The sequence below is a fragment of the Flavobacteriales bacterium genome (assembly GCA_025210805.1).
Classification (GTDB): domain Bacteria; phylum Bacteroidota; class Bacteroidia; order Flavobacteriales; family CAJXXR01; genus JAOAQX01.
This window is the reverse complement of the sequence record JAOAQX010000023.1, coordinates 57,672-288,357: the sequence shown is the minus strand read 5'-3', so window position 1 is coordinate 288,357 and position 230,686 is coordinate 57,672. Positions and strand designations below refer to the sequence as shown.

208 protein-coding genes, 4 tRNA genes and 1 pseudogene (2 of these 213 only partly in view) are annotated in these 230,686 nt (G+C 32.9%); 123 read left to right on the top strand and 90 right to left on the bottom strand.

The features are described 5' to 3' along the window. The 5 genes from N4A45_09290 to N4A45_09270 all read left to right on the top strand — a co-directional run. On the top strand, window positions 1-158 hold the final stretch of the coding sequence (locus N4A45_09290; protein MCT4665411.1) for an aspartate carbamoyltransferase catalytic subunit. 799 nt of this gene lie to the left of the window's left edge; only the last 158 of its 957 coding nucleotides appear in the window; its start codon lies beyond the left edge, outside the window; the stop codon is at window positions 156-158. Between the two features lie 40 nt (window positions 159-198). Further along, window positions 199-954: a T9SS type A sorting domain-containing protein gene (locus N4A45_09285; protein ID MCT4665410.1), complete on the top strand. Its 756-nt coding sequence runs from the start codon at window positions 199-201 to the stop codon at window positions 952-954. A gap of 81 nt (window positions 955-1,035) precedes the next feature. Next, window positions 1,036-2,277, top strand: coding sequence for an O-antigen ligase family protein (locus tag N4A45_09280; protein MCT4665409.1), 1,242 nt, complete (start codon window positions 1,036-1,038; stop codon window positions 2,275-2,277). Between the two features lie 77 nt (window positions 2,278-2,354). Continuing rightward, window positions 2,355-3,875, top strand: a complete 1,521-nt coding sequence (gene dnaB, locus N4A45_09275) for a replicative DNA helicase (protein ID MCT4665408.1) — start codon at window positions 2,355-2,357, stop codon at window positions 3,873-3,875. A gap of 101 nt (window positions 3,876-3,976) precedes the next feature. Then, complete coding sequence (locus tag N4A45_09270; protein ID MCT4665407.1) at window positions 3,977-4,417, top strand: DNA starvation/stationary phase protection protein; 441 nt, start codon at window positions 3,977-3,979, stop codon at window positions 4,415-4,417. 75 nt (window positions 4,418-4,492) lie between these two features. Here N4A45_09270 and N4A45_09265 read toward each other — a convergent pair whose 3' ends face one another. The 3 genes from N4A45_09265 to N4A45_09255 all read right to left on the bottom strand — a co-directional run bounded on the left by N4A45_09265 (window position 4,493) and on the right by N4A45_09255 (window position 7,715). Next, window positions 4,493-6,103: a hypothetical protein gene (locus N4A45_09265; GenBank protein ID MCT4665406.1), complete on the bottom strand. Its 1,611-nt coding sequence runs from the start codon at window positions 6,101-6,103 to the stop codon at window positions 4,493-4,495. A gap of 180 nt (window positions 6,104-6,283) precedes the next feature. Then, on the bottom strand, window positions 6,284-6,880 hold the full coding sequence (locus tag N4A45_09260) for a hypothetical protein (protein ID MCT4665405.1): 597 nt from the start codon (window positions 6,878-6,880) through the stop codon (window positions 6,284-6,286). A gap of 118 nt (window positions 6,881-6,998) precedes the next feature. Next, entirely contained in the window at window positions 6,999-7,715 is a 717-nt protein-coding gene (locus tag N4A45_09255; GenBank protein ID MCT4665404.1) for a rhomboid family intramembrane serine protease, read from the bottom strand. 42 nt (window positions 7,716-7,757) lie between these two features. On the opposite strand from N4A45_09255, the gene N4A45_09250 reads away from it, so the two are divergent. The 8 genes from N4A45_09250 (at window position 7,758) to N4A45_09215 (ending at window position 16,949) form a co-directional block, all read left to right on the top strand. Further along, window positions 7,758-8,282 carry a hypothetical protein gene (locus N4A45_09250; GenBank protein MCT4665403.1) on the top strand — a complete coding sequence of 175 codons (525 nt, stop codon included), beginning with the start codon at window positions 7,758-7,760 and terminating at the stop codon, window positions 8,280-8,282. Window positions 8,283-8,354: 72 nt separating this feature from the next. Then, the gene (locus N4A45_09245) at window positions 8,355-9,572 is read left to right on the top strand and encodes a hypothetical protein (GenBank protein MCT4665402.1); all 1,218 of its coding nucleotides are present in this window, start codon (window positions 8,355-8,357) and stop codon (window positions 9,570-9,572) included. Window positions 9,573-9,575: 3 nt separating this feature from the next. Continuing rightward, window positions 9,576-10,247, top strand: a complete 672-nt coding sequence (locus N4A45_09240; protein ID MCT4665401.1) for a PorT family protein — start codon at window positions 9,576-9,578, stop codon at window positions 10,245-10,247. Between the two features lie 193 nt (window positions 10,248-10,440). Then, window positions 10,441-12,975, top strand: coding sequence for a DNA gyrase subunit A (gene gyrA, locus N4A45_09235; GenBank protein MCT4665400.1), 2,535 nt, complete (start codon window positions 10,441-10,443; stop codon window positions 12,973-12,975). Window positions 12,976-12,985: 10 nt separating this feature from the next. Further along, entirely contained in the window at window positions 12,986-14,134 is a 1,149-nt protein-coding gene (locus N4A45_09230; protein ID MCT4665399.1) for a tetratricopeptide repeat protein, read from the top strand. An 89-nt stretch (window positions 14,135-14,223) separates the two neighbouring features. Continuing rightward, window positions 14,224-15,909, top strand: coding sequence for an energy-dependent translational throttle protein EttA (ettA, locus tag N4A45_09225; protein ID MCT4665398.1), 1,686 nt, complete (start codon window positions 14,224-14,226; stop codon window positions 15,907-15,909). 2 nt (window positions 15,910-15,911) lie between these two features. Further along, window positions 15,912-16,118, top strand: a complete 207-nt coding sequence (locus N4A45_09220) for a hypothetical protein (protein ID MCT4665397.1) — start codon at window positions 15,912-15,914, stop codon at window positions 16,116-16,118. A gap of 123 nt (window positions 16,119-16,241) precedes the next feature. Then, complete coding sequence (locus N4A45_09215; GenBank protein ID MCT4665396.1) at window positions 16,242-16,949, top strand: YebC/PmpR family DNA-binding transcriptional regulator; 708 nt, start codon at window positions 16,242-16,244, stop codon at window positions 16,947-16,949. Window positions 16,950-17,020: 71 nt separating this feature from the next. Here N4A45_09215 and N4A45_09210 read toward each other — a convergent pair whose 3' ends face one another. Both N4A45_09210 and N4A45_09205 read right to left on the bottom strand, forming a co-directional pair. Further along, window positions 17,021-17,218, bottom strand: coding sequence for a hypothetical protein (locus N4A45_09210; GenBank protein MCT4665395.1), 198 nt, complete (start codon window positions 17,216-17,218; stop codon window positions 17,021-17,023). Between the two features lie 99 nt (window positions 17,219-17,317). Next, window positions 17,318-18,214, bottom strand: a complete 897-nt coding sequence (locus N4A45_09205) for a hypothetical protein (protein ID MCT4665394.1) — start codon at window positions 18,212-18,214, stop codon at window positions 17,318-17,320. Window positions 18,215-18,425: 211 nt separating this feature from the next. Between N4A45_09205 and pseB the strand changes: the two genes are divergently transcribed. The 21 genes from pseB to N4A45_09100 all read left to right on the top strand — a co-directional run bounded on the left by pseB (window position 18,426) and on the right by N4A45_09100 (window position 41,407). After that, entirely contained in the window at window positions 18,426-19,445 is a 1,020-nt protein-coding gene (gene pseB, locus N4A45_09200; GenBank protein MCT4665393.1) for a UDP-N-acetylglucosamine 4,6-dehydratase (inverting), read from the top strand. Then, window positions 19,445-20,599: a UDP-4-amino-4,6-dideoxy-N-acetyl-beta-L-altrosamine transaminase gene (gene pseC / locus N4A45_09195; GenBank protein ID MCT4665392.1), complete on the top strand. Its 1,155-nt coding sequence runs from the start codon at window positions 19,445-19,447 to the stop codon at window positions 20,597-20,599. The genes pseB and pseC overlap by 1 nt, the downstream gene beginning before the upstream one ends. Next, window positions 20,589-21,968, top strand: coding sequence for a GNAT family N-acetyltransferase (locus tag N4A45_09190; protein MCT4665391.1), 1,380 nt, complete (start codon window positions 20,589-20,591; stop codon window positions 21,966-21,968). The genes pseC and N4A45_09190 overlap by 11 nt, the downstream gene beginning before the upstream one ends. Then, window positions 21,965-24,034 (top strand): aminotransferase class III-fold pyridoxal phosphate-dependent enzyme, encoded by a 2,070-nt coding sequence (locus N4A45_09185; protein ID MCT4665390.1) that lies wholly within the window; start codon window positions 21,965-21,967, stop codon window positions 24,032-24,034. Before N4A45_09190 ends, N4A45_09185 begins: the two co-directional genes overlap by 4 nt. Window positions 24,035-24,104: 70 nt before the next feature. Continuing rightward, window positions 24,105-25,406, top strand: coding sequence for an NAD(P)-binding protein (locus N4A45_09180; protein MCT4665389.1), 1,302 nt, complete (start codon window positions 24,105-24,107; stop codon window positions 25,404-25,406). Continuing rightward, window positions 25,403-26,389, top strand: a complete 987-nt coding sequence (locus N4A45_09175) for a hypothetical protein (protein MCT4665388.1) — start codon at window positions 25,403-25,405, stop codon at window positions 26,387-26,389. The genes N4A45_09180 and N4A45_09175 overlap by 4 nt, the downstream gene beginning before the upstream one ends. Next, window positions 26,386-27,057 (top strand): class I SAM-dependent methyltransferase, encoded by a 672-nt coding sequence (locus tag N4A45_09170; GenBank protein ID MCT4665387.1) that lies wholly within the window; start codon window positions 26,386-26,388, stop codon window positions 27,055-27,057. Before N4A45_09175 ends, N4A45_09170 begins: the two co-directional genes overlap by 4 nt. Window positions 27,058-27,062: 5 nt before the next feature. Beyond that, complete coding sequence (locus N4A45_09165) at window positions 27,063-28,025, top strand: hypothetical protein (GenBank protein MCT4665386.1); 963 nt, start codon at window positions 27,063-27,065, stop codon at window positions 28,023-28,025. Between the two features lie 11 nt (window positions 28,026-28,036). After that, window positions 28,037-28,765 carry a WbqC family protein gene (locus tag N4A45_09160; GenBank protein MCT4665385.1) on the top strand — a complete coding sequence of 243 codons (729 nt, stop codon included), beginning with the start codon at window positions 28,037-28,039 and terminating at the stop codon, window positions 28,763-28,765. A gap of 13 nt (window positions 28,766-28,778) precedes the next feature. After that, the gene (pseI, locus tag N4A45_09155) at window positions 28,779-29,789 is read left to right on the top strand and encodes a pseudaminic acid synthase (GenBank protein MCT4665384.1); all 1,011 of its coding nucleotides are present in this window, start codon (window positions 28,779-28,781) and stop codon (window positions 29,787-29,789) included. Between the two features lie 184 nt (window positions 29,790-29,973). After that, window positions 29,974-31,161: a UDP-N-acetylglucosamine 4,6-dehydratase gene (locus tag N4A45_09150; protein MCT4665383.1), complete on the top strand. Its 1,188-nt coding sequence runs from the start codon at window positions 29,974-29,976 to the stop codon at window positions 31,159-31,161. Continuing rightward, window positions 31,161-32,306 carry a LegC family aminotransferase gene (locus tag N4A45_09145; GenBank protein ID MCT4665382.1) on the top strand — a complete coding sequence of 382 codons (1,146 nt, stop codon included), beginning with the start codon at window positions 31,161-31,163 and terminating at the stop codon, window positions 32,304-32,306. Before N4A45_09150 ends, N4A45_09145 begins: the two co-directional genes overlap by 1 nt. Beyond that, on the top strand, window positions 32,303-32,947 hold the full coding sequence (locus tag N4A45_09140; protein ID MCT4665381.1) for an acetyltransferase: 645 nt from the start codon (window positions 32,303-32,305) through the stop codon (window positions 32,945-32,947). The genes N4A45_09145 and N4A45_09140 overlap by 4 nt, the downstream gene beginning before the upstream one ends. Continuing rightward, on the top strand, window positions 32,940-33,935 hold the full coding sequence (gene neuB, locus N4A45_09135) for an N-acetylneuraminate synthase (GenBank protein MCT4665380.1): 996 nt from the start codon (window positions 32,940-32,942) through the stop codon (window positions 33,933-33,935). The genes N4A45_09140 and neuB overlap by 8 nt, the downstream gene beginning before the upstream one ends. Then, window positions 33,932-35,086 carry a UDP-N-acetylglucosamine 2-epimerase gene (gene neuC, locus N4A45_09130; GenBank protein ID MCT4665379.1) on the top strand — a complete coding sequence of 385 codons (1,155 nt, stop codon included), beginning with the start codon at window positions 33,932-33,934 and terminating at the stop codon, window positions 35,084-35,086. Before neuB ends, neuC begins: the two co-directional genes overlap by 4 nt. Window positions 35,087-35,100: 14 nt before the next feature. Continuing rightward, a complete protein-coding gene (locus tag N4A45_09125) occupies window positions 35,101-36,132 on the top strand; it encodes a nucleotidyltransferase family protein (GenBank protein MCT4665378.1) in 1,032 nt (343 codons plus the stop codon). A 4-nt stretch (window positions 36,133-36,136) separates the two neighbouring features. Next, a complete protein-coding gene (locus tag N4A45_09120) occupies window positions 36,137-36,874 on the top strand; it encodes an acylneuraminate cytidylyltransferase family protein (protein ID MCT4665377.1) in 738 nt (245 codons plus the stop codon). A 3-nt stretch (window positions 36,875-36,877) separates the two neighbouring features. Next, window positions 36,878-37,783, top strand: coding sequence for a Gfo/Idh/MocA family oxidoreductase (locus N4A45_09115; protein ID MCT4665376.1), 906 nt, complete (start codon window positions 36,878-36,880; stop codon window positions 37,781-37,783). Window positions 37,784-37,788: 5 nt separating this feature from the next. Beyond that, a complete protein-coding gene (locus N4A45_09110; protein MCT4665375.1) occupies window positions 37,789-38,520 on the top strand; it encodes an oxidoreductase in 732 nt (243 codons plus the stop codon). A 59-nt stretch (window positions 38,521-38,579) separates the two neighbouring features. Continuing rightward, window positions 38,580-40,124 (top strand): hypothetical protein, encoded by a 1,545-nt coding sequence (locus tag N4A45_09105; GenBank protein ID MCT4665374.1) that lies wholly within the window; start codon window positions 38,580-38,582, stop codon window positions 40,122-40,124. Then, the gene (locus N4A45_09100) at window positions 40,121-41,407 is read left to right on the top strand and encodes a polysaccharide biosynthesis C-terminal domain-containing protein (protein MCT4665373.1); all 1,287 of its coding nucleotides are present in this window, start codon (window positions 40,121-40,123) and stop codon (window positions 41,405-41,407) included. The genes N4A45_09105 and N4A45_09100 overlap by 4 nt, the downstream gene beginning before the upstream one ends. Window positions 41,408-41,675: 268 nt before the next feature. Here N4A45_09100 and N4A45_09095 read toward each other — a convergent pair whose 3' ends face one another. From N4A45_09095 to wecB, 7 genes are all read right to left on the bottom strand, one after another. Further along, window positions 41,676-43,670 (bottom strand): tetratricopeptide repeat protein, encoded by a 1,995-nt coding sequence (locus N4A45_09095; protein MCT4665372.1) that lies wholly within the window; start codon window positions 43,668-43,670, stop codon window positions 41,676-41,678. Next, entirely contained in the window at window positions 43,639-44,151 is a 513-nt protein-coding gene (locus tag N4A45_09090) for a GNAT family N-acetyltransferase (protein MCT4665371.1), read from the bottom strand. The genes N4A45_09095 and N4A45_09090 overlap by 32 nt, the downstream gene beginning before the upstream one ends. A 5-nt stretch (window positions 44,152-44,156) precedes the next feature. Beyond that, window positions 44,157-44,939, bottom strand: coding sequence for a diaminopimelate epimerase (dapF, locus tag N4A45_09085; GenBank protein MCT4665370.1), 783 nt, complete (start codon window positions 44,937-44,939; stop codon window positions 44,157-44,159). Beyond that, window positions 44,936-45,205, bottom strand: coding sequence for a hypothetical protein (locus N4A45_09080; GenBank protein ID MCT4665369.1), 270 nt, complete (start codon window positions 45,203-45,205; stop codon window positions 44,936-44,938). Before N4A45_09080 ends, dapF begins: the two co-directional genes overlap by 4 nt. Before the next feature lie 141 nt (window positions 45,206-45,346). Further along, window positions 45,347-47,338: a glycosyltransferase family 39 protein gene (locus N4A45_09075; protein ID MCT4665368.1), complete on the bottom strand. Its 1,992-nt coding sequence runs from the start codon at window positions 47,336-47,338 to the stop codon at window positions 45,347-45,349. Further along, the gene (locus N4A45_09070; protein ID MCT4665367.1) at window positions 47,335-48,081 is read right to left on the bottom strand and encodes a glycosyltransferase; all 747 of its coding nucleotides are present in this window, start codon (window positions 48,079-48,081) and stop codon (window positions 47,335-47,337) included. The genes N4A45_09075 and N4A45_09070 overlap by 4 nt, the downstream gene beginning before the upstream one ends. Window positions 48,082-48,085: 4 nt before the next feature. Beyond that, on the bottom strand, window positions 48,086-49,108 hold the full coding sequence (wecB, locus tag N4A45_09065; GenBank protein ID MCT4665366.1) for a UDP-N-acetylglucosamine 2-epimerase (non-hydrolyzing): 1,023 nt from the start codon (window positions 49,106-49,108) through the stop codon (window positions 48,086-48,088). 406 nt (window positions 49,109-49,514) lie between these two features. On the opposite strand from wecB, the gene asnS reads away from it, so the two are divergent. Beyond that, window positions 49,515-50,954, top strand: coding sequence for an asparagine--tRNA ligase (gene asnS, locus N4A45_09060; protein MCT4665365.1), 1,440 nt, complete (start codon window positions 49,515-49,517; stop codon window positions 50,952-50,954). A gap of 136 nt (window positions 50,955-51,090) precedes the next feature. Continuing rightward, complete coding sequence (locus N4A45_09055) at window positions 51,091-51,429, top strand: cupin (protein MCT4665364.1); 339 nt, start codon at window positions 51,091-51,093, stop codon at window positions 51,427-51,429. Window positions 51,430-51,442: 13 nt separating this feature from the next. On the opposite strand, the gene N4A45_09050 is transcribed toward N4A45_09055, so the two are convergent. Beyond that, window positions 51,443-52,540 carry a DUF695 domain-containing protein gene (locus N4A45_09050; protein MCT4665363.1) on the bottom strand — a complete coding sequence of 366 codons (1,098 nt, stop codon included), beginning with the start codon at window positions 52,538-52,540 and terminating at the stop codon, window positions 51,443-51,445. Window positions 52,541-52,714: 174 nt separating this feature from the next. Between N4A45_09050 and N4A45_09045 the strand changes: the two genes are divergently transcribed. From N4A45_09045 to N4A45_09030, 4 genes are all read left to right on the top strand, one after another. After that, a complete protein-coding gene (locus N4A45_09045) occupies window positions 52,715-53,149 on the top strand; it encodes a hypothetical protein (protein MCT4665362.1) in 435 nt (144 codons plus the stop codon). A gap of 243 nt (window positions 53,150-53,392) precedes the next feature. Further along, a complete protein-coding gene (locus N4A45_09040) occupies window positions 53,393-54,583 on the top strand; it encodes a TolC family protein (GenBank protein ID MCT4665361.1) in 1,191 nt (396 codons plus the stop codon). A gap of 104 nt (window positions 54,584-54,687) precedes the next feature. Next, window positions 54,688-56,178 (top strand): efflux RND transporter periplasmic adaptor subunit, encoded by a 1,491-nt coding sequence (locus N4A45_09035; GenBank protein ID MCT4665360.1) that lies wholly within the window; start codon window positions 54,688-54,690, stop codon window positions 56,176-56,178. A gap of 18 nt (window positions 56,179-56,196) precedes the next feature. Beyond that, window positions 56,197-59,283 carry an efflux RND transporter permease subunit gene (locus tag N4A45_09030; protein MCT4665359.1) on the top strand — a complete coding sequence of 1,029 codons (3,087 nt, stop codon included), beginning with the start codon at window positions 56,197-56,199 and terminating at the stop codon, window positions 59,281-59,283. A 241-nt stretch (window positions 59,284-59,524) separates the two neighbouring features. Here N4A45_09030 and groL read toward each other — a convergent pair whose 3' ends face one another. From groL to N4A45_08975, 11 genes are all read right to left on the bottom strand, one after another. Further along, entirely contained in the window at window positions 59,525-61,156 is a 1,632-nt protein-coding gene (gene groL / locus N4A45_09025) for a chaperonin GroEL (GenBank protein MCT4665358.1), read from the bottom strand. A 21-nt stretch (window positions 61,157-61,177) separates the two neighbouring features. Further along, entirely contained in the window at window positions 61,178-61,453 is a 276-nt protein-coding gene (locus N4A45_09020) for a co-chaperone GroES (GenBank protein MCT4665357.1), read from the bottom strand. A gap of 92 nt (window positions 61,454-61,545) precedes the next feature. Further along, window positions 61,546-62,052 carry a nuclear transport factor 2 family protein gene (locus tag N4A45_09015; GenBank protein MCT4665356.1) on the bottom strand — a complete coding sequence of 169 codons (507 nt, stop codon included), beginning with the start codon at window positions 62,050-62,052 and terminating at the stop codon, window positions 61,546-61,548. Between the two features lie 82 nt (window positions 62,053-62,134). Then, window positions 62,135-62,824, bottom strand: a complete 690-nt coding sequence (locus tag N4A45_09010) for a hypothetical protein (GenBank protein ID MCT4665355.1) — start codon at window positions 62,822-62,824, stop codon at window positions 62,135-62,137. A 121-nt stretch (window positions 62,825-62,945) separates the two neighbouring features. Then, a complete protein-coding gene (locus N4A45_09005; GenBank protein ID MCT4665354.1) occupies window positions 62,946-65,213 on the bottom strand; it encodes an aconitate hydratase in 2,268 nt (755 codons plus the stop codon). Window positions 65,214-65,953: 740 nt separating this feature from the next. Continuing rightward, the gene (locus N4A45_09000) at window positions 65,954-66,370 is read right to left on the bottom strand and encodes a hypothetical protein (GenBank protein ID MCT4665353.1); all 417 of its coding nucleotides are present in this window, start codon (window positions 66,368-66,370) and stop codon (window positions 65,954-65,956) included. Between the two features lie 413 nt (window positions 66,371-66,783). Next, a complete protein-coding gene (locus N4A45_08995) occupies window positions 66,784-67,551 on the bottom strand; it encodes an ankyrin repeat domain-containing protein (protein ID MCT4665352.1) in 768 nt (255 codons plus the stop codon). 372 nt (window positions 67,552-67,923) lie between these two features. Beyond that, the gene (locus N4A45_08990; protein ID MCT4665351.1) at window positions 67,924-68,727 is read right to left on the bottom strand and encodes an RNA polymerase sigma factor; all 804 of its coding nucleotides are present in this window, start codon (window positions 68,725-68,727) and stop codon (window positions 67,924-67,926) included. A 50-nt stretch (window positions 68,728-68,777) separates the two neighbouring features. Beyond that, window positions 68,778-69,188 (bottom strand): hypothetical protein, encoded by a 411-nt coding sequence (locus tag N4A45_08985; GenBank protein ID MCT4665350.1) that lies wholly within the window; start codon window positions 69,186-69,188, stop codon window positions 68,778-68,780. A 274-nt stretch (window positions 69,189-69,462) separates the two neighbouring features. Beyond that, window positions 69,463-70,710 (bottom strand): alpha/beta hydrolase-fold protein, encoded by a 1,248-nt coding sequence (locus N4A45_08980; GenBank protein MCT4665349.1) that lies wholly within the window; start codon window positions 70,708-70,710, stop codon window positions 69,463-69,465. Between the two features lie 258 nt (window positions 70,711-70,968). Next, a complete protein-coding gene (locus tag N4A45_08975) occupies window positions 70,969-72,678 on the bottom strand; it encodes an AAA family ATPase (GenBank protein MCT4665348.1) in 1,710 nt (569 codons plus the stop codon). A 411-nt stretch (window positions 72,679-73,089) separates the two neighbouring features. Here N4A45_08975 and N4A45_08970 point away from each other — a divergent pair, with 411 nt between their 5' ends. Next, window positions 73,090-74,187 carry a T9SS type A sorting domain-containing protein gene (locus N4A45_08970; protein MCT4665347.1) on the top strand — a complete coding sequence of 366 codons (1,098 nt, stop codon included), beginning with the start codon at window positions 73,090-73,092 and terminating at the stop codon, window positions 74,185-74,187. A 5-nt stretch (window positions 74,188-74,192) separates the two neighbouring features. Here N4A45_08970 and N4A45_08965 read toward each other — a convergent pair whose 3' ends face one another. From N4A45_08965 to trmD, 21 genes are all read right to left on the bottom strand, one after another. Next, the gene (locus N4A45_08965; GenBank protein MCT4665346.1) at window positions 74,193-74,726 is read right to left on the bottom strand and encodes a PorT family protein; all 534 of its coding nucleotides are present in this window, start codon (window positions 74,724-74,726) and stop codon (window positions 74,193-74,195) included. 170 nt (window positions 74,727-74,896) lie between these two features. Next, on the bottom strand, window positions 74,897-75,997 hold the full coding sequence (locus N4A45_08960; protein MCT4665345.1) for a porin: 1,101 nt from the start codon (window positions 75,995-75,997) through the stop codon (window positions 74,897-74,899). 104 nt (window positions 75,998-76,101) lie between these two features. Next, window positions 76,102-76,815, bottom strand: coding sequence for a M48 family metallopeptidase (locus N4A45_08955; protein MCT4665344.1), 714 nt, complete (start codon window positions 76,813-76,815; stop codon window positions 76,102-76,104). Continuing rightward, a complete protein-coding gene (gene bamD / locus N4A45_08950) occupies window positions 76,802-77,293 on the bottom strand; it encodes an outer membrane protein assembly factor BamD (GenBank protein MCT4665343.1) in 492 nt (163 codons plus the stop codon). Before bamD ends, N4A45_08955 begins: the two co-directional genes overlap by 14 nt. Before the next feature lie 6 nt (window positions 77,294-77,299). Beyond that, complete coding sequence (gene def / locus N4A45_08945; protein MCT4665342.1) at window positions 77,300-77,872, bottom strand: peptide deformylase; 573 nt, start codon at window positions 77,870-77,872, stop codon at window positions 77,300-77,302. Continuing rightward, complete coding sequence (gene ruvX / locus N4A45_08940) at window positions 77,869-78,279, bottom strand: Holliday junction resolvase RuvX (protein ID MCT4665341.1); 411 nt, start codon at window positions 78,277-78,279, stop codon at window positions 77,869-77,871. Before ruvX ends, def begins: the two co-directional genes overlap by 4 nt. Before the next feature lie 25 nt (window positions 78,280-78,304). Next, window positions 78,305-79,117, bottom strand: coding sequence for a phosphatidate cytidylyltransferase (locus tag N4A45_08935; protein MCT4665340.1), 813 nt, complete (start codon window positions 79,115-79,117; stop codon window positions 78,305-78,307). A gap of 22 nt (window positions 79,118-79,139) precedes the next feature. Next, a complete protein-coding gene (locus N4A45_08930; protein ID MCT4665339.1) occupies window positions 79,140-79,769 on the bottom strand; it encodes a lactate utilization protein in 630 nt (209 codons plus the stop codon). Beyond that, window positions 79,762-81,759 carry an ATP-dependent zinc metalloprotease FtsH gene (gene ftsH / locus N4A45_08925; GenBank protein ID MCT4665338.1) on the bottom strand — a complete coding sequence of 666 codons (1,998 nt, stop codon included), beginning with the start codon at window positions 81,757-81,759 and terminating at the stop codon, window positions 79,762-79,764. The genes N4A45_08930 and ftsH overlap by 8 nt, the downstream gene beginning before the upstream one ends. 5 nt (window positions 81,760-81,764) lie before the next feature. Further along, window positions 81,765-82,145: a ribosome silencing factor gene (rsfS, locus tag N4A45_08920; GenBank protein ID MCT4665337.1), complete on the bottom strand. Its 381-nt coding sequence runs from the start codon at window positions 82,143-82,145 to the stop codon at window positions 81,765-81,767. Between the two features lie 52 nt (window positions 82,146-82,197). Further along, window positions 82,198-83,580: a M20/M25/M40 family metallo-hydrolase gene (locus N4A45_08915; GenBank protein MCT4665336.1), complete on the bottom strand. Its 1,383-nt coding sequence runs from the start codon at window positions 83,578-83,580 to the stop codon at window positions 82,198-82,200. Window positions 83,581-83,583: 3 nt separating this feature from the next. Next, on the bottom strand, window positions 83,584-84,372 hold the full coding sequence (locus N4A45_08910) for a hypothetical protein (GenBank protein ID MCT4665335.1): 789 nt from the start codon (window positions 84,370-84,372) through the stop codon (window positions 83,584-83,586). Continuing rightward, on the bottom strand, window positions 84,350-84,859 hold the full coding sequence (locus N4A45_08905) for a hypothetical protein (GenBank protein MCT4665334.1): 510 nt from the start codon (window positions 84,857-84,859) through the stop codon (window positions 84,350-84,352). Before N4A45_08905 ends, N4A45_08910 begins: the two co-directional genes overlap by 23 nt. Before the next feature lie 2 nt (window positions 84,860-84,861). Further along, a complete protein-coding gene (locus N4A45_08900) occupies window positions 84,862-85,281 on the bottom strand; it encodes a transcriptional repressor (GenBank protein ID MCT4665333.1) in 420 nt (139 codons plus the stop codon). Between the two features lie 78 nt (window positions 85,282-85,359). Next, window positions 85,360-85,908, bottom strand: coding sequence for a DUF1697 domain-containing protein (locus N4A45_08895; GenBank protein ID MCT4665332.1), 549 nt, complete (start codon window positions 85,906-85,908; stop codon window positions 85,360-85,362). Beyond that, window positions 85,909-86,787, bottom strand: a complete 879-nt coding sequence (locus N4A45_08890) for a DMT family transporter (protein MCT4665331.1) — start codon at window positions 86,785-86,787, stop codon at window positions 85,909-85,911. A 30-nt stretch (window positions 86,788-86,817) separates the two neighbouring features. Next, window positions 86,818-87,465: an HD domain-containing protein gene (locus tag N4A45_08885; GenBank protein ID MCT4665330.1), complete on the bottom strand. Its 648-nt coding sequence runs from the start codon at window positions 87,463-87,465 to the stop codon at window positions 86,818-86,820. Window positions 87,466-87,747: 282 nt separating this feature from the next. Then, window positions 87,748-88,353 (bottom strand): TetR/AcrR family transcriptional regulator, encoded by a 606-nt coding sequence (locus tag N4A45_08880; protein MCT4665329.1) that lies wholly within the window; start codon window positions 88,351-88,353, stop codon window positions 87,748-87,750. A 4-nt stretch (window positions 88,354-88,357) separates the two neighbouring features. Further along, window positions 88,358-89,599, bottom strand: coding sequence for an L-2-hydroxyglutarate oxidase (gene lhgO / locus N4A45_08875; protein ID MCT4665328.1), 1,242 nt, complete (start codon window positions 89,597-89,599; stop codon window positions 88,358-88,360). Continuing rightward, window positions 89,596-90,858 (bottom strand): MFS transporter, encoded by a 1,263-nt coding sequence (locus N4A45_08870; GenBank protein ID MCT4665327.1) that lies wholly within the window; start codon window positions 90,856-90,858, stop codon window positions 89,596-89,598. The genes lhgO and N4A45_08870 overlap by 4 nt, the downstream gene beginning before the upstream one ends. A 10-nt stretch (window positions 90,859-90,868) precedes the next feature. Next, on the bottom strand, window positions 90,869-91,546 hold the full coding sequence (gene trmD, locus N4A45_08865; GenBank protein ID MCT4665326.1) for a tRNA (guanosine(37)-N1)-methyltransferase TrmD: 678 nt from the start codon (window positions 91,544-91,546) through the stop codon (window positions 90,869-90,871). Between the two features lie 534 nt (window positions 91,547-92,080). Between trmD and N4A45_08860 the strand changes: the two genes are divergently transcribed. Then, window positions 92,081-94,012, top strand: coding sequence for a YgiQ family radical SAM protein (locus N4A45_08860; GenBank protein ID MCT4665325.1), 1,932 nt, complete (start codon window positions 92,081-92,083; stop codon window positions 94,010-94,012). Here the strand turns inward: N4A45_08860 and N4A45_08855 are convergent. Further along, window positions 94,009-94,980 carry a stage II sporulation protein M gene (locus N4A45_08855; protein ID MCT4665324.1) on the bottom strand — a complete coding sequence of 324 codons (972 nt, stop codon included), beginning with the start codon at window positions 94,978-94,980 and terminating at the stop codon, window positions 94,009-94,011. The two genes, N4A45_08860 and N4A45_08855, sit on opposite strands and share 4 nt — an antisense overlap. A gap of 34 nt (window positions 94,981-95,014) precedes the next feature. Here N4A45_08855 and N4A45_08850 point away from each other — a divergent pair, with 34 nt between their 5' ends. The 6 genes from N4A45_08850 (at window position 95,015) to N4A45_08825 (ending at window position 101,288) form a co-directional block, all read left to right on the top strand. Then, window positions 95,015-95,755 carry an RDD family protein gene (locus N4A45_08850; GenBank protein ID MCT4665323.1) on the top strand — a complete coding sequence of 247 codons (741 nt, stop codon included), beginning with the start codon at window positions 95,015-95,017 and terminating at the stop codon, window positions 95,753-95,755. Between the two features lie 191 nt (window positions 95,756-95,946). Then, window positions 95,947-96,894: an isopenicillin N synthase family oxygenase gene (locus N4A45_08845; protein ID MCT4665322.1), complete on the top strand. Its 948-nt coding sequence runs from the start codon at window positions 95,947-95,949 to the stop codon at window positions 96,892-96,894. A 3-nt stretch (window positions 96,895-96,897) separates the two neighbouring features. Next, a complete protein-coding gene (locus N4A45_08840; protein ID MCT4665321.1) occupies window positions 96,898-97,248 on the top strand; it encodes a translation initiation factor in 351 nt (116 codons plus the stop codon). Further along, window positions 97,245-97,922 carry a (d)CMP kinase gene (gene cmk / locus N4A45_08835; protein MCT4665320.1) on the top strand — a complete coding sequence of 226 codons (678 nt, stop codon included), beginning with the start codon at window positions 97,245-97,247 and terminating at the stop codon, window positions 97,920-97,922. The genes N4A45_08840 and cmk overlap by 4 nt, the downstream gene beginning before the upstream one ends. A gap of 59 nt (window positions 97,923-97,981) precedes the next feature. After that, entirely contained in the window at window positions 97,982-99,727 is a 1,746-nt protein-coding gene (locus N4A45_08830; protein ID MCT4665319.1) for a lamin tail domain-containing protein, read from the top strand. 337 nt (window positions 99,728-100,064) lie between these two features. After that, entirely contained in the window at window positions 100,065-101,288 is a 1,224-nt protein-coding gene (locus tag N4A45_08825; GenBank protein ID MCT4665318.1) for a hypothetical protein, read from the top strand. Window positions 101,289-101,429: 141 nt separating this feature from the next. Here N4A45_08825 and N4A45_08820 read toward each other — a convergent pair whose 3' ends face one another. The 6 genes from N4A45_08820 to N4A45_08795 all read right to left on the bottom strand — a co-directional run bounded on the left by N4A45_08820 (window position 101,430) and on the right by N4A45_08795 (window position 109,788). Further along, the gene (locus tag N4A45_08820; GenBank protein MCT4665317.1) at window positions 101,430-102,074 is read right to left on the bottom strand and encodes a hypothetical protein; all 645 of its coding nucleotides are present in this window, start codon (window positions 102,072-102,074) and stop codon (window positions 101,430-101,432) included. Window positions 102,075-102,644: 570 nt separating this feature from the next. Then, the gene (locus tag N4A45_08815) at window positions 102,645-103,187 is read right to left on the bottom strand and encodes a hypothetical protein (protein ID MCT4665316.1); all 543 of its coding nucleotides are present in this window, start codon (window positions 103,185-103,187) and stop codon (window positions 102,645-102,647) included. 296 nt (window positions 103,188-103,483) lie between these two features. Beyond that, a complete protein-coding gene (locus N4A45_08810; GenBank protein ID MCT4665315.1) occupies window positions 103,484-104,269 on the bottom strand; it encodes a hypothetical protein in 786 nt (261 codons plus the stop codon). A 500-nt stretch (window positions 104,270-104,769) separates the two neighbouring features. Further along, the gene (locus N4A45_08805; protein ID MCT4665314.1) at window positions 104,770-105,231 is read right to left on the bottom strand and encodes a hypothetical protein; all 462 of its coding nucleotides are present in this window, start codon (window positions 105,229-105,231) and stop codon (window positions 104,770-104,772) included. Window positions 105,232-105,522: 291 nt separating this feature from the next. Beyond that, window positions 105,523-107,058: a GH3 auxin-responsive promoter family protein gene (locus tag N4A45_08800; protein ID MCT4665313.1), complete on the bottom strand. Its 1,536-nt coding sequence runs from the start codon at window positions 107,056-107,058 to the stop codon at window positions 105,523-105,525. Between the two features lie 114 nt (window positions 107,059-107,172). Next, a complete protein-coding gene (locus N4A45_08795; GenBank protein ID MCT4665312.1) occupies window positions 107,173-109,788 on the bottom strand; it encodes a putative LPS assembly protein LptD in 2,616 nt (871 codons plus the stop codon). Window positions 109,789-109,815: 27 nt separating this feature from the next. Here N4A45_08795 and N4A45_08790 point away from each other — a divergent pair, with 27 nt between their 5' ends. From N4A45_08790 to N4A45_08715, 16 genes are all read left to right on the top strand, one after another. Continuing rightward, a complete protein-coding gene (locus N4A45_08790) occupies window positions 109,816-110,865 on the top strand; it encodes an N-acetylmuramoyl-L-alanine amidase (GenBank protein ID MCT4665311.1) in 1,050 nt (349 codons plus the stop codon). A gap of 20 nt (window positions 110,866-110,885) precedes the next feature. Then, complete coding sequence (locus tag N4A45_08785; protein MCT4665310.1) at window positions 110,886-112,112, top strand: 4-hydroxy-3-methylbut-2-enyl diphosphate reductase; 1,227 nt, start codon at window positions 110,886-110,888, stop codon at window positions 112,110-112,112. A 5-nt stretch (window positions 112,113-112,117) separates the two neighbouring features. After that, window positions 112,118-113,368 (top strand): imidazolonepropionase, encoded by a 1,251-nt coding sequence (gene hutI, locus N4A45_08780; protein ID MCT4665309.1) that lies wholly within the window; start codon window positions 112,118-112,120, stop codon window positions 113,366-113,368. A gap of 114 nt (window positions 113,369-113,482) precedes the next feature. After that, the gene (locus N4A45_08775; protein MCT4665308.1) at window positions 113,483-116,119 is read left to right on the top strand and encodes a valine--tRNA ligase; all 2,637 of its coding nucleotides are present in this window, start codon (window positions 113,483-113,485) and stop codon (window positions 116,117-116,119) included. 10 nt (window positions 116,120-116,129) lie between these two features. Then, a complete protein-coding gene (locus N4A45_08770; GenBank protein MCT4665307.1) occupies window positions 116,130-116,261 on the top strand; it encodes a hypothetical protein in 132 nt (43 codons plus the stop codon). Between the two features lie 459 nt (window positions 116,262-116,720). Continuing rightward, window positions 116,721-117,683 (top strand): hypothetical protein, encoded by a 963-nt coding sequence (locus N4A45_08765; GenBank protein MCT4665306.1) that lies wholly within the window; start codon window positions 116,721-116,723, stop codon window positions 117,681-117,683. Between the two features lie 160 nt (window positions 117,684-117,843). Beyond that, complete coding sequence (locus N4A45_08760; GenBank protein ID MCT4665305.1) at window positions 117,844-118,530, top strand: HNH endonuclease; 687 nt, start codon at window positions 117,844-117,846, stop codon at window positions 118,528-118,530. A gap of 748 nt (window positions 118,531-119,278) precedes the next feature. Next, on the top strand, window positions 119,279-120,292 hold the full coding sequence (locus N4A45_08755) for a hypothetical protein (protein MCT4665304.1): 1,014 nt from the start codon (window positions 119,279-119,281) through the stop codon (window positions 120,290-120,292). A 241-nt stretch (window positions 120,293-120,533) separates the two neighbouring features. Beyond that, entirely contained in the window at window positions 120,534-120,692 is a 159-nt protein-coding gene (locus N4A45_08750) for a DUF5958 family protein (protein ID MCT4665303.1), read from the top strand. Window positions 120,693-120,694: 2 nt separating this feature from the next. After that, complete coding sequence (locus tag N4A45_08745; protein ID MCT4665302.1) at window positions 120,695-120,922, top strand: DUF5958 family protein; 228 nt, start codon at window positions 120,695-120,697, stop codon at window positions 120,920-120,922. A 1,206-nt stretch (window positions 120,923-122,128) separates the two neighbouring features. Further along, entirely contained in the window at window positions 122,129-122,881 is a 753-nt protein-coding gene (locus tag N4A45_08740; GenBank protein MCT4665301.1) for a hypothetical protein, read from the top strand. Between the two features lie 189 nt (window positions 122,882-123,070). Further along, complete coding sequence (locus tag N4A45_08735; GenBank protein ID MCT4665300.1) at window positions 123,071-123,439, top strand: hypothetical protein; 369 nt, start codon at window positions 123,071-123,073, stop codon at window positions 123,437-123,439. Between the two features lie 474 nt (window positions 123,440-123,913). Beyond that, entirely contained in the window at window positions 123,914-124,684 is a 771-nt protein-coding gene (locus tag N4A45_08730; GenBank protein ID MCT4665299.1) for a hypothetical protein, read from the top strand. Between the two features lie 318 nt (window positions 124,685-125,002). Continuing rightward, window positions 125,003-125,902 carry a dienelactone hydrolase family protein gene (locus tag N4A45_08725; protein MCT4665298.1) on the top strand — a complete coding sequence of 300 codons (900 nt, stop codon included), beginning with the start codon at window positions 125,003-125,005 and terminating at the stop codon, window positions 125,900-125,902. A 230-nt stretch (window positions 125,903-126,132) separates the two neighbouring features. Continuing rightward, complete coding sequence (locus N4A45_08720; GenBank protein MCT4665297.1) at window positions 126,133-127,110, top strand: prolyl oligopeptidase family serine peptidase; 978 nt, start codon at window positions 126,133-126,135, stop codon at window positions 127,108-127,110. A 218-nt stretch (window positions 127,111-127,328) separates the two neighbouring features. Continuing rightward, window positions 127,329-127,943 carry a hypothetical protein gene (locus N4A45_08715; GenBank protein MCT4665296.1) on the top strand — a complete coding sequence of 205 codons (615 nt, stop codon included), beginning with the start codon at window positions 127,329-127,331 and terminating at the stop codon, window positions 127,941-127,943. A gap of 92 nt (window positions 127,944-128,035) precedes the next feature. On the opposite strand, the gene N4A45_08710 is transcribed toward N4A45_08715, so the two are convergent. The 12 genes from N4A45_08710 to N4A45_08655 all read right to left on the bottom strand — a co-directional run bounded on the left by N4A45_08710 (window position 128,036) and on the right by N4A45_08655 (window position 144,781). Further along, the gene (locus tag N4A45_08710) at window positions 128,036-129,004 is read right to left on the bottom strand and encodes a hypothetical protein (protein MCT4665295.1); all 969 of its coding nucleotides are present in this window, start codon (window positions 129,002-129,004) and stop codon (window positions 128,036-128,038) included. 311 nt (window positions 129,005-129,315) lie between these two features. Continuing rightward, window positions 129,316-130,638 carry a hypothetical protein gene (locus N4A45_08705; protein ID MCT4665294.1) on the bottom strand — a complete coding sequence of 441 codons (1,323 nt, stop codon included), beginning with the start codon at window positions 130,636-130,638 and terminating at the stop codon, window positions 129,316-129,318. Between the two features lie 382 nt (window positions 130,639-131,020). Then, window positions 131,021-132,460: a hypothetical protein gene (locus tag N4A45_08700; GenBank protein ID MCT4665293.1), complete on the bottom strand. Its 1,440-nt coding sequence runs from the start codon at window positions 132,458-132,460 to the stop codon at window positions 131,021-131,023. A 441-nt stretch (window positions 132,461-132,901) separates the two neighbouring features. Further along, window positions 132,902-136,720, bottom strand: a complete 3,819-nt coding sequence (gene acs, locus N4A45_08695; GenBank protein MCT4665292.1) for an acetate--CoA ligase — start codon at window positions 136,718-136,720, stop codon at window positions 132,902-132,904. A 35-nt stretch (window positions 136,721-136,755) separates the two neighbouring features. Next, window positions 136,756-136,974: a hypothetical protein gene (locus tag N4A45_08690; GenBank protein ID MCT4665291.1), complete on the bottom strand. Its 219-nt coding sequence runs from the start codon at window positions 136,972-136,974 to the stop codon at window positions 136,756-136,758. After that, window positions 136,971-137,336: a response regulator gene (locus N4A45_08685; GenBank protein MCT4665290.1), complete on the bottom strand. Its 366-nt coding sequence runs from the start codon at window positions 137,334-137,336 to the stop codon at window positions 136,971-136,973. Before N4A45_08685 ends, N4A45_08690 begins: the two co-directional genes overlap by 4 nt. Then, a complete protein-coding gene (locus N4A45_08680) occupies window positions 137,333-140,023 on the bottom strand; it encodes an ATP-binding protein (GenBank protein ID MCT4665289.1) in 2,691 nt (896 codons plus the stop codon). The genes N4A45_08685 and N4A45_08680 overlap by 4 nt, the downstream gene beginning before the upstream one ends. A 304-nt stretch (window positions 140,024-140,327) precedes the next feature. Continuing rightward, window positions 140,328-142,097 (bottom strand): cation acetate symporter, encoded by a 1,770-nt coding sequence (locus N4A45_08675; protein ID MCT4665288.1) that lies wholly within the window; start codon window positions 142,095-142,097, stop codon window positions 140,328-140,330. 31 nt (window positions 142,098-142,128) lie between these two features. Continuing rightward, a complete protein-coding gene (locus N4A45_08670) occupies window positions 142,129-142,377 on the bottom strand; it encodes a DUF4212 domain-containing protein (protein ID MCT4665287.1) in 249 nt (82 codons plus the stop codon). Window positions 142,378-142,389: 12 nt separating this feature from the next. Continuing rightward, entirely contained in the window at window positions 142,390-143,631 is a 1,242-nt protein-coding gene (locus N4A45_08665) for a hypothetical protein (protein MCT4665286.1), read from the bottom strand. A gap of 267 nt (window positions 143,632-143,898) precedes the next feature. Beyond that, a complete protein-coding gene (locus N4A45_08660; GenBank protein ID MCT4665285.1) occupies window positions 143,899-144,318 on the bottom strand; it encodes a helix-turn-helix domain-containing protein in 420 nt (139 codons plus the stop codon). A gap of 130 nt (window positions 144,319-144,448) precedes the next feature. Further along, window positions 144,449-144,781, bottom strand: coding sequence for a hypothetical protein (locus N4A45_08655; protein ID MCT4665284.1), 333 nt, complete (start codon window positions 144,779-144,781; stop codon window positions 144,449-144,451). Window positions 144,782-145,206: 425 nt separating this feature from the next. Between N4A45_08655 and sucD the strand changes: the two genes are divergently transcribed. Continuing rightward, window positions 145,207-146,076 (top strand): succinate--CoA ligase subunit alpha, encoded by an 870-nt coding sequence (gene sucD / locus N4A45_08650; GenBank protein MCT4665283.1) that lies wholly within the window; start codon window positions 145,207-145,209, stop codon window positions 146,074-146,076. Between the two features lie 145 nt (window positions 146,077-146,221). Then, complete coding sequence (locus tag N4A45_08645; protein MCT4665282.1) at window positions 146,222-146,854, top strand: NAD(P)H-dependent oxidoreductase; 633 nt, start codon at window positions 146,222-146,224, stop codon at window positions 146,852-146,854. A 102-nt stretch (window positions 146,855-146,956) separates the two neighbouring features. On the opposite strand, the gene N4A45_08640 is transcribed toward N4A45_08645, so the two are convergent. Next, window positions 146,957-147,325 (bottom strand): DUF2200 domain-containing protein, encoded by a 369-nt coding sequence (locus tag N4A45_08640; protein MCT4665281.1) that lies wholly within the window; start codon window positions 147,323-147,325, stop codon window positions 146,957-146,959. A 205-nt stretch (window positions 147,326-147,530) separates the two neighbouring features. On the opposite strand from N4A45_08640, the gene N4A45_08635 reads away from it, so the two are divergent. From N4A45_08635 to priA, 5 genes are all read left to right on the top strand, one after another. Further along, window positions 147,531-148,640, top strand: a complete 1,110-nt coding sequence (locus N4A45_08635) for an aminopeptidase (GenBank protein MCT4665280.1) — start codon at window positions 147,531-147,533, stop codon at window positions 148,638-148,640. A gap of 10 nt (window positions 148,641-148,650) precedes the next feature. After that, window positions 148,651-148,941 (top strand): DUF493 domain-containing protein, encoded by a 291-nt coding sequence (locus N4A45_08630; protein ID MCT4665279.1) that lies wholly within the window; start codon window positions 148,651-148,653, stop codon window positions 148,939-148,941. Further along, complete coding sequence (locus tag N4A45_08625; protein MCT4665278.1) at window positions 148,942-150,369, top strand: CCA tRNA nucleotidyltransferase; 1,428 nt, start codon at window positions 148,942-148,944, stop codon at window positions 150,367-150,369. Beyond that, entirely contained in the window at window positions 150,366-150,875 is a 510-nt protein-coding gene (locus tag N4A45_08620) for a hypothetical protein (GenBank protein ID MCT4665277.1), read from the top strand. The genes N4A45_08625 and N4A45_08620 overlap by 4 nt, the downstream gene beginning before the upstream one ends. Window positions 150,876-151,032: 157 nt before the next feature. After that, window positions 151,033-153,468, top strand: coding sequence for a primosomal protein N' (gene priA / locus N4A45_08615; protein ID MCT4665276.1), 2,436 nt, complete (start codon window positions 151,033-151,035; stop codon window positions 153,466-153,468). 13 nt (window positions 153,469-153,481) lie between these two features. Here the strand turns inward: priA and N4A45_08610 are convergent, their stop codons facing one another. The 5 genes from N4A45_08610 to ispE are packed head-to-tail and all read right to left on the bottom strand — an operon-like array spanning window position 153,482 to window position 156,653. Beyond that, window positions 153,482-154,066, bottom strand: a complete 585-nt coding sequence (locus N4A45_08610; protein MCT4665275.1) for a hypothetical protein — start codon at window positions 154,064-154,066, stop codon at window positions 153,482-153,484. A 14-nt stretch (window positions 154,067-154,080) separates the two neighbouring features. Continuing rightward, on the bottom strand, window positions 154,081-154,536 hold the full coding sequence (locus N4A45_08605) for a hypothetical protein (protein MCT4665274.1): 456 nt from the start codon (window positions 154,534-154,536) through the stop codon (window positions 154,081-154,083). A gap of 50 nt (window positions 154,537-154,586) precedes the next feature. Continuing rightward, window positions 154,587-155,168 (bottom strand): DUF1287 domain-containing protein, encoded by a 582-nt coding sequence (locus tag N4A45_08600; protein MCT4665273.1) that lies wholly within the window; start codon window positions 155,166-155,168, stop codon window positions 154,587-154,589. Between the two features lie 8 nt (window positions 155,169-155,176). After that, window positions 155,177-155,848, bottom strand: a complete 672-nt coding sequence (locus N4A45_08595) for a DUF2461 domain-containing protein (GenBank protein ID MCT4665272.1) — start codon at window positions 155,846-155,848, stop codon at window positions 155,177-155,179. 4 nt (window positions 155,849-155,852) lie between these two features. After that, window positions 155,853-156,653: a 4-(cytidine 5'-diphospho)-2-C-methyl-D-erythritol kinase gene (ispE, locus tag N4A45_08590; protein MCT4665271.1), complete on the bottom strand. Its 801-nt coding sequence runs from the start codon at window positions 156,651-156,653 to the stop codon at window positions 155,853-155,855. 161 nt (window positions 156,654-156,814) lie between these two features. Here ispE and N4A45_08585 point away from each other — a divergent pair, with 161 nt between their 5' ends. The 10 genes and pseudogenes from N4A45_08585 to N4A45_08540 all read left to right on the top strand — a co-directional run bounded on the left by N4A45_08585 (window position 156,815) and on the right by N4A45_08540 (window position 165,205). Further along, window positions 156,815-158,038 carry an HD domain-containing protein gene (locus N4A45_08585; GenBank protein ID MCT4665270.1) on the top strand — a complete coding sequence of 408 codons (1,224 nt, stop codon included), beginning with the start codon at window positions 156,815-156,817 and terminating at the stop codon, window positions 158,036-158,038. Window positions 158,039-158,059: 21 nt separating this feature from the next. Further along, window positions 158,060-159,094: a UDP-3-O-(3-hydroxymyristoyl)glucosamine N-acyltransferase gene (gene lpxD / locus N4A45_08580; GenBank protein MCT4665269.1), complete on the top strand. Its 1,035-nt coding sequence runs from the start codon at window positions 158,060-158,062 to the stop codon at window positions 159,092-159,094. Beyond that, window positions 159,095-160,478, top strand: a pseudogene (locus tag N4A45_08575) (bifunctional UDP-3-O-[3-hydroxymyristoyl] N-acetylglucosamine deacetylase/3-hydroxyacyl-ACP dehydratase). 2 nt (window positions 160,479-160,480) lie between these two features. Next, complete coding sequence (gene lpxA, locus N4A45_08570) at window positions 160,481-161,260, top strand: acyl-ACP--UDP-N-acetylglucosamine O-acyltransferase (protein ID MCT4665268.1); 780 nt, start codon at window positions 160,481-160,483, stop codon at window positions 161,258-161,260. 18 nt (window positions 161,261-161,278) lie between these two features. Further along, window positions 161,279-161,845, top strand: coding sequence for an elongation factor P (gene efp / locus N4A45_08565; GenBank protein ID MCT4665267.1), 567 nt, complete (start codon window positions 161,279-161,281; stop codon window positions 161,843-161,845). Between the two features lie 61 nt (window positions 161,846-161,906). Then, window positions 161,907-162,698: a PASTA domain-containing protein gene (locus tag N4A45_08560; protein MCT4665266.1), complete on the top strand. Its 792-nt coding sequence runs from the start codon at window positions 161,907-161,909 to the stop codon at window positions 162,696-162,698. Between the two features lie 73 nt (window positions 162,699-162,771). Then, window positions 162,772-163,281 carry a glutathione peroxidase gene (locus tag N4A45_08555; GenBank protein MCT4665265.1) on the top strand — a complete coding sequence of 170 codons (510 nt, stop codon included), beginning with the start codon at window positions 162,772-162,774 and terminating at the stop codon, window positions 163,279-163,281. 2 nt (window positions 163,282-163,283) lie between these two features. Further along, window positions 163,284-163,892, top strand: a complete 609-nt coding sequence (locus tag N4A45_08550) for a fumarylacetoacetate hydrolase family protein (protein MCT4665264.1) — start codon at window positions 163,284-163,286, stop codon at window positions 163,890-163,892. A 1-nt stretch (window position 163,893) separates the two neighbouring features. Beyond that, complete coding sequence (locus N4A45_08545) at window positions 163,894-164,526, top strand: DUF1684 domain-containing protein (protein MCT4665263.1); 633 nt, start codon at window positions 163,894-163,896, stop codon at window positions 164,524-164,526. After that, entirely contained in the window at window positions 164,519-165,205 is a 687-nt protein-coding gene (locus N4A45_08540; protein ID MCT4665262.1) for an RNA pseudouridine synthase, read from the top strand. The genes N4A45_08545 and N4A45_08540 overlap by 8 nt, the downstream gene beginning before the upstream one ends. 407 nt (window positions 165,206-165,612) lie before the next feature. On the opposite strand, the gene N4A45_08535 is transcribed toward N4A45_08540, so the two are convergent. Next, the gene (locus N4A45_08535; GenBank protein ID MCT4665261.1) at window positions 165,613-166,182 is read right to left on the bottom strand and encodes a pentapeptide repeat-containing protein; all 570 of its coding nucleotides are present in this window, start codon (window positions 166,180-166,182) and stop codon (window positions 165,613-165,615) included. A gap of 149 nt (window positions 166,183-166,331) precedes the next feature. On the opposite strand from N4A45_08535, the gene N4A45_08530 reads away from it, so the two are divergent. The 3 genes from N4A45_08530 (at window position 166,332) to N4A45_08520 (ending at window position 168,666) form a co-directional block, all read left to right on the top strand. Further along, window positions 166,332-166,961, top strand: coding sequence for a CatB-related O-acetyltransferase (locus N4A45_08530; GenBank protein ID MCT4665260.1), 630 nt, complete (start codon window positions 166,332-166,334; stop codon window positions 166,959-166,961). Between the two features lie 165 nt (window positions 166,962-167,126). Then, a complete protein-coding gene (meaB, locus tag N4A45_08525; GenBank protein ID MCT4665259.1) occupies window positions 167,127-168,221 on the top strand; it encodes a methylmalonyl Co-A mutase-associated GTPase MeaB in 1,095 nt (364 codons plus the stop codon). Next, on the top strand, window positions 168,214-168,666 hold the full coding sequence (locus N4A45_08520) for a hypothetical protein (protein MCT4665258.1): 453 nt from the start codon (window positions 168,214-168,216) through the stop codon (window positions 168,664-168,666). Before meaB ends, N4A45_08520 begins: the two co-directional genes overlap by 8 nt. Before the next feature lie 53 nt (window positions 168,667-168,719). On the opposite strand, the gene N4A45_08515 is transcribed toward N4A45_08520, so the two are convergent. Then, window positions 168,720-169,616 (bottom strand): carboxypeptidase-like regulatory domain-containing protein, encoded by an 897-nt coding sequence (locus N4A45_08515; protein ID MCT4665257.1) that lies wholly within the window; start codon window positions 169,614-169,616, stop codon window positions 168,720-168,722. A 151-nt stretch (window positions 169,617-169,767) separates the two neighbouring features. On the opposite strand from N4A45_08515, the gene N4A45_08510 reads away from it, so the two are divergent. Further along, window positions 169,768-169,852: transfer RNA gene (locus N4A45_08510), tRNA-Ser, on the top strand. Between the two features lie 399 nt (window positions 169,853-170,251). On the opposite strand, the gene N4A45_08505 is transcribed toward N4A45_08510, so the two are convergent. Then, entirely contained in the window at window positions 170,252-171,526 is a 1,275-nt protein-coding gene (locus tag N4A45_08505) for a serine hydroxymethyltransferase (GenBank protein MCT4665256.1), read from the bottom strand. A 105-nt stretch (window positions 171,527-171,631) separates the two neighbouring features. Here N4A45_08505 and fahA point away from each other — a divergent pair, with 105 nt between their 5' ends. From fahA to N4A45_08445, 12 genes are all read left to right on the top strand, one after another. Next, window positions 171,632-172,903 carry a fumarylacetoacetase gene (gene fahA / locus N4A45_08500; protein MCT4665255.1) on the top strand — a complete coding sequence of 424 codons (1,272 nt, stop codon included), beginning with the start codon at window positions 171,632-171,634 and terminating at the stop codon, window positions 172,901-172,903. Between the two features lie 467 nt (window positions 172,904-173,370). After that, window positions 173,371-176,031, top strand: coding sequence for an NB-ARC domain-containing protein (locus tag N4A45_08495; GenBank protein MCT4665254.1), 2,661 nt, complete (start codon window positions 173,371-173,373; stop codon window positions 176,029-176,031). Between the two features lie 546 nt (window positions 176,032-176,577). Beyond that, window positions 176,578-177,618, top strand: a complete 1,041-nt coding sequence (locus N4A45_08490) for a Fic family protein (protein MCT4665253.1) — start codon at window positions 176,578-176,580, stop codon at window positions 177,616-177,618. 413 nt (window positions 177,619-178,031) lie between these two features. Continuing rightward, window positions 178,032-178,580, top strand: a complete 549-nt coding sequence (locus N4A45_08485; GenBank protein MCT4665252.1) for a hypothetical protein — start codon at window positions 178,032-178,034, stop codon at window positions 178,578-178,580. Window positions 178,581-179,001: 421 nt separating this feature from the next. Continuing rightward, the gene (locus N4A45_08480; protein ID MCT4665251.1) at window positions 179,002-179,370 is read left to right on the top strand and encodes a hypothetical protein; all 369 of its coding nucleotides are present in this window, start codon (window positions 179,002-179,004) and stop codon (window positions 179,368-179,370) included. Window positions 179,371-179,562: 192 nt separating this feature from the next. After that, window positions 179,563-180,087: a hypothetical protein gene (locus N4A45_08475; GenBank protein MCT4665250.1), complete on the top strand. Its 525-nt coding sequence runs from the start codon at window positions 179,563-179,565 to the stop codon at window positions 180,085-180,087. 130 nt (window positions 180,088-180,217) lie between these two features. Continuing rightward, window positions 180,218-180,616 (top strand): hypothetical protein, encoded by a 399-nt coding sequence (locus N4A45_08470; protein ID MCT4665249.1) that lies wholly within the window; start codon window positions 180,218-180,220, stop codon window positions 180,614-180,616. Between the two features lie 391 nt (window positions 180,617-181,007). Continuing rightward, on the top strand, window positions 181,008-181,400 hold the full coding sequence (locus N4A45_08465; GenBank protein MCT4665248.1) for a VOC family protein: 393 nt from the start codon (window positions 181,008-181,010) through the stop codon (window positions 181,398-181,400). A 266-nt stretch (window positions 181,401-181,666) separates the two neighbouring features. Then, complete coding sequence (locus tag N4A45_08460) at window positions 181,667-182,188, top strand: GNAT family N-acetyltransferase (protein MCT4665247.1); 522 nt, start codon at window positions 181,667-181,669, stop codon at window positions 182,186-182,188. A gap of 425 nt (window positions 182,189-182,613) precedes the next feature. Continuing rightward, a complete protein-coding gene (locus N4A45_08455; protein ID MCT4665246.1) occupies window positions 182,614-183,465 on the top strand; it encodes a CPBP family intramembrane metalloprotease in 852 nt (283 codons plus the stop codon). 138 nt (window positions 183,466-183,603) lie between these two features. After that, window positions 183,604-184,176: a hypothetical protein gene (locus N4A45_08450; protein MCT4665245.1), complete on the top strand. Its 573-nt coding sequence runs from the start codon at window positions 183,604-183,606 to the stop codon at window positions 184,174-184,176. Window positions 184,177-184,242: 66 nt separating this feature from the next. After that, the gene (locus tag N4A45_08445; GenBank protein MCT4665244.1) at window positions 184,243-184,923 is read left to right on the top strand and encodes a hypothetical protein; all 681 of its coding nucleotides are present in this window, start codon (window positions 184,243-184,245) and stop codon (window positions 184,921-184,923) included. A gap of 37 nt (window positions 184,924-184,960) precedes the next feature. On the opposite strand, the gene N4A45_08440 is transcribed toward N4A45_08445, so the two are convergent. The 10 genes from N4A45_08440 to N4A45_08395 all read right to left on the bottom strand — a co-directional run bounded on the left by N4A45_08440 (window position 184,961) and on the right by N4A45_08395 (window position 196,472). Further along, complete coding sequence (locus N4A45_08440) at window positions 184,961-186,265, bottom strand: thymidine phosphorylase (protein MCT4665243.1); 1,305 nt, start codon at window positions 186,263-186,265, stop codon at window positions 184,961-184,963. Beyond that, window positions 186,262-186,474: an exodeoxyribonuclease VII small subunit gene (gene xseB, locus N4A45_08435; protein MCT4665242.1), complete on the bottom strand. Its 213-nt coding sequence runs from the start codon at window positions 186,472-186,474 to the stop codon at window positions 186,262-186,264. Before xseB ends, N4A45_08440 begins: the two co-directional genes overlap by 4 nt. Next, window positions 186,464-187,858: an exodeoxyribonuclease VII large subunit gene (gene xseA / locus N4A45_08430; protein ID MCT4665241.1), complete on the bottom strand. Its 1,395-nt coding sequence runs from the start codon at window positions 187,856-187,858 to the stop codon at window positions 186,464-186,466. Before xseA ends, xseB begins: the two co-directional genes overlap by 11 nt. Beyond that, window positions 187,851-189,092, bottom strand: coding sequence for a mechanosensitive ion channel family protein (locus N4A45_08425; protein ID MCT4665240.1), 1,242 nt, complete (start codon window positions 189,090-189,092; stop codon window positions 187,851-187,853). Before N4A45_08425 ends, xseA begins: the two co-directional genes overlap by 8 nt. A 6-nt stretch (window positions 189,093-189,098) precedes the next feature. Further along, window positions 189,099-190,622 carry a hypothetical protein gene (locus N4A45_08420; protein MCT4665239.1) on the bottom strand — a complete coding sequence of 508 codons (1,524 nt, stop codon included), beginning with the start codon at window positions 190,620-190,622 and terminating at the stop codon, window positions 189,099-189,101. Further along, window positions 190,619-191,857, bottom strand: coding sequence for a CinA family nicotinamide mononucleotide deamidase-related protein (locus N4A45_08415; GenBank protein ID MCT4665238.1), 1,239 nt, complete (start codon window positions 191,855-191,857; stop codon window positions 190,619-190,621). The genes N4A45_08420 and N4A45_08415 overlap by 4 nt, the downstream gene beginning before the upstream one ends. A gap of 10 nt (window positions 191,858-191,867) precedes the next feature. Further along, complete coding sequence (locus N4A45_08410) at window positions 191,868-192,722, bottom strand: hydroxymethylglutaryl-CoA lyase (protein ID MCT4665237.1); 855 nt, start codon at window positions 192,720-192,722, stop codon at window positions 191,868-191,870. A gap of 587 nt (window positions 192,723-193,309) precedes the next feature. Next, window positions 193,310-193,951, bottom strand: coding sequence for a response regulator transcription factor (locus N4A45_08405; GenBank protein MCT4665236.1), 642 nt, complete (start codon window positions 193,949-193,951; stop codon window positions 193,310-193,312). Continuing rightward, window positions 193,944-195,821: a histidine kinase gene (locus N4A45_08400; GenBank protein ID MCT4665235.1), complete on the bottom strand. Its 1,878-nt coding sequence runs from the start codon at window positions 195,819-195,821 to the stop codon at window positions 193,944-193,946. Before N4A45_08400 ends, N4A45_08405 begins: the two co-directional genes overlap by 8 nt. Before the next feature lie 6 nt (window positions 195,822-195,827). Then, on the bottom strand, window positions 195,828-196,472 hold the full coding sequence (locus tag N4A45_08395; protein MCT4665234.1) for a hypothetical protein: 645 nt from the start codon (window positions 196,470-196,472) through the stop codon (window positions 195,828-195,830). Between the two features lie 308 nt (window positions 196,473-196,780). On the opposite strand from N4A45_08395, the gene N4A45_08390 reads away from it, so the two are divergent. After that, a complete protein-coding gene (locus N4A45_08390; GenBank protein ID MCT4665233.1) occupies window positions 196,781-198,820 on the top strand; it encodes a dipeptidyl peptidase 3 in 2,040 nt (679 codons plus the stop codon). A 60-nt stretch (window positions 198,821-198,880) separates the two neighbouring features. Here N4A45_08390 and N4A45_08385 read toward each other — a convergent pair whose 3' ends face one another. Continuing rightward, window positions 198,881-199,690: a VanW family protein gene (locus N4A45_08385; GenBank protein ID MCT4665232.1), complete on the bottom strand. Its 810-nt coding sequence runs from the start codon at window positions 199,688-199,690 to the stop codon at window positions 198,881-198,883. 430 nt (window positions 199,691-200,120) lie between these two features. Between N4A45_08385 and murA the strand changes: the two genes are divergently transcribed. The 12 genes from murA (at window position 200,121) to N4A45_08325 (ending at window position 212,289) form a co-directional block, all read left to right on the top strand. Then, window positions 200,121-201,428, top strand: a complete 1,308-nt coding sequence (gene murA / locus N4A45_08380; GenBank protein ID MCT4665231.1) for a UDP-N-acetylglucosamine 1-carboxyvinyltransferase — start codon at window positions 200,121-200,123, stop codon at window positions 201,426-201,428. A 3-nt stretch (window positions 201,429-201,431) separates the two neighbouring features. After that, window positions 201,432-201,968 carry a TlpA family protein disulfide reductase gene (locus N4A45_08375; protein ID MCT4665230.1) on the top strand — a complete coding sequence of 179 codons (537 nt, stop codon included), beginning with the start codon at window positions 201,432-201,434 and terminating at the stop codon, window positions 201,966-201,968. A 181-nt stretch (window positions 201,969-202,149) separates the two neighbouring features. Then, complete coding sequence (locus N4A45_08370) at window positions 202,150-203,319, top strand: THUMP domain-containing protein (protein ID MCT4665229.1); 1,170 nt, start codon at window positions 202,150-202,152, stop codon at window positions 203,317-203,319. Next, a complete protein-coding gene (hisS, locus tag N4A45_08365; GenBank protein MCT4665228.1) occupies window positions 203,316-204,689 on the top strand; it encodes a histidine--tRNA ligase in 1,374 nt (457 codons plus the stop codon). The genes N4A45_08370 and hisS overlap by 4 nt, the downstream gene beginning before the upstream one ends. 52 nt (window positions 204,690-204,741) lie before the next feature. Further along, window positions 204,742-204,933 (top strand): DUF5522 domain-containing protein, encoded by a 192-nt coding sequence (locus N4A45_08360; protein ID MCT4665227.1) that lies wholly within the window; start codon window positions 204,742-204,744, stop codon window positions 204,931-204,933. Further along, window positions 204,930-206,924: a urocanate hydratase gene (locus N4A45_08355; GenBank protein ID MCT4665226.1), complete on the top strand. Its 1,995-nt coding sequence runs from the start codon at window positions 204,930-204,932 to the stop codon at window positions 206,922-206,924. The genes N4A45_08360 and N4A45_08355 overlap by 4 nt, the downstream gene beginning before the upstream one ends. A 10-nt stretch (window positions 206,925-206,934) precedes the next feature. Next, on the top strand, window positions 206,935-207,351 hold the full coding sequence (locus N4A45_08350) for a hypothetical protein (GenBank protein ID MCT4665225.1): 417 nt from the start codon (window positions 206,935-206,937) through the stop codon (window positions 207,349-207,351). Window positions 207,352-207,379: 28 nt separating this feature from the next. Next, window positions 207,380-207,622 (top strand): hypothetical protein, encoded by a 243-nt coding sequence (locus N4A45_08345; GenBank protein ID MCT4665224.1) that lies wholly within the window; start codon window positions 207,380-207,382, stop codon window positions 207,620-207,622. 418 nt (window positions 207,623-208,040) lie between these two features. Then, a complete protein-coding gene (locus tag N4A45_08340) occupies window positions 208,041-208,598 on the top strand; it encodes an SMI1/KNR4 family protein (protein MCT4665223.1) in 558 nt (185 codons plus the stop codon). A gap of 695 nt (window positions 208,599-209,293) precedes the next feature. Continuing rightward, window positions 209,294-210,520: a hypothetical protein gene (locus N4A45_08335; GenBank protein ID MCT4665222.1), complete on the top strand. Its 1,227-nt coding sequence runs from the start codon at window positions 209,294-209,296 to the stop codon at window positions 210,518-210,520. 257 nt (window positions 210,521-210,777) lie between these two features. Continuing rightward, the gene (locus tag N4A45_08330) at window positions 210,778-211,014 is read left to right on the top strand and encodes a DUF1016 domain-containing protein (GenBank protein ID MCT4665221.1); all 237 of its coding nucleotides are present in this window, start codon (window positions 210,778-210,780) and stop codon (window positions 211,012-211,014) included. Window positions 211,015-211,167: 153 nt separating this feature from the next. Then, on the top strand, window positions 211,168-212,289 hold the full coding sequence (locus tag N4A45_08325; protein MCT4665220.1) for a serine hydrolase: 1,122 nt from the start codon (window positions 211,168-211,170) through the stop codon (window positions 212,287-212,289). 116 nt (window positions 212,290-212,405) lie between these two features. Here N4A45_08325 and N4A45_08320 read toward each other — a convergent pair whose 3' ends face one another. Together N4A45_08320 and rlmD are read right to left on the bottom strand one after the other, a co-directional pair. Further along, on the bottom strand, window positions 212,406-213,992 hold the full coding sequence (locus N4A45_08320) for a peptide chain release factor 3 (protein ID MCT4665219.1): 1,587 nt from the start codon (window positions 213,990-213,992) through the stop codon (window positions 212,406-212,408). 15 nt (window positions 213,993-214,007) lie between these two features. Then, window positions 214,008-215,441, bottom strand: a complete 1,434-nt coding sequence (gene rlmD / locus N4A45_08315; GenBank protein ID MCT4665218.1) for a 23S rRNA (uracil(1939)-C(5))-methyltransferase RlmD — start codon at window positions 215,439-215,441, stop codon at window positions 214,008-214,010. A gap of 356 nt (window positions 215,442-215,797) precedes the next feature. Between rlmD and N4A45_08310 the strand changes: the two genes are divergently transcribed. From N4A45_08310 to N4A45_08275, 8 genes are all read left to right on the top strand, one after another. After that, window positions 215,798-216,277: a hypothetical protein gene (locus N4A45_08310; protein MCT4665217.1), complete on the top strand. Its 480-nt coding sequence runs from the start codon at window positions 215,798-215,800 to the stop codon at window positions 216,275-216,277. Between the two features lie 266 nt (window positions 216,278-216,543). Next, window positions 216,544-217,761 carry an ornithine--oxo-acid transaminase gene (rocD, locus tag N4A45_08305; GenBank protein ID MCT4665216.1) on the top strand — a complete coding sequence of 406 codons (1,218 nt, stop codon included), beginning with the start codon at window positions 216,544-216,546 and terminating at the stop codon, window positions 217,759-217,761. Between the two features lie 223 nt (window positions 217,762-217,984). After that, window positions 217,985-218,812: a hypothetical protein gene (locus tag N4A45_08300; protein MCT4665215.1), complete on the top strand. Its 828-nt coding sequence runs from the start codon at window positions 217,985-217,987 to the stop codon at window positions 218,810-218,812. Between the two features lie 70 nt (window positions 218,813-218,882). Further along, window positions 218,883-219,377, top strand: a complete 495-nt coding sequence (locus N4A45_08295; protein ID MCT4665214.1) for a MepB family protein — start codon at window positions 218,883-218,885, stop codon at window positions 219,375-219,377. A 221-nt stretch (window positions 219,378-219,598) separates the two neighbouring features. Continuing rightward, the gene (locus N4A45_08290) at window positions 219,599-220,129 is read left to right on the top strand and encodes a Crp/Fnr family transcriptional regulator (protein MCT4665213.1); all 531 of its coding nucleotides are present in this window, start codon (window positions 219,599-219,601) and stop codon (window positions 220,127-220,129) included. A gap of 66 nt (window positions 220,130-220,195) precedes the next feature. After that, window positions 220,196-220,954, top strand: coding sequence for a hypothetical protein (locus N4A45_08285; GenBank protein MCT4665212.1), 759 nt, complete (start codon window positions 220,196-220,198; stop codon window positions 220,952-220,954). Window positions 220,955-221,207: 253 nt separating this feature from the next. Next, window positions 221,208-222,056 (top strand): hypothetical protein, encoded by an 849-nt coding sequence (locus N4A45_08280; protein MCT4665211.1) that lies wholly within the window; start codon window positions 221,208-221,210, stop codon window positions 222,054-222,056. 481 nt (window positions 222,057-222,537) lie between these two features. Continuing rightward, a complete protein-coding gene (locus N4A45_08275) occupies window positions 222,538-223,227 on the top strand; it encodes a DUF2695 domain-containing protein (protein MCT4665210.1) in 690 nt (229 codons plus the stop codon). Between the two features lie 528 nt (window positions 223,228-223,755). On the opposite strand, the gene N4A45_08270 is transcribed toward N4A45_08275, so the two are convergent. Next, entirely contained in the window at window positions 223,756-224,487 is a 732-nt protein-coding gene (locus tag N4A45_08270) for an SDR family oxidoreductase (protein ID MCT4665209.1), read from the bottom strand. Window positions 224,488-224,609: 122 nt separating this feature from the next. Here N4A45_08270 and N4A45_08265 point away from each other — a divergent pair, with 122 nt between their 5' ends. Beyond that, complete coding sequence (locus N4A45_08265; protein ID MCT4665208.1) at window positions 224,610-225,464, top strand: LysR family transcriptional regulator; 855 nt, start codon at window positions 224,610-224,612, stop codon at window positions 225,462-225,464. Window positions 225,465-225,804: 340 nt separating this feature from the next. Further along, a complete protein-coding gene (locus N4A45_08260; GenBank protein ID MCT4665207.1) occupies window positions 225,805-226,449 on the top strand; it encodes a hypothetical protein in 645 nt (214 codons plus the stop codon). Between the two features lie 264 nt (window positions 226,450-226,713). Here the strand turns inward: N4A45_08260 and N4A45_08255 are convergent. The 3 genes from N4A45_08255 to N4A45_08245 all read right to left on the bottom strand — a co-directional run bounded on the left by N4A45_08255 (window position 226,714) and on the right by N4A45_08245 (window position 226,992). Further along, window positions 226,714-226,787, bottom strand: a tRNA-Arg gene (locus tag N4A45_08255). A 12-nt stretch (window positions 226,788-226,799) separates the two neighbouring features. Continuing rightward, a tRNA-Pro gene (locus tag N4A45_08250) sits at window positions 226,800-226,874 on the bottom strand. 36 nt (window positions 226,875-226,910) lie between these two features. Beyond that, window positions 226,911-226,992, bottom strand: a tRNA-Ser gene (locus tag N4A45_08245). A gap of 415 nt (window positions 226,993-227,407) precedes the next feature. On the opposite strand from N4A45_08245, the gene ychF reads away from it, so the two are divergent. The 3 genes from ychF to N4A45_08230 all read left to right on the top strand — a co-directional run. Continuing rightward, window positions 227,408-228,499, top strand: coding sequence for a redox-regulated ATPase YchF (gene ychF, locus N4A45_08240; GenBank protein MCT4665206.1), 1,092 nt, complete (start codon window positions 227,408-227,410; stop codon window positions 228,497-228,499). A 171-nt stretch (window positions 228,500-228,670) separates the two neighbouring features. Next, on the top strand, window positions 228,671-230,524 hold the full coding sequence (locus N4A45_08235; GenBank protein ID MCT4665205.1) for a type IIA DNA topoisomerase subunit B: 1,854 nt from the start codon (window positions 228,671-228,673) through the stop codon (window positions 230,522-230,524). Next, a protein-coding gene (locus tag N4A45_08230; protein MCT4665204.1) for a hypothetical protein crosses the window boundary here: on the top strand, window positions 230,521-230,686 show its 5' portion. Its footprint extends 347 nt past the window's final position; 166 of the gene's 513 nt are visible here — the first part of the coding sequence; its start codon is at window positions 230,521-230,523; its stop codon lies off the right edge, out of view. The genes N4A45_08235 and N4A45_08230 overlap by 4 nt, the downstream gene beginning before the upstream one ends.

The following is a 230,686-nucleotide window of genomic DNA, read 5'->3' as shown; positions in this document are numbered from 1 at the left end:
GCCCTATAAATAGGGGAGTGGAAATTAGCTCAGAAGTAGCTGATTGTGATCAATCAATCATATTGGAACAAGTGGAAAATGGAGTGGCTGTGAGAATGGCGGTATTATTTTTGCTGGCACAAAAGGTAAAAAAACAGATAGAAACGAACTCTTTCTAAGCCTAAAGGCATATCTTTGAAAGAACTAAACACATTTGTCATGAAAAAACTATTATTTTTATTGAGTATTTTCACTTTTGGATTAAATGCTCAAGCACAATGTACAGTTGATGCAACGAACAATGATGCTTTATCAGTTCCTGCAGGAACTACAATGTCTGGAGATACTGCATTTTTACCAACATTAAGTAGTGGAAACTATGAAGCCGTATTTCAATTGGCAATTCCAGCAAGCGTTCAAGTTTTGAACATTACAAGTGTGAAAGTTAAGGGAATTAATGGTCTACCAGCAGGTCTGACTTATGCTTGTGATCAAGCAGATTGTGTGATTCTAGGTGGAGCAAAAGGGTGTATTGTGATCCAGGGAACGGCGAATTCTGGTGTGAATAAAAACTCTCAATATGAATTAAAACTAGATCTTGAAGCAGTAACAAATTTGGGAACTTTTACTTATGACCAATTAAAATCTCAGCTCACAGAGTTTCCAGGTACAATCATTATGAAAACAGATGATAAAGTATCTGTAGATGAATATGAAATTGCAACAGAAACAACCGTTTTTCCTAATCCATCAGAAGATGGACACATAAGATTGCGTTATCAATCTAAAGAATCATCTAGAATTAACTATATGATTATGGATGCTGCGGGGAGAATTGTGATGACAAAAGTTGCAACAAACCAAGAGGGTGAAAACAATGTTGATTTTGATCTTTCGGGAGTTGCTTCAGGACTTTATATCTTGAATGTGTCAAACGGTAAAGGATCTTTTAACAAAGAAATTGTGATCCAATAACTGTAAAAAAGTTCAAAACGATAATATTTTTTTTGAAATCTCGTTGGTTATATACTAACGAGATTTTTTATTATTTAAAATATGCCTCAAGAAAAAAAACTTAAGAGTTTTTATAGAAGTTTACCATTTGATTCGCTCATTTATTATTCTTCCTTTATTTTTTTATTTGGTCTTGTTTATCAAGATTTTACAAAGATTTTGCTCACGCTTGGTATTTCATTGGTTTCATTCTTTTGGCTTTTAAAACCAAATTATAATGAAAAATGGGTTTTATTAAGAGCAAATAAACCACATTTCTATATTCTAATATTTTTGCTTTTTCAGGCGCTCAGTATTTTTTGGGTAGAAAATACAAAAGAATATGGTAGGCTTTTAACGCTTCTTACCTCCATTTTTTTGTTTGCAGGCGTTTGGGGAACTACAAATTTTAATGAAAAGAAGATAACAAATTTAAAGCTCTTTTTTTTAGTAATATTATTTTTACCAGTTGTTTATGATTTGTTTTTATCATTTTTCGATAAGGTGGAATTAAGCTTAAAAAAGGGGGATTCTGTTTTAGGAAAAGGCATCAAACACTATTTATCTACCTATATATGTACTGCTTTAATTATTGCAATTTCCTTTTTAAAGAGAACAAACATACGGTGGCAAAAATTATTATTGGGAATTGTAGTAATGTTCTTTTTAACAGCAATTCTATTAATCTCATCTAGAATTCATTTCTTATTCATATTAATCTATTCTTTATTTCAATTTTATAAAAGAAGACATGTTTTTGTGAAAAAATGGAAATATTCTTTAAGCTTTATATTCGTTGCTTTATTATTACTTTTTTTCAATCGACAGCCTATTTTGTATAAATTTCATGAAACTAAAGATGAAATACACTCCATTTTTGATGAAACATATTATACAAGCTCTAATCCAAGATTTTATATATGGCAAGATTCCTACGCCTTAATTAAGGATCAAATTCTATTCGGATTTGGTTTAGGTGATGAGCAGCAGGTACTCACACAAAAAGCAAAAAAAAGAGACTTGTATTTTTGGTTAGATAATAAAAATGTCACTTATGGCTCCTTAAATTTGAATTATCATTCTCAGTATATCCAAACTCTTGCAACAGTAGGATTATTTGGTTTTATCCCTCTTATTTTGTCCATTATTTTTGCCTTGCGTTTTAGTCTAAAGCAAACAGATAAAGCGGCATTTTGGATCATTTTTTTGATTGCCACCACAATGTTTACAGAGAGCATACTTCTTAGACAGTGGGGTACGGTTTATTTTGCGTTCTTTTTTCTTTTTTTTGCCAAAAAGAAATAGAAAAAATGTTTTAAATCTTCCATTTCCTTTATGCACCTTTCTGTAAGAATTAATAAAAATGAATTACCTTTGTTTTTATGTCTGAATTAGAAAAAAAATCCAATAATATAAGCTATCAACAGCAACTAGATGCTACCGATTTTCAATTAGTTAAAGGAAAGTTACCTCCTCAAGCTTTGGAAATGGAAAAGGCAGTGCTAGGAGCGATTATGATTGATAAAGAAGCTCTTAATGAAGTCGTAGATATTCTTCGTTCTGAGGCTTTTTATGATCAAAAACATCAAATAATCTATGAAACTATAACAGAGTTGTTTGGTGATTCTCAACCCATTGATATTCTCACAATTTCTGAGTCTATTCGTAAAAAAGGAGAAATCGATACTGTAGGGGGAGAAATTTACCTAATGGATTTGACTCAGAAAGTCACTTCGTCAGCACATATTGAATACCATGCAAGAATCATACTTCAGAAATATTTACAAAGAAGATTGATCCATATTTCAAGTGAAATAATTACAGATGCTTTTGATGAAAAAACAGATGTTATTGAGCTATTGGATACAGCCGAAAGCAAACTATATGAAGTTGCCAATGGGAATATTAAAAAAAGCTTTGAGTCTGCACAAGATTTGGTAAGGCAAGCGATCAAAAAGATAGCAGAAATAGCAAACCAAGAAGGTTTAAGTGGGGTTCCTACAGGTTTTCTTAAACTTGATAAACTTACTGCAGGTTGGCAACCCTCAGATTTAATTATTTTGGCAGCCCGTCCTGGAATGGGAAAAACCGCATTTGTTCTTTCTATGGCAAGAAATATGGCCGTGGATAGACATTTCGGTATCGCCTTTTTCTCTTTAGAGATGTCTTCTGTACAGCTTATTACTCGTTTGATTTCTGCAGAAACAGGACTTACTTCAGAAAAATTAAGAAAAGGAAACCTTGAAGATCATGAATGGCAACAGCTCATGACCAAGGTGAAAGCACTAGAAAAAGCGCCAATTTTTATTGATGATACCCCAGGGATTTCTATTTTCGATTTAAGAGCAAAATGTAGAAGACTTGTTTCTCAACACGATGTTCGAATCATTATTATCGATTATCTTCAGCTGATGACAGCAGGAGGGAAGGGAGGAAATCGTGAACAAGAGATTTCTACAATTTCTCGTTCTCTAAAAGGGATTGCAAAAGAATTGAATGTTCCTGTAATCGCACTTTCTCAGTTATCAAGAGCCGTAGAAACAAGAACAGGTTCTAAAAGACCATTATTATCCGATCTTAGAGAATCTGGAGCAATTGAGCAAGATGCCGATATTGTATCCTTTATTTATAGACCCGAATACTATAAACAAGATACTTGGGATGATGATGAAGGGACATCTTGTATCGGTCAAGCGGAGTTTATTGTTGCAAAACACCGTAATGGAGGTCTTGAAAATATTCGTCTAAAATTTGAAGGACAGTTTGCTAAATTTGACAACCTTGAGGAAGAGGATGATTTTACGGCAGAGTTTAGTTCAAAATTGAATAGTCAGGAAGGTGATATTTCCGCAGGTCTTATGGATGGTGCTCGACCTCAAGATGGAGAAGATATCCCATTTTAAATTCTACCTCTCTATATCTTTATAGTTTTTATTGATAAGAATTGTATTCTGATAGTTAATTGTAATAATATCTTTGCACTATCATTAAACAAAATACGATTATGAAAACTACGAAGACCACGAAAAAATTAAACAAACTATTAGCTTCTTATCAAATTTTTTATCAAAATTTAAGAGGTTTTCATTGGAATATAAAAGGAAAAAGTTTTTTTGAATTACATGTGAAATTCGAAGAAATGTACCTTGATGCTCAGGATAAAATTGATCTAATAGCAGAAAGAATTCTCACACTCGGAGGCAGACCCATACATCATTTTGAGGATTACCTTGAAAAAGCAGAAGTTACAGCTGTAAAAAATATCTCTAAGGATGAGAAAATAGTTCATGAAGTAATATTTTCTTTAGAAACGCTTTTGGCTCAAGAAAAAGACTTATTAGATCTTAGTGATGAGAGTGAAGACGAAGGTACAAATTCTATGATGAGTGATTTTATCGGAGAACAAGAAAAAGCGCTTTGGATGTTTAATGCTTGGTTGGCATAAAGATAGATAAAAGCGGTTTTAAAAAAATATATCCCCTATTTATCTTAGGACAAATAGGGGATATTGTTTGTTGATTTAGTTCACTTTTGTAAATCGAATATTATAATTCCAACAGGCAGTTTGGTTTCCTCCTGCTTCTGCATGAAATGCAAGATCAAAAAGATTTGAATGTCCTGTCAGTCCAGGGGCTGTAAATGTAACATTGTTATTCAACGTAAAAGGTAACTGTGATTGTGTTATTCCAGCATTGGCTGCCAAAGTATGGAAAACTCTAGCACCATGAATTACTCTTAATGCATAATTAGCATTATTAGTTATTGTAGTTGCAGACATTGCTACGATAGTTACTTGATAAGTTCCATTTGGTGGAACAACTCTAGTCCAAGATTGTGTCCAAGAACTGTTGAATTGATGGGTAACCGATACATTTGTGAATGTAACAGTATTTGCTCCTGCACCAGTAACGTCACTAGCAGACCAGTTGTACGCTTTCTCGTAATTAGTTTGTCCTCCAGATACACAGGTGTTTCCAGAAGCTGTTAAGGTTAGTGGTTGAGAAATGGTAACGGTGTGTAAATCTTGCCCAGTGGTAGGAGTACATGGTTGTGGTGTATTACCAGTAGCAACTACACGCACTACAATGTTTCCTGTTGCACCATTTGTTGGTGTTAGGGTTACCGTGGTTCCTGTTGTTGTATTTAATGTTCCTGAACCTGATTGTATGCTCCATACATAATTTGCATAGTTATTTGGCGATACAGATAAGTTTATCGAGCTACCCGTAACGACACTTGTTGCACCTGTTATTGTTGGTGTTGGTGTTGTACAGGGTGGTGGTGGAGAAATGGTAACGGTGTGTAAATCTTGCCCAGTGGTAGGAGTACATGGTTGTGGTGTATTACCTGTAGCAACTACACGTACTACAATGTTTCCTGTTGCACCATTTGTTGGTGTTAGAGTTACAGTGGTTCCTGTTGTTGTATTTAATGTTCCTGAACCTGATTGTATGCTCCATACATAATTTGCATAGTTATTTGGAGCTACTGATAAGTTTATCGAGCTACCCGTAACGACACTCGTTGCACCTGTTATTGTTGGTGTTGGTGTAGTACAGGGTAGTGGGTTTAATACAGTTGCAGAAAAGGAACAAGTATTTCCATCTTTTCTAATGGTATAAGTATGATTACCAGAAGTAGTAGGAGTTCCTACAGCGGTTAGAACTATATTATGTGTTCCTGAATTTACATTTCCAGAATATCTAAAAAAGACACCATTTACCGTATCTGTTGTAATACTTTCTGCACCGGTACTTGTAAATGTTGCGGAAATTGTTTGAGTGATATTCGTTGCTTGAACACCAACACGTAGCGCTCCAGCATTTGCAACGGAACAATTATTAAAACTTCGAAGATTACCACAAACGTTAACCCAGTCTGGAAGGTTCGGGTTCGAGCTCCTATTGAATTCTAAGCATCTCGTTGTTATATTGAATATGACAAGTCCTCTAGCTGGCGAATTAATGAGGTCTCTTTGAGCAGTTGTCATTCTAGTTGGTAAAAATCCACGTGTGGTGGAAGTTACATCTAATTTTGCTGATGAATGTGGTGTTGAAGTTCCAATACCTATTTGAGCATTTAGATTTAAATTGAATATAAACAGAAGTATTATTGCATAAGCTTTTTTCATAACAATTCTTTATTTGAGTAATAAGGTTGTGCATAAATAAATTATTATTTTTTGAACGTCAAATACTTTTCGATAAAGTAAATGATTATTAGGTTTAAACGTTATTTATTATTTGACACGCAAAAAAAAAAGGAAGACAACAACTTGTCTTCCTTTTTTTACAGAGTAATATTTTTTATACTACCATTTTGGTAAAAAGTGATTATACTGTAGTGTTATCCCAAAATTGAGTCCTTGATAATCTGCTTTATCTAAGTGATCAAAATCAAAACCACTTACAAAATTATATCCAAGATTTAAACCGAGTTTTACGTTTCTTACTGGAACAAACAAAAGTTTAGCACCAAGTTGCGTATTTAAAAATTGATCTTCTTGATAATCTATATATTCCATGCTCACTAATCCCATATTCATATACGGTGCCAATGAAAATTTTTCCACCATTTCTACTTCATAAAGTAAGTCTAGACCAAATCCGTTATATTTAACATTCATTTTTTCTGGATTTGTATTAGCGGTATTGACAATGGTTGGGTCTCCAATTTTACTTTTTGCTTCACCAAATGAAGTTAAATAATGAACTCCAACATGAAAACCATCAAAATGTGCACCTGCACCTATTCTTGAATTGAATGTTTCATCAAAAGCCGAAGTAAGATCCGTATTCAAACGAAAATAAAGTCCTTTCGAAATTTCATGATTATCTAAATCTTTTCTGCTTTCTTGAGCCAATGATACCATAGGTATCAACATCATAATAAATAGTAATTTTTTCATAATTCGAAATAGTGTTTTTTTAGTTTAACATTCTGTTGTACTCCAAAATTATACCAAAAATAATAGATCAAAATATTTAGCACAATTATTTATTGGTAATAATTTACTTGTTAGAGTTTTACTGCTCAAAAGAGTGATTGCTATGCCATTGAAATAAGGAATCATCTTCAGTTTTTTTTGCATGAATCTCTTCATAAATCACAGGCTCTTTAAGTTCATCAAGAAGATCTTTTTCTTTTTCCCAAGAATATTTTTTCCTTTTAGGAAATCTACTAGGAAAGGCATAACTTAAGAAAATACCAGTGATGAACCCCATTAAGTGACCTTCCCATGAAATATTTAAGTATTCGGGTTGTGGGAAAATACCCCAAACCATAGAACCATAAAATAATACGATCGTAAAGGTGATTCCCTTGCTCTTTGGGTTTGCGTCTCTCAAAGAATTAAAAAATAAATAAGATGCTAATGCGTAGATCCAAGCACTCGCCCCAATATGATAGCTGCTTCTACCACCTATCCAGGTAAGAAATCCAGACATGAGTAGGGCAGAAGTGTAAACCTGAAAACGATTTCTTCTATAAAAAACAAAAAGAATCGCACTTAAAGGAAGGAAAGAAATTAGATTATTTCCCAAGTGTTTCCAGTCACCATGGATGAAATGAAAAAAGAAAACCCCCTTTAATCCAGACCAATCCCGAGGATAAATACCCCATTGATACAGATCTGGAGCAATGGTTTCTTTAATCAAATGAGTTAATACCATGATCATCCCCAACAAAATAGGGATTCTGATGGAGCGTAAAAATGGGTGTTTCTTATGGTTTTTCTTCTTCATTGGATTCAATAAAATTACTATATTTGTTCAAAACAGCTATATATGACCTCAATTTTTAGACCTATTTTATTTTTATCCCTTATTTCATTTTTTGGGGCTTCTTGTGAAAACGAAGAATTTGATGAAAACAAAGTCCTTTGTGATGAATGGCATATTTACCGTTCTGTACAAACATTAGAATTAAAAAATGGAGTTGAAATTCCTTATAGAGATATCGAAAATCATATAGAATTACCAATAGATTATTTGTCTATTCAATGTATTGAAGGGCAAACTAATGTTGGGGTACCTGTTTCATTTTTAAATCTAGACTCCTCTGCTAATAAAACTATAGAGGTAGATACTGTTTTTCAAACTGTATGGGACGTACTTTCACAAGAAAAAGATATTTTAAGAGTTGGTGATCGTTTATATTCCATAGATGCAATAGATAAATGGCGTGTTAAGTTGGTTCATAAAGATTTACATCCTACAGCGGATTCTCTAAATAGTCTTACGACTACATTATATTGTAAAAAAATGCCTCTCGAAGATTACAAAGAACTTCCACCAAAAGTAGAAGAGTAATAGAATACTCTTGAAGTACAGAAAAATTACCTATATTAGCAGTTAAACATTTATTGAAGGAAAGAGATTTTTATGCTACGTAAATCCTTATTTATTCTTGGGTTCATTTCAATTTGTCATTATAGTGATGCACAATCAGTGTATAATTCACAATTGGATAAACGTTTTTCTGAGGAAGTAAAAACCGAAGAAGATTATGACAAATACATAAAGAAGATACAAGTTCATGTATTGTCAGATTACCACACTTTTTTAGAGGAACTGGATAAACCCACGATTCGAAAAAGTTTAATTTCTAAAAGATTAGAAAGTAATCAGAAAAAACTTGATTATTATAGAAATCTTCTTGGTAGAAAAATGGAGTATTTGCCAGAATACAACCTGAAAAAATCAGTAAATACTTTTATTGATCATTATGAAAACCTTTACCGAAAGGAGTTAAAAAACGAGATGGATTTTCAGTTAAAGAAAAATCATCACGGGATTGAAATTAAAAAAGAGTTAGACTACTATTTAAAATATCCCGAAAGACCTATAAAAGATTTTTCACCAAGTAATGAGGACTACAAAAAAAATCTGATTTCCATCAATCAACATACACAAAAAGCGGTATCGGCAAGGGATTTCATAAAAGAAGAAATGAGTCTTTATGAGAAGAAGGAACAAATAGAAAAGGATCCAGAAAACCTTAAAACGCTCAATAGAGCAGATAAGAAACTCATCAGGTTAGAGGAAAAGCTTAATGATTATGAAGCAGTCACACTCTATAATTTTGGTTTGCTTAGGAAAATTAAAAAACTCGCTACCCTAGATACAGAATTTAGGAAAGCAGCAAAAGATTTGGATCTTGAAGCGATGAAGAAAAAACAGAAATTTCTTTTATATCATGCCGAAATTGAATTCCTTGAAATCTCAAAATATCCAAAGTTTAAGGGTTCAGAAAATGAATTGAAAAATAGCGCTCTTAGACTTGTAAAGTACTATTTGAATATTGGACAAAAATCTTATCAAGGAATTATTAAATTTACTGAAACAAACCTTCAAACACTTATTCAAGAAAGAAAGAATATGGAGGAATATAAAACAGTGGTTAGTAGTAAAAAGAATTTTTATTCAAAAGAAGAATATTTGGCATATAAAAACAATTTGCCTTCGCAAAAACTGACAGAAAAGTACAACGGACTGACAAGAAAATATGTTGAAAAGCTAAGGAATAATGTAGAAGCCTACATTCTTGCTAACCAGAATACAAAAACGAAATACACTAAAAATCTTCAAACATCAATCTAAAGTATGAAAAAGATTATTTTATCATTATTTGCTCTTGTGACTTTTGGAGCTCAAGCTCAAGAAATAGGAGCTTATTTGGGAACGAATTTTAACCTCTATGGTTTTGAAACAGACTTTATCAATTTTCAAGGTGTAGAATTCACAACAAAACCTAGATTAGGATTTGATGCAGGAGTGCTTTATAGAAAAGATTTAAGTCATTTTTGGAGTTTTGAACAACAAATAGGAATCCAATCAACGAGTACAGGGATAAACGAAAGAAATAACCCAAATCAAGTCGATTTTTACGAGAAAGAGTTAGATATTCATGAAACCTATTTCAGAATTTCACCAATGGTTCAGTATCATTTTAACAACAGATGGGCATTTACTTTTGGTGCAAATGTGAGATTGAGCATTTACGGAAACACTTTTCAAGTAACTAATTCTACACTCTTAACAGAGTCCAAGCACTTTAAAGCTTTAGTCATTAATTTGTTTGAACAAAATTATTTCGACGGACTTTTTGGTGTTCAATACGAAAGCCCAATTGGTCTAGGAGTTTATGCAAACTATCAACTACCAATGATCAGGTTTCAAGAGTCCACTTCATTGAATTATCAATCAAAAGGAACGATTAGCCTTGGGTTGAATTACCGAATTGCAACAGAAAAACTTAGCCCTTATAAAAGATAAGTTAAAACAAAAAGTATTTACCAAAAACCGCTCAAATTCTTGAGCGGTTTTTTTGTTTTTAAGCGGATCCAAAAACAGAATGTTGAGAAAATAAAATAAATCGATAAAAGGCAAAAAAAACGTTGTCAAATGCATTAAAAAAATGCGACAAAAATGGTATATTCGTGTAGCAAAAAAATGAAAAAACAATTTTATGTCAGACGGAGAAAGAATAATACAAATTAACATAGAAGAAGAAATGAAATCAGCCTATATCGATTATTCGATGTCGGTTATTGTTTCAAGAGCTTTACCTGATGTGAGAGATGGTTTTAAGCCCGTACACCGCCGTGTTTTATACGGAATGTATGAGTTAGGAGTACTCTCCAATCGTCCTTATAAAAAGTCCGCCAGAATTGTCGGGGAAGTTTTGGGTAAGTATCACCCACATGGAGATACTTCAGTTTATGATTCTATGGTCCGTATGGCACAAGAGTGGTCTTTGAGATATACCCTTGTTGACGGTCAAGGTAACTTCGGTTCTGTAGATGGAGATAGTCCTGCCGCTATGCGTTATACAGAAGCAAGACTTCAGAAAATAGCTGAAGAAATGCTTCGAGATATCGAAAAAAATACGGTAGATACAAGACTGAATTTTGATGATTCCTTAAAAGAACCAATCGTTCTTCCAACAAGAATTCCAAACTTGTTGATGAACGGAGCTTCTGGTATTGCCGTAGGTATGGCTACCAATATGCCTCCTCACAATATCACAGAAGTGTGTAATGGTGTGATTGCTTATATCGATAATAACGATATAGAGATAGACGAACTGATGACTTTTGTAAAAGCACCAGATTTCCCAACAGGAGGTGTAATTTATGGATACGAAGGTGTTAAAAATGCTTTCCATACAGGAAGAGGAAGAGTCGTTCTCAGAGCAAAGGCAAGAATTGAAGAAACAAGTGGAGATCGTGAAGTTATTATCGTAGATGAAATTCCTTTCCAAGTCAATAAAGCAGACATGATTAAGAAAACTGCTGATTTGATTAATGATAAAAAATTGGATGGAATCTCTAATATTACGGATGAATCGGATAGAAAAGGAATGCGTATTGTTTACCACGTTAAACGTGATGCAATAGCAAACGTAGTTCTCAATAAACTCTATAAATACACTGCGCTTCAAACCAGTTTTTCGGTAAACAATATTGCATTGGTAAACGGAAGACCAGAGCTTTTGAACTTAAAAGACATGATCAAGCATTTTGTAGATCATCGTCATGAAGTAGTTGTAAGAAGAACACAGTATGAGCTAGAACAAGCTGAAAAAAGAGCACATATTCTTGAAGGTTTGGTGATTGCATTAAATAATATCGATGAGATAATCGAGATGATTAAGCAATCTAAAACTCCAGAAGAAGCAAGAAATGGATTGATGTCAAGATTTGAATTGTCTGAAATTCAAGCAAGAGCAGTTCTTGATATGCGTCTTCAAAAACTTACAGGTCTTGAAATAGACAAAATCAAGGAAGAGTATGCAGAATTGATGGAAACAATCAAAGGTCTTAATGCAATATTAGAAAATGAAGACTTGAGAATGAATATCATCAAAGAAGAAACTCAAGAAATCATCGAAAAATATGGAGATGAAAGAAGATCTGAAATTGATTACGCTGGAGGAGAATTGAGTGTAGAAGACATGATTCCTAACGAAGAAGTTATCGTAACCATGTCTCATGCAGGATATATCAAAAGAACAGCATTAAGCGAATACCGTTCTCAAAACAGAGGAGGAGTAGGGCAAAAAGGAGCTTCTACAAGAGATAAAGACTTTATCGAAAATATCTTTGCAGCCAAAAATCACGATTATATGTTGTTCTTTACAGAACAAGGTAGATGTTTCTGGTTAAGAGTATTCCAAATTCCAGAAGGAAGCAGAACGGCTAAAGGAAGAGCCATCCAAAACTTAATAAATATTCCTAAAGATGATCGTGTTGTAGCTTATTTAAATACAGGTGATTTAAAGGATAAAGAATACGTAGAGAATAATTTTATCGTAATGGCAACCAAAAATGGATTGGTGAAAAAGACGAAATTAGAAGCTTATTCTAGACCAAGAACCAATGGAATTAACGCCATCGTAATTAAAGATGGAGATGAACTATTGGAAGCAAAATTAACCAATGGTAATAACGAAATTATCTTGGCCGTAAAATCAGGTAAAGCCATTAGATTCCCAGAAAATAAATGTCGTCCAGTAGGTAGAACATCTATGGGAGTACGTGGTGTAACTTTAGCAGATGAAAAAGACGAAGTAATAGGAATGGTATGTGTAGAAGATCCTACATCTAGTGTACTTGTAGTTTCAGAAAATGGATACGGAAAGCGTTCAATAGTAGAGGGTTATCGTGTGACAAATCGTGGTGGTAAAGGTGTGAAAACACTTACAATTAGTGAGAAAACAGGAGCCCTGATTGCTATTAAAAACGTAACCGATGAAGATGATTTAGTAATCATCAATAAATCTGGTGTGATGATTCGTATGGGGATGGAAAATATCCGAGTTATGGGAAGAGCAACGCAAGGAGTAAGACTTATTTCTTTAAAAGGAAAAGATCGTATTGCAGCTGTAGCCAAAGTGCCTCACGAAGAGGAAGAAGAGAACGATGGCATAGCTTTTGAAGATACATCAAACGAGAACACAACGGATGATAATATCCAAAATAACAACGAAACAGAAAACTAAAACTAAAACAATGAGAATAAAGAATCTATTACTTATAGGTGCCGTGGGAGCCATGACAATTCCTGCATTTGCTCAGCAAGTTGATCTTACATCATCTATTGTAGAGTATAAAAACCGTAAAAACACAGAAAAGGCTAAACATTATATTGATTTGGTGAAAACCAAACTAGATGAAGGTGGTTCTTTAAGTAAAAAAAGTCTTGATAAATATTATTTTTATAGAGGACTTATTTATTCAAAAGTAACTTTAAAAGATAGTGTTAATGCACTTCCAGAGAATTGGGAAATCATGGAGGAAAACTTCGTGAAAAGTATCCAATATGATGGGAAATTTGTAAAAAAATCTAAGTATAATTTCAATTTAGCTCTTAACAAAGCAAGATCGTATGGTTACAAAGCTTATGACAAAAAAGATTATAAGACTGCCGTTGTATATCTAAAAAGAGCTGTGGATTATATGCAAAATGGTTTCAATTCTATTGATACCAATAATTTATACTTTATCTCTGTTGCTGCTCAATATGGAAAAGACATGGAAACAGCGAAAGAATATGCAGATAAATTAATAAAATTAGATCCTACAAGCGAGAAGTTTAATCGTCAAAAATTAAACGTTGAAGAAAAAGGGTCTGAAGCCTATGTAAAAGCACTTTTTGATGCAAGAAAAAACTGTCCAGAGAATACTACTTTTGTTATGGATCTGGTAAACCATTATATTGGTAACAAAGAATATGATAAGCTTACTAAAACTCTAGACGAGGCAATTGAATTAGACCCAGAAAACGAAAAATTATTCTTTGCAAAAGGATTCGCTTATGCAGCTATGGATCAAGAGGAAAAAGCAATTGAGGCATATCAAAACGCATTGGATGTAAACCCAGAGTATGAAGATGCAAGTTTCAACTTGGCAAATATCTATATTGCTAAATCAAACAAATATGTATTGCAAATGAATGATTTAGGAATGTCTCGTGCCGATCAAAAGAAGTATGCAGAACTTGAAAAAATGAAAAATGATGAGTTCAAAAAAGCACTACCTTATTTAGAAAGTATTCATGCGTACTCTGAGGGTAAAAACGCAGAAGCCAAAAGACTTCTTAAAAAACTCTATTACGATCTTGATATGACAGATCAACTAGAAATTTTGATGCAGAAATAAAATTGGAATTTCTTCCAAAAAAAGCAATAACTTTAAGCCTAATTTTTCGAAATTAGGCTTATCTTTTTTTTAACAAAAAAAACAAACCCATGTCAGACGATAAGAAAGTCATCTTTTCGATGAGTAGAATCACGAAAAGCTATCCAAATAAACAAGTATTAAAAAATATTAATCTTTCATTCTTTTATGGTGCCAAGATTGGTATTTTAGGTCTAAACGGAGCTGGTAAATCCACTGTTCTTAAAATAATTGCAGGAGTTGAAAAAGAATTTCAAGGAGATTTGCATTGGGCAAAAGATTGTAGTGTTGGGTATCTAGAACAAGAACCAAAACTAGATGACTCCAAAACCGTATTAGAAGTTGTAAAAGAAGGAGTTGCCGAAACCGTTAAAGTTCTTGAAGACTATGAAGCTGTTAACTTAAGATTTGCTGAACCAGAGGTGTTGGAAAATCCAGACTTGATGCAGAAATTAATTGATGAACAAGCTGTTCTTACAGAAAAAATTGAGCAATTAGATGCTTGGAATCTAGATTCCAAACTAGAAACCGCCATGGATGCGCTTAGAACACCAGACGGAAATGCAAAAATAGAACACCTCTCTGGAGGAGAAAGAAGAAGAGTAGCACTTTGTAGATTACTCCTTAAACAACCTGATGTTCTATTACTTGATGAACCTACTAACCACCTCGATGCACAGTCCATTCATTGGTTAGAACAACACCTTGGTAAATATCAAGGAACAGTAATAGCAATAACGCACGACCGTTATTTCTTGGATAATGTAGCAGGATGGATTCTAGAACTAGACAGAGGACAAGGAATACCTTGGAAAGGAAATTATTCATCTTGGTTAGACCAAAAATCAAAAAGACTTGCCCAAGAAGAAAAACAAGCTTCTAAAAGACAAAAAACACTTGAAAGAGAGCTCGAGTGGATCAAAATGACCCCAAAAGGAAGAGGAACAAAATCTAAAGCACGTATCAAAAATTATAATGACTTGATGAATCAAGACATACGTGAGCAAGAGCAAAAACTAGAGATCTTTATTCCAAATGGTCCAAGACTAGGGAATAAAGTTCTTGAAGCCCAAGGAATCAAGAAAGGTTTTGGAGAAAGATTATTGTATGAAGATCTAACTTTTAGCTTGCCACCCGCAGGAATTGTAGGAATTGTAGGGGCAAACGGAGCAGGAAAATCCACTCTTTTTAAAATGATTATGGGTATCGAACAACCCGACGCTGGAACCTTTGAGGTAGGAGAAACCGTAAAATGGTCTTATGTAGATCAATCTCACGAAGACTTAGATCCCGAAAAATCTATTTTTGAAACCATTGCAGGTGGAGATGAAATGGTTGAGATCGGTGGAGTACGTGTGAATGCAAGAGCCTGGCTAAGCCGATTTAATTTTGCAGGTGGAGACCAAAGTAAAAAAGTAAAAATGCTCTCAGGTGGAGAAAGAAACCGTTTGCATTTAGCTATGGCTTTAAAACAAGAAGGAAACGTCCTTTTACTCGATGAGCCTACCAATGATTTAGATGTTAATACATTAAGAGCCCTTGAGGAAGGGTTAGAAAAATTTGCAGGATGTGCAGTAGTTATTTCCCATGATAGATGGTTCTTAGATAGAATTTGTACACATATCTTAGCTTTTGAAGGAGATTCTGAAGTCGTATATTTTGAAGGAAGTTATTCAGAATATGAAGAAAACTACAAAACCAGAAAAGGAGACCTTATTCCAAAACGATTGAAGTACAAAAAATTCACACAAAACTAAATATGTTTAAATTTGACTTCAAAAATAAACCCTACTCCATATTCATTGATATTGGATTGGCGTTGGTTTTATGTTTAGCAATTTTTCTCTTAGGAAATGCAGGCTATATCAAACAACTGCATCCGTTATTCTATGTGGTTTTCGGACCCATGGTTGCATTACTCTTGATAAGAGCAAGGAAAAGAGAAGAAGAAAGCACAGAAGATTAATTTTTTTAAAAAAAACACAAACAGGATTACACCAATTGGGTTTTAAATAGAAAGAGATAAAAATAAATTATCACTTGTACTTTTGAGAATCAATAGGTGTTACAAAAAACAATTTTGATAAAGATGGGAAGAGCATTTGAATTTAGAAAAGCAAGAAAATTTAAACGTTGGGCAGCAATGGCAAAAACCTTTACTAAAATAGGTAGAGAAATTGCTATGGCAGTAAAAGAAAGTGGTCCAGACCCAGAATCGAACTCAAAACTAAGAGCAGTTATACAAAATGCTAAGGCAGCCAATATGCCAAAGGAAAATGTAGAACGTGCTATAAAAAAAGCCTCCGACAAGGATACTTCGAACTATAAAGAAGTATTATTTGAAGGTTATGGACCCCATGGAATCGCCTTTTTGATTGAAACAGCAACAGATAACAATAACCGAACGGTTGCAAATGTTCGAGCAAGTTTCAATAAATGTAATGGAGCTTTAGGTACTTCGGGTTCTGTGGATTATATGTTTGAACATAAATGTAATTTCAAAATCCCAGTTGGAGAATTAGATATCGAAGAACTGGAATTAGAGCTTATAGACTTTGGTGCAGAAGATGTTTTTGAGGAAGAAGGACATATCATGATTTATGCAGACTTTAAGCAATTTGGAGAAATTCAGAAATACTTAGAAGGAAGTAATATGGAAATAGTTGAGTCTGGATTCGATAGAATTCCTAGTATGACAAAAGAACTCAATGAAGAACAAATGGCTGAAGTTGAAAAACTGATTGATCGATTAGAAGAAGATGATGATGTGCTAAATGTTTATCATACAATGCAGTAAGTTGATAAATATACATTTTTAAATAAAAAAGGTTCTCATTTGTATTTTAATGGGAACCTTTTTTTGTATTTCTATTGTTTTTCACAAAGATGCTCCATACTATTGATGAATTGCTCATAAGTTAGACCATTATGATCTTGTGGCTGATAATCATCTTTACAAATAGGAATTGTTTTTTTCTCAATTTCACAATTGTAACAACTTTCTTTCTCACAAGATGAAATAAGGAAACAAAAGAATAGAATAAATAAGCTTGAAAAAAATTTCATAATAATTTTGAATTAATATTTTGTTATGTAAATATATAATTTTATTCAACAATTATTGTGATAAATGTTCCTTTGGGCAAAAATGGAATTTATATGTATCTAGTTAACAATCTTCCTAAACTCTTCATAATCCAGTCGGTCAAAAGCATCTATAAAGGAATTAGAAGAACAATTATATATTTTCACTTTTTTATAAACAGCATATTTGTTTAAGTTATGATAACCTTTTAATGCCTTTGAAGAATTTATCAGTAATTGATGCATTTTTACAGGAATTTTATCATAAATATTACTATAAGATACCTTGGTATAATCTTTTTCGTAAAAATGAGTATTTGTTAAATAAACCAAATTATCTTTTCCAACAACAGCTAATTTATGCCAATCGTTTTGAGCTCCAAAAAGAAAAACATTTTTTGCCCCATTTTTTATCAAATTAAACAACACGGCAATAAGTACATTTTGAGCTTGGAGCATACCTAAGTTTTTTTCAAAAAGAAGATGATTTATTGAATCAAATCCACCTTTTATCAAAGTGCTATTGAAAAATACAAAGTTGACATTTTTATTTTTAGATACTATTTTAACAAATTTTGATTTTCGATATCTATAAGGAATGTAAACATTTATTTTCCACTCAATGTCTATTAATACATCTTGGGTGATTTGCATGCTTTCATAAGGGATTTTATCAAAGAAATATTGACCATCTAAAAGCAGATAATGCTGTGGTTTTATTTCTTTAAATATTGGGCTAGAGCAAAAAGCGTTTACAACAAAAACTTCTTTTTCCTTAAATATGTCCTTCAATTCTTCGTAGTCTTTGCTTAAAGAAGGACCATTGGCAAGAAGTAAATAATCTTTAGAGGGATCTAAAGATATTTTCTTTGCAAAAAAACCTCTTTCGTAAATGATTTTTGCAAAAGAAATGAAAGTTTCAAAAATCTTTTTGAAGAAACCAACGAGTTTAATAAATACCTTGAAAAGTTTGTCCACAGTTTTTTCTTTTTTTAAGATTACAAATATAATGTTTCAATTTTGAAATGCATTCTTATAAAACGAACTAAGCAATATAGTTTACAGAAGTAGTTAAATCAATATTTTACTTTCTAGAATCAAGTGTTTTTTGTCCGAAACACATAAGAATTTTCACAAATATTGGTATTTTTGATATTCTGAAAAAAGTATGAATAAATAATTCTTATAGATGCTAGATCTTAACGGAAAAGAAGTTCTGATAACAGGCGGAACAGGATCATTTGGTAAAATGTTCACAAAATTGATTTTGGAAAGATATCCAAAAGTAAAAAGATTGGTCATTCTCTCAAGAGATGAACAAAAACATTTCCAGATGCAACAAGAGTACCCCGAGTGGGAATTTCCTCAATTGCGTTTCTTTATTGGAGACGTAAGAGATAAGCAAAGATTAATTAGAGCATTTGAAGGAATTGATGTTGTGATTCATGCTGCCGCAATGAAACACGTACACTTGGCAGAATATAATCCAATGGAATGTGTGAAGACAAATATTTTAGGAGCAGAAAATGTGATAGATGCAGCATTACTCACAGGAGTATCAGATGTAGTTGCTTTATCTACTGACAAAGCTGCTGCCCCCATTAATCTATACGGAGCAACAAAACTTGCATCTGATAAATTATTCATAGCTGCCAATAATATAAAGGGGAAAAGAGATATTCGTTTTTCGGTGGTACGATATGGAAATGTAATGGGTTCTAATGGATCCGTAATGCCTTTCTTCTTGAAAAGAAAAAGCCAAGGAGTCCTTCCGATTACTGATGCAGGAATGACCCGATTCAATATTTCTCTAGAAGATGGTTGTGAAATGGTGTTTTATGCTATTGCCAATGCATGGGGAGGAGAGGTGTTTGTTCCAAAAATTCCTTCATATAAAATTATGGATGTGGCAGAAGCTATTGGTCCAGAATGTGAAAAGAAAATCGTGGGAATTCGTCCTGGAGAAAAGCTCCATGAAGAGATGATCACTGCTTCAGACTCTTACAACACCTTAGATTTAGGGAAATATTATGCGATTCTTCCTCAGAATATTTATAAATATTCTAAAGAAGAATATATGTCGAAATTTAATGCCACAGAGGTGAAAGCAGGTTTTGCTTACAATTCAGGAACCAATGATCAATGGGAAACAGTAGAGTCTCTAAGAGCTTTAGTCAGAAAACATGTTGATCCCAATTTTGAAGTATAATGAGTACAAAAGAATATCGCATCCCCTACGGTAAACAAGCTATCGATCAAGAAGATATTGACGCAGTAGTGAGTACATTAACTGCTGACTTTCTTACCCAAGGTCCAAAAATCAAAGAATTTGAAAAGGATTTTGCAAATTATGTGGGAGCCAAATACGCCGTAGCAGTGAGTAACGCCACCGCAGGCTTACATCTTTCTGTTTTAGCTTTGGGCTTAAAAGAAGGAGAAAGAGTAATCACTACACCAATTACCTTTGCCGCTACCGCCAATAGCATACGCTATGCAGGTGGAGAAGTATGGTTTGCCGATATTGATCCTGATACTTATTTGTTGGACTTGAATAGTGTAAAAAAGCTGGTTGAATCTAAGCCAAAAGGTTTTTTTAAGGGAATAATACCTGTAGATTTTGCAGGGCTTCCTGTTGACTTAGAGGAATTTCGAGCCTTTGCCGATCAGTACGATTTGTGGATTATTGAAGACGCTTGTCATGCCCCTGGAGGTTATTTTGAAGACACCAAGTCTCAGAAGAATTTCTGTGGAAATGGAGCGTTTGCAGATCTTGGAGTGTTCTCTTTTCATCCTGTAAAGCATATTGCTTGTGGAGAAGGAGGAATGGTAACGACCAATTCTGAAGATTTATACAAAAAGCTTATAAAACTCAGAACTCATGGTATTTCCAAGGAAAATATGATGGAAAATCATGGCGGATGGTATTACGAAATGCAAAGCCTAGGATTCAATTATCGACTTACCGATATTCAATGTGCTTTGGGAATTTCTCAATTGAAAAAAAATACAGAAGGCGTAAAGCAAAGAAACCTAATTGCAGATCGATATAAAAACGCCTTTGAAGGAATCATAAAATATCAATCCTTACCAAAGCAATGTTATAATGCTCATCACCTTTTTGTAATAGAGGTTGCAGACAGGAAAGGGTTGTATGACCATCTTCACAGTCATGGAATCTTTGCACAAATACATTATATTCCCGTTCATCAATTACCCTATTATAAAGAAATCGGTTATCAAGGAGCAGAGCTTTTTAATGCAGAAAAATATTACAATCATTGCATTAGTTTACCCATGTTTCCTACTTTAACAGAGGAAGAACAAAATTTTGTGATCGAAAAAGTACTGTCTTATGTCCAGTAGAATTATAGAAACAGAAAGATTGGTTTTAAAACCTATGGAAAAGTCCATTGTTAGCCAGCAATATGTAGATTGGATGAACGACCCCGAGGTCAATAAACACTTGAGTAGTGGGGGGAATGAAACCTTGGAATCTGTTTTAAATTTTGTAAATCAACATATAGAAAAACAAAGCTATTTTTGGGCAATATTTGTGAAAGAAGATCATGAACATATCGGTAATATCAAGATTGACCCGATAAATGCCCAAACAAAATCTGGTGAATATGGTATCCTATTAGGCGATAAAAATTGCTGGGGAAAAGGATATGCGAGAGAAGCGAGCGAAGGAGTGATTAACTTTTGTTTTAAAACACTCCAACTAGATTCCATAACGCTTGGCGTAGAAAAAGAAAATGTCGGTGCTTTTAAACTGTACCAAAAAATAGGTTTTATAATTACCGACGAAATCGGGGAAAATACCATTCCATCATACCGAATGATAAAAAAGAATATTTCTGTAGAAAAATTAGCTTTAGGTACCGTGCAATTTGGTTTAGACTATGGAATCAATAACCAAAAAGGAAAACCTACAGAAGCAAGAGTATTCGAAATTTTAGATCAAGCTTTTGCCAGTGGGATTAGAACACTCGATACTGCTGAAGGTTATGGAACTTCAATGGAAGTTATTGGAAGATACCATCAACAATCCAAAAACCGATTTGGAGTCATTACGAAGTATTCTTCAAGTATGAAAAACCTTGATGATTCTTTCCAAAAAAGAGTACAAAAACATCTAGAAGTGTTAAAGGTGGATACTCTTGATGCTTATCTATTTCATTCTTTTCAAGATTATAAAGATCATATAGAATTTAATAGGGAAGATTTATTGGATCTTCAAAAGGAAGGGAAAATTCAGAAAATAGGCGTATCGGTTTATACCAATGAGGAAATAGAAGAAGTAATACAAGATTCTTTGGTTTCCATCATTCAAGTGCCTTTCAATATGCTGGATAATACCAGTAAAAGAAATCAAGTATTCAAAAAAGCAAAAGATAAAAACATAGAAATTCATTGCCGATCCATTTTTTTACAAGGCCTATTTTTTAAAGACTTAGAATGGGTAGAAAAACAGATTCCTGAATTGTTTTCTGGTGTTCAGAAAATACAATCTCTTAGTTCAAATAACTTAAGTATTCAGGATTTGGCATTAAATTATGTGAAACAAAATAGATTGATAGACAAATTAGTTTTTGGCGTAGATACAAAAGACCAATTATTAATGAATTTAGATTCTTTTAGTAAACAATTACCTCAAGAATTGATTCAAGAAATAGACTGTATTGACATCGACAAAATTGAATTGTTAAACCCTTCAAATTGGAAAATATGAAAATAGTAGCGGTTACTCAAGCAAGGATAGGATCCACCCGTTTTCCAGAGAAAATATTACAAGAAGTTCAAAATGTTTCTCTTCTAGAGCTTCATCTAAAAAGAATTTTGAAATCAAAAAGGATTGATAAACTCAAAATTGCGACCACCAATGAAGAGAAGGTTTCAGAAATACTCGACATTGGAAAAAAAGTAGGAGTAGAAACTTACCAAGGAGATTTATACAATGTATTGGATCGTTTTTATCAATGTCTTAAAGGTGAAAATCCAGATTATGTAGTACGTCTCACCTCAGATTGTCCCATTATTGATGCCGAGTTGATTGATAAAGTAATTGATTTTACTATTGAAAATGACTTAGACTATGGCTCAAATGCTCTTGAAGAAGTCTATCCAGATGGTCAAGACGTAGAAGTATTTAAATATTCAGCTTTGGTAAAAGCTTGGGAAGAATCTACTTTAGAATCAGAAAAAGAACATGTAACGCCTTTCATTTATAATAATTCCTCGCATTATGGAAAAACCTTGTTTAAATCAGATGCCTATTTATCTGAGGTAAACTATAACCATGTGAGACTCACAGTGGATACACCAGAAGATTTGGTGGTTGTAGAGAAACTGATTGAACAGCTTGGTTTAGATGCAGGATGGCAAGAATACACAAACTTATATTTAGAATCCAAAAATATTAGTTCACTAAATGATACCATTATTAGAAATGAAGGATATCTCAAATCATTAAAAAAAGATACCATGACACACGGAAAAGGACAAGAACTTTATAAAAAAGCCAAAACATTAATTCCTGGAGGAACGATGCTTCTTTCAAAACGCCCAGAGATGTTTTTACCCGAGCGTTGGCCCTCTTATTATTCTAAAGCACAAGGTTGTAATATTTGGGATTTAGACGGAAATAAATTTACCGATGTATCCATTATGGGAATTGGAACCAATATTTTGGGGTATGGAAACGAAGCCATTGACAATGTTGTTAGAAATGTGGTGAATACAGGGAATATGTCCACATTGAGCTGTCCCGAAGAGGTTTATTTGGCAGAAGAATTGATGGAAATGAATCCATGGGCAGACATGGTAAGATTTGCCAGAACTGGTGGTGAAGCTAATGCAATTGCTATTAGAATTGCTCGTGCTGCTAGCGGAAAAGACAAAGTCGCTATTTGTGGATACCATGGGTGGCATGATTGGTATTTATCTACAAACCTTGGGAATAATGAAGGTCTTAATGAGCATTTACTACCTGGCTTAAATCCTGCGGGCGTTCCTTCTCATCTTAAAGGAAGTGTTTATCCATTTCTTTATAATGATTATGAAGAACTTGAAAATCTTGTGAAATCCCAAGATATTGGAGTAATAAAAATGGAAGTTCAGAGAAACGAACCACCAAAAGAAGGATATTTAGAAAAGGTAAGAAAACTTGCAACTGATAATAATATCGTTCTCATTTTTGATGAATGTACTTCTGGTTTTAGAGAGACTTATGGTCCTTTATTTAAGAAATATAACGTGATGCCTGATATGACCGTTTTCGGGAAAACAATTGCGAATGGTTATGCACTCACCGCAGTGGTAGGACGTAGAGAAGTGATGGAAGCTGCTCAAGATACTTTTATCAGTTCTACTTTCTGGACAGAAAGAATAGGTCCTGCAGCAGCACTGAAAACACTTGAAGTAATGCGAGGAGAGAAACCTTGGGAATACATTACAGAAATAGGTGGGTATGTAAAAAATAAATGGGTAAAAATGGCTGAAGAAAACAAATTAGATATGATTTCATTTGGATTAAACTCTTTGGCAGGTTTTGCTTTTACTTCAAAAAACTCTTTGAAATACAAAACATTGATCACACAAGAAATGTTAAAGAAAAATTATCTTGCTTCCACTTTATTATACTCTAGTACCGCACATACAAAGGAAATTGTAGATCAATATCTCCATGAGCTCAATGAAGTATTTAGAGTGATTGCAGAATGTGAAAAAGGATCAAGAAATATTGATGAACTTTTAGAAGGACCTGTATGTCATGGTGGCTTTAAAAGGTTGAATTAAGCTCTTACATAAATATTCTGAACAAACCATAAGATCTAAAAAAGTTATTTTAAACAAGAAAAGCGTAAAAATGAAAAAAATTGTTGTCGTAGGTGGTGGTATTGCAGGTATTTTTAGTGCACTTTTATATCGAAAAAAAGGATATGAAGTAACACTTATCGAAAGACAAAAAAGCCTTGGCGGACTCCTGCGATCTAAAGAATTGTTTAAAAAAGACCTTTTTTATGATTATGGAACTCATTTTCTTGGACAAACAGGAATAGCAGAGGTAGATGCAATCTTGTTTAAAGATTTGGAAGTGAATGAATTTGATTTTCTTAAAACAGGTTCTTTTTATAAGGGACTGAATGAGGGTAATGGTTTTTTATCAGATAAACATATAGATAATAAAGAAGAAGGTCTAAGAGAATTAATAGCAAATACTCCCAAAGAATCTTACCATAATCTGAAAGATCATTTAGAAAACGAATATGGGAAAACCTTTGGGAATATCATTGCTCAAGCTGCTGAAAAATTCTTTTTTACTCCCGCCGAAAAACTGGAAGAGAATAGTCATGCATTATTCGGTTTATCAAGGATAATGGTGGCTGATGCCAATAAAACTATGGAGCTTAAAAAAGAACCAAAATATGATAAAGTTTTGGCGTTTCATAGCTATCAAGAAGGTTTATCTTCACTAAAAAGTATGTATCCAAAAGAGTATGGTGTGGGAAATTGGATACGTTCTATGGAACAATCATTGACAGAAGCTGGAGTTCGAGTATTAAAAGATACTGAAGTAGGGAAAATCCATTTAGAAGGTAAAACGATTACTTCTTTGGAAGTGAAAAACGAAACCATAGAACTTGATCAACTCGTTTGGACAGTCCCAACGGTTTTTCTTATGAAAAATCTAGGTATTGAGATTAAAACAGCAGCTCCAAAAAGGCTAACAAGTTGTATTTTTCATTATTTAGTGGATCAGAAATACTTAACAGACTTGTATTATTTCAATAATTTTGATCCTGATTACCAAACTTTTCGTGTTACGCTATATGATAATTATTCTCAAGGGATAGAAGGTTTCTATAGAATAACCGTAGAAGCGATGACCAATCAAATTCCTGAAAATACGGATCAAATGACACTTGATATTTTCGAGGAACTCAAACAAATGAAAGTCATTTCTGAACAAACAGAACTACTCGAAAAAGAAGCTGAAATTTACCCAAATAGTTTTCCAGTACTTGATATTCCCTTTGGAGTTTCGTCTAAAAAACAACTTGAAATAGTAAAAGAAAACTGTGAAAACGTTGTGTTTTTTGGTAAGGCTAAAGGAAAAACTTGGTTTATGAATCACGTTATTCAAGATATTTTTAAATCTGTTCAATGATTCAAAATAGCATTTTATTTAGATGTGATCAAAATGAGTTTAGTGGCTTCGGACACTTTTCGAGATGCTTGAACCTTGCTCGACATCTGGTCGGTTTTGGATACGACATTTCTTTTCTTGGCAATTATTCAGAATTTGCTAAAACACTTTTTGATAAATACGAAATTCTCTTTCAGGAAACTCAAGAAAAGAAGTTTGAAAAGGTTGATATTGAAATATTTAAAAAGTATCAATATGTGCTTTTTGATAGTTATTTTATTCATCAAAATTATCTTGATGAAAGTCTCAATAAAGGTTTCAAAACCATTTTTATTGATGATACCTGTACGCTCGATTTTACAGGAGTAGATTTGGTAATCAACTTTCGATTTAATGCCGAAAAAATGTTTAAATACCACTCAAAACAATCGGCTTTGGGTATCAATTTTTTTATTTATAAACCTGAATTGTCGAATGTAAGAGCTCAGAAATCTAGCAGAAATACTATTGAAAAGGTATTGTTGTTCTTTGGAGGATTGGAAGCAATAAACTCAAAGATAGATTTGATTATAGATACTTTAAAAAAGCAAAAAGAAGATCTCGAAATTTGGTATATCGCAAGTAACTTTGATCATGTTTCTGAAGAAAATCGAAAACGTATAAAGATGCTTTACCCAACTTTTGATATCGAGAATATTTTACTAGAAGTTGACGCTATTATCAACGGTGGGGGATTGATTAAATATGAATCGAGTTTTGCGAAAGTTTTACCAGCTTCAATAGCCACTACAGATCTTCAATTGCAAGATTCATTAATTCTTGAGAAACTGGGAATTTTGTATAATTTTGGGAAGATAGAAGAATTAGATGAACTTTCAATTTTGGACAAAATGGGTGATTTTATACAAAACAAAGAGCTTCACAAACAATTAAAAGGATCTTCTGATAAACATTTCACAACAAATTCTATCCATAACATAGTTGATTTAATCAGACAAATATGAAAAAAGATATCGTTTCAAAACAGTTAGAAGTTTACGAAAAACAATTTGAAGAACACGGCGATTCTCCAGATGGAACTTATAATCAAAACTCGGTTATTCAAAATCTGAGATTTGAACGCCTGCTCAAACAATATGATTTTGAGAATAATGATTTTTCTGTTCATGATATCGGTTGTGGAATTTGTGATTTGTATCAGTATATGAAAGATCATAAAATATCTGCAAAATACTCAGGAACAGATATTGTGGAAGGAATGAAGACCCTTGCAAATAAAAAATATCCTGAAATTGAGGTAAAAGTCAGAGATATTCTCAACACAGAAATCTCTGAAAAATACGATATTGTCGTTTTGGCAGGAACTTTTAATATTCCTGGTGAAGTACCAAGAGAAGACTGGAAAGTTTTTGTGAGAAATATGATCAAGAAAATGTTTGAAATGGCAGAAGTGGGGATTACTTTCAACTTTTTGTCCACTTTTGCAGAATACTATCATGAACTTATGCACTATGAAAATCCTGGTGATTTAATGGAGTTTTGTAAAGAAGAACTTTCAAGATTTGTTATTGTAGATCATGCCTATCCACTTTATGAACAAACAATAACGGTTTTAAAACCCGAATATGTTCAGAAAATATACCATGATGAGCTCTTAAAAAAGTATTTCTAGGTTATATGAATTTAGTATTTAATCATAGAGCATCTGCGATTCTCTATCATTTTATCAAGTCAAATAAGCACGCAAATAAAGTTTGGATCATTCCCACAAACGTATGTCATTATGTGGCTGCAACTATTCTAAAAGCTGGTGCCCAAATAGAAATACTTGATGTGGATTCAACTTTATGTCTGGACCGTAAGAAAACACTTGAAAAACTTAGAAATAATGACCACTATGCGGGAATTATCTATGTGCGAACCTTCGGGGTAGATCTTGAGGTGAATTCATTTTTTGATGCCATAAAAACCATTAACAAAAATCTTTTTATTGTTGATGATTTGTGTCTTTCTGTACCCAATTTTGATCGTCTGCTAAATCCATTGGTAGATTTAGAATTGTATAGTACAGGTTACTCAAAATATGTAGATATAGGTTTTGGCGGTTACGCAAAAATCCAAAATCATCTAAAATATGAAGAGCAGAGTATTCCGTTTTTAGAAAAAGAGGAGGCAATTTTTGATCAATACTTTCGAGCCCTTATTTTTGAATCTAAACCAATAATTAAAGAAGAACTGAATGCTACAGTTCAGCTTAATTGGCTAAAATCTTCATCATTGGATAAAGAAAAATATCAAAAACTTGTTATACAGAAACGGGAAGAAATATCTAAAACTAAAAAAGAGATTAATGTTATTTACGAAGCAGGTTTGGAGTCCATTAAACTAAAGAATTCGGCAAGTCTTTGGCGTTTCAATATTGTGGTGGATAACAGAGATAAAGTATTGAATCTTTTTGCGGAAAATGACTTGTTTGCAAGTAAACATTATTACTCTTTATCAAAAATATTTCCGAGTGAAAAAACGCCTTTTTGGGATGGAATTCAGAATAATATTATTAACTTATTTAACGATTTTAGATATTCTAAGTCTCAAGCAGAGCAAACTGTTGAACTTCTAAAAAAGACTTTAAAAATATGATTTGTGCCGTCATGCAGCCCACATTTTTCCCTTGGCTGGGGTATTTTGATTTAATAGACAATGCCGATCATTTTGTGTTTTATGATGATGTACAATTTGTGAAACAAAGCTGGCAAGTAAGAAACAGAATAAAAACAGCTAATGGCGTTCAATATATTAATGTTCTTACAAAAAAAAATAATTTGGATTCCAATATCAACGAAATTCAAATTGAGTATAAAAAACCTTGGAAAAAGAAACTCCTGAAAACCATTTTTTATACTTACCAAAAAGCACCATTTTTTAATGAGGTGTATCCTTTTTTGGAAAATATTTTAAAAAAAGACTTTGAAAACCTTGCAGAAAATAACCTATTTTTAGTTCGGGAAATTGCGAACAAAATTGGAATTAAAACAATATTCCATATCAGTTCAGAGCTACAGTCTCTAGATGGAACTAAAGACGCTAGATTAGTAGATATTTGTCATGAACTCAAGTGTAAAACGTACCTTTCACCTTATGGTTCTTCTATTTATATTGAAGAACATCAACCAGGTGGAGCATTTACGGATCATCAAATCGAATTACTTTATCAAAACTATCAGCACCCAAAGTACGATCAAGCATTTGGAGAGTATATATCTCATTTGAGTATTATAGATGTGTTATTCTATGTCGGTTTTGAAAAAAGTTTAGAACTTATCAGAGCGGGTAGAGCTCCCTATTTTAGCTCACAAGATGTCATAAAAAAAGAAGCATAAAATTTTTATAAAGATGAACTTTCATACAGCAAAAACGTATATCATAGCAGAATTATCAGCCAATCATGGTGGAGATATTTCGATCGTAAAAAAGACCATTCAAGCTGCGAAAGATATTGGTGCCGATGCAATAAAATTGCAAACTTACAAAGCAGATACCATGACTTTGGATAGCAAGAAAGAAGATTTCATGATTAAAGGTACTATTTGGGAAGGAAGAAACTTGCATGATTTGTATGACGAGGCTCACTTACCTTGGGAGTGGCACAAAGAAATTTTTGAATATTCTAAAGAAATAGGGATCGATTGCTTTTCTTCACCTTTTGATAAAACCGCTGTTGATTTATTAGAAACTTTAAACTGTCCTATTTATAAAATTGCCTCTTTTGAAATTACGGATATTCCACTTATAAAGTATATTGCCTCAAAAGGGAAACCGATTATTATGTCCACTGGAATTGCAGAATATGAAGATATTAAATTAGCCATAGAAACCTGTAGAAATACTGGCAATGAAGACATAACCATTTTGAAATGTACTTCATCTTACCCTGCACCGATAGAAGAAGCAAATATGCTCTTGATGCAACAATTTAAAAAAGATTTTGGAGTAAAAATAGGCTTGTCAGATCACACTATGGGAACTACCTTACCTGTTGTGGCAACTGCTTTAGGAGCGTCAGTGATAGAAAAACATTTTATTTTAGATAAATCTATCGGAGGACCCGATGCCTCATTTAGTTTAGATGTAAAAGAGTTTGAAGAAATGATTCAGGCAGTTCGGCTCGCAGAAAGTGCTTTAGGAAATGCTACTTACACTTTAACAGAAAAACAACAAGCAGGAAGACAGTATGCCAGAAGTTTGTACATTGCAAAAGATATTGCAGAAGGTGAGATTTTTACGGAGGAAAACCTACGATCTGTAAGGCCAGGTTTAGGGGCTCACCCAAAGCATTTAGAAGCTACTCTTGGAACACCCGCAACTAAAAACTGGGAAAAAGGAGACCGATTTATTATTGACTAATTTTCAAAATTTATGTCTGTTGTAAGAAAGAAAAAAAGCTTATAAAAATCGAAAAAAGTATTGAAATTAATTTGTTTTCCCACAGCGATAAAACTTCATACAATTAATAAATAAAAATCGGAGTTAAGCCTTATTATTACTATATTTGTAATTCATTGAACTTAAAAATTTAGATATAGAATTCATGGATTTTTTAGAATTAATCAACAGAAATAATAGGCTATTTGATCAAGATATTCAAGAAAACGAAAAATTGCTTCATGAGGCCGTTTCAAACGCTAAATTTCTTGTATTGGGTGGAGCAGGCACAATAGGTCAGGCCGTAACCAAAGAAATTTTCAAAAGAAATCCACAAAAACTTCATGTTGTAGATATTAGCGAGAATAATTTAGTAGAATTAGTTCGAGATATTCGAAGTTCTTTTGGCTATATTGATGGAGAATTCAAAACATTTGCTCTAGATATCGGTTCTATAGAATACGATGCTTTTATCAATCTAGATGGAGAATATGATTATGTTTTGAACCTATCGGCTCTCAAACATGTGAGGAGTGAAAAAGATCCATTTACCTTAATGAGGATGATTGATGTAAATATCTTGAATACCATCAAAACTATCAATCAATCGATAGAAAAAGGCGTAAAAAAATACTTTTGTGTTTCCACAGATAAAGCTGCAAATCCTGTAAACATGATGGGAGGGTCCAAAAGAATTATGGAAATGTTTTTGATGCAAAAAAGTGGGGAAATAAAAATTTCAACTGCCAGATTTGCAAATGTAGCTTTCTCAGATGGTTCTTTACTTCATGGCTTTGATCAAAGACTTAAAAAAGAACAACCAATAGCTGCACCATCTGATGTGAAAAGGTATTTTGTAATTCCACAAGAATCAGGAGAACTCTGTTTAATGTCTTGTATATTTGGTGATAATAGAGATATCTATTTTCCAAAACTAGATCAAGGATTACACTTAATCACCTTCTCGGAAATTGCAGAGAGATATTTGCGAAAAAGAGGGTATGAGCCTTTTAAAGTAGCCACAGAAGACGAAGCAAGAAATACCATTCAAGAACTTGTAAAAGATCAAAAGTGGCCTTGTTTATTTTCGGAGAGTAACACCACAGGAGAAAAAAGTTTTGAAGAGTTTTTTACCGAAAAAGAAACTTTAGATTTAATTAAACATCATAATTTGGGAATTGTAAAGAACGAAGCTATCTTTGATGAGGAAAAATTGGAAATTTTTCTTTCAAAAATTATGAAAATGCGTCATGAAAAAAAATGGAATAAAGAGGAAATAGTAGCGCTCTTCCATTATATGATCCCAAATTTCGGACATGTTGAAACGCACAAATATTTAGATAGCAAAATGTAATGAAGCATCAAAGAACTATAGAATTTATAAAAGAAACTTTTTCTACACAAGAATTTATTCCTTTACATGCGCCCACCTTTGGAGGGAACGAAAAAAAGTATCTCAATGAATGTATTGATTCTACTTTTGTATCAAGCGTAGGAAAATTTGTAGATCAGTTTGAACAAGCCGTTGCAGATTATACAGGTGCAAAACAAGCCGTTGTTTGTGTAAATGGAACCAATGCACTCCAGATAGCAATGATTGCTTTAGGTGTAGAACAAGATGACGAGGTAATAACGCAGGCTCTCACATTTATTGCTACAGCCAATGCGATTTCATATTTAAAGGCAGCACCTATCTTTATTGATGTTGATAAAGAGACAATGGGGCTTTCGCCTAAAGCTTTATCGGATTTTTTAGATAAAAATGCTGATGTAAAAAACGGTCAATGCTATAATAAAGTTACGGGAAAAAGAATCAAAGCTTGTATTCCAATGCATACTTTTGGATTTTCTTGTAAAATAGACGAAATAGCTGAAATTTGTAATAAGTATTGTATAGAACTTATAGAAGATTCAGCAGAATCTTTAGGAACTTTTTACAAAGGAAAAAGCCTTGGTACTTTTGGGAAAATAGGAGCCATAAGTTTTAATGGAAACAAAATAATGACCACAGGTGGTGGTGGAATATTGATTACAGATGACGAAAATCTGGCAAAACGTATCAAACATTTAACCACTCAAGCCAAAGTGCCACATCCTTGGGAATATACGCATGATGCAGTAGGATACAATTTTAGAATGCCCAATTTGAATGCCGCTTTAGGTTTAGCTCAGCTTGAACAATTGCCGAGTTTCTTGAAGAAAAAGAGAACTCTAACAGAAAAATATAGATCGTTTTTTGAACAAGATGATCAAATTCATTTTAAACAGGAATCTGAAAACGAAACAGCAAATTACTGGCTCAATACAGTGATTTTGCCTAACAGAAAAGAACGAGATCAATTTCTTGAAGAAACCAATAAAAACGGAGTGATGACACGTCCAATTTGGACTTTGATGAATAAAATGCCCATGTTTGAAAATTGTCAAAAAGATGATTTGACAAATTCTCAATGGCTGGAAGATCGAGTAGTTAATATTCCAAGTAGTGTGATTTTATGAAAAAGAAATTGTTGCTCATAGGTGGTGGTGGTCATTGTAAATCCTGTATTGATGTCGTGGAAAGCTCAGCAGACTGGGAAGTTTTTGGAATTATTGATCTACCAGAAAAAATTGGCGAAAAAATATGCGGATATTCCATTGTGGGAAGCGATGACGATATTGAGCGTTTTAAAAATCAGGTAGATGGAGCATTAATCACCGTAGGGCATATAAAAAGTAATGCCGTTCGTTTGAAAATATTTAGCCAACTAAAGAAACTTGGATTTTCATTACCTGTGATTATTTCTTCAAATGCTCATGTTTCAAAACACGCTAGTATTGATGAAGGAACAATTATCATGCACCAAGTAATCGTAAATGCTGGAGCCAAAATAGGATCAAATTGTATTATAAACTCAAAAGCACTTATAGAGCACGATGCAAGCGTGGGAGACCATTGTCATATTTCTACTGCTGCGGTACTTAATGGAGATGTCACTGTAGGAAACAATTGTTTTATTGGTTCTACTTCTACCATAAATCATGGAGTAACGATTTGCGATGATTGTATCATTGCTTCTAAAACACTCATCAGAAAAAATATCAGAAAATCTGGAATGTTTTTTCAGAGTAATCCATTAAAACATTCTTATTATGAATAAAACAATTATCATAGCAGAAGCAGGTGTAAACCATAATGGATGTATTGAGAATGCAAAAAAACTTATAGAAGTTGCAGCCAATGCTGGAGCAGATTATGTGAAGTTTCAGACTTTTAAAACTGAGAATTTAGTTACCGAAAAGGCAGAAAAAGCCAGTTATCAAAAAGAAAATACAGGAAACAATCAGTCACAATTTCAGATGCTCAAAAAACTAGAGCTTACAGACGAAATGCATAAAGAAATTATGCAATATTGTGAAGAAAAAGGAATCAAATTTCTATCCACGGCTTTTGATTTCGAGAGTATTGATTACCTCAAAGGTAAATTAGATTTTTATAAAATTCCATCTGGTGAAATTACCAATTTTCCTTACCTTTTAAAAGTAGCCGAGCTCAAACTTCCTATAGTGATGAGTACAGGAATGGCTACCATGCAAGAAGTAGAAGAAGCATTTGAAGTTTTGAATAAAAACGGAATTCCGAAAGAACAAATAACTATTTTACATTGTAATACCGACTATCCTACGCAAATGCAAGATGTTAATTTATTGGCAATGAATACTATTGGTAATAAGCTAGCGGTAAAAATAGGGTATTCAGATCATACTTTGGGTATAGAAATACCTATAGCAGCAGTAGCTTTGGGAGCAACAGTGATTGAAAAACATTTTACTTTAGACAGAACAATGGAAGGCCCTGATCATGCAGCTTCTTTGGAACCAAATGAATTAAAAGCAATGGTTTCAGCTATTAGAAATATAGAAATAGCTTTAGGAAATGGTGTTAAAGAACCTTCAAAAAGCGAAGCAAAAAATAGAGCAGTCGCCAGAAAAAGTATTGTAGCAAATCAGCGAATAGAAAGAGGGGAAACATTCACACTTGAAAATATTACGGTAAAAAGACCTGGTACTGGAATAAGCCCAATGAAATGGGAAGAAATTTTAGGAACACAAGCTCAAAAGGCTTATGATAAAGACGAGCTGATATGAAATGTTGTGTAATTACAGGAACAAGGGCAGAATATGGTTTGTTTTATTGGCTTATGAAAGGCATAGAACAATCTGAAAATCTCAATTTGCAAATCATTGCTACAGGAATGCATTTGTCACCAGAATTTGGAATGACCGTTGGAGAAATTGAAAAAGATTTTAAGGTGGATCGTAAAATTGAAATGTTGCTTTCATCAGATACACCTACAGGGATCAGTAAATCCATGGGATTGGCGCAAATTTCCTTTGCCGAGGCTTTTGAACAACTTTCACCTGATTTAGTTATCGTATTAGGCGACCGATATGAAATATTTTCTGCCGTAAGTGCCGCTTTAGTGGCAAGAATTCCAGTAGCTCATATTCATGGTGGCGAAACTTCAGAAGGCGCTACTGATGAAGCCATGAGACATTCGATCACAAAAATGAGTCATTTGCATTTTACTGCGGCGGAAGCGTATAGAAAAAGAGTAGTGCAGCTGGGAGAACACCCAGATCGTGTATTTCAAGTAGGCGGATTAGGGATTGATAATATCCTGAAATTACCCTTGATGAACAAAAAGGATTTAGAGCAATCTTTAGATATAAAACTAGAGGAACAAGTATTCTTAATAACTTTTCATCCTGTTACTTTAGAAAATTCTACTTCCAAAGCACAAACATTAGAATTACTGAAAGCATTAGATTCATTTCCTGATGCTACATTAATTTTTACAAAGGCAAATTCAGATGCCGATGGGAGAGTCATTAATCAATTGATAGATAACTATTGTCTGCAAAGGAGCAACGCTCATGCTTATTTTTCATTAGGACAAACAAGATATTTATCTATGATCAAGGAATCTTCTGTGGTGATAGGTAATTCTTCAAGTGGATTGATAGAAGTTCCTAGTTTTAATAAACCTACTGTAAATATAGGTGATCGACAAAAAGGACGATTGAAGGCAGAAAGTGTCATAGATTGTTTACCCGAAAAAAAGGAAATAACAACAGCGATTAACAAAGCCTTGTCCGAAAATTTCTCTGTTTATATAAGTGAAACAAAAAATCCTTACGGAAATGGAGGTTCTAGCGAGAAAATTATTGAGATTTTAGAACAAATTTCTTTAGAAGATATATTGAAGAAGAAGTTTTATGATTTGAAAAATATATAACAACTCTACAAAAAATGAAAAATATTATCAACGAAAGAACAAGCATACAAGATGCTTTAAAGAAAATAAATGAAATGCGTGGGGCAACACTTTTTGTGGTGAATGATGAGCAAAAAATGTTGGGAACTCTTAGTGATGGAGACATTAGACGTTATTTAATAAATGATGGGAATATTAAGGAGAAAGCCTCTTTAATTATGTCAAAATCATTTAAATACTTAAAAGAAGGTGAAAATACCATCGAAAAATTCAAGAGTTTTAGAGAATCTAATATCCGATATGTTCCATTTTTAGATATCGATGGTCGTTATATAAGAACCATTGATCTCACTCTTCAAAAATCCAATCTTCCATTAGAAGCCATCATTATGGCAGGAGGAAAAGGAACACGATTGAGACCCATGACATTGGAAAAACCAAAACCACTATTGGAAGTAGGTGGAAAACCCATTATTGAATATAATATTGATCGCTTGATTCAATATGGAATAAGGAGAATCTATATTTCTATCAATTATCTAAAGGATCAGATCAAAGCATATTTTGGCGATGGTTCTAGTAAAGGGATAGAAATCATTTATATTGAAGAAGACCAAATAACAGGTACGCTTGGATCAGCAACTTATGTAGAGCAATATTTTACAGAGGATTTATTGATCATGAACTCTGATATTCTTACCAATATTGATTTTGAAGATTTGTATTTAGAACATCTTAAAACAGAAGCTCAAATGACCGTAGCAACGGTACCTTATAAAGTGGCAATTCCTTATGGAATTATCGAAACAATAGATCAACGAGTGAAGTCTATTGTAGAAAAACCTACCTATACTTATTATTCTAATGCAGGAATTTATATTCTCAATAGAAAGTGCTTAAACGAAATACCGCAAAGAGCTTTTTATAATGCAACAGATATGATAGAAAAATTGATTGAAGAAGATCGAGTTGTAACTAATTATCCGATTCTTTCATATTGGTTGGATATAGGGAAACCAATAGATTTTGAAAAAGCTCAACAGGACGTAAATCATATAGAATTCTAACAATTTGAAAAAAAATATACTAATAACACTTTGTGCAAGAGGTGGTTCTAAAGGAATTCCAAGGAAAAATATTCGCCTTTTGGCAGGAAAACCACTGATTAAATATAGCTATGATCATGCTGTAGAGTTTGGTAATTGGCTTCTTGAAAAATATGGTACAGAAGTAGATATCGCTTTATCTACAGATTCAAAAGAAATTCAAGAAGTTTGTGCCAGTTTTGGATTACATACAAATTACACCAGACCAGATTTTTTAGCTAATGATTCGGCAGGTAAATTGGATGCTATTAAGGATGTAATACATTTTGAAGAAGAAAACCGAGGAAAAAACTATGATTATATCATCGATTTGGATATTTCGGCACCTCTTAGAACTCAAAAAGACCTTCAAGAAGCTTATGCGCAATTTCTTGAAAATCCACTCACAGAGAATTTATTTTCGGTAAACCACGCCCACAAAAACCCTTATTTTAATATGGTAGAAAAGCGTGAAGACGGTTGTTTTGATTTGTCTAAAAAACAAGAGCAAGTTCTTTCTAGGCAAACAGCACCGCAGGTTTATGAAATGAATGCTTCTTTCTATTTCTATAAGAGATCTTTCTTTAATAAAGAAAAACTCTACCTTTTTGATCATGCCGATATCTATTTAATGCATCATATCTCTTTTGATTTAGATGAATTGGTTGATTTTGAATTCTTAGATTTTTTGGTTACCCAAGAAAAATTGGCCATAAAAATATAATCTATGAAGGTTTTAATTATTGGATTAGGAAGTATTGCAAAAAAACATATTTCGGCATTACAATCTCTAGTGCCTGAGAATGAATTAGAGATCTATGCATTAAGATCTTCAAAAGCATCTCAGTCTTATCAAAATATTATCAATGTGTATACTCTAGAAGAAATTCCAGGGATTCAATTCATTGATTTTTGTATCATTAGTTCTCCAACTTCTAAACATGAAGAGCATATTACAGCTTGCTTAAAATATGATTTTCCTTTGTTTATAGAAAAACCCCTAAGCCATTATCAAGGGATTTCTAAAATAGCTGACCAACTAAAAGATAGAAAAACTTACATAGCTTGTAATTTGAGGTTTTTGGAGTGTATAAACTTTGTAAAGCAAGCATATCTTTCGGACCCAAAAAACAGGGTAAACGAAGTAAATGTCTATTGTGGATCCCATCTACCAGATTGGCGACCTGGACAAGATTATAAAAAAAACTATAGTTCTATTCCAGAGTTAGGTGGAGGCGTCCATTTAGACCTTATTCATGAATTAGATTATGTTTATTGGCTGTTTGGAGAACCAAAGAAAACGATGAATTTTCATTCCAAAAAATCTTCTTTAGGTATAGAAGCAGTAGATGCTGCTTACTACTTTTGGGAATATACGGAGTTTAATACTCAAATCAGTCTAAACTATTTTAGAAAAGATCCAAAAAGGACCTTGGAAATCGTTTTTGCAGACAAAACGCTATTGGTAGATTTATTAAAAAACACCGTTTATCAAGACGGAAACAAGGTTTATGAATCAAAAAATACTATTTTAGACACTTATACTACACAACTAAAATATTTTTTGGAAAACCAAAAGCCTTTTAATGATTTTCAAGAAGCATTGAAAGTCTTAACCCTTTGTTTAAAATAAAAAAAATGCTTGAGAATAAAGTTATAATAGTTACTGGCGGGTCTGGTTTACTAGGTAAGGCAATGATAGATGATATTACCCAAAAAGGAGGAATAGCCATTAATGCTGATATCAACATAGAAACAGACCTTGAAAAAAGAAATATACAGCTCAATATTTTAGACACAGAATCTATTGATGCTACTTTAGCCGAAATAGAAAAACATTTCGGAAAAATTGATGGAATTGTCAATAATGCCTATCCTAGAACTAAAGATTGGGGTGCTTTTTTTGAAGATATTCCTTATGATTCATGGAAAAAAAATGTAGATATGCAAATGAATGCCGTGTTTTATATCTGTCAAAAATCGGTTCCGTATTTAGAGAAAAGTAAAGGTTCTCTTGTAAATATTTCTTCCATTTATGGACTTGTAGGCCCAGATTTTACGGTGTATGATAATACTTCTATGACGATGCCTGCTGCTTACTCAGCAATTAAAGGTGGAATAGTTAATTTTAGTAGATATTTATCTTCTTATCTAGGAAGAAAAGGAATACGAGTAAATGTGGTGTCCCCAGGAGGAATTTTTGATCATCAAAAAGAGGAATTTGTGAATCAATACAATAAAAAAGTTCCAATGGGAAGAATGGGTTTACCAAAAGATATAGCACCAAGTGTATCGTTTTTACTTTCTGATGATGCAGGCTATATTACCGGGCAAAACTTAGTAGTTGATGGTGGATGGACAGCCATTTAATTCCATTTTTGATGAGATTTATCACAAGGTATAAAGACAAGAGTTAATAGAAAAATTTTATGAAGACAAAAAATATTGCTTTTTTTAATGCGAATTATTTGATTACTTATTTCCATGAAATAATGCTCAATTTAGTGCAAGAACACATTGATGAAAAGGATCGTGTTTTTGTTTTTTCTTGTAAGGGCGAATATGCTACTTGCGATAAGAATTTTTTTCATACTTACACAGAATGTCAGGTTTGTAAAAGCAAACAAAAATTAGGAAAAAATCTTTTATCAAATGTAAAAGCTTCAGATCAACTGGATATTTCATCTATTGACCTCAATGAACAAGAAAAAGAAATCGTCAGAAATTTTAAAATTGAGCCTCATTTTTCGAATGAAGAAATACGAAATCTCACTTATGAAAATTATGAAATAGGTTATGGAATATTATCCTCTCTTTCTAATATGTTTAGAGAGCCAGAGCCAGATTTAGTACCCATTTGGGATATTGTAGATAAACTAACAAGAACAGCTTTATCTATTTATCTTTTCACCAAAAGATTTGTACAAGAAAACCAAATAGACTTAGCCTATGTGCTCAATGGCCGTTATGCTTATGAAAGAGCCTTTAGAGCCGCATGTGCAAACCAAAATGTAAAATTTTACTGTTTTGAAAGAGGCGCTAAACTCGATTTGATTCGTTTAACAGAAAATGGCGGAATTCATGACATTAAACAACTGGGTATTGATATTAATGCTCATTGGGAACAAGCGGAGGATAAAGAAGAACGCAATAAATTAGCCCACCAGTACCAACAAGGTAAAATGGGCTTTTCGAAAGAAATTGAAGAGAAAAATCTGAAAGGAGTAAATATTAAACTATTTACGGATCAGCAAACCAAAGGTGTCCTACCAGAAGGTTTTGATACTTCTAAAAAAAATGTGGTGATTTTCAACTCTTCTGAGGATGAGTTTAGAGCTTTGGATAATAGTTGGAAAATGGATTTATATCCTGGTCAAAATCAAGCCACACAACAGATTTTTGACGAATTAAAAAATCACGAAAATACCCAAGTTTATTTAAGAGTCCATCCAAATTTAACGAAACTTCAAACCTCTAATGTAGAAGGAATAAAAGACCTCAAAACTTATAAGAATAGTATGGTGATTCCTGCTGAATCTAAGGTGAGCACCTATGATTTAATTCAACATGCGGATATTGTTTTAGTTTTTGGATCATCAGTAGGAGTAGAGGCAAATTATTTAAGAAAACCTGCCTTGCTTCTTGGGAAAGCATTTTATCAAGAACTCAATGCGGTTTATATTCCAAAAACTCATGAGGAGGTGATGGAAATGATTGAAAATATTCCTGAACCAAAACCCATTGAAGAGTCTTTAAAAGCATTCTATTTTCTTATTTCTGTGGGGCAATCTGGGAAATATTTTAAAGCTCAAGATATTCTTCATTGTACTTTTAAAGACCAAAATATCCATCATTTAGGATTGATAGGTAAAATTTGGAGAAGAGGTTGGCAACTCCCTGTTTTTAAGGATATTTTAAAACCTTTTGAAAAGCAAAAGAGCGATGCGAATTTTAAAAAGATGTTAGAAAAATGAGTTTTATAAAAAATTCTAGCTTATATGTCATTTTTTCGATGGCTCAAAAAGCGATTCCCTTAATCTTGATTCACTTTCTAACGGTGGAAATATCGCAAGAGAGTATGGGAGGATTATCCCTTTTTAATACATTTAGCACTTTTGCTAGTGCCTTCATTAGTATGTCTTTATTGTCTTTTTTAATGAAGATTTACTATCATGAACCTAAAGAGAAATTAGCAAAATTGGTTTCGGGTAGTTTTGTGGTATTTTTGATTATCACCATTGCATTAATGCTGTTGTTATATCTCGTAAGAATTAACTTTGGTAATGCCCTGCGTTTACCTGCAATTTATGATTTTCTTTTACCATTTTCGGTCTTTATTTCCCAGATTCCTAATATGAATATGTATATCCTTAGGAATGAAGAAAAAGTTAAAACCTTTGGTTATTTATCTGTGGGGTTTGCTCTTACCGAATTTTGCTTATCACTCTTTTTTCTTATAGGTTTAGAAATGGACTGGGAAAGTAGAGTGTATTCAGTAGTTTTTACCAATTTGGTATTTGGAATGATACATTTAGTTATTCTGTACAAAAATGGTTTTATTACTTGGAAGCTTGATCAATCTTTGATGAAAAAAGCGATCATTCATTCTTTACCCTTTATTCCGAGTACTTTAGCTTTGTCTTTCTTAGATTTATCAGATCGTTATTTAATAGATTATTTTTTAGGTTCAGATATTTTAGGTCTTTATGAAGTAGGGTATAAGTTTGGGAGTATCATGATGATTGTAGGTAATGCACTCAGTATGGCATTTATCCCTTTTCTGTATAAGCTAATTGCTAAAAAAGATCATGACAAAACACTGATGGTGCAGTTTATATATATTTATCATTTTGTTCTAATTATTGCTTCAATTGCCAGTTTTATAGGTGTTTGGATTTTATATCAAATCAATTTTGTTGGAGAGAACTTTACCCACTCCTTGGTTTATGTTCCTATTATAGCCGTCGCCTATTTGTTTCAATCCTATTTTCAGCTTCATAGTCAAATTATCAACAATACTTCCAAAGCAAAAGTTATTGCCTATATTTCCGTACTTGGAAGTATCATTAACATAGCAATCAATGTGATTTTCTTGAAAAAATATGGAATTATGGTAGCTTGTTATTCTACACTGATTTCTTTTTTAATCATGTGGTTGTTAAACTGGTATTTTTCGGGAAAATATTTCCGTCTTCCTTGGTTCTCAAAAAAGGTTTTAAAATTGAATGTCGAAGAGCTAAAAGCTTTAGTAAGGTAATTTAGGAACTAATACCATTTTTGGTGTTAATTTACCCATAGGTATTATGCCGATACATTGTTAAAAGCCAGTTATGAACGCAGTGAAATTGGACTTCACCTTTTTGTCTAATGCCGATATATTGGTAAAAATCAATTACGAACGAAGTGAAGTAAGTGATTATTTAACAAATAATCGGTATAAGTGGGTAATTTTAGCAAGTGATCGGTATAACATCGTAAATGGTATAAGAGAAAGAAGTGAATATTTGTAGTATGTAATCAAGATATCACTCAAGCTCCAAACTCTTTAACATCTGTAAAGCAAGTGGATAGTCTTTTTGGTAAGCCAAAACCTCTTTTAGAAGTTGTTTTGCTAATTTCTTTTTCCCTTGAACCACCCACAGACCTGCCAAATTGGTTTTAGCATTTATATTGTTGGGATTTAATTCTAAAGCTTTTTTATAATGTTCTTCAGCAAGAGTATAATTGGCTTCTAAGCTATATGAGTAGGCTAGTGGCGTATAAGCTATTTCATATTTCGGATTTTCTTTGAGTACTTCAAGTAGCAATTTTTGAGCATCAGAAATCATTTGAATATTTTTTTGTTGAATACCAAAACGGATTTTCATTTCAGCCCATTTTACCTTAAAATCCAAAACAAAGGGAGCCAAAACGACCGCTTTTTGATAATAACTATCCGCCAAAGAAAATTGTTGTGTTTTTTGATAAGCAATGGCAATTCTATAAAAAGTCCAAGCATCATCATTATCGTAAGTAGCTTTAGTTTGTGTAAGCCACTTGTTAGGTGTTTTTGCAGCTAGATTAATAATTTTAGGATAATTCTTTTGTAAATATGCTAAATGAACATAAGAACTAAAAGAATGTTCATTTAAACCAAATTTTTGAAGTTTTTCACCCGCTTTTTTTAGGAGAATGGGTAATGATTCAAAACGTTCAAATTGCTGTAAATACGCTTTTGATAAAGTTAGATCATCAGGATTTTCATTATTCACACAATAGAGATCGATAAATGCTCCTTGTTTTGTGTTTGTAGAGTCTTTCGGGGAATGAATCCCTATTTTGTGATCAGTAATACTTACATGTGGAATGTCTGAACTTCCACTTTTTGGCATATGACATTCAAAACAGCTTTTATTGTTTCTCAACTCTTTTGGTGCACTACAAGTATTATTTTTGCTGTCTTGATGACAGTTTAGACAAGTTTGATCATATTCTTTACGGTTTTTTTGCTGAACGCTAATATGAGGATTGTGACAGCTGAGGCAAGAAAGATCTTCAGATTTTTGAAAGCAAGAGCTCATTTTCAACCGATCCACATGAGATGCCATGATAAATTGATTATCAGAGTTTTCATAGTTTGGTAAGAAAATATCTATGACCTCTGAAAGTGGCATTCCAGGCTTAAAATCATAAAAATTACGACCGTTTTTCAAGACCATATTTCCTTGTAAATGACACCGAGAACATAAATCAAATTGTAAATCTCGTGGTAGTTTTTTAGGGTTTACAATGGAAAAATCTATCTCTTTGGAAATATCAACTCCCTTACCTAATTTCATTCGTTCTACGTGAATAGAACCTGGACCATGGCAGCGTTCACAATCAATTCCTTCGGGGATTTTCTTGTATTTATTTTCTGATCCCAAAACAAAATCGGGGAGGGCATTATGGCAACTCATACATTCCAAACCAATTTTTCGGGAGAATCGAGTATTATTTCCATTTTCGAATCCCGGTGGGAAATCCAATGTCCCATCTTGTGTATAATAAGTAAAAGGTACCTGAGTTAAATAACCATTAGTATTGAGAATATGAGAATTTGTATGTTGCCCAGATCCAACTATATAATCAATTTTTTCAACACGTTTATGCTTTTTAAGAACGGTTTTTTTATTAGAAAATTCTTTTAAGTATAGTAAGGAGTCTTTCCAAAATGGATGATAATTCAAGTGAAGATGAGGATCTTTTAAAACAGAATTATGATTCAGTTGGGACTTAGATTTTGAAGTGTTTGCTTTACCAAAGCTTTGTCCCATTCCTGTATGTTGGAAAGTATGCCATTGGTTTTGGTGGCAAACTATACAGGCTTCTTTTCCAAGATATTTTGCAGAATCATGATGATTTAGGTAGTTTTTTTTATGCGCTTTATTATCAGAATCTGTTTCAATTTGTGAGTACTCTTGTTTTGAATCACAAGCAATCACGCAAAAAAACAGAATAAAAAATAAGCTATAAGATTTTTTGAAAAATGAATACATCATGAAACGTTCCTTTGAATTTTCTAAAGTCTTTTAGGGTTCCGCTTTCCAAAAATCCACATTTTTTGAACAATTTCAGACTTTTTTCGTTTTTAGTTTCAATATAACAATACACTTGGTGTAAATTTTGAAAATCTTTTAAATATTCTAATAGCGTGTTGAGGGCTTGTGTAGCAATGTTCTTATTCTGAAATTTTTCAAAAATAACGACACCTATTTCTGCTCTTTGATGTGTATCTGAATAATTAAAAACATCTAAAAAACCTACCACGGCAGATCTATTAGATTTTTCACAAATTACAAAGCGTTCTTGAGAAGCTTCTTTTAGGCTCAAATGCGCATTTTGTATATAATCCTGAAGCGTAAATCTAGAAACAAAGCCTTCATGATTTTGGAAGGAGTGAAGACCATTTTCAGATTGATATAAAACCTCTAAATCTTCGAGCTCTAGAGCTCGAAGAAGATAATTTTCAAAAGGAATCATACTTTTTATAAATCTATTTCACCGCTAAAAACGTATTTTGCGGGTCCTTTGAGCCATACATTGGTGAATTTTCCGTTCATATAATCAAAGCTCACTCTGAGGTGCCCACCTTTTGTTTTTAGTTTAATGTTTGTTGCACTGGTTTTTCTTGCCAAAAATGCAGCAATGGCTGCTGCTGTAGCTCCAGTTCCACAAGAAAAAGTTTCGTCTTCAACACCTCTTTCGTAGGTTCTAATCCAGAAAGTATCCTTTTCTTCATCCTTCATTACGAAATTCACATTGGTACCTCCATTTTCCTCAAATCTATCGGCATAGCGTACTTTGTGAGCATCTGTAATAATATCTAAGTGACTAAAATCTTTTAGGAAAGTGACATAATGAGGCGACCCTGTATCCAAAAAGTAATTGTCATCGATCATATCATAAGACTCTAGGTCATTCATTTTTACACTAACCGTTTTTCCTTCAAAAACCACTTCATGAAGACCATCTATTGCGGTAAATTTTCCTTTGTAATCAATACAACCAAGATCATGAGCAAAGGCAGCAAGGCATCTTCCACCGTTTCCACACATCGTACTTTCTCTACCATCGGAATTGAAATATTGCATTTTGAAATCATACTTTGAATCATCTCTCAAAAGCATGAGTCCGTCTGCTCCAATTCCAAATTTTCTATCACATAAAAATTGAATTTGTTCTTCACTAAGTTGGATATCATTTTCACGACCATCTATGATGATAAAGTCGTTTCCAGTTCCTTGATATTTGTCAAATTTTAATCTCATTTCTTTTTGCCTTTTTTAATCAAATAGGTATAAACCCAAGTTAGTGTAAAAGTTGGTATTAAATCAGTTCCTGGGGCGGCTTCCTCAATCAGATTGATTACCGAAGCTACTTTTCCTTCTGTTCCTTTGTACATCAAATAAAGAACACCTGAAGAAATGGGTGCCCAAAGCATATCAAAACTTTCTCCAAGCCACGGAATGAAATAGCTTCCCATTCCTATTAAATCCATTAAAATACTAAGGATTAGTTTTAGGTATTTGTTCATTTTTCTTTGATCATTTAAGGACTCATTGTTTTATCAATGTTCATCCTTTTTCTCATTTCATCAGAGATTGTACCAATTTATTACTTTTTAGTGGATAAGTTTTGAAACTCCTTACACTTTTATGAGATAGAATCTTTGTTTTTATTGAAGCAGTCCCATGTTAAAGACTATTACTCCTTGCATCTTCTGTCTTTTTATTTTTGGATTTGCTTGGAAGATGATAGAATTTGGACCTTGAACAAAAGCACTTGCAGGTAAACTCATTGTGTAAATATTTCTCTCAATGCTTGGTTTACTTTTATCTCTCCTTGCATTTACATCAACTCCAAAAATGGCTTTTCTGTTGATTACTACATTCAGTTCGTTTGAGAAATCTACTCCTTCTGCTTCTATCCAGATATTTACCCTGTCTCCGTTTCTAGTGGGAGCAGGAAGTCTGTATTCCTGAGACTGAATTTTATTACTTCTTCCCATTTCTTCCACAATCATATTGTTTTGCTTGGGTTTAGATTTATCCCATCCAAAAACCATCAAACCATCATTTCCTAGATCGTAATAATAATTGGTGTTTTGGTAAATAAAGTTTCGAACATTTGGATCTGTCATGACATTGTGGAAATAATAGTCACCTAAAATCCAACCTCTGTCATGATCATTCATGAGTTTTTGGATTCCTGCCAAACTATGTCCATGTCCACCATCACTTAAATCTTCTTGATCTAACATAGGAACATATTTTCGAGTTTTTACGTCTAGTTTTCTTTGTCTGAACCAATAGATCTTATCTTCGGTTTTTAAATAGTGCTTAGTGTTTGTAGGGTGTGTGGTGAGTACAATATCTCCCTTTTTTATCACTTTTTTGAGCTTAATCACAGGACTTTTCCAATCCGCAAAATACCATTGAGATAATTCTTTTGGAGCAACTTGTCCATGTGTTTCGGTGGCAGTAACGGCTATTGTTTGTTGGATATTGGAAAGTAAAACAACAAGGACTAAGCCTATAACAGTTAATGAGGATTGAAGTTTAGGCTGTTTGATATATTTTGATAACCAGCTAAGAAGTTCATCAATTCCAATGGCAATTGCCATAATCAAATATAAATATGCTTCTACCAAATATCTAGGTAAAAAAGGCTCTCTAAACACAAAACTCATGAGCAACACATAAGGTAGAAACATTGAAAGAATAAAAATTCCCCTTTCTTTATATCTCCATATTGCCAAAGCAAACCCTACAAACCCTATTGGCCACAAAAGCGGCATATCTGTTAGGATGACATTTTTGTAGATATCAAATGACTTATAGGGATCTTTTTCCCACAGTTGACTAATATAATCCCAGTTTGGCATAAACCATTCAATAGTTTCACTATGAAAAACTATTGAAAGCAAAGGTTTTACCATATCTGTCATTGGTTGAATAAAGATCATGGTAAACAAGAAAATTGCTGGTACTAAAAAAAGCGTTTTTTTTGTAAGCCAAGGCGCTGATTTTTCTTTTGTTATTAAGTATTTAATGCTTGTGATAAGAAAATAACTCATCCACCCAAAAATTAGGAAAAAAGCTAATTGGTGGGCCATGAGCGTTAGGAAAAACGAGACAATAAAAAGGAGAATGGGTATTGGGTTCACCTTTAGTTTTTTGAGTAAAGGAATATTCTTTTTGTTTGCATCGAAATACAAGAAAATCTTTACAAATAAATAGGTGGTAATGAGTGCAAAGAAAATGTAAATAGAATAATTTCTGGCTAGTTTTGACCAAAAAACATAGTAGGTAGAAACAGAGACTAGAAGTGCAGATATTAATGCAACTCTTGTGTTGAAAAGGAGCTTTGCTAATTTAAATAATAGGATAATAGCTCCCACACCATAAAGAAAACTGGGGAATCTTGCCCAAAAATCTTCTACTCCAAAAATAGAGAAAAAGGGGATAATGGAATAAGTTAATAAAATACCATTTTTATCAATCAAACCATCAAAATTTCCATTTTGAATGAATTTTTGAGCACCATCTACATGCATGTGCTCATCAGTCCAAAGTGTAAGATAATCTAAATTCCAAATTCTTAAAATAGCACCTATTAGTACAATAATGAATAGGAGAATATTAGTTTGATTGAGGTATTTTTTCATTTTTCAAATTTTCTTTTCACAATAAGTTTCAGAGTATTAAGAATGGTAGAATTTACATTCATTTTACTCAATCCTTCTTTTAAATCGTATCTTAAAATAAAAGGTACCTCTCCAAAGATCACATCATCAAATCTTCTGATTTTTAAAATGATATCAACCATTGCTTGAAATCCTTTTTGGTCTATAAAAGATGTTCCATAATGTTTGAAAGCTCTTTTTAAAACAGAAGCTCTATAGGCTCTGTACCCACAAGTAAAGTCTTTTACACCTTTTATGGGTAATAAGGCTCTAAAAATCCATGAAGCGATATAAGAATATAGTTTTCTCATAAACGTAAGACCAATTACTCTAGAACCACTTTGATATCTTGAAGCAATCACCACATCATGTCCTTCACGAATACTACGCATCATACGGTATATAAGACCTGGTGTATGTGTGTCATCCGCATCCATTGAAACAATAATATCATTGTCTTCTGCTACTTCAGATGCATATTTTAATCCGTCTCTAATAGTAGGGCCTAAACCTTGATTTACTTCATGGTTCAATAAAGTAATGGGCATATCTATTGCCATTTTTTCTACTATGGAGTAGGTATTATCTGCTGATCCATCGTTTACCACTACAATATTGTAGTTTTTTACACTCGCTAACTCTAGCTGATAAACCATTCTATTTAAAAGTTTTCCAATATTTGCTTCTTCATTGTAAGCAGGAAGAACTACGTATAATTTACTCATATTTTTAAGCTAAAAATGCCTCTATTTCGTTTACGATTTTTTCACTTGCCTTTCCGTCACCATAAGGATTTTCTCCTTCCCAATAAGGTGCAGAAGTAAGCCAGTCAAAATTTGCTTTTATTTCTGTTCCTATTAATTTTGCAAAGCCTGCAGTTACTCCTTCTGGTCTTTCTGTGGTGGTTCTACAAACTAAGATACGTTTTTTAAATGCACCACACTCTTCTTGGATTCCTCCAGAATCTGAAATTACACATTTCACCTCGCTCAACATTTCCATCATTTCTTTATATCCCAAAGGATTTATCACTTTTACTGATTTCAAAAGAGGCTTTAAGGCTTGCACATGTGGATTTGGATGCATTGGAAATACAAATTCATATTCAGGATATTCTTGAGCAAGTTCTTCTATTTCTTTGAACATCTTTTCCATGGGTGCTCCAAAGTTCTCTCTTCTGTGAAGGGTAATAAGAATTTTGTTTTTATATTGAAGTGGGAAATCAAATGATTGACAAGTGTCAATTACCGTATTTCCTGTAATACTCACTCGCCCAATTCCTTCATTTTTCAGGTTTTCAAATGATTCTTGAGTAGGCGCCCAGTTAAAATCTGCAATTCTACTAACGAGTTGCCTGTTTGCCTCTTCTGGGTAAGGGTTGTATATATCATGTGTCCTAAGACCCGCTTCAACATGTCCAACTTTTATTTTTTCATGAAAAGCTACCAATGCAGAAGTCAAAACAGTAGATGTATCTCCCTGAACAATGAGAATTTTAGTATCTATTTCTTTAAGAATTTTTGGCAATTTCAAACTGATACTTGATAGAATATCATTTAGAGACTGATTGTGCTTCATGATTTCTAATCGATAATCTGGCTCGTCAATCAAAAATTTTACATCTTCATAAAGTTCTTTATGCTGACCCGTAAAAATGGTTTTATAGGCGATATTTCTTTTTTTCAACTCCTTGATAACAGGAGCCAATTTTATAATCTCTGGACGTGTACCAAAACAGATTGCTACAGACATATTTTTGCTTTTAGTTTAATGATAATGAACAGCTTCAATGATGTTTTTATCTATTGTTATATCTTTCAGTTTCTGAAATTTCCAACAGTGCTTTTTCAAGTGAACTTTTCATTAAATTTACATGGAGCAAAATACATTAAATTTTCAAACTATTTAATACCCAAATTATAGGAATTTGCTTTTTTTTTCAAAGATTTTGAGCATTCCAATGTCTTATTCTATTCTCAGCCTAGTTATTCTGTTCATTTTTTAAGATTCACTGTTTTTCAAATGAGAGATCCCTTATGATTTGTTTAACCAATATTTCCCTTGTTTCTCAATGGATTTATTAAAGAAGTATGGTTTTTAATAGGTAATAATCTTACTTTTGTGTTTTCAAAAAAATAATCATCAAGAAACTAGAAGAATGGCAGTTTTCAATATCAAATCTTTATTTGACCAGAAACCCATAGGTGAGACAATCACTGTAAAAGCTTGGGTAAGAACGCATAGAATGAGTAAAAGTGTTTCTTTTATCGCACTTAATGACGGTTCTACTATCAATAATATCCAGGTGGTTGTAGAAGATCTTTATCCTGAGGAATTTCTAAAACAAATTAATACAGGAGCCAGTTTGGCAATAGAAGGTTTAGTAGTTGCTTCACAAGGAAAAGGTCAACAGATTGAGTTGCAGGCTAAGAGTATTGAGATTTTAGGAACTTGTAGTCCAGATGAATACCCTATTCAGCCCAAAAGACATAGCTTAGAGTTTTTGAGAGAAAAGGCTCACCTTAGAATGAGAACCAGTACTTTTAGTGCGGTTTTTCGTGTAAGACATCATCTTACTTTTGCAATACATCAGTTTTTTCATGAAAGAGGCTTCTACAATATTCACACACCAATAATTACGGCAAGTGATGCAGAAGGTGCAGGGGAAACTTTTAAGGTAACCAATTTTGACCTCAATAATATTCCTAAAAACGATGATGGAACAATTAATTATGAGGAAGATTTCTTTGGGAAGGAAACAAATTTAACGGTTTCTGGACAGCTAGAAGGAGAATTAGCCGCAATGGCACTTTCCAAAATTTATACTTTCGGTCCTACATTTCGTGCTGAAAACTCAAATACATCTAGGCATCTTGCTGAGTTTTGGATGATGGAACCAGAAATTGCTTTTGCAGATTTGGATGATTTGATGGATGTCGCTGAAGGTTTATTAAAATACGTTTGTCAATATGCGCTAGATCATTGTGCTGATGATATGGAATTCTTAAACAAACGATTTGAAAATGAAGAAAAAACCAAAAAAGCCAATGAAAGAGCTGAAATGAATTTGGTGGATAAACTTCGTTTTGTAATCGATAATGATTTTAAGCGTTTGACTTATACTGAGGCAATTGATATTCTTAGAAATTCAAAGCCCAATAAAAAGAAAAAATTCAATTACCTAATTAACGAGTGGGGAGCGGATTTACAATCTGAACACGAACGTTATTTAGTAGAAAAGGAATTTAAAAGACCTGTTATTTTAACTGATTACCCAAAAGATATTAAGGCTTTCTATATGAAACAAAGCGAAGATGGGAAAACAGTTCGAGCAATGGATTTACTAGTTCCAGGAATAGGAGAGTTGATGGGTGGTTCTCAGCGAGAGGAAAGCCATGACAAACTTCTTAACAGAATGAACGAAATGAATATTCCACAAGAAGATTTGTGGTGGTATTTAGAGACAAGAAAATTCGGAACAGTACCGCATAGTGGATTCGGTTTAGGTTTTGAAAGACTAGTTTTGTTTGTAACAGGAATGGGGAATATTCGAGATGTAATCCCTTTCCCAAGAGCTCCTAAATCAGCTGAATTTTAGGAAAAAATAGACTTGAAATATTATTTTGTAAAAAAACACCAAAGAGATTTGGTGTTTTTTTTTCGAAACTAACAGATATCATTGTGTACTCAGTGAAGAATTTATACTTTTGGGTTATTCCTTAAACATAGTGACGATGAAAGTATCAAATATTCTCCAATCAGTAGAGTTTAATGCTCACAAACCCAATATTACAGTTTTACTCAATACAGACTTTACAAAAGAAATTCGCATTGCATTGGATGAAAATCAATCAATGAAAGAACATTCTACACCATTTCCAATTGTGGTAGAAATTGTTGAAGGAAGTATAACCTTTGGTGTACAGGGAAATAAAAAACGCTTACTAAAAGGCGATCTTATTGCTTTAGAAGGAGGAATTCCTCATGATTTAGTAGCCCATACACGCAGTATTATAAGACTGACACTTTCTAAAGCAGATCAATCTGAGCGGGTTAAAAAAGTTATTGAATAAGTTTCCAATTTTTTTAAGCCTGATAACGCTCAAAAGAGATCCAGTATTTATCTCTGTAGATAGAATAATCGAAATGGAGAATATCTTCATATTTTTCCTTTATTGAAGATATTTTCTTTGATGCTTTTCTAAAATCTTTACATGCAATAAATATTTCTCTTTTTCCATTTGCGGTTTCCCTTCCGATATATAAAAAACCGTGTTTGGCTTTCATTTGTTCAAGAACTACGTCTTCAATATGATTCAATAGCTCGTACTCGTCTTCAGAAGGTAGTCCATTTTCAATTTGTTCATATTCAATCTGTAAATTAAGAATGTAGGAATGAGAAGCTTTTCTGTCCCACTCTAGTAAATCTTGATTAATAATTGCAATTAACGGGTTTCCATTCTGTAAAGTTGCCTCCAATGCACTGAAAGAATCTTCTTTAGATTCATAACGAATTCCTTCATACTTCTCCACAAACTCTTTTTCTCTCCAAGTCAAAAAACTCGGTAATTTAGTAATAGGAATGAGTTCTTTTTCAGCTTCTTCAGTACTTTTAAAATCTACATAGTCTATTGTAGTTACTGCTCTTAATTCGCCTAACAAATTATCAATAAAGATGAGAATACCTTGTGAGATTTCTTTCTGATTCTCTTCGTTATAGCCCTCGAAAACAAATGTAAGATCTACATTGTCTGGATAGGTTGGGTCTTCATTTGCGTAAAAAAAGATATTAGATTCTGTAAAATGAAAATGATCCATTCTTATTTCATATCCACTTTTTTCTGAGGCTTTTTTTAGTGCAGTAAATTTCCAGTTAGGAAGTTTCGGAGCATCTGCAATGAGTTCTTCTACAAATACAATATTCTTTAGAACACCTTCGGCAGTTATTATAAGCTCTGCTGTATCATCATCTTGCATTCCTGCAAGAAAAAAATACCCATCTCTTAATTTATTGAGTTCAGGGAATAATTTATCTAAGAATTTTTCGGATACATCCTTTTGTTCTTTTATAGCATTGTAAAATTGTTTCTCATTTTCTTGAAACCATTTCCAGAAACTTTCATTGGTAGCAAGGCTTTGATCTTCATTTGTAGAACTTTTGAATAGATTTTTTAAAAATCCCATATGTTAAATTTATTTAAACCATTCTTTTTCAATATTTTGATCTTTTATGGTTTTGTTTATAGAACAAAAATAAAGAATATTAACCACAGCTCTATGATATATTTTTTTGTATTCAACTTTAGTTTTATAATTTAGTTCATACCAAAATTATAATAATATATTACCTTTGTTCCAATGAAAATCAACAGGAAAATAGGGTTTATTATTCTACTAAAGGCTTATATACTAGTAAGTCTTCATGGTTTTGTTCCTCATATTCATCATGATTTTCATGAAGAGCACCATCATCATCAAGATCATGCACATCAGCATGATGGATATCAACACCTACATGGTGAACATGATGACCCTAGTGATTTTCAATTTCTTTTAGAGCATTTCGCTCATGTTATTGGAGACGAGTTTTTGAGAAAAGACCCAAACAATTTTTCAATAAAAATTGTTGGAAATGATTCTTATACACACACGAGCTCTTTGTTTTCTCTACCTTATGATTTGTCATTGGGGCAAGAGAGAAAAACCATCTCTAAACGACCTTATCGTTGGAGTTATTATCATTCCGTTCATTTACAATTCTCTGGTAAAAGAGGACCTCCATTTTCTGTTTAAAGTATCGAGAACGAATTTTTGGAAATTATCTTAATACTCATTTCTGCTGTAATTCTTTATAGGCAGAATGTTTGTGAGTTTTAAAAATTCACTAGATTCCAATTTCGTTTCTAATTTATAAGCACATTTTTATATCATTTAAGGTGTTAAGTGTTTATAATGACTATTCACTAGATTACTTATTTTACTAGTTTATGTCATCATTTATTTAAATAACGATGATATCTAGAACAGAAAAAATATATGAAAATTATCCAAATCATTGGGTTTTATTTGTTGTTTACTGCTCCCATTTTTGCTCAGAGTGATTTGCAAATCTTATTGGAGACTATTGAAAAAAACAATAAAACCTTGGCTGTGATGAAAAACAAAAACGAAGCTTATATACTTCAAAAACAGTCAGAAAATAAACTTACAGATTTATCTATTTCCTATTACTATTTACCTTACGGAGTCTTTACATCTCCAAACTATTCTGAATTTCAAATAGGGCAAGAATTTGATTTCCCAACGGCATTTTTGGGAAAGAAAAAATGGCTAGATTCCCATAGAGAACTTGCTCATAACAGTTTTTCTTTTCATAAAGTAGCTGTGTTCAAAAAGGCAATTCAACTTTATAGAAAATGGCAAATATTGGCAAAAAAGAAAGATCTACTTGCCACTGTTTTCAATCAAGTTAAAGAAATCAATACGATCACAAAAAGCCTTTACAAACAGGGAGAAAAGAGCCTGTTAGACTTAGAGAGAGCCAAAATGGTGGTATTGCAAGAGCAATATAAGATGGATCAGATAGATCTTCTGTTGCTTGATGTTCAGAGAAGAATTCAAGTTTTGAATGGGAACAAAGAAATTTCTTTAAAGAGAAACCAAGAAGCCGAAACTGTTTATCCCACACTGAATTATAAGGATTTGTGGAATGAAAGGCGAGTGAAAGATCCCTTTTTTGATAGAAGTGAAAGCCAGATAAAATTGGCGCAGCAAGATTTAAAAAGAACGAAGCAAGACGTATTGCCCAAAATTACTTTAGGGTTTAATTCTCAAGGTTATGAAGGAGAACGTTATCATGGACTATTTGCTGGTTTACGAGTTCCTTTATGGTCTGCCTCCTCAAAGGTAAAACAAGCGAAAGTTCGTTTGATTAGCATTGAAAAAGAGCAGGATTTTATAGTGGAAGAACGAAAATCACAACTAAAGCAAGATTTTGAATCCTACCAAAAGATTTTGAAACGATATAGGGATTTTAAATCGCTATTTGCTAATCTAAAATCTTTAAAAATGCTTCAAAAGGCCTATCAACTGGGTGAAATGAATTTCTCTGAATATTATCTTCAGTTGTCTTTTTATCAAAATCAATTAAATCAAATGATTGATATGGAGCTTGAGCTGGCAGAAAAACACACGGAGCTCACTTTTTTTACTGATAACACAAACTAAAAAAAAATCTAAAAACTGATTCTTACTGGAATGATCAATATGAAGATATTTGTCTTTATGGGTAGCAGGACAGTTAGAATGAGTGAAAGAGATAAAACATAAACATGAAAAAATTTATTATACTGATGTTTATACTTTCTTGGTCTTGTCAAGAAACAAATAATACATCGCATACTACTGGAGCGCATAATCATGAAACACCCTCTATTTCTCAAACTATTTGGACGGAGAACCTAGAGTTTTTTGTAGAATTTCCTGCTTTAACGGTGGGGGAAGATGCTAAATTTGCGGCACATTTTACCCATGCAAAAGACCATAAACCAATCAAAAATGGGAAACTCACCGTACAGTTGCTTTCGGGTGAAGCAAAAATTGAACACAGTGTACAAATGTCTTCATCAGCGGGGATTTATATGCCTTTTATTGTTCCAAAATCAAAAGGAATTTATGATCTAAAATTCATTTTTGAATATGATGATGAAGTTGAAGAAATTCTTATTCCAAAACTTGAGGTTTTTGGCAATCAGGACGATGCGGCTCATGCAACACTACCTCATCAAGAGGAAGGTTCAATTCCATTTTTAAAAGAACAAGCTTGGAAAATGGATTTTCATGTCGAAAAAGTTTCCAAAGATTTGATTTATGAAGTGATACCAAGTTATGGAACTTGGAAACACAGTAGTATCAATGAACAAGCTATTTTGGCAAATGCCAAAGGTGTACTTCAATTTTCTAAACCCAATCTTGTTCCTGGAGCTTTTGTGAAAAAAGGGAGTATTCTTTTCAAAATTGGAAGTAAAGGTCTTTCGCAGAATAGTGTAAAACTGGCTTATCAAAAAGCCTCGATAGAATTTGAAAAAGCAAACTCTAAATACCAAAGAGGGAAGGTTTTGTTTGAAAACGAAATTATTTCAAAAGCACAATGGGAGACTATTAAAGAATCCTATTTTCTGGCAAAGAATAATTTTGAAACCCTCTCCAATGATTATCAAAAAGGAGGTAAAGTGGTGAGAGCACCTTTTAGTGGATTTATTCATAAGATTTTGGAGGAAAATGGTTCATTTGTCAATGAAGGAGCGTCTATTATCAATATGGCTAACCATGACGGTGAAATATTAGAAGTTTTGGTGGGGCAAAATAAAGCAAATAAGCTAAACAATTTAGTAGGAATTGCTTATAAATGCAATACGAATGAATGGGAACATATTTTTCAAAAATCTGGAAATATCCTTGGGATAAACTATGGTGTTTCATCAGAGAAACCCAATATTAGCATATCGGCAATTCCTTTAGAGCATCATTTTGTATCTATAGGTTCTATGGTAGAAGCTCAAGTACTGGTGGGGGATGGTAAACCTCAAATAGTGGTTCCAAAATCAGCACTTTTAGAAGATTATGGACAGTTTTCAGTAATGGTACAGAAAACGGGAGAAAGTTTTGAAAAAAGATTAGTGAAGATAGGTGCTATAAACGGTCGAAAAGTTGCTGTTTTAGAAGGTCTTGAAGAAGGAGAGAAGGTAGTGGACAAAGGAGCATATCAAGTAAAAATGTCTGCGATGTCTGGAAAAGCACCCGCTCATGGTCATTCACATTAATCCTAAAGAAAAAAGAACATGTTAAGAAGAATTTTACTTTTTTCGCTTCAGAACCGAGCAGTGGTTTTGTTAGTGAGTTTGTTTCTTACTTTGGGAGGAAGTTGGATTGCAAAAAATATGAATGTAGATGTGTTTCCTGATCTCACCGCACCCTCTGTTACCATTCTTACGGAAGCACATGGATTGGAAGCCGAAGAGGTGGAAAAACTAGTGAGTTTTCCTTTGGAAACGGCCATGATGGGATCTCCAAACGTAAGAAGAATTCGCTCTTCTTCCGCCAATGGAATCTCAATAGTTTGGGTGGAATTTGATTGGGGAACGGATATCTACAAGGCAAGACAGATTGTGAGTGAACGAATTCCTTTGGTAGAAGAAAATCTTCCAGAAGACATCGGAACCCCCACAATGGGTCCTATTTCTTCGATTATGGGAGAGGTGATGACCGTAGGAGTCAGTTCTGATTCCATTAATCCAAAAGAATTGAGAACCATTGCAGATTGGGTTATTCGTCCAAGAATAAAATCTATTCCAGGAATTGCCAATGTAATTGTACTAGGTGGAGAGCTGAAACAGTATCAGGTTTTGGTAGATCCTGCAAAACTCATGCATTATAAAATAGGAATTTCCGAAGTACTCCAAAAGGTAAAAGAAAGTAGTAAAAATGCACCTGGAGGAATACTCAATGAATTTGGAAATGAGTATATTATTAAAGGTACTGGAAGGATTTACGATATTCAAGAACTGGAGGAATCTTTGGTAAAAATGATTGGAAATCAGCCTGTGAAAATAAAAGATATTGCTCAAGTAAAGATTGGACATTCTGATAAAATAGGAGATGGGTCGGTCAATGGAAATCCCGCTGTGATCCTCACAATTTCTAAACAGCCCGATGTAAATACACTTGCTTTAACGAAAGAATTAGATCAAGTTATCGACGACTTAAAGAGGAATCTTCCTGAAGGCATTGAATTGAACAATCAAATTTTTAGACAAGCCAATTTTATTCAAACCAGTATTGATAACCTAAAAAATACCCTTTTGGAAGGTGCTTTTTTTGTTGTGATTATTCTTTTAGTGTTTTTAATGAATTGGCGAACGACAATTATTTCATTATTAGCCATTCCGCTTTCTCTTTTAGTTTCTCTATTGGTTTTGAATCTATTGGGTTACACTTTAAATACAATGAGTCTGGGAGGTATGGCAATTGCCATTGGAGCCCTTGTGGACGACGCAATTATTGATGTAGAAAATGTGTTTAAACGCTTGCGAGAAAATTATTTGAAGCCAAAAGAAGAAAAACTCCCAGTCTTAAAAATCATTGAAGAAGCTTCTTTAGAAATTCGAAGTTCTATTATTATAGCTACACTGATCATTATTGTGTCTTTTATACCGCTCTTCTTTTTGAGTGGAATGGAAGGAAGATTACTTCAGCCTTTGGGGATCGCTTTTGTAACTTCTATACTCACCTCATTGATTGTAGCGGTTACCGTAACACCTGTGTTATCTTTTTATTTACTAAAAAGTGATCGAGCATTGAAAAATCAAGCAAAAGGAACATTTGTAGAGCGTTGGTTACAAAAAGTGTATCAGAAAACGCTGCAATTCGTTCTTAAAGTTCCAAAACTGATTTTACTTTTCTCTGTACTGGCTTTTGCTTTGAGTATGGGAGTTTTTCAAAAACTTGGACGTAGTTTTTTACCTGAATTTAATGAAGGTTCTATCGTGATAAGTGTGGTAGGAATTCCGGGGACAAATCTTGAAGAAAGTAATAAAATAGGAGGGGTGATGGAGGATTTGCTCCGTGCTAAGCCTGAAGTAAAACAAATTTCAAGAAGAACGGGTAGAGCAGAGCTTGACGAACATGCTCAAGGGGTTCATGCCGCTGAAATAGATGTTTTATTTGAATTATCTGATGGGAAAACAAAGGATGAATTCTTTGAAGAAGTACGAGAAACTTTAAGTATTATTCCTGGCGTAAATATTACTTTGGGTCAGCCAATAGGACACCGTATAGATCACATGCTATCTGGAACAAGGGCTAATATTGCTATCAAAATTTTTGGCGAGGATCTTTCTGAGCTTTTTACTATAGGTAAGAAGGTAGAGTCCGCCATAGGGGATATTGTGGGTATTGCAGATTTAGCTGTGGATCAACAAATAGAAGTTCCTCAACTAAAAATCGTTCCAAATAGGCAAATGCTTTCAGCTTATGGGCTTACCATGACAGATTTTTTAACGCAGATGGATATCGCCCTTGCAGGAGAAAAAGCAGGGAATATTTTTGAGGGACAAAAATACCATGATTTGATTGTCCGTTTGGATAAAAAATCTCGTGATGAACAAAGTGAATTTGAATCCGTTCCTATTTTTCTTCCCGATGGAAATTATATCAATTTAGGACAAATAGCAGAAATTAAGTCTATTAGTAGTCCAGTTTCTGTGTCGAGAGAAAATATTCAGAGAAAAATAGTGGTTTCGGCTAATGTTCAGAATCGAGATCTCAAGTCGGTAGTAGAAGAAATTCGAACCACCATACAAAGTGAGATTGAATTGCCTAAGAACTACAGAATAGAATATGGTGGACAGTTTGAGAGTGAAGCTAAAGCCTCGCAAATGCTTACTTTAACTGCTATTTTAGCTGTTCTAATTATTTTGTTTCTTCTTTATTATGAGTTTCAGAATATTAAACTGGCACTTATTGTTTTACTCAATTTACCCCTTTCTTTGATTGGAGGAATTCTCATTATTTATTTCAATTCTGGAATTGTAGATATTGCTGCCACCATAGGTTTTATTAGCCTTTTTGGAATTGCCACTAGAAATGGGATTCTATTGGTTTCTAAATATGAAGAGTTGAAAAAATCGGGTATGAGAAACAAAGAACTTATCATAAAAGGAGCATTAGATAGGCTCAATCCTATTCTGATGACCACTTTTACCACAGGATTGGCTTTGATTCCGCTTGCACTAAAAGCGGGTGAAGCAGGAAATGAAATTCAAAGTCCTATGGCCATTGTCATTTTAGGAGGATTGATGTCCTCTACAATTCTCAATCTTTTGGTAGTTCCTGTGGTATATTCCATTTGGAAACCGAAAGTAGTATAAGTAACACCATTTATGGTGTTAATTTACCCAAATGCAAAAGCCCTCCCGAAATGTCGGGACAAGCTATTTGAAGGGGGAAAGGGGGATGTTTCACTACGATAGCACTCCCAAAGAAGCTAAAACAAATGGGTAAATTACCACCGTAAATGCTATTAAATCGTTTTAGTATTGAGCCTAAAAAAAACCATTCTTTCTAAATTTAGAAAGAATGGTTTTTATATCAATAATAATCACAATTTGATTACATCATTCCTGGCATTCCGCCTCCCATTGGAGGATGACTATGGTCATCTTTTTCTGGAAGATTTACCAAAACACATTCAGTAGTTAAGAACATTCCTGCTACAGATGCTGCATTTTCAAGAGCCACACGAGTTACTTTCGTTGGGTCGATAATTCCTGCTTCATACATATCTGTATAAGTATCATTTTTGGCATTATATCCAAAATCTTCTTTTCCTTCACGTACTTTGTTGATAACAACAGAACCTTCACCACCAGCGTTGGCTACAATTTGTCTTAAAGGTTCTTCTACTGCACGAGAAACAATCTCGATTCCCACTTTTTCATCATCATTTTCGGCAGAAACAGATTCTAATGATTCCAAAGCTCTCACAAGAGCAACACCACCACCAGGAACAATTCCTTCTTCCACGGCAGCACGGGTAGCATGAAGTGCATCGTCAATACGATCTTTCTTCTCCTTCATTTCAATTTCTGAAGCAGCTCCCACATACATTACAGCAACTCCACCAGCTAGTTTTGCCATGCGTTCCTGTAGTTTTTCTTTATCATAATCTGAAGAACTGGCTTCAAATTGAGCTTTTATTTGGTTTACACGGTTTTTGATATTGTTTTCATCTCCAGCTCCGTTTACAACAGTGGTATGATCTTTATCAATATTCACTCTTTCAGCCGTTCCAAGCATATCGATGGTTGCCGTTTCAAGAGAGTAACCTTGTTCCGATGAAATAACTACACCACCTGTTAAGATTGCTAAGTCTTCTAACATCGCTTTTCTTCGATCTCCAAATCCAGGAGCTTTTACAGCAGCTACTTTTAGTGAACCTCTTATTCTGTTTAAAACAAGTGTTGTAAGTGCTTCTCCATCAATATCTTCTGCAATAATCAAAAGTGGCCTACCTGACTGAGCAACAGGCTCTAATACAGGAAGAAGGTCTTTCATTGCTGATATTTTTTGGTCATACAAAAGAATAAATGGATTCTCTAATTCGGCTTCCATTTTCTCTGTATTTGTTACAAAATATGGAGAAAGATATCCACGATCAAATTGCATTCCTTCTACAACATCCACCGTAGTTTCTGTTCCTTTTGCTTCTTCTACTGTGATCACACCTTCTTTACCTACACGCTCCATGGCTTCGGCAATAAGTTTACCTATAGAATGATCATTATTCGCAGAAATAGTACCTACTTGTTCTATTTTCTCAATACTATCACCTACTTCTTTAGATTGGCTCTTTAGGTTTGAAACAATTGCTGTTACCGCTTTGTCAATACCTCTTTTTAGATCCATTGGATTTGCTCCAGCAGTAAGGTTTTTAAGTCCAGTTGTAATGATAGATTGGGCTAAAACAGTGGCTGTAGTAGTTCCATCTCCTGCAACATCAGCAGTTTTTGAGGCAACTTCTTTTACCATAGAAGCTCCCATATTTTGAAGCTCATCTTCTAGTTCTATTTCTCTAGCTACTGATACTCCGTCTTTTGTAATATGTGGGGGTCCAAATTGTTTTCCAATTACCACATTTCTTCCTTTAGGTCCAAGAGTGACTTTTACGGCGTTTGCCAATGCATCAACACCTGCTTTAAGACCTTCTCTTGCTTCGCTATTAAATTTTATTTCTTTTGCCATTTTTCTTTCTGTTTTGGAAAATTACATGATTGCTAAAATGTCAGATTCTCTCATAATTAGATAATCTTTACCTTCTAGTTTTAAATCGGTACCTCCGTACTTACTATACATTACGATATCACCTACTTTCACGGTCATTTCGTGGTCTTTTGTGCCATTTCCTACTGCTACCACTTTTCCTTGTTGTGGTTTTTCTTTAGCAGAATCTGGTATAATGATTCCTGATGCAGTTTTTGTTTCAGCCTCCATTGGCTCTATCAAAACACGATCAGCGAGTGGTCTTAATGTAATACTCATAATCTATTTTTTTGCAATTGATTTTGAAAATTTTGTCAAAGAACATACCACGATGATATGTCGGACAAAATGTCAAATATTAGTTCATTTTGTCATTGTCTGTGAGGAAAATTATGTCTAAAAATTGAATCATTTTCGGCAATGATTTGTTTGACTTTTCCCATGTCGGGATTTGGAATAGCTAAAGATAAAACATAATGTTTGATTTTCCATTGATTATTTATTTTAATAAGCACTCCAGATCCTCGACATGTACCCATGTGGGTATCAAGAATTTCATCAAACCAAGCATTTTGATAATCATCAGAAAAAAAGATATTTCTGTTAAGAGTTTTAAAATCCCAAGTAGTTTTTTTATCGAAATAGGGTTTACAAAAATGCGCAAATGTTTGTTTACTCCAGTTTTCTGTTGCGTCCGTTCCAATATAGGTGAAATTTGAATCTGCCATTAGGTCAAAATAACGATCAAAATCAGCTTGAGCAGCGGCTTTGTGCCATTTTTCCATCAAATGGTTAATGGTAGAATCTTTTTCTGGTTTGATTAAGGTCTTTTCATTATTTGGACTACAAGCGCTAAGTATTCCAAGAAATAGAAACATGCTTATTTTTAATAATTTGATTTTGCTTTCAAATCTGAGAAATTTTCTGTGGTTTTTGAGATTCATAGTTAAAGATTTCTGTTTATTCTAAAGTAAAAGTTTCTCCTATTTTTGTTAGTGGATGAATGTTCTTAGTTTTTTTCCACTGTTTTTGAGCATCTGGAATTTCGCTAGGGTATAGGTGGTAAATAAACTGCATTTTTGCATCTATTGAAATGTTTTTTTGCTTGGCATAATATAGTATCCAAGGTGGAATATAAGCCCAATCTATATTTTTGATATTTCCTATGGTTTCTGGTTCTGTAGTGTCTCCAGAAAGAAAAATTCTTTTTCCGTGCCATGTGATTAAAAAGGAGTAATGGCGAAATGGAATACCAAAAAAGCTGTGTTTTGTTTTGAACGCCTTTATTTCAAAATTGTCAATAGAATTTGCGAATTCTTGGAGTTTCGAAATTTTAAAAACACCATATTTTTTTCCCCCATTCTGTTTGATTTGTTTTTTTACATTTTTCCTAGAATAATGATCGGCATGTTTATGTGTAAACAAGAAATAGGCATTTTCCTGTAAGCTGTCCAAAGAGCTTTCTGCGTATTTCATATATCCATAAGCTCCTGATTTGTATGGGAAATCGATATAAATATGCTCTTTTCCATCTGTGAGATATAAACCACAATTACCCAAGAATTGTACTGTTATTTTTTGAGCGAAACTCATATTTGTTAAACTAAATAGAATCAGAAAGAAAAGGAGCGTAGATGAAGGGATTTTCATTAAATAGATTTTAGTTTGTACTGTAAAAATAGCTTTTTTAGTTAAATTCTAATATTCATTCAATAAAAAGCCCTTACCAAATGGCAAGGGCTTTTCTATATTCAAAACTTTTTTAAAGCCATTAAGCCTTATTTTCTGTTTTAATTTGATTTAATGCAGAACCAAAATTAAACCATTCGATTTGAGAATCGTTGTATGAGTGGTTTAGCATAATGGTATCTTTACTTCCATCTGCATGAACAGCTTCAAGAGTAAGTTGTTTTCCAGGAGCGAAATCTGCCAAATCAACAAAGTTGAAAGAGTCATCTTCTTGAATCATGTCATAATCGGCTTCATTTGCAAAAGTAAGACCTAACATACCTTGTTTTTTCAGGTTTGTTTCGTGGATACGAGCAAAAGATTTTACAATTACTGCGGCTACTCCTAAGTGGCGTGGCTCCATTGCAGCGTGTTCTCTAGAAGAACCTTCACCGTAGTTATGATCTCCCACAACTATTGTTTTGATTCCTGCAGCTTTATACGCTCTTTGTGTTGCTGGAACAGCACCATATTCACCTGTTAATTGGTTTTTTACAGTATCTGTTTTCATATTGAAAGCGTTTACAGCACCAATCAAACAGTTGTTTGAAATATTATCTAAATGACCTCTGTATTTCAACCATGGACCTGCCATAGAGATATGGTCTGTTGTACATTTTCCGTGTGCTTTTATCAAAAGTTTTGCACCTGAAATATTACGTCCAAGTGGCTCAAAAGGAGTCAAGAGTTGTAGTCTTTCAGAATCATCTTTTACCACTACTTCTACACCAGAACCATCTTCTACTGGAGCTTGGAAACCTGCATCTTCTACATCAAAACCTTGTGGTGGAAGTTCTTCACCTGTAGGTTCTGAAAAACGAACTTCTTCTCCGTTTTTGTTTATTAATGTATCTGTTGCTGGGTTAAAGTCTAATCTTCCTGAGATAGCTACTGCGGCTACCATTTCTGGTGAGGCAACAAAGGCATGCGTATTTGGGTTTCCATCGGCACGCTTTGCAAAGTTTCTATTGAAAGAATGGATAATTGAGTTTTTTGGAGCATTTTTAGGATCTTCATAACGTCCCCATTGACCAATACAAGGTCCACAGGCGTTTGTAAAGATTTTTGCATCCAATTGTTCAAAGATTTCTAATAATCCATCTCTTTCAGCAGTGTAACGAACTTGTTCAGAACCTGGGTTAATTCCAAATTCAGCTTTGGCTTCAAGACCTAGTTCTACAGCTTGCTTAGCAACAGAAGCTGCACGAGAAAGATCCTCGTAAGAAGAATTGGTACAAGAACCAATCAATCCCCATTCTACGTCAAGTGGCCATCCATTTTCAGTAGCTTTAGCAGTCATATCTTTTCCTGCTTGTGTAGCTAAATCTGGAGTAAATGGTCCGTTTAAATGTGGTTTTAGTTCATCAAGATTGATCTCAATTACTTGATCAAAATATTGTTCTGGATTTGCATATACTTCTGCATCTCCTGTAAGGTGTTCTTTTACATTGTTGGCAGCGTCAGCAATATCATTTCTGTCTGTTGCTCTTAGGTAACGCTCCATGCTTTCGTCATATCCAAAAGTAGAAGTTGTGGCTCCTATTTCTGCACCCATATTGGCAATAGTTCCTTTTCCAGTACAAGACATAGAAAGTACTCCTTCACCAAAATATTCTACGATACATCCTGTTCCACCTTTTACGGTAAGGATATCGGCTACTTTTAAGATTACATCTTTAGGAGCAGTCCATCCAGAAAGTTTTCCTGTAAGTTTTACCCCAATAAGTTTAGGAAATTTCAATTCCCAAGGCATTCCAGCCATTACATCAACAGCATCTGCTCCTCCAACACCGATAGCGATCATTCCTAATCCACCAGCATTTACGGTATGAGAATCTGTTCCAATCATCATTCCTCCAGGGAATGCGTAGTTTTCTAGTACTACTTGGTGAATAATTCCTGCACCTGGTTTCCAAAATCCTATTCCGTATTTATTGGAAACAGATTCCAAGAAATTAAATACTTCTGAAGATTGATTGATGGCATTTTGAAGATCTTTGTCTGCACCAAGTTTGGCTTGAATCAAGTGATCACAATGTACCGTTGTTGGAACGGCTACTTTTGCCTTTCCAGCTTGCATAAACTGTAAAAGTGCCATTTGTGCAGTTGCATCCTGACATGCAATTCTATCTGGAGCAAAGTCCACATAGTTTACGCCTCTTTCAAATTTTTTATCTGAATCTGTCCAAAGGTGGTTATACAAAGTTTTTTCAGCTAATGTAAGTGGTCTTCCAACCAATTCTCTTGCTTTTTGTACGTTGTTTGGAAGTCTATCATATACTTCCTTGATCATATTGATATCAAAAGCCATGTTGTAAATAGAATTTTATGGTTTCTAATTGTGTTCGTTCTTAAAAATCTTCTTGAATACCCAAGAAGTGCGAAACTACTAAAAAAACAGCATTTTTCCTAAGAATTAATGGCTTAAAAATGAATGCAATATTTTATATAGAATGGGTCTAAAGAAGCTTATTCTTATTTGTTACTTTTTAATGGAATTGATGACTCCAAACGAGTTGATGAAATGTAATATTAATCCCGATGTTTCTGGACTCTTTTGGTTTTGCTTTGTGTGTGGTTAGATGGTTTATACCGATTACTTGCTAAAATTACCCACTTATTTCACTGCGTTCATAACTGGCTTTTAGCAATGTATCGGCATTATACCTATGAGTAAATTAACACCATAAATGGTATTAGTTGTTGTGTACAGGCGTTTATTCATCCTCATTAATGTCATTGTCAATCTCATTAAAGTATCTCTATAAGCTCCTGCTAATGAGAATATACAGTAAGTTGCTCCTGCCAATTTGTAATTGGTAGCCGTACTGAGATTAAAAAACTATAAAACATTCAATAAATAATCATTGAGTGTTTTGTTTTTCTTGTAAAAAGGTTAATTTGGCTTATTATCTGTGTGTCCACACACCTTGTCCCGAGTATCGGGGAATTAGAAATTGGTGGGAGTGGGGGAAGTGATTTAAAAAGTCAATTCCTTTTTACTTTGATCTAGTTTTTAAAGCTATATATATGTCTGTAAATTGCCCCATGTTATTTTATTTCTTCAATTATTCCAGATTTATACAGTTGATCTAACATTGGTTTTAATTCTTGCCAATCTATTTCTTTACTCAGGTCTTTGTATTCATTTGTACTATCTAAAAACTCTTTTAAAAACCATGCATCAATTTTTCCGAACTTTGGTGGGTTCGTAAGAATTACTTCAATATTTTGTTGTGTTTTTCTTTTATGAAAACCGCATTCTCCACCATGGAAGGAATAATTAACCCTTTCAGAAAGTTTACCACGTCTTGGAACTTTGGTATTACCTCTCCATACCAATTCCTCATATTGCTCTTGAATAGATATGTCATAACCAAACTTCTTTCCCAATCGGTCCATTAGCTCCATTCCTTCAGAACGATACTCTGAAATTGCTTTTGCTAATATGTCTAATGATATTTTCATTCCTATGCACCACAACAACCATATAAACAAATCCTTGTATAACAAAGGCATATTTATAAGTCAAGCCATTATACGTTTATACTTTCTTTTTCATAATCAAAAACACAAAAATCTCAGTAATTACAAGTTTTGGAAGTGAATCTAGAGGTACTATTTATATTTTTGAATATCATAAGACTAAGGTACAAAAAAACAACTTTATGAAGGAAGGTAAACGAATAATATTCGACTATTGTCTTTAGTTTTTGTTCTTTTTGCCACTTCACTATTGAGTCGGTTTTCTTTTTCCTTAGAAAAAGACGCTGTGGGTTTTAGTCAATCCCGATGTTCGGGGTTAATATGGTTTGATTATTTGTGTGTCCACACCAATTAGAAATTGGCGGGAGCGGGGAGTAACCCGAAGACATAGCTTATTATAGCATTTTTTCTTTAGTTTTTTTAATCCAATATTCTCTCATCTTGCCGCTAATTACGAAACAATCTTCCAGATTATCATTCATCCAATCACACCAATAATAGATAGTAGGTTTGTTTAATTCGAAATCAATATCAAGGAATGGAACTAATCGATTCCAATACTTATCAAATTCTTCATCAGTTTGGTCATTAACGGATTGAATGATCATTTCAAGTAGAGAATATTTTGCTTCAATATTCTCAATATTTGCATAAGCATCTAGGTAATCCTCGATTCTTTCAGGTTCTGAAATTGTATAAGTCCAATCTTGGTCGTGTTTGTTTATTTTGTAATTGAACAAATCAGCCAATTGTTCCCAGTCTGCATAGTATTTATATTCTGGCTCGCTAAGCAGTCCGATTAGTCTTTCATCTCCAAAACTAAGTGCTAAGTCCAATGGTGATTTATTGGCATTATTTTTAGAATTTGGGTTAGATCCATTTTCAATTAGTAATCTGACCAATTCATAATTTCCTCTTGAATTAAATGTAGCTTTCCATAAAGCATTATTCCCATAATTATCTTTTAAGTCAACGTTGATACCTTTTTCAATTAGACTTTCTGCAAATTTAAGGCTTGAATATTCACTACAGAAATGAAGTAAAGACATTCCGTTTATATCAACCATATTTACATCGGTCAAAAACTCAAGCTCTTTCACGAATTTATCATAGTCATTGTTAACTATTGAGTAGAATATCTCTGTTCGATTAAATTCGTCCATTTTAATTTGCTATAACAACCGAATAAACACACCATCACATAACACAGGTGTATTTATACGCCTTATACGTTTATACTTTCTTTTTTATAATCAAAAACACAAAAATCCCAGTAAATACAGGTTTTGGAAGTGAATCTAGAGGTGCTATTTATATTTTTGACTATCATAAGACTAAGGTACAAAAAACATTTTTAGTTAAAGAAAATAAATTAGGTATTACTTGAAAAATGTACAAGCTTTTTGATAGGTGAATTATTGAAATCAATCATAAAAAGTGAGCAAATAAGGTGTTTAGTTGGTAGTCTCCGATGTTTTCGGGCTCTTTTGGTTTTGCTTTGTGAGTGGTTTGGAGAAATATTGATGTGTTCGACATTATTTATCTTCGAAATTTATGATTCTTTTATTCATTACAAGCTCTTTAATCTCATTATTAAAGTCTGATTGATTTTTAAATTTTCCGTGATTTGCATAAATACCAGTCATAGAATGCAGTTCTTCCATTTCGCTATTATAAGCTTCTATATCAGAAACAAAACTCAGATTGTTTTTTACAATTCTTTTACAAGCTAAGGCTTGATTTATTCTATTGTTGCACCTACAAGGATTTTTAGGATTGTAAACACCACAGTTAGCATTCATAAAAGAATCTATTAATTTCCTTGATTTTTCCAGTCTTTTTCTAAAATTTGGGGCTGTAATTTCTAAAATTTCACAAGCTATATTACTTTTTATTTTCAGAATACTACCTAGTATAAAAACAATTCGTAATTCTCTACTCAAGCATTGTAACATAGCTAAGGTACAACCTGTTTTCATTTCTTTTTCTAAAATATCTTTATCAGCAAAATCATAGCTAACAGGTTCTTTAATAATGTTTAATTCCTTTGCAAAATCACTAAATGATATAGGGCTTTTCTCAAATGTACTTTTCTTTTTATTGATTAAGTAATTAGTAGATACCCTATAAACCCACGTTTGAAACTTACTATTCCCATTAAATTTGCTCAAATTGGTTATTATTTTTATCAAAATTTCTTGGGTAGCATCTTCTGCATCTTCTTTATTCCATAAAAAACGAAGAGACAAATTATATACTAATCCTTCAATAGATTTTATCAACTTTTCAAGACTTTTTTTATTTCCTAATAGACTCTCTTTTATCAATTGTTCTTCCATATTTACCGTGTATAATGAAGGCTAATTTTTATTTAGCCTTCATTTAGTTTTTAAGCTGTTAGAATTTCTTGTAATTTTATGAGTTCCTCAGTAAGTTGAGCTTTTTGAACAGCCAAAGTTCCCTCAATTTGCTCTAAAGGCAAAGGTGGAGCTATTAAAACAAAAGAATAAATAGCATGACCATCCGGTCCTGAAGTTACTCTTGAATATGCAACACCAACACTATTGTCTGGCATTGTCATATACCAATCTATAGTTCCTAATTCTTTATTAGTTCTTGTTTCTAAACCAATTTTAAGTTCTCCATTTGGAGTAATTAGTAGTGCCGATTTATCATCGGCATTTTTAAAAGCTCCAGTCCATTTTTCTAGGTTTACAGGATTAGCAATATAATCAAATGCTTTTTCTGTTGATGTTGATAAATTAATACTTTGTACGTCGTGATTTTTAACTGTAGACATTTTCATAAATTTTTTAAGTAACCAATGAATTTTGGTTACAATATATTAGACAGTTGAAAAAGCAAACTGTGAATTTATTTTTTGTGTTTATTTCTAAAGGTGTATAATGTCATTTTCTTTATGCTTAAATTTCGAAATAAAAATAAGTAGCGCTCTTGAATAAAAAACACCTGATTATCTGTTAGATAGAGTGATTTTTACCACGACCCTTCACCACAAAACGACTTGTAAGATGAAGATTTAAATTATCCTGTTAGTTGTCGATTAATTATTCTTAGTTCTTTTTCTCAAGTTCTTTTATTCTGTTCTTATCTTTATTTTCTCCACTGAGTTCAAATGCTTTCTTTGCGTATTTTAAAGCATTGATATAGTCCTTTTTGGTCTCGTAATAATCTGCCATTGAGTTATGTGCACTTGCGCTTTTTGGATAGTAGTCAATATTCATTTTAAAAAACATAAAAGCCTTTTCCGGTTGCCCCATTTCCAAATTCATATAGCCATATCCACTAAGCATTTCTTCAATCATTGGTGGAAATGGATATCCAAAATGTGTTGTATAGATTTTTTCTTGTTTTTTCAATAACCCAGTTAATTCTTCAACTGTCGTTTCTGGATTATTATATTTTTGTGGAGATTTAAACTGGTACCACTCAAAAAGAAAAATCAAGCCATCTCTCATCGTTGGAAGTGGAACAGTCCCATGTAAATCTTCATGGTACACCTTCCATGAGAAATTTAATCCTGTCTGTTTATGAGAAGTTGCAAATGTTGAAAAGTCAATGATAGAACGAGCAAATAGAGTAAAATCTGAAGAATCAGCCATAATATTCTCCATGGTTATTTTTTCATTCCAAATATGTAACTGTTCAGCAGCTAAAGATATGAAAAGGGATTTTCCTTCATAATTACCAGAAAGGAGTTTTTGCTTTGCTTCTTTCAATAATTTTTGATTGTCCCATTCGATACTTGGATCAATCGCAATATAGTTTTCAAAAACATGCTTATGGTTAATCAGCATATTTATTGTAAAAAGTCCTGCGTATGAATGTCCTATCAACGTACGGTAAGAGGTCGTAGGATATTTATTTTCGATATATGGTATGAGTTCTTTTTCAATAAAGTGAGTGAATTTTTTAGCACCACCAGTCTTTTTATCCATTGCTTGTCCACGTCTCATCTTAATCTGTGACGTAGTGAGATCTCGCACTCTGTTGGTTTTATTAGAAATTCCAATTAGAATCATGTGAGGTAAATAATGTCCCCAATAATTATTATAAACAGCTTCTATATTTTCCTTCAAAGAAAACCCATCTAACAAATAAACAACAGGATATTTTACAGGACTATCTGAGCTATAATTTTCTGGAAATTTAACCCAAAACTCACGAGATTCTCCAAGAACCTCTGAATATAAAGTATCAACAACTTCCGTTGACTGATCCAAACTCGATTGTGCCAACATTTCTCCAGAGAAATAACAAGTCAATCCAATTGTTACTAGTAAATAGATATATTTTTTCATGAGCTTTTAATTGAGATTAAGATTTTGTATATGAAAAGTAATAGGTTTTTCATACTCTATTTTTTGTCAAACTAAACCTGCTCTACAGGTGCTTTTCCAAAAGTATATAAAGCTACAAAATTCCTTAATTTTAAGAAAGTTAAAGATTTAAAAAAAGACCTTTGAACACTCAAAAGTCTTTCGATGTTTCGGGACAGTTATTCAGTCCAGATTTTGCTCTGCGAGTAATCTGAAGACTTAGTTATTGTAGTGTCGTATTTATATTTTTTCAAGTGTTTCAAATAAATGTTTTAAATTTTCTTTAGTATTATCTGATAATTTTTCACAAAACTCAACTTGCTTTTCAGCATAATCATAAAACAAGAAACCTAATGCTCTTTTTAAATCGTTAGATTCTGTTAGTATTAGTAAATTTTTTGCATCTTTTTCACATAAAAAATCCTCTAACTCAAACTTATCACTCTTATTGCCATAAATATGAATTTTATTTTCAAGTTCATTTCCAAATTCTTTGAGATATTTTTTCTTAGCACTTCTACCTGCTTTATCATTATCAAGGAAAATGATGAAGTTATCTGCAAAAGAATACGCAAAGCTAATTAGTGTCGTAGATTGACTTGCTCCGCTACTTGGTATAAATTTTAGTTTATTTTCTATAAAACTAGTATGCTTTTGCAGGATATTGAAAAAATAGAAATCAGTTATGCCTTCTGTTATTATTATTTTCCCAACAAAGTCGTGAGCAAAATTTAAGTTTAACGCTTGATATATAGGAGATAAAGCACCTTTGTCTTTTCTTGATTTGTAACTACCGAAATTTTGTAAATTGATTTTAGAATCTTTCTTCTCCGCTATTCTAATACTTCCAAGTTTGATGATTTCTGGATTTAGAAGATATTGTGAATGAGTACAATAAATGATAGTGTTTTTCTTTGATACAGATTCTAATTCTTTTAATAATTCACTTTGAGCAGAAGAATGTAAATATGAGCCTGGTTCATCAAGTAGGAAAATGGAGTTTTCTAATTTCCCTTTATAATTTGGATTGAATTTCAATTTAACCATATAATTGAAAAACCATTGAAAACCTTTACTTCTTTCTGAAATATCAAACGTTCTCTTTTTACCTTTATGTGACTTGTCTTTTACTTTAAACTCAAAAGTATTGTCAGTATTTACAATAACTAACTCAAGTTTATCACTATCATCTGCAAAGCTTTCACCACTTTTCTTAATTCTCTTCCATTCCTTTATTATTTCTTCATTGAGAGTATCCTCAACATCTGAACGTATGTCAGACTTTTTGTCTCTATCTTCAATTTTTAAATAAGAAATTAAAGGAGTTTCTGTTTCATCTTCGTCAATACCCTCTGTATCTGCTCGCTTAAAAATTTCTTCAATGATTTCGTTCCATTCTCTATTTTTAACTCTTCCAATTTTACCACTTTCTCTATAATCATCAGGGAACTGTATTAAACTTGGCACTCTGTCTGCAAAATCATCAAAGTATAAAATGTATGGTAATTTAGACACTAAGTATTTTGAAATCTTAATTAAAGTCTTTTCAGTAATACCTTCAATTGTGCATTGATATGGTTTTTTATCTTTTGAAAGTGAACGTTCTAAAATAAATAAGAAATCATTGTTTAATGAATTAATAATTTTAAAATCTTCTGATTCTGTATTTATCTTAATTCTTTCAATAAGATCTTCTTTTTCCTTTTTCTCTAATTTTATAAAAGCTAAAATTCTACAATCTCGTTGCTTAATAGTATAGTTATTTTCATATTCTAAGTGCTTTCCGCCATTATATCTATCTCTTGATTTATCAAAAGCTAATATTGCTTTCAAAACAGATGTTTTACCGGCTTCATTTATACCAATTATTGGGTTGATTGAAAAGTTCAAAGTAAACTCTATATTTTCAATCGCCCTATAATTTTCTATTTTGAATTTGGTTATTTTCATATCGGTTTTTTATGGTACACAACAACCAAATAAACACACCCTCACATAACAAAGGCACATTCATAAGTCATTATACGTTTATACTTTCTTTTTTAAAATCAAAAACACAAAAAGCCCAGTAATTACAAGTTTTGGAAGTGAATCTAAAGGTACTATTTATATTTTTGAATATCATGAGACTAAGGTACAAAAAACATTTTTAACTAATGAAAATAAACGAAGAATTATCCGTTTAATATACAGATAATATATCAGGTTTTGGTATGTAAAATATGGATACAATACTTTAAAAAACAAGCTTTGAATTCAATGAACTAATAGAGTAATTAGTTGGTAATCGATATAAGTGAGTATTTTTGGTAAATAATCGGTATAATATATGCTTTAAATTAATGGTTTAAAATGATCAATATGCGTTTACTAATTTCCTTTTTTGTACTTTTTTTTGGAGTTCAAATTACTTTTGCTCAGAACACACAATTTTTAACACAACTCTCTGATAGTGTTGTGGAAACATCAGGAATCACCAAGGTGAACGGTAATCTTTTGACTTTTAATGATTCTGGGAATTCTCCCATTTTATATGAAATTGATAGCTTGAATGGTTCTATATTAAAAGAGACAATGATTTCAAACGCACCTAATATTGATTGGGAAGCAATTTGTACTGATCATGATTTTATTTATATCGGTGATTTTGGAAATAATTATGGGAATCGTCAAAATTTAAGAATTTTAAAGATAGATAAACAAGATTATTTATCTTCAGATAGCCTGGGTGTTAGTGCTGATTTTATATACTTTAACTACCAAAATCAGACAGATTTTAGCAGTCAGCAATTTCAAACACATTTTGATGCAGAGGCAATGATTCCTTTTGGAAATAATCTTATCATTTTTACAAAAAACTGGGATAATAAAAAAACGTATCTGTATCAAGTACCAAAAGATACGGGACATCAGGTAGCTACCTTAATTGATAGCCTTGATTTTAATATGCTTGTGACAGATGCTCATCGAATTTCTGATACGAAGCTAATTCTGGTAGGATACCAAGTTTTGTATGCAAAAATGGTAGAGTTGGAGATTGTTAATGATGATTTGAGTCAGATAAGTCTAATCAAGGAATCACAAATATATTTGCCAAATGATTATTCTTTTCAGGTAGAATCCTGTAGTCCACGAGATGCACATTCTTACTATTTTACTACTGAAGGGAATGATGACCAACCTGCTAGGTTATTCTATTTTTTTAAAGATTTATCTACGGAAGAAGCGGCAGCGAAAACGGTTTTTTTATACCCAAATCCTAGTAATGATAGAGTAGTGCTGAATATCGATAAATCAGATTTTGGATATTTAAAATTGTATGATGCGCAGGGGAGAATGCAATTGCAAACAAAAGAACCAAAATTCTCAACGAATACTTTTGCATCAGGTATTTACAAAATAGTTGCTTTTGATTCTTTTGGTAAAAAAATGGGTGTTTTTAGATTAGTGGTTCAGTAAAATCCTTATAAATTAACAGCCAAGCTCAGTTGCAATACTTTATTGTTAATCTGATCCTTTGTCTTTGTAATATCCGTTAATCCATGGTTATAACGCAGTCCTAATTCTATATTATCCAATAATCGATATCCCAAACCTACACTTAGACCGAACTCTATGATTTTGAAGTCGTTTTTGGCAAGACTTTTACTTTTTCCACTCAATAAAAAACCAATTTGGGGACCGCCTTCTAAACTAAAAGATTCATTCATATAGAATTTTCCTAAAATCGGCCAATTAAGATAGTTGAGTTTTGCTTGTACCTGTTTTTTATTGTCTGACTCAATATCAATTTCTTGAGCCGAGAAATTGGTTTCTGATCTTAAAGAAAAATTTGTAGAAAGTGCATATTCTCCAAAAAGACCTAAAACAACTCCCGTTTTTCCGCTTTCTACTCGGTTAATTCCCCCTTTGATACCATAAATAGAGTAAGCATCAGACTGTGCAAAAACGGCTGTGCTTATAAAAAGGAAAAAGAGAAGACTAAAAATAGTTTTCATAAAATTTTAGTTTTTAATACAATAAAAAATAGATTATTTTTTATCATTTGTTTCTAAATACAAATCTAGAGCCTAAAATTTTATTTTTTTTTGATTTATTTTGACTAGTTTCTAATATTATTTTCTTATGCCAGAAGAATTAATAAGAGAGGTGAAATTCCTTTATTGGATCATTTATTAAAAATCTTCTCAAATTTTAAAGCGATAGAACTAGCGATGACAAAGTTATCATGTTTATATTTATCTTGTGATAGGAATGTGGCATCTTTATTATTGAGCCATCTCCCTTCTACACGACAAGAAATATTGGCATGCGGATTATAGTCTAAATTCCAAGATAGCCCTAGAGTTCTGAATTCCTTATTGTTTTCTACAGGAATAATCACAGCCTTTGTATCTTGATAATACTCAGCTCTAAATGCCGTTGACCAGTTTTTGTGAATTTTGTATTGAGCAATAAATGTAGGACAAAACCAAGTATAATACTCTTTGCTGTCTTTTATCCTTTGTTGTATACCTATGTCAAATCCAGCAATTAACTTTAGGTTTTTATGTATATTTAGTTCAGCGAAAATATTATGGAAATATCGCATTCTTCTTTGATTATCAGGGTCATCTGTTCCAATAAATGTACTCCAGTTTAAAGTGACTGCTTTTTGAGGACGATAAATAATTTGAGTTCCGAACGAAGGGAATGAATTACCTTCAACAGCTTTAATTCTTTGCCAACCGTTTGTTAAGACTCCCACGAATTCCCATTTTTTGTTTGGCGTAAATGTAATTTTGGCACCCGAAAGAAAATAAGGAGAATTCTCAGCGGCTAAAGAACGGGTCAAAGTCATATTATCTATAGAAATTGCACTTTCGAAACCGAGATGAGATGGGAAAATTCCAGCATCAATCCACAGATTATTTTTTTTATTTAATGAGATTCCCAAATTCGCTTCAAAAATATATTTTAGAAATCCTGGTTCTGCAACATAGTTATCTACAGAATAAGTACCTGTTTGAAATGCAAAATTCCCACGATACTTAGCATGATTTAATCCAAATTTCACCAGTGCTAAGTTTATGTTTATCTCATGGTGTCTGTTATGATTAAATACAAAAGGTAGTCTTTCAGTTCCTTTGGGTTTATTGAAGTCATAGGTGTAAAAAACATCTGCAAAGCCCGTGATTTTCATCTCAGGAGTATTTTTCCATGAATTTTGCTGTCCGTATGTTATTGAGAAGCTCAATAAAAGTATGATTAGGAAGGTTATTTTTTTCATTATTCAGTTAGTTAATATGTTAAATTTCGCTCTTTTTAACAAAAAAATAAAGAATAAAAATACGAAAAAAATGATGATAAATTCGTGTGTATACCCAAAATCACTTACCCGAAACCAATCCTTTTAATATCTCGATCTATGGTTCTCCAGCCAGGCTGAAATTGATCTAAAAATGCTTTGAAACGATGGTTGTGAGAAGGTTCTAAAAAATGAGTTAGCTCGTGAATGAGAACATGTTCGATATGAATAATAGGATGTTTTGCAAGGTGAGAATTAAGGCTAATATTTCTTGTTCTTAGTGAGCAAGATCCCCATCTTGAAATCATGGTTTTTATTTTTATTTGATTAAAATATTGCTTTGTGATATGGGTGCATTTTTCTATTAAATCAGGAAGTATCTTTTGTAATTCTAAGGTGTAGAAGTGATTCAATAATTGCTCATTGATCTCTGGATTTGGTTCATGATTGGCGTAAATATGAATTGTTTTTTTGTCCTCATCTATTTGATAGTCAAATGTCTTTTGAGCTTTTGCAAACGAGAAGGTATAATAAACTCCAAACAAAAGATGTTTGGAGTTATTTTCAAATTTGGTTTTATCTTTTTGAGCTCTTTGAGTCATTTTTTTCTCAATCTCTTTCATCCAATCATAATTGGATTCTAAAAAAGCATTGATTTCTTTAAGGCTCACCCCAAAAGGAATACTCAATTGCCACAGACCATCTCTAGGATTTTTCTTTAGCCGAATATTTTTCATGTTTTTTACACTCACAATGAGGTCAAATTCATGGAAAGTATGTCGGTATTTATTTGGACTCATTGAGGTATTTTATGGCTCCTCGAGCGTCTTTTGCTAGTGGATGTTTTGGGTATTTTTGGATAAATTTTGAATAAAAATCAATCGCATACGTTTTATATCGGTCGTACTTAGAAAAATTATAAGCTTGATCACAAACAAACCCTTTCATAAAACTTGCGTAGGCTACTTTTTTGTGCTGAGGAAATTTTTTGGTAAAATCTTCATACACCTTTAGTGCCATCAAGAACTTTTTATATCCCTGATAGATATCGGCTTTTTTAAGGTAGATTTCGGGCAGTTCTTTGTGATCAGGAAATTGTTTTTCAAAATCTTTGTATTGCTCAATCATTTTCTCTCCTTCTTCTTGGGTTAACTCTTTGGTTTTATGAGTCTCAAAGAAGCTTTTTTCTTTTTGTGATAAGGTGTCAAAGGCCTCTTGTGAAGGATTTGCACAAGAAAATAGCATGGCAACAAAAATAAAAGAATAATGTATTTTCATAACAATTTATCTTTTTTTCTTTTTGCTAGGAGCCAGTTTCATGCGGTATCCAGAGTCTATTTTTCCATCTTGAATCTTTTTTAACTTCCCATTGATCATTCTTTTTCTCAAAGAGGTTAAATGATCGGTAAATAAAATTCCGTCAATATGGTCGTACTCATGTTGAATAATTCGGGCAGCTAAGCCATCAAATTTTTCGGTTTTCTTTTCCCAATTTTCATTGTAATACTCTATCAATACTTCAGAAGGTCTTGTGACATCTTCTCTAACTTCGGGAATACTTAAACAACCTTCATTAAAATCCCAGTCTTCACCTGTTTCTTCAATAATATGAGCATTTATAAACGCCTTTTTGAAATCTTTAAGAGCGGGTTCTTCATCAGCAAAGGGTGAAGCATCTATTACGAAAATTCGGATAGATTTTCCGATTTGTGGAGCAGCAAGACCTACTCCGTGGGCATTATACATAGTTTCCCACATGTTTTCTAATAAAGTATCCAGTTCAGGATAGTCTTTTTCAATGTCTTTAGCTACTTCTTTTAAAACGGGATGACCGTAGGCTACAATAGGTAATATCATAGTTGATTCATATAGTTTTGAAGGATAATTGAGGCACTTATTTTGTCAATTAGCCCTTTATTTTTTCTTTTTTTCTTAGATGCTCCTGCGTCTATCATGGTTTGAAAAGCCATTTGAGATGTATAGCTTTCATCTACATGAATTACGGGAATATTGGGGTATTTTTTTTCAAGTTTTTTTGAGAAATCAAGTACTTTTTGAGTCGTTTCAGAATGATCACCATTTAGGTAGGTGGGTAAACCCAAAATAATTTTCTCCACACTATTGGTTGCTAAGAAACCCTTTAAAAAGTCCCAAATTTCTTTATTAGAAATCGTATCCATGGGAGCGGCAATAATTTGCAATTCGTCTGTTTCTGCAAGTCCAATGCGTTTTTCTCCGTAATCAATTCCTAATAGTTTTCCCATTTTGCAAATTTACAATAAATCGTTCTTATAAGGCTAAATTCAAAATATACACGATGGGCATTGCGAAAATAAAGGAATCTAAACGATCCAAAAAACCTCCATGTCCTGGTATGAGATTGCTAGAGTCTTTTATTTCAAAATGTCTTTTAAGGCTCGATTGTATTAAATCTCCTATTGATCCGAAGAAAAATGCTAAAAAAGCATAAAGCAAAGCTTCAGGAATAGTCACAAATTCGAAAAAATAACCTGCCAAATAACCCAAAATCAGTGTAGAGAGACCTCCACCAATAAATCCTTCCCAAGATTTTTTGGGTGAAACAGAAGGGAATAATTTGTTTTTTCCAAACTTTGAACCAAAAACATAGGCGAAAGAATCTGATGACCAGATGAATACAAAAAGTAATAGAATTTTGTATCCTACAAAGTCCGTTGTTCCTGTTTTTGCAAAAGGAACTGCCAAAGCAAAAGGTAATACGATATATACATAGCTAAATAAATCACTAACAATGTATTTGTAACTCTCTGTTTTGTATTGTATCAGGTAAAAAATCCAGCTTAGATACACAATGATACTTGCAAACAGCCAAGCATTTGCAGAAAATTCCAATATCGGAAATGCTTTTGGGTTGATACTCAAATAAAACATCAGTGAGATGATATAGGTAAAGCTGTGGTGAACTGATAAGAATTTTTGAGCAATTGTTTTGAATTCATACAATGATAAAAGCATCAAAAGTACAAATAAACTATGAGCAGTATTCTCGTTGAGTGTACACCCCAATGTGAGCACAATGATATAAACGGCTCCACTGAGTAGCCTTTTTTGGAAGTTGTTCATTTTTTCTTAAAATAGGATTCCTTTAGGAATAATCTTCTAACAAAAGTAGATAAATATTGCGGTCTAATTGCTTTTGATTTTCCTCAATTGTTTTAGATTTTGTGCTAAACGTGGTAATTTTTGTTGGTAAAGCCTTGCGGTATATTCTGTTGATTCTACTCAGTCCTTCGTTCATATTTTTAACAAATTGGCTTGTTGTACCAATAATAATATGATTTTTGGGCATTTGAGAGAATAAATATTGCTTTACTTGATGTGAGGAAATCATTAGTTTACCTTGATTGGCAATAATGTTATCACAAGAAGATATAAAAACGTCGGCTTGGGCTAGGGTAGATGTTTTTGATAAATTTACTAATGTCTTAATTTTATCTTCTGTTATAAAAGGCGAATTCCAACCATTCTCTTGAAGAATGATTGGAATTTGTTCTTGAATTTCTTTGGAGTGATCAAGGAGCAGAAATTTACCGCCTTGATTTGTGAACTCGTAGGCGAAAAGCTCATCGAGTTCCATATTTTTCCTGGGGTCAATTTCTTGGAGACTGTTATTATTATTGGTGTTTTTGGACAAATCCGCATTTTGATCATCAATCTTTTTATGATGTTCTTCACTTTCTTTATTGAGCCCAAAAATCTTCAATAATTTATTCACGTTCCGCTTCTCCTTCGTCTATTTTAGGTTTCTCTTCTGTATTATTTTCTTCTATTTTTTCTGTTGGAAAAATAGAATTATACTCAGAGGATTGTCTTGTTCCTAATACTTTTTCTAGGTCTTCCTTGAAAATCACTTCATTATCAAGAAGCAATTTAGCAATTTGTTTTAAACCAGCCACATTTTCTTGAAGAATTTTCTTAGTAAATTCATATTGCTGTTGAATAATATCTTTGATTTCTTGATCAATTATTCTTGCAGTTTCTTCACTAAATGGCTTGGTAAACCCACTCTGTTGTCCACTAGAGTCATAATATGAAACATTTCCAATTTTATCAGAAAGTCCGTAAATAGAAACCATAGCCTGAGCCTGTTTTGTTACTTTTTCGAGATCAGACAAAGCTCCTGTAGAAATTTTGTTAAAAATAATATCTTCTGCAGCACGTCCTCCTAGGGTTGCTCGCATTTCATGAAGCATTTGTTCAGTGGTGGTTATTTGTCTTTCCTCTGGTAAATACCAAGCTGCTCCAAGGGATTTACCTCTGGGTACAATAGTAACTTTTACTAGGGGAGCGGCAAATTCAGACATCCAGCTTGCAACGGCATGTCCAGCCTCATGAATAGCAATCACTTCTTTTTCAGATTTTGAGATTATTTTATTTCTTTTCTCTAATCCTCCAATAATTCTATCAACAGCATCTAAAAAGTCTTGCTTATTGATTTGTTTTTTATCTTTTCTTGCAGCAATTAATGCAGCTTCGTTACACATATTGGCAATATCGGCACCTGAGAACCCAGGTGTTTGCTTTGCTAAAAAGTCTAGATCTAAATTATCTTCTACTTTAAGACTTTTTGTATGTACTTCAAAGATTTCTTTTCTTTCATTAAGCTCTGGAAGATCCACATAAATTTGTCTATCAAATCTTCCTGCACGAACCAATGCTTTATCAAGAACATCGGCACGGTTTGTGGCAGCAAGAACGATTACATGATTCTTCGTTCCAAAACCGTCCATCTCTGTAAGTAGTTGGTTTAGTGTGTTTTCTCTTTCATCGTTTCCACCTGTCATGGCGTTTTTACCACGGGCTCTTCCGATGGCATCAATTTCATCGATAAAGATTATAGAAGGTGATTTTTCTTTTGCTCTTTGGAATAAATCTCTTACTCTAGAGGCTCCAACACCCACAAACATTTCAACAAAATCTGAACCTGAAAGTGAGAAAAATGGAACACCTGCTTCTCCAGCTACAGCTTTTGCTAAAAGAGTTTTTCCTGTTCCTGGAGGTCCTACAAGTAGGGCTCCTTTTGGTATTTTTCCTCCTAGACTGGTGTATTTATCAGGATTTTTAAGAAAATTCACAATTTCTTGTACTTCTTCTTTTGCTCCTTCTAGTCCTGCTACATCCTTAAAGGTTGTTTCAATTTTTTTCTTTTCGTCAAAAACTTGTGCTTTAGATTTTCCAATATTGAAGATCTGACCTCCAGGTCCTCCTGCGCCAGAACCTCCCATTCTTCTCATCATAAAAACGATAAATCCTATAAAAATAAGAAGTGGAAGCCAAGAAAGGAATGTATCTAAAACATTTTCAACATTTACATAATCTACATAGATTTTTTCCTCTTCCTTTGTATCTTTTTGAGCTTCTTGTACTCTTTCTGTAAACGTTCTAATGTCTCCAATGGTATATTGAAAATGATAAGGAGCTGAGAGAGAATTTCTTTTTACAATTTTTTTGTAAGGTTCTGATTCTAAAGCTTCTCGCTTTATTTTTATATAGGCTACAGTTCTGTTTCTTAGTTCAATACCTTTTACTTCATTACTTTCCAAGGCTGTTTTAAGCTGTTTCCAGCTCCAGTCTTTGTTGGAAGTATTTAATGAATATATCTGGTAGGCAATTATAAAAACAGCAACTATAGTGTAAAACCAATAGATATTAAACGAGTTACGTTTTTGTGGTTTGTTATTCTTTTTGTTTTGATTTGGCTCCATTATCTTTACTTTATCAAGCTACTATTTTCTGTTATTTGAGTAATTTTTGCATCTGCCCATAATTCTTCTATATTATAGAAATGACGGGTTTCTGGGGTAAATACGTGAATCACTACATTTACATAATCCATTAGGATCCAGCTTTGATTACTTTCTCCTTCTATGTGCCAAGGTTTTTCTCCTAAATGAACTCTCATAAATTCTTCTATAGAATCTACAATTGCATTCAATTGGGTGGTGGAATTCCCTTCACAGATAATAAAAAGATCTGAAGAAGTATTTTCTAGTTCTTCAAAGTCTAATATGGTGATATTCTGTCCTTTTTTTTCTAAAATAGCTTCTACAATAATCTCTTTGTAGGCTTCAATTTTTTTTCTTTTGGTCATTCAATGAATTTAATGATTACAAAAATATACTTTTTTGACTTAAAGTTGTGTTCTATTCTGCTAGTGCTTGATCTAAAAGATAAGCAAGTGAAGCCATACTGGCTGCTCCTAGCTGTAATTCTCTTCGGTTTACACTTTCAAAAACATCGCTTTTTGCATGGTGATATGCAAAATATCTTTGTGGGTCTGGATAGAGTCCTACTAAAAGTACCGAAGAATCAACTTTTTTCAAGGGAAATATATCAACTCCTGGGTAACCTTCCTGAGCAATATGGATACCATATTTTTTTAAAGCGTCTATTTGAGACAAAAATGTTTGTTTTTTTACTGGATCTTGGCAAAAATAGCTAAATCCTCTTGGGCTAAATCCTCCTCGGTCTGACTCTATGGCAAAAAGATGATTCTCATGATTCTTTTCTGCCATTTGGGCATATTTTAATGCACCCTTAGCTCCATTTTCTTCATTGGTAAACCAAACAAATCTAATGGTATGATTATTTTGGTACTGATATTTTTCAAATAAACGTAGAACATCTAAGACTTGTACAACTCCTGCACCATCATCATGAGCGCCTTCACCTATGTCCCAAGAATCTATATGAGCGCCTATTGTTATAATTTTCTCAGGAGATTTTTTCCCTTTTAATTCGGCAATTACATTATGAGAAAGGGTAGGGGCTTCATTCTCGGCAACCAGTTTAAGATAGATGGTTGTTTCTGGATCTTCTGCAAGAATGTTTCTCAAGTTTTCTGCAGATTCCCAGCTTAATGCAGCAGCAGGAATAGAGTCCACGCCTTCTTGGTAAGCCATGGTTCCTGTGTGTGGATGTTCATCCCATTCATTGGTTAAGGATCTTATTAATACTGCAATTGCTCCTTTTTTTGCTGCTTCTACGGCTGCAGTTGTTCTTTGAGATATACAGGCTCCGTATGCATGAAATGGGTCGTATAATTTGTCATCAAAGGCTTTGTCTATAACCACTATTTTACCTGATACTTCCTCTTTATCAGCTTCTTTTAACTCTTCGAGATCATTGAAATAAATACCCAATCCATTAATTTTGTATAAACCAGTTCCTACAGAAAAGCCCAATTGGGAAACTTTTAATTTTTTTCGTCCATTTTTTGAATAACAATAGGCGTTTTCTCTACCTCTAGACCATTTAGGAACCATCACTTCTTGCCTGTAAACGGTGTCTGCATAAAAAGTATTTTGTGCCAATGTATCAATCCAGTTTATGGCATCTTCTAGTTCCTCTGTTCCAGATAATCTTGCTCCTATTTCTTTACATAAAAACTTTAAGTCTTGATAAGCCCAACTATTTTCAAGAGAAGTATGAAAAAAACTATCAACAAGATTTCTTTCTGAAGGTATTTTTTGTGCATTTGCTTGCCAACTCAATGTTAGATATATGATTATCAATATTTTCTTCATGTATTATCTTCTTTTTTTGGATCTAAATTTTCTTTTTCCCGTTTTAAATTTACGCTTTTTTGTATTCAATTTTTGTTTTCTCCTATTTGAGCATGGAGAATCAGCAGCTCCATTTCCTCTCGAGGAACCAAAAAACTCACTTTCTGAATGGGGTTTTTTTATTCTTTTTTTCAACCAAGGATTTTTGGAACGTTTAATCCATAACCATTCCGTGTGGAAATTGATTCCAAAATCAAGGACAAATTGCACCTTTGCGTCCACAGAGTTATAGAGGTCTATTCCAAGCCCCGGGCGAATGAAGTAATTGATCCCTCCCTTTTCTTGTAATCTTGAGTCATAGCCAAAACCTATTTGGAGATCTATTTGATGATCGTTGAAATCTTTTGTGAAATCTTGATAAAAAAAAGAATATCCTGCGGAATAGGAGAGTTGTGGTTCAAGAATAATTCCGCTTACAAAAGTTTTTCTATATGCCAGTTGTAAACCTAATCGTACCTCATTAGTTTTTCCAAAGAAAAAATCTTTGAATATAATTTTTGTTAGAATTTCTTTTCCTTCTCTTTCGATTCTATTAGAAACAACTCTTTCTGTTTTATCTTGAAAGATCGGGTTTTCTATGGCAATATGCAAACCAAAACCAGATCCGCTCATGGAGCTTATTCCAGTTTCTATTGGCAGCCTTTTTTGGTAAAACGGAGGTATAGAAAGTCTATTTTGCGACCAAGAAAAATGGAAAGCAGAAAAGAAAATGATAAAGGAAAAAAGGTATTTACTCTTTGTTTTTTGAAACATATTCTTTTAATGAAACGAGATTTTTATCCAAGCTTTCTTGTAATTGTTCTTTCATACTTCCTTTGAAAAACCTAAAAAGAAAAGGAATTTCAATTTGATAATTACAATGAACATTAATGTCCTCACCAGTTTTTTCTGTATTGAATTTCATAAAACTAGGGTCTCCAATTTTTGGTTTAATTTCATAAACAATTTCACCAGCTTGGTTACTAATATTCATTCTCACCCATTCTTCATCATCTTTATGTTTCCAGTCTAAATAATTTTTATCCGTTTCTATCAAGATATTAGTATCAGACATAAAAAGCGACCAATTTTTGATATTTTCAGGATTTTGAAGATGATCATTTACCAGCTCCAAAGGCGTGTCGGCAATTACTATTTCTGATTCTACAGTTACTTCACCATCTTTTATTAGGCCCATAATAATAAAGCTGATGAATGTGACGATGATTGCGATGAGCAAAAATTTTGAAAAATTCTTCATAGTTATTTGTTTTTGCAGTCTTTGCAAATTCCTTTTACATTTATTTGAATCTCTTCCACAGCGAAATCTGTGATGGTATTTTGTGTGTTTATTTCCCAAGCAACGCAAAATGTCTTCTGACATTTTACACAAAGCAAATGAGCGTGTTCATCTTGGTGGTGATGATGAATACTACAATGTGAAGAGCATAGGGCATAACGTTGAATTCCTTCCCAATCATTAAACTGGTGAATAATGTGTTTGTTTTCAAAAGATTGAAGTACTCGGTATAAGGTTACTCTGTCCATTTTGTTTTTAAAAAATGCACTGATATCTGCATGACAAAGAGCCGTATTATTTTCCAAAAATAATTGAAGAACATCCAATCGATTTTTGGTTTTTTTTAATCCGTATTTTTCGAGTATTTTGGCTGGTTTATTCAAGTTTTTATGCTTCCTATTTTAGTAAATTCAAATGTAAGCAATCTCTTTCGAATCTGTAGTTATGATTTTTTTATGGGTTTAAAATTCTTCGAGCATTTTCTCCATCTTAAAAATGGTATTTAAATTTCTGCCTGTACCTTTGAAGTTAAATTGTCTTTCTATTTTTTTTAGATCTAATTTTGATTTGCCTACTCCATTTTCAAAATACACAGATAGTACTTTTTTGAAGTAAAAGAGTTTTTCGTTAGTAATATACTTTTGAAGATATGATAGTTCTAGAGGTTGTTCGATGGTTGTTTCAGAGAAAATTACAAGGTAAAATTTACTAATAATATCTTCCTTTAGTCCTGATTGAACATCTTGTATAATTCCCAAATATTCTCCCTTTGTGTAAACAAATAGATGTGTATTTATCCCAAAAGATTTTTCTAATACATCGAGCATAAACTTCTTGAGATCAATTTTACTAAGTGCTGTTTTGATTAGGATATTTCCCGATTGTATATAGGTTTTCACCTCCACAAGTTGCGGATTATTAAGTAGAATTTCTTTGAGCTCTTTCATCTTTACGATATTCGTGCCTCCTACATTTATTGCTCTTATGAAAATAATATAATCTTGAGTCATTTACTTCCTTTTATTGTTTACCAAATAGATTCCCCCTAAAATAATGAGTATAGAAATTATTTGAAGAGAACTCAATTGTTCTCCATCTAAAACACCCCAAAAAATAGCAAAAATAGGTATTAGGTATGTCACAGAACTGGCAAAAACAGGGGTGGAAATTTGCACTGTTTTATTAAAGAGAATTTTCGCTAATGCTGTACCGAAGATTGATAAAACAAACACATAAGAAATGGATTCAATAATAATTGGGTTTGAATGAAAATCTGTTTCAAAGAAAGCACTAAACCAGAGAATAATAAGGCTTATCGGTACGAGTAAAACAAAGCTTCCTGTTGCAATTTCGATCGCTTTTAAGTGTTGCAGTTTCGCTTTTATAATATTCACATTGATGGCATAACAAACACTTGCAATAAGTACTAAAATAGTATAATAATTATTTTTGTCTGGGTTTATCTCAAAGCCTTCTGAGATGAGTAGGAGTGAACCTAAAAAAGCCAATAGAACCCCCATTACCTGAAGCTTGGAAGTTGCAATTTTATAGATAAAGACACTAAATATGAGTGTGAATAGAGGAGTGGTACCATTTAAAACTGAGGCAATTGAACTATCTATTTCCGTTTCTGCATAAGCAAAAAGATAGACAGGAAAAAAAGTACCAGCAAAACCAGAGAGTGCCACCCAAAAGTATCGTTCTTTTGGGATGTTTTTAAAGCTTTTATAACCAAATATAAAGAGAATAATTCCTGAGAAAATTATTCTTAAACTTCCTAGTTGAATAGGATTTAAACCAAGAAGACCCTTTTTGATTAATATAAAAGAACTTCCCCATATAAAAGAAAGAATTAAAAGAAGAATCCACTTTTTTCTTGTTTGGCTCATAATATTTACAAAATGCAAATTTGCATTATTTTAGTCGATTTCCACATACCATTCTTTGTGAAATTGTTTTAAAAAATGGAGCATAAATTGATGACGTTTTTCTGCTATTTTCTTAGCTTCTGGGGTGTGCAGAAGATCCTTTATAAGAAGAAGTTTTTCATAAAAATGATTGATGGTTGTACTTTTCCCATTTTTATATTCCTCAAAGCTCATTTTATCTCTTACAGGGATTTGGGAATCATACATGGCGTTTCCTTTATATCCTCCATAGTTGAATGTTCTGGCAATGCCAATGGCTCCAATTGCATCTAAACGGTCAGCATCTTGAACTATTTTGAATTCAATACAATTTGTTTTGGGTGGGTTTGTTCCTCCTTTATAAGAAATGGAGTCAATGATTTTTAACGTTTCATTTTGGATTCCTTGTTCAATTTCAAATTTTTGCATTAGACCTTTTGGGCTTAAAATGTCTTTTTCTTCTTGAGAGAATTTATAATCTTTTAAATCATGTAATAAAGCAGCAAGAAAAAGGACGTTTTCTTTTATTGTATAATTTTTAGATATGTTTTTACATAATTTTAAAACACGTTGAATATGCTGCCAATCGTGGGCGGCTTCTCTTTTTTGAAGATTAGATTTAACATAATTAATAATCTCTTCTCTTTTCTGATGATTCATGGAGAATTTTTTGGAAGGTTTTACCAAATATAAAAAAACCACGATAATTTGAAACTATCGTGGTTTTTTACAATTGAAAAAAAATGCAAATTATACCATTTATGATGTTAATTTACTCTTAGATATTATACCCATTTACGGCGTTAATTCACCCATTTGTTTTAGCTTCTTTTGGAGTGCTATCGTAGTGGAACATCCCCCTTTCCCCCTTCAAAGGGGGCTTTTGCATTTGGGTAAATTAACACCATAAATGGTATTATGCTCATTTGTGAGCAAGTTCTGTTATTTTGCCGTAAGTGCATTAATCCAAGCAGGGGCAAAGAAGCTCATAATTTCTTGGTAATATCTGAGAACAGTTTCTTTGTTGCCATCTTTATCAAGAAAGAGTTTTTTCTGGGTGTTGATCAAAAATTCAATCAAGGATCTCAAAGTAAACATTGAAAGTTGGTTGAATTCTTTGTTTTCTTTGATTTTCATAGCAAGAACTTCTGCAAATTTTTGAATTAAATCTTCATAGAAGTTTTCAAATTTCGTTCCTGCAGCTTTCGAGAATAATAATCGGTAGCCACAAGCGACTTCTTGACTTGTTTGAATTTGATTGAACATCATGTTAATAAAGTCATTAACATCTTTGTCTTTTGCTAATTTTATTAACGCTGAATCTTTTTTAGCAGAGGTTACATATCCGTATAGTGCTTCTATACTGGGTGTTACTATGGTTTCAAATATATCTTCTTTACTTTTAAAGTAGGTATAAATGACACCAGTGGACGAATCCATTTTTTTAGCTATTTCTCTTAGGGAAGCCTTCGAAAATCCTTTTTTTAAGAACTCTTCTGTTGAAACTCTTAGGATTTGTTGACGAACATATTCTTTTTTTACTTGCATAGGTTTAGTGTTTTAATTTAAAATGAGTACTTACAAGATCACAAACCGAATCACCAATCGCTAAACAAGCTGTTGCGGCAGGTGAAGGTGCGTTCAATACATGAATTGCATTCTCTTTGTACTCAATAATAAAATCGTCAAACACTTCTCCATCAGGCTGTAAAGCAATTGCTCTCACTCCTGATCTTCCTTCTTCAATGTCGTCCATTTCTAAGCTGGGACAGAGTCTTTGTAACTGTTTTAAAAACAATTGCTTAGAAAATGCACGTCTATATTCATCTAAACCAAATTTCCAATGCTTAAAGAATAGCTTCCATGTACCTTGATATGTCAAAGCTTCTAATGTATCCTTAAAGTTAAAATCTGTCTTTCCATATCCTTCTCTTTTAAAGGTAAACACCGCATTGGGTCCACACTCTATAGTTCCATCGTGCATTCGAGTGAAATGCACGCCTAAAAAAGGAAATGCAGGATTCGGAACAGGGTAAACTAAATGCTTAATTTTCTTTTTTCCTTTTTCTGTAAGCTCATAGTAGTCTCCTCGAAATCCAACAGTTCTTATTTCTAAATCGACATTGTCTTTTTTTGCCATACGATCGGCTTGCAATCCAGAACAAAATACTATATTTTTAGCAAATATTGTTTTATCGATACCGATAATTTCTTTTGTTCTTTTTTGATTCCAGTTAATTACTCCAAAATCAGTAACTATCTCAGAATCAGGCTGTATTTTTAGCAAAAGTTCTGCCAATTTGTTTGTAACACCAACGAAATCGACGAGACCTGCCTGTGGTACTTTAATTGCCTTTATTCCTTCGATAAATGGTTCTATCTGTTTTATTTCCTCAGAATTGATAATTTCTAAGTTTTCTAGACCATTTTCCTTTCCTCTTTCAAGAATTCCGTCGAGTCTTGGAATCTCATCTTCTGTTGCTGCCACAATCAATTTTCCACAAACATCATGTGTGACATTATGTTCTTTACAGAATTCTACAAGTTGAACTCGTCCTTTGGAGCAATTTTCAGCTCTTAGTGAGCCCGGTTTATAGTAAATTCCAGAGTGAATTACTCCAGAGTTTCGTCCTGTTTGGTGACTGGCTAGTTTTTTTTCTTTTTCTAAAACTACCAGTTTAAGCTCTGGATACTTTTTTTGTATCTTATAAGCTGTTGCCAAACCAACAATACCTCCCCCGACAATGGCTATATCAAAAACCTTGTCATGATTTTGTTGTTCTGGGTTGTTCATAATCTATTTTTTTTCGAGTTTAGTGGTGCGAGTATTATTATTGATATTACGAAGAATAATGCCAGCATAAGGCTGGTATATTTCATTTCTATGAATTCTGTGATAATAGAAAAAAGAAGTGTTCCTACTACTATTGACCATTTTTCGAGGAAATCATAGAAACTAAAATAGGTGGTGTGTTCTTCTTCTTTAGGTAAAAATTTAGAATAGGTACTTCTTGCAATAGATTGAATTCCTCCTAAAACTAAACCAACTAAAGCTCCGAAAACAAAAAATTGAATCCTTGAAGTGACAAAGAACGCTCCAATACAGATGAGAAACCAAGTACTTGTTGAGATTAATAAAGCGCTAATATTTCCAAATTTTTTAGAAAAGTAGGCGAAAAGATGAGACCCACCAAATGCAACAAATTGAATGAGTAATATCGTAAGGATAAGATCACCCGTTTCTAAACCTAAAACATCTTTACCATAAAGGCTGGCAACAAGAATAATTGTTTGGACACCTGTAGAGAACATAAAAAATGCCCATAAAAAAGGTCTGAGTTTTGGGAAATTCCTTGTCGATTTACTGACGGCTTTTATCTTTAAGAAACTATCTTTGATAATATTTGAATTCTTAGGAACCGTTTTCTTTTCGTCTTTAGGTAATCCAGAGATTGATTTAAAACCAAAAATAAGCCACCATAATCCTACTATTAAAAATCCAATTCGAGTGGCAATTCCTTTATCTGATAAACCAAATAATTCAAATTTCTCTATTAAAACAAGAATTAGAATTTGTAATATGGCTCCTCCCAAATACCCCATTGCAAAACCTTTTGCACTTACTTTATCTTGATCCTCTTTTGGAGCAATTTCAGGTAGATAAGAGTTATAAAAAACAAGACTACCAGAGAAACCAATACTTGCCATAAAGCTCAAAATAAGACCAAACCAAATATGTTCTTTTGTAAAAAAGAACATACAAGAGGTAGATAAGGCTCCAAGTACAAAAAAGAAGGTCATAAATTTCTTTTTTTGCCCAGAAATATCTGCCATTGCCGATAAAATAGGGCTGAGAAGCGAGATCACTATAAATGATAAACTAATGATAAAAGTATATACACTTGCTGATTTCCACTGTCCTAAAATGTTCAATTTTTCTGGACTAACACTTGCAAAATAGATCGGGAAAACAGTGGTAGAAATTACCAATGAATACACAGAGTTTGCCCAATCGTAAAGAGCCCAAGATCTGATAATTTTCTTATTGTTCATTTTTGATATTTTATTCACCCAATAAATCAGGTCTTAGTTTTTTTGTTCTTTCCAAAGCTTGGTCATAACGCCATTCTTCTATTTTGGACGCATTTCCAGATAAGAGAATCTCGGGAACTTTTCTACCATCCCATTCTGCAGGACGCGTATAGACAGGTGGAGCCAAGAGATCATCTTGGAAGGTATCTGTAAGTGCAGAACTTTCATCATTCAACACGCCAGGGATTACTCTAATGACAGCATCAATCAGTACACAGGCAGCAAGTTCTCCTCCGCTCAATACAAAATCACCAATAGATATTTCCTTGGTGATGTATTTATCCCGAATTCTTTGATCAATTCCTTTATAATGCCCACAAATAATCATGATGTTTTCACACAAAGAAAGGGTATTCGCCATAGACTGATTTAATGTCTGACCATCAGGAGTCATATAGATGATCTCATCATAAACGCGGGTCTCTAGCAATGAATCAATACAAGAGGAGAGGGGTTCACACTGAATGACCATTCCTGCTCCACCTCCAAATTGATAATCATCAACTCTACGGGTTCTATTCTTTGCAAAATCTCTTAATTGATGAAAATGAATTTCCAAATGCCCTTTTTCTTGTGCACGCTTCATTATAGAGGCCTCAAAAGGGCTCTTCATCAGTTCTGGTAAAACAGTAATAATATCGACTCTCATAGAATACAAATGTAAGGAATCTATCAAAATATAACCGCCTATTTGATTTTCATTAAATTTTTAACGCATGCTATAATTTATAGTTGATCAAAATCATACAGACCAATTGGTCTAATTTGACGAAACACTATGAATTATAGCAATGAGATATATAATCGTAATGCAAATGTGTTTCTGAAGTGGATAGATATACAAATACAAGATGACAAATTATCATTATATTAATATAATTAATTGAAAACCAATATATTTAAACGCTTTTTATTAAAGGATATCTTTAAGCTATTTGATAAGACTTATTCGACTATATTTCTGTCATCTATGAATTGATTAAGGAAGGAATCCCTATGTTATTTTGAGAAATATAGATAAATTTAATCAAATAATTCACATAATATATAGGTAAAAAAGTAACTAAAGATAAATCACAAAGCTATAAATAATAGTATCAATAATTTTCCAATGCTACTGGATTAAATTAAATTTCGTAAAGAAACCATAGAATCCCTTCCATATTTAGAATAACTTTGCATTATGAATAGTAGAAAACTGTCAGACTGGATTCCTATTACTAAAAAGGAAATGAAAATAAGAGGTTGGGAGCAAATGGACGTAATCATTATCTCAGGAGATGCTTACGTAGACCACCCTTCCTATGGAACAGCTGTTATCGCAAGGATAATTGAAGCTGAAGGCTTTAGAGTAGGTATTATCCCTCAACCTAATTGGCGTGACAATGGTCATGAGTTTATGAAATTTGGTAAACCCAAGTATTTCTTTGGAGTTACAAGTGGAAACATGGACTCTATGGTAAATAATTATACCGCGAGTAAAAGAAAACGTTCCAATGATGCTTACACTCCTGGTGGAGAATCAAATTATCGCCCAGATTACGCTACTACTATTTATAGCAATAGACTAAAAGAATTATTTCCAGATACCCCTGTTGTTATAGGAGGAATAGAAGCTTCTTTAAGAAGAGTTACGCACTATGATTATTGGAAAGATGAGCTTAAACCATCTATTTTACATGACTCAAAAGCTGATTTACTGATCTATGGAATGGGTGAACAACCCTTAAAGGAAATCCTTAGATTACTAAAAAGAGGGGTGCCATTTGAAAGGCTAAATACCATTCCACAAACGGCTTTTTTACAAGCTACAAATAATAGCATACCGAAAAATAAATCTTGGGAGGATCATTACCTAAATGCTCATGAGGAATGTTTAAAGGATAAATTAGCTTATGCCAAGAATTTTAAAATTGTGGAGCAAGAATCAAATAGGTATAAAGCAAAACGACTTATTCAACCCATATTTAACAATAATTTAATTATCAATCCACCATTTCCAACTATGGATGAAAAGGAAATAGATGGATCATTTGATTTACCTTTTACTCGTTTGCCACATCCTAAGTATAAAAATAGAGGTCCTATTCCCTCTTTTGAGATGATTAAACATTCTATTAATATACATAGAGGATGTTTTGGAGGATGTAGTTTTTGTACTATTTCGGCTCACCAAGGAAAATTTATTGCTTCAAGGTCTAAAGAATCTATTTTAAAGGAACTAGAACAAGTGGTAAATGCCGATGATTTTAAAGGATATCTTTCAGATATCGGTGGACCTTCGGCAAATATGTATAAAATGAAAGGGAAAGATTTAGATATCTGCGATAGATGTGTAGCACCTTCATGTATTCACCCAGTTATTTGTTCTAATTTAGATACCTCTCATCAACCTTTATTGGATTTATATAAAGAAGTAAATGCACACCCCAAGATTAAGAAAGCTTTTATAGGTTCAGGGATTCGATATGATATGCTGGTAAAAGAGTATAACAAGAAAGGTGATGAAAAAGAACTCAATGAATACCTCAAACAAGTTATGGAACACCATGTTTCTGGAAGACTAAAGGTAGCTCCAGAACATACCTCGGATAAGACACTTAAATTGATGCGTAAACCATCTTTTAAGTATTTTCATAGCTTTAAGAATACTTTTGATAAACTCAATAAACAACTTGGGCTAAAGCTCCAATTAATCCCATATTTTATTTCTTCACATCCTGGAACTAAAAAAGAAGATATGGCAAACTTGGCTGCTGAAACGAAGGATATGGGTTTTAAACTGGAACAAGTTCAAGATTTTACTCCAACTCCGATGACGGTTTCTACAGTGGTCTATTACTCGGGATATCATCCCTATAATCTGAAAGAAGAATACACTCCTAAATCAGAAAGAGAGAAGAAGGAACAGAATAAGTTTTTCTTTTGGTATAAAAAGGAAAATAGAGATTGGATTGCAAGACAGTTGAAATCTTTCCCAGATTTGAGAGACAAACTCTTAGGAGAAAGAACTACCCAAGAACCCATAAAACCTACTCCAAGAGAAATAGATCAAAGAAGGCGGAAAAACAGAGATAAAAAGAAATGGAAATCGGTGAAGAAAAACAATCGCTAAGCCCTATTTTTTTCGAGATTAACTCGTTTATTCACCCATATAGGGTAAAGAAAATAATAGAAAAAGATGATTCCAAAGCTGATAATAATGATTGCGAAAGCTAATGCCATTGGCATATCATTATAATGTCTAGTCACATATCCTTCAAGAATACCTGCTGCAATGGTAAAAGGAAAGGTGGAAATGAGAATAAGAACAGAGTCTTTTGCTGCCTTTTTTAGGGCATCAATTCTTTTGTAGGTGCCCGGGAATAAAAGACTTGTTCCAAGGATTAAACCGGCACCTCCTTCTATCCCAATACTGAAAATCTCCATGGCTCCATGAATCCAAATACCTGATATACTAATGAGTAAGACATTGTATTTCGCAAAAAAGTATTGAAAAGCTCCTACCATTACTCCGTTGTTAAACAGGACATATAGCGTTCCTATCCCGAAAAATATTCCTAATACATAGGAGAGGAGTCCTACTCTGATATTATTCCAGATAATTCCGAAGGCTGACCCCCAAGTAGAACCACTGGAATATACTGCTAAAGGATCTCCATTTTCTATATTTTCAATTGTCATATTGACATAATGACTTCCTAATATTTTGCTCACAAAGTCTTCGTCATTCACTGAAGAAACTACACCGATAAGTGCCGAGAGGATAAAAAAAGCAAAGCTTACGATGAGGTAAACACGATATTGATAAAACAATAAGGGCATTTTAGTTTTCCAGAATTCTATAAATCCGTTTTGAGTATAGTGGTTTTTCCTATAAATCTGAAGATGTAATGCCGCAACAATCTCATTTAAAAATGGGACTAATTTGCTCTTAGGATAATAAGTTCTTGCGAAAGACAAATCATTAGAAAACTCATTATAAATATCAAAAAGCTGATCAATAGGTTCATTATTTTTGATTTTTTCTTCTATTGCCAGCCATTTTTGTTTATTTTGCTCAACGAATGCACGTTCTCTCATTTGAAATATACTTTATGCTCACAATTTATACAAAATGACTTTAATTCAAACAATAAATTCTCAAAACATCCAATTGAACCTTCGAATTGCCAATGTTGGAAAGCGTATTGGTGCATTTTTGATTGATTTAGTTATTAAGGTTGCCTATGTGATTGCAATCATTAATGTGATCGATTTTTCAAATGTCATGGATATCGTAGATCATGATCCATGGAGTAGGCAAACCTTATTTTTATTGTTTTTTGCACCAGTTACTTTTTATACACTTATACTCGAAAACATTTTTAAAGGAAGAACAATAGGTAAGATATTAGTAAAAACACGTGTGGTAAAGCCAAATGGTGCTCCCGCAGGTTTTTTGGAATATTTTATCAGATGGATTTTTAATTTAGTTGATATTTTTACTTTCTATGGATTTATTGGTGTATTTACCGCTGCGGTAAGCAAAAAAAATCAAAGAATAGGAGATATCTTGGCAGATACTATTGTGCTGGATGTGAAAAAAGAATTTGATATTAATCAAACTTTTTATACAGAAACGCAAGCTTCTCATCAAATTACTTTTCCACAAGTTACGATGCTTTCTGATAAAGATATGCAACACGTTAAGAATATATTTAGTAGAGCTCAAAAACACAATGATTATCCAACTATGAAAAAATTGAGAGCCAAATTAGACAGTATCATTCAAACGGAATCTAGATTGAATGATCAACAATATATAAAAACGGTTCTACAGGATTATAATCACCTTACCAAAGAGTTTCGCTTTTAGAAAATGTCTTCGGGATATATTTTTTTTTAGGATAAAACCCTGATTATTTTCGCTTTTCTACACTACTAAACATTATTGAATGCCTTGGTTTATGATCACTTTATGAAAATGATCATGATACGATATATTTATAAGTTTTCTCATTTTGAAGACACCTTTTAATTAGTATTTTTGTAGAAAAAAGTAGTATTATGAAAAATATACCCTCAGTAGATTTAGCAGATTTCCTTTCGGGAGACAAGGAACGCAAGGCAAAATTTGTAAAAGAACTTGGAGCTGCTTATGAAGATATCGGATTTGTATCTGTAAAAAACCATGGTTTTGGGGATACACTTCAAGAACAATTATATAAAAACGTAAAAGATTTCTTTAGTTTACCACTTGAAACAAAAAAGAAATACGAAATTCCTGGAATTGCAGGTCAAAGAGGATATGTTTCTTTTGGGAAAGAATCTGCTAAAGGAGTAGAAAGTCCAGATTTGAAAGAATTTTGGCACTTTGGTCAGTATGTGGAGAATAAAGAAAAATATCCTTATCCAGAGAATGTAACTGTTGAAGAATTACCTGAGTTTAACCCTACAGGTAAGGCGACATATCAAAAACTTGAAAGCATTGGAAGATCTATGCTGCAGGCAATTTCATTACATTTAGGTTTAGATGAATTCTATTTTGATAGCAGAATAAAGGATGGAAATTCAATTTTAAGACCGATTCATTATCCACCAATTACCGAAGAACCAAAAGATGCTGTACGATCGGCTCAGCACGAGGATATCAATTTAATTACTTTATTGATGGGAGCTTCTGCAGATGGACTTCAAGTTTTGAATAAAAATAACGAATGGGTAGGAGTAACATCTATTGAAAACCATATTGTCGTTAATGTTGGAGATATGTTGCAGAGGTTGACAAACGGAAAATTAAAATCTACTACGCACAGAGTAGTAAATCCTCCAAAAGAACAATGGGGACAACCAAGATATAGTATTCCATTTTTCTTACACCCTACAAGTGATACATCACTATATTGTTTAGAATCTTGTATAGATGAAAACAACCCAAAGCAGTTTGAAGATATGACCGCAGGAGAATATCTTACAGAAAGATTAATAGAACTAGGACTTATAGAAAAGAAATAAGTAATGGCAAAATTGAATGGACTCGATAGCTTAAAATCTCTTCTTTCTGAAGAAGAGGTTCAAGCTTTTGATAAAAAACACGAGGAAGAGCTGGCAAATCAAGCTCCAGATTTTGGAACTTCTAAACTTCATATCCAATACGAAAGAAAAGGAAGAGGAGGGAAGGAAGTATGCGTAATTAGTGGTTTTGATACTGATGAACAAACCATCAAGGATTTTGCAAAGCAAGTAAAGTCTCACTGTGGATTAGGAGGAAGTGTAAAAAATGGAGAAATAGTTATGCAAGGAAAAGCGATTGATAAAATAGAACAATTTCTTATCAAAAAAGGATTCAAGGTAACAAGGAATAAATGAAAAATATCTTTCAAATAGCTGTAGATGGTCACTCTTCAACGGGAAAAAGTACCATAGCAAAACAAATAGCTAAAAGATTTAATATTGTCTATGTAGATACAGGAGCTATGTATCGTTCTGTAACACTCTATGCCATAAAAAATGGATTGATAGAAGGAAATGAAGTAGCCGTACAATTATTGATCGAAAAACTAGCAGAAATTCATATAGACTTAGAAGGAGATCAAGTTTTTTTGAATCAAGAAAATGTATCTGAAGCTATAAGAACCATGGAAGTTTCTGGTAAAGTTAGCCTTGTAAGTCAAATAAAGGAAGTGAGAACTTTTTTAGTGGCGGCTCAACAAAAAATGGGAACTACAAAATCCGTTGTGATGGATGGAAGAGACATTGGATCCGTAGTATTTCCTGATGCAAAATTGAAACTGTTTGTAACAGCCAAGCCAAAAGTAAGAGCTCAAAGAAGATTTGAAGAGCTTCAAGGAAATGGTCAGGAGGTAAAATTTGAAGAAGTTTTACAAAATTTAGAAGAAAGAGATCATCTAGATAGTACCCGAGAAGAAAGTCCTCTTGTGGAGTGCGAAGATTCAGTTTTTATAGATAATTCAAACCTTTCCATGGCAGAACAGTTGGAGATGATTTCAGTTTTGATTAAGCATAGATTAAGTTTGTGTTAAGTAGGAGAATTTCTTATTCAAACTAACTATTTTTGCACAAGAAACTATAAAAAACAGTGATGAAAAAACTTTTATTAGCTGCATCAATTGTAGCATTTGGATTAAATGCAAATGCACAAACTTCAATTTTCTTCTCAGAGTATGTAGAAGGAAGTGGGCAAAACAAAGCTTTGGAAATCTTTAATGGATCAGGAAGTTCTATTGATTTAGGAAACTATGCAGTATTGTATGGGTATAACGGAAACGGATGGACAGACACACTTACTTTCCCTATGGGAACAACAGTAGCTGACCAAGACGTATATGTTATAGCAAACAGTCAAGCAACTACAGATATTTTGAATGTAGCGGATACCACATTTAGCTATAACCAAAGTACTGTTGCAAGTTTTAATGGTGATGATGGTCGTGGTTTAGCAATTAGAACTGCTCCAAATACCTATACAATTCTAGATATTATTGGAAATCCAAATGAAGATCCAGGTTCAGCTTGGGATTTGGCAAATGGAAATAATGCAACGTCAAACAATACCATTACAAGATTATCTTCTATTACTACAGGAAGCTTAGATACAGCATCTTGGACAGCAGGAACAAATGCAGAGTGGAATATTCACCCAAGTAATACATTTACATTCCTTGGACAACATACAATGGGAGTAACTACACAACCTAATATTAATTTCCAAGCAAATAACACTGTTAACAAAGGATATTTAGCATCACAGCTACCATCACAAGAAACTTTTGCTATTGATACAGCAAATGTACCAGCAGGTGCTTTAATGGCAGCATACATTATAAACCCTGATTTATCTAAAGATACTATTTTACCTTTATCTTCTACTGAGTTGGAATTATCGGTAACTATGTTTGGTACTTACAAGATGCATGCAGCCTTAGTAAACCCATTAAATGCTTCAATTATTAAAGTTGATACATTAGAGTTTAATGCAAACCAACTTACAATTGATACTGTTGCTGATATTGCAGCACTAAGAAGCGGTACTATTGGAGACTACTATACACTTTCTGGTGAAGCATTAATTACTTATATGAATGCAAGCAGAAACCAAAAGTATATTCAGGATGCTACTGGAGCAATTGTTATTGATGATCCAGCAGGAACAATTACTACATCTTTTGATAGATATGATGGAATTAAGAACCTAACAGGAAAATTAAAAGAATACGGAAATTTCCTTCAGATTGAACCAACGGAAAATATTACTGCTTCATCTACAGGAAATACATTTACACCAGAAGTAATTACTATTGCTGATTATAGAGCAGACGAAGAAGCTTATGAAGCAGAATGTGTGACTTTTGAAGGTGCAAAATTTGAAACAACTTCTACTACTTTTGCAGAAAAGAAAAATTACGATTTGATTCAAAATGGTGATACGGCAAACTTCCGTCTTTCATTCAAAAACTTGGATTACAAAGGATGGGATATTCCTACTGTTAAAGTAAACATTACTTTGATTCCTACACAAACTTTTAATTTCTTAAACGTAACTTCAAGAGATTCAAATGATATTGAATTACTTAATACAAGTCTTGAAGAGCTAGGAGAAGAGGCAAACCTTTATCCAATGCCAGTAAGAGATGAATTAAACGTAGAGTTTACTTCAGAAAAAGAAAGAAGAATTGTGATATACAATGCACTTGGTGCGATGGTATTGAATACAAAGACTTATGAAATGAAAACAGTAATTGATGTTTCTGCTCTAACACCAGGAATGTACACACTAGTAGTTTCAGATAAAGTTACTGCAAAGCAACAGAGTATTATTATCCAATAATTACTTTGTGTAAAATATTTGTGATTGAATCACAAAACAGAAAATCCCTTCATATCAAATGAAGGGATTTTTTTTTGTTAAAACCCTTTATAAACGTAGAGAAACAAAAGTTACGGTGTTAATTACTCACTGTTATAAGCCCGAAAAATCGGGACATGCTATTCGAGGGGGGAAACGGGGATGTTATACCAAGTAAACGCACCTTAAAAAGAAGCTGAAATATGGGTATAACACCGTAAACGGTATAAAACCTATAAGTATAAGATTATTGTAAATAAGACCCAAAAATGGTATCGAGTGTTTTCTTTAATGATTAGTTTTGTTATAAAACACGTAAATGCAACATTGGAAATTTATTTTTCTGGGAATTTTTTCTTTATTTCTATCTACCAATTTCTATGGTCAGGTTGATACTATTTTTCAGAAGAACAAGAAGTTTTTCGCCATAAAACAGGTTCACGGAAAAGATCATTTTTCTTTATTTCAGTACAAAAACATATACAAACGTTCAGAAAAAAGACGTGTGAATGTACTTATTGGAAAAGAAATTCACATTCAAGATTCCGTTTTCGTAGAGAAATACTCAGTAAATGGATTACATATTCAAAAGTTCAAGAATATAAAATACTTTGACAAGGACTTTGAAGAAGACACATTTTCGAAAATAGGTTGGGACAGTACTTATCAGCTTGTAGATACAGAGAAAAAAATAGAAAAACTAAAATACTATCCACGCGCTGATTGGGCAACACCTATGGTAGAAATTTCGTTCTATAGAAATGAGCAACCAAAATTATTTAAAACACGAGTAGGGCAGATGGATATCGAAATAAGATATCATAAAAACGGTGGTGCTAAAAAAGCAACTTTTGCTGTGTTTGATGCTTGGTTGAGCGAATACACCATTTCAAAGAATCAAAAAATAAGTACTCTTCAATCTTATGATTATCTCAATTATAAAAAAGATGAAACAATACGTTTCGATTCTACAGAAACGCCAATTCCTACAAATAATGTGGAGGTTAAAGATGGATTTCCGATTCAAGAAATGCTGGTTTCATTTGAGAAAAAATACAATTTCAAACTAAATGTCATTGAGAGTACAGACACTTTATTTTCAAAAAGTGGATTTCCTTTGATGATCGCTAAAAGAAAAAATGGATTATTTGATGAAAGTATCCAATGGTTTTATCCCAATGGAAAATTGCGAGTGTTTTCGGGAGTAAAAAATGGGGTGAGCCATGGAATGCATTTCATTTTAAATGAAAAAGGCGATACCCTAGTAAATAGTAGATATCAAATGGGAAATCCCGTTTATACTAGAAAACATAAGGATTCAAAAATCAGACATACGCATTTTAGTACCGAAGGAAAGGAAGTATTTAGGATGGATTTGAGTTTGGAAAATATTCCAATATTTTATTCAAATTCTCAGACCAAAGAAACGATCTGGTATCATACAAATGGGAAGATTAAAAGGAGAAAATACAGGAATCCAAAAAATCTTTCGGAGAAAATGGAAGAACATTTTACTGAAGATGGGGTATTGATCAAAAAATAACAAGTTAAATGGGGTAAGTTGTTGAAATGTTTTTTGAACAACAAGTAAATAGGTTGTTTTTAGTGAGTTATGATATTTTTGGGCTGGCTGTTGAGTTTAGGTTTTGCTCTGTGAGCAATTTGAAGATTAGTTATTAGTTCTTTATTTTAATAAAATTCCTTTCAAAATATTTTTGTTTTTAAAGTCGCCAATATCGACAACCCTATATAGGTTTCTTTTAAAATCATTAAGTTCTACAATTGATTTTTCTAATTTGCTTAGGAACTCACCTTTATCTAATCTTAGTCTCGTTTTTATATCTTCTTGTTTTGGATTAGAATCATAATAATCAGAAATTTCTATTACGTCATTATCGAATCTATAATAAATCGAAGGATGCCCAATCCAAATCTCATTCCACTCTTTAGTTTGTGCATCAATGATCTTTTCCCAATTTTTATAGTCATTTAATTCACTACAACATTGATGATCAATTGTCATTTTATCAAACTCAATCCTTAATCCTCCATCGAGTGGCGTTAAATCATCTTCGTAATCAGTCGATTCTGTGTCACTAATATGTGATTTTAAAATTTTCTCTATTAGTTCGTCTGAAAGTTTCGAAATTAGAAGTTCATTATTGAATTCATCAACCTTAATTAAAGCGTTATTATCAATTGCAATCCTATAAGAATCGGTCTCTGATAATCCCTCTTGAATGATGTCAGTATATAGTATAAAGTAGAGTTTCATTGAATTATGGGTAACGATTCTGCATCTACGCCGTGATGATCTTTTGGGAGACATGGACGTTGGATGCAATGTTGAACTAAACCCGTTTCACGGGTAGCTTTTTCTCAATAGTACCTAAAACTACAAAATTCTCTAATTTTAAGAAAGTTAAAATTACGGATTATGAAAAAAAAGAGAACTTTTAGTAGATAAAGCCTGCAGGTAAAAAAAACGAAACGCTAAGACGTAATGGGATCGCTATGTCTTGTAGTGAGGTTTTTCCAAAAAACGAACAATAAACCGATATTTTCCCACCAAAAAAGACCTTTGATTGCTCAAAAAGTCTTCTCTTTATCTTCTTAAAGTCCTGAAAAATGGATTTGTATAGCCTAAACTTTATTTGTTGCAAAACCCATAGTGTTTTGAAATGTTTTTCGAAACGCAAGTAAACCAATTCTCTGTATATTTTAAGAAAGGTGTAATGCCGATACATTACTAAAAGTCAATTATGAACACGGTGAACTAATTGAATATTTAGTAAGTAATCGGTACAACAGCGTGGTTTTTAGTCAATACCGATGTTTTCGGGATCTTCAGATTTTGCTCTACGAGCAATCCGAAGACTTAGTTATTGTGCATAGTTTTTTAATTCTTAAAGTACTTTTTAGCTAGATCACGATTACTTAAAATACTCACCAAATCAAATATTTTATCAATATTTTTAATCCGAAACTTTTTAAATTCCTGAAGCAAACTCTTTTCTATTTGATCTTTACAAATTGTGTCAGTCCAAAGAATTAGAAAAAGTCCAAATATCATTCGATGACTAATTTGTTTTGTACCTATTATATTCGATTTTTCAAAATTTAAAATAGTCTCGGTTTCACTAGGATCGTGAACATCAGAATTTCTATATTTATAAAATAACTCGCTTATTCTCATGTTTTTTTGTTGGGTTTCATCCCAGAATCCACTCAAATTAATGTTGGTTCCATTTGAAAAGAAATACAACAAATCACTTTCATTAGAATCAATATAGTTCTTAAATCTATTTCCTACACCTCTATTTGGGAAGTGGTGTTTTGAAAATGAGTCCACAATTGGATACAAACATGAAATGGCGGTTTCTAAATCATTTTCTTCTAATGCCCTATTGGCATTAAAAAATTTTTTTGAGATTCCTTTCATTTATTTCTTATAAATTATACACAACAACCATATAAACAAACCCCCACAAAAAAAGGCACATTCATAAGTCATTAAACGTTTATACTTTCTCTGTCATAATCAAAAACACAAAAAGCCCAGTAAATACAAGTTTTGGAAGTGAATTTAGAGGTACTATTTATATTTTTGAATATCATGAGACTAAGGTACAAAAAAACAATTTTATGAAGTGAGGATAGACTAATAATAATATGCGACTATTATCTTTTTTTTTGCTCTGCGAGCAATCCGAAGACTTAGATATTCTCAGCCGTTTTTTATTCGCTTTTATATTGTTTTCCAACATTTTCAGGATCCTTTAAATCAATCCAAAAAATGTCCATTGGTTCATCCGATTCCATTTGTCCGTTTTGATTCGTGTCTTTTCTCGCAAATATGTACATAAAGTCATTTGCAGAATCGTATTCCGAACTCAAAACAGAGTATCCTTTGGGAATTAGTTCTTTTTTATTCCGTCCATTTATGTCGAAATGATATAATCTTCTCAAATCTTTTACATTAATAAAACCGTCTTTATTTGAGTCTTCGTCATAAACAGAAATCATATAAAAATCTCTTTTTACTGGCTCATAATTTAATGTATCTTTTGAAAAGGCCGGATAGTAAAGAGTTTTGATTAAAACTGGATTTTTGAAAAGTTTGTTTTCTGTTTTCGTTATGTTGTTGTAATGCGAAACATTCACTAAATTATATCCATTAAGTGCTTCAAATCCAGGCATAAAGTTGCGATTCCAATTATTCCCCTCTTCGTAATCGTCATTCCAGTTTATGTGATAAGTATTTGAACCAGTAAACGGCTCTTTAGTTTTCTTGTCGTAATTCACTTTATAGATTGGTGTTAATCTATGTTCAGGATTAAAAGTCAAGAGTACATTCCGTGGTCGTGTTTCGAGTTTTAATGTGTCTATTTTAAGTCCAACAATTTTTTTTCCGCTTTCATCTTCTGATATTTCACTTACTTGAAAGCCTTTCTTTTCAATCTTGTTATCTGAACAACTTACAATTAGAAGTCCTAGTAATATTACTGTCAATATTTTGTTCATATGGTTTTTTCTCAAGTGGCTAACACTCATATAACACACCCTAGCATAACACAGGTGTATTTGTACGCCTTATACGTTTATACTTTCTCTGTCATAATCAAAAACACAAAAAGCCCAGTAAATACAAGTTTTGGAAGTGAATTTAGAGGTACTATTTATATTTTTGAATATCATGAGACTAAGGTACAAAAAAACAATTTTATGAAGGAAGGATAGACTAATAATAATATGCGACTATTATCTTTTTTTTTGTTCTTTTTGCTACTTCACTATTGAGTCTGTATTCTTTTTCCTTAGAAAAAGACAGAAGATTATTCCATTTTATGTATAGATAATTATATAGAAATAATGCCGATTCATTGTGAAAAGCCAATTATGAATACGGTGAACTAATTGAATATTTGATAAGTATCGGTATAGCGCTGTGGTCTTTAGTTAATTTCGATGTTTTTTTGGATAGCCTATTGAGTTCAGATTTTACTTTATGATTGTCTGAACTCTTAGTTATTTATAGCTGCTTTTTTATTTAATTCATCTAAATTCGTGATTCCTGGGGCATTTTTTAAAACCTTCATACCAATTTCGTCTGGCAAACCAATCCAAAGGGTAGCACTACTATCCCAACAAACTATTTCAAAAAGAGAATCCTTCAGCTGTTTTTCAGGAATTCCTTTCCAAAAATTAGGATTTCCATCTGCATAAGGCTTTTCACTTAATCTAGGCTGTGTACCTGAAGGAAATGCTGAAATTACTCCCCAAATAAATTGGTGATCAAATTCATTAATTTTTGATTTCAATTCTGGCCCTGTCACCCATTTTGGATCTTCCAAAGTAGTCCATCCGCCCTCAACATCAGAAAAATGCCAATCAAAATTTTCAAGATCAATTCCCATCCACTTTTCGACTTCACGTAAGCTTGTGAACCATGCAACATCTTTTGTGTTTTCTTGAATTAAATTCATTTTTTAAATTGCTCCCAACAACCATATAAACCCGTAAAAAAAAGGCACATTCATAAGTCATTATACATTTATAATTTCTCTGTCATAATCAAAAACACAAAAAGCCCAGTAAATACAAGTTTTGGAAGTGAATCTAGAGGTACTATTTATATTTTTGAATATCATGAGACTAAGGTACAAAAAAACAATTTTATGAAGGAGGATAAACGAATAATTAGCGGTATAACAAGTAATCAATATTAAGGGGAGACAAGTGTGAACATCAAATGCTCTAGATTTAATAAAAGAAACTTAACTATGGATTTTGGAATTTTCCTTTAATAAATTATCTAAAATCTCTGGATCATTCGATAATCTTGGCACTTTATGTTGACCGCCAAGTTTACCTGATTTTTTCATCCAATGATAAAACAAGCCTCTTTGGGCAATATTAATTTTGAGCGGTTGGAGCACCATATTTTTATATCTTTTGGCTTGATAATCTGAGTTTAAACTTTGTAATCTAATATCAAGTTTTTGGGCAACTTCTTTGGGGTCAATTTTATGATGATTTTCTTCAAACTCTACCAGCCATTCATGATAACCGCAAGCACCGTTGGAAATAATTCTAGGCCCTGCTGTGAAATTGATAAACCTTAAATCCAGTTCATCACATACTTCTGTTAGGGCAATTTCGGCATTTTCTACCATGAGTTCTTCCCCAAAGGTATTGATATAATGTTTGGTTCTTCCTTTAATTTTTATTCGGTAAGGGTTTATGGAAGTAAACTCTATAGTATCCCCAATATTATAACGCCACAAACCAGAATTGGTACTAATAATCATGGCATACACTTGGTTTTTCTTTACTTTCTTTAGACTATATGCTTTTGGGTTTTCTTGGTGCATAAATTCTATCGGAACAAATTCATAAAAAATTCCCGAATCAAGAGTGAGCAATAGATCGTCACGTTCTGGAATATCTTGAATTGCAAAAAAACCTTCGGAAGCATTATAAATTTCAAGGTAATTGATTCGTCCTCCTATAAGTGTTTCAAAATCTTTTTTATAAGGCACAAAACTAACTCCTCCGTGCATAAACAATTCTAAGTTTGGCCAAACTTCTAAGATATGATTTTTTCCTGTTTTTTCTAGTACTTTTCTAAGCAGTACGGTTGTCCAACTTGGAACACCTGCAATTGTTCTGATATCCTCTTTTATAGATTCGTCAGCCATTCTGTCTAGTTTTTCTTCCCACTCTTCCATTAAGGCAACTTCTTTTGAGGGAGAGCGTCTCCAACTTACCCAAATGGGTAAATTCTCGATAATGATGGCAGAAAGATCCCCTTCTAATATCCCGAAATCGTGTTCGCTTATGGCGTGAGCTCCACCTAAAACTAAGCTTTTACCAGAAAAAATTTCCGCTTCTTTGTCAAATCTGTTTAGATAAATAGAAAGTAAATCTTTTCCACACTTGAAGTGACAATCGAGAAGGTTTTCTTGGGAAATAGGGATAAATTTACTCTTGGCATCTGTTGTTCCAGATGATTTTGCAAACCATTCTATTTTCCCAGGCCAAAGGACATTACTTTCGCCTTTTCTGGTTTTGTTTAAATAGGGTAGGAGTCCCACATAATCGTGAATAGGAACCAGTTTTTGATAATCTGAAATAGAGGAAATTTTCTCAAAATTATGATCTTTTCCAAATTGCGTTTCATATCCAGCTTCTATCAAAGATCGCCATGTTTCCCATTGAACCTCTTGTGGTGAAGCCACAGATTTTTCAATAGAATTCATACGGTGCTTGAGAATCAATGAAACTATTTTTCCAGAAAAATTTAATAGCATGATGTTTTCCTATCCATTCAGTCTCTCAAATGTAGTCATCAATTCTTTGAAATCAAAATTTGAGGAGCTATTTTAGTGTTAAAAAAAATACTAGAGTTTATAGAGTCTTTTTTGTTAGAAGAAAGAGTTATTATCAAAAGAGTTTCCATTTTTGGTAAGTTTCAAATCTTGCAGTACAGAGGCCTTTACTGCTATTTCAAAAGTAAAACTTTCGTGAATCCCTGTTGGGATCCAATTAAAAGACATTCTCCAGCAATGAAGATCTTTTATTAAACCAAAACTCGAATGAGAAAATTCTCCTTTTAAGATATCATAACCTGTTGCAAAATTAACTTTTAGACTATTGGTTAGACTGACATTTCCATCAAAATTGAGAATATGCGATTTTTCAGATTCTGTGTCATATTTTTTTGTGTATCTAAAGCTATAAGAAGTCGTTAAACTATAAGGGACATCAAAATCTACATATCGGCTAGAGAAACGTTCTATTTCATCTAGTTGTTGTTCTTCAAAAGGTGTTAAATTCCCTTCGGCTCTACGAGCGGCAATTTTTTCCATGGTAGAGTTCCCTGTTTTACTTTTAGAGTTAAAAGTATAACTCAAACCTGCTCTTGCTGTTTTTACTTCGGCAAAACCACCACCTTTTTGAAAAAAGTACTTATCGATGCTTTTTCCATCCCTTACTTGATAAGGGTTAAAATCTGCTCCACCTATCAAATTGAGTCCTTTTATAAGTCCAAAATTATAATTGAATTGAATATCGCTCAGTGCAAAACTATCGGCATCTAGACTGTAGGAAGTATTAAAATCAAATGCGGAAAATAGCGGTCTTTTTATTGTTTTGAAACCTCCATTTGTGGTATCTTTTTCATTCGATCTAATTTTTACATCCAAATCATTTGCTAAACGAAGATTAATAGACCCGAGACTATTTTGGTTTTTCAAAGAAGGGGAAGTGGGCACAGAATAAACGGCTTCATCAAAGTGGTTATACCATTCTTGAGTTTCGTTAATATAGGTATGATATCTATTTCTGTCTAAAAAATTAAAACCATAAGAATAACTTAAAGAAGGAGAGATGATATGGCGCATGGCAGTAATTTTCTTATCCTTTCCAAAGTTGAATATTCCGATAATCTTTGGGCTAAAATTCACCCCCAATCCTGCATTAAAATCGTAGGCATGATGCAATCCTCTATTTCTTGAGGTATCTACTTTTTGTAGTGCATCATTATAAGAGTAAGAAAAACGGTCTCTATACAAATATCCTCTATAACCCATTGTAGGTGTAAAACTCAAGGCTGAAGTTGCCTTTAGTTGTATATTAATAGGAACATTATAATAAGCACCAATTTGGTCATCTTGAAACATTTTATCCGTAAACATGAGCGAATCATAGGTGTTTACCATATACTTACTCTGAAGAGAAGGGTTGATGCTTAGTTTTTTCAAAAAGTTTTTTGAGTCTGAAGAAAAAAGCTTTTTGAAAGGATAGATATTCCCGTTTGTTCTTATGTTCAACTCAGGAAGTGTGATATCCACAGGTTTGTTCTCAGAATTTGAAAGATGATGTGTTCCTGTAAGCGAAATATTTAATGCATTATTAAAGATATTTCTATCATAAGTAATGGTAGATTGAAATTCATTGGTCACTTTATTATTTAGGTTTACATTATTGACCAAATTATAATTAGCATCTTGGATATTTACATTTGCAGAAAACCTTCCATAAGGATTTGCCTTTGCATCTTGACGATGATTCCAGATTAATTTATAATGATTTTTTGTAGCTCCTAAAACCCCTTCAATATTTTTTACATGAGATAAAGAGAGTTGGACATCTCCATAAAAACCATATCTTTTTTTATAGCGAGTAAAATTTCTGATATTATATCCTCCTGAAGAGAAAATATCAAATTCCATTTTATTATCCCAATACTCACTTAGTCCAAGGTAAATACCTAGTCCGTTTAAACTAAAACCCCTAGTTCTCGAAAAATTATAAGAAGGCATGAGAATTCCAAAAGTTTTTTTCTCTGAGAGCGGAAAATAGGCAAAAGGCAAAAGCAACGGTGTTTCTACACCACCGATTACCAGTCTTGCAGGTCCAGTAAATATTTTTTTGTCTTTGGTGAATTTCATCCTTTTTGCACGAATATAATAATGAGGCTCAGGATGATTACATGTCGTATAAATCCCTTGTTTTAGATTAAAAGATTCATCGGGCATTCTTTTGATATCGATTCCTTTTACATAACCTTCTCCCTCTTGCGTATGTAGGGTTTTTATTTTTCCCTTTTTAGACTCTAGGTTAAAGCGCACCGTATCTACTTCATATATTTTATTTCCTTGCGTAAAAATAGGTTTTTGAATAATTTGTTCATTAGAATCCAAAATTCCTGTGGCATACACCATTTTAGCCTTCATATCTACACGGATATAACCTGCTTCTAGCTGGAAATCACCATAATTAACTTTTGCTTGATTTTTGAGTTCTATGATATCATCTTGCATCATGGCTTTTGCCGTATCCTTTGCAGAATAAGTGATGGTTTCTGTGATATTGGGGTTAAATCCGTAGTCTATTTTTGTTTGGAGTGAATCGTTCTGACCAAAAACTGGTAAGAAAGCACCCAAAAAGGCAAAAAAATGCAAAATAATGAGCCAAGATCGGCTTCTTCTTTTTGATACCAAAGTATATTCTCTTATTTTTGTTGAAACGATGTTCAAAACTAAACAAATTATAGATTTTATAATATGAACCCAAAACTTTTACTCAGCTTTTTCTTGATATTCGCTTTTACTTCTACTTCACAAGTAAAATCTAAAGCCATTGAGACAATCATCATAGATCCTGGTCATGGTGGTATAGATGCAGGAAACAAAGGAACTTCAAGATACAAAACCAAAGAAAAGGACATTGTACTAGATGTTGCTTTGAGACTCGGGAAAATCTTAAAAAAAGAGCTTCCTAATGTGAAGATATTATATACAAGAACGAAAGATGTATATCCAAAATTGCCCCAAAGAGCCAATTTTGCAAATAAAAATAAGGGAGACCTTTTTGTTTCTATTCACTGCGATGCATTTCATAAAAAACATGTAAACGGAAGTTCTTGCCTTGTTCTTGGTCAAAATCATAAAGAAAAAAGTAGAATTGCCATTCAAGAAAATGGTTTTTTCCTAAAACACGACGGAGAAAAAGAAACAAAAGCCTTCATGAAAAAACATCAAGATTCTTTTTATGGAAGCATCTTGTATCAAGATATGTTTTTGAACCAAAGTATCTCTCTTGGTGATAAAATCCAAAATCAACTGATCACAAAAAGTAAAAGAAAAAATAGAGGTGTAAAACACCAAGCATTGTATTTAATGAGAGCCGTTTCTATGCCATCGGTACTGGTAGAATTAGGTTTTTTAACCAATCATAAAGAAGAAGATTATCTCAATTCTAATAAAGGAAAGTACAACTCTGCAAGAGCCATTGCAACGGCCATCAAGCAGTACAAAAAAGAACAAGAATCGATTTGGAATGCCAGTACAGAGACTTATTCGCCACCGCCGCTTACAGGAACTTACTTTTGTGTTCAGCTAATGGCTTCGTCAAAAAAACTTCAATCATTCAAAGGATTGGATCCTGTAGAAGCTTATCAAGAAAAAGGATTGTATAAATACCTTTATGGTCACGCCATAAAATATCAAGATGCAGTTAATCTTCAAAAAGAAGCTAGAAAAGCAGGATATAAAGGTGCTTTTATTGTGGGAATGAAAAACGGTAAAAAAGTATCTGCAAAAGACATAAAATAGCCAAGTGCTAACAGCCACCTATGAAAAAATTTGATCTGCCAGAGCAGTATGTTTCCTCTACCATTAAAGAGGTTCAGAACTACAGAAACCAACAAGATCCTAGAAAAAAAGACTTTAGACCTACACTTTTATCTTATGGAAGTGTCGAGTTTATTTTATCTCGTTCTTTTGGATTCTGTTATGGAGTAGAAAACGCCATAGAACGCTCTTATCGGGCTATCACAGAGAATCCTGGGAAAAATATTTATTTGCTTTCGCAAATGATCCATAACCCCGATGTAAATGATGATTTGCTAAGACAAGGAATGCGTTTTATTATGGATACAAAGGGAAATCAACTTATTTCTTGGGATGAAATAACAAGTGATGATATTGTCATTATTCCTGCCTTTGGGACCAGTATTGAAACCAAAGAAATTCTTAAAGAAAAAGGTGTTGAATTTCTTCCTTATGACACCACTTGCCCTTTTGTAACAAGAGTGTGGAAAAGAGCAGAACAATTGGGAAAAAAAGATTATAACCTTATCATTCATGGAAAATATGAGCACGAAGAAACGCGTGCCACTTTTTCTCATAGTCTTCAAAATGCCGAAGCAATAGTGATAAAAAACATGAATGAAGCACAGATCATTGCCGATTTTATCACACAAAAAATTACGGAGGAAGAACTTTGCAATAAACTGGAAGGAAAAATGTCTGATGGATTTATCCCGTCTAAGCATTTATTGAATGTAGGGGTAATTAACCAGACAACTATGCTGGCAACAGAAACTGCTGAAATTTCAGATTTTCTTGAAAACGCCTACAAAGAACGCTTCGGAGACGATTTTAGAGCACATTTTGCCAATACTAGAGACACACTGTGTTATGCCACCAATGAAAACCAAGATGCCACGATTTCTATGCTAGATCAAAAAGCAGATTTGGCAATTGTAGTTGGAGGATATAATTCTTCAAATACTTCTCACTTGGTAGAACTTTGCGAAGAAAAATTGGCAACCTATTATATCTGTAATACTTCTGAAATAAAAGAAAATCAAACGGTTAATTATTTTCATTTTAGAGAAAAACAAATGGATTCTACGCCTCATTTTTTACCCAAAAATAAAGTGCCTAGAATTATGCTAACCAGTGGAGCGAGTTGTCCAGATACCATTTTGGAAGAAGTTCTAAACAAAATATTGAGCTTTTATCCCAAGGCTCTAAGCCACAAAGAAGCCATAGAAAACATTAAAATACTCGACTAAAAAATATGTCTGAAACACTTTTTGTCAACATAAAATCACTGTATCAAGTAAGAGAAGCAACTCATCAAGCATTAAGAGGAGAAGCCATGAATACATGTCCTGCTCTTTCCAATGCATTTCTTTATATAAAAGAAGGAATTATTGCCGATTTTGGGACAATGGCAGATTTGCCAAAAAAATATCTTTCTTGTCCAGAAATAGTTGATATTACTGGTAAAATGATTTTACCAACCTATGTAGATTCACACACACATCTTGTGTTTGCAGCACCAAGAGATGGAGAATTTCAGGATAGAATTCATGGTTTGAGTTATGAAGAAATTGCCGAAAGGGGTGGGGGAATCCTCAATTCTGCACAAAAACTAGCAAACAAACCAGAAGAACAACTCTTTGAAGAAGCAAAAGCGCGCCTCAAAGAATTGATAAAGATGGGAACAGGTGCTATCGAAATAAAATCGGGATATGGTTTGAGTGCCGAAGCCGAGCTAAAAATGCTTCGAGTGATTAAGAAGCTTAAAAACTTAAATTGGATTCCCATAAAAGCTACTTTTCTTGGAGCTCATGCATTGCCAAAAGCCTACAAAGAAGATAAAGAAGCTTATTTAAATATGCTGATCCAAGAAGTATTACCTGTTATAGAAAAAGAACAATTGGCAGATTATATCGACATCTTCTGCGAAAAAGGATATTTTGACCTTCAGGATACACACAAAATTTTGGAAGCTGGAAAAAACATTGGCTTAAAGCCAAAAATCCATGTAAACCAGTTCAATGCCTTTGGAGGCGTTCAAAAAGGAGTAGAATTTGATGCCATTTCTGTAGATCATCTAGAAGAAATGAATACGGAAGATTTTGAAACATTAGCACAAGCAAAAACGATTGCTACCGCCTTACCTTCATGTTCTTTTTTCCTAAGTATTCCGTATGCTCCAGTAAAAACAATGATTAAAAATAATGTAGCCCTTGCATTGGCTAGTGATTTTAATCCAGGATCTACGCCTTCGGGAAATCTATCTTTTGTTTTCTCCTTAGCCTGTATCAAACAAAAACTTACGCCAGAACAAGCACTGAATGCACTTACCTTAAATGCCGCTTTTGCTATGGAATCTGAAGAAATTTTAGGAAGTATTACCAAAGGTAAAAAAGCGAATTTTATGATTACAAAAGAAATTCCATCACTTGCTTTTATTCCTTATAATTTTGGCGCTTCAAGCATAGATACTGTGTATGTCAACGGGAGAATCTTTGAAGAGTAAAAATAAACCAAGCACTAGAAAGAGGTTTGCACCAAATAATAAACCTACTTATACCCATATTCACTTGGCATTTACTATTTTTGTATTTGCTTATTAAAAAAACGATTTATTTTCATGGAATTAGCCAGTAAATACAGTCCAAACGAGATTGAAAACAAATGGTATGCATTCTGGATGGATCAAAAAATTTTTGAATCTAAACCAGACCACAGAGAAGCCTTTACCATCGTAATTCCCCCGCCAAACGTTACGGGAGTATTGCACATGGGACACATGCTCAACAATACCATTCAAGATGTATTGATTCGTAGAGCCCGAATGATGGGAAAAAATGCCTGCTGGGTTCCTGGAACCGATCATGCTTCTATTGCTACAGAATCAAAAGTCGTGGCAAAACTGGCAAGTGAAGGAATCGATAAAAAAGACTTGACAAGAGAAGAATTCCTCAAACACGCTTTCGAATGGAAAGACAAACACGGAGGAATTATCTTAGAACAACTCAAAAAACTAGGAGCTTCTTGTGACTGGAGTAGAACTACCTTTACGATGGACGAAGACTATTCTGAGCATGTAATCCATGCCTTTATAGATCTTTACAACAAAGGAAAAATCTATAGAGGAACCCGAATGGTAAACTGGGATCCCAAAGCACTCACAGCACTTTCTGACGAAGAAGTAATCTATTCTGAAGAAAACTCCAAGCTTTATCATATCAAATACGCCATAGAAGGAAGCGAAGAATTCTTAACAATAGCCACCACAAGACCTGAAACTCTTTTGGGTGATACCGCTATCTGTATCAATCCTAATGATGAAAGATACCAGCACCTAAAAGGAAAAAAGGCCATTGTACCCCTCGTAAACCGTGTAATTCCTATTATAGAAGACGAATATGTGGATATGGAATTCGGTACAGGATGTTTGAAAGTTACCCCAGCACATGATCTCAATGATTATGACTTAGGTAAAAAACACCAACTCGAGACCATCAATATCCTTACAGAAGATGGAAAACTCAACAAAAATGCCCAACTTTTTGTAGGACAAGATCGTTTTGAAGCCCGAAAAAGCATTGCCAAAGAGCTCGAAAATCAAGGAATCCTGCTAAAAGCAGAAGATTACCAAAACAAAGTAGGAAGATCCGAAAGATCCAACGCTGTGGTAGAACCTAGACTTTCTATGCAGTGGTTTTGCTCCATGAAAGAAATGGCAGAGCCTGCACTCAAAAACGTGCTAGACGACACCATAAAATTCCACCCAGAAAATACCAAAAACACCTATCGTCATTGGATGGAAAACATCAAAGATTGGTGTATTTCACGTCAGCTTTGGTGGGGACATCAGATTCCTGCATTCTATTACGGAGAAGGAGAAAACGACTTTGTAGTTGCAAAAACGATAGAAGAAGCCCTTCCATTGGCACAAGAAAAAACAGGAAACACGGCACTCACCACCGCAGATCTAAAACAAGATGAAGACGCATTAGACACTTGGTTCTCTTCTTGGCTGTGGCCAATGGGTGTTTTCTCAAAAGAAGAATTAGACTACTATTACCCAGGGGAAACTATTGTAACAGGACCCGATATTATCTTTTTCTGGATTGCCAGAATGATTATGGCAGGTTATGAATACAAGGACGAAAAACCCTTCAAAAACGTATATTTCACAGGACTTATCCGTGACGGGTTGGGAAGAAAAATGAGTAAATCACTCGGAAATTCACCAGATGCCCTTGGACTCATAGAACGATACGGTGCCGATGGAGTTCGTGCAGGATTACTCCTTACTTCTGCCGCTGGAAACGACCTAAAATTCGAATCGGTAGATAACAAAGACGGAAGTGTAGATTACCCACTTTGTGAACAAGGAAGAAATTTCAACAACAAACTTTGGAATGCCCTCCGCCTAACAAAAATGTGGGAAAGCGAAGAAAAAGAAACACCTGCTTCAAACGAAATAGCGATCCAATGGTTTGGAAACAAACTGGCAGAAATTACCGCTTTTGTAAACAAAAACTTTGATAATTACCGAGTTTCCGATGCCCTAAAATCGCTCTATAAACTAATCTGGAACGACTTCTGCTCACAATATCTAGAGGCTATAAAACCAGCCTATGGAGACAGCATTGACCAAGCCACACTGGACAAAACCACCTACTTTTTTGAAGAACTCATGAAACTTCTTCATCCATTTATGCCTTTTATCTCAGAAGAAATTTGGCATAAACTAGGAAGCCAGAAAGAAGGAAAAACCATCATGGAAGAAGCTTGGGCAGACCATCAAGAATTTGATGAACAAAACATCAAAGACCTAGAGCATATTTTCCAGATCAATACCCAAGTAAGAGCCATGAGAGCCTCCAAAGGAATTTCCCCAAGAGAATCTATGGAAGTTTTTGCCACCCATGCCGATTTTGTAAAACCTTACGCCGCTTTGGTTCAAAAACTAGCCAATGTTTCACAAATCCATTTTGATGCAGAGAAACCCCAGCAAGCATTTTCTTTCCGTATAGACGGTTCGGAATATTTTATTCCCGCCAACGAAAATATCAATGTAGAGGAAGAACTCAAAAAATTGCAGGACGAACTCAAAAGAACCCAAGGATCTCTCAACGGAGTACTCAAAAAACTTTCCAACGAAAGATTTATGGCAAACGCACCCGAAAAGGTCGTTATCCTAGAGAAAAAGAAAAAATCGGATATGGAAACCAAAATCCAAGCACTACAAGAACAAATTGCAGGACTGAGCTAAAAATATCTTTATGTTTCTAAACAAAAAGACTCGTCAATACCTTTTGATGAGTCTTTTTTTTTGGAGCGGAAACCCGCTTTCGGCTCAATCTTTTTCTTTTTCTAAGGAAAAAGAAAAAGGATACCGCCTCTATCGGGGCTAGGGAGATCATGCAGGGAAAGATAAGTCCAACAAAATCTAAAAACAATAGCCGTATATTATTCGAATATTCGGTTAATTATACCAATTACGGTGTTAATTTACACATTAGCATAAGCCCCCTTCGAATAGCTTGTCCCGATTTATCGGGAGGGAAAGGGGGATGTTCGACAACGAATTTCTCCGAAAAAGAGACTAAAATCTATGGGTAAATGAACACCGTAATTGGTATTATTCGTTTATCCTTCCTTCGTAAAATTGTTTTTTGTATCTTAGTCTTATGATATTCAAAAATATAAATAGAACCTCTAGATTCACTTCCAAAACCTGTATTTACTGGGCTTTTTGTGTTTTTGATTATGACAAAAAAGTATTAACGTTATAAGGCTTGTAAATGCACTTGTGTTATGCTAGGGTGTGTTTATTCGGTTGTTACAGGGCACAAAAGCAAAACAGTACAAAAATGAATGTTGTTGAATATATTTTCCATCAGATATTAGAAAGAGTAAAGCGAATTCTACCTGAAAGAGAAATTCAATATATGCCAGACGTTTCTGGAATATATAGTTCATATAGAGCATTAACAGACTTAGTGTTTGTTACAGAACGGTATTTACAAACTAAGGTTTTGCCAATCAAGTGGAAAATAATCAAATCTTCTCAATTAAAAACCGAGGGGCTTTCTAAAAAATCGAAAGAAAATTATGAAAGTTTAATTACTCATCTAGAAGAAGGGGATATTAATGTGAATTCAAATTCATTAGGGTTTATTCCAAAATCATCGAAGAGATACTTTGATACTTTTGAAGGAGATAATGAAAAGTGGAGATATAGAGTTGATTTCACAAACCAAATATTTGGAATTAGACATTTTCATTTAGACAATCACAATACAAGAGAAGATAGTTTGCTTTATTATGTGACGGTAAATGATGTAATGTACTTTTTAAGTATTGGAGGTCATAATGATCTGTATACGGACCGAAATCTGAAAATACTTATTCATGAATTTGATTTTTTATTGCCTGTATTAGGGATTGCTTCAATGCCTGACATGCCTTTTGGGGAGAATCCAAATTATTCAATAGATGATGTTAGAAAGATGTGGGTTTCTGGTTTAAATGTTTCATTCATAATAAATGACAAGTACTATACAAGCACAAAACTCCAAACATTTTCAAGAGTAAATACAGAGATAATCAGAATAATCCAGAATATTTATTATCAAATTCAAACAGGACTAAAAGAACATATAGAAGAAAATTCAAATACAGAAATAATTGTAAGTGAAAATCAAAACTTTGAGAACTTAAAGAATGGAATAATTAAACTAGAAAAAATGGGAGTCGATGATGAGTTTGAAATAAGTGTTGATTACTTAAGGATATTACCTTTAATCGATTATTTGATAGAGAATATGAATTAATTACGCACTGTAACAAAAAACACAGTGCATTTGGCAGATAGTATTAATAATAAAGATGATAGCAATTAAGAAAGATGTTGGTAAAACGAAAGTTTAGAGCGTTGAAATGTCAAACGCACCATATTCAAACCGTTGTGCATAATTAGAACCTCATATTGAAATGTCTCTATACAACAGAAAAGAATGGATAGAATTTAGAGAAAACGTAATTGAATCTGACGGATATAATTGCGTGAGATGTGGGCGTTCAAAAAATGAGGTTATTTTACAAGTGCACCATAAAATTTATTTGAAAGGAAAGTTACCCTGGGAATATGGAACTGTAAATTGTGAAACTTTATGTAAAGGTTGTCACGCAGCTGAACACGGAATTATTCAACCAAAAATAGGTTGGGAATTTCTAGGTCAAGAGGATTCGGGTGAATTTAGTAGTGATTGTGAAAATAGTGGTTGTGGAGCAACAATCAGACATAAATATTTGATTTCTCACCCAAATTGGGGTTTTCTTGAAGTTGGCACAGTTTGCTGTGATAATTTGACTGACTCACAAATCGCTTCAAATAAAAGAGAAACTATGAATCGATACAGGAGTAGAAAAATGCGATTCATAAAGTCAAAAAGATGGAAGTACAACGAAGGAAAGTACCTGATAAAGCAAAATTTATTTGAAGTGGAAATCGAGGAAATTAAAAAAACTAACTTTCAACTAACTATCCATAAGCTTAAAAGCAAAGTTAAATATGAATCATTGGAGTTAGCTAAAGAATCAGCTTTTGACACAATTGAATCAGGAACACTTTATGAGTATTTAGATAAACACGAAATTGAATATCGCAAGAAAAAATAACTACGTACAATAACTAAATCTTCAAATCACGCACAGAGCAAAATCTGAAGATCCCGAAACATCGGGATTGACTAAAACCCACACTGTTGTACCGATTACTTACAAAAATATTCAATTAGTTCACTTTGTTCATAATTGACTTTTAGTAATGTATCGGCATTACACTTTTCTTAAATTACACAGAGAAATGGTTTACTTACGTTTCGAAAAACATTTCAAGACACTATGGGTTTTGCGACAAATAAGTTTAGGCTATACAAATCCATTTTTCAGGACTTTAAGAAGATAAAGAGAAGACTTTTGAGCAATCAAAGGTCTTTTTTTGGTAGGAGAATATCGGTTTGTTGTTCGTTTTTTGGTAGAACCTCACTACAAGACATAGCGATCTCATTACGTCTTAGCGTTTCGTTTTTTTTACCTTAGGTTTTGTCTACTAAAAGTTCTCTTTTTTTTCATAATATGTAATTTTGACTTTCTTAAAATTAGAGAATTTTGTAGTTTTAAGTAATTTCGGGAAAAAACTACCCGTGAAACGGGTTTAGTTCAACAATGGCTCATACGTAATGCGGGCTGATAGGAAAAACCGAAAGGTCATTACAAGAAAACCGCTCACAATTTGTATATTAGTAAACAGAAATTTAACCAATAAACAAAAGGATCGCTTGGGTCTGTGCTAAACCATAAGTTCAGCTTTTAAAACCCGCACTACGCATAGCCGAGGACGTTACTCACAATTAAAAAAATACAAATGAAAATATATTTTGCATATAGAACAGCATATAAATCAAACCTAAGACACATTAAAGAATTTGAATCAAACTCTATATATGATTGGTTTATTGAAAATTGGGAAACTTTAAATTCAGACAAATATTCTGATTTGTTAGGAATAGACGTTTATGGTTTTCCCATTGACATTAAAACAGAAGAAGTAAAAGAAAAAAAACAATCTCTTTTTAGTAAACTATTTGAAAAAAAAGGACATAAGGGAAATAAAGATGAATCAAAACCTAAAAAACCTGAAAATTTCCAAAACTTACTTGAATTATTAGAAGAAGGCTTATATATAAATGAAATCACTGGAGATGAAAACTGTATAAAAGTTGCTACTGATGATGATGAAATTGAATTAGGTTGGTTTATTTTCACAGAAGAGTATAAAAAACAAAACAAAGAAAAAACAGAAATCTGGTTTAATGATATTTTACCGACTTCATTTGGAATAAACGGAATTAAAATTAACGAAGACATTCCAACATTAAATGTAAAGGGAAAGAATGAAGGTTATACATATTTCTTGTCCTCACCAATTTATGACGGTTCAAATCTTGAGGATATGACAGTCATAAAAATAGAAGGTGTTAGATTAAATAATCTTCTTGACTTTTTGGTAAATAACGAAATTAATGAGATTGAAGATGTTTTATATTCTATAAATGAATTAAACTACATAAAACATATTGAAAACCAACTAAAAAGCAATAATTTAAAAAAAGTATTAGAAACATTTGCAAACTATCCAATTACGGAACTTGAAGATATAGAAATACAAGAAAAATCTTTATCTGAAATTAAGGAAATGGAATTAAGTAATCTTCCTGAAAAAAGCAAAATTATTGTAAATGAGCATTCTGCAGAAATATCAGTTAACTCGATCGAAATATTTTACAACTATTTTCTATTTATTGATGATTTATGGGTAGAGGAGAATGAAAGATTAGCAAAGTCAATACTGTATTTCGGAGAGAATTGGGATATTTAAAATGATAACTGTGGGTAACAACTAAATCTTTAGATTACTCGCAGAGCAAAATATGAACTCAATAGTCTGTCCCGAAACATCGGGATTGAGAAAAAACCAAGCTGTTGTACTGATTACTTACTGAATACACAATTAATTCACCATGTTCACGATTGACTTTTAGTAATGTATCGGCATTACACCTTTCTTAAAATATACAGAGAAATGGTTTGCTTACGTTTCGAAGAACATTTCAAAAATAATGACAGAGATAGAAGTAAATATTAACAAATACGCTCAAGATAAACTGTCTGACTCTGAGATAATGGATTGGTTTGACCAGTTTGATTTGTCTGCTCAAAAGGGGATTCGAGATAATTTAATTATGTTCATCAACAATCACATCCAACTGACGAGTTAATTTTGACTGCAATAAAAATTGCACCGATTAAAGAAACAATGACACCAGTAGTTCTTTTCAAAACACATGCTTTTAAGATAGCAACTAATAAAACTGTAGACTTACCTGATTCTGAATTACGAAAATCTTTTATAATCATGTTGAGTATTTTCAAGACAGCTGATACTTTTAGACGTGAAACAGAATGTAGAAATGGGTGCGATCATGAATGGCATAATATAAAAGACTAATGAATGTAATACTTCCCCCGCTCCGCCAATTCTAATTCCCCGATACTCGGGACAAGGTGTGTGGACACAGATAATCAAGCCAAATCAACTTTTTTACAAGAAAAAAAAACCTTAATGGGTTTTGTTGTATGCTTTGTGGTTCTTTATTCTCAGTACGGCTACCAATTAAAAATTGTCAGGAGTAAATCACTGTGTGTTTTTGTTGGCGGGAGCGGGGCTAGGGAGATCGAGCAGGGAAAGATAAGTCCAACTAAATCTAAAAACAATAGCCGTATATCATTCGAATATTCGGTTAATTATACCAATTACGGTGTTGATTTACAGGTTGGTATAAGCCCTCTTCGAATAGCTTGTCCCGATTTATCGGGAGGGAAAGGGGGATGTTCGACAACGAATTTCTCCGAAAAAGAGACTAAAATCAATGGGTAAATGAACACCGTAATTGGTATTATTCGTTTATCCTTCCTTCATAAAATTGTTTTTCGTACCTTAGTCTTATGATATTCAAAAATATAAATAGTACCTCTAAATTCACCTCCAAAACCTGTGTTTATTGGGCTTTTTGTGTTTTTTATTATGACAAAAAAGTATAAACGTATAATGACTTATGAATGTGCCTTTGTTATTTGAGGGTGTGTTTATATGGTTGTTGGTGAGTATTTAACAGAACTAAATATGAAAGATGAGATACAAATGAATAACATTCTAAAGCTATCTGTAAAATTAAAGCACGACAGTAAAAGTCAAGTGGAAACGTATTCTAAACTAATGAACATATCTGAAACGGAGTTTAAAAGACTTTATAAAAAAATAATAAAAGTAAATAACGAATCAGTAGAGATAATAGAATACATCAAGGGTGCTTCAATAAAACCTAATCATAATACCGAAAATTTCTTAAAAAAAGGAGGTTTCGTTAAATTGAAAATAATAGAGTTATACTCAAAACATCTCCCTATAATAATTAGTATTATATCCTTAGTCGTGTCTATTATTGCTTTAAATAAGCGATAACAGTTCCACTTAAAGCTCCAATTGAAATTGCTAAAGCAAATGGACTTGGTTTTTCATTTTAAGTCATAACAAGTATTTTTTAGAATTGTCGGATATTTAGAAAAGGCAATCGATTTAAACCTTATAAAACAAAAGCTTTACAACAGAAAACGAAATTAAAACTTCCGTTTGCTTTAAACCTTAACTACAATTATGAAAAAAATAAAACTAACTCTAATTATTGGCTGTTCTCTGATTGGTTTGAGTCTGATTGTCCCACTATTATTTTGGATTAAAGATTATTTTATAAGTATAGAATCACCAATAAATTCAACTATTCTGTCTGAATTTGCTTCATTTCAGGGGGTAGTTATCGCTTTTTGGAGTTTAATAATTAATGTTATTTTAGTTGTTTTAGCTTACAAAGCATTTAAAAATTTTGATGTAAAAAAACAATTTCATAATAAACAGCTAGAAATTGTTTCAGAATTAGCAACTTCTATTAGCTCAATGGAAATATCTAATATGATGTATAAAATGACTCCTGATTCTTCTGGCAAAGAACATCAAATAATAACAGGATATACATTTAGTTTTTTTGAAATTGCATTGGGATTTAATTACTCTAAATTTGACATTATTTGTGTGAGAGGAAATAATATAGAAAACACTTTCCCTTTTTTAAAATTCAAAAACCACCCTCTTTTACCTAAAACTATTTCTGATGAACTCAAAAAACTTTATAGACCACTACAATATTTTTTTTCTATAAATAAAGAGGATTTAAAAACTAAAAGTTACGTTTTATTATACCACGATAAAAAAATGGACTCTGATGATATTACAGCTGGTTGGACATATGAATTTTATAGAACTCCTTCTGACTTTAATAAAGATGTAGCCTCATTAAGAAAATCAATAATCAAATGGTATGAAGAATATGGAGCTGACAATTTAAACATATAAACTAGTGCTAAACAACTAAATCTTCAGATTACTCGCAGAGTAAAATATGAACTCAATAGTCTGTCCGAAAATATCTTGATAGCCTGCCTTTTTGAGAAAAAGCTACCCATGATAGGTGTTCTATTCGCAAACAGATAAATCATTACCAAAAAATAGAAACAAAAAGAGTTTTTTTTCAAACAGATAAATATGACAACTGAGCAGTACATAAAAACTGGACGATTAACAGCATTATTTACCTTTATTATAGGAACAATAATATTCAGTCTTTACTATTTGACTTCTGCCTTTGAAATTCTTTTAGTTGGTTATGGATTTATTGCATTAAATGGACTGATAAACATTGTTATATTAATCGCCATTTTAATAAAGATTCAAAATGCAAAAACGAATAGAAAAAGACTACAGAACACTTCGGTACTAATGTTTCTGAATATTCCAATTATGATTGCTTATTGTCTGGTGGCTATAAATCTACTAGGGACAATGAGAATTAATTTCACTAATGAAACAAACACTACAATTACGGATGTTAATATTGTTGGATGTGGAGGCTGACATATTGATAAACTCGAAGTTGGAGAGAGTAAAACTGTTTGGGTGGAAATAACGGGTGATTGCTCAATATATATTGACTACCTATCAAGTGGGCAAAGAAAAGAAGAAACAGTAGCAGGTTATGTTTCAGCTAGTATGGGACAGAAGGTAAAACACAAAATTGATGGTGTTGACAAGGAAATATTTATATGAAAAATCAAATCTAATAAATAAACCTTCAAATACTCACAAAACAAAACTTAAAAAATAGCTCATTGATATCTGGGAAAACTTGGGTAATTTTAATTAAAAGAGAAAAAAATCCAACAAACTGATCGAGTGACTGAAAGAACATTAGTTCGATTCTCAGAACATCTTATGTCAAACTCTACTAATTGGGTAGCTTGAAGAAGTCAGGAAATGTGGATTTTATTATTGGTAAATGGATTTGGAGGATATCATTCTCTGTGCTATTTTTTTTAAAAAAAGAACAAAATGAAAAGAAACTTATTGATTTTAATATTATTGATTTTTTCAATAAAAAGTTATTCTCAATCAAAGACAATACACGTTTTTGTTGCATTATGTGATAATGAATTTCAAGGTATAGTTCCAGTGCCAGAACAAATTGGAAATGGAAAAGATCCTAATTTAAATCTTTATTGGGGAGCAGGTTATGGAGTGAAATCATTTTTGAAACGAAGAACAAAAGATTGGGTTTTAGTTAAGAAATTACAATCATCTAATCCATATATTTTAGATAGATTACTTTTTAAACATTCAAAAAAAGATGTTTATTTGTTAGCAGATGCTTATGATGGAGAACAAATTAAACTTTGTATTGAAGATTTTTTAAAAGCATCAAATACTCAAAATCCAATTAAAATTAAAGAGAATAATATTGAACTAAATTTTGGAGGAGATTCTGATTTGTTAGCTTATATAGGACATGACGGATTAATGGAATTTGATGTGAATATTACATATAAAGAAATAGAAAAAAAGAAAAGAGATGTTATGATTTTGGCTTGTTATAGTAGAAAGTATTTTACTCCTGAAATTAGAAAAGCTAATGCGACGCCAATTCTATGGACAACTCATTTAATGGCTCCAGAAGCATATATATTAAAAGCTGCAATTGATGGTTGGATTAATAATGAAAATGGAAAACAAATAGATGAACGAGCAGCACAAGTTTATAATAAATATCAAAAGTGCGGGATTAGAGGAGCAAGAAATTTATTCACAACAGGATATAAAAAATAAGCAAAATCTGAACTAGTTAGCCTTCCCCGAAAGCATCGGAATAAGCTAAAACAAAAAGGTCTGCCTTCGTTTCGAAAAAAAATCAAGCTTGCGGCAAATTTATCGTTGGATTCAAGCCTAGGAACAAGACGATTTTTAAAAATACCATAGGTCTATTTTTTTATTTCTAATTTTATCTTTCTTAACACTAGTTATTTTAATGTATTTTTGATTAAAACCACGGGTAAGGGTTTTAGTTTAAAAAAATGAAATCATAGTCGGATATAAGTAGACTATATTTCATATAATCAAACATATACGTAATTCAACTAAAAGATCATGAATAAAAGCAGATCATTTTTTATCCTTGTTATTTTGTTACTGATGTACAGCTGTAATAAAGGTCAGGATAATGATAAAAATGAGGAATCATGTTATTCAAATACAAATTCTCAATCAATTATTCATGATGGTATCGATAGAAAATATGTATTGTATATACCCAGTTCTTATGATGGGAAATCTCCTGTTCCACTAGTATTAAATTTTCATGGTTTTGGAAGTAGTGCAAGTGAATATATGAACTATGCTGATATGCGTACAGTGGCGGAATCCGACACTTTTATTTTGGCATATCCACAAGGTAGTTGTGCTGATGGTTCTTCACATTGGAATCCTTGTCCAACAGGTGGAGACAATAAAAGTAATGTTGATGACTTTGGATTTGTTGAAGCGATGATAAATGATATCTCCTATGACTATAGTGTTGACTCAAAAAGGATTTACGCGGTTGGGTTTTCTAATGGAGGAATGATGGCTTATGGACTTGCAAATTATAAAAGCGAATTAATAGCGGCTGTAGGATCTGTTTCAGGAACTATGTTAGATTGCACAGGACCTACCAGTCATCCCATACCTGTGATACATCTTCACGGGACATCTGATGCGGTTCTTCCTTATCATGGAAACAGCTATTATAATTCTACTCAGAGTGTCTTAGATCATTGGATTGATTTCAATAATACAACCACAAGCCCAACTATAAGCACAGACAATGGTGGAGGAATGACAATTGAACATTATATCCATGATCAAGGTGATAATTTAGTTTCTGTTGAGCATTACAAATACATTGGAGGTAACCATGTGTGGTTCAGCGCTACTTATCAAGGTCAAAGTACCGCCGAATTGATCTGGAATTTTGTATCACGATATGATATTAATGGATTGAGAAAATGACATAAGAAAGGGCTCTTTCTTTATGTCACCCGAGCGAAGCGAACAGATGAACACTTTTTTAAAAAACAACTGAATAAAATAAAGAAAGACCTGTCCCGACTTTTCGGGATCAAAGCGATGGCGTCGAAGTATAGTTTTTATGTAGAAATCACCTTATTAAGGTATTTAAATGTGCTTTTTTGAGTAAGATATGTCTTTAGACTTGTTCTTTTCACTCATAAATAGAAAAAATGAAACAAACGATATTAATTCTGCTAACTCTTTTGAATTTCTCATGTTCAACTCAAGATGCACTAATTGTAGAGAAGCAGAAAATCAATTGGGAGAACTATAAAAATTTGTATGAAAACTTTGATGATAAGAAATTTTCGAAGAAATTTCACTTTTTGGAGAATGTTAATATGTTTGAAATAACATATTTGAGCGATGGATTGAAAATTCAGGCCTTTGCTGCAATTCCTAAGAAAGCAGGAAAATATCCAGTGATACTTTACAATAGAGGAGGAAATCGAGATTTTGGAGCATTACAATTGTTTGAAGGAAAAGCAAAATATCCAGTGGCTTATAATTTTTCAAAAATGGCAAATGAAGGTTATGTGGTAATAGGTTGTAATTATCGTGGATGTGGAGAAAGTGAAGGAAAAGATGAATTTGGTGGAAAAGATGTAAACGATGTGTTAAACTTAATTGAAGTTGTTAAAGAATTCCCAGAAGCTGATGAAACAAAAATTGGAATGTATGGCTGGAGTAGGGGAGGTATGATGACATATCTTACTTTACCGAAAACAAATCAAATAAAAGCTGCAGTTGTTGGAGGAGCACCATCTGACAAAACAGTTATTGATAGACCAATAATGGAGACAAAAGTCTATGCTGAATTAATTCCAAAATATTGGAAAAATAAAGAAATAGAACTAAAAAAAAGGTCAGCCTACTACTTTGCTTACAAATTTCCTAAAGATGTGCCATTATTAATTCTACATGGAAATTCGGATAGGAAAGTAAAAGCATCCAACTCACTAAAACTGGCAAAGGAGTTAAAAAAATATAAGATTCCATATAAATTAAAAATTTATGAAGGTGGAGATCACGGATTGAGAGCATTTAGAGATGAAGTAGACTATGAAGTAATGAACTGGTTTAAAAGATTTCTCAAAAATGAGGAATCATTGCCAAATATGGAATTAAATGGAAATGGAATACGATAAATACTGTAATACTCCCAGAGCACAGTTTGATGATTCAGAACATCAGACTAGGTTTTATTGCCGCTATAGATGTTTAAACATGAATGCAATACGAAATAATACACGAGATATCTTTTCAATTTTTCATGACGGGTATTGTTGATTACAAAGGAAATTTTCAAAAATTGACCTTGACAATTATTTGAAAAGGCTAATTATAAACTTTTAGATTGCTTAATATGAAAACACAAATTAGAATCTTACTTATCATCAGTGTTCTTGTGTTAAAATCTTGTTCTACGGGTTTCTCGACATCTGAATTGCGTAATAATTTTTCAAAAGAAGAGATAGCCGACTTACAGAGAATAACAGAGTATTTTAATAACCAAATATGTGAAGACGAAAACTCAGATTTAAGGAGTTGTTTTCATAAAGTTTTCCCAGATTTATTGGAAGATGATGGGCAATCGGTTTTAGATAATGTGGATTTCGAAAAACAAAAAGAATTATATCATTCCATTTCTAAGTCTACTTTTGAAGGGATCTGGGAGTTTCGAAAAGCAAAGTATTATAGCACAGGTTTGGAATTAAAGACGATAACTTCAAGATATAACGGAAAATACCAAAAATACTTAGTTGAGCTCGGAAAAAACAATACTGAAATTAAAAAATATACTGAAGATCTTATTGACTCTGGTGATTTTGAACCAATAAATTCATTTCAACTAAGGATTTACAAGAATCCATCCAAATTTAATTTAGACAATCCAAATATTCAGTTAGTAATTGCGGTACATTATTTAACCTACAATGATCAACAAAAAAGAACTGATAAGTGGATATCTGAGAAGTAGAATACGTTATGGGGTATTCAGTCAATCCCGATGTTTCGGGATCTTCAGATTTTGCTCTGCGAGCAATCCGAAGATTTAGTAATGGCATTTCGTTATTTTTCTGATTCAATCTTTTTAGTTCGTGCCTTATGTTTGTCAATATCCCAAGTTAAATCCCAAAATCTTATATAATCGGCAAGAGGTCCTAGTCCAACTTTTGCTCGTCTTTTGTCTACATTTTCAGGGTCAATCAATGGTGCAACGAATTTTTCTCCGTTTTTGTCACTGTGTATTTGGCTTCCATATATTTGTCTTTTTCCTTGTCTTAACGCAACTCTATCTTCTAAAAGGGCTAAACTACTTGCTCGTGCATTTCCTATTTTTACAGCCTTTCTCATCATAGGTAAATATTTCAGTTGAGTTTCAATATCAGAATGTTGAATAACTAAAAACAATGTGCTGTTTCCTTGTTCGCCAATTATGTTTGCGCCTAACCAACCTCTTTCGTCAAGAATTTTCTTGATTTTAATTAGATTTATTGAGTCTTTTTTATTAATAATTCTCCAATGAACTTTCATTTCCTCAGAATCCCAACCATATTTCTTTTTAATTTCATCAATTTGAAGTCGATATTTTTGATCTTCAATATATATTGAGTCAAGAATTGCTATTAAAGGTCTATCTAAATCTTTTTCAGATTCTTCTTTATTTGATTTTACTATTGCAATAAGTTCATTCCAACGTTTATCTTTATGTAAGAGGTCTAAATCTGAGTCCGTAGTTATGTGTCCATAATTTTTATAATCAGAATCATTTGCAAGTCGAAATAGATGGTAAAATGCGGTTTTAATATCTTTAGCTAATGCGTATGAACAAGCAGCATTATATCTGTCATTAGGATATGCTTTTCCTTCTATTTGGTCAAAAGCTTCTTTGTATTTATCTGCTGATTTTTGATATTCTTTTGCATCATAAAATTTTTCAGCTTCTTTCTTAAATTCAGTATATTTTTCCAGATTTTGTCCAAAAGTTAAATTGAACAGCAAAAGTCCAATTATTGTAGTTAATAATTTAATCTTCATATTTATTGTTTTGTCTTAATGAATTTCAATGGTTTGTGTATGTCTCGCTTTCTGTGTTCGCCTGCGGCAGTCAACGAAGCTTGTACATTGTTGAACTAAACCCGTTTCACGGCTAGCTTTTCTCAAAAGTACATAAAACTACAAAATTCTCTAATTTTAAGAAATTTAAAGATCACCAAAAAAGACCTTTGATGGCTCAAAAGTCTTTTGATGTTTTCACAATACCTTATCTAGAAGCTTGTTAATATCGATGTTACCTAGTTCAGATTTTGCTCTGCGAGCAATCCGAAGACTTAGTTATTAGCTTTAGTTTATAATTTGGAGTTAATATATTCATCTAAGTATATCTGCCAGTCCATTGAAGCTTGATTAATTTCATCACTTAAAGACGGGAATAAAAATAGTTCAGACAAAATTTCATCATTTTTTTGTTTGTTCATTGAACTATTTTCTTTAGTATATATGTCATTTATATATTTAACTTGTGTATAGTTTGTTGTTCTTCTGCATTTTTTTTTGAATAAATTATAAGAATTAAAGAAATGAGCGCTTGTAATAACTGAAGGACTTTTAGCATTGTTATATACAAATTTTCTAAAATATACTTTAGCTAAATTTACAATTAATCCTAAATGTTTGTTTTGAGTTTCTGTTATACCATCTGCCTCTCTAAGTAAATTTAATTTTTCTTCAAGTGATGTGTAATTTCTAGAGATATAATCATTAATTCCTTCTTTAGTTGTTGGGATTTGAGAAGGATCTAGATTGTCAATTTTTTCTACTAAATTCCTTATTTTTTCTTTTACAACTTTAGGAAGAACTTTTGATCTGTTTTTTGTGAAACTCAATGATAATACGCCATTAAAATCCACAATCGGTTTTTCAATGATTTTTTTTCCATAAGTGAATTTTGATAAACTATTTATAATATTACTTATGCCTCCAATTAAAGTTCCTGAGTTATCTTCGATTGATGAATCTAGAATAATTCCTATTTTATCATTTGAACTAATATATGGTGTATTCCTGTCTGATTTTTTTAAATTATTATATTCATCAAAATTACTAGGAATTTCAAATTCGTTTTGAAAAAGTAAATTTGTTAAACCATCTTTTTTTGAAGAAGAAATTATTTTATCAATTAGACTAACTCCAAAAGGAGAATTTTCTGAGTTTATTGAAATTCCTAATACAGAAGAAATGAGATTCTTTAAATCATCACTAGCGTTTCGAGATTTAATTAATTCTAGACTAATTTCTATGTGTGTGACATTTTTTAAATCTTGATTTTGGATTAAATTTTTGTAATTAATTTTTCTGTTATATAGGTCTCCTTTTTTATAACCAAACGTGTTTGAAAAATCGAATAAAAACCTATATTCATTTATTGTTTTAGATAAACTTCCCGAGTTTTGTTTAAAGATAACTTTTAAATGAGGGAGATAGTTGTCATTTGTAGGTACTTTAAAAGCAAGATCACTTAAATTTATAGAAAGAGAGTTACTTCTAGTTATAGATTCTTTAGCTAAATTCTTATAAACATTTTGAATGTCATTTTTTGAAATAGGGTTTTCTTGTGATATACTTTTTAGGTGAAAAAGCAAAAGAAATAGTAGTAAAGTTTTTATTTTCATTTTGTTTAGTTTTTTTAAATTAAAGCTAACAACCGTATAAACACACCTTTGTATAACATAGGTGTGTGTTTATACGCCCTATATATTTTGTTTACCCAAATCTAATGAATCCAAAGGATTTATCAAATCAATGAGTTGATTTTTTGTTATATGCGTATGAATTCGGTTGGTTTTTTGGGAATTTATCAAGCAAATTATGTAAAGAAAATGAGCTTGAATTTCATGAAAAATTTGTCGGAAAGCTTGAGATGTTTTCTGAAGTGTAAGTAATCGGTACAAGGCTGTGGGATTTAGTCAACCCAGATGTTTTGGGGCAGACTACCTAGTTCAGGTTTTGCTCTGCGAGTAATCTGAACTCTTAGTTGTTTTAGGTACTGATGTTTTATATTAATCTAAAATATTCTTCATTCGTATCAATTTCACACAAATCTTCATAAAATTTCGCATGGTTTATAATATATCCTTTGTATCCAACATATTTAAAAATCAATGCACTAATTAACGTGAATAGTTTCCCAGAAATATAGCCCAAGTAGTTATTTATATCTGATTCCGTTTTTAGCTTTTTGCCTGTCATTAATATATTACCATGAAGCAAGTCATTTCGATGTTCTATAGCTTTAATGTCGTCAATGGTTAATTCTACTCTCATTTGCTCAAATGGAAGAGCCAATTTTTGATTATTTGTAAGGTGTTCCTTTACAATTGGTCTGTTAATTTCATTAATCCTTCTTTTTATCTTTAAAATACCATCATTGCTGATTTTATCATTGTATGAATCAACTACTTTAGTCAAATCTTTTTTTAATGAATCAGCAGTGGTGTTGTGACTAATCGGATATTCTTTTCCTGTTTCATTTTGCGAAATAATTTTAGATAATGATTCCACTACTATTGAGAATACACTTGGGATAATAAGAAAAGAACGTACGCTTGACGCTTCCATTAACAGAATAATTGAAGCAGATAATTCTTGATTGTTATGAATCATAGAAACCAAGGTTGCGAACTCTTTAAGTTTCAATCTTGTTAACTTATTTACATAACTTTCAGCGATTTTCTTTTTGTCATAAAGTATACTGTACGGATTCCAATTAAGAGGGGAATACATTGAATCTATTTCTGGTCTTAAGTAATTGCAATAATAGAAAGCATGTTCTTCTGTGAAAATAAGTTCTTCTCCACCAGGCATATGTGTTGTAACAAATCCTAGTGCTTGTTTTATTGAAAAACAGTAATCTTGAAAACTCTCTAATTCAATTTCTTGCAAACTGTCAATTATGTAAAATCCCTTGTCTCCATTTTTAAGCTGAACAATATCAAATAAAACATCATTCAAGTCAATTCTTAGACAGTCATAATAATGTTCTGCTTCTTTATCCTGATATGTAACTGTTTCAAATTGATAGTGAAAAGTATTCAGCTTGGAAACTTCAGTTGAAATGAAGCATTGATATTTTGATTTGTCTGTTTTAAAGTTTTTGTCTTTGATGATGTTTAATTCACAAATATTTGTCCGTTCAATAGTTTCATTTATTTTCGTATTTGTAGAATTTATATGAAACGAATCAATTAAATATTCAAATCCTTCAACTTTTGCTTCTATACCATTAATTTTTTCAAAATCTCCGAAATGAGGAAGGCTTATGTCTTTAATTTCAATGTTTATTTTCTTTCCCAGTTTTGTAATCTTACCACTGGTAGAGAACTCATTTTCTTTACTTAAAATTATATCAGTTTTATCCCAACTAGCGATTTTTCTAATTATCTCTAATTGCTTATCAAAGTTTTTATAGTTTTCTATTCTTTTCGTTGAGCTCATATTATTATTTTCAGTACGGTTTTTTCTATTTGTGACTAACAACAGAATGAACACACCTTTGTATAACAAAGGCACATTCATAAGTCATTATACATTTATACTTTTTCTGTCATTATCAAAAACACAAAAAGCCCAGTAAATACAAGTTTTAGAAATGAATCTAGAGGTACTATTTATATTTTTGAATATCATGAGACTAAGGTACAAAAAAACAATTTTATGAAGAAAGAATAAACGAATAATATGCGACTATTGTTTTTGGTTTTTGTTGGATTTTTATTTCTCTGTACAATATTTTTTAGCCCCGATAGAGGCGGTATCCTTTTGTTTTTTGAAGAAAAACAAAAGATAAAGCCGAAAGCGGGAAATAGCTCCTAAAAAAAATACCATCCTTTCAAGGGAGAAAGAATGGTATTGAGTTCAAAAATTAGCAATAAAAAATTATAAAGCCCCTTTTTTAATTGATTCCACCACATCGGGATTAAGGAGGGTGGAGATATCTCCCAGATTGGAAGTGTCATGTGCGGCTATTTTTCTTAGAATTCTACGCATGATTTTTCCAGATCGGGTTTTTGGTAGTCCTACTACAAATTGGATTTTATCGAGCTTGGCAATGGGTCCTATAGAGCGTCTTACTAAGCCATTTATTTCCTTGCGTAGTGCCTCTTGGTCGTTGGTTTCTTCGTAGAGAATCACGTAGGCATAGAGGGCATTTCCTTTTAAGTCGTGTGGGAATCCTACAATGGCAGATTCTACAACATTGGAATGTTCGTTGATTACATTTTCTATAGGTGCCGTTCCTAGATTATGCCCAGAGACAATCACTACATCATCTACACGTCCTGTGATGCGGTAGTTTCCTTCTAGGTCTCTAAAAGCACCATCGCCCGTGAAGTATTTCCCGGGATAGGCTGAGAAATAGGTTTCTTTATAGCGTTGGTGATTTCCGTAGATGGTTCTTGCCATAGAAGGCCAGGGGTGTTTTACGCATAGATTTCCTTCTGCTGGGTTTGAATTAATTTCCGATCCATCATTTTCTACCAAACAAGGTTGAATTCCTGGTAAAGGTCGGGTAGCAAAAGTGGGTTTTGTAGGGGTAATATTTGCCAAAGGGGAAATCATTATTCCACCTGTTTCGGTTTGCCACCAAGTATCAACTATTGGGGCTTTTTGTTTCCCTATTTTTTCATTGTACCAATGCCAAGCTTCTTCGTTTATGGGTTCTCCTACGGTTCCCAGTACTTTTATGGAGGATAGATCATATTTTTCTACAAAAGAAATATCTTGTGCAGATAAGGCTCTAATGGCAGTAGGGGCAGTGTAAAACTGACTTACTTGGTGCTTTTCTACTATTTGCCAAAATCTTCCGTAGTCTGGATAACTAGGGACACCTTCAAACATCACAGAAGTGGCTCCTGCTCCAAGAGGTCCGTAAACAATATAGGAATGTCCTGTAATCCAGCCAATGTCGGCGGTACAGAAATAGATATCACCTTTTTGGTATTGGAAAACATTTTGGAAAGAATAGGCGGTATAAACCATATATCCTCCGCAAGTATGAACCATTCCCTTTGGTTGTCCTGTAGAACCCGATGTATAGAGAATAAAGAGCATATCTTCGGCATCCATTTCTACGGCTTCGCACACATCATTTACTTGGGTAAGTTCTTCGTGCCACCAAATATCTCGCCCTTCTTTCATGGTTACTGAGGCATTTATTCTGTTATAGACTATGGAAGTTTCTATGCTTGGGCAAGTTTCTAAGGCTTCATCGGCTATAGATTTTAGATCAACGGCTTTGGCTCCACGGTTTACGCCATCGGTAGTGAGAAGCATCTTACAGGATGCATCGTTTATTCTAGAAGATAACGCAGCGGCAGAAAAACCGGCAAATACCACCGAGTGTACCGCTCCAATTCTAGCACAGGCTAAAGTGGCTATTGCCAATTCTGGTATCATGGGCATATAGATACACACACGATCTCCTTTTGATATTCCGTTTCTTTTGAGCACATTGGCAAATCGGCAGACTTCACTATGTAGTTGTTTATAGGTGAATTCTCTAATTTCCTCTTCAGGATTATTGGGTTCCCAGATAATGGCTCTTTGGTTTCCTCTTGTTTTGAGGTGACGATCTAAGCAGTTTTCGGTAATGTTGAGTTTTGCTCCTTTAAACCATTCAAATTTGGGTTCTTCCCAGTTGTATTCTAAGACCGTATCCCATTTTTTACGCCAAGTAAAAGTTTCGGCAATTTCTTCCCAAAAAGCTTCGGGTTGATGAATGCTTTTTTGATAATCTTGATAGTATTTGATAAAAGAATCGACTTTTACGTCTTCTAGTGTTCTAATATCTTCTATCTGAATATCCTTATAAATCCCTATTTTGTTTAATTGATAGCTGTGGCTAATTTCGTCAATAATGGCAGGATCATCTATGGTAGATGGTATTTTATAATCTACACCGTCGGCAATATTCCTTAGGAGCTTACGCAATATTTTTCCTGATCGTGTTTTGGGTAAACGATTGACAATAAGTACTTTTTTTAAGGATGCTACGGCGCCTATTTCTTTTCTTACTAATTGTACAATATGGTGTTGAAGCTCAAAGTGCTGAATAACTTCACCTGCTTTTAAGACTACCAAAGCCAAAGGAATTTGTCCTTTTAGTTCGTCTTTTATTCCAAAAACAGCACATTCGGCTACCGATGGGAAAGAGGCTACTACTTCTTCCATGTCGGCAGTAGAAAGACGGTGTCCTGCTACATTAATTACGTCATCTACACGCCCTGTGATATAAACATATCCATCTTCATCTTTATATCCGCCGTCTCCAGAGGCATAAAATCCTTCAAACTGACTGAGATATCCGTCTTTGTAGCGTTGGGTATTTTGCCAAATATCCAATAAAGTCCCTGGTGGTAAGGGGGTTTTTACGGCAACATATCCTTCTTCACCTGCTGCAAGTGGATTTCCTTCTCTATCAAGAATTTGAATATCGTATCCACAAACAGCTTTGGCTGCCGAACCTGCTTTTACAGTTAGTGCTTCTACACCCATCATATTGGCAATCATGGGCCATCCTGATTCTGTTTGCCACCAATGATCAATAACAGGAACACCAAGTTTTTCTTCTGACCAATGTAGCGTAGCTGAATCACAACGTTCTCCTGCTAAGAAAAGCGCTTGAAAATGACTGAGGTCATAATCTTTGATAAATGTTCCTTTTGGATCTTCTTTTTTGATGGCTCTAATGGCTGTTGGAGCCGTAAAAAGGGCTTTTACTTTATGTTCGCTAATGATTCGCCAAAAAGTACTTGCGTCGGGTGTTTTGATCGGTTTTCCTTCAAAAATTAGGGTGGTATTTCTATTGATAAGTGGTCCATATACAATAAAACTATGTCCAACAACCCATCCTACATCTGAGGCAGCCCAAAAAACTTCTCCTTCTTGAATATTATAGATTTTTTTCATAGAAAACTTTAAGGCAGTAGCATAACCACCTGTGTCTCTCAAAATTCCTTTGGGTTTCCCTGTAGTCCCCGATGTATATAACACATAGGATGGGTGTGTAGATTCTACGGGAGTACAGGCTACGGGTTTTGCATTGTTTACCAAGGTTTCATAATCCACAAAGCGTTCTGTTTTTGTCATTATTGCTCCTAAAGAACGTTGGTAAACGATGACTTTTTCGGGTTTGTGTTGGGCAAGATCAATTGCTTTATCTACCAGTGGTTTGTAGGCAATTATTTTATTTACTTCTATTCCCGAAGTGGCTGTAATAATGGCTTTTGGTTTACAGTCGTCTATACGTATGGCAAGTTCATTGGGCGCAAAGCCTCCAAAAACAACTGAATGAATTGCTCCTAAACGTGCACAGGCGAGCATGGCAAAAGCAGCATGAGGAATCATGGGCATATAAATAACCACGGTATCGCCCTTGTTTACACCCATTTCTTGGAGTCCACCAGCAAGTCTTGCCACTTGGTCAAGAACTTCAGCATAGGTGTATTTTATTTGTTGTTGGGTAACAGGAGAATCATAAATGATGGCTGTTTGTTCTCCAAAACCATCTTCAATATGCTTGTCTAGTGCTAGATAACATAAATTAGTTTCTCCATCAGCAAACCATCTATATAAACCCTCTTCGTTTTGGCTTAGGATATTATTGGGTTCTGTGAACCAATGTATATTTTTACTTTCTTCTTTCCAAAATTCTTCTGGTTTTTGGATACTCTTGTCATAATAGGATTGATAGCTCATAATGTGTGTTTTTTAGGTTCGAAATAAGGGTGTGATTAGGATTTATGGAGTAATCCAAACCAATTTGGGTTGAGAATTTTCACTTTTATCAATGCCCAAATAAAGAGTAGGGCAAAAGCACCAAAAGCGATAGAGAGTATGAAAAATCCTCGAAAATGGGCTTCTATCTGAAACCGAAATAATAAGGTTCCGATAATGTATAGACTGATAAAAATATCGGAGGCTAAGGGACTCAATTGATACCATTTTTTCATGCCAATAGTTTATTAACTTCTGATACCAGTTTTTTGGTAGAGAAGGGTTTAGGAATATAAAGATCTGCTCCTAGTTCGAGCCCTCTTTTTATATCATTTTCTTTGGTTTTTGCCGTAAGGAAAATGATTTTTATATGTTGGTGTTTTTGAGATGATTTTAATTGTTCGATTACTTGATATCCATCCACTTTGGGCATCATGATATCAAGAAGAATTAAATCGGGAATATTTTCTTCAATTAAATCCAATGCTTCTTGTCCGTCTCTGGCAATAAATACCTCATAATTTTCTTTGCGAAGCAAGAAGTCTAAAGACATTACAATACTGGGTTCATCGTCTACTATTAGGATACTATTTTTCATATTTTGGCTTTATAGAGTTTTATAAAAATTGTTAGACCTTGGTGCTTGTTGTTTTCTGCCCAAATACTTCCTTGGTGACTTTCTATAATTTGTTTAGAAATGGCTAATCCAAGACCAGAGCCCGTGGGTTTGAGTCTATTTTGATTTTCTGATTGATAGAATTTCTCAAATATTTTTGTCAACTCAGTTTCTTCTACTCCTTTTCCATTATCCGTAAAAGAAAGGAGATAGGCATTATTTATATCTTGAATAGATATGGTGATTTTTCCGTTATTTTCTGGGCAAAATTTTAGCGCATTGGATAAAATATTCACAAAAACTTGATGAATTCGATCCATATCTAGTTTGATATAATGGGTATTTGAATCCATAAAGTGGATGGCAATATTTTTCTTTTTTGATAAATGAGACACAGTTTGAATGGCATCTTTTATTACTTGCGATAAAGAAATTAATTGGAATGCCAATATTTCTCTTCCATTAGTAAGTTTCTCAATATCTAAAAGATGATTAACTAGTTTGGCAACTCGATCACTCTCAATGGCAATACTTTGAATAAATTTTATACGTGTTTCTTGATCAATTTCTTGGTTGTCTATCAGTATTTCTGATAATGCTTTTATAGAGGTAATAGGCGTTTTGAGCTCATGGGAAACCGTATCTAAAAACTCATCTTTTTGTTTGTCTTTTTCACGAAGTTCTATATTGTTATTTCGCACTTTATTGGCGAGTTTTTTGAGCTCTTTAGATTGTATTTCTAAGGCTTTATTACTGGCTTTTGCTTCTTTGATGTCCTCTAAGACTTCCAAAACTTCAGGAAGGCTTATTTTATCTTCTTTTATTACCGAAGAAATCAATATTCGGGCGGAAGCCGAACCAATAGATCCTGTCAATAGTCTTTCTGAGAAATTGATTAACCGGGCATCTGCTATTTTTTCGTTCTTTGGAAAATTATATTTTAAATAGAATAGATTCAATGCTCTTTCGGTTCTTGCTGATCCTAAAAAACGATTTAGAACACTCTTTAAATCTTTTACATAGGCTTCACCTTTCCAGACAAAAGCCGTTTCATGCATTTGTAAAAAAGTATTGGAGTCCACAAATATTTCGGCGTAATTTCGTTCACGATACGTTCCTTTAGTAGAAACTGAAACCACCAAATAAGTTCCTAGATTAAAAAATATACTCCAGAAAAATGCTTGAGGAACAGGACTTAAATAATCTAAGCCCAAAAACTGATAGGGTTTGAGCCATGTGATTCCAAAATAACCCTGAGCAATGAGACTGGTGTTTTCTGTATTTTGTGTTAAGCTATAAGGGATGATGAGCAGAATAAGGGTGAAGAAAAACCCAACAATAATTCCTGAAGTTGCCCCAATAGAAAGTCCTCTTTTCCAATACAATCCCCCAAAAAATGCGGGTGCCAATTGTGCAATCATCACAAAGGCTATAAGCCCAAGTGAATATAGAGATTTTTCCATAGCAAAACCGTGGTAGAAGAAAAAGGCTAGAAGAATGAGGCTAAAAATAGAAATTCTACGAATATTTTTGATGTAAATTTCATTAGTTTCGGATTCTCCTTTTACAAATGTTTTCAAAAAACCATAAGGAATAATCAAATTGTTACTCAACATGGTAGAAAGGGATAAGCTAGAAATGAGAATCATAGAAATTGCAGCCGAAAAACCACCCACAAAAACCAAAATTGCCATGATATCATTATTGAAAAGCATAGGAATCATCAGGGAATACACATCGGGATTGGCATCGGTGTTTTCAAATAATACCGAACCTCCCCAAGCGATAAAAGCCACAAATAAATTAAATAATAACAAATACAAAGGAAAAATCCAAAGTGCCTTATTGAGATGTTTAATTCTTTCATTTTCTACTACCGTTGTCTGAAATTGTCTTGGAAGTAGAAAAATGGCAAACATAGAAAGCATGGAGAGCAATAGCCAATCAAAATATTGTTTGGGATCTGAGAGGGTTATAGTTTTTTCGAACCCGTCTATTTCCTTTGCTTGATTAATGAGATCAACTGGATGATCAAAAACTCCGTAAATGATATAAAAACCGAGTAACAAAAAGACCACTAATTTTATAATAGCTTCTACGGCAATAGTGGCTATTATTCCTGGATGTTTTTCACTGGCATCGGTATTTCGGGTGCTGAAAATGGCTGCAAAAACACCTAAGATTAGTGCAATATAGAAAGTGGTGTCCGACAAGAGATTTTTACTTAAACTCTGTTCCGTAATCACCGAAAATGATTCTGAAATGGCTTTAAGCTGTAAAGCAATATAAGGGACAATGGCTAAGAGGCAAATGATGGTTACCAAAGCACCTAAAAACCGATTGTTTCCATAGCGTATGGAAATAAAATCTGCCAAAGAAGCCACTTTGTTTCCTTTGGAAATACGGATCACTTTTTTCATAATCATGATCCATGCAGGAATGATGATGATAGGGCCGATATAGATGGTGAGAAAGGAAATTCCAGAGTTTTTTGCCATTCCTACAGATCCATAATAAGTCCAAGCAGTACAATAAACCGCTAAGGAAATAGCATAGGTATATGGATGATTTACCCATCGGGATTTTTTGTTTTTTTCTGCCCAAAAAGCAATAAAAAACGTAAAAGCCAAATATGCCAAAATAATCAATATGACCGTAGTGCTACTCATGGAATCTTTTTAGGACTGTAAAGGTGATTAGTATGCTAATAATCCAAAGGAAAAAAATATATAAATAGAGTAGGGGTAATCCAAAAACAAAAAAAGGTTTATTGAATATCAGTAGAATAGGGATATTCAAGCCGATAAATAAACCAATACTCAAGAGAATGAGCTTTTGTTGATGTCTTACTTTCATGTTCTTTCTTTTTTATGTTTTAGCTACCTATAATACCACTTATGGTAAACAATTTATTATCTGTATTAAGGCTTGAAATTTTATTTTTCAAGCCTTAAAAAAACGTTTTTCAGATAATTAATGAGCATGAGCTTCTCCAGCACCACTAGGGATTCTGATATCTTCTACAATATCTTGTACCTCTGATGGTGGGGCAGGAGTGACTCTAGAAATAACCATGGAAATCACAAAATTGATGATCATTGCAACGGTTCCAAAACCTTCGGGAGAGATTCCAAACCACCAATCGGTTTCTCCTCCACCGCCAAACATTCCTAGTTTGAATTTCATCATATAAAAGAGCATTAAAACCATCCCGATAACCATTCCTGCAATGGCTCCTTCTTTATTCATCCGTTTATCAAAAATTCCTAAGACAATAGCGGGAAAGAAAGAAGCAGCAGCCAAACCAAAGGCTAGTGCCACAACGGCGGCGACAAAACCGGGTGGGTTAATTCCGAAATATCCTGCAATAATAATCGCAAAAACAATACTAACTCTTGCCCAAGCTAATTCTCCTTTTTCAGAAATATTGGGGGCTATTTGTTTTTTGATCAAATCGTGAGAAATAGAGGTAGAAATCACCAAAAGTAAACCAGCAGCTGTAGAAAGTGCGGCGGCAAGTCCACCAGCTGCCACTAAAGCAACTACCCAAGCAGGAAGATTCGCAATTTCGGGGTTGGCGAGTACCATAATATCTCGATCTACATAGAGTTCGTTAGAAGTCGAAGAAGGATTTTTCACCGTTCTTTCTCCAAATTGCCCTCTTTGCTCACTGAAGTCTGGCTTTTTATCTGCCAAAGCAGATCCGCTTATATATTGGATTTTTCCATCATTGTTTTTATCCGCCCAAGCGATCAGTCCCGTGTTTTCCCAGTTTTTAAACCAAGCAGGCATTTCAGAATAGCTTTTGTTACTTACTGTTTCAATGAGGTTTGTTCGAGCAAAAACCGATACCGCAGGAGCTGTGGTGTATAGAATAGCGATAAAAAGAAGAGCTAATCCTGCTGATTTTCGAGCGTCTTTTACTTTTTTTACAGTAAAAAATCGAACAATTACATGAGGAAGACCTGCAGTTCCTGCCATTAGTGCGAGTGTAATGGCAAAAACATCGGTGGTTGTTTTTGATCCTTCGGTATATTCTTTAAAACCTAGTTGAGTATGTAATGCATCAAGTTTATCTAGTAAATAGGTATTGGTACCTGTAAGTGTATCACCCATTCCGAATTGTGGAACTGGGTTTCCTGTCATTTCGATAGAAATAAAAATGGCAGGAACCATAAAGGCAAAAATTAGAATACAATATTGTGCTACTTGTGTGTAAGTAATTCCCTTCATTCCTCCTAAAAAGGCAAAAATAAGTACTACTGCCATACCAATTCCAACACCTAGATTGATATCAACCTGAAGGAATTGAGAGAATACAATTCCTACTCCACGCATTTGTCCTGCTACGTATGTAAAAGAAACAATAAGCGCACAGATAACGGCAACTGTTCTAGCAATATTAGAGTAGTAACGATCCCCAATAAAATCGGGAACAGTAAATTTTCCGAATTTTCTTAAATAGGGTGCAAGCATCAAAGCTAGGAGGACGTAACCACCTGTCCATCCCATGAGGTAAACAGATCCGTCATACCCTACAAAAGAGATAATTCCTGCCAGAGAAATAAAAGATGCGGCAGACATCCAATCGGCGGCAGTAGCCATACCGTTTGCCAAGGGAGAAACGCCTCCACCAGCTACGTAGAATTCTTTTGTAGATCCCGCTCTTGCCCAAATAGCAATACCGAAATAAATGGCAAAAGTGATTCCTACGAGTATATAAGTCCAAGTTTGTACAGACATAATGTTATATTTTAGTAGTTAATGAATGACTCTATTCGTCGAATCCGTATTTTTTATCCAGTTTGTTCATAATTCTTACATAAACAAAAATGAGGATAACGAATACATACATAGAGCCTTGTTGAGCAAACCAAAATCCGAGCTTAAACCCACCTATTTTGATTTTGTCGAGCTGATCCACTAAGAGAATTCCAGCTACATAGGAGCTTAAAAACCAAATAACTAATAAAATAAAAAGGTATTTTAGGTTTTCTTTCCAGTATTTTTGAGCATTTGTCATAATGTTAGTTTTTTAGAGGTAGATCATGGCTTGAAGCGTAAGCATATTACCTTCACTGATTCCACTTCTGTTAGTATATTCTATAGAAAGTTTGGCATTATTTCCAGAGATATAATAGTTGGTTCCTATACCCAATCTATTTTGATTATCTCCATGAGCATCATAAGAATGATTTTGAAAAGAAATATAAGGTTGCCACCTGCCTTTGTTCATATCACCAGGAAGTAAATAACCCACATGTGTGTAAATCATTGTTCCTGTTCCGTAGGTAGTTCCTAGCATATAATTTTTACCATAATTATTGGTCTGAAGTACCGCATAAGCAGTAAGTGCCGCACCGTTTTCTCCAATGGGAGTTTCCATGAAAATATCGGCAGCTAAAAGGCTCACATTTTGACCTTCAAAGGTGTTGCTATCTACACGATTTACACTTCCATTTGGGTGTAAAAAGAATCCTGCACCAATATTTAGAATTTTCTTTTTTCCTAAATAAGTACCTACTTTAAAAGGTACAAAATTGGATTCTTGATCCCATAATTGATATTCAAAATATCCTGCATAGGCAAATCCTGCTTCTTTTGAGCCCAATAATTTTTTTCCTACATAGGCTGTTTGTCCAATAGATAAATCATCTAGACTGTTTACAGAATTTGTTTCTAATGTGTTGGTCAGAGCATCATTTATGGCTAATCGGTATTGCAGTTTTCCAAATTTCCCCTTAAAAAATACACCAACGTGACGAGCAAATTGATCCGTCATTCCCAGAGTTGCCCAAGACTGACGATTGTTATCTAAAGTCAGCATATTGAGCGTTGATTGATTCGATGCTCTGGAGATTCCATTGAAATAATGTAATCCCATTCCCATGCTATGGTCTTCATGAAGTTTGTATTCAGCCCAAGCATCGTGAAAAAATAATTGAGATCCATTTCCCTTCCCAGTAGGACTGAGGCTATTAGAATTGAGACTGTTTAAACCAAAATGGGTAAGAACCATGAATTTGTCATTGATTTTGGAAAACATCAATACCCTTGCTCGGCGTACATTGAGTCCAACAGGGCTAGACGGATCGCTAGATTCATTGTCTAAATTGTAGGATGCTTGTCCTTGTACCCAGGAAATAATCCTTAGATATTTTTTACCTTCTTCATCAAATTTTACTTTAATTCCTCCTGAATAATCTGGAGAAACTTGAGCAAAAGCATTCATAAAAAGGAAACTTCCCAAGGTAATTAATAGTGATTTTTTTTTCATAGAATATAGGTTAGGTTAAGAAAAAAAAACGCTAAAGGAAAGCTTAATAAAAGCAAGTGAATAGTTATATGTTAGGAATTCTTAAGTAAAGAAAAGCAGGATGAGTGGCTCTTTCTTGGGTTTTAAAACTTTGTTGTACTTTTAGTTATACACCCATTAAGAATATGCTTTTAAAAAGCGTTGGTTTCCTTTAGCGACATAACAAATATGGAAAAAAGGAAACTGAAATGCAAAAATAATATAGTAAAATGGTAATTAATATAGTTTTTAATCCTTAAAACGTTCCCATTTTATGAGCATATATTTGTCTCCTAGTTCAGTAACTAATGTTCCTGCACCTTTTATATTCTCTGGATCTGAAAAGTAATTTTGAAGTTCTTTTGCATTCAAAATCTTATACGTAGGGTGATAATTGAGATTGTAGGGCCTTTTAATACCATATTTTTTTACCCAATTCATTACGCTTACGTGAGAAACTCCTAGAATTCGTTCAATTTCTCTGTAAGTTAAGCCCTCTAAATAGAGCTGTAAAGCTTTATTTACATAGTAAGTATCTATTTGTTTCCCTATTTTATTTACCGTAAAATTGTATCCGCAATCCTTACACTTATAGCGTTGCCTTTTATTTACTATTCCACTTTTAGTGTGATGCTTAGATTGACAATTTGGACATACTTTTTCTTTCATATATATTATTTTAGCATAAATATATCAAATTAGCAATAAATACGAAAGAATTATGTTCATTTTTTCATTTGCAATTGCAGATGAAATATCAAGATCTATTATCTAAAATAGTATATTGTGTTTTCAAATTTTATTTCGTTTCTTCAACAAGTGCGATTTCATTAAGTACGTTTTTTGCAGTAATTCTAACTTCATTCCAAATAGGATGAGATAAATCATTCAGATCATGAAGACCAGATTCGTTAATTTTATTTAACTTCTCATCCAAATCGATAGATAATAGCTTGAATACTTTCTTTCCGTAAATATTCCATAAATACTGACTGTTTTCAAATTCTAAGAGTAGTTCATCAACATTATGAAGTCCTCCCTTAAAAAGCCAATTAAGATATTCCATTTGTTCTTCTTTGTTTTTCGATAAATTAGAGAGGATTCTCTTTAATTCTTTTTTTTGATCAAACATTAGATGGTATAATAATTAATAGATTCTACAATGTACTAAAAATAGTATACAATCTGATTCATCTTTGTAATGAAGGGACTGGTCAATAATTATTTTCTAAACAACTCAATTTAATAAAAATCAGCAATAAAAGCGGTCTTAAAACTGAGTTATATTTATTGTCTTGTAGATATTTAAAAACAAAAATTGAGGTCGTTTAGATTGACATTAAAAGGAGATTACTGAAGCATTCATTTTTTTGATAGAAGTCTTAAAGAGAGCTTGTATTGATTTTAAAGTGATTCTATACCCTTAAAACAAATTTTAGGTTCAAAACTTTTTAAAGTCATTTTGATTGAAGAGAAGATTGTTAAAAAAATTGGAATTTAGGAGGGAAAAACTTACTTTTGGCTTATCTTTTTTAAAATAGATTAAAAAACAAAACAATGAGTGTTTTAGTAAACAAAGATTCAAATATTATCGTTCAAGGTTTCACAGGAAAAGAAGGTACTTTTCATGCATCTCAAATGATTGAGTATGGAACGAACGTTGTAGGAGGAGTTACCCCAGGAAAAGGTGGACAAACTCACCTTGATAGACCAGTATTTAATACTGTAGATGATGCGGTAAAAGCAGCAAAAGCTGATACTTCAATTATTTTTGTACCACCTGCATTTGCAGGAGATGCAATTATGGAAGCTGCTGAAGCAGGGATTAAAGTAATCATTTGTATTACTGAAGGAATTCCTACCAAAGATATGGTAATGGTAAAAGAATACTTGGCAGACAAAGATTGTACGCTTATAGGACCAAACTGTCCTGGAGTAATGACAGCAGGTGAAGCTAAAGTAGGAATTATGCCTGGATTTATATTTGAAAAAGGTTCTGTAGGAATCGTTTCAAAATCTGGTACACTTACTTATGAAGCCGTAGATCAAATTACAAAAGCAGGTTTAGGACAAACAACCGCTATAGGAATTGGTGGAGATCCAATTATTGGAACAACTACTAAAGAGGCCGTTGAACTATTGATGAATGACCCTGAAACTAAAGGAATCATCATGATAGGTGAAATAGGTGGATCTATGGAAGCAGAAGCTGCTCAATGGATTAAAGAAAACGGAACAAAACCAGTTGTTGGTTTTATTGCCGGAGAAACAGCGCCTGCAGGACGTACTATGGGACATGCTGGTGCCATTGTTGGTGGAACAGAAGATACTGCTCAAGCCAAAAAAGCAATCATGAGAGAATGTGGAATTCACGTTGTAGATTCTCCAGCTGATCTTGGATCTAAAATGAAAGAACTTTTAGGATAAATTTTACCTAAAACGAATCAAAGATAAAAAAGATAGCCTCAATAATAGGGGCTATCTTTTTTTTATGTTAATTTTTTTGAAAAAGCTTGTATTTTTCCTACATTAACTTATATTTGTTGCAACAAATAAAAAACATTACCCAACCATGAACAATTTAAACGAAAGCCTTAAGTGGCGATATGCGTGCAAAGCATTTGATGCAACAAAAGAATTATCTGATGAGCAAATTTCTGGGATTAAAGAAAATTATAACCTAACCGCTAGTTCATTTGGATTACAACCTTTTAAATTAGTTGTAGTTAAAAATAGAGCAATTAGAGAACAACTTGTAGAACATTCTTGGAATCAACAGCAAGTAGCAGATGCCTCACACTTATTGGTTTTGGCTACAAGAACAGATTTAGATAATAATCTGATCGCATCTTATGTAGACAGAACTGCAGAAGTAAGAGGAGTAGAACGAGAAAGCTTAAATGCTTTTGAAGGAATGATGCAAGGTTATTTTGCTCAAGCTGGAGCTGATAATCTTAATCTATGGGCTAAATCTCAAAGTTATATTTGTATGGGTAATCTCCTTGCATATTTGGCATCAGAGAAAATTGATAGTTGCCCTATGGAAGGATTTACTCCAGAAAAGTATGATGAAATTCTTGGTTTAGGAAATCATAATTTAACAGCATCTTTAATAATTCCTATTGGATATCGATCAGAAGAAGATAAATACGCTTCATTACCTAAAGTGAGAGCAAAAATTGAAGATATTGTTGTAGAACTATAATGATTTTGTAATCATTAATTCATTTTATACTAAAAAGGCCTTTGTTTTCAGCAAAGGCTTTTTTATTGATTTTATATTAACACCGTAAGCGGTATTAAAGATTTAGGAACGCAAAATTTTCTCCATTTTTCTTCCTTTAGCCAATTCATCAACTAGCTTGTCTAGATACCTACATTTTCTATAAATTTCGAATTCATCCTCGATCTCTTCAATTCTATAACCACAGATTACTCCTTTTATTAAATGCGCTTTCGGATTTAAACTTGCTTGATTAAAGAAATCTCTAAAGGTCGCCTCTTCTACAATTAACTTTTGGATATCTTCTTCTCCAAATCCTGTGAGCCAATGAATCACTTGATCTAACTCCTTTTTATCCCTACCTTTTTTTTCTATTTTATCTAGGTATAATGGGTAAATCTTTGCAAAAATCAGATTTGCAATCTGTTCATTTTTTTTGGATGTAACCTTCATCTTTTTCGCCATTTTATGATTCATTTAAGAGTTTTCCAAAAGAATTGCTCTTAAAAATAAAGGTATAAAAAATATCATTACAAATGACACCATTTTTCTGCTAAAAACTCTATAGATTCATGGAAATAGCTAAAATTGAAACTAAAGAAGAACAAGAAATAGAACCGACTATTTTGTATAATTTTGGAGAAACTAAAAGAACTTTATGAAAAAATATATTTTTTACGCTTTTACGGCTTTGTCACTGAATGTTTTTGCACAAGAAGATAAAAAAACTGAAGTATATCAATTTCAGATCACAAAACAGAACGATGCACTTCCTGTGTGTTCCCAAGGGAAAACCGGAACTTGCTGGTCTTTTGCAACCGCTTCATTTCTAGAGTCTGAACTTATGAGGATGGGAAAAGGAAAGATTGATTTATCCGAAATGTTTATTGTGAAAAATATCTATAAAGAAAAGGTCGAAAACTATGTACGTTATCATGGGAAAACCAATTTTGGACAAGGTTCTTTAGCTCATGATTACCTTAATGCCGTGGAAAAATATGGCTTAATGCCCAATGAAGCTTTTTATCCTGAAATTCATATTGATAAAAAACACAATCATAAAGAACTATTTTCTGTTTTAAAATCTATGGCAAATACTTTTGCGACTTCAGGAAATCTTACAGGGAAATGGAAAATGGGATATCAGGCAGTTTTAGATGCCTATTTCGGTGCTGATAAAGAAAACTTTGAATATAAAGGTAAAACTTATAATCCTGAAAGTTTTAAAAAGAACTTAAAAATTGAACCAAAAAAATATAGGCATATCACTTCATTTACTCATTTGCCAATGGGAGAGAAGCCTGTTGTTTTACAATTACCAGACAACTGGTCTCGTGGTTCTTTTGAAAATATGCCTATGAATATGATGTTCGAAATGACTGAAATGGCTATTTTGAATGGTTTTACAGTTGTATGGGATGCAGATGTTTCTAACAAAGGTTTCAATTCTAAAAAAGGAATTGCAATTGCCCCAAAAGAAGACAACTTTAGTTGGAAAGAACTTAAAGAACCTGCAAAAGAATTAGAAATTTCTCAAGAATTGCGTCAAAAGGAGTTCGATAGACATGTAGTTACAGATGATCACTTGATGCACATTACAGGAATGGCAACGGATCAAAAAGGAAATAAATATTTCGTAGTGAAAAATTCTTGGGGAACCAAGCGTGGAAAAGAAGGTTTTGAAGGATATTTATTTGTTTCAAAAGCCTATTTTATGCTCAATACAATTGCCGTTACTTTTCACCAAGATGCCACAAGAATGAACTAATCCCCCTTTTATGAGTCAAGATCCAAAAGAAGAACTATTTCAAGGCTTAAAAGCCAAGCTTAAAGAACAAAAATGGCCAGCATCTTACTTGTTTAAATTTATTGTAAAACAGGATGATGTAGGAAAATTACAAAAAGTAAAAGATTGTTTTGATGGGAGTAAATACGAATCTTCTGTAAAGCAGTCAAAAAATGGAAAATATATCTCACTTTCTATAAAAGTGAAAAAAATGTATTCTCCTGAAGCTGTGATAGAAAAATATATGAAAGTAGCCGAACTTGAAGGCGTGATTTCACTATAAATGATGAAAAAAAACTATGCAGAAGCACTCAATTTGCGTGTTTTTGAGCAAATAAAAGATACGGCAAAAAATCTCGGTTACCCCACTTATGTAATCGGCGGATTTGTCCGTGATTTACTTTTAGGAAAAGAAAATCCAAAAGATATCGATATCGTTTGTAAAGGATCTGGGATTGACCTTGCCTTAAAAGTAGCCGAAAATTTGGATTCCAAAATAGAAGTAAACTATTTTAAGAACTTCGGTACTGCGATGTTTAAGTACCACGATGTGGAATATGAATTTGTGGGAGCAAGAAAAGAATCATACCGATCTGATTCTCGTAAACCCATTGTAGAAGATGGGACTTTAGAAGACGATCAAAAACGTAGAGATTTCACCATAAATGCATTGGCAATTTCACTCAATGAATCAGACTTCGGAACTTTGGTTGATCCCTTTGATGGTCTAAAAGATCTTGAAAATGGGATCATAAGAACACCTTTAGAACCCGAAATCACTTTTTCTGATGATCCATTGAGGATGATGAGAGCTATTAGATTTGCCTGTCAACTTGGTTTTCAAATAGAAGATTCTTGTTTTCAAGCTATAGGGAAAGTAGCCAATCGTTTACCCATTATTTCCCAAGAAAGAGTCATTACAGAAGTAAACAAAATGATCTTATCTGATAGAGCTTCTTTAGGTTTTAAACTGATGGAAAAAACGGGGCTTTTAAAAGAGTTTTTTCCAGAGTTTATTGCACTCAAAGGTGTTGAAATTCGTGATGGAAGAGGACATAAAGACAATTTTTATCATACGCTCGAGGTTCTTGATAATGTCTGTAAAGAAAGTGATGATTTATGGTTGCGTTGGGCTGCAATAATGCATGATATTGCAAAACCTCCCACCAAAAGATTTGACAAAAAAGTTGGCTGGACGTTCCATGGTCATGAATTTTTAGGTTCTAAAATGGTTCCAAAACTATTTAGAAGATTAAAATTACCACTAAATGACTCCATGAAAATGGTGAAAAAATTAGTTAAACTTCATCTTCGTCCCATTGTTTTGGCACAAGAAGTTGTAACAGACTCAGCCATTCGAAGACTTTTGTTTGACGCAGGAGAAGATCTTGAATCTTTACTGATTCTTTGTGAAGCGGATATTACCACAAAAAATGAGTATAAATCCAAAAAATATCGTGATAATTATCGCCTTATCAGAGAAAAACTAAAAGATGTAGAGGAAAGAGATCAAATTAGAAATTGGCAGCCACCTATTGATGGTCATGAGATTATGAAAACCTTTGGTTTAGGGCAAGGTAGAGAAATAGGAATTATCAAAACAAGGATTCGCGAGGCAATTTTGGAAGGAGATATTACCAATGACTACCAAGAAGCAAAGAATTTAATGCTCAAGATAGGAGTGGAACTTGGATTAAAACAACAATCATGATACAAGCTTATATTTTAAGAGTTATTTATCAAAATGAGGATATTGATGTTTTTAAAGACATTGCTTTCGATCCTTTTACTTCCTTAGAAGATGTACACCAAACCATCCTGAATGCATTTGGAATTGAAGGAAGTTTAGAGGTTGTGTTTTCGCTTTGTAATGAAAACTGGGAACGTGTAGAACAATACGATTTAGATGCCTATCTTGATATGAAAATCAATGAACTCATATACAAAGATGGAGATAGAGCCTTATATGAAAATATAGATACCGAATGGAATTTTCAGATCGAATTTTTGAATGCTTATGAGGTAGAACAAAAACTTTTGCAACCTACTATCGTTGAAGAATACGGGATGCTTCCTGATACTGCACCTTCTGATATTTATGATCCCGAAAGTTTTTTACTAGCTAATACGGGTACTAAGTATAAAGAAGAACGTTACCAAGAGGAAAAAGAGGAAGAAGATGATGATTATACACCAGATATTGCCGATTTTTTCTAATTGGGGGTTCAGAACAGAGTTTATCCCGAGATAATCGGGACTGAACTGACAGTTTGATAAAAGTGTATTTATTTTGTCAGTTCGAGTGGTTTTTGATGAAATGCAATGGAATCAAAAATTGTATCGAGAACAGCACTAAAATAAAAAAGAAACAACTATGTATGTAAATGTTTGGTTGCCAGAAATATTTGGAACAGCTTTTAGCTACCATGTTCCTGAGGAATTTCGAGAGAAAATCCAGTTTGGGATTCGGGTAACTATTCCGTTTAAAAACAAACTTACTTTTGCCATAGTTGAAGAAATATTGGAAGAAATACCTGCTTATGATCTAATAAAGGATATTGTAGATATTCCTGAAAACGATCCTATTATCTATCCCAAACAGTTTGCTTTTTGGAAATGGATGGCCGATTATTATATGGTAAGCACAGGAGTGGTCATGCGCTATGCGCTTCCAAAGGCTTTTGCCCTAAAGAGTGAAACAATGCTTTATTATAATCCGAATTTTTCTAAGGAAAATATCAAAATTTCGGATGATGAATTATTGCTTTTGGATGCTCTAGAGCTTCAAGATTCTCTTAAAATTCAAGAAGTAAAGGCTATTTTACCACATCGAAAAAATCCCAATACTTTGGTGAGTAGGATGGTGAAAAAAGATATGATTCTTCTTGAGAAATTCTTTGAAGAAAAATATCGATACAAAACCATAAAAAAGATAAGAATTACGGATACTTTTTTAAGGGAAAAAGAAAAGCACTACCAAACGATTAAAAGGGCAAAAAAGCAAATGGAATTGTTACAGTTTCTAGAGACTTGTCCAGATTATACCGCAGAATTCAAAGATATCTTTGTAGAGAATGGATTGTCAAAATTCTCGGCAAAAGCCTTGCAGAAAAAGCATTTTGTAATGATTTTTGAAGAAAAAATTGAAAGAAAAGTGTTTTTTGAAACTATTGAAAGGGATTTTGCAAATAAGTATCAAGAAGCTGAAAACAAAATCAATCATTGGGATTGGGAAGATAAAAATCAAGCCGTATTTTACTATGAGCAAGATTTCTATCAAAAATTAGCGATTTATAAAAAAGCCATTCAAAAAAAATTAGCAGAGGATAAAGATGTTCTTTTACTCATACCCGAAATCCTACTGTTTCCACAGTATTATGCCTTTCTACAACATTTTTTTGAAGATCAAGTATTGGTTTATAACGCCCGCCTTTCTGATCATGAAAGAGTAGATACTTGGCGTAAGGTTTATCATCATGAAAATAGAAAAGCCAAAGTAATTGTATCTGCCAAAGAAGGGATTATGCTTCCTTTTGATAATTTGGGACTAATTATCGTGGATTCTTCATCAGATTTACTTTACAAACAACATCTCAATCAACCGCTTTATAATGCTAAAGATATGGCGTTTGTTCTCATGAAAATGTATGATTGTCAGTTGCTCATGTCTGCCATTGTTCCTAGTGTAGAAACCTACTATCTTATTGAGAAAAAAATGGTGGAAGTCCTCAAATTTGAAAAAAAGCAAACAAATCTTCACATCAAATTGGTAGATGTACATCATGAAAAACAGCACCAAGGAATGGTGCAACACCTTTCAAAAAATCTAATTTATGAGATAGATGAAGCATTGGTAAACAAAAAACAAGTACTTATTTACAAAGATAGACGAGGATACGCCAGTAAAATGGAATGCCAGTCTTGTGACTATACACCTAGCTGTGTTCGCTGTAGCGTACATCTCACATTTCATAAAAGAGAATACAGCCTTCGTTGTCATCAGTGTGGTTATAGTACCCGCCCTTCGTTCTATTGTGCAAAATGTGAAAAACCTGATATGCAGGTTAAGGGCTATGGTACCGAAAGGATTTATGAGGAACTTAAAGGGATTTTTGATAAATCGGTTATTGTTAGACTTGATAAAGACACCTTAAAAGGAAAAAATAAACTCAATCAATTTATTGATCGTTATGACAATGGCGAAATCGATATTTTGATTGGGACTAAAATGATTTCCAAGGGTGTAGATTTATCAAACACCGCATTGTTTGCTGTTGTTTCAATGGATGATATGTTGCACTATCCAGATTTTAGAGGGGAAGAAAGAGCTATTCAAACTATTCAATCAGTAGGGAAGAGGTTGCAAAGTCAATCACCAGATTCTTTAATGATTTTACAGACTTATCAACCCAAGCATCCTGTGAATAAAATGCTCCAGGAAAATCAAGAAATCACTTTTTTACACAACAAATTTCTTTTAGACAGAAAAAAATATAGTCTTCCTCCATACACCAGAATGATCGGAATTCTTTTTCGCCATAAACATCCAAAAATTTTGGAAGATGGAACACGTTTATTTAAAGATACACTTTCGGCAAAGATTTCACAAAAGTATCTCATAGGACCCTTTCCTGCACATATTGAAAAACTGAATAATTATTATCAAGAACAAATGATTATTCAACTACCAAGAAACAAAAATTTGGTTAAGACAAAACGATTCATTTCAAAGGTGATAGAACGCTTTGGTAAACATAAAGATTATAGAAATATTTTGATTTCTGTAGATGTTGATCCTCAGTATTTATAACTCCTTGTGCAACTTATATGTGATAGTAAATCAAATCTAGTTTACCATTTTTATAAAATAGAATATCCAATTGCAGGGAATAATTTTTTTCTATAAAACGGGCATCGGCATTTTGTTTTTTTGCTAAACGGACTAACTCATCCTTACGATCTTCTTTAATTATATTGAGTATTGCAATAAACTTTTTGTTTGAACGATACTTTTCTTTTAGATCCGATTCTTCGATTTTATTTCCCTGTATTTGATAATATTGAATTTTCTGATTTTGGTATAAAGCGAAGTTAGAAAGTCCCATTTTTAATAATACAAAGTCAAACTCTGATGTATTAAAATCCTGTTCATAATTCAATACTTTATTGAATCGCTCTAATTCTTCAAAGCATTCTTTCTTTCGAAGTTTTTTCTGAATTTCCCAAAAACCTACCCCAGAACTTTTGATATAAAAGCTATCTAAAACGGGTGAAATTGTTCTTTGGAGAGAATCGGTGATTTCAAAATCCCAAGTAGGTGATAACTTCTTAATATATTGTTCCGAAAAATTTTGTGCATAAACAAAATTAATACTCAATAAAGAAAGGACTAATAATACTCTAAACATACGCTGATTTGTCATTATTCAATCATAATTTTACTTTTCACAGAAATATGGGTACGATTATCAAATTGAAATTCAAAGAATCTGGCATCGCCAGCCTTAGCTTCAATTTTTTGAGAAGAGCGTCCCATTTCAAGATCATTTTTATCAAAAGCTTTTACACTGATATTTCCTTTAAAATCCTTTTCAAAAATAAGATATAATGCTAATAAGTTCTTTTTTCCTTCATATAATCCATCTTCAATTGAAAACTTACCAGTTTGAATACCTTTTTCAATCAAATCCTTAGATAAATGAAGTTCGCACTGAAGTGCTTGGTCAACGCCTTCGGTAATTCCTTCAATAAATTCGGTTGCAGATTTCCCCACATGTTCTCCACTTTTATTAATGGTTTCTTTTGTTTTTTGCTTTATTTTAGAACAAGAAACAAACAGAAAGAAACAGCTAATCAGTATTGTAAGTAATTTTTTCATATTGAAATAAGGTTTTAATTTGAGTTAACATTTATATTCCTTTTTAAAGATCAAAATCTAAATCGATAATGTCCTATGATTTTATAATTAAAAAGGCAATCTTGAATTCGTTGACCTGCTCCTATATTATGAACAATTAAAGGTCTTTTGCCGTCATTAGATTTTTGATTTATTACAATGCCGATATGCGTTAGACCACCATCTAGCATCCAACAAACGATATCACCTGGGAGATAATCTTGAGAATTTTGAGTGATTTTTTTTGCCATATTTTGCCTTTCAAAATAGGTCATTAAGTTCGGAACACGTCTATGATCTATATTTTTATCAGTTCTTTTGAGTCCCCAATTTTTTGGATATAAATGAAAATTTTTTTTCATATCCTCATGAACTTCTTTTTGAAGATCAATTCCCATTTTTCTAACAGCTCGAATCACAACATCTGTACAAACTCCTTTTCCTTTGGGGATGTCTCCATTTGGGTAGGGAATGGAAAAGTAAGAAGGATCGTAAATTACTTCGTCATTCGTAAGTGATATGGCACAATCTGAAAGTGTTTTTTGATTATCTAATGTTTGAGAAAAACTCATCTCAAAAATCAATAATAGAATAAGTATTATGAAATTTCTCATAAGATATTTTATTGTCCTAGAGATTCATTAATAAACGAATTAAGTGGCTTAGCAAAAGAAAAATCGTTCATTAGTGTTTCTTTTAAGTTTTCATTTAGAATAAACTCGGCAGGATACTCTTTAAAATAGTAAAACTGTTTATTTAAAATAAAAGGGTAGGTTTCTTGAATTTCTGTGAAGGGCTTAGGAATTCGTTTGTTTTTATCTCCACGAAGCGTTCCAAACGTTTCTTTAAACTTCTTTTCATTCAGTAGTTTTTCAAACCTTTTTGGGTTTTCAAATATTTTCTCTCTTAAACTTTGTAATTGATTTTTATCAAGCATATAGGAGCCTGAATATAAACGCAAATGGCTACCGCTAAATTCCAAATACATACTTGGAAATGTAGCGTCTTTTTTTCCGTTTTCAGAAATAACCATTCCTAATTGTGTCTTATAAGGAGATTTATCTTTACTAAAACGGATATCTCTGTTGATTCTAAAGATACAATGTTTTGGTTCTATTTGTTTTACAAAAGCTTTTTCGCCCAATACTTCATCAATCATTATTTGGCAAAATTGTTTGAAAGGTTCTTTAACATTTTTCTCATAGCGTTTTTTTTGGCTATGAAACCACTCTCTAGTATTGTTTTCTTTCAGTTCATTCAAAAAAAGAATGAAATCTTCATCAAAATAAGGCATAATTCTAAAGTTTTAATAATTTAAAATCTTCTTGAAAGTTAAGATTTTTTGGCTCATTTTCAAATAATCCAAAAATTGTGGAACCAGAACCACTCATAGAAGCATAAAAAGCACTTGCGTCTATCAGTTTATTTTTTATTTGAGAAAGCTCTGGAAATTGTCTAAAAATGGAACTTTCAAAATCGTTATAAAATAATTCAGGTTGTTCCAATAAGCTATTGACGGTGGCATTTTCAAAATCTTTTTCTAAACCTAATTGAAGGTTTTGATAAGCCATTTTGGTAGAAATATGAATTTTTGGAAAAACAAAAACAAGAAATTTTCCGCTCAAATCAAGTTTTGATGACGACAGTTTTTCGCCTATACCTTGAACGTACTTTGGGGTATTTTCTATAAAAAAAGGACAATCGGCTCCCAGTTTTTTAGCATATTCTTCGAGCTTATTTTTCGAAATTTCCAAATTAAAAAGTTCATTAAGTGCTTTTAACGTAAAACTTGCATCTGCTGAGCCACCTCCCAGACCTGCACCGATTGGAATTTGTTTATGCAAATGAATTTTCACCGAAGGCAAAGGGAAATCTTGATGAATGAGATGATAGGCTTGTTCGCATAAATTTTGATTTCCATCGATTTCAATCCCACTTTTTGTAAAAAAAACCTCACCAATACCTTGAGTAGGTACAATTTCTAAAATATCCTTTAGGGGAACAGGGTAAAAATGGCTTTTAAGTAAATGATAACCATCGGCTCTTTTTTTAAACACATTAAGCCCAATATTTATTTTGGCATTCGGGTAATAAATCATCTAAATTTCAGTTTTACCAAAGGTATGAGAAACAAAAATTCTGAACAAGTAGAAAGTTTTATTGATTTTGTCGATAGAAAAAAATTACAGCCTAACTTGTTAAATTAAATTCGTACATTGGATTCTTGGAATTAGTAAATTCCATTAACCTGAAAGAAAATATGACCAAAAAAAATAAATTATTTAATGATCCCGTTCATGGATTTATTTCTATTGAAAATGAATTGGATTTTAAGATAATTGAGCACCCATTTTTTCAAAGATTACGTAGAATTAGTCAATTAGGACTTACTTATTTAGTGTACCCAGGAGCGCACCATACAAGGTTTCACCATGCATTGGGTGCGTATCATTTGCTAAAAAACTCTTTAAAAGTCTTGAGAGATAAGGGCGTTGAGATGAGCATTGAAGAAAGAAATGCCGCAAGAAGAGCCATCCTTCTTCATGATATAGGTCATGGACCTTTTTCTCATGCTTTAGAGCATTCATTAGTGGATCATATATCCCATGAAGAGATTTCTTGGGAACTCATGGATTATTTTGATAAAAAATATCCAGGGGAGTTAAGCATGGCAAAGGAAATATTTCAAAAAAGTTATCACCGTCCGTTTTTTCAGGAACTCATTTCCTCACAGCTTGATGTAGATCGTTTGGACTATCTCAAAAGAGACAGTTTTTATACAGGCGTTTCTGAAGGAGTTATAAATTCTGATAGAATTATCTCCATGCTCAATGTTGTTAATGATCAATTAGTAGTAGAACAAAAAGCCATTTATTCTGTAGAGAAATTCATCTTGTCTCGAAGATTGATGTATTGGCAAGTATATTTACACAAAGCCGTAGTAGCTGCCGAAATGATGGTCGTTAAAACACTTCAAAGAGCAAAAGAATTATCTCTGCGTGGCGAACATCTTTTTGCAACAAAAAATTTAGATTTCTTTTTAAACAATAAAATCACCAAAGAGAATTTAAAAGACACCGATTTTATTAAAAGATTTTGTGAACTCGACGAATATGATTTATTAGGAGCCGTAAAAGAATGGATTAGACATTCTGATCCCATTTTATCGACACTGAGTAAGAGTATTATCCAGAGAAATCTTTTTAAATTAAGATACTATTCTCCAGGAGAGCTCGCTTTAAATTTAGATAAAACAAAGTCAAGAATTCTTGAGAAATACCAAATAGAAGAATCCGATTTACATTACTTTTTTATGGAGGGAGACATCAATCAAAGTATTTATAATAAGGAGAAAGAGATTATTCGTATGTATCAAAAAGATGGAAGTATTGTTCCATTTGGAGAAACAACAGAGAATATTAATATGAAAATATTAAACACAAGTACGACAAAAAAGTACGTTTGTGCTATTGAGTTGTTTTAAATTATTTAATTTTGTCGCGTTATGGTAGTATCAGCAAAACAAATTGCGGAAGTATTAGGAGGAGTCGTTGAAGGAGACCCATTAGTTGAAGTAAATTCAGTCGCATCCATAGAAGATGGGAAAGAGCAAGCGCTCTCCTTTCTGTCGAACCCAAAATACAACCAATTTTTATACAACACGAAATCAAGCGTAATAATCATTAATAAAGATTTAGAGCTTGAAAAAGAAGTACCCAATACTCTTATCCGAGTAGAGGATGCTTATATGGCTTTCGCCCAATTGTTAAAATTCATTGCCGATTTGGTAGAACCTAAAGTAGGAATAGAACAACCTGTTTATATGAGCGACACTGCTCAATATGGTGAGCATGTTTATCTAGGAGCCTTTAGCTATATCGGAAAGAATGTAAAGATTGGGGATAACGTACAAATTTATCCACATACTTATATTGGAGACGATGTAACTATTGGCGATGATTCTATAGTTTATGCAGGAGTAAAAATCTATCATAAAACACAAATAGGAAAAGATTGTACTATTCATGCAGGAGCCGTTATTGGAGCCGATGGATTTGGATTTGCCCCAACTAATGATCAGGATTATAATAAAGTACCTCAGATAGGAAACGTTATTATCGAAGATTATGTAGAAATAGGAGCGAATACCACCATTGATCGAGCTACATTTGGAAGTACTGTGATCAAAAAAGGCACAAAGCTTGATAATCTCATCCAAATTGCACATAATGTAGTTTTGGGAGAAAACAATGTTATTGCGGCTCAAACAGGAATCGCAGGATCAACGAAAGTAGGAGACAATTGTATGATTGGAGGACAAGTAGCAATAGCTGGTCATATAGAAATAGGAAATGAAGTGAAAATTGCCGCCAAAAGTGGTGTACCTTCATCCATTTCTGATGGTGAAATACACATGGGACCTGTTGCATTTGAACGAAGAGAATTCCAAAGATCTTATATTCTCTTTAAAAAATTACCTAGTTTGTTTAAGAACCAAAGAAACATTGAAAAGCAGCTAAAAAACCTATTTGATCAATAAATGAGTAACAAGCAAAGGACGATTAAAAAATCTGTTTCTATTGAAGGAACAGGATTACATACCGGTGAAAAATGCACCATGACATTTCATCCTGCGAAAGCTGATGAAGGAATTCAGTTTTTAAGATCAGATTTGGAATCAAAGCCTAAAATTCCTGCATCAGCAGAATGGGTAAACAAAACTGACAGAGGTACCTCTTTACAGTATGGAGATGTTAGTATCCATACAACAGAACACGTGCTAGCCGCAGTTATAGGGCTAGAAATTGATAATATCTTGATTGAACTTACGGCTCCTGAACCACCTATTCGAGACGGAAGTTCTTTAGATTTTATAAATTTGCTATCTGAAGCAGAAACTGAAGAACAAGATGAAGAAAGAAAATATCTGGTAATTGATCAAGAAATTGAATTTAAGCATGAAAAAAGTGGGGCTGTTATGAAAATAGAACCTCATGATGGATATGCCATAGATTGCTTAATTGATTACGGAACAAATGTCTTGGATAAACAAACAGCAAAAATGGAGAAAATTTCAGATTTTGCTGAAAATTTTTCTCAAGCAAGAACCTTTTGTTTTTTACATGAACTAGAGTTATTGGTTCAACACAATTTGATAAAAGGTGGAGACCTCAATAACGCAATTGTGTTTGTGGAAAGAACATTAGAAGAGGAAGAGATGAATCGTCTTGGAGAATATTTCGGAAAAGAGAAAGTAGAAGTACGCCCAGAAGGAGTATTAAATAATCTTGAGCTGCGTTATGAAAACGAAGCTGCAAGACATAAATTACTTGATATTGTGGGAGATTTAGCCCTTGTAGGAAAACCTATCAAAGGAAAAATTACCGCATATAAACCTGGTCATGGACCAAACACAGCATTTGCAAAAGAATTACAAAAACTAATAAAAGACAGAAAAAATGTCAAAATTTGATCTAACCAAAGAACCCGTAATGGATGTGGTAGAAATAATGAACAAATTACCACACAGACCACCGTTTTTGTTGGTTGATAAAATATTGGAACTTGAAGACGATAGAATTGTTGGGTTGAAAAATGTAACAATGAATGAAGATTTCTTCAACGGACATTTCCCAGGCGCTCCTGTAATGCCAGGAGTACTACAAGTAGAAGCGATGGCACAAGCTGGTGGCGTTCTTGTATTAAGCCAAGTGGAAGACCCAGAAAACTATTTAACCTATTTCCTTAAAATTGATAAAGTTCGATTTAAGAAAATGGTGTTACCTGGAGATACCCTTATTTTCGAACTTGTGCTAACGGCTCCAGTGAGAAGAGGAATAATCCAAATGAAAGGCCAAGCTTTTGTTAACGATAAAGTAGTTATGGAAGCTGAACTTATGGCTCAAATAAAAAAAGTAAAATAAGTATGCATCAACCTTTGGCTTATATCCACCCAGATGCAAAGTTGGCAAATAATGTTGTTGTAGATCCTTTTACAACCATTTCTAACGATGTTGAAATAGGTGAAGGCACTTGGATAGGTTCAAATGTAACCATAATGTCTGGTGCAAGAATTGGGAAAAACTGTAAAATTTTTCCTGGTGCAGTAATTTCAGCAGTTCCACAAGATTTGAAATTTGGAGGGGAATACTCACAAGTTATCATTGGTGATAACACAACCATTAGAGAATGTGTTACGGTAAATAGAGGAACAAAAGATACAGGTAAAACGGTTGTAGGAGAAAATTGTCTGCTTATGGCATATTCTCACGTTGCACATGATTGCTCTATTGGAAATCATGTAATTATTGTCAATAATGTAGCTATTGGAGGGCATGTTCATATCGGCGATTATGCCATTATTGGAGGTCTTTCAGCCATTCATCAATTTGTTTATATAGGAGAACATTCCATGGTTGGAGGTGGATCCTTAGTGCGTAAAGATGTTCCACCATTTGTAAAAGCTTCAAAAGAACCATTGTCATTTATTGGTATTAATAGTATTGGACTACGAAGAAGAGGATTTGACTCCAAAAAAATAGGAGAAATTCAAGAAATCTACCGAGCTATTTTCCAGTCAGATATGAACGTGGCACAAGCAGCAGAATATGTAGAAGCAAATTTACCTGCATCATCAGAAAGAGATCATATTCTATCCTTTGTAAGAAATTCCTCTAGAGGGATCATGAAAGGATTTAATTCGTAATTTCACAAAAAAAATAACATGGCAACTACTTCAGACATTAGAAACGGACTTTGTATCCGTGCAAACAACGATATTTTCAAGATTGTTGAATTCCTTCACGTAAAACCAGGAAAAGGTCCTGCTTTCGTAAGAACAAAAATAAAGAGTGTAACAACAGGGAAAACCTTAGAGAAAACATTCCCAGCAGGTCATAAAATTGATGTAGTGAGAGTAGAAACTCATAAATTTCAATACTTATACCCAGAAGGAGAACTATTCAATTTTATGAATACGGATGACTATAATCAAATTGCAATTTCGAACACAATGATCGAAAACTATGATTTGATGAAAGAAGGTGAAATTGTTACAATTCAAATAAACACAGAGGATGGAGAACCACTTTCGGTGGATTTACCAGCATCTATTACAGTAGAAGTAACACAATCTGACCCAGGAGTGAAAGGAAACACTGCCACTAACGCGACAAAACCAGCAACAGTAGAAACAGGAGCACGAATCAATGTGCCACTCTTTATTAATGAAGGGGATATCATAAAAGTTGATACAGCATCAAGAAACTACGTCGAAAGGGTAAAATCATAATTCTGATCCAAATAAAAACCTAACGAAAATCGTTGGGTTTTTTTATTACATTTGAACTATTATGTCGATATTACAAAACATCAATTTTAAGCGAGTAGGAAAACACCTTGGGCTCGCTCTTGCACTTTTTTTTGGACTCGTGTTTATCAGTCTTCTTTTTTTGAATATTTATTCAAAACACAATGACCATGTCCTTGTTCCTGATCTCAAGAATATGAAGGAAAGTGAACTAAATGAAAAATTGAGTGCACTCAATTTAAGATACGAAATCATAGATTCTGGAGCTTATAACCCAAAAATTCAGGCTACGGGTGTTATTGATCAAAACCCACTAGCAGGTTCAGAAGTAAAAGAGAACAGAAAGATTTATATCACAATAAATCCTTCAAATCCAGGGTTTGTTGTCTTTGAAAATTTTAAGGATAAACATATCCGAAGATTAGTAGGGCATGCTAGAGCAACGCAGTTAAACATAGAAACGATAGAATATAAAACAGATATCGCCGATTTTGTCATCTTGGATATTACACAAAACGGAAAATCTATCCCCGTAGGAACTAAAATTGGGAAAAAATCTAATATCAGTGTACTACTTGGAAAAACAAGTGGAAAAAGATCGAGTATTCCAGGTGTTATTGATTTGAATTTAAGTGAAGCAAAAGATAAAATTTGGTCTTTGGGACTCAATATTGGCGCAATACGTTATGATGAAAATGCCAAGAATTTAAAAGAAGACGAAATAGAAATCTATAAACAGTCACCTAGAAGAACCAGAGGTGAAATTTATAATCCAGGCCATGCGGTAAGTCTTTGGGTAAGAAAAAAAGGAAGCGGTGAAAAAGAAAAGAAATAGTTTGATATACCTTATTGGTATTTTGTTTTTAGGATTCTTAGGTTCTTGTAAAAACAAACAAGAAGCAATCAAAATGACTCATGATTTTGAGGGTCATAATCAGACCATTTACCAGTTTTCTGCTGTTCCAAATATCCAGGAGGGACTTTTTGATTTTTCAAAACTAAAAGGAAAAAAAATCTTGATTGTGAATACTGCATCCAAGTGCGGACTTACTTATCAATATGAAGATCTAGAAGCTTTGTATAAAAAATACCAAGACTCATTAGAAATTATAGGATTTCCATCCAATGATTTTATGGGGCAAGAACCAGGAACACATAAAGAAATCGCTACATTTTGTAAAGAAAATTATGGTGTTACTTTCCCAATAATGGCAAAAGTAACTGTAAAAGGAAAAGAAAAACATCCTATTTATCAGTTCTTAACAGAGAAATCTAAAAATGGATTGATGGACAGCAAAGTAAAATGGAATTTCCAGAAATATTTGATAGGAGAGGAGGGGAATTTAGAAAAAGTAATTTCGCCAAAAGTAGAACCCTTTTCAGAAGAAATTATCCACTGGATTGAAAACAAAAACTAAGTATGAAAATAGTTTGTATCGGAAGAAATTATGTTGAACATATCAAGGAGCTTGGAAATGAAAAACCCGATGCTCCTTTAGTTTTTACAAAATCTGACAATGCTTGGCTCAATAATAAAAATGAACTTTATTTGCCTAGTTTTAGTGAAAACATTCACTATGAAGCAGAATTGGTGATAAAAATAGATAAAGCAGGAAAGCATATAAAAAAGCAATTTGCTCATAAATATTACTCCAGTTTATCTATTGGGCTAGATCTTACGGCACGAGATATTCAAGAAAAGTGTAAAGAAAAAGGACTCCCTTGGGAATTAGCAAAATCTTGGGACGGCGCTGCTCCTGTAGGTGCATTTATTCCTGTTGAGGAAAATGCAATTGATTCTTTGAATTTCGAATTGTTTAAAAACGAGGTATCTGTTCAGAAAGGTGACCCTCAAAAAATGCTCTATTCAGTAGATGAATTTATTGAATATGTTTCTCAATATATCACCCTAAAAAAAGGAGATCTAATTTTTACAGGAACACCAGCAGGAGTGGGGAAAGTAGCAATAGGCGATCATTATAAGGGCTATGTAAATGGTAAACTTTTATTAGATTTAAAAATCAAATAAGATGTTTAGGAAAATTATACTCTCTACGCTTATGTTGATGTCTCTGTCTTGTTCACAAACAGAAAACAGTCCTTCTAATAAGAATTTAACAGCTTATCAGCAACAAATAGAAAAACACAGAACCGAATTACACGATTTCTATTTATCTAAAAAAGGTCCTTTAAACCAAAAACAAAAAGGAGATTTTTTAGGTCTAAGTTATTTTCCTGTAAATGAAAGATATAAAATCATGGCTGAAATGATTAAAATATCTGGTAATGACACCATTACAATGCAAACATCGAGTAATCAAGAAAGGAAATATATCCGATTTGCTCAGTTGAATTTTGAACTAGATCAAACAAAATGTACGCTCGTTCTCTATCAATTTTTAGGAGATGAATCTCATTACTTTTTGCCTTTCAAAGATCTTACAAATGGAGTTTCCACTTATGGAGGAGGTAGATATTTGGATATTGAAAATACCGGTAATGGATCTACACTAGAATTAGATTTTAATAAAATTTACCATCCTTATTGTGCCTATGTAGATGGATTTTCTTGTCCAATTCCACCAATTGAAAATACTTTGGAAGTAAAAATTGAAGCAGGATCAAACACACTAAAACCTATTTTTGTTGGAAAAAATGAATAATTCTTGGCGTTTTAAAGTCCTCTTTGAGGATAATCACTTAATAGCAGTTCATAAACCTCCAGGGGTTTTGGTACAAGGTGATCACACGGGTGACTTATCCTTGGTGGATGAAGTTAAGCAATTTCTAAAAGAAAAATACAATAAACCAGGTAATGTTTTTTGTGGACTCATTCATAGAATAGATCGTCCTGTGAGTGGAATTGTGCTTTTGGCGAAAACTTCTAAGGCACTTTCAAGAATGAATAAGCAATTTCAAGAAAGAAAACCAGATAAGCGTTATTGGGCAATTGTAGAAGGTAAACTAGATTCAGGTTTAGTTTTAGAGCATTATTTGATTAAAAATCAAAAACAGAATAAGAGCTACGTTTCCAAACAAACTAATCAGAATGCTAAAAAAGCTAAGCTAGAATTTAACATAATAAAAACATTGGATAATTTCACGGCGATAGAAATAAAGTTGCACACGGGGAGACATCATCAAATAAGAACTCAGCTATCAGCAATTGAGCATATCATTAAAGGTGATGTAAAATATGGTGCAAGAAGACCCAATAGAGATAAATCAATCTGTCTTCATGCACAGCAACTAGAGTTTGAACACCCTGTAAAAAAAGGCGAAATTGTTTCTATTGAATCACCAGCGCATCTACTAGAAGAAGGAATCTGGAAAAGTGTTTAGCACAAAGACTAGCATCTATTCTAAATCTTTTATTTCTTTCAAAAACCCTATAATATATATTATGTTAAATAATTATTTGTAGCTAAGTCAATTCGAATGGTTTTTGATGAATGGTAAAAGTTCTCGATACAATTTCTTTTCCGTTTCTCTACAAAGAAATCACTCGAACTGACAGAGATATAAAAAATGTACACCTTTGTCAGTTCGAGTGATTTTTGATGGAATGCAATGAAATCAAAAATTTTATCGAGAATGCGTATGGTTGTCAAAGTTCTCGATACAATTTCTTTTCCGCTGCTCTTCAAAGAAATCACTCGAACTGACATACTCGATACAATTTCTTTTCCGTTTCTCTTCAAAGAAATCACTCGATCTGACAGATATATAAAAATTGTATAGAGAACATCTCACGTTTGAATTTTGATTCCAAAACATGACAAAAGCCCTAAAACTTCTGGATTTGAGAACAAAGCATCTTTTAAAGTGTTGGTATTTGGATTGATTTGATAATTCTTAGATTTTTGAAAATCACATTTAGATAAATTCGTTTGTTCAAAAACAGCAAAGGCAAAATCACAGTTTGTTAACGCGATCCCAGATAAATTTGCTTCTGTAAAATCACATTCAATTAGAATAGAATCTTTAAAGCTCGAATTTTTCAAAGGTGTTTTGTAAAAATTTGAATGATTGAGCTGACAAAATTCAAAATTCATTGATAGATTAAAAAAATCACAACTGGTAAATTGTAGGCCAAACATTTTGCATTCACGAAATACTGTTTCTTGAAAAGAAGTATTCTCAAGAGCAATATTACTCATATTACATTCTTGAAAAATACAGTTTACAAATCGGTAACTTGATAAATTTACTGCCGTAAAATCACAATTTCTAAATTCACAAGAATCGTATTCTCTCCACTTTAGAAATTGGTTATCAAGTTTTTGATTGTCAAAAACTTCATCCATTAAAAAATCCATAAAAAAAGGTTTAACTGTACAATAAATTCAAACCCAAATTACACAATTTTATGAAATTTGTTGGCATTGAATACAAAATGAAATATTATTGTAATCGATTAAAATTCTCTTATTTCCGACTAGTAAATTAACACGATAAAAAGCATAAAATGTCACAAATTCCAAACAAAAATTCAGTATTTCCCTTAGAAAACTATGACCGATTGTGCTTTCTAAGAAACATCATTAAAAATCCGAATATTATTGTTGGAGATTTTACCTATTATGATGATTTTGAATCTGTTGAAAACTTTGAGAAAAACGTAAAATACCATTTTGAGTTTATTGGGGATCAACTTATTATTGGCAAATTTTGTATGATTGCTTCCGATGTTACTTTCATTATGAATGGAGCGAATCACCTAACAGAATCGATCTCCTCCTACCCTTTTGCAATTTTTGGAGGTGACTGGGCAAATGCTATGGAAGGCAAAAACTATCCAACAAAAGGAAACACCGTAGTGGGAAATGATGTCTGGATTGGCTATGGAGCTACTATAATGCCTGGAGTCCACATTGGTGATGGTGCGATTATTGGGTCAAAATCGGTAGTGACCAAAGATGTAGCACCCTACGCTATTGTCGGTGGAAATCCTGCAAAAGAAATTAGAAAAAGATTTTCTGATGAGGAAATTAAAGAACTACTCGAACTTCAATGGTGGAACTGGGATATTCAAAAAATTACAAAAAATGTAAAACACTTAACAAAATTAGATTTGAAACAACTTACAAAAGAATAATTAAGTCTCAACTTTTTTTTAAGCTCCATAAAATTTCAAAATTCTTATCCTATACATTTTGATTTTTTTTGGTAAAAAAAATAGAACTTTGTAACTTAAGATTCCTCAAATTTCTGTTCTGTACTCCACATGGGGTTTAAATGGGCAAAATCACTTTTGAAAAACTTGGATAAAAAAAAACTACATATCACTAAAGGAGCGTCCGATGTATCCTCAATTAATCAAAATCTAAGAAAAAATCTTAAAAAATTTTCTAGGAAACGAAAAAAACTGGATTATTATATCTCGGGGATTTCTCAGGGAAACAAAACGATATTAAGCGAAGCCATTACAATTATTGAGTCACAAAACTCAAAAGATATGGCATTAGCAAAAGCAATTGTGAAAGCTTGTTTACCTCTTTCAGGAAAATCTATCCGTGTAGGAATCACAGGGGTTCCAGGTGTTGGAAAAAGTACTTTTATTGATAGTTTTGGGGCGCATCTTTGTAATCATCTTGGAAAAAAAATTGCAGTACTTGCCGTTGATCCAAGTTCAAACAGAAGTGGCGGAAGTATTTTGGGGGATAAAACCCGAATGGAAACCTTGACCACGATAGACAATGCTTTTATCCGCCCCTCACCTACTGCCAACAATTTGGGAGGTGTTGCCAAAAAAACCAGAGAGACAATTATCCTTTGTGAAGCAGCTGGTTTTGATACGATTTTGATAGAAACTGTGGGTGTTGGTCAAAGTGAAACCACGGTTCATTCTATGGTAGATTTTTTCCTATTATTGATGCTTGCTGGTGCCGGAGATGAACTTCAAGGAATTAAAAAAGGGATTATGGAAATGGCAGATACCATGATTATCACAAAAGCTGATGGAGAGAATGTTTTGAACTGTAAAAAAGCCAAAATGACCTACCAAAGTGCTTTACACCTTTTTCCTCCTCATCCTACAGGATGGATTCCCCCGGTTTTGCTTACTTCTTCTCTTGAAAACGAAGGAATACAATCTGTGTGGAATACTGTGGAAGATTTTAAAAAACAGAGTATTTCCACTAATTATTTTAGAGAAAATAGAATTAATCAGAACTTATACTGGTTTAGAGAAAGTATTCAAGAACAACTCTTTATGTTGTTCAAGAAAAATAAACGAGTTAAAGAAGAACTTCATACTTTGGAAACGCTCTTAAAAACAGAAAAAACAACTGCTTTTGAGGCATCAGAGCAATTATTCAACACTTTTTTAGAAGAAATAAAGAAACAAAATGATTAAAAGAAAAAAGAAAAAAGAAACGCCTACTCCTACTCATTATTTTGAAGCCATATTGGATCAAATTGATATAGCCAAAGGTGCTTTTTTTCAAAATAATGAACATTTTGTACTCACAGTGGGTAGCAAAAAAAGTGAGGATGTTTTACAAATTATCCATAGGCAAATGGCTGAAGAAACTCAATCTGAGAGTGGGGAATTTGGTTTGAGTATTTGTGTAGAATTAGATTCTGAATGGGAAGCAGATCAGCAAAAAGAAAAATTGCTCAAGCAATATCGCCATTTTGGAAATTTTGTAAAATCTCAAGATGAAAATATGGTTTTTTATACCATGCTTCTACCTTTTGACTCAGAAAAAGCTGCAGAAATTTGTACAGAAATTATTCAAAAAGTTTATTTAATTCAACAACAAGACTTGCTTTGTGCTTTCTATGATGTAGAACAATGATTTTGAAAAACTTGTATTGTGTAACAAACGTATTTTGTTGACAAAAAAACTCCTTATTCAGGAGTTTTTTTCTTTTTTGAAAAAAGATTTTTCATCCATTCCCAAAACCTTCTTAACCAAGACTTCTTTTTTGTTTGTTTTTCCTGATTTTTTTCTACCTTTTTTTTATCGGAGGCAGGCACAACATAAAATCTTTCAACAGATACGTCATTTATTAATTCTTCATTAACCACCAATTCCTCATACAAACCTTCTGAGATAAGTGTGTTCTCTTCCTTTAATGCGATATTGAGTTTGCCGGAATTACTAAAATCGGTCTTTTTCATGGGGATTACTTTATTTTCATAACCCACATAAGAAATTTCTAAAACAAAAGAATCAGATATTTGAGAATAAACTGTGCTAACATCCATCCAAAAACGTCCTAAAGTATCTGTAGAAACCCCTGCCAAAAGCTTCTCAGAGCTTTTAAGGACAATATTTGCATAGATCAACGGGTTTTCGTTTTTATCCTTTATCAATCCACGAATAATATATTGGGTCTTTTGAGGCTTTTTTACAGAAATCCATTTTTTAAATTCATTAGGCGAAACCTGAACTTGATTTGGTTTTGTTGCCAAAGAATCTTCCTGGGCGAAGGCAATATTGGTAAGAAAAAAGCCCCCATAGTAAGTGAATTTATTTTGGATAGCTTTCCACCATTTAATTTTTATAACTTCTTTGGGATTTTCTTGATTCCTCAATTGAAAATCGGTGTAAACACCACAAACCGGATCCTTAGAAAAAACATGCACTTGGGCAATTTCCCTTAAACTCATTTTTCTAAAATCTATCAATACATTCTGGCATTTTGCACAAAGACGTCCTCCTTTTACTTCGGTCATCTGCTCCCAAGATTGCTCACAATTTTTGAGTTCTTTTAAATTAACTTTTTGAATTTTATTGTTCATGCATAAAAAAATATAGTCACTAATTTATTGAAAAATAAGCAACAATAAAAAACTCCTTAAAAAAAGCATAAATCTTTCACAAAAAAGCCTTGTATGAAGAAAAAATATTTATATATTTGCACTCGCAATTCCAAAGGGAATTAGCCGAATCGGAGAGATGGCAGAGTGGTCGAATGCGGTGGTCTTGAAAACCATTGTCTGTAACAGGACCGGGGGTTCGAATCCCTCTCTCTCCGCAAAAAAAAAGCTCAACCTACATGGTTGGGCTTTTTTGTTTTGAAAAATCGTGAAGTTTACTTCAAATACCGATTACTTGTTCAATATTCACTTACTTCATTTCATTCATAAATGAATTTTCATAATGTATCGGCATTATACATAGCAAAAAATAACACCATAAAAAGAATAAGATATTTCAAAATAAAAAAGACTTTGAAACGATAGTTTCAGCGCTTAAAAATTGCTCTGGACTTCCTTTTGGGATCCTGAAAAAATCCCTCGCTCTCCGTTCAAAAGCCAATCAAAATTTTGAGTGAGCTTTTTTCCTCCCCAAAAAGCAAAAAAAATCACCCCAAGAACTCTTGAGGTGACAAATATTAATTCTAAAAAGAATCGTATTTTTTACAAAACATTGGCTAAGCCTTAAAAATAGGATAATCCTTCATCCAGTCCCCTATTCGCTCACCAATAGCTTCTAGTTTTTCTTCATTTTCGATATTCATCAAAGCTTCATCTAAGAAACCTATAACTTTATGCATATCTTCTTCATTGAGCCCTCTTGTGGTAATTGCCGCTGTTCCTATTCTTATTCCAGAAGTAACAAAAGGCGATTGTGTATCAAAAGGAACCATGTTTTTATTCACCGTAATATCGGCCTTTACTAAAGCATTTTCAGCATCTTTTCCTGTGATATCTTTATTTCTAAGATCAATGAGTAAACAGTGATTGTCTGATCCACCAGAAATGATATGATACCCTTTTTCATTTAGAGCCTCAGCCATTGCAGCGGTATTCTTTTTCACTTGTAGCATATACTCAAAATACTCATCGGATAAAGCCTCACCAAATGCAACTGCTTTTGCTGCAATTACGTGTTCCAAAGGTCCTCCTTGACTTCCTGGGAATACCGCAGAATTCAATAAAGCAGACATTTTTCTTACCGTTCCTTTTGGCGTTGTTAAACCCCAAGGATTTTCAAAGTCTTTCCCCATCATGATCACTCCTCCTCTTGGCCCACGAAGCGTTTTGTGAGTAGTAGAAGTTACAATATGACAATGCGGAAGTGGATCATTCAAAAGCCCTTTGGCAATCAATCCTGCAGGATGTGAAATATCGGCCATTAAAATAGCCCCTACTTTATCCGCTACCGCTCTAAATTTTGCGTAATCAATATCTCTAGAATAAGCAGAAGCACCACAGATAATTAAATTAGGTTTTTCTTCCAATGCTACTTGTTCCATCGCATCATAATCTATCAAACCTGTCTCCTTGCTCACTCCATAAAAACAAGTCTTATAGGTCTTCCCCGAAAAATTTACAGGTGAACCATGAGTAAGGTGCCCTCCATGAGATAAATCGAATCCCATGATTTTATCTCCAGGCTTCAAACATGCCAAGAAAACAGCAGCATTCGCTTGAGAACCTGAGTGTGGTTGTACATTTGCGTACTCTGCCCCAAAAAGGGTTTTAAGGCGATCTATAGCAATATTTTCTACAACATCTACCACTTCACAACCTCCATAATACCTTTTTCCTGGATATCCTTCCGCATATTTGTTCGTTAATATAGAACCCATGGCTTCCATTACCTCATCGGACACAAAATTCTCAGAGGCGATTAACTCTAATCCAAATTTTTGACGATCTGACTCTTCCTGAATCAAATCGAAAATTATATTGTCTTTTTTCATATTTAGCTATTTGTTATACTTAAACAAATCAAAAGCGTTTTTAAGCACTAATGTTTTCAAATATATTAATTAAATACTACATTTGAAATTCAAAAAACATATCTTATGATTTTAGCAAATAATCCTCATAAAAAATCGTGGATTTCAGTAGAAGAAAACTCTGATTTCCCTATTCAAAACATTCCTTTTGGAGCTGGTAGAAAAGGAAATAACAGTATTGTAGGTCTTTCTAGAATAGGTGAAACAGCCATAAACCTAGATGCCATGCAAGAACTTGGATATTTTGAAGGTATCGATCTTCCTGAAAACATCTTTGCACACGATAATCTAAATCCTTTCTTAGAACTTACAAAAACTGTTTGGAGAGCGGTAAGAGAACGAATTTCTGAAATATTTGATAGTGAAAATGATTCGTTAAAAAATAACGAAGACCACAAAAATCAAATTTTAATTCCACTTTCTGAGGTAACTATGGAAATGCCTGTTTTTGTGGGAGATTACACAGATTTTTATTCTTCTCGTCAACATGCTTACAATGTAGGATGCATGTTTCGTGACCCAGATAATGCAATCATGCCCAACTGGAAAAGACTGCCTGTAGGATACCACGGAAGAGCCAGCTCAATTATTCTTGGAGACCAAGATATCTATAGACCAAAAGGACAACAAAAAGCAAAAGATGCTACAGATCCTACTTTTGGACCTTCAAAAAGAATGGATTTTGAATTAGAAATGGCATTTATCACAGGACAAGGAAAACCGCTAGGAGACTCTATTTCCACAGCTGAAGCAGATGATTATATCTTCGGAATGGTAATTTTTAATGATTGGTCTGCTCGTGATATCCAAGGATGGGAATATGTACCACTAGGACCATTCTTAGGGAAAAACTTTGCCTCTTCCATTTCTCCATGGATCGTTACTCTAGATGCCCTGGAGCCTTTCCGATGTGAAAATGAAGTACAAGACCCAAAAGTTTTGCCTTATCTAGAATATGAAGGAAATAAAAACTTAGACATCAAACTGGAAGTACTGTTACAGTCTGAACAAATGAATGCACCTCACCGTTTGGCATTGTCTAACTACAAATATATGTACTGGAATATGAACCAACAACTTGCACACCACACCATCAATGGTTGTAATATAAACGCAGGTGATATGATGGCATCTGGTACTATTTCAGGAAACGATGAATCTGCTTATGGTTCTATGCTCGAACTCTCTTGGGCAGGATCCAAAAAAATAGAGCTACCAAGCGGAGAAATCAGAACATTTATTGAAGACAATGACCGTATTCTTATGCGTGCTTGGTGTAAAGCAGAATACAGAATTGGTTTTGGTGAAATAAACACAAAAATGCTTCCTGCAAAATAAAACAATAGGAAAAATTTTTAAACAAGCTCAATACCATTCTTTCTCTCTTGAAAGGATGGTATTTTTTTTAGGAGCTATTTCCCGCTTTCGGCTTTATCTTTTGTTTTTCTTCAAAAAACAAAAGGATACCGCCTCTATCGGGGCTAACAAACATTGTCCAGAGAAATAAAAACCCAACAAAAACCAAAAAGCAATAGTCGCATATTATTCGAATAGTATACGGATAATTATTCGTCTATCCTTCTTTCATAAAATTGTTTTTTGTACCTTAGTCTTATGATATTCAAAAATATAAATAGTACCTCTAGATTCACTTCCAAAACCTGTATTTACTGGGCTTTTTGTGTTTTTGATTATGACAGAAAGAATATAAACGTATAAGGCGTATAAATGCACCTATGTTATGCTAGGGTGTGTTTATTCGGTTGTTATGCCCAATTAGAAAAAACAGAAACCTGAATTAAAATATGTCAAAAATAACAGAAGTAAGATTAACTCTAGCAGCTCTAATTTATGGTCTAGAAATTGATTTAAAATCAACCATAAATAGATTTATAGTTCCATATTATTCAGATTTAACTTTTTTCAAAAACACAGAACTTGAAGAAAAAGTTATTGCAAGATATCAAAAAGACAATCCTGGTTCTGATATTTTAAACAATATTGATGAGGCTATTGATTTTTTAGATTTTCATGATACGTTTACTATCTTGAATAAAAATAATACCTTCTTAACAAAAGAAGCTAGTACATACTTAAAGAGTATTTTTAATGAGTTGTCTGAAATAACTCCTATTAGAAATAGAGTAATGCATACTAGGCCACTACTTGGAGGTGATTTTTCTGTAATTTACGATTTCGTTTCCAAAATAAAAAAAAGTTCTCCTATTGAATGGAATATAACATTAGAGACAAGGGAAAAAATTGAAAAAGACCCTACATATGTTCTTACTTTAACTATACCAACAGTTGAAAGAGAAAATATAGAAAAAAATGTTATTCATAATTTACCTAGACCAGATTTTGATGAAACTGGGTTTATTGGAAGAAAAAATGATGTTGAAGATATAAAAAAACTAATTTTCAGCAATTCAGTTGTAAGCATAATTGGTGACGGAGGAATTGGTAAAACAGCCTTAGCGTTGAAAATTGCTTATGACATAGTAGATATGGGAGAAAACAGTCCATTTGAATTAATTATATGGACATCCGCAAAAACAACTATGTTAACTTCAAAAGGTATTGAAGAGATACATAACACAATCACCAACTATACTGGTTTAATTGATTTGATTTCTGAAACACTAGAGGTTGAACAATCTCAAAACAAACTTGAACAAATACTTGAATATTTAAGCCTATTCAAAACCCTAATAATTATAGATAATTTAGAGACAATTCAAAGTGAAGAAGTAATAAATTTTATACGAGAAGCTCAAATGAAGAGCACAATTTTAATAACTTCTAGAATTGGTCTAGGAGAGCTAGAATATCGTAGAAAACTAAAAGGTTTTTCAGAAAATGAATCTACTAGATTAATCAGAGGAATTGCTAAAATACGTAATAGTGATACTTTAATAAACTTACCTCAAAAAACTTTAGTCGATATATCTTCCAAACTTTATTACAATCCATTAGCAATTAAATGGTTTGTAAGTACTGTTGAAGCTGGAATTTCGCCTTCTGAGGTTCTGAGTAACAAAAACGATTTGTTAAATTTCTGTTTAACAAATGTTTATCATAAACTGAGTGATGGGGCGAAAAATATTTTAGATACAATTAGAGCTGCAAGAAAAAGTTTGCGTACCGCAGAAATTATATATTTAGCTGAAATTGAACCAATACTCGTCCGACAATATTTACTTGAACTTTTTAGAACAACACTTGTAAGTAGTGAAATAAATGATAGAGAAAATATTGAAGATACTAGTTATTATATATCTGATTTTGCTAAGGATTTCTTGACAAAAACTCACCCTATCGAAATTAACTATGTCAAATCAATTTCTAGAAAAATAAGAGAACTAACAAATTCTACTGCACAATTAAAAAAGATAAATTCTTATAACGAATTTGACATTAATGCAATTTCTTACAAAGATTCAAATGAAAAAATAGCTGCAAAATTTTTAACAGAAGCCTTATCTCTATCTTGGAAAAAAGATTATCCTAATGCGCTAAGAAAAGTAGAAGAAGCACGTAATATAATTCCTAGTTATTTTGAAACTTATCGTGTCGGAGCCTTTATTAAAGCAACTGAAGGTAATGTTTTAGGTGCTGATGATGATTATCAGTTAGGTCTTGAAGTTGCTCCTAATAGCCCAAAACTACTATTTTTCTATTCTCAATTCTTACTGTTTCAAATGGACGATAGTGATAATTCACTTATTTATGCCGACAAACTATTTGAATTAAAACCTGAACATCCAATTGTAACATTTTTATTTGTTCGTATCTACAATACAAAAAGAGAATACAATAAAGGTGTTCATAAAATAAAACTTCTACTAGATACAGAGTTAGATTCTAAAAATGAGCGTGTAGCTTATACTGAGCTTATTTCTCTTTATAATCATATGGGACAAAGTTTTTCAAGAATTGAAAAAGATTATGATAATGCACTACGTCATTTTAAAAAATCAATATCAGTTTATGAAGAATGTTACAATAAAAATATTTTAGACCCTAAAATGATTAAGAATTTTTGTGAGACACTTTTAGCTTGTCTACAACAAATTCCTGTTTTATCAGACGAGGTAGACAAAAATTATTTTAAAGAATTAATTATAAAAAACAATTCAAAAATAGGTCTAACACAATTAAAGCATAAAATTGTACATAGGTATTCGGATAAATTTGATGATTTCTCCTTAAACTATTTATTAGATGATTCTTCATCAAACTCTAATGAAAGAATTATGGGAGTAATTTCAAGAAGTAAGAGTAACATAAGCAAACCTTTTGTATTTATCGAATCTGAAAATAAACGACATTACGCTAATATGGTTGACTTCATTGATATTAATAACCGTACTGAATGGAAAAAAATTGATAATGGTCAATTAGTGAGTTTTGAATTAGGACAAAATTTTGAAGGAGAATGTGCAAAAAATATAAAAATTGAATAAAAGCCCAGTTGCTAAAATAACTAAGTCTTCGGATTGCTCGCAGAGCAAAATCTGAAGATCCCGAAACATCGGGATTGACTAAAACCCACGCTGTTGCACCGATTACTTACTAAATATTCAATTAGTTCACTTTGTTCATAATTGACTTTTAGTAATGTATCGGCATTTCACCTTTCTTAAATTACACAGAGAAATGGTTTACTTACGTTTCGAAAAACATTTCAAAACACTATGGGTTTTGCGACAAATAAGTTTAGGCTTTACAAATCCATTTTTCAGGACTTAAGAAGATAAAGAGAAGACTTTTGAGCAATCAAAGGTCTTTTTTCATGATCTTTAAATTTCTTAAAATTAAAGAATTTTGTAGTTTTATGTACTTTTGAGAAATCAGCTACCCGTGAAGCGGGTTTAGTTCAACAAGATGCAAACGGAATTAAAACGTCCATCTGCATTTAGTGTTGTAGCTCATTTAAAACCGCATTTTAGCTCATAAATACACTCTACTTGAGCTTAATTCTGTAATTTTATCGAAAATTTGAGCTTAAAATGAATTCTCAGAGAGAAATTGAAATCATTGAATTTCTAAAATCAAACGACAAATCTTCTTCTAAAGAAATATTTGATAATTTAGAATTAAACCTAAGTTATGCGACTTTAAAGCGTCTTCTAAATAAACTTAAAGAAGAAAACAAACTTGAAACTGTTGGTCAAGGAAAAGGTACTAAATATATTATTTCTGCTTCATACGGACTCTTAGAATCAATAGATTTAGACAACTATTATAAAAAGGAAATTGACGAAAGAAAAATCAAAGAAAGCTTCAATTTATCTGTTATTACCGAAACACTCAATAAACATTCTGTATTTACCAAAACTGAACTTGAAAAGTTAGATTATTTACAAAAGAAATACGAGTCTAACATTCAACAACTATCAGAAAAAGAATATAAAAAAGAATTAGATAGATTAGCAATCGATTTAAGCTGGAAATCTTCTCAAATTGAAGGGAATACCTATTCTTTGCTCGAAACAGAGAGACTTTTGAAAGAAAAAGAAACCGCCTCTGGAAAAACCAAGGAAGAAGCAACTATGCTTTTAAACCACAAAGACGCCTTAGATTTTATCATTAAAAACTCAGATTACTTGCATCCTTTATCTGTTTCAACAATTGAGGATATTCATAGTGTTTTAATGAAAGAACTTGGAGTTGAAAGAAATTTAAGAAAACGAAGAGTTGGTATTTCAGGAACAAATTACAGACCTCTCGAGAATCAATTTCAGATTTTAGAGGCTTTAGAGCAAACTTGTATGTTAATAAACTCAAAGAAAAGCATATTTGAAAAAGCACTACTAACACTAGTTTTAATTTCTTATATACAACCATTTATGGATGGAAACAAAAGAACTGCTCGAATTGTAAGCAACGCAATTTTAATGAACGAAAACTATTGTCCATTATCATTTAGAACGGTTGACTCAATTGATTATAAAAAAGCTATGCTACTCTTCTACGAACAGAACAACATATCAAGATTTAAAGAAATTTTTATAACGCAGTTTGAATTTGCAGTAAAAACATACTTCTAAAAAAAACGAGCTACAATAACTAAGTCTTTGGATTGCTCGCAGAGCAAATCTGAAGATCCCGAAACATCGGGATTTTTTCATGATCTTTAAATTTCTTAAAATTAGAGAATTTTGTAGTTTTATGTACTTTTGAGAAAAGCTACCCATGAAATGGGTTTTAGTTAAACAACGCCTATACCCAATACGGGTGTTAGGTTCTTATGCCAAGGGGTTTGATTACCTGCAACGCTCGCAAATTTTGTAACTTAGTTCAAAAAAATAACAATATAAAAAGTGGCTCGCAGGTTCGGTGACTAGGCAAAATAAACACCTACTAAATCCCGTTCTGTGCATAGCCAAGTCCATTGGCGGTACTTCAAAAAAAGAAACAGAAATAGCTTAAGGAAAATATTATGCTGAACTTAACGATAAATTTGAACGCGAAATTACAACCATTGCATCGACATGATTTAGAAGATGCATTGCAAGAGGCGTTGAAAAAATTAGATTTTGAAGCAGAAGTTACAGGTGGCGGAACATTACAAGAACCAAATGGAGAAATAGCATCTTGTGATATAGAAATACAGCTTGCCGAAGATTCTGACGAAAACATTGAAGCTATTATGGGTGTAATGGAAGCTATGTTAACACCTATAGGCTCGCAAATAATTATTTACCCTAAGAATAAAAATACAGAGGTTAGAAAAATACCTTTTGGAGTTCATCAAGGTTTAGGACTATACTTAAATGGTAAAGATTTAGATGAAGCAATTTACAAAGACTGCGATGTGAATTTTGTATATCAAGAAATAGAACGTCTATTGGGTGATTTTAAAACAGGTCACATTGCGAGTTATTGGGAAGGAGAAGAAACTTCTTTATACTTGTATGGAGAAAGTTTTGATGAAATGCACAATCGAATCAAACCCTTACTAAAAGAATATCCTTTATGTCAAAAGTGTCGAGTGATTAGAATTGCTTAAAAAATTAAAACGACACCACAATCGAGTAGACCGCTCCGCCAACTAAACTGATGGAGTTCGCCTCTCAAATAAGCGAAGCGATTCATGAAAACCTATAAAATTAAAACAACTGAATACACCACCGTACGTACGGGTCTCGTATACGGCGGTTCAATAATGATACTTACTTGGGAGAGTAGTTTGATAGACTTATAAATTCACGTTGTACAAGTCTTTTTGTGGTGATACCCTACCCTTACAGGTAACAACCTTGCCACTTACTTTATTTAGTATCGTCACTTCCTCGCATCAGGGACTTTAAACCATTGGGAACATCATTTTCTTTTCGAAAAGGATTAAATTTACCATTCGTGATACATGCACTATGTAAAAATGTATTAAAACGCGCCATATACTTAACGGTTAGATGCATAAGAATAAAATGACGACAATAAGATTCACAATAAACTTTCAAACAAAAATCAAGAGAAAACTTGAGAAATATATAAATCTATATGAAGGTAAAATCGGACATAGGCTTATTGACATAAAAATCAATAGATACCACAAAATTGATAACCAATTTCAAGCAGACTTCAAAATTGAAACGTCTGAGTCAGATAATAAAAACCTAGTGTACACTGCTCTTATACTGGCAAACAAATTATGGGACACAGGGTATTTAAATTGGAAATTTGTAGGTCCATTTGAAGATAAATCAAACCTTTTTGAATGTATCTTAAACAATAAAAACGATGATCAACCTTTAAAATGGGCTCACATACAAGTAGAAAAAGAAACAAAAAATTGATTAACTACGATAAATTCACAGAACTTCTACAATGGCATATTTGTGTAGAATTATTTGAATCAAAGAAAAAGTAAGTCAATTCTTTGGAGTAAATTAACAAACATATTTAAGGGAAAACCGCTGTGATCAGAGAAAGTTTCCATCGTAAGTACTCTCGATACAGTCGATCCGTTATATGGCATTAAAAAGACAATGAAGAATTTAATAGTAATAGTGACAGCCTTGATACTACTTTTAACAAGTTGTATCCAATCAGACAATATGAATATTAGCGACTATGTTGACCATTGGGAAATCAGTACAACTTTAAAGACATTCGAAAATTCGACTCTTGACATTGATACTGTTGAAAATGAATACAAGATCGCAGAAGGACACAATCATGTCTTTGTCGTGACGACTGAGAAAAATCCAGTATTCAAGGAAGGAAAGGAACTGACAGACATATATAGCATTCAATCTCTGCTCATAGAACTCGATACTTTAGATACTTTAGTGTCACCTGAGAATCCTTCTAATTCAAGACTTTTTTGGCAACTAATTGCTTTTGCTCCAGACAATGGAATAAACCCATTAGACAAGGCAGAAAAAATAACATTTATACGTAAGGATAAAGATATTTGGACGGTTGAATCAGATATTTACGACTTTGTATTTAAAGGACAAATAAATTTTTCGACAGATCAGAAATGGTCGTATACTGTAACCGATTATTAAAAAGAAAAAACTGTTGATAATAACTAAGAGTTCTGATTGCTCATAAAACAAAATTGTGACCTTATTATTTCTACTTATAAAATTGCTGATTATCAAGGAAACAACCTTAAAGCAATTATCGGAGTGAAAATTGAAAGATAAACTACAAAAATATAAAGCAGTGAAAGTTATATTTGACAAATTAAAAGATAATGAAAATTATCTTATTTCAACTAAAGAAATTAAAAAGCTATTTGAGATAATTCCAAATTTATCAAAAGGAATAAAAATTGTTCATATTCAAAATCAAGAGCCCCATAAATCAAGATTTCCAAGACCAGTTAGATTTGAATTTTTAAACTCACAATTAAATATTTCTGCAAAAAAACTTTCAAAGGAAGTGATTGTAAAGGAAATATTAATAGAATTGATTTCACAGCGGGGTGATGATATTACATTAAGACCTTCGTCCTATAGATTTCTGACTAAAAATCAAATTAGAAGAATTGAAAATATAGCAAAACCAATAATTATTGAATATAATAAATAACCGTACCCTCGCTCCCACCAATTTCTAACACAGATAATCAAACCAAATTACCTTTTTATAAGAAAAACAAAACACTCAATGATTATTTGTTGAGTGCTTTGTAGTTTTTTATTTCTCAGTACGGCTACCAATTAAAAATTGGCAGGAGCAACTTACTGTGTGTTTTCGTTGGCGGGAACTGGGGTAACAACCTTGCCACACTTACTTTATTTAGTATCGTTACTTCCTCGTATCAGGGGCTGTAAACCATTGGGAACATCATTTTCTTTTCGAAAAGGATTATATTTACCATTCAAGGCGCACATAATAAATAAGAAGGAAGACTTACTGTCGCTACGTCCTACTCTTCTCATTACCGTTGTGTGAAGTAATGAAACGTAAACGATAGAAAATGAACTTAAACCAAATAACTGTTCCCTCATTAGACTTAACAAAATCAATTCCATTTTATGAAAAATTAGGACTAAAATTGATTGTTGAGGCTCTTCCTCATTATGCACGATTTGAATGTCCAAATGGGAACTCTACTTTTTCAATTCATCAGACGAAAAAATTACCCCAAGGAGATGGAATATATGTCTATTTTGAGTGTGAAAACCTTGATGAACAAGTTAAGCAATTAAAAAAGAACGGAATTCAATTTGACCTAGAACCGACAGACCAAAGTTGGCTTTGGAGAGAAGCTAGATTAAAAGATGTTGATGGAAATCAACTGATATTATTTTACGGAGGAGAAAATCGACTGAACCCGCCTTGGAGAATTAATAGTGAAGAAGCAGATTAAAAAAGAACGACACATAATAACCAGTCTCTAAATTCCTCGCAGGGCAAAATCTGAACTAGATAATCTGTCCTGAAAACAATCCGCATTAACAAATCCTTCTAAACAGGACTTTATTAGAAAATATCAAAAGATTTTTGAATGTTCAAAGGTCTTTTTTGAAATCTTTAACTTGCTAAAAATTAAGGAATTTTATAGTTTTTATGTACTTTTGATAGATAGCCGTTAAATCACTCAACGAACAATCATATAAATCGTTATAACAATTGATGAAAATGAAATATCAATCTTTTGAGACAGAGAGGCTCACTATAAGACCTACAAATGAAAGTGATTCTGAATTTATTTTCAAACTACTAAACACACCAAAATGGTTGAAATTTATTGGAGATAGAAACATTAAATCAGTTGAACATGCAAAAGAATATATAAAAGAAAAAATGATTCCACAATTAGAAAGACTTGGCTATTCAAATTATACTTTAATTACAAAACAAGACAATCAAAAAATTGGAACTTGTGGATTATATGATAGAGAAGGTTTAGAAGGAATTGATATAGGATTTGCATTTCTTCCCGAATATGAAAAAATGGGTTATGCATTTGAGTCATCAAATAAATTAATGGAAATTGCTTCTCGTGAATTTGATATTCAGATCATCAGTGCTATTACGATGAAAGAGAATATTTCTTCTCAAAAACTTTTAGAAAAACTCGGTCTAAAACTTATTGGAACAACTAGAATTCCAAATGATGATGAGGAGTTATTACTGTATAGAATTGAAAAATAGGATAAAAGTTTGAATAGTTGTATTTTTAAAAAAAAATCTACAATATTAATAAACAACACTTTGCATTTGAATGATTTGGTCTTGTATTGATTCTATTCATTATGTCAATTATTCAAATTAGTAGATTGGCAAAAGAAAAGAATGAAATTTCCATTAATCGAAAGCGTAAGGCAATAGTATTTAAAATAACTACTATTTTAACTTGTGTATTCAGATTACTCGCAGAACAACGCCTAAAGGCTATAAGCCAGTCCAACAAAAACTTCTGAGGCATCAAAAGGTTATTTGAAATCCTTTATCGGAAAAAAGAATGTAATTTAGGAACAGAAAGAAAAAATGGTGGCTTAAAGCCAATGAATCTCAGGAGATGAGTCAAGAAGATAATTATGGAGTTTTTGAGTAAATTTCATTGTATATAATTAGTAATGAATATAGAAAAAGGTAAGATAACAGGATGGCAAAGGATATTATTATTAATAATTCCTTATGTGGTTATTGTGGGAGTGTTTCAACTAATTGGTGCTCAAATTTCGGGAGCAGACTTTACAAGTATTGAATCTAATGAAACTTCAAATCAGCAATTAGTAATAAGTATTTTTGATTTACTTGGGACATTTTTACTTCTCTGGCTATTTATGAAATACATAGACAAAGAACACTTTTTTGAGCTTGGTTTCCAGACTAATGGTAGATTAAAAGAATTTATAGTTGGTATACTTATAGGTTTAATTATTATGTCCTTGGGATATATAATTTTAATCCAACTGAATGAAATATTTTTTATAAAAATACATTTTGATTTAAAAGAACTTTTAGTTTCAATATCTCTATTTACAGTTGTTGCTTTGATTGAGGAGACTCTTTGTCGTGGTTATATTTTGAAAAATTTAATGACCTCATTTAATAAATACATTGCGTTGATTATTTCGTCACTTTTGTTCGCCTTAATACATATCACTAACCCGAGTATTAGTTTGTTCTCATTATTTGATTTATTTTTAGCAGGAATAACCCTTGGTTTACCTTATATTTATTCAAAGAACTTATGGTTCCCTATTGCCATGCATTTAAGCTGGAATTTGTTTCAAACTCTTTTGGGTTTTAATGTAAGTGGACAAGACTTTTATTCGATTATAGAGTTTGGTACAAATCAAGAAAATTTGATGAACGGCGGAGGTTTTGGATTCGAGGGTTCATATTTATCAATAGCCGCAGAAATAATGACTATTATTGGAATTGAAATGTATTATAGAAGAAAGTACATAACAAATTCTTAAAATACTCGCAGAACAAAGTCTGAAGGCTATAATATGGGGCATAGAAAAGGGCTTTATTAGCTTAAAATTCGATTTCTCATATATCAACCCAAAAAACAAAAAGGCTTTTGAAACATTATAACACTCGTGTTAGTCAATATGAAAAAAAGATATAGAAATAATCAAAAACGGAATCAATTTTTAGCCGTATTTCCGATTCTGACAATTGCTGGAATTGGAATTATTACTGCTTTTGTGACAAATTACGAACCTAGTTGGAGTTATAATTGGAACGGAATTAGAAAAGAAGTAAAAGATTCTATTAAAGTCGCAGAATTATATGAAATTACAAGTAAATTTAATAGAAGGCATTGGATAATGGAAAACGCAACGGAATCGGAACTTCTAAAACTGGCAGAATATCCAAATGGCACTGTAAAAACAATTGCATACGAGGGGCTTTTAAAAAAAAAGAAATATTCTAATAAAGCTGAATTGATATTGAAAGCAATCCAAGATACGGTGTACACAGTGGAGTACCAATTTGGTTGTATTATTAGGGATAAAAAAATTGGAGAATATTTGATTCAAAATGTACTAATGATTGATGAACGTATTCCCTCTTTACCACCCAAAATGAAGGTTGATTTTGGACTTACAGCTATTGAAAAAGAAACAATATTATCAAGTTACAGAAAGTATCAAAATGAGAATTTTAAAGATAATAATTGAAATTTTTATTCTCTTACAATTTAATATCAAAAAAAAAATTACTTTTAGTAAAAAATTATAAAAGAAATGGGATTAAAAATCAATGAATTAATTACGTACTTTGACAATCTACATAATATATTGGTGGATTTAAATATATCCATCAATAATGCTAAGGTATTGAATTCACTAGAGGATAAACAAAAGAAAGCACTTCACGGCTTTTTTAGACACTACTATTATCAATTGAATGTTATAATGATTATTCAACTCTCAAAAGTTTTATCTTCAAATAATAAAACTCAAAAAATTAATATTCATAAACTTTTAAATCGATTGAAAAATGAGAAATATGATAAATACATTCAACACAAGCTATCCAAAAACGCAAAGGAAATCCATAATGGACTGTTTAAGAATGAGGAGGATGTAAAAAATGCTGTAAAAAAAATTAAAAAATGTTTAAAAAATAGCAAAACACAAATAGAGAAAATAGAAAACCTTAGAAATCAAGTTCATGCTCATTATGATCCTAAAAAGGACCCTCCACTAGTTTCTTTGGATGAACTTGAGAAACTTATTAAAGTTTCTACAGAAATCTACAATATCCTTAGACGTGGGCTCTGTAACAGAAATTTCGATTTTCAGCGTACAACGGATTGGTCAATAGAATACATTCTAAACGCGGTGAATCATAGTCAAAATATCAGAATCAAAAAAGAAAATAAGTCCACTAACAAAACTCCAGATTCTCTTCCAAAGAACTAATTTCAACATAGAAAGTAGATTTCGGAATTTCAAAAATTTATTTAATCACTCCCAAAACAATTTCTTTTTCTTCTATTGGTTCATCTCCAATTACAAAGTATTTTTTGGAATCTAAAGAGACCTTGTCTTCTATAGAAACAGGAGAGAACAGAACCATCATCGGTCTTCCTTTTTCAATATATTCGCCCAGTTTTACACGCATACGGATACTTGCGCTGTATAAGATTCTATCTTCTTTTGTGGCTCTTCCCGAGCCTATTTTCATAGAAGTAAGTCCGATTTCTTCTACCTGTACTTTTTGAATATATCCCGATTGATGAGCCAATACATATTTCTTGTGCAAAGCAAATTCTTCATCTACACTTTCTCGCATCAAATAGCGGTTATCTCCTTTTCCGTATTCAATAAAAGCCTTAAATTTATCATAGGCATCACCGTTATTAATCACCTTTTGAATTTCTTGATCGATGGCTGTTTCAGATTTTTGCGGATACACTTGGTGTAAAATTTCTTTTGCCATTTTAAATAATAGCTCAGAAAAATTATTGTGAACCCTACCTGCAAGCGTTTCTTTGGCTTCTACAAGTTCATTTCTATTTCCGATATTATATCCCAAAACATCATCCATGGAGGTGAGCATTACCACAATTTTTCTTCCGAATCTATCGGCGGTAAGTTTCATTTTTTCAGCCAATAATCTTGCTCTATTTACGTCTTTGATAAAGGCACCTTCCCCCACTTTTAAGTCAATCAAAATGACATCAGAACGTAGTGCTAATTTCTTAGAAAGAATAGAACTCACCATGAGTGGTAGCGCATTAATGGTTGCCGTTGCATCACGCAAAACATAGAGTTTTTTCTCCAGTGGAAGAATATTCTTTGAAGCTTGCATACACGAAAAACCTATTTCATTCATACAATCAATCATATCCTCTTCACTTTCTGCCCATTCCCAGTCTATTATAGATTCATATTTGTCAATAGTTCCTCCTGTGTAACCCAAGCCTCTACCACTCAGTTTTGCCATTTTAATCCCTAGTGAAGCCATAAGTGGCAATAGAGCCAAAGTAATCTTATCTCCCACTCCTCCTGTGGAATGTTTGTCTACAAGCACACCATCTACTCCTGGGAAATCAAAGGTATCTCCAGAATCAATCAAGATTTTTGTTAGGAAATAAGTTTCTTCATCTGTCATACCTTGAAAATAAACTGCCATGAGCCAAGCAGACATTTGATAATCGGGTACGATTCCTTTGTCAAATCCTTCGAGTACAAAACGGATTTCTTCTTCTGTAAGCTCCGCTCCTATCTTTTTTTTATCTATGATATCTATAACTCTCATGAATCTTTCTTTTGATCTTTAGGATCTAAAATTTTTTCAATTTCTTCTTCGGTTTTATGTAAAACGGCACGGCATTTTTCTAATAACTGTGATGCTTTTTCAACTTTAGCTACCAGTTCATCTACCGAAATTTCTTCGTTTTCTATTTCTTCTACAATTTTCTGTAGCTCTTTAAAACCTTCTGAATAAGAGAATTTTTTAGTTCCCATGTTTATTGATTTTTGCGTGAATACTTCCGTCTTTCATTTGAATTTCAATAGATTGATCCAATGAAACCTTTTTACTGGAGTTTATAATTTCCCCATTTTGATGCACAATAGCAAATCCTTTTGCAAGAATACGGTTAGGATGCATCATTTTAACCACTTTTTGTGCCAAATCTAATTCACTCTTTTCATGGGTAAATTTACGAACAAGTGCTGACTTATTACGCATAGAAAATTCTTGGAGCTCCTCTTTATTTTGTGATAATATTTTTTTAGAATCTTGTAACAAGGTCGTTTCAAAGTCTTTTAAATCAGCTTTTTTATTCCAAAATAAATTTTGAGCATTGAAGTTCAATTTTGAAGTGAGATCTTTTAGAATTTCTTTTTGGTCAAATAATTTAGCTTGAACCTTTCTTGGGAAATGATAAGTCAACCCTTTCAAATACTCCTTTTGATCTTCTATTTGAAACTGTAAAGATCTTCCTAGATTTTCTTCTAATTCATTCAAAAGAACCTCTTGATTGATATACTTCTGGATAATTTCAAAAGCTAAATCGGTGGGTGTTATAAATGATTTATGAGCCACAATTTCCGTTACTGTTTTATTGGCAGCATGTCCGATTCCTGTAAACAATGGTAAAGGAAAATTTGCAACTGATTTTGCTAACTCAAAATCGTCATAACAAGCCAGTCCTACTTCTCCTCCTCCCCCACGGATAATACAAACTAGATCAAAAAACGCTCTTCTTGCCTGAATTTTCTTTAATTGATTCTGGATAGACATAATAGCTTCATCTCCTTGTAAAAGAGCAGGAAAAAGCTCCAAATGAATAGGGAATCTCTGAGCATTTTGGTCAATAATTTTCTTAAAATCTTGATAACCTTTTGAAGATACTACCGAGATTACGGCAATCCGTTTGGGCACCAAAGGAAAATAGAGTTGTTTATTCTTATTTAATAGACCTTCTTTTTCTAGCTTAGCCAATGCCATTTTCTTTTGCAAAGCCATTTCTCCTAAGGTAAAACTAGGATCTATATCTAGAATTTGCAAAGAAACGCCTCTCACTGGATGAAATTGAGGTTTAACTTGCATCAGAACCTTCATTCCAGATTTTAGTGGACTCCCACATTTTTCTTGAAATTCATGATTGATTTTCCTGTAAATAGCTCCTAATAAAAAAGAGCGAATTTGTGCTTTTACTCTGCCGTCATTTTTTTGAACTAAATCTGGATAACAATGTCCAGATTTTGGATAAAAATTGACTTTTACAATCTCTGTTTTCACCCAATAGGTCTTACTATAAGTTCTATGAATTACAGACTGAATACTCTCACAAAGGTCATAGAGTGTAAATACTCTGGATATATTTCTGGTGGGTTTATCCAAGTTTGATCTGTTTCAAATCGTAACTAGAAGGTTCTTGAAATATTTCTAACTCAAAAAGGCTGGCGGCAGCAAAAATATGATCAAAAATATCGGCTTGTATTCCTTCAAAAGCTTCCCATTCTGGGGTATTTGTAAAACAATAAAGCTGTAAAGGCACTCCTTTTTCATTCTGAGCTAACTGCAACACCATACGGGTAGAATTATTATCAATATTTGGGTTATTTGCCATAAAGGATTCTATATAAAATCTAAACAAGCCTATATTGGTCAAATGTCTTCCGTTGATCAGTAATTCTGTATTGGTCTCATGGCTCTTATTGTGAGCTAGAATTTCTTTGATTCTTTCTTCTAAAAAATCTTGTAGGATATCTATTTTTTTGAGTCTTGAGAGTAAAGCATCATCACAGTATTTTATAGAACTTGATGCCACAATGATGGATCTTTTAATCCGTCTTGTTTTACTTTCGCTCATAAAACGGTAGTTCTTAAAAGAATCTGAAACTAAGGCATAAGTAGGAATTGTGGTAATTGTTTTATCAAAATTTCGCACTTTTACGGTGTTTAAAGAAATATCAAGCACTGTTCCGTCTGCACCATATTTGGGTACAGAAATCCAATCATCAATTCTTACAATATCATTTGAGGCTATTTGTACACTGGCTACAAAACCGAGAATTGTATCTTTAAAAATTAATAAAATTACGGCAGTTAAAGCTCCAAATGTGGCAATGATAGACATCGGGTCTTTTTGTATCACCACAGAAACCATCCAGATAATTGCAAAGAAATAGATGACAATTCTCACTAGCTGAAAATAGCTCCCAACGGGCTTGCCTTTCAATTGGTTATACTGTTTTACCACATGTTCAAAAACATTTACTGTGGCAATCATTACTTGGGCAAATACAAAAATAATCCACGCTTCCATAAGATTGTGGAAAAAATTCGCAAACTCTGGAAAATCCACATAAATTTTTGGGATACTATCTTGTAAAATTAAGGCTGGAAACACCTGAGACATTCGAGAGAAAACGCGTTTCTCTAACATAATATCATCCCATTTTGTTTTGGTTTTTTGGACAAAACCCTTTACAAATTTCTTGATGGTCCAACGCAATATTCTCCAAACAGAAATTGCAATAAGAAAAGCACCTATTGTATCAATAAAGTATTCAAAAAAACCTGGATAATCTTTGAGATTAAAATACTCAGCAAATAATTCTGTGATTTTCATTTTCTGTTAGTTTTCTTCTCGTTCATAAGCTCCTAGATCTGGTTTACCATCTTGCAAGCGGTTGTTTCCATCAAGATCAATAGGGAGATTATTAGAAAAATTGATATTTGCCTTGTTTTGGGCTTCCGAAAGGGAATCTAAACGATAATTTGAAAGAAAATCATCATATCTCTCTATAAATTTTGGATCTTCGTTAAAGATATTATTAACAAAGTGCGCCGTATTTGAGGTGTCTATTTTATCGTTATCAAAACGAATTAAATTATTTTCAAAAACATAGTCCCACCCTACTCCATCTTTTTTATCGGTAATCAATTCATTGGTATAGGAACCATATACAATAGAATTTTTCATACTAAAATCTAATGCTTTTTCTTCAAAGATCTCATTATCTTCGTCTGTAGAATGATTTGTGAGAACTACTGAGGATGCATTTCTTCCACTAAAATAATTTGCAAGTGTCAAATGATTCATTTTGTACATTCCGCCTATATAGGCAAAAATGAGTGTTTCACCACAATCTGATATTTCTGAGTTGTCAATATTTGCTTTTCCTGATTGAAGAATTAAACCATGATTTGTATGGTTTCTAATAATCGAATTTTCTATTGAAAGCTCTGGTGTTAAAGCAGAATTGAATTTTTCTCCAATATATCCTGAACCGAGATAGCAACCAATAGTTCCATTTTTTATCTCAGCATTTTTAATACTCGATTTTCCAGCATCTTGACAAATTCGAATAAGCCCCCATCTTCCGGGTCTGTTTTTATACTCGGCATCTGTTCTGGTACTGGTAATAATTACTCGGTCTTCATTAAACCCTTCTCCTTCTATTTTTAGTTTTCCACCTTGGTGAACAATAATATTGGTACTGGTGTGCATGTGAACTCTAGCACCTTTGGCAATAGTAAGCGTAGCATTATTTCTCACCACAATGCTTCTATAAAAAACATGAGGTAAATCTGCAGTTAAAGTAGTATCTGTATCTACTCTAAAATGCCTTAAAATAAAGGTATCGCCTTTGTTATTATAAAAACTATCGATGGCATTATAGTTATAGAAACGGGCATTTTGTCCCCAAGCTACAAGATGAATTTTTTTCTTAGATTCATTCACTTCAACTACTAAATCAGCTTCCGAAATAAATGGGTCTTTATTTGCATTTGGGTTGATCGTAGTTTCTACGAAAACAAAAATACTGTCATTTGGAAAAATCTCTAAATCTTTAATATTCGTTGTTGGGTTTCCATCAATATTTACTTTCCATTGGGTAGAAGAAATTTCTGTTTTATTGATATAAATATTGGAAATTTTGACCATTTCGTCTTCATGATTCCTGATTTTTACTCTACGTGTAACAGAACCTACTGAGGTAAAAACGGTATCGAAAATTAAAGTATCTGTTGAAAAACTAAAATCGACTTGGGAACCTGTAAAAATATCATCTTTCTCACAAGAAACAACCAATAAATTTGACATTCCTAAAGCAAGAAAGCTCAGAATAAACAGTATAATGCTTTTTTTTATCATTGTTCTTTCAAATATTTAATCAACAAAATAATTGCTTCTTTTGTTGCTTGTTCTAGATTCCGACCCCTATTAGATCTAAATCTAACTTTTTTTGTAAAAATACGCCCATTTATATAGATTCCGAACCAAGTAGTCCCTACTGGCTTTTCTTCAGATCCTCCTGTAGGACCTGCAATTCCCGATGTGGAAATAGCAATATCTGTTTGCATAAGTTCTGCAACACCTTTAGCCATTTGGATAACGGTTTCTTCACTCACTGCTCCCACTTGATCTAGCGTACTTTGCTTTACTCCTAACAATTTTTTCTTTACTTTATTGTCATAAGAAAGTACAGAACCCATAAAATAACTAGAAGAACCCGACATGCTCGTCATAGCAGATGCAATTCTCCCTGCCGTGCAACTTTCCGCAGAAGCAAAAGTTAGGTTTTGTTTCTTTAACGTTTTACTCAAATACATTTCGGGAGTTAAATCACCTTCATACAAGGAAATATCAGTTAATCTTTTTTTGATCTCTGTAAAATAATATTCGAGTCGTTCAGCAATTTTCTGATCTTTATAAACAGCGGTCAATCTAAGTCTTACTGTTCTAAAATTAGGCAAATAAGCTAGACTTATTTCCTCAGGAAGTTCATTTTCGATATCAGAAAGAATATTAGCGATTTCACTTTCTGGCATTCCATGAGTAATGAGGTATCTATGCGCTACTTTTTGCTCATGTTCTAGTTTTTTGAAAAAATCTAAAAGATAGTGATCAAAAAATGCATAGAGTTCAGAAGGAACACCTGGGAGAAACACAAACTGGCAGTTGTCTTTTTCTAAAATCATAGCAGATGCTGTTCCTACAGGATTCTGAAAATATTGACATTTTGTGGGAACCCAAGCTTGTTCTTGTCTAGCAAAAGAAAAATCTAAACCTCTTGCTTCATACCAAGATTTTAAATAAGTTTCCAAATCCTTTTTGGATTCTAACTTGTCATCCCAAATTTTGCAAATTGTTTTTTTGGTAATATCATCTTTTGTGGGTCCTAGTCCACCCGTTACAATACATAAATCTGAATGCTTTGCCGTAGATTCAATGGCTTCAATAATATCGGCCTCTTTATCCGCAATGGCTCTTTTTTCTTGGATATAAAATCCTAAATCATTGAGATTTTTACCGATATAGCTAGAATTTGTATCAATTACTTGTCCTATCAGTAATTCATCTCCTATGGTGATAATACTTGCTTTCATTTAGTTTTTTTTAATGATGATTTTCAAAAATATCTGAAGCAATATTGTATGCAGATTCAAAGTGTAAAGCATTTAAACTGTGTGAAATTTTATGATTCTCTAAAAAATTAAGAACTCTTTCTGTTGCAATATTTCCTACCAAATCATCTTTAGCCATTGGACAACCTCCAAAACCTTGTACAGCCATATCTAATCTATGACATTTTGCTTCATAAACTGCTTGGAGTTTTTCTTTGGTGCTTTGTGGGGTAGAATGTAGATGTGCTCCCCATTCTACTTTTGGAAATTCTTTTATCAATTTTGGAAAAATGTCTAGAATAATTTCTGGACTAGCCACTCCTATTGTATCAGAGGGAATGATGTGGTAAATTTCCATCTGAACCAATTTTTCTGTCAATTCCATTAATAATTCTGGATCAAAATGCTCGTCATACGGATTTCCAAAACCCATGGAAAGATAGATATTTAAGCTTTGATTTCCTTTTAAAACCAAGTCTTGAATCCTTGCAATGCTTTCAAGAGCCTCGCTGATGGATTTATTGGTATTTCTTTTTTGAAATGTCTCTGACACAGAAAGAGGAAAACCTAGATGCTTAATCTGTTGATTATTGCATGCTTGTTCTGCACCTCTATAGTTGGCAATAATTGCTAATAACTCCGTTTTAGATTCTTCTAAATTTAAGTTTTCAAGAACTTCTTGAGTATCTTTCAATTGAGGAATCGCTTTAGGAGAAACAAAAGATCCAAAATCAAGAACATCATAGCCAACTCTTAAAAGTGCGTTTAGATAATCTATTTTTAACTCAGTGGGTATAAAATCTGTGATACCCTGCATGGCATCTCTTGGACATTCTACAAGCTTCATGTTTCTAGCATTTTTTATTTGGAGTGGTGGTTTTGTCATTTTCATAAAAACAATTGATAAATGACAATCCAATTGCTCTGCAATTCTTTATTCATCGCAAATGTAAGATATTTCAGGGATGAATTTTATGAGAATCCCTATACATACCATAAAAAAAACTGAGAAACAAACCATTTGGGGAAAATCGTCTGATCTCAGTTTAAAAACACTTATTAAACATTCAAATTTTTATTTTTTTAAATTATCCCTGTATAATAACCAACCTTATAACCATTATTGCACATACTGTGTTTAACTAACTCGAACACTTTAAACGAGTATGGCAAGCTTATTTATTAAATAACTATTCAAAATTAACAAACTATGTATTATCTTAATTATCTATTCTTTTACATCCCTTGTAAACTTATTACGCTAAACAAATATTCTTTGTACCAAAAAACTTATTCAAAATTACTTAGATAATTCATTAGTGTCAATCACCCTTTAAGGGTATTTTTCTGTTTAAAATTTGTGATAATTCTATTTAATGTATAAAAAATAAACAAATTGTTTGACTTAATGCGATATTACTAAAATATCAACAATTACCTAAGCCATAAATCATATTCTTCTGCTATATGCAGTAAACCTGCGCTATTTTTTATTTTTAGTTTTCTAAAGATGTTTTTACGATGTGTTTTAACCGTATTTTCGGAGATATAGAGTTTGGCAGCAATTTCCTCCGTTGTTTTGGAATCTAGAATAAGTCCTAAAATTTCTTTTTCTCTTTTGGTAACTACCGAAAAATCGATTTTATTTTCTTGACTTTCTTCAGAACTTATTTTCATATCGTCAGGAAGAAGGTCATATACCTTTTGTCCTTGAGACACTCTTTTGATAGCAGTTTTCAAATCATTATATGAGGTGTTTTTTATCAAATATCCATCAAAACCTACACTCTTTGCTTGATTTAAACTTTTGGCAGAGCTAGACATTGTAAGTGCAATAAACTTTATGTAGGCATTATACTTTTTTGTTTGTTCTACAGCTTGAAAACCGTTTAGATGTGGCATTCCTAAGTCCATTAAGCACACATCAACTCTTTGTTTTTCTACAAAGTTGATGAAAGAAGATGCCGTAGTAAATGTCCCAACAATTATGAAATCATCTTCGTTCGCTAGCATATTTTTTAGTGTTTCGGTAAATAGAGAATGATCATCTACCAAAGCGATTTTTATTTTACTCATTTTTTAGAGGTATTTCAATGATAAAAGTAGTTCCACTGTTTCTATGTGAGTCTATTTCTAAGCTACCTTTTAGTTTATTGACTCTTTTTCGAATGGATTTCAAACCTAATCCTTGCGTTATTTTTTCTATCTCAAACCCTACTCCATTATCTTCAAAGAGGATTTGGAAAATATTGTCAAACATTGCCAATTGAACATGGATTTCTGTAGCTTTTGCATGTTTAAGGGTATTACTAAACAGTTCCTGAATGACATTATTAAGCTCATAACCATAAGACGCAATTTTGCTATTTTCATACTCTGATGCTTCAACAGTTACTTTCGCTTTTTGTGCTAATTCTAAAGAGTTTTTCAGGCTAATGATATTCTCATATAAATTAAACTGTTCTGAGGATTTATTAAGATCATGTGCCAACCTTCTCACTGCCGTGCAAGATGTATCAATGAGCTCTTCTGTGGATTGAAATAACTGTTCTTTTGTTTCCTGAGATTTCTGATTTCCCATTCTTAAAGATTCAAACTGGAATTTTACAGTTGCCAGCATTGCTCCTATTGTATCATGAAGATGATGAGAAATCTTTTGTCTTTCAGCATTGGAACCTTGAACAATTCCTTTTAAACTTTCTAATTCATTTTTACTAATCAGTTCATCAATTGTTCTTTTTTGCAAAGAGAGCTCGTGCTCCATCAAATTTCTTTTATTAGAATATGCCTTTGATCCAAAGGCGATTATTAAGATCAAGGCGATTAACAAAATAATAAAAAATCGAATTCTATCTTCAGACTTCTCAACGAGTATCATCGCACGTTCTTTTTCAGAAACGGCCATATTTGTCTCAAATTCTGTTTGATATCTAGTTAAAAAACTATTCTTGTCATACTCAAATTGCTTTTCTTTTAATGAAACAATTTGATCCATAGTGTTTAATACTTTTTCTATATCATTTTGATGATGATAATAATTCCTTTTCAACTCTAATATTCTGACAACTTTATCATAAGATCCTTCTTCATTTAAAATATTCTGATAATTGTTTAATTCTTGTTCTTTACAGAGTGTTTTATTTTTATTAAAACAATTTTTATTCTCAAAATAGGAAAAATCAGCTCTTAAATTATTCAGCTCATATTTTTCAATCAATCCCTTCAGTTTTAATAAATCATTATCAACATCACATTGTTCAAATTGTCCTTCTAAACAAACTGAAATATAATACACTAAAATATCAGCAAGATAAGGCTCATAATATTTTTTATTATTCCAAGTGTCTAATTTTGATTTTAACTGAATATTTCTTAGTGCTTTATTTAGAAGATTATAAGCTTTTTGGTTGGCTTTTTTAGCGATATATATATTCGCCAATATTCCTTGAGATACTGCCATCATTTTCGGGGTACCCTTATGCTTATTTGAAGCAAGAATTTGTTCACACAACCTAATGGCTTTATCATAATCCTTTGTGAGGATATAAATTTTTGCGATATTAGTAACATCGGAATTTATCGCCATTTGATTATTTTTTCTTTTTAAATCAATATCAAGAGCTTTTTTATGAAATTCTAATGCCTTAACTAAATTATTCCTATTAAAATAAATAATCCCTATTCTTCTATATGCCGCTCCAAGATGTAAAGAATGGTCATATTTAGTTGCCAAATCAAGATACTCATTTGCATAGTGCATCGCCAAACTATCATCAGAATACGTAAAAGCATCTATCAAAAAATACACGCGCTCCAGCTTTAAAGCATCATTATATGTCTCATATTCGTTTATTGATATAACAGAATTTTGGGCACAAACCTGTTGATTTATACTCAAAATAAATATCATCAAAATATAAAAAATCTGATTTTTCAGTTCATTCATTGTTCTTTACTCATTTTTTTTCAGCTGAAAAACAAAGATATTTCCTTCATTTGGATTCATCAAAGGATTACTTGTTAAAGAATCCGTAATCACAAAAGAATATTGTTTTTCAATTACAAACTCGGCGTTGGTTATAAAACATTCTTTACTCCCCGTAGCTTCATTAATAAGCCTGTAATAAGGATAAAAATCACCTATCCCAACATTTCCCACAGGATTAATATAGCTCACTTGGCTTTGAGCAGGTTCTAAAATCATTGACGGCAAAACTTCTACATTGTCAAAATTAATCCTTACTGTATAATCAAGACCCGTAGTATTCATCTCTATCTTTAACTCATTAATCACAGCATGAGGGGAAATACTCACAATATCATTTCCTGTCTCTTCTGAACTTTGAGAGATCAAATAAGGAGGTGGGTAAGGGGTTGAACCATAAGCTAAATTTAAAACAAAATCCTCACTTAATACGGTTGTTGTATAGTTGATATGATTAATACCAATTAAACCCATAGCACCATCTTTTCTCACTACTTCATTTACAGGATATGCCTTATCAATACCCTTTTCTCTAACGATTACCTCTCCAGATAAACATTCTCTTCCATTGGCGTCTATTCGCCTTTTTAAATACAAACTTCTTAGCTGCATAACAATTCTCTTACTTAATAAACAATAGTCAAACTCGTGTACAATAACTTCCAAATTTCAGCAGAAATTCAATTTATTCCTATCACCCTTTGGGGTGATTTTTGTGTTGAAAATATCAATACAAACATTATAGGGTAATATAAAATAAACAAGTTGTTTGTTTTGTAAAAAATCAATGATTTACAAGAGATTTTTAACAATAGAAAATTCTGTAAACAAAAGGGACCTTCAATGATGTCCTTCAAGAAGACTCCCATGCTATTTCCATGAGAATATTTATCTTTACCTCATAACAGAAAAAATAAATCATGAGAATCAATAAAAACCTCATTGCATTGAGTTGCATGGGATTGCTAAGTCTTTCTTCTTGTACTCAAGAAAAAAAGGCTCAGGAAAACGTAAAAATTGAAAAAAAGGAAACGAAATCAGCGTTTAACTGGAAAGTAGATCAGTTTGCAGATATCAAAGTATTAAGATATCAAGTACCTGGTTTTGAAGAGTTATCTGATAGACAAAAAAAATTAGTTTATTTCTTAAACCAAGCTGGATTAAGTGGTAGAGATATCATGTGGGATCAAAACTACCGTTATAATCTCAAAATTAGGAAAGTAATCGAAAATATTGTTGCAAACTATAAAGGAAACCAAAAAAGTGGTGAGTGGAAATCTTTTATGACCTATGCTAAGCGTGTGTGGTTTTCAAACGGGATTCATCATCATTATTCTAATGACAAAATAAACCCAGACTTTTCTCAAACTTATTTTGAAACACTACTGGCAGCAACAAATCAGGAATTATCAAAGGATATCCTTACTGCTATTTTTGACAAAAATGTGGATGCCAAAAAAGTTAATTTAGACCCTAAAAAAGGACTACTAAAAGGTTCTGCAATTAATTTTTATGACCCTGATATTACTGCTGAAGAAGTAGATAAATTTTATGCTGAAGCGATTAAAAATCAAGGTGAAGAACCTATTGAAATTGGTTTAAACTCTAAACTTGTAAGAAAAGCAGATGGAAGTCTCGAAGAAAAAGTTTGGAAAGTAGGTGGTATGTATGGTACAGCACTAGAAAAAGTAGTGTATTGGCTAGAGCAAGCTAAAACTGTTGCCGAGAATGACGCCCAAGCAAAAGCCTTTGATTTATTAATAAAATACTACCAAACAGGTGATTTAAAAATGTGGGACGCCTATAATATTGCCTGGGCAAATAACCCTACAGACATTGATTATATTAATGGTTTTGTGGAAGTGTATAATGACCCAAAAGCTTATAGAGGTTCTTATGAAACTATTGTACAAATTACGGACTTTGACATGAGTAAAAAAATGTCGGTACTTTCTAAAAATGCACAATGGTTTGAGGACAATTCTCCCCTACTACCGGATCATAAAAAGAAAAATGTAGTTGGAATCAAATACAAAACTGTAAATGTTGCTGGTGAAGCTGGTGATGCCTCGCCTTCTACACCTATTGGTGTCAATTTACCAAACAATAACTGGATTAGAGAAAAGCACGGATCTAAATCTGTTTCACTTGCCAATATTGTTTATGCTTATGCTCAAGATGGCGGAAGTGATCGATTAAAAGAATTTGCTCATGATAAAGAGGAAATCGAACTAGAAGAAAAATATGGTGCATTGGCAGATAAACTCCATACATCACTTCATGAAGTAATTGGACATGCTTCGGGTAAAATAAATGCAGGAATTGGACAACCTAAAGAAACACTTAAAAACTATGCTTCTACACTAGAAGAAGGTCGTGCAGATTTAGTAGGTTTATATTATCTTTATGATCCAAAACTTCAAGAACTCGGTCTTGTAGAGGACTGGAAAGCTGTAGGAAAAGCTGCTTATGATGGATATATAAGAAATGGTTTGATGACACAATTGATTAGGCTAGAACAAGGTGCCGATATTGAAGAAGCCCACATGAGAAACCGTCAATTTGTTGCTGCTTGGGTATTTGAGAAAGGTCAAAAAGATCGTGTAATAGAAAAGGTAGTAAAAGATGGTAAAACCTATTTTAATGTCTTAGATTACGATAAGCTTCATACGCTATTCGGAGATTTATTAAGAGAAACCCAAAGAATAAAATCTGAAGGTGATTTTGAAGCAGGGCAAGCCTTAGTAGAAAATTATGGAGTAAAAGTAAACCAAGAACTTCATAAAGAAATTTTGGAAAGAAACGCACAATTTAACTCGGCACCATATAGTGGATTTGTAAATCCTATTATCGCCCCAGTAAAAGATGCTGATGGAAATATCACTAGTGCAAAAATAACTTATCCAGATAATTTTGTAGATCAAATGCTTTATTACGGAAAAAACTATTCTTTTCTTTAGGAAATAGATTTCCCTTATTTATTATAAAAACAGAGATTCTTTTGTGGAGTCTCTGTTTTTTTATTCCTTTTTTTCAAGAAACGGATTATACATCATAATTGCATGATTTTCTACAAGTAGCTTCTCCGTTAATACTTCTTTATTATTTTCAATTTGAAAAATTTGATTATGTCTTGAATAACCTCCCCAGAACTGTTGTTTCATCACATGATTACGTTCCTCCACTTTATATTCTTTTTTAATTTTATTCTCGCTAAGTAAATTCACATTTAGATGAGTTTTGTCGAGCCAGAGGATCAACTGAAATTGATTATCCGTTTCATTTTTCACTTGTAGATCAATATAATTATAAGAAAGAGTCGCTCCTGCTCCAAAAGGTACTTTTCTATTAATATCTGGGAAAACATCAAAACCATGGCGGTATCTTTCAGTTATCGTCAACGGAGAATGAGCAAAAGTCCAAAAAAGTAAATTACCTAATTGGCATAACCCACCACCTGTATCTCTCCCAATTTGACCTTGATTGAGAATTAATCCTTCCAAATATCCTTTTCTTTTAGTGGGTCTTCCAACAAGTTTCCAAATAGAAAATGTTTCATGAGGTTTTATAATAATTTTATCAAGGTGAGAAACAGCTATTTTAAGATTGGTTCTTTTGTTTTCTTGTAAGTACATATCAACGTCTTTTAGTGGTCTCAAAATCATCGATCTGTGCGTAAAAACAAGATGTTCAAACTGTTTATTTTGTTTCGTTAAAGCCCATTTTTTATTACCAAAAAACCAATGGAATTTTCGCTTCAATATAAAGTATTCTTTACCAAGTATCTGCCTTAAATAACTTCGTCGTTTTGGCTCTTCTATTTCTGTCATAATTATTAATGATCATTTTATAATTTCCAACAATAAAACTTTTCCATTGTCTAGTTGTGATTTATAGACTTTATTTGCTGTTACATATGCAGCAAAAATTGAAACTAAAATTCCAATTATAGGTATGACTATTTTCTCAATAATGTCCATTTTCTAATACTTTTTCCGATTAAAACTGCGTTCCGTCCTAAAAATAATTACCAAACTCATTATAAGTCTTACCAAAGTACAAAAATATTTTGTTTAAAAGAGAAAACATGCACAGACAAAACCATTCCTGATGTAACTAATAAGTACCAGTATTAAATATGACAAAACAAGTATATCCCCCGTTTTTTTATCTATAAATCTTAAAAGAAAATGAAATTAGATTTCGAAATCCACTTTTCAAACCTTATCTTTGAAAGGAATTTGAAAAAAATATTTAAAAATGGCTTCATTTAAAATAAGAGGAGGAAAAAAACTCTCAGGAAATATTACCCCACAAGGTGCCAAAAACGAGGCATTACAAGTAATCTGCGCCGTATTGCTTACCGATAAGGAAGTGGTTATTTCTAATGTCCCAAATATAATTGACGTAAACAGACTAATAGAAATCCTACAAGATTTAGGAGTAAAAGTCTCTAAAAGAGGTAAAGGAATTTTTGCTTTTCAAGCAGATGAAATTAACCTCGAATATATGGAAACCGAAGAATTTCGTGTAAAAGGAGCTTCCATTCGAGGGTCAATTATGATTGTTGGTCCACTTTTGGCACGTTTTGGAAAAGCAGGAATTCCAAAGCCAGGAGGTGATAAAATAGGAAGAAGAAGACTTGATACCCATTTCATTGGACTCAAAAACTTGGGAGCCGAATTTGTTTACAACAAGGAAAAACGATACTACAGCATAGAATCCAAAGAACTTAATGGAACTTTTATGCTTCTAGATGAAGCCTCGGTTACTGGAACTGCAAATATTGTAATGGCAGCAGCATTGGCAAAAGGAAAAACAACAATCTATAACGCCGCTTGCGAACCCTATATTCAGCAACTTTGTGAGATGATTAACGCCATGGGTGGAAAAATCACGGGGGTTGGTTCTAATATGCTCCATATAGAAGGTGTAGAAAAACTGGAAGGTTGTAATCACAGAATCCTACCAGACATGATTGAAATAGGATCTTGGATAGGAATGGCAGCCATGACAAAATCTGAACTGACCATTAAAGATGTTGCTTATGACAAACTTGGGCAAATTCCTACTGTTTTCAGAAAACTAGGAATCCAACTAGAACGAAAAGGTGACGATATTTATATTCCTGCTCAGGATAGTTATGCAATAGAAAACTTTATTGATGGTTCAATTCTTACCATTGCAGATGCTCCTTGGCCTGGTTTTACTCCAGATTTACTAAGTATCGTACTCGTGGTAGCTACGCAAGCAAAAGGATCTGTTCTTATTCATCAAAAAATGTTTGAATCACGTCTTTTCTTCACTGATAAACTTATAGATATGGGTGCGCAAATTATTCTTTGTGACCCACACAGAGCTACCGTTATTGGACACGAGCATAAAAGTCCGCTAAAGGCAACGAATATGGTTTCTCCAGATATACGAGCGGGAATTTCTTTATTAATCGCCGCACTTTCTGCAAAAGGAGAATCTACTATTCACAATATAGAACAAATAGACCGTGGTTACGAAAATATTGTAGAAAGACTTCAAAAACTAGGTGCTGATATCACAAGAATTGACTAAAAAATGATCAAAAAAATCACTCTATTGGCAACCCTTTCGGTTGCCTTCTTTTTCCATAGCTGCAAATCTACTCCCGAGGTTAAAACAGGGATTCAAGTAGGTGAAAAACTCCCAACAATCGCTTTAAAATCTTTGGCAGGAAAAAAAATTAGTACCGACGATTTTAAAGGAAATTATCTTTTTATAGATTTTTGGGCTTCTTGGTGTAAACCTTGCCGCAAAGCAAATGGTGAACTGAAAGAATTGTATCCAAAATATCAAAAAAAGGATTTTAAAATCCTACAAATTAGTTTTGATGGAGACATCAAAGAAGAAACCAAAAATGATCATAAAGCCAAATGGCAAAAGGCAATTCAAGAAGATCAACTAAACTTCTCTAGCCACGCCTCAGATCTCATAGGTTGGAACAGTCCTTTGATAGAAAAATATCAAATTGACTATATCCCCTACTCTTATCTTTTAGACAAAAACGGAGTGATACTTGCCAAGGATCTCGAAGTTGACCAATTAGAAAAATTTTTAAAGAAAACATTTGAATAATACGCTACAAACAGAAGATTTAAGAAGCATTTGTATTATTTATAAGAAACCGTTTAACTTTTGATCAATTTTCTCCCATTACTTGCTGAAAATACATCATGAATAGTATATTCACTTAACTATTTAACATAAGTAAAAAAAATTATTGTTCGAAAGAATAGAGAAGAGTATATTTGCGACAATGATGCAAAACGACAATTTAAACATAGTAGTAAGAACATTCAGTGGTCTAGAACAAGTGTTAAGTGAAGAACTTAAACGCATTGGAGGACGTGATGTCAAGATAAAAAACAGAGCAGTAAGTTGTAAAGGAGATATAGGGTTTGTCTATAAAGCTAATTTTCGCCTTCGTACTGCTATTGATGTTTTGGTAGAAATAGATTATTTCCGTTTTTATAACGAAGATGATTATTACAATAATATCAACAATATCAACTGGGAACATCATATAAGTATTGCCAAAAGCTTTGTGGTAAAAGCTGTAGCATTTAATTCTCATACTTTTAATAACACTCATTATCTCGAACTCAAAACGAAGGACGGAATCGTGGATCGTTTTAAAGAAGTATATAATGGTGAAAGACCTAATGTAGATGCAAAAAGACCCGACGTTCCTGTATTTGTCCATGTGGAAGAAACAAGAGCAACGGTTTACCTCAATTCATCAGGGCAACCATTATTTAAAAGAGGCTACCGAACAGAAAAACACCAAGCACCAATAAATGAAGTCTTGGCATCTGGATTACTCAAACTTGCAGGCTGGCCAAAAGAAAAAGATTTTTATGATCCTATGTGTGGATCGGGTACTTTTTTAATAGAAGCAATCTTTCATGCACAAGATATTCCAGGAGGAATTATTCGTAGAAATTGGGCATTTATGCATTGGAGAGGTTTTGATAAAGCACTTTGGCAAAAAATAAAAGAAGTAAGCATCGATAAAATCACCTATTTCGGACATCAATTTTATGGTGCCGATAAGCAAGGTAAATGCTTAGCAATGACCAAAAAACATCTTGAAAACGTCAAACTAGATGATGTGGTTAGCTTACAAAAATCCGATTTTTTGGAGGAACAAAAACCGCTTCAAAATTGTTTTATCATGAGTAACCCTCCTTATAATATGCGTATTAAAAGTGAATTGATGGAGCTTTATTCAGGAATTGGTAATTGTTTGAAACAAAATTATTCGGGTTCCGAAGCTTGGTTTATTGCACCTAGGCATGAACTCAGTAAAAAAATTGGCTTAAAGCCAAAAAAGAAATACGGGCGTATTTTTCAAGGTAAAATAGAATGTGAACTGATCGGTGTAGAAATGTACCAAGGAAGTAAAAAATTTAAAAAACAACGATGAAAGTATCATTGGCAAAAGGAACAAGAGATTTCTCACCTATAGAAATGCAAAAGAGAAATTTTATTTTTAATAATATCAAAAAAGCATTCGAACAATATGCTTTTGCCCCAATAGAAACACCTTCTTTTGAAAATTACCAAACCCTAATGGGAAAATATGGAGAAGAAGGAGACAGATTGATTTTTAAAATCTTGAACAATGGGGAGTATCTAAAAAAAATAGAATCTACTGTTTTAGAAGAAAAAAACTATACACAGTTAACACCCAAAATTTGTGATCGTGCATTAAGATATGATCTCACCGTACCCTTTGCTCGCTATGTAGTGATGAACCAAAGTAAGCTTACTTTTCCTTTTAAAAGATATCAAATTCAACCCGTTTGGAGAGCAGATAGACCACAAAGAGGAAGATATCGTGAGTTTTTCCAGTGCGATGCAGATATCATCGGTTCAGATTCTTTGGTAAACGAAGTAGAACTCGTACAACTTTATGACCAAGTATTTAGTGGTCTAGGATTGGATGTTTCTATAAGAATGAATAACCGAAAAATTCTTGCAGGTATTGCCGAAATAGCGGATATTGAAAATAAATTTGGAGAATTTACCGTCATTTTAGATAAACTAGATAAAATTGGTTTAGATAAAGTATTAGAGGAGTTAAGTAAAAAAGAAATTGCTGATTCTTCCATTGAAATCATCAAGAAATTTCTGGAACTACAAGGATCAAATGATGAAATCATCCAAGGATTATCGGTTCTTTTGGCTCACTCCGAGATAGGACAAAAAGGAATTGAGGAACTCACATTTGTTCTCGGAACAATAAAAGAACTTGGACTCAATAAATCTCAACTTGTTCTAGATTTAACACTTGCCAGAGGATTAGATTACTACACAGGTGCCATTTTTGAAGTAACTTCCAATGAGGTACAACTTGGATCTATTGGTGGTGGAGGTCGTTATGACAATCTTACAGGTATTTTTGGACTCAAAAATATGTCTGGTGTAGGTATATCATTTGGTTTAGATAGAATCTATCTCGTACTTGAAGAGTTAGGACTTTTCCCAGAATATAGAGAATCCACTTGCCAAGTATGCTTTATTAATTTTGGAATAGAAAATACCACGCTTTCTCTAAAACTGATTAAGGAACTTCGTGCGCATAATATTTCAGCAGAATTCTATCCCGAATCTTCAAAAATGAAGAAACAAATGAACTACGCCAATAAAAAACAAATACCAATTGTGGTGTTGATTGGAGAGGATGAAATAAAAAAGAACACTGCTATTGTAAAGAATATGTCCACTGGTGAACAGAAAGAACTTGATCAAGCAGTACTTAGCACTGAAATTTCTCAAATTTTATCTTGTTAAAAAATTGTTAAAACAGGGTTAATTCTACTTGGAATTTCAACAATTGTAATGTATGTTTGAAGCAGAAAAAAACAAGGATAATAAAACCGATAATAAAGATTACTATTTATCCGAAAAAGGTTACAAAGTTTTTACAGAAGCATATCATTTAAAAAGAGGATACTGTTGTGAAAATATGTGCAGACACTGTCCGTATGGGTTTACTGAAAAATTTAACCGCAAGAAAGAAAACAGAAAAAAATGACTTTAGAACAATTCCAAGAAGATATAAAGCAAGGAATTCCTAATATATTACCAGAGGCTCTTCCTTACGAAGAGAGCATTAATCACGCTCCTAAAAGAAAAGAGATTCTAAATGAAGAAGAAAAGAAACTTGCACTTAAAAACGCACTGAGATATTTCCCTTCACATCAACACAAAGAACTGATAGAAGAGTTTAAGGAAGAACTTGAAAAATATGGGCGAATTTATATGTACAGATTACGCCCAAGATATAAAATGTATGCCCGACCAATAGATGAATATCCTGCAAAGTCCAAACAAGCAGCATCTATTATGCTTATGATTCAAAATAATTTGGATTATGCTGTGGCACAACACCCGCATGAACTCATTACCTACGGAGGAAATGGTGCAGTTTTTCAAAACTGGGCTCAATACCGCCTTACGATGCAATATCTTTCACAAATGGAAGAAGATCAAACATTGGCAATGTATTCTGGGCATCCCATGGGGCTTTTTCCGTCTCACAAAGATGCACCAAGAGTGGTGGTTACAAATGGAATGATGATCCCGAACTATTCTCAACCAGATGATTGGGAGAAATTTAATGCATTGGGAGTTACTCAATATGGTCAAATGACTGCTGGGTCTTATATGTATATTGGTCCACAAGGAATTGTACATGGAACGACAATTACAGTACTCAATGCAGGAAGAAAAATAGCTAAAAATGGTGAAGACCTCTCAGGAAAAGTCTTTCTAACAGCAGGTTTAGGAGGAATGAGCGGTGCTCAACCAAAAGCAGGAAATATCGCAGGTTGTATCACAGTTTGTGCAGAAGTAAACCCAAAGATCACTAAAATCCGTCATGAACAAGGATGGATTGACGAAGTAGTTGAACATATAGACGAACTGGTCATTCGTGTAAGAAAAGCCAAAGAAAACAAAGAAGTTGTTTCAATAGCCTACTTAGGAAATGTTGTAGAAATTTGGGAAAAATTTGCAGAAGAAAACCTTTATGTCGATCTAGGATCCGACCAAACCTCTTTACACAACCCGTGGGCAGGAGGATATTACCCAGTACAGCTAAGCTTTGAAGAAGCCAATGAAATGATGGCTAATCAGCCTGAACTTTTTAAAGAAAAAGTACAGGAATCCTTAAGAAGGCAAACAGATGCAATAAACAAACACACGGCAAAGGGAACTTATTTCTTTGATTATGGAAATGCCTTCCTCTTGGAAGCATCACGTGCTGGAGCAGATATTATGGCAGAAAATGGTGTAGATTTCAAATACCCATCTTATGTACAAGATATCATGGGACCAATGTGCTTTGATTATGGATTTGGACCCTTCCGTTGGGTATGTACTTCTGGTAAACCAGAAGACTTGGCTTACACGGACGATCTAGCAAAAGAAGTTTTAAGAAATCTTAACAAAAAAGCTCCAAAAGAGATTTCTCAGCAGATGTTAGACAATATCCAATGGATAGATGGAGCCCAAGAAAACAAGTTAGTGGTAGGTTCTCAAGCAAGAATTCTCTACGCTGATTCAGAAGGAAGAATAGAAATTGCTAAAGCCTTTAACGAAGCCATTTCCTTAGGAAAAATAGGGCCTGTAGTACTTGGAAGAGATCATCATGATGTTTCTGGAACCGATTCTCCTTACCGAGAAACTTCCAATATTTATGATGGTTCAAGATTCACTGCCGACATGGCAATACAAAACGTAATCGGAGATAGTTTCCGTGGAGCTACTTGGGTTTCCATCCACAATGGAGGCGGAGTTGGCTGGGGAGAAGTAATTAACGGTGGTTTTGGTATGCTTTTGGATGGTAGCGACGATGCAAACCGAAGATTAGAAAACATGCTATTTTGGGATGTTAATAACGGGATTGCAAGAAGAAATTGGGCAAGAAACGAAGGAGCAACATTTGCCATCAAAAGAGCGATGGAACAAAATGAAAAATTAATCGTAACTTTACCCAATATTGTTGATGAAAAAATATTGTAACCAAATGAAAATGAGGAATTTTATAAGGATATTCATCATTGCTATTTTCAGCTTTGTTTTTATGATATCTTGTGAAAAAGATAACGAAACAGACACTGGCGATATTCGTGAAGAATATGTAGGACAATGGAATGTTACGGAGGTAAATAGTATACTTGGAACTTCAAACTATACAGCAGAGATTATTAAAGCGGATATTGACGAAACTATACTCGTAAAGAACTTTCATAATTTAGGAAATACCGTTTCCGTTCAATTTGATTTGTCTGACAATAAAATCTCTATTCCGAATCAAGTAAAAAATGACAATACTATTTCAGGGAGTGGAACATCTACGATAAACTACGACAAAATAGAACTCACTTATACTGTTATTGCTGGTGGAGACACTGAGAATGTAACAGCTACTTATACTAAGAAACAATAAATTAACCAACTATTAATCATTTATAAATATGGCAAGTTCAAATCTAAGCATCGCTTACGTTGGATCTGTTGTTAATGCAAGTTTAGTATCCAATTTTCTAACTCAAAAGGAGATAGAAAATGTGATTTATGATCAATTTCATAATCGAGTTAATGTTGAGCTAATGAATTCTTTTAGCGGAACAAACACAAAACTCAGAGTGATGGTATCTACTGAAGACTTGAATTACGCAATGGATTCATTAAAAGAATTATTTTCGGGGAAAAAATAATTTTTTACAAACATTGTTATTAAGTAAACAAAGCACAATTTGAGTGAACACCTCTTATTGTGCTTTTGTTTTTGAAAATAAATAATACTGGATCAAGTATAAACATAGGGGGACTAGATATTTCACACATGATACCGTATCTATCAGGGCTAGAAATATTGTACAGAAAAGAATATATAACAAATACTAAGAGCAATAGTCGCATTTATTCCTTCATAAAAATGTTTTTTGTACCTTAGTCTCATGATAATCAAAAATATAAATAGTACCTCTAGATTCACTTCCAAAACCTGTATTTACTGGGCTTCTTGTGTTTTTGATTATGACAAAGAAAGTATAAACGTATAAGGCGTATAAACACACCTATGTTATGCAAGGGTGTGTTTATATGGTTGTTATGTGCAATTCAAAAAATAAAATGAAAAAAAATATATGGGTTAATTTTAGAGTAGAATCTGAAAGAAAATTTGAAAATATAATACTTGATAAAGATTGTTATGGATTCCAAATTCAAAAAAAATCTAAATGGAATCAAGGATTAAAAGAATCTGAAATAATTAGTCTTGAGAATTATTTTGGATTTGAATTCCCAACAGATTATAAAGAAATGCTTAAAGAGATTAATGGATTAGATACTTTAGAAATATCTATTGATCCTGAGGGAGAGGAAGAAGATAAATTTGTAAGAAGATTTTATAAATATCCAGATGATATAAATCGTGTAAAATGGTTAATTGATGAAGTAAATTACAATATTGAATATGCAAAACAAACTTTAGAAAAAGCTGGATTCAACTCAAATCAGATTGAAGGATTTGTACCATTATTCGGACATAGAGTTTTAGTTGTTTTTAAGAATAAGAAATTAACTCCAGTTTTATCAGTATGGGGTAATGATATTATCTTATATGGCGACTCAATTTTAAAGTATTGGTGTAAAGGAATTTATATTGAATATGAAAGAATTGAAAAATAGAGAAAATTAAAAAAAGCACATAATAACTAAGTCTTCGGATTGCTCGCAGAGCAAAATCTGAAGACAATGTTGACTAAAACCCACGCTGTTGCACCGATTACTTACTAAATATTCAATTAGTTCACTTTGTTCATAATTAACTTTTAGTAATGTATCGACATTACACCTTTCTTAAATTACACAGAAAAATGGTTTACTTGCGTTTCGAAAAACATTTCAAAACACTATGGGTTTTGCGACAAATAAATTTAGGCTATACAAATCCATTTTTCAGGACTTAAGAAGATAAAGAGAAGACTTTGACCGTATTCTTATGCGTGCTTGGTGTAAAGCAGAATACAGAATTAGTTTTTCTTCAAAAAACAAAAGGATATCGCCTCTATCGGGGCTAAAAAACATTGTACAGAGAAATAAAAACATAACAACAACCAAAAGAAATAGTCGTATATTATTCGAATAGTATACGGATAATTATTCGCCTATCCTTCCTTCATAAAATTGTTTTTTGTACCTTAGTCTCATGATATTCAAAAATATAAATAGTACCTCTAGATTCACCTCAAAACCTGTATTTACTGGGCTTTTTGTGTTTTTGATTATGACAGAGAAAGTATAAACATATAATGGCTTATGAATATGGCTTTGTATGTAAAGGTGTGTTTATATGGTTGTTGTAGTGCATTAAATAATCAAGAATGAAGGAACTAAAAAAACTTAACCCTAATATTGTAATAGAAGAGGAAACAGAGCATTTGAACTTGAAAAAACTTTGGGGCGATGACACATTTATGATACGTCTTAAGAAAGGAGAAGCTGACAGTACTCTTAATAATCTGACTTTCCCAAGTGAATTATCTGCTGTTCATCATACTACTGAGGAACTATTAGAATTCATTATGCAACCAGCATCCGAAAGCTATTTTACTGACTTTGCTGATTTTTCATTCCATTATGAAGGAAAAGAGTATAAATGTAGTTTTACAGAACCAACTCCGCAGCTTTTTAAATTGGCGAATGGTTTTCGTGAGTTAAGTGAAAGCTCATCTACTGATTACCGAAATTTGAGGGAGTTTAGAGACTTTCTTCGAAAAGATGATTTGCCTAAATATGTTCAGAAGTACTTCGAGAATAGAAAGCCTGTAAGTTTTAAAATTCAAGGTGATTTTCAAATTACCAATGCAGACTATAAACTTTTTGCTAAGCATTTTAACTTCTATGTGACTTATTATAACCGAAGTAGTCCAAAAATTATTATCCATGAACAAAAAGCAGAGAAAGAAAAATATGAAGTTCCATGCTTAACAAATGAAAATCAATTCCCCTCAGCCCTCACATTTAACCCAATAGACCCTGTATTATTGGATATGTTTGAGATATCAAGAGAAACAAAAAACGTTCGTTTAAAATACCTTTTTTACTTCCAGATTCTTGAGTATTGCTCTTTTTACTATTTAAGTGATGACTTGACCAAGAAACTAAGGGACATAATTAAGAGACCAGATTTACTCAACAATCCAAATGAATATACTAAACTCATTGTGGATCAATTCAAGGAGAACTTTAAACACAATGATGACTCAATGAAATTGGAAAAAACGATTGTTGACTATTGTTCCTTTGAGGACATTAAAATTGAACTAAATAAGAATCTACAGTTCTTCACTCAACCGCTCGAGTTTGATGGTGGCTTTAAATTAGACTCTATTTTAAACGATGAATCGTGTATTGATAAACCACCAAAGCAAATAATGCGAACAGTAAAGAATAACATTGAAAGGATAAGGAATACCATGGTTCATTTAAGGGAATCAAGAGAAAATAAAGTAATTCTTCCAACGGAAAAGAACAATCACATGATTATACCATATCTATTCGTGGTAAGGAGACTTGCTGAAAAAGTTGCTATAATGCATGGGAATTAAAAAAACGCACACAATAACTAAGTCTTCGGATTGCTCGCAGATCAAAATCTGAACTCGTAACCTTATCTCGAAACATATCGGGATTAAATAAACCCCTAAATAAGGCGATTTTAGAAAATATTGAAAGACTTTTGAGCAATCAAAGGTCTTTTTTCATATTGCTTAACTACCGTAAAAATTGGAAATTTTGTAGTTTTATGTACTTTGAGAAAAGCTACCCGTGAAGCGGGATTAGTTCAAACAAAAAACATTTAAAAATTGGAGAATTGAAACATCAAGATATTGGTCAAATGCAGATGTATGTAAATTATTATGACAGAGAAATTAAAATGGAAGATGAAAACAAAACTATTGGACTTATCTTATGTCAGAATAAAAGTGAAGCAGTTGTAAAATATACTCTTCCTGAAAATAATGAACAAATATTTGCAAGTAAATACCAAACAATATTACCAACAAAAGAACAATTATTAGAAATAATTGATGAAAGATAAACAACTTAGTCTCCAAACCACTCACAAAGCAAAATACAAACTCAGAATTTCTCCCAACTTTCGGAAGAGTTTATCTAACACCGTAAATGATTTTAAGTGAAAAAGTGACTACTTTTAGCAAGTATTCGGTATAAAGCAACTAAATTTGAGAATATGAAAAATATTTTTACCTTATTCTTATTGTTGCTTTCTTTGAGCTATGGTCATGCTCAAATTCCTGCTAAAAAGTTTCAAAAAAAACTCAATTTCTGGCGTTGGGTTTACCACAATTCTGGGGCACAAATTGCCTTAATTGAAGACGGAAAGGTGGTACAGGTTTTCAATACAGGAGCTACCACTTATAAGGGTGAATCAAAAATAGATTCCAAAACCATGTTTCAAGTAGGTAAAGCGAACCAAATTTTCACGGCTCTAACCATGATGAAACTTGCTTCCGAAGGGGAAATAGCATGGAACAAACCAATAAATGATCAACTCTCCCACCCTGTAATTCACTTGCGAGAGTCGAGTATCATTAAGGACTCTAAACCCACACCACTACAGCTTTTAAATCATAGTTCTGGGCTCAACAGACCATATTTTGGTTTTCATAATAACAAATATGCCATAAGTACAGAAGAACTCATTATGGGCTCTTCTAAAACTGGTAAAAAAAGAATTCAAAATTTTCAAAAACCCCTAAAAGAATATTTGTATTCAGAAGGTGCTTTTGCGGTTGCGGGAGCTTTATTTGAACAATTTTCCGAAGAAAATTTCCCAGACTATATTCAGGAGCAATTTCTTTCTCAAAACCCTTTAGATTTCTATTTTAATGGAGAAAAAATTAGTTCAAACAAAAGAACTCAAGCGTATTTATACTCAAAGAAAGAACAAGAAACACCTCTATCCTACCCAAATATTTATGGTCGTGGTTTATGGACCAATGCCAAATCTTATGGAAATTTTTTAAGCACAATTCTCAATAAAGAATCCTATCAAAAATTTGGCATAAAAAAGAAGTACTATCGATACTTTACCAAAGCTTTTATAGATATCCCAAAGTCTCCATTTACTCAATGTGTTGTCTTTGAAAGAAAAGAAGAAAACCCTAATATCTTCAAATTAAATGACCGAAAAGATGGATTTAGAACATATTTTGAGTACAATATCGAAAAGAAAAAAGGATATCTAATACTGATAAATAGCGAGTATGATTATTGGTTTTCAAAAAAGGAAGATGTTTTTAAAGAACGTATTCTAAAAATACTTCACAAAATGGATTTCAGAATAAACTAATACTTTTTTAGCATTAAGTAGCTTATTATTAAATAGATATTAATGCAAAAAGAATCCAGATTTTGATAAATCTGGATTCTTTTTCTTTCTATAAATTTTGTATAACCACTAATGGTTTACGCTTCCCATTCGCTTGTAAAATGAAACTGAATAGAAGGAAATTTCTGTTTTGCCATATCAATGGTAAAAGGAGAATCGGCAAGGAAAACATCTCTACCATACTTATCCTCTGCCATTACTCTTTGTTTCTGCTTCTTGAATTCTTTTAGCTCTGCGTCATCATCTGAAGAAATCCAGCAGGCTTTATGTAAGCTAATCCCCTCATATCTACATTTTGCACCATATTCGTGGAGTAGGCGGTGTTGGATAACATCAAACTGAAGCGCTCCCACAGTTCCAATAATTTTTCTACCATTACTTTTTCTAATAAAAAGCTGTGCCACACCTTCATCCATCAATTGATCAATACCTTTTGCCAATTGTTTAGATTTCATAGGATCTGCATTTTCTATATAATTAAAAAGCTCAGGAGAAAAACTTGGAATTCCTTTAAAATGGAGTAATTCGCCTTCCGTTAGAGTATCTCCTATCTTGAAGTTACCAGCATCGTGTAAACCAATGATGTCACCCGGGAAAGCTTCCTCAATGATATCTTTTTTGGCAGCCATAAAAGCCGTTGGACTAGAAAATTTTAGATTTTTCCCTAATCGGATATGTTTATAGTTGGTATTTCTTTTAAAAATTCCTGAAACAATTTTCACAAATGCCAGCCTGTTTCTATGTTTTGGATCTAAGTTCGCATGAATTTTAAATACAAAACCAGTAAATTTATTTTCATTGGGCAACACCATTCTTTCTTCGGCTTGTTTACCTAAAGGAGATGGGGCTATTTCCACAAAACAATTTAACAATTCCTGAACTCCAAAAGTATTAATTGCCGATCCAAAAAATACAGGACAAACCTCTCCTTCCAAATAAGTTTCTTGCTTAAACTCTGGGTACACCATTTCTACCATTTCCACCTCTTCTCTCAGTGTTTCAGCAAAAGACTCATCAATATATTGATCTAGTTCAGGTGAGTTGATATCATCTAAAGCAATTTTATCTTCTACTTTTTCTGTAGAATTTGCTGTGTAAACATGAAGGTTTCTTTCATAAAGATTATAAACCCCTTTTAGTTCTTTTCCCATTCCAATAGGCCAAGACAATGGGCGAACATTTACTCGCAATTTGGACTCTATCTCATCTAAAAGGTCAAATGCATCTTTCCCCATTCTATCAAGCTTATTGATAAAAATAATCATGGGAGTTTTACGCATTCTACACACTTCTACCAGTCTTTCTGTTTGCTCCTCTACCCCTTTTGCTACATCAATAACCACAATAACACTATCGGCAGCCGTTAGCGTTCTAAAAGTATCTTCGGCAAAATCCTTATGTCCTGGAGTATCAAGAATATTGATTTTAAAATCTCGGTATTCAAACCCCATTACAGAAGTAGCTACAGAAATCCCTCTTTGTTTTTCTATTTCCATAAAATCTGAAGTAGTACTCTTCTTAATTTTATTGGATTTTACGGCTCCAGCTTCTTGAATAGCTCCACCATACAAAAGAAGTTTTTCTGTTAACGTTGTTTTACCCGCATCTGGGTGAGATATAATTGCGAAGGTTCTCCTTCTGTTAATTTCTTGTTCTTTAGTCATTTTTCTGAATAAAAATTAGAGACTCAATAAAAATACCGATTCCACATGAGAAGTATGAGGAAATTGATCAACCAAACTAAACTTCTTTATTTGATATCCCGCTGCTCTAAGACTTTCCAAATCTCTTGCTTGAGTAGCTGGATTACAAGATACATAAACCATTTTTTGTGCTCCCAAATTAATCACTTTTTTGAGTGTTTTTGGTGCAATTCCGGCTCTAGGAGGATCTAAAACCACACCATCTATTTTTCCTTTGTAGTGCGGATGATCTAATAGGAATTTCCCCACATCATTGGCATAAAATTCTATTTTTTCTATCCCATTTCTCTGGGCATTTTTTTGAGCATCAGCAATGGCTTCTTCTACTATTTCTACCCCAATTATTTGCGTTTCTTGGTGAGCTCTTTTGGCAATTATCTGACTAATGGTTCCTGTTCCACAAAATAAATCCATTACTAAATGTGGTTTTTCGGGGTCGATTTCCTCAAAAAGATAATCAATGGCTTTTGTATATAATCTTTCTGCTGATTGAGGATTTGTTTGGAAAAAGCTTTGCATTTTCATTTGGAAATCTAATCCACAAATAGATTCAACAAGAACATTTTCTCCATATATTAGTTCTGATGAGCCTGAAACTGCCAATGTCCTATCTCCTATTTCATCATTGATGGTATGAATATATCCTGCCAAACGATTTCCTAATATATCTTTAAGCAAAGATGCAAAAGCTTCTTTATCAAAATTTTCTAATCCTGAAGAAGATGTAACAAGCATTACCAAAATTTGGTCATTGGCATAAGACTTACGTACCACTAGATGACGAAAAAAGCCTTCTTTTTTTGGCGGATGCCAAGCTGGTAACCCTGTATTTAAAAGAAAACTACGTATATCTTTCAAATGGTTTTCAAACTGTGCATCAAACAAACCAGAATCTTGCCCTAGATTTTCTACCATCCACCAAGTTCCACGTTTTTTAAAACCTAAACTAAAAGCATCTACATCGGTTTGATTTTCTCGATCCCAGCCAATTGCAGAAAAACTATATTCCATTTTATTTCTATAATGCCAAGCACTTGGAGAAGAAATAAAAGTATCCCAATATTCCTCTATATTTTCAATTTTCCCGATTGATTTAAACAGGTGAAAACAGCTGTCTTTTTTATGTTTTTCTTGTATTGCAATGGGTAAACGTGCATAGGGAGCTCCAGGAATTTCTTGATATGGAATTTCTATTTCATCAGGACTTGTTTCCAACACTCTTTCTAGCTTTGCCTCTGCATAACGTTTTTGACATTTACTCACTCGTGCTTCTACCAGTTGATTAGGCAAAGTATTTGGCACAAAAACAGTAAATTCCTGACCATTTTCAGTAGGAATTTTTGCAATTCCTTTTCCTCCAAAAGCCATATCCTTTATCCTTAATTCTAAACGCTCTCCACGTTTAAACATCCTTCTATTTCTGAATTTTCCCATAGCTGGCAAAGGTAGTAAATTCGATTCTATAAGTCATTACTTTTTTTTATTTGGATATTATGCCATTTATGGTCTTAATTCTCTTAACAGTATAATGCAAATTCATTACAGAAAATCCAATATAAAAAGATAAAATTAGAACTTTTATTGTTCACTACTATACATTTATATACTTTTATAGGAATGTAGTATTAAAACGAGAAACTTTAGTATAAAACCTAAATTACTTACCTTTTATCCCTTATTGAGGCCTTAAAATCGAAATACCATTATGATAAATGTGTGCTTTATTCTATTTTTGAAGAAATACTAACAAAATCAATTACAAAATTATGAAACGAAAAATTGTTATATTACTCTTGTCTATTCCTTTTCTATTCTCATGTTGCTCTGGAAAAAAAACAACCGAAACAACAGTAAACAAACCCAACAAAGAACATACTCTCACAGATAATGACTTTACACGTTATCATATATTTGATGCCACATTCTCAAAAACAAAATATCACAAATGCATGGGAATGACCGCAGACTGTCCTGATAAATGTGGAAACTCTGGTGAGTATGCAAACTTTGAGATTACACGTTATAAAAAATTTGATGGAAAAGGCGAAGGTGGTTCTCAAAAACTTGAAACCTATCAAAAACAAATATCAGATTTTAATAAAAAAAGATTTAATGATGAGTCTGTTCGCATAATTGAATCTCTCAAACCTGGAGATCAAGTAGAAATTCAAGTAAATTATATTTATGACACAAGGCTAACAACTGTTCAAACGGTAGAAAATCTCATAAGTATTAGGAAATTATAATAGACAATCCACTTACAAAAAAAAGCCTCAAAACAATCTGTTTGAGGCTTTTTTTGTGCAAAATAGATTTTTTATAACAGTGTGTTCTACAAAAAAAATCTATTCAATTTAAGTATATTTGTTCTCCTATACCGAATGAACTCAAAAGAAGGGATTAGAAAACCATTTTTATCATTTGTTTTGAAAAATATTTGGTAGTAATCAGATCGTATTTTAGTAAAACCATTTGAAGTGGTTTAATTATGACACAAAAAAAACTTATCAGAATGAATTCTAAAGATTTTATTGCTCTTGAGGACAAACATGGAGCTCACAATTATCATCCCCTTCCTGTAGTACTTTCAAAAGGTGAAGGTGTATTTGTATGGGATGTAGAAGGTAAAAAATATTTCGATTTCCTATCAGCATACTCTGCAGTTAATCAAGGTCATTGTCATCCAAGAATTGTAAAAACTATGGCAGAACAAGCTGCCAAGCTTACTTTAACCTCTAGAGCATTCTATAACGATAGCCTAGGTTTATACGAAAAATATATCACTGATTATTTTGGTTTTGACAAAGTGCTTCCTATGAACACCGGTGCAGAAGCTGTTGAAACTGCCATTAAGCTAACCAGAAAGTGGGCTTATGAAAAGAAAGGAATCCCAGAAAATGAAGCAAAATTGATTGTGTGTGAAAATAATTTTCACGGAAGAACCACAACCATTATTTCTTTCTCTAATGATGAAGATGCTCGTAAAAACTTTGGACCCTACACAGAAGGTTTTATAAAAATTGCCTATGATAATCTTGATGCTTTAGAAAATGCTTTAAAACAAGAGAATATTGCAGGTTTTATGGTAGAACCAATTCAAGGTGAAGCGGGTGTTTATGTTCCATCTGAAGGATACCTCTCTAAAGCGAAAGCACTTTGTGAAAAATATGGTGTTCTTTTTATTGCAGATGAAGTACAAACAGGAATTGCTCGTACTGGAAAACTTCTTGCCGTAGATCATGAAAATGTTAAACCAGATGTGTTAATTCTAGGAAAAGCACTATCAGGAGGAGCTTATCCTGTTTCTGCAGTTTTAGCAAATGACGAAATTATGGAAGTGATAAAACCAGGTCAACACGGATCTACCTTTGGAGGAAACCCAGTTGCTTGTCAAGTTGCCATGACTGCCCTAGAAGTGGTAACAGATGAAAAACTTGCAGAAAATGCCGAAGAATTAGGAAATCACTTCAGAACTGAAATGACCAAGTTTATCGACAGCTGTGATATTGTTAAGATCGTAAGAGGAAAAGGATTATTAAATGCCATCTTAATCAACGATACAGAAGATAGTTCTACCGCATGGGAAATTTGTTTAAAACTTCGAGATAATGGTTTATTAGCCAAACCAACTCATGGGAATATCATTCGTTTTGCACCGCCATTAGTAATGACTAAAGAGCAATTGGATGAGTGTATAGCAATTATCCAAAAAACACTTAGAGAATTTTAAAAATCCACTAAAGAGGTTTTATATTAAAGAAAGACTTTTGAGTGATCAAAGGTCTTTTTTTGTACCTTAGAGGGATATTCTGAAATATTAAAATAAAATTTTGTAAATCAATTACCAACCTTTGTATTATTGATGTTTTTGAATGCCACGAAGGAAGAATATTTCCTATATTATAACATGGTTATTTTTGGTATTTCTTATCGCTCACTTAAAAAAAATAGAAATGAAAAAGATATTAGTAGTTAACGGAGAAAAGTATTGGCAAGATTTATTGCCTGACTTTGAAGTTATGCAGAAATCGATACAAGACACTTCTTGGATTTTGAAAAATGGAAGACTCTTTGTTACGGATTCGAATGGCGTTTTTGAACCCGATGGCATATTATGGAGAGTTGGAGCAATTAAGCCAACCGAAATTCAGACAACTGCTTTGAATTTGATTGAACTAAGTGGTATCCCTTGTGTAAACTCGGCTGAAACTTTGAAAATAGGTTTTGATAGATTATCAATGTTATCAGCAATAAAAAAACAAGGTTTACCAATTATAGATTTTAATGTCGTTACAAAGTCTCATCATTTAAAGAATATTAAAATTGATTTTCCTTTTGTTGTAAAAGTTGGAAATTTTCATGGAGGATTTGGTAAGGTTTTAATAGAAAACGAAAAGAGATGGCAAGACATCAAGGACTTACTATTTGTTACTGAGCATTATATAACTATTGAACCTTATATCGATTATAAAAAAGATATTCGATATATTGTAATTAATGACAAAGTCTGGGCAATGTCAAGAAAAGGGAGATATTGGAAAGCAAATATAGAAACCACAGATTTTACTGAATTTGTGCCAGTAATAGATATATCTGATAAACTCAAACAATTACAGAAAGAAATTAAAGCAGACATTTTAGCTATTGACATTCTTGAAGAAGAGAATGGTAAAATACACATTGTTGAATATAATGATATCCCTGGGCTTTCAGGATTTACGGACGAATTAAAATATGAATTAGCAGAAGTTATGAAAAGAAAAATGGCTACAAATAACTAATTATATTCCAGTTTTTACATATTATTTGAAGTACGAAAGTGATAACTGAAAATCTGAAAAAATTAAGTAAATGGACAAAAATCTTCACCAAATAAAAACGGAAATATATGACAAATGCTCACTTGGAATTTCAGACATGAAAATCGAAACAGAGGGCAAGGAATATCATGCTTGCAGATTTCAATTGAAAGGGCTGAATATTTTAAGTAGAAATGCTAAAATAACACCAAAAAAAGTTGGACAATTTGTCACCTTTTGGAAAAGAAATCAAGATGGTGTGACCGAACCATTCAACGAATTTGATCCAATTGACTTTTATATTGTTAACGTAAGAACTGAGACTGAATTTGGACAGTTTGTTTTCCCAAAAACTATATTAATAAAAAAAGGAATTATTTCCACAAAAATGAAAGAAGGAAAACGAGGATTCCGAGTTTATCCAAAATGGGATATTACAAAAAACAAACAAGCTAAACAGACGCAAAAATGGCAATTGAATTATTTTTATGAAATTAACAGTATGACCAATTTAGAAAAAGTTACAGGCTTATATGAAATAAAATAAATAACATCAAATATTGATCATCAAGCCCTATCATAAAACTAAGTAAAAGAACTACAATTACTTAAACTTTCAATCTACTAACACCATACCGACACATTATTAAAATTTAATTACCTGAAAGTAATCAGTAACTTAGCGAAAAATCCTGATAGTATCTATAGTGATCGATAAAAAAACATTAGCCCATGAATCTTCGTGAATTTTTGAAAAGTATTAAGTTCATGTCAAACGAAAAGGCAGACTTAATTACAACTTATTTCAGTAAAGAATCTATTGAAAAAGGAACTTTGATCATCCAAGAAGGAAAAACAAGTAGAAAGTCTTACTTTTTAGAATCTGGAATAATTAGGAGTTATATTATTGATTTGAATGGAAATGAAGTTACCACGAGGTTTTTTTCATCGCCTGATTTTCTAAATGATTATCTATCATTTTTTGGACAGAAACCAAGCGAGGAGTACTATGAGCTTGTAACCGACTGTGTGATGCACACAATAAGTTATTCAAATGTTCAACACTGTTTTCATAATATTCCTGAATTTAGAGAATGGGGAAGAATGCTTTTAACTTTAAATTATGAGCATACAAAGAACAGAATGATTTCTTTTCACAAAGAAACTGCTCAAGAAAGATATCTCAATCTAAAGATTTCTCATCCTGAGATAATTGAGCAGGTTCCTCTAAATATTATTGCTTCGTATCTAGGAATAACGAAACATTCTTTGAGTAGAATCAGAAAAAATATAAATTAACAGTTGCCAAATGGCAACTTTAAATAGAAACTATTCGTCCATTTTTGTAAAAAAAACAAACACATTATGGATTTATCACTTACACAAGTTCCTATTTGGATATCAATTCTATTTATTTTAAGCTTTGGAACAATTCCTATACTATTAATTATCAAATCTGTGAAGGTAACTATCATAGATAACCATCTAGGAAAAAGTTCCGAAATAAATAAAAAAATCAGTCTCTTTTATCTCTCTTATTTTATAATTATTTCACTGATTTCCTTAACAGGTTTTTTTGCTAAAAATGCCATTCCTCCTCGTATAATGTTAACAGCCATTTTACCTCTGTTTCTCTTTTACTTTTTTTGGGTTCAAAAAACAGAATGGTTCAAATTGGTATTTGAGCACATTAAAATAGAACAATTAGTTGCTATTCATATATTTAGATTTGTAGGGGTGTTTTTCATTATTGCTTATCATTTTAATGCCTTACCTAAGCAATTTGCACTTTTGGGAGGAACAGGAGATATCGTGTCATCAATTATTGCCATACCTGTGTTTTTTGCCTTAAAAAAGAACATGAAGTTTTCAAAAATTTTCGTTTGGATATTCAATATCATAGGACTTATGGATATTGTTTCTGTATTAATAACAGCAATAATTGTAACAGAACAAGCAATGAATAATAACTCACAAGGCATTGAGCAATTTGGAACTTTTCCGTTTAGTTGGATTCCTGCTTTTGCACCAGCCACAATTATTTTCCTACATATTTTAATCTTCAAAAAACTTATTAAAAAGAAAAAGAAAACCACCTCTAACGGGGCTATTGACACTTTTTAGAAAACAAAGCCAAAGACAATAACTGAATAATTATTCGGTTATTTTTCTCCATAAAATTGTTTTTTGTACCTTAGTTTCATGATATTCAGAAATATAAATAGTACCTCTAGATTCACTTCCAAAACCTGTATTTACTGGGCTTTTTGTGTTTTTGATTATGACAGAGAAAGTATAAACGTATAAGGTGTATAAACACACCTTTTTCTGTGAGGGTGTGTTTATATGGTTGTTGTAAACCATTTGAACAAAAGGAATGAGATTTTCACAAAGAATAGGAAAAAGGGCCATAAAAGTTGAACTTGAAAAAGAAAACCTAAGTCCTGAACTTAGAAACTCTCTTTGGACATTGATTATCGAATTAGTAATCGAATCTAAAAACGAAGATACTGACAGATATGGACGAGAAAAATGGTCGCCAAGAAGCAAGCTTTTTCGGAGTATTTGGATGCATTTTTTCAAAAGACCGATTGACAATCTTCCGATACAATATCGTAATTATTATGGACAAGTTCAATACTCTGAAGCTCAAAATGAAGTTAGGAAATGGTTTTATAAAGTCGAATGGGATTTAGCGTTAGATTTTGTTGAATTTTGTGTGAACTATGACGACAATTTACATTCGAATCTGTTTAACGAATTTCTAAAAAGAGAGATGTCAGCTTACAGATTTGTTGATGGGAATTTAGTAGAAATTAACTCTAAAGAAGAGGTTGTTAAAATTGAAAATGCCATTAAATATTCTGGAAAATTCAATTCTGTAAAAACCCATTTGAAAAGGGCTGTTGAACTTTATGCGGATAAAAAGGATCCTGATTATCGAAATTCGATTAAGGAATCAATTTCTGCCGTGGAGTCACTATCAAAAATAATTGTTCAAGACAATAAAACGACATTAGGTCAAGCATTAAAGATTATCGAGAAAAAACATAATATTCCAAAAAGTCTTAAAAGTGCGTTTAGTTCACTTTATGGCTATACTTCTGATGAAGGTGGAATTAGACATTCTTTACTTGAAAAAAATGTGAAAGTTGATATGGAAGAAGCTAGATTTATGTTAATCGCCTGTTCAGCTTTTGTGAATTATTTAATAAGTAAGAAATAAAAACGGTTTACAATAACTAAGTCTTCGGATTGCTCGCAGAGCAAAACCTAAAGATCCCGAAACATCGGGATTATCTAAAAACCAAGCTGTTGCACCGATTACTTACTAAATATTCAATTAGTTCACTTTGTTCATAATTGACTTTTAGTAATGTATCGGCATTACACCTTTCTTAAAATATACAGAGAAATGGTTTACTTGCGTTTCGAAAAACATTTCAAAATATGGGTTTTGCGACAAATAAGTTTAGGCTATACAAATCCATTTTTCAGGACTTAAGAAGATAAAGAGAAGACTTTTGAGCAATCAAAGGTCTTTTTTGGTGATCTTTAAATTTCTTAAAATTAGAGAATTTTGTAGTTTTATGTACTTTTGAGAAAAGCTAGCCGTGAAACGGGTTTAGTTCAACAAAATATATAATATATGGCGCCCTGCGTGATGCTATGACAACATACACCAAGCGTTATGCATAATTAAAGAAATGACCGTATTAACAGAAAATCAAGTTACTGACCTTTGTGTCTTTATAGAAAATCGAATTGAAAAAATTGGTTGTGACCATTCTTTAAAAAACACTTTTGAATGGGCTGAAAAAAACGGAATTAATAAAGCAGATTTAGTTGATGTTTTGGAATTGAATGGTGGATTTTGTGACTGCGAAGTGACATTCAATTTACCAGAAGATTGTGATTTAAGTCTTGATTCTGAGAACAAAGTATTAGATTTAAAAAATCCTTTCAAAACCCCTCTAAATTTCCAACAAACAGAAAACAAAACTTATACCAAGGCAATATATTCAAATTCGGAATACGGGAACAACAATTACACACATAATGGTGAATTACTGATTCCCGCACCATTTGGGTTTAAACCCAAAAAGAGAGTTAGAAAAAGTATGCATTTCTTTAACGGAACAGATTCTGAATTACCATCAGAAATCGGAATCGTTAAGGAAATTGAACCGACAACTGCTAAGGTTTTTGCAAAAAATATTCGTGATTTAAAGTTAGAATCTTTATCAAAGTTTTCGGCAAGAGATGCAGAATATTATTTATCGAGAATAGAAAAAATTGACTTAGGAAAACCAATGGGGACACACTTTATGGAACGAACTGGAATCGGCGGAATGAAAATAGAATTGCGAATACATAAAGTCATATTCAGAAAATAATAACTATGAGTTCCTAATTGACTTTTAGTAATGTATCGGCATTACAACTTTCTTAAATTACACAGAGAAACGGCTTACTTGCGTTTCGGAAAACATTTCAAGTTTTGCGACAAATAAATTTAGGCTATACAAATCCATTTTTCAGGACTTAAGAAGATAAAAAGAAGACTTTTGAGCAATCAAAGGTCTTTTTTCATGATCTTTAAATTTCTTAAAATTAGAGCATTTTATGGTTTTATGTATTTTGGGAAATCAGCTACCCGTGAAGCAGGTTTAGTCAACATGGTACATAGTGTACACCCTTCGGGACAGTCGACAGCTGATCATGCTAGAAAAACTTGCCAATCAAAAAAGCCACTCTACCAGTGATGATAAGAATGACTTTTATTATTTTTTGTTTGCTTTTTGAGTATTTACATCGATTGTAAAACTATCACAAGAAATAATACGTGATTTAAATTTTATTCATCTTAATGTCTCAATAGATGAAAGATGGAGACACTTTCTTTACCCATTCAAGAATTCTGACTATGCATCTTGCATAGTGTCAGTAATAATAATTTCACGTAAAGAAACTGATTGAGGAAGTTCGTAGGCGTACTTTATAGTTTGGGCAACATCTTCTGCTGTAATATTAACTGCACCTACTGATTCTTTCCACTCATTGTAACCATCAATAATACTTTGGTCTGTAGTGTGTCCTAAAAGTTCTGTTTTAACAGCCCCAGGCATTATCGATAATACACGGACATTAAATGGAGACATTTCTCCACGAACAACTCTAGTTAATCCTGTTACGCCAAATTTACTTGCACAATATGCGGCATGATTGCCAAATGGCTGAACTCCCGCAATTGAAGAAATATTAATGATGGTTCCACTTTTTCTTTCTTTCATATCGTTCATCACGATTTGCATTCCATTCATTACGCCCATTACATTAACATCTAACATGGTCTTCCACTCTTTTGCTTCCTGAGTCGCAATATCGCCTAAAAGCATTACGCCAGCATTATTGACGATCAAGTCTGTTTTACCATATTTTGCTTCAGCTTCACGAACGGCAGCCTCAAAATCTTTCTTATTGGTAACATCAACTTTTCTACACATTGTATTAGGAAGTTTTAAAGCTTCCATTTTTTCAATTCTGCGAGCCAATAAAAGTAACGGGTAACCATCCTTAACGAATTGTTTTGCCATTTCTAAACCGAAACCTGAACTTGCCCCGGTAATTACAATTAATTTGTTACTAGTTTTCATGATAATAAGTATTTTAAATCTTTATAACCAATAAGGTCAATTAAATAAAGACATTACAAAAGTATGTTGTATATTTATATCGTCAAAATACTAATTTTGAATAATTATTATAAGAAATAATTATGGATGACAGATTGTTAAGGTTTTTTGTAGCGATTTACGAAGAACAAAACCTGTCGAGAGCTGCTGAAAAATGTTTTGTTTCACAACCAAATATTTCAAATGGGCTAAAACAGTTAGAGGAAAAAATTGGAAAAGAACTGTTTCGGCGACATAAACGAGGTGTTGAAATAAAGGAAGATGCACATTATTTATATCCCATTGCCAAAAGAATTTTGGGGGAATTAAATGCAATTCCCGAAATGTTTAAAGAGGAGAATTTTAAGCACAAAATAATTATTGGAATAGCAGAAAGTCTTCCTCAAGAATTTAAAAATGATTTTTTCAAGGAGGCGTCAAAGGTTTTAGGTGATATGGAATGGGACGTGAGACCAACCGGGCGTGATTGTGAAATAAACCTATTAATTAGAGAATGGAAATTTGAAGAACATTTGTTTCTACCACTTGTAAAAGAGAATTATGTGCTTTGTATTCCTGAGAATAATCCATTGGTAGAAAAAGAAACCATTGAAATAATGGACTTAAGCGGAGAACCTTTTATCCATTGTCCTCCTTGTGAAGCACATCAACAAAGTCTTGCAATTTTAAATAACTCAGGAGAGAAATGGAATACTATTGCAAATTGCCAAAGCAAAAATGAGGTACTAACGTTATTAATGTCTGGACTTGGTATTACATTTCTACCTGAATATTTTGTTAGAGGTTGGGCGGGATTCAAGGTGAAAAATTATAACGGACCAAAAAATTTCAGGGAAATAGGTTTGTCTTTTGCTCGGAAAAGCTTGAAAAATAAAAAGGTTGCAGAACTGATAGATTATCTTTCAAATAATGAGGTTGATTTTTTTTTAAATAAGTAATATGCTTAACCACATGTTTTACCAAGGAAGCTCAGAAATGGCAGATGTCTTTTTGGTAGTATAATATTTGATTTTCGTTAAGAATTTCCGACCCAAGGCGGGTAGTCGAACAGATGAACACCAAAACCCATAAACAATTATTGAATAAGCCTTGGAGGAAATTTAGAGAAGAAAAAAAAATCTCTAAATAAGGCAGTACTTGAAAAGAACGAACCAATTTTAAGAATAATTCACGAAAAAAATGGATATTGGGAATTATAACAACCTAAATCTGGTTTAAAGAGCTTGATTAACAAAATCATAACAACTCATAAAGCCTGATTATCAAACACAAAAAACTATGGCTATTTGGCAATATCAACTCACCATTCTTCCAAAGAGTGCAGTAGTTGAAAAATTTGGAGAAGTTCCAAACACACTTTTTATTGATAAAAAAGCTTGGAAAGATTATTGGGAAACCGTAAAATTTGATAATGGATTTCCTGCCCCAGAATTTGAAGATGCTCAAACAATCAAATGGTGGAAAAGTTCTACTCTAAATATTCAAGAAACTATGAGTCAAATCGACAAACTTGTAAAAAGAGATAATTGGAGTAATGATAAATACTTTATTAGTTGGAAAGGTGATTCAGAAAAAGAAGAAGATAATGATTGCCATATTGCACTTAATAATAAAACACTTGAGATAAGTGAATTCCAATTCCGAACAGACTTAAGAAACTTAGAAACAGCAAAAAAATTCATGGAAGGTATGATAAGTATTTGTATAAAAAATAACTTACTACTTATGAATACAGATGGTGTTTTGTTTGAACCTAAAATGGAAATCATTTTTGAAGATATTAAAAAATCAAGTGCTATTGAATTTCTAACGAATCCAAGAGAATTTATTGAAGAAGCTGTAAAAAATGAAGATAACAGATTTCGATTTGAACCTACAAAACAGAGTATTTGGAGCAAAATAAAAAATTTCATTAACAAATGAGAATGGATGTTGATTCATATTGTAGAACCAAATTTCAGAACACTAATAATTAAATAAGACGTATACTAAATTGAGTAGATGACTCCTCCCCTAGCTAAAGCCGCTCCCACCACCGCATGTATGGACTCATATACAGCGGTTCAGTATTTTTTACGTGATCGCGATAGGATTCGAACCTATGACCGTTCCGATTAAAAATCGGAATGCACTATCCCATGCTTATTATACAAAAAAAGCCCCCAGAAAAATCTGAAGGCTTTTGTGTGATCGCGATAGGATTCGAACCTATGACCGTCTGCTTAGAAGGCAGATGCTCTATCCAGCTGAGCTACGCGACCATTAAAAAAAAGTCGGGGTGGCAGGATTCGAACCTGCGACCTCCACGTCCCAAACGTGGCGCGATAACCGGGCTACGCTACACCCCGAGTTGGTTATCAAAAAGTGCATTCTTAATAAGAATGCGGAGAGACCGGGATTCGAACCCGGGACACCCTAAGGTGCACAGCTTAGCAGGCTGCTGCATTACCACTCTGCCACCTCTCCATTGAAGTCTTTTCAAACAACGTGTGCTTTTCGTTTAAAGCGTTGCAAATATACACTCTTTTTGCAATCATGAATAACAATTATGAGCTTTTTTTAGCATAAATTCCCTTAGTTATTGATTCCCAAAAGGATTAGTTTTAAAAAAATATTTCCAAAACATTAATTAATTTTCAAATTATCCAAAAACAGCCCTAGCTACTTATTTCAGTACTGGAAATATCCACGAAGCCCCTCACTATTTTCTCAAAACAAAATTGAAAACAATCAGAATGTCTCTTTATAGATCTACTGAAAAAAATGTTTTTTTTTGTTTCAAAGGAATTGTTGACAATTTGAGCCAAAAAACCTTGATTTATCCCTCCTTTTTTAGTTTTTTTGTAATACTAAAGAATCAACACAAGAAATACAACACTATATGAAATGTGGAATTGTAGGTTTACCCAATGTAGGTAAGTCAACTTTATTCAATTGCCTATCTAATGCAAAAGCATTGGCAGCAAACTACCCTTTTGCCACTATTGAACCAAATGTAGGAACCATTCCAGTACCAGATAATCGTTTAGAGAACTTGGAACAAATCGTCAATCCTGAAAAAGTACAATCTGCAACTGTAGAAATCGTGGATATAGCAGGACTTGTAAAAGGAGCGAGTAAAGGAGAAGGATTAGGGAATAAATTTTTGGCAAATATTCGTGAAACAGATGCAATTATACATGTTTTGCGTTGTTTTGAAAATGATAATATCACCCATGTAGATGGTTCAATAGATCCTGTAAGGGACAAAGAAACTATTGACATGGAATTACAGATAAAAGACCTTGAAACAATAGAGAAGAAACTTACAAACCAAAAAAGAGTTGCTAAATCTGGAGATAAAATTGCTCAAAAAACAGTTGAAGTTCTAGAAAGACTCTTTAATCATATAGAATCTGGAGGTTCTGCAAGAAGCTTAGAGCTTAACGATGCTGAACTACCTTTGATAAAGGATCTTCATTTACTCACAGCCAAACCAGTACTCTACCTTTGTAATGTGGATGAAGAAATCCTAAAAGTAGATAATGCTCATGTAAAAGCCATTAGAGAAATAGCAGAAACTGAAAATGCTCAAGTTCTAAAATTGGCAGCCGGATTGGAAGCAGACATCAACGAACTAGAAGATTATGATGAGCGTCAAATGTTTCTAGATGATGCTGGATTAGATGAACCAGGAGTAAATAAGCTCATACAATCAGCCTATGACTTACTGAATCTTCAAACATATTTTACAGCTGGAGTTAAAGAAGTAAGAGCTTGGACCATAAAAAAGGGATCAACTGCTCCACAGGCTGCAGGTGTTATTCATACAGATTTTGAAAAAGGATTTATTCGTGCAGAAGTAATCAAATATAAAGATTATGTGGAACTCAAGTCTGAATCGGCTTGTAGAGAGGCAGGAAAACTTTCCATTGAAGGAAAAGACTATATCGTTGAAGATGGGGATATCATGCACTTTAGATTTAATGTATAAATCTTAAATAAAATGAAGGGTGAAATATAAAATTCTCACCCTAACTTTTGCCATCAAAAGGGATAATTGCAGAGAATTTATTATTTTTAACCCGACGTTAGAATATCATTCAATACAAAGAGAAACAACAAACGCTTCTAAGAGAAAAATCAATAAAATTTTCATCATAAAATGGGAGAAAAAATTGTAAAATATACCGAAGATAATATCCGATCACTGGACTGGAAAGAGCACATCCGATCTCGTCCTGGAATGTATATCGGAAAACTAGGTGACGGCTCCTCTCAAGATGATGGAATTTATATTCTACTTAAAGAGATTATAGACAATTCCATTGACGAATTTGTAATGGGAGCTGGTAAAACCATTGAAATTTCTATTCAAGGTAATCGAGTAATCGTTAGAGACTATGGAAGAGGAATTCCTTTAGGAAAAGTGATAGATTGTGTCTCAAAAATAAATACTGGAGGAAAATATGACTCTCGAGCCTTTAAAAAATCGGTGGGTCTAAATGGTGTAGGTACAAAAGCTGTAAATGCACTTTCAGAGTATTTTAAAGTACAATCTATTCGTGATGGACAAACAAAAATTGTAGAATTCTCGCGTGGAGAAATTTCTCAAGAAGAAGAATTACAAGAAACTACGGTAAGACGAGGAACACGCTTTACCTTTATTCCAGATTCTGAAATATTTGTTAATTACAAATTCGTTCATGACTATGTAGAACGAATGATTTGGAATTATGTTTACCTCAATCCAGGATTAACAATTGCTTTTAATGGAGAAAAATATTTCTCTGAAGATGGACTTAAAGATCTATTGAGTAATAATATCAATACAGACAACCTCCTCTACCCTATTATTCATATCAAAGATGAAGATATTGAGGTAGCAATTACCCATGTAAGAAATCAGTACAACGAAAATTATTATTCTTTTGTAAACGGACAACATACTACACAAGGAGGTACGCATCAGCAAGCACTGAGAGAGGCTTTGGTGAAAACCATTCGTGATTTTTATGGTAAAAACTACGATGCTTCAGATGTAAGACAAGCACTCGTGGGAGCAATTGCCATAAAAGTTGTTGAGCCCGTATTTGAATCCCAAACAAAAACCAAACTAGGGTCTTTAAAAATGGAGCCCGATGGTGTTACTGTAAGAACATTTGTAAATGATTTCATCAAAAATCATTTAGATAATTATCTTCATAAACATACTGAAGTTGCCGACGCTATTCAAAAGAAAATTATTCAGGCAGAAAGAGAACGAAAAGAACTCGCAGGAATAAAAAAACTCAGTCGTCAAAGAGCGAAAAAAGCAAATCTTCACAACAAAAAACTAAGAGACTGTAGAGTTCACTATAACGATAAAAAAGGGGATAATTTACTGGATACTTTTCTGTTTATTACCGAGGGAGACTCTGCTAGTGGATCTATCACAAAATCTAGAAATGTAAGCACCCAAGCCGTTTTTAGTTTAAAAGGGAAACCCTTAAATTCTTTTGGTTTAACAAAAAAAATCGTTTATGAAAACGAAGAATTTAATCTGCTTCAAGCGGCGTTAAATATAGAAGATGGATTGGATGGATTGCGTTATAACAATGTAGTTATTGCTACCGATGCCGATGTAGATGGAATGCATATCCGTTTACTCCTTATTACTTTTTTTCTTCAATTTTTCCCAGAGCTTATTCAAAACGGACACTTGTACATTTTACAAACACCTCTTTTTAGGGTTAGAAATAAAAAAGAAACAAGATATTGTTATGATGATCAAGAAAAACAGTCTGCTATAGATGAACTTAGAGGAAAAGTTGAAATTACCCGATTTAAGGGACTTGGAGAAATTTCCCCGAATGAATTCAAGTATTTTATAGGTAAGGATATTCGATTAGATCCTGTTATTATAGGTAAAAATACTTCTGTAGAAGATTTAATGAAATTCTATATGGGAAAAAACACCCCTGATAGACAAAAATTTATTGTTGAAAATTTAAGAATAGAAAAAGACGAAATATCATGATTGTTGATACAAAAAAGAGAGAAACAAAATACTATGTCATTTTAGCATTACTCGCATTAGCTACTTATATATTTTATCATATTCAAAGTAAACCACCATATTATTATGGATTAGTGGGAACAGAAATAGCATCTTATCATCTATTTGAAGTATTTCTAGGTC

Bases quoted from the DNA above. Each gene is read 5' to 3' on its own strand.
- N4A45_09285 (MCT4665410.1), top strand. From the start codon at position 199: ATGAAAAAACTATTATTTTTATTGAGTATTTTCACTTTTGGATTAAAT.
- N4A45_09280 (MCT4665409.1), top strand. From the start codon at position 1,036: ATGCCTCAAGAAAAAAAACTTAAGAGTTTTTATAGAAGTTTACCATTT.
- dnaB (MCT4665408.1), top strand. From the start codon at position 2,355: ATGTCTGAATTAGAAAAAAAATCCAATAATATAAGCTATCAACAGCAA.
- N4A45_09270 (MCT4665407.1), top strand. From the start codon at position 3,977: ATGAAAACTACGAAGACCACGAAAAAATTAAACAAACTATTAGCTTCT.
- N4A45_09265 (MCT4665406.1), bottom strand. From the start codon at position 6,103: ATGAAAAAAGCTTATGCAATAATACTTCTGTTTATATTCAATTTAAAT.
- N4A45_09260 (MCT4665405.1), bottom strand. From the start codon at position 6,880: ATGAAAAAATTACTATTTATTATGATGTTGATACCTATGGTATCATTG.
- N4A45_09255 (MCT4665404.1), bottom strand. From the start codon at position 7,715: ATGAAGAAGAAAAACCATAAGAAACACCCATTTTTACGCTCCATCAGA.
- N4A45_09250 (MCT4665403.1), top strand. From the start codon at position 7,758: ATGACCTCAATTTTTAGACCTATTTTATTTTTATCCCTTATTTCATTT.
- N4A45_09245 (MCT4665402.1), top strand. From the start codon at position 8,355: ATGCTACGTAAATCCTTATTTATTCTTGGGTTCATTTCAATTTGTCAT.
- N4A45_09240 (MCT4665401.1), top strand. From the start codon at position 9,576: ATGAAAAAGATTATTTTATCATTATTTGCTCTTGTGACTTTTGGAGCT.
- gyrA (MCT4665400.1), top strand. From the start codon at position 10,441: ATGTCAGACGGAGAAAGAATAATACAAATTAACATAGAAGAAGAAATG.
- N4A45_09230 (MCT4665399.1), top strand. From the start codon at position 12,986: ATGAGAATAAAGAATCTATTACTTATAGGTGCCGTGGGAGCCATGACA.
- ettA (MCT4665398.1), top strand. From the start codon at position 14,224: ATGTCAGACGATAAGAAAGTCATCTTTTCGATGAGTAGAATCACGAAA.
- N4A45_09220 (MCT4665397.1), top strand. From the start codon at position 15,912: ATGTTTAAATTTGACTTCAAAAATAAACCCTACTCCATATTCATTGAT.
- N4A45_09215 (MCT4665396.1), top strand. From the start codon at position 16,242: ATGGGAAGAGCATTTGAATTTAGAAAAGCAAGAAAATTTAAACGTTGG.
- N4A45_09210 (MCT4665395.1), bottom strand. From the start codon at position 17,218: ATGAAATTTTTTTCAAGCTTATTTATTCTATTCTTTTGTTTCCTTATT.
- pseB (MCT4665393.1), top strand. From the start codon at position 18,426: ATGCTAGATCTTAACGGAAAAGAAGTTCTGATAACAGGCGGAACAGGA.
- pseC (MCT4665392.1), top strand. From the start codon at position 19,445: ATGAGTACAAAAGAATATCGCATCCCCTACGGTAAACAAGCTATCGAT.
- N4A45_09190 (MCT4665391.1), top strand. From the start codon at position 20,589: ATGTCCAGTAGAATTATAGAAACAGAAAGATTGGTTTTAAAACCTATG.
- N4A45_09185 (MCT4665390.1), top strand. From the start codon at position 21,965: ATGAAAATAGTAGCGGTTACTCAAGCAAGGATAGGATCCACCCGTTTT.
- N4A45_09180 (MCT4665389.1), top strand. From the start codon at position 24,105: ATGAAAAAAATTGTTGTCGTAGGTGGTGGTATTGCAGGTATTTTTAGT.
- N4A45_09175 (MCT4665388.1), top strand. From the start codon at position 25,403: ATGATTCAAAATAGCATTTTATTTAGATGTGATCAAAATGAGTTTAGT.
- N4A45_09170 (MCT4665387.1), top strand. From the start codon at position 26,386: ATGAAAAAAGATATCGTTTCAAAACAGTTAGAAGTTTACGAAAAACAA.
- N4A45_09165 (MCT4665386.1), top strand. From the start codon at position 27,063: ATGAATTTAGTATTTAATCATAGAGCATCTGCGATTCTCTATCATTTT.
- N4A45_09160 (MCT4665385.1), top strand. From the start codon at position 28,037: ATGCAGCCCACATTTTTCCCTTGGCTGGGGTATTTTGATTTAATAGAC.
- pseI (MCT4665384.1), top strand. From the start codon at position 28,779: ATGAACTTTCATACAGCAAAAACGTATATCATAGCAGAATTATCAGCC.
- N4A45_09150 (MCT4665383.1), top strand. From the start codon at position 29,974: ATGGATTTTTTAGAATTAATCAACAGAAATAATAGGCTATTTGATCAA.
- N4A45_09145 (MCT4665382.1), top strand. From the start codon at position 31,161: ATGAAGCATCAAAGAACTATAGAATTTATAAAAGAAACTTTTTCTACA.
- N4A45_09140 (MCT4665381.1), top strand. From the start codon at position 32,303: ATGAAAAAGAAATTGTTGCTCATAGGTGGTGGTGGTCATTGTAAATCC.
- neuB (MCT4665380.1), top strand. From the start codon at position 32,940: ATGAATAAAACAATTATCATAGCAGAAGCAGGTGTAAACCATAATGGA.
- neuC (MCT4665379.1), top strand. From the start codon at position 33,932: ATGAAATGTTGTGTAATTACAGGAACAAGGGCAGAATATGGTTTGTTT.
- N4A45_09125 (MCT4665378.1), top strand. From the start codon at position 35,101: ATGAAAAATATTATCAACGAAAGAACAAGCATACAAGATGCTTTAAAG.
- N4A45_09115 (MCT4665376.1), top strand. From the start codon at position 36,878: ATGAAGGTTTTAATTATTGGATTAGGAAGTATTGCAAAAAAACATATT.
- N4A45_09110 (MCT4665375.1), top strand. From the start codon at position 37,789: ATGCTTGAGAATAAAGTTATAATAGTTACTGGCGGGTCTGGTTTACTA.
- N4A45_09105 (MCT4665374.1), top strand. From the start codon at position 38,580: ATGAAGACAAAAAATATTGCTTTTTTTAATGCGAATTATTTGATTACT.
- N4A45_09100 (MCT4665373.1), top strand. From the start codon at position 40,121: ATGAGTTTTATAAAAAATTCTAGCTTATATGTCATTTTTTCGATGGCT.
- N4A45_09095 (MCT4665372.1), bottom strand. From the start codon at position 43,670: ATGATGTATTCATTTTTCAAAAAATCTTATAGCTTATTTTTTATTCTG.
- N4A45_09090 (MCT4665371.1), bottom strand. From the start codon at position 44,151: ATGATTCCTTTTGAAAATTATCTTCTTCGAGCTCTAGAGCTCGAAGAT.
- dapF (MCT4665370.1), bottom strand. From the start codon at position 44,939: ATGAGATTAAAATTTGACAAATATCAAGGAACTGGAAACGACTTTATC.
- N4A45_09080 (MCT4665369.1), bottom strand. From the start codon at position 45,205: ATGAACAAATACCTAAAACTAATCCTTAGTATTTTAATGGATTTAATA.
- N4A45_09075 (MCT4665368.1), bottom strand. From the start codon at position 47,338: ATGAAAAAATACCTCAATCAAACTAATATTCTCCTATTCATTATTGTA.
- N4A45_09070 (MCT4665367.1), bottom strand. From the start codon at position 48,081: ATGAGTAAATTATACGTAGTTCTTCCTGCTTACAATGAAGAAGCAAAT.
- wecB (MCT4665366.1), bottom strand. From the start codon at position 49,108: ATGTCTGTAGCAATCTGTTTTGGTACACGTCCAGAGATTATAAAATTG.
- asnS (MCT4665365.1), top strand. From the start codon at position 49,515: ATGGCAGTTTTCAATATCAAATCTTTATTTGACCAGAAACCCATAGGT.
- N4A45_09055 (MCT4665364.1), top strand. From the start codon at position 51,091: ATGAAAGTATCAAATATTCTCCAATCAGTAGAGTTTAATGCTCACAAA.
- N4A45_09050 (MCT4665363.1), bottom strand. From the start codon at position 52,540: ATGGGATTTTTAAAAAATCTATTCAAAAGTTCTACAAATGAAGATCAA.
- N4A45_09045 (MCT4665362.1), top strand. From the start codon at position 52,715: ATGAAAATCAACAGGAAAATAGGGTTTATTATTCTACTAAAGGCTTAT.
- N4A45_09040 (MCT4665361.1), top strand. From the start codon at position 53,393: ATGAAAATTATCCAAATCATTGGGTTTTATTTGTTGTTTACTGCTCCC.
- N4A45_09035 (MCT4665360.1), top strand. From the start codon at position 54,688: ATGAAAAAATTTATTATACTGATGTTTATACTTTCTTGGTCTTGTCAA.
- N4A45_09030 (MCT4665359.1), top strand. From the start codon at position 56,197: ATGTTAAGAAGAATTTTACTTTTTTCGCTTCAGAACCGAGCAGTGGTT.
- groL (MCT4665358.1), bottom strand. From the start codon at position 61,156: ATGGCAAAAGAAATAAAATTTAATAGCGAAGCAAGAGAAGGTCTTAAA.
- N4A45_09020 (MCT4665357.1), bottom strand. From the start codon at position 61,453: ATGAGTATTACATTAAGACCACTCGCTGATCGTGTTTTGATAGAGCCA.
- N4A45_09015 (MCT4665356.1), bottom strand. From the start codon at position 62,052: ATGTTTCTATTTCTTGGAATACTTAGCGCTTGTAGTCCAAATAATGAA.
- N4A45_09010 (MCT4665355.1), bottom strand. From the start codon at position 62,824: ATGAAAATCCCTTCATCTACGCTCCTTTTCTTTCTGATTCTATTTAGT.
- N4A45_09005 (MCT4665354.1), bottom strand. From the start codon at position 65,213: ATGGCTTTTGATATCAATATGATCAAGGAAGTATATGATAGACTTCCA.
- N4A45_09000 (MCT4665353.1), bottom strand. From the start codon at position 66,370: ATGAAAATATCATTAGACATATTAGCAAAAGCAATTTCAGAGTATCGT.
- N4A45_08995 (MCT4665352.1), bottom strand. From the start codon at position 67,551: ATGGACGAATTTAATCGAACAGAGATATTCTACTCAATAGTTAACAAT.
- N4A45_08990 (MCT4665351.1), bottom strand. From the start codon at position 68,727: ATGGAAGAACAATTGATAAAAGAGAGTCTATTAGGAAATAAAAAAAGT.
- N4A45_08985 (MCT4665350.1), bottom strand. From the start codon at position 69,188: ATGTCTACAGTTAAAAATCACGACGTACAAAGTATTAATTTATCAACA.
- N4A45_08980 (MCT4665349.1), bottom strand. From the start codon at position 70,710: ATGAAAAAATATATCTATTTACTAGTAACAATTGGATTGACTTGTTAT.
- N4A45_08975 (MCT4665348.1), bottom strand. From the start codon at position 72,678: ATGAAAATAACCAAATTCAAAATAGAAAATTATAGGGCGATTGAAAAT.
- N4A45_08970 (MCT4665347.1), top strand. From the start codon at position 73,090: ATGCGTTTACTAATTTCCTTTTTTGTACTTTTTTTTGGAGTTCAAATT.
- N4A45_08965 (MCT4665346.1), bottom strand. From the start codon at position 74,726: ATGAAAACTATTTTTAGTCTTCTCTTTTTCCTTTTTATAAGCACAGCC.
- N4A45_08960 (MCT4665345.1), bottom strand. From the start codon at position 75,997: ATGAAAAAAATAACCTTCCTAATCATACTTTTATTGAGCTTCTCAATA.
- N4A45_08955 (MCT4665344.1), bottom strand. From the start codon at position 76,815: ATGAGTCCAAATAAATACCGACATACTTTCCATGAATTTGACCTCATT.
- bamD (MCT4665343.1), bottom strand. From the start codon at position 77,293: ATGAAAATACATTATTCTTTTATTTTTGTTGCCATGCTATTTTCTTGT.
- def (MCT4665342.1), bottom strand. From the start codon at position 77,872: ATGATATTACCTATTGTAGCCTACGGTCATCCCGTTTTAAAAGAAGTA.
- ruvX (MCT4665341.1), bottom strand. From the start codon at position 78,279: ATGGGAAAACTATTAGGAATTGATTACGGAGAAAAACGCATTGGACTT.
- N4A45_08935 (MCT4665340.1), bottom strand. From the start codon at position 79,117: ATGAACAACTTCCAAAAAAGGCTACTCAGTGGAGCCGTTTATATCATT.
- ftsH (MCT4665338.1), bottom strand. From the start codon at position 81,759: ATGGAGCCAAATCAAAACAAAAAGAATAACAAACCACAAAAACGTAAC.
- rsfS (MCT4665337.1), bottom strand. From the start codon at position 82,145: ATGACCAAAAGAAAAAAAATTGAAGCCTACAAAGAGATTATTGTAGAA.
- N4A45_08915 (MCT4665336.1), bottom strand. From the start codon at position 83,580: ATGAAGAAAATATTGATAATCATATATCTAACATTGAGTTGGCAAGCA.
- N4A45_08910 (MCT4665335.1), bottom strand. From the start codon at position 84,372: ATGTTTCAAAAAACAAAGAGTAAATACCTTTTTTCCTTTATCATTTTC.
- N4A45_08905 (MCT4665334.1), bottom strand. From the start codon at position 84,859: ATGAAGAATTTTTCAAAATTTTTGCTCATCGCAATCATCGTCACATTC.
- N4A45_08895 (MCT4665332.1), bottom strand. From the start codon at position 85,908: ATGACTCAAGATTATATTATTTTCATAAGAGCAATAAATGTAGGAGGC.
- N4A45_08890 (MCT4665331.1), bottom strand. From the start codon at position 86,787: ATGAGCCAAACAAGAAAAAAGTGGATTCTTCTTTTAATTCTTTCTTTT.
- N4A45_08885 (MCT4665330.1), bottom strand. From the start codon at position 87,465: ATGAATCATCAGAAAAGAGAAGAGATTATTAATTATGTTAAATCTAAT.
- N4A45_08880 (MCT4665329.1), bottom strand. From the start codon at position 88,353: ATGCAAGTAAAAAAAGAATATGTTCGTCAACAAATCCTAAGAGTTTCA.
- lhgO (MCT4665328.1), bottom strand. From the start codon at position 89,599: ATGAACAACCCAGAACAACAAAATCATGACAAGGTTTTTGATATAGCC.
- N4A45_08870 (MCT4665327.1), bottom strand. From the start codon at position 90,858: ATGAACAATAAGAAAATTATCAGATCTTGGGCTCTTTACGATTGGGCA.
- trmD (MCT4665326.1), bottom strand. From the start codon at position 91,546: ATGAGAGTCGATATTATTACTGTTTTACCAGAACTGATGAAGAGCCCT.
- N4A45_08860 (MCT4665325.1), top strand. From the start codon at position 92,081: ATGAATAGTAGAAAACTGTCAGACTGGATTCCTATTACTAAAAAGGAA.
- N4A45_08855 (MCT4665324.1), bottom strand. From the start codon at position 94,980: ATGAGAGAACGTGCATTCGTTGAGCAAAATAAACAAAAATGGCTGGCA.
- N4A45_08850 (MCT4665323.1), top strand. From the start codon at position 95,015: ATGACTTTAATTCAAACAATAAATTCTCAAAACATCCAATTGAACCTT.
- N4A45_08845 (MCT4665322.1), top strand. From the start codon at position 95,947: ATGAAAAATATACCCTCAGTAGATTTAGCAGATTTCCTTTCGGGAGAC.
- N4A45_08840 (MCT4665321.1), top strand. From the start codon at position 96,898: ATGGCAAAATTGAATGGACTCGATAGCTTAAAATCTCTTCTTTCTGAA.
- cmk (MCT4665320.1), top strand. From the start codon at position 97,245: ATGAAAAATATCTTTCAAATAGCTGTAGATGGTCACTCTTCAACGGGA.
- N4A45_08830 (MCT4665319.1), top strand. From the start codon at position 97,982: ATGAAAAAACTTTTATTAGCTGCATCAATTGTAGCATTTGGATTAAAT.
- N4A45_08825 (MCT4665318.1), top strand. From the start codon at position 100,065: ATGCAACATTGGAAATTTATTTTTCTGGGAATTTTTTCTTTATTTCTA.
- N4A45_08820 (MCT4665317.1), bottom strand. From the start codon at position 102,074: ATGTCTCCCAAAAGATCATCACGGCGTAGATGCAGAATCGTTACCCAT.
- N4A45_08815 (MCT4665316.1), bottom strand. From the start codon at position 103,187: ATGAAAGGAATCTCAAAAAAATTTTTTAATGCCAATAGGGCATTAGAA.
- N4A45_08810 (MCT4665315.1), bottom strand. From the start codon at position 104,269: ATGAACAAAATATTGACAGTAATATTACTAGGACTTCTAATTGTAAGT.
- N4A45_08805 (MCT4665314.1), bottom strand. From the start codon at position 105,231: ATGAATTTAATTCAAGAAAACACAAAAGATGTTGCATGGTTCACAAGC.
- N4A45_08800 (MCT4665313.1), bottom strand. From the start codon at position 107,058: ATGCTATTAAATTTTTCTGGAAAAATAGTTTCATTGATTCTCAAGCAC.
- N4A45_08790 (MCT4665311.1), top strand. From the start codon at position 109,816: ATGAACCCAAAACTTTTACTCAGCTTTTTCTTGATATTCGCTTTTACT.
- N4A45_08785 (MCT4665310.1), top strand. From the start codon at position 110,886: ATGAAAAAATTTGATCTGCCAGAGCAGTATGTTTCCTCTACCATTAAA.
- hutI (MCT4665309.1), top strand. From the start codon at position 112,118: ATGTCTGAAACACTTTTTGTCAACATAAAATCACTGTATCAAGTAAGA.
- N4A45_08775 (MCT4665308.1), top strand. From the start codon at position 113,483: ATGGAATTAGCCAGTAAATACAGTCCAAACGAGATTGAAAACAAATGG.
- N4A45_08770 (MCT4665307.1), top strand. From the start codon at position 116,130: ATGTTTCTAAACAAAAAGACTCGTCAATACCTTTTGATGAGTCTTTTT.
- N4A45_08765 (MCT4665306.1), top strand. From the start codon at position 116,721: ATGAATGTTGTTGAATATATTTTCCATCAGATATTAGAAAGAGTAAAG.
- N4A45_08760 (MCT4665305.1), top strand. From the start codon at position 117,844: ATGTCTCTATACAACAGAAAAGAATGGATAGAATTTAGAGAAAACGTA.
- N4A45_08755 (MCT4665304.1), top strand. From the start codon at position 119,279: ATGAAAATATATTTTGCATATAGAACAGCATATAAATCAAACCTAAGA.
- N4A45_08750 (MCT4665303.1), top strand. From the start codon at position 120,534: ATGACAGAGATAGAAGTAAATATTAACAAATACGCTCAAGATAAACTG.
- N4A45_08740 (MCT4665301.1), top strand. From the start codon at position 122,129: ATGAAAAAAATAAAACTAACTCTAATTATTGGCTGTTCTCTGATTGGT.
- N4A45_08735 (MCT4665300.1), top strand. From the start codon at position 123,071: ATGACAACTGAGCAGTACATAAAAACTGGACGATTAACAGCATTATTT.
- N4A45_08730 (MCT4665299.1), top strand. From the start codon at position 123,914: ATGAAAAGAAACTTATTGATTTTAATATTATTGATTTTTTCAATAAAA.
- N4A45_08725 (MCT4665298.1), top strand. From the start codon at position 125,003: ATGAATAAAAGCAGATCATTTTTTATCCTTGTTATTTTGTTACTGATG.
- N4A45_08720 (MCT4665297.1), top strand. From the start codon at position 126,133: ATGAAACAAACGATATTAATTCTGCTAACTCTTTTGAATTTCTCATGT.
- N4A45_08715 (MCT4665296.1), top strand. From the start codon at position 127,329: ATGAAAACACAAATTAGAATCTTACTTATCATCAGTGTTCTTGTGTTA.
- N4A45_08710 (MCT4665295.1), bottom strand. From the start codon at position 129,004: ATGAAGATTAAATTATTAACTACAATAATTGGACTTTTGCTGTTCAAT.
- N4A45_08705 (MCT4665294.1), bottom strand. From the start codon at position 130,638: ATGAAAATAAAAACTTTACTACTATTTCTTTTGCTTTTTCACCTAAAA.
- N4A45_08700 (MCT4665293.1), bottom strand. From the start codon at position 132,460: ATGAGCTCAACGAAAAGAATAGAAAACTATAAAAACTTTGATAAGCAA.
- acs (MCT4665292.1), bottom strand. From the start codon at position 136,720: ATGAGCTATCAATCCTATTATGACAAGAGTATCCAAAAACCAGAAGAA.
- N4A45_08690 (MCT4665291.1), bottom strand. From the start codon at position 136,974: ATGAAAAAATGGTATCAATTGAGTCCCTTAGCCTCCGATATTTTTATC.
- N4A45_08685 (MCT4665290.1), bottom strand. From the start codon at position 137,336: ATGAAAAATAGTATCCTAATAGTAGACGATGAACCCAGTATTGTAATG.
- N4A45_08680 (MCT4665289.1), bottom strand. From the start codon at position 140,023: ATGAGTAGCACTACGGTCATATTGATTATTTTGGCATATTTGGCTTTT.
- N4A45_08675 (MCT4665288.1), bottom strand. From the start codon at position 142,097: ATGTCTGTACAAACTTGGACTTATATACTCGTAGGAATCACTTTTGCC.
- N4A45_08670 (MCT4665287.1), bottom strand. From the start codon at position 142,377: ATGACAAATGCTCAAAAATACTGGAAAGAAAACCTAAAATACCTTTTT.
- N4A45_08665 (MCT4665286.1), bottom strand. From the start codon at position 143,631: ATGAAAAAAAAATCACTATTAATTACCTTGGGAAGTTTCCTTTTTATG.
- N4A45_08660 (MCT4665285.1), bottom strand. From the start codon at position 144,318: ATGAAAGAAAAAGTATGTCCAAATTGTCAATCTAAGCATCACACTAAA.
- N4A45_08655 (MCT4665284.1), bottom strand. From the start codon at position 144,781: ATGTTTGATCAAAAAAAAGAATTAAAGAGAATCCTCTCTAATTTATCG.
- sucD (MCT4665283.1), top strand. From the start codon at position 145,207: ATGAGTGTTTTAGTAAACAAAGATTCAAATATTATCGTTCAAGGTTTC.
- N4A45_08645 (MCT4665282.1), top strand. From the start codon at position 146,222: ATGAACAATTTAAACGAAAGCCTTAAGTGGCGATATGCGTGCAAAGCA.
- N4A45_08640 (MCT4665281.1), bottom strand. From the start codon at position 147,325: ATGAAGGTTACATCCAAAAAAAATGAACAGATTGCAAATCTGATTTTT.
- N4A45_08635 (MCT4665280.1), top strand. From the start codon at position 147,531: ATGAAAAAATATATTTTTTACGCTTTTACGGCTTTGTCACTGAATGTT.
- N4A45_08630 (MCT4665279.1), top strand. From the start codon at position 148,651: ATGAGTCAAGATCCAAAAGAAGAACTATTTCAAGGCTTAAAAGCCAAG.
- N4A45_08625 (MCT4665278.1), top strand. From the start codon at position 148,942: ATGATGAAAAAAAACTATGCAGAAGCACTCAATTTGCGTGTTTTTGAG.
- N4A45_08620 (MCT4665277.1), top strand. From the start codon at position 150,366: ATGATACAAGCTTATATTTTAAGAGTTATTTATCAAAATGAGGATATT.
- priA (MCT4665276.1), top strand. From the start codon at position 151,033: ATGTATGTAAATGTTTGGTTGCCAGAAATATTTGGAACAGCTTTTAGC.
- N4A45_08610 (MCT4665275.1), bottom strand. From the start codon at position 154,066: ATGTTTAGAGTATTATTAGTCCTTTCTTTATTGAGTATTAATTTTGTT.
- N4A45_08605 (MCT4665274.1), bottom strand. From the start codon at position 154,536: ATGAAAAAATTACTTACAATACTGATTAGCTGTTTCTTTCTGTTTGTT.
- N4A45_08600 (MCT4665273.1), bottom strand. From the start codon at position 155,168: ATGAGAAATTTCATAATACTTATTCTATTATTGATTTTTGAGATGAGT.
- N4A45_08595 (MCT4665272.1), bottom strand. From the start codon at position 155,848: ATGCCTTATTTTGATGAAGATTTCATTCTTTTTTTGAATGAACTGAAA.
- ispE (MCT4665271.1), bottom strand. From the start codon at position 156,653: ATGATTTATTACCCGAATGCCAAAATAAATATTGGGCTTAATGTGTTT.
- N4A45_08585 (MCT4665270.1), top strand. From the start codon at position 156,815: ATGACCAAAAAAAATAAATTATTTAATGATCCCGTTCATGGATTTATT.
- lpxD (MCT4665269.1), top strand. From the start codon at position 158,060: ATGGTAGTATCAGCAAAACAAATTGCGGAAGTATTAGGAGGAGTCGTT.
- lpxA (MCT4665268.1), top strand. From the start codon at position 160,481: ATGCATCAACCTTTGGCTTATATCCACCCAGATGCAAAGTTGGCAAAT.
- efp (MCT4665267.1), top strand. From the start codon at position 161,279: ATGGCAACTACTTCAGACATTAGAAACGGACTTTGTATCCGTGCAAAC.
- N4A45_08560 (MCT4665266.1), top strand. From the start codon at position 161,907: ATGTCGATATTACAAAACATCAATTTTAAGCGAGTAGGAAAACACCTT.
- N4A45_08555 (MCT4665265.1), top strand. From the start codon at position 162,772: ATGACTCATGATTTTGAGGGTCATAATCAGACCATTTACCAGTTTTCT.
- N4A45_08550 (MCT4665264.1), top strand. From the start codon at position 163,284: ATGAAAATAGTTTGTATCGGAAGAAATTATGTTGAACATATCAAGGAG.
- N4A45_08545 (MCT4665263.1), top strand. From the start codon at position 163,894: ATGTTTAGGAAAATTATACTCTCTACGCTTATGTTGATGTCTCTGTCT.
- N4A45_08540 (MCT4665262.1), top strand. From the start codon at position 164,519: ATGAATAATTCTTGGCGTTTTAAAGTCCTCTTTGAGGATAATCACTTA.
- N4A45_08535 (MCT4665261.1), bottom strand. From the start codon at position 166,182: ATGGATTTTTTAATGGATGAAGTTTTTGACAATCAAAAACTTGATAAC.
- N4A45_08530 (MCT4665260.1), top strand. From the start codon at position 166,332: ATGTCACAAATTCCAAACAAAAATTCAGTATTTCCCTTAGAAAACTAT.
- N4A45_08520 (MCT4665258.1), top strand. From the start codon at position 168,214: ATGATTAAAAGAAAAAAGAAAAAAGAAACGCCTACTCCTACTCATTAT.
- N4A45_08515 (MCT4665257.1), bottom strand. From the start codon at position 169,616: ATGAACAATAAAATTCAAAAAGTTAATTTAAAAGAACTCAAAAATTGT.
- N4A45_08505 (MCT4665256.1), bottom strand. From the start codon at position 171,526: ATGAAAAAAGACAATATAATTTTCGATTTGATTCAGGAAGAGTCAGAT.
- fahA (MCT4665255.1), top strand. From the start codon at position 171,632: ATGATTTTAGCAAATAATCCTCATAAAAAATCGTGGATTTCAGTAGAA.
- N4A45_08495 (MCT4665254.1), top strand. From the start codon at position 173,371: ATGTCAAAAATAACAGAAGTAAGATTAACTCTAGCAGCTCTAATTTAT.
- N4A45_08490 (MCT4665253.1), top strand. From the start codon at position 176,578: ATGAATTCTCAGAGAGAAATTGAAATCATTGAATTTCTAAAATCAAAC.
- N4A45_08480 (MCT4665251.1), top strand. From the start codon at position 179,002: ATGACGACAATAAGATTCACAATAAACTTTCAAACAAAAATCAAGAGA.
- N4A45_08475 (MCT4665250.1), top strand. From the start codon at position 179,563: ATGAAGAATTTAATAGTAATAGTGACAGCCTTGATACTACTTTTAACA.
- N4A45_08465 (MCT4665248.1), top strand. From the start codon at position 181,008: ATGAACTTAAACCAAATAACTGTTCCCTCATTAGACTTAACAAAATCA.
- N4A45_08460 (MCT4665247.1), top strand. From the start codon at position 181,667: ATGAAAATGAAATATCAATCTTTTGAGACAGAGAGGCTCACTATAAGA.
- N4A45_08455 (MCT4665246.1), top strand. From the start codon at position 182,614: ATGAATATAGAAAAAGGTAAGATAACAGGATGGCAAAGGATATTATTA.
- N4A45_08450 (MCT4665245.1), top strand. From the start codon at position 183,604: ATGAAAAAAAGATATAGAAATAATCAAAAACGGAATCAATTTTTAGCC.
- N4A45_08445 (MCT4665244.1), top strand. From the start codon at position 184,243: ATGGGATTAAAAATCAATGAATTAATTACGTACTTTGACAATCTACAT.
- N4A45_08440 (MCT4665243.1), bottom strand. From the start codon at position 186,265: ATGAGAGTTATAGATATCATAGATAAAAAAAAGATAGGAGCGGAGCTT.
- xseB (MCT4665242.1), bottom strand. From the start codon at position 186,474: ATGGGAACTAAAAAATTCTCTTATTCAGAAGGTTTTAAAGAGCTACAG.
- N4A45_08425 (MCT4665240.1), bottom strand. From the start codon at position 189,092: ATGAAAATCACAGAATTATTTGCTGAGTATTTTAATCTCAAAGATTAT.
- N4A45_08420 (MCT4665239.1), bottom strand. From the start codon at position 190,622: ATGATAAAAAAAAGCATTATACTGTTTATTCTGAGCTTTCTTGCTTTA.
- N4A45_08415 (MCT4665238.1), bottom strand. From the start codon at position 191,857: ATGAAAGCAAGTATTATCACCATAGGAGATGAATTACTGATAGGACAA.
- N4A45_08410 (MCT4665237.1), bottom strand. From the start codon at position 192,722: ATGAAGCTTGTAGAATGTCCAAGAGATGCCATGCAGGGTATCACAGAT.
- N4A45_08405 (MCT4665236.1), bottom strand. From the start codon at position 193,951: ATGAGTAAAATAAAAATCGCTTTGGTAGATGATCATTCTCTATTTACC.
- N4A45_08400 (MCT4665235.1), bottom strand. From the start codon at position 195,821: ATGAATGAACTGAAAAATCAGATTTTTTATATTTTGATGATATTTATT.
- N4A45_08395 (MCT4665234.1), bottom strand. From the start codon at position 196,472: ATGCAGCTAAGAAGTTTGTATTTAAAAAGGCGAATAGACGCCAATGGA.
- N4A45_08390 (MCT4665233.1), top strand. From the start codon at position 196,781: ATGAGAATCAATAAAAACCTCATTGCATTGAGTTGCATGGGATTGCTA.
- N4A45_08385 (MCT4665232.1), bottom strand. From the start codon at position 199,690: ATGACAGAAATAGAAGAGCCAAAACGACGAAGTTATTTAAGGCAGATA.
- murA (MCT4665231.1), top strand. From the start codon at position 200,121: ATGGCTTCATTTAAAATAAGAGGAGGAAAAAAACTCTCAGGAAATATT.
- N4A45_08375 (MCT4665230.1), top strand. From the start codon at position 201,432: ATGATCAAAAAAATCACTCTATTGGCAACCCTTTCGGTTGCCTTCTTT.
- N4A45_08370 (MCT4665229.1), top strand. From the start codon at position 202,150: ATGATGCAAAACGACAATTTAAACATAGTAGTAAGAACATTCAGTGGT.
- hisS (MCT4665228.1), top strand. From the start codon at position 203,316: ATGAAAGTATCATTGGCAAAAGGAACAAGAGATTTCTCACCTATAGAA.
- N4A45_08360 (MCT4665227.1), top strand. From the start codon at position 204,742: ATGTTTGAAGCAGAAAAAAACAAGGATAATAAAACCGATAATAAAGAT.
- N4A45_08355 (MCT4665226.1), top strand. From the start codon at position 204,930: ATGACTTTAGAACAATTCCAAGAAGATATAAAGCAAGGAATTCCTAAT.
- N4A45_08350 (MCT4665225.1), top strand. From the start codon at position 206,935: ATGAGGAATTTTATAAGGATATTCATCATTGCTATTTTCAGCTTTGTT.
- N4A45_08345 (MCT4665224.1), top strand. From the start codon at position 207,380: ATGGCAAGTTCAAATCTAAGCATCGCTTACGTTGGATCTGTTGTTAAT.
- N4A45_08340 (MCT4665223.1), top strand. From the start codon at position 208,041: ATGAAAAAAAATATATGGGTTAATTTTAGAGTAGAATCTGAAAGAAAA.
- N4A45_08335 (MCT4665222.1), top strand. From the start codon at position 209,294: ATGAAGGAACTAAAAAAACTTAACCCTAATATTGTAATAGAAGAGGAA.
- N4A45_08325 (MCT4665220.1), top strand. From the start codon at position 211,168: ATGAAAAATATTTTTACCTTATTCTTATTGTTGCTTTCTTTGAGCTAT.
- N4A45_08320 (MCT4665219.1), bottom strand. From the start codon at position 213,992: ATGACTAAAGAACAAGAAATTAACAGAAGGAGAACCTTCGCAATTATA.
- rlmD (MCT4665218.1), bottom strand. From the start codon at position 215,441: ATGTTTAAACGTGGAGAGCGTTTAGAATTAAGGATAAAGGATATGGCT.
- N4A45_08310 (MCT4665217.1), top strand. From the start codon at position 215,798: ATGAAACGAAAAATTGTTATATTACTCTTGTCTATTCCTTTTCTATTC.
- rocD (MCT4665216.1), top strand. From the start codon at position 216,544: ATGAATTCTAAAGATTTTATTGCTCTTGAGGACAAACATGGAGCTCAC.
- N4A45_08300 (MCT4665215.1), top strand. From the start codon at position 217,985: ATGAAAAAGATATTAGTAGTTAACGGAGAAAAGTATTGGCAAGATTTA.
- N4A45_08295 (MCT4665214.1), top strand. From the start codon at position 218,883: ATGGACAAAAATCTTCACCAAATAAAAACGGAAATATATGACAAATGC.
- N4A45_08290 (MCT4665213.1), top strand. From the start codon at position 219,599: ATGTCAAACGAAAAGGCAGACTTAATTACAACTTATTTCAGTAAAGAA.
- N4A45_08285 (MCT4665212.1), top strand. From the start codon at position 220,196: ATGGATTTATCACTTACACAAGTTCCTATTTGGATATCAATTCTATTT.
- N4A45_08280 (MCT4665211.1), top strand. From the start codon at position 221,208: ATGAGATTTTCACAAAGAATAGGAAAAAGGGCCATAAAAGTTGAACTT.
- N4A45_08275 (MCT4665210.1), top strand. From the start codon at position 222,538: ATGACCGTATTAACAGAAAATCAAGTTACTGACCTTTGTGTCTTTATA.
- N4A45_08270 (MCT4665209.1), bottom strand. From the start codon at position 224,487: ATGAAAACTAGTAACAAATTAATTGTAATTACCGGGGCAAGTTCAGGT.
- N4A45_08265 (MCT4665208.1), top strand. From the start codon at position 224,610: ATGGATGACAGATTGTTAAGGTTTTTTGTAGCGATTTACGAAGAACAA.
- N4A45_08260 (MCT4665207.1), top strand. From the start codon at position 225,805: ATGGCTATTTGGCAATATCAACTCACCATTCTTCCAAAGAGTGCAGTA.
- ychF (MCT4665206.1), top strand. From the start codon at position 227,408: ATGAAATGTGGAATTGTAGGTTTACCCAATGTAGGTAAGTCAACTTTA.
- N4A45_08235 (MCT4665205.1), top strand. From the start codon at position 228,671: ATGGGAGAAAAAATTGTAAAATATACCGAAGATAATATCCGATCACTG.